Source organism: Collibacillus ludicampi, from assembly GCF_023705585.1.
Taxonomy (GTDB): domain Bacteria; phylum Bacillota; class Bacilli; order Tumebacillales; family BOQE01; genus Collibacillus; species Collibacillus ludicampi.
Genome location: NZ_BOQE01000001.1, coordinates 2,474,193 through 2,704,878 on the forward strand (window position 1 = coordinate 2,474,193; position 230,686 = coordinate 2,704,878).

243 protein-coding genes, 1 other RNA gene, 4 pseudogenes and 1 riboswitch (2 of these 249 only partly in view) are annotated in these 230,686 nt (G+C 45.6%); of the genes and pseudogenes, 208 read left to right on the forward strand and 40 right to left on the reverse strand.

The annotated features are described in order from the left end of the window. Window positions 1-78 carry the 5' portion of a hypothetical protein gene (locus DNHGIG_RS12505; protein ID WP_282199894.1) on the reverse strand. The gene continues 546 nt to the left of window position 1, outside the view, so the window shows 78 of its 624 coding nt (coding positions 1-78); the start codon lies at window positions 76-78; its stop codon lies beyond the left edge, outside the window. A 430-nt stretch (window positions 79-508) separates the two neighbouring features. Between DNHGIG_RS12505 and DNHGIG_RS21055 the strand changes: the two genes are divergently transcribed. The 5 genes from DNHGIG_RS21055 (at window position 509) to DNHGIG_RS12525 (ending at window position 4,702) form a co-directional block, all read left to right on the forward strand. Next, window positions 509-685 carry an iron-sulfur cluster biosynthesis family protein gene (locus tag DNHGIG_RS21055; protein ID WP_369414757.1) on the forward strand — a complete coding sequence of 59 codons (177 nt, stop codon included), beginning with the start codon at window positions 509-511 and terminating at the stop codon, window positions 683-685. A 305-nt stretch (window positions 686-990) separates the two neighbouring features. Continuing rightward, on the forward strand, window positions 991-1,800 hold the full coding sequence (locus DNHGIG_RS12510) for an ABC transporter permease (RefSeq protein WP_282199895.1): 810 nt from the start codon (window positions 991-993) through the stop codon (window positions 1,798-1,800). A gap of 24 nt (window positions 1,801-1,824) precedes the next feature. Beyond that, window positions 1,825-2,877 (forward strand): taurine ABC transporter substrate-binding protein, encoded by a 1,053-nt coding sequence (locus tag DNHGIG_RS12515; protein WP_282199896.1) that lies wholly within the window; start codon window positions 1,825-1,827, stop codon window positions 2,875-2,877. Window positions 2,878-2,902: 25 nt separating this feature from the next. Further along, on the forward strand, window positions 2,903-3,742 hold the full coding sequence (locus DNHGIG_RS12520; protein ID WP_282199897.1) for an ABC transporter ATP-binding protein: 840 nt from the start codon (window positions 2,903-2,905) through the stop codon (window positions 3,740-3,742). Window positions 3,743-3,772: 30 nt separating this feature from the next. Continuing rightward, window positions 3,773-4,702, forward strand: coding sequence for a TauD/TfdA dioxygenase family protein (locus DNHGIG_RS12525; protein ID WP_282199898.1), 930 nt, complete (start codon window positions 3,773-3,775; stop codon window positions 4,700-4,702). Window positions 4,703-4,868: 166 nt separating this feature from the next. Here DNHGIG_RS12525 and DNHGIG_RS12530 read toward each other — a convergent pair whose 3' ends face one another. Continuing rightward, a complete protein-coding gene (locus DNHGIG_RS12530) occupies window positions 4,869-5,150 on the reverse strand; it encodes a GIY-YIG nuclease family protein (RefSeq protein WP_282199899.1) in 282 nt (93 codons plus the stop codon). 327 nt (window positions 5,151-5,477) lie between these two features. Between DNHGIG_RS12530 and DNHGIG_RS12535 the strand changes: the two genes are divergently transcribed. Together DNHGIG_RS12535 and DNHGIG_RS12540 are read left to right on the forward strand one after the other, a co-directional pair. Then, window positions 5,478-6,320 (forward strand): DMT family transporter, encoded by an 843-nt coding sequence (locus DNHGIG_RS12535; protein WP_282199900.1) that lies wholly within the window; start codon window positions 5,478-5,480, stop codon window positions 6,318-6,320. A 129-nt stretch (window positions 6,321-6,449) separates the two neighbouring features. Beyond that, window positions 6,450-6,839: a DUF1284 domain-containing protein gene (locus DNHGIG_RS12540; RefSeq protein WP_439647773.1), complete on the forward strand. Its 390-nt coding sequence runs from the start codon at window positions 6,450-6,452 to the stop codon at window positions 6,837-6,839. 284 nt (window positions 6,840-7,123) lie between these two features. Here DNHGIG_RS12540 and DNHGIG_RS12545 read toward each other — a convergent pair whose 3' ends face one another. After that, window positions 7,124-8,290, reverse strand: coding sequence for an MFS transporter (locus tag DNHGIG_RS12545; RefSeq protein ID WP_282199902.1), 1,167 nt, complete (start codon window positions 8,288-8,290; stop codon window positions 7,124-7,126). A 276-nt stretch (window positions 8,291-8,566) separates the two neighbouring features. Between DNHGIG_RS12545 and DNHGIG_RS12550 the strand changes: the two genes are divergently transcribed. From DNHGIG_RS12550 to DNHGIG_RS12580, 7 genes are all read left to right on the forward strand, one after another. Further along, on the forward strand, window positions 8,567-9,394 hold the full coding sequence (locus DNHGIG_RS12550; RefSeq protein ID WP_282199903.1) for a LysR family transcriptional regulator: 828 nt from the start codon (window positions 8,567-8,569) through the stop codon (window positions 9,392-9,394). A gap of 201 nt (window positions 9,395-9,595) precedes the next feature. After that, complete coding sequence (locus DNHGIG_RS12555) at window positions 9,596-10,297, forward strand: ABC transporter ATP-binding protein (protein WP_282199904.1); 702 nt, start codon at window positions 9,596-9,598, stop codon at window positions 10,295-10,297. Continuing rightward, a complete protein-coding gene (locus DNHGIG_RS12560) occupies window positions 10,281-11,585 on the forward strand; it encodes an ABC transporter permease (protein WP_282199905.1) in 1,305 nt (434 codons plus the stop codon). The genes DNHGIG_RS12555 and DNHGIG_RS12560 overlap by 17 nt, the downstream gene beginning before the upstream one ends. Before the next feature lie 122 nt (window positions 11,586-11,707). Continuing rightward, window positions 11,708-12,085 carry a GntR family transcriptional regulator gene (locus tag DNHGIG_RS12565; protein ID WP_282199906.1) on the forward strand — a complete coding sequence of 126 codons (378 nt, stop codon included), beginning with the start codon at window positions 11,708-11,710 and terminating at the stop codon, window positions 12,083-12,085. Between the two features lie 53 nt (window positions 12,086-12,138). Next, complete coding sequence (locus DNHGIG_RS12570; protein WP_282199907.1) at window positions 12,139-12,828, forward strand: ABC transporter ATP-binding protein; 690 nt, start codon at window positions 12,139-12,141, stop codon at window positions 12,826-12,828. Beyond that, window positions 12,825-13,658: a hypothetical protein gene (locus DNHGIG_RS12575; RefSeq protein WP_282199908.1), complete on the forward strand. Its 834-nt coding sequence runs from the start codon at window positions 12,825-12,827 to the stop codon at window positions 13,656-13,658. The genes DNHGIG_RS12570 and DNHGIG_RS12575 overlap by 4 nt, the downstream gene beginning before the upstream one ends. A gap of 13 nt (window positions 13,659-13,671) precedes the next feature. Further along, window positions 13,672-14,886, forward strand: coding sequence for a hypothetical protein (locus tag DNHGIG_RS12580; protein WP_282199909.1), 1,215 nt, complete (start codon window positions 13,672-13,674; stop codon window positions 14,884-14,886). 181 nt (window positions 14,887-15,067) lie between these two features. Here DNHGIG_RS12580 and fabI read toward each other — a convergent pair whose 3' ends face one another. Continuing rightward, window positions 15,068-15,838 (reverse strand): enoyl-ACP reductase FabI, encoded by a 771-nt coding sequence (gene fabI / locus DNHGIG_RS12585; protein ID WP_282199910.1) that lies wholly within the window; start codon window positions 15,836-15,838, stop codon window positions 15,068-15,070. Between the two features lie 140 nt (window positions 15,839-15,978). Continuing rightward, entirely contained in the window at window positions 15,979-16,800 is an 822-nt protein-coding gene (locus tag DNHGIG_RS12590) for a metallophosphoesterase (protein ID WP_282199911.1), read from the reverse strand. Window positions 16,801-16,904: 104 nt separating this feature from the next. Here DNHGIG_RS12590 and DNHGIG_RS12595 point away from each other — a divergent pair, with 104 nt between their 5' ends. Together DNHGIG_RS12595 and fabL are read left to right on the forward strand one after the other, a co-directional pair. Then, window positions 16,905-17,420, forward strand: a complete 516-nt coding sequence (locus tag DNHGIG_RS12595) for a DUF402 domain-containing protein (protein WP_282199912.1) — start codon at window positions 16,905-16,907, stop codon at window positions 17,418-17,420. A 176-nt stretch (window positions 17,421-17,596) separates the two neighbouring features. Beyond that, entirely contained in the window at window positions 17,597-18,349 is a 753-nt protein-coding gene (gene fabL, locus DNHGIG_RS12600) for an enoyl-[acyl-carrier-protein] reductase FabL (RefSeq protein ID WP_282201417.1), read from the forward strand. Window positions 18,350-18,461: 112 nt separating this feature from the next. Here the strand turns inward: fabL and DNHGIG_RS12605 are convergent, their stop codons facing one another. Further along, on the reverse strand, window positions 18,462-19,079 hold the full coding sequence (locus tag DNHGIG_RS12605; RefSeq protein ID WP_282199913.1) for an RsfA family transcriptional regulator: 618 nt from the start codon (window positions 19,077-19,079) through the stop codon (window positions 18,462-18,464). Between the two features lie 216 nt (window positions 19,080-19,295). Between DNHGIG_RS12605 and DNHGIG_RS12610 the strand changes: the two genes are divergently transcribed. The 22 genes and pseudogenes from DNHGIG_RS12610 (at window position 19,296) to DNHGIG_RS12715 (ending at window position 39,337) form a co-directional block, all read left to right on the forward strand. Next, entirely contained in the window at window positions 19,296-19,514 is a 219-nt protein-coding gene (locus tag DNHGIG_RS12610; protein ID WP_282199914.1) for an alpha/beta-type small acid-soluble spore protein, read from the forward strand. Window positions 19,515-19,602: 88 nt separating this feature from the next. Beyond that, complete coding sequence (locus DNHGIG_RS12615) at window positions 19,603-20,400, forward strand: Cof-type HAD-IIB family hydrolase (RefSeq protein ID WP_282199915.1); 798 nt, start codon at window positions 19,603-19,605, stop codon at window positions 20,398-20,400. A gap of 75 nt (window positions 20,401-20,475) precedes the next feature. Next, complete coding sequence (locus DNHGIG_RS12620) at window positions 20,476-20,958, forward strand: ferritin-like domain-containing protein (protein ID WP_282199916.1); 483 nt, start codon at window positions 20,476-20,478, stop codon at window positions 20,956-20,958. Window positions 20,959-21,177: 219 nt separating this feature from the next. Next, window positions 21,178-22,560 (forward strand): sigma-54 interaction domain-containing protein, encoded by a 1,383-nt coding sequence (locus DNHGIG_RS12625; RefSeq protein WP_282199917.1) that lies wholly within the window; start codon window positions 21,178-21,180, stop codon window positions 22,558-22,560. Window positions 22,561-22,622: 62 nt separating this feature from the next. Continuing rightward, the gene (locus DNHGIG_RS12630; protein ID WP_282199918.1) at window positions 22,623-23,957 is read left to right on the forward strand and encodes an aspartate aminotransferase family protein; all 1,335 of its coding nucleotides are present in this window, start codon (window positions 22,623-22,625) and stop codon (window positions 23,955-23,957) included. Window positions 23,958-23,972: 15 nt separating this feature from the next. Next, window positions 23,973-24,950, forward strand: coding sequence for an agmatinase (gene speB, locus DNHGIG_RS12635; protein WP_282199919.1), 978 nt, complete (start codon window positions 23,973-23,975; stop codon window positions 24,948-24,950). A gap of 53 nt (window positions 24,951-25,003) precedes the next feature. Then, entirely contained in the window at window positions 25,004-26,407 is a 1,404-nt protein-coding gene (locus DNHGIG_RS12640; protein ID WP_282199920.1) for a sodium:solute symporter family protein, read from the forward strand. Window positions 26,408-26,518: 111 nt separating this feature from the next. After that, window positions 26,519-27,364 carry a 6-carboxyhexanoate--CoA ligase gene (locus DNHGIG_RS12645; RefSeq protein ID WP_282199921.1) on the forward strand — a complete coding sequence of 282 codons (846 nt, stop codon included), beginning with the start codon at window positions 26,519-26,521 and terminating at the stop codon, window positions 27,362-27,364. Window positions 27,365-27,387: 23 nt separating this feature from the next. After that, window positions 27,388-28,785, forward strand: a complete 1,398-nt coding sequence (gene bioA / locus DNHGIG_RS12650) for an adenosylmethionine--8-amino-7-oxononanoate transaminase (protein ID WP_282199922.1) — start codon at window positions 27,388-27,390, stop codon at window positions 28,783-28,785. Beyond that, entirely contained in the window at window positions 28,760-29,929 is a 1,170-nt protein-coding gene (gene bioF / locus DNHGIG_RS12655; protein ID WP_282199923.1) for an 8-amino-7-oxononanoate synthase, read from the forward strand. The genes bioA and bioF overlap by 26 nt, the downstream gene beginning before the upstream one ends. Further along, a complete protein-coding gene (gene bioD, locus DNHGIG_RS12660; RefSeq protein ID WP_282199924.1) occupies window positions 29,926-30,642 on the forward strand; it encodes a dethiobiotin synthase in 717 nt (238 codons plus the stop codon). The genes bioF and bioD overlap by 4 nt, the downstream gene beginning before the upstream one ends. After that, window positions 30,639-31,637, forward strand: coding sequence for a biotin synthase BioB (gene bioB / locus DNHGIG_RS12665; protein ID WP_282199925.1), 999 nt, complete (start codon window positions 30,639-30,641; stop codon window positions 31,635-31,637). Before bioD ends, bioB begins: the two co-directional genes overlap by 4 nt. Next, entirely contained in the window at window positions 31,618-32,049 is a 432-nt protein-coding gene (locus tag DNHGIG_RS12670; RefSeq protein ID WP_282199926.1) for an ApeP family dehydratase, read from the forward strand. Before bioB ends, DNHGIG_RS12670 begins: the two co-directional genes overlap by 20 nt. 2 nt (window positions 32,050-32,051) lie before the next feature. After that, the gene (locus DNHGIG_RS12675; protein ID WP_282201418.1) at window positions 32,052-32,681 is read left to right on the forward strand and encodes an SDR family NAD(P)-dependent oxidoreductase; all 630 of its coding nucleotides are present in this window, start codon (window positions 32,052-32,054) and stop codon (window positions 32,679-32,681) included. A 110-nt stretch (window positions 32,682-32,791) separates the two neighbouring features. Beyond that, window positions 32,792-33,450, forward strand: a pseudogene (locus tag DNHGIG_RS12680) (beta-ketoacyl synthase N-terminal-like domain-containing protein); the annotation flags it as partial. A 33-nt stretch (window positions 33,451-33,483) separates the two neighbouring features. Further along, complete coding sequence (locus DNHGIG_RS12685; RefSeq protein ID WP_369414758.1) at window positions 33,484-34,002, forward strand: beta-ketoacyl-[acyl-carrier-protein] synthase family protein; 519 nt, start codon at window positions 33,484-33,486, stop codon at window positions 34,000-34,002. A gap of 165 nt (window positions 34,003-34,167) precedes the next feature. Then, window positions 34,168-34,527, forward strand: a complete 360-nt coding sequence (locus DNHGIG_RS12690; RefSeq protein ID WP_282199929.1) for a vWA domain-containing protein — start codon at window positions 34,168-34,170, stop codon at window positions 34,525-34,527. A gap of 438 nt (window positions 34,528-34,965) precedes the next feature. Continuing rightward, entirely contained in the window at window positions 34,966-35,916 is a 951-nt protein-coding gene (locus DNHGIG_RS12695) for a D-2-hydroxyacid dehydrogenase (protein ID WP_282199930.1), read from the forward strand. Between the two features lie 5 nt (window positions 35,917-35,921). After that, window positions 35,922-37,127, forward strand: a complete 1,206-nt coding sequence (locus DNHGIG_RS12700) for a glycosyltransferase family protein (RefSeq protein WP_282199931.1) — start codon at window positions 35,922-35,924, stop codon at window positions 37,125-37,127. A 66-nt stretch (window positions 37,128-37,193) separates the two neighbouring features. Next, complete coding sequence (locus DNHGIG_RS12705) at window positions 37,194-37,829, forward strand: YktB family protein (RefSeq protein ID WP_282199932.1); 636 nt, start codon at window positions 37,194-37,196, stop codon at window positions 37,827-37,829. 90 nt (window positions 37,830-37,919) lie between these two features. After that, window positions 37,920-38,495, forward strand: a complete 576-nt coding sequence (locus DNHGIG_RS12710; protein WP_282199933.1) for an HD domain-containing protein — start codon at window positions 37,920-37,922, stop codon at window positions 38,493-38,495. A 275-nt stretch (window positions 38,496-38,770) separates the two neighbouring features. After that, entirely contained in the window at window positions 38,771-39,337 is a 567-nt protein-coding gene (locus DNHGIG_RS12715) for a shikimate kinase (protein WP_282199934.1), read from the forward strand. Window positions 39,338-39,482: 145 nt separating this feature from the next. Here DNHGIG_RS12715 and DNHGIG_RS12720 read toward each other — a convergent pair whose 3' ends face one another. Then, window positions 39,483-40,580 carry a hypothetical protein gene (locus tag DNHGIG_RS12720; RefSeq protein ID WP_282201419.1) on the reverse strand — a complete coding sequence of 366 codons (1,098 nt, stop codon included), beginning with the start codon at window positions 40,578-40,580 and terminating at the stop codon, window positions 39,483-39,485. A gap of 242 nt (window positions 40,581-40,822) precedes the next feature. On the opposite strand from DNHGIG_RS12720, the gene DNHGIG_RS12725 reads away from it, so the two are divergent. The 9 genes from DNHGIG_RS12725 (at window position 40,823) to DNHGIG_RS12760 (ending at window position 49,192) form a co-directional block, all read left to right on the forward strand. Next, on the forward strand, window positions 40,823-41,398 hold the full coding sequence (locus DNHGIG_RS12725) for a zinc-binding dehydrogenase (RefSeq protein WP_282199935.1): 576 nt from the start codon (window positions 40,823-40,825) through the stop codon (window positions 41,396-41,398). Further along, a complete protein-coding gene (locus DNHGIG_RS12730) occupies window positions 41,395-43,158 on the forward strand; it encodes a thiamine pyrophosphate-binding protein (protein ID WP_282199936.1) in 1,764 nt (587 codons plus the stop codon). Before DNHGIG_RS12725 ends, DNHGIG_RS12730 begins: the two co-directional genes overlap by 4 nt. A gap of 49 nt (window positions 43,159-43,207) precedes the next feature. Next, on the forward strand, window positions 43,208-43,621 hold the full coding sequence (locus DNHGIG_RS12735) for a cupin domain-containing protein (protein ID WP_282199937.1): 414 nt from the start codon (window positions 43,208-43,210) through the stop codon (window positions 43,619-43,621). Window positions 43,622-43,668: 47 nt separating this feature from the next. After that, on the forward strand, window positions 43,669-43,938 hold the full coding sequence (locus DNHGIG_RS12740; protein ID WP_282199938.1) for a hypothetical protein: 270 nt from the start codon (window positions 43,669-43,671) through the stop codon (window positions 43,936-43,938). Next, window positions 43,935-45,134, forward strand: coding sequence for a CaiB/BaiF CoA transferase family protein (locus DNHGIG_RS12745; RefSeq protein WP_282199939.1), 1,200 nt, complete (start codon window positions 43,935-43,937; stop codon window positions 45,132-45,134). The genes DNHGIG_RS12740 and DNHGIG_RS12745 overlap by 4 nt, the downstream gene beginning before the upstream one ends. A 380-nt stretch (window positions 45,135-45,514) precedes the next feature. Beyond that, window positions 45,515-46,045, forward strand: a complete 531-nt coding sequence (locus DNHGIG_RS12750; protein ID WP_282199940.1) for a Gfo/Idh/MocA family protein — start codon at window positions 45,515-45,517, stop codon at window positions 46,043-46,045. Window positions 46,046-46,199: 154 nt separating this feature from the next. After that, a complete protein-coding gene (locus DNHGIG_RS21060) occupies window positions 46,200-46,427 on the forward strand; it encodes a Gfo/Idh/MocA family oxidoreductase (protein WP_369414710.1) in 228 nt (75 codons plus the stop codon). A gap of 145 nt (window positions 46,428-46,572) precedes the next feature. Continuing rightward, window positions 46,573-47,244: an MFS transporter gene (locus DNHGIG_RS12755; protein WP_282199941.1), complete on the forward strand. Its 672-nt coding sequence runs from the start codon at window positions 46,573-46,575 to the stop codon at window positions 47,242-47,244. A gap of 193 nt (window positions 47,245-47,437) precedes the next feature. Further along, window positions 47,438-49,192, forward strand: coding sequence for a methyl-accepting chemotaxis protein (locus DNHGIG_RS12760; RefSeq protein WP_282199942.1), 1,755 nt, complete (start codon window positions 47,438-47,440; stop codon window positions 49,190-49,192). A gap of 22 nt (window positions 49,193-49,214) precedes the next feature. On the opposite strand, the gene DNHGIG_RS12765 is transcribed toward DNHGIG_RS12760, so the two are convergent. After that, window positions 49,215-49,382 carry a hypothetical protein gene (locus DNHGIG_RS12765; RefSeq protein ID WP_282199943.1) on the reverse strand — a complete coding sequence of 56 codons (168 nt, stop codon included), beginning with the start codon at window positions 49,380-49,382 and terminating at the stop codon, window positions 49,215-49,217. A 381-nt stretch (window positions 49,383-49,763) separates the two neighbouring features. Beyond that, a complete protein-coding gene (locus DNHGIG_RS12770) occupies window positions 49,764-50,399 on the reverse strand; it encodes a YitT family protein (RefSeq protein WP_282199944.1) in 636 nt (211 codons plus the stop codon). Window positions 50,400-50,959: 560 nt separating this feature from the next. Here DNHGIG_RS12770 and DNHGIG_RS12775 point away from each other — a divergent pair. From DNHGIG_RS12775 to DNHGIG_RS12785, 3 genes are read left to right on the forward strand one after another with little or no spacing between them, the layout of a single operon-like run. Next, window positions 50,960-52,168 (forward strand): ROK family transcriptional regulator, encoded by a 1,209-nt coding sequence (locus DNHGIG_RS12775; RefSeq protein ID WP_282199945.1) that lies wholly within the window; start codon window positions 50,960-50,962, stop codon window positions 52,166-52,168. Window positions 52,169-52,180: 12 nt separating this feature from the next. Continuing rightward, a complete protein-coding gene (locus DNHGIG_RS12780) occupies window positions 52,181-52,753 on the forward strand; it encodes a chromate transporter (RefSeq protein ID WP_282199946.1) in 573 nt (190 codons plus the stop codon). Between the two features lie 44 nt (window positions 52,754-52,797). After that, window positions 52,798-53,334, forward strand: a complete 537-nt coding sequence (locus DNHGIG_RS12785) for a chromate transporter (RefSeq protein WP_282199947.1) — start codon at window positions 52,798-52,800, stop codon at window positions 53,332-53,334. Window positions 53,335-53,519: 185 nt separating this feature from the next. On the opposite strand, the gene DNHGIG_RS12790 is transcribed toward DNHGIG_RS12785, so the two are convergent. Together DNHGIG_RS12790 and DNHGIG_RS12795 are read right to left on the reverse strand one after the other, a co-directional pair. Continuing rightward, complete coding sequence (locus DNHGIG_RS12790; protein ID WP_282199948.1) at window positions 53,520-54,032, reverse strand: putative toxin-antitoxin system toxin component, PIN family; 513 nt, start codon at window positions 54,030-54,032, stop codon at window positions 53,520-53,522. Further along, entirely contained in the window at window positions 54,032-54,247 is a 216-nt protein-coding gene (locus DNHGIG_RS12795; protein WP_282199949.1) for a hypothetical protein, read from the reverse strand. Before DNHGIG_RS12795 ends, DNHGIG_RS12790 begins: the two co-directional genes overlap by 1 nt. 298 nt (window positions 54,248-54,545) lie before the next feature. Here DNHGIG_RS12795 and DNHGIG_RS12800 point away from each other — a divergent pair, with 298 nt between their 5' ends. From DNHGIG_RS12800 to DNHGIG_RS12860, 13 genes and pseudogenes are all read left to right on the forward strand, one after another. Continuing rightward, window positions 54,546-55,238 carry a GntR family transcriptional regulator gene (locus DNHGIG_RS12800; RefSeq protein ID WP_282201420.1) on the forward strand — a complete coding sequence of 231 codons (693 nt, stop codon included), beginning with the start codon at window positions 54,546-54,548 and terminating at the stop codon, window positions 55,236-55,238. Window positions 55,239-55,357: 119 nt separating this feature from the next. Continuing rightward, window positions 55,358-56,281, forward strand: coding sequence for a 2,4-dihydroxyhept-2-ene-1,7-dioic acid aldolase (hpaI, locus tag DNHGIG_RS12805; protein WP_282199950.1), 924 nt, complete (start codon window positions 55,358-55,360; stop codon window positions 56,279-56,281). Between the two features lie 108 nt (window positions 56,282-56,389). Then, window positions 56,390-57,907 carry a 5-carboxymethyl-2-hydroxymuconate semialdehyde dehydrogenase gene (gene hpaE, locus DNHGIG_RS12810; RefSeq protein ID WP_282201421.1) on the forward strand — a complete coding sequence of 506 codons (1,518 nt, stop codon included), beginning with the start codon at window positions 56,390-56,392 and terminating at the stop codon, window positions 57,905-57,907. A gap of 57 nt (window positions 57,908-57,964) precedes the next feature. Beyond that, entirely contained in the window at window positions 57,965-59,434 is a 1,470-nt protein-coding gene (gene hpaB, locus DNHGIG_RS12815; protein WP_282199951.1) for a 4-hydroxyphenylacetate 3-monooxygenase, oxygenase component, read from the forward strand. 93 nt (window positions 59,435-59,527) lie between these two features. Continuing rightward, window positions 59,528-60,511 carry a 3,4-dihydroxyphenylacetate 2,3-dioxygenase gene (gene hpaD, locus DNHGIG_RS12820; RefSeq protein WP_282199952.1) on the forward strand — a complete coding sequence of 328 codons (984 nt, stop codon included), beginning with the start codon at window positions 59,528-59,530 and terminating at the stop codon, window positions 60,509-60,511. Between the two features lie 41 nt (window positions 60,512-60,552). Next, window positions 60,553-61,728: an ABC transporter substrate-binding protein gene (locus DNHGIG_RS12825; protein ID WP_282199953.1), complete on the forward strand. Its 1,176-nt coding sequence runs from the start codon at window positions 60,553-60,555 to the stop codon at window positions 61,726-61,728. Between the two features lie 174 nt (window positions 61,729-61,902). Beyond that, window positions 61,903-62,784, forward strand: coding sequence for a branched-chain amino acid ABC transporter permease (locus DNHGIG_RS12830; RefSeq protein WP_282199954.1), 882 nt, complete (start codon window positions 61,903-61,905; stop codon window positions 62,782-62,784). A 12-nt stretch (window positions 62,785-62,796) separates the two neighbouring features. Beyond that, window positions 62,797-63,885, forward strand: a complete 1,089-nt coding sequence (locus DNHGIG_RS12835; protein ID WP_282199955.1) for a branched-chain amino acid ABC transporter permease — start codon at window positions 62,797-62,799, stop codon at window positions 63,883-63,885. Next, on the forward strand, window positions 63,885-64,667 hold the full coding sequence (locus DNHGIG_RS12840; protein WP_282199956.1) for an ABC transporter ATP-binding protein: 783 nt from the start codon (window positions 63,885-63,887) through the stop codon (window positions 64,665-64,667). Before DNHGIG_RS12835 ends, DNHGIG_RS12840 begins: the two co-directional genes overlap by 1 nt. Next, window positions 64,667-65,422, forward strand: coding sequence for an ABC transporter ATP-binding protein (locus tag DNHGIG_RS12845; protein WP_282201422.1), 756 nt, complete (start codon window positions 64,667-64,669; stop codon window positions 65,420-65,422). The genes DNHGIG_RS12840 and DNHGIG_RS12845 overlap by 1 nt, the downstream gene beginning before the upstream one ends. A 628-nt stretch (window positions 65,423-66,050) precedes the next feature. Continuing rightward, complete coding sequence (locus DNHGIG_RS12850; RefSeq protein ID WP_282199957.1) at window positions 66,051-66,350, forward strand: RNA-binding protein; 300 nt, start codon at window positions 66,051-66,053, stop codon at window positions 66,348-66,350. Between the two features lie 86 nt (window positions 66,351-66,436). Beyond that, window positions 66,437-67,505: pseudogene (gene sfnG, locus DNHGIG_RS12855) on the forward strand (dimethylsulfone monooxygenase SfnG). A 41-nt stretch (window positions 67,506-67,546) separates the two neighbouring features. After that, window positions 67,547-68,548 (forward strand): annotated as a pseudogene (locus DNHGIG_RS12860) (acyl-CoA dehydrogenase family protein); the annotation flags it as partial. A 194-nt stretch (window positions 68,549-68,742) separates the two neighbouring features. Here DNHGIG_RS12860 and DNHGIG_RS12865 read toward each other — a convergent pair. Next, window positions 68,743-70,398 (reverse strand): methyl-accepting chemotaxis protein, encoded by a 1,656-nt coding sequence (locus DNHGIG_RS12865; RefSeq protein ID WP_282199958.1) that lies wholly within the window; start codon window positions 70,396-70,398, stop codon window positions 68,743-68,745. Window positions 70,399-70,720: 322 nt separating this feature from the next. Beyond that, window positions 70,721-71,671, reverse strand: a complete 951-nt coding sequence (locus DNHGIG_RS12870; protein ID WP_282199959.1) for a carbon-nitrogen hydrolase family protein — start codon at window positions 71,669-71,671, stop codon at window positions 70,721-70,723. Window positions 71,672-71,937: 266 nt separating this feature from the next. On the opposite strand from DNHGIG_RS12870, the gene DNHGIG_RS12875 reads away from it, so the two are divergent. The 5 genes from DNHGIG_RS12875 (at window position 71,938) to DNHGIG_RS12895 (ending at window position 76,519) form a co-directional block, all read left to right on the forward strand. Continuing rightward, window positions 71,938-72,597 carry a GntR family transcriptional regulator gene (locus DNHGIG_RS12875; RefSeq protein WP_282199960.1) on the forward strand — a complete coding sequence of 220 codons (660 nt, stop codon included), beginning with the start codon at window positions 71,938-71,940 and terminating at the stop codon, window positions 72,595-72,597. 107 nt (window positions 72,598-72,704) lie between these two features. Continuing rightward, window positions 72,705-73,508, forward strand: coding sequence for an enoyl-CoA hydratase/isomerase family protein (locus tag DNHGIG_RS12880; RefSeq protein WP_282199961.1), 804 nt, complete (start codon window positions 72,705-72,707; stop codon window positions 73,506-73,508). Between the two features lie 8 nt (window positions 73,509-73,516). Further along, window positions 73,517-74,749 (forward strand): CaiB/BaiF CoA transferase family protein, encoded by a 1,233-nt coding sequence (locus DNHGIG_RS12885; RefSeq protein ID WP_282199962.1) that lies wholly within the window; start codon window positions 73,517-73,519, stop codon window positions 74,747-74,749. A gap of 147 nt (window positions 74,750-74,896) precedes the next feature. Next, the gene (locus DNHGIG_RS12890) at window positions 74,897-75,049 is read left to right on the forward strand and encodes a hypothetical protein (protein ID WP_282199963.1); all 153 of its coding nucleotides are present in this window, start codon (window positions 74,897-74,899) and stop codon (window positions 75,047-75,049) included. A 51-nt stretch (window positions 75,050-75,100) separates the two neighbouring features. Further along, window positions 75,101-76,519: a bifunctional metallophosphatase/5'-nucleotidase gene (locus DNHGIG_RS12895; protein WP_282199964.1), complete on the forward strand. Its 1,419-nt coding sequence runs from the start codon at window positions 75,101-75,103 to the stop codon at window positions 76,517-76,519. Between the two features lie 80 nt (window positions 76,520-76,599). Here DNHGIG_RS12895 and nth read toward each other — a convergent pair whose 3' ends face one another. Next, window positions 76,600-77,238, reverse strand: a complete 639-nt coding sequence (gene nth, locus DNHGIG_RS12900) for an endonuclease III (RefSeq protein WP_282199965.1) — start codon at window positions 77,236-77,238, stop codon at window positions 76,600-76,602. A gap of 302 nt (window positions 77,239-77,540) precedes the next feature. Between nth and DNHGIG_RS12905 the strand changes: the two genes are divergently transcribed. After that, on the forward strand, window positions 77,541-77,828 hold the full coding sequence (locus DNHGIG_RS12905; protein ID WP_282199966.1) for a hypothetical protein: 288 nt from the start codon (window positions 77,541-77,543) through the stop codon (window positions 77,826-77,828). A gap of 152 nt (window positions 77,829-77,980) precedes the next feature. On the opposite strand, the gene DNHGIG_RS12910 is transcribed toward DNHGIG_RS12905, so the two are convergent. Next, on the reverse strand, window positions 77,981-78,277 hold the full coding sequence (locus DNHGIG_RS12910; RefSeq protein ID WP_282199967.1) for a DUF2614 family zinc ribbon-containing protein: 297 nt from the start codon (window positions 78,275-78,277) through the stop codon (window positions 77,981-77,983). Between the two features lie 344 nt (window positions 78,278-78,621). Here DNHGIG_RS12910 and DNHGIG_RS12915 point away from each other — a divergent pair, with 344 nt between their 5' ends. The 6 genes from DNHGIG_RS12915 (at window position 78,622) to DNHGIG_RS21065 (ending at window position 84,959) form a co-directional block, all read left to right on the forward strand. Further along, window positions 78,622-78,765 carry a hypothetical protein gene (locus DNHGIG_RS12915; RefSeq protein WP_282199968.1) on the forward strand — a complete coding sequence of 48 codons (144 nt, stop codon included), beginning with the start codon at window positions 78,622-78,624 and terminating at the stop codon, window positions 78,763-78,765. 105 nt (window positions 78,766-78,870) lie between these two features. After that, window positions 78,871-79,252, forward strand: an RNA gene (gene rnpB, locus DNHGIG_RS12920) — RNase P RNA component class B. A gap of 247 nt (window positions 79,253-79,499) precedes the next feature. Beyond that, a complete protein-coding gene (locus DNHGIG_RS12925; RefSeq protein WP_282199969.1) occupies window positions 79,500-81,386 on the forward strand; it encodes a spore germination protein in 1,887 nt (628 codons plus the stop codon). Beyond that, window positions 81,383-82,504 (forward strand): GerAB/ArcD/ProY family transporter, encoded by a 1,122-nt coding sequence (locus tag DNHGIG_RS12930; RefSeq protein ID WP_282199970.1) that lies wholly within the window; start codon window positions 81,383-81,385, stop codon window positions 82,502-82,504. Before DNHGIG_RS12925 ends, DNHGIG_RS12930 begins: the two co-directional genes overlap by 4 nt. After that, window positions 82,476-83,849, forward strand: coding sequence for a Ger(x)C family spore germination protein (locus DNHGIG_RS12935; protein WP_282199971.1), 1,374 nt, complete (start codon window positions 82,476-82,478; stop codon window positions 83,847-83,849). Before DNHGIG_RS12930 ends, DNHGIG_RS12935 begins: the two co-directional genes overlap by 29 nt. A gap of 657 nt (window positions 83,850-84,506) precedes the next feature. After that, complete coding sequence (locus DNHGIG_RS21065; RefSeq protein WP_439647737.1) at window positions 84,507-84,959, forward strand: YrvL family regulatory protein; 453 nt, start codon at window positions 84,507-84,509, stop codon at window positions 84,957-84,959. A gap of 348 nt (window positions 84,960-85,307) precedes the next feature. On the opposite strand, the gene DNHGIG_RS12940 is transcribed toward DNHGIG_RS21065, so the two are convergent. After that, window positions 85,308-86,492 (reverse strand): aminotransferase class I/II-fold pyridoxal phosphate-dependent enzyme, encoded by a 1,185-nt coding sequence (locus DNHGIG_RS12940; protein WP_282199972.1) that lies wholly within the window; start codon window positions 86,490-86,492, stop codon window positions 85,308-85,310. 100 nt (window positions 86,493-86,592) lie between these two features. Between DNHGIG_RS12940 and rnhA the strand changes: the two genes are divergently transcribed. From rnhA to DNHGIG_RS12955, 3 genes are all read left to right on the forward strand, one after another. Beyond that, on the forward strand, window positions 86,593-87,033 hold the full coding sequence (rnhA, locus tag DNHGIG_RS12945) for a ribonuclease HI (RefSeq protein WP_282199973.1): 441 nt from the start codon (window positions 86,593-86,595) through the stop codon (window positions 87,031-87,033). Between the two features lie 168 nt (window positions 87,034-87,201). Beyond that, the gene (queG, locus tag DNHGIG_RS12950; protein WP_282199974.1) at window positions 87,202-88,374 is read left to right on the forward strand and encodes a tRNA epoxyqueuosine(34) reductase QueG; all 1,173 of its coding nucleotides are present in this window, start codon (window positions 87,202-87,204) and stop codon (window positions 88,372-88,374) included. Window positions 88,375-88,535: 161 nt separating this feature from the next. Next, window positions 88,536-88,694 (forward strand): carbonic anhydrase, encoded by a 159-nt coding sequence (locus DNHGIG_RS12955; RefSeq protein ID WP_282199975.1) that lies wholly within the window; start codon window positions 88,536-88,538, stop codon window positions 88,692-88,694. Here DNHGIG_RS12955 and DNHGIG_RS12960 read toward each other — a convergent pair. Further along, window positions 88,691-90,127 (reverse strand): CotS family spore coat protein, encoded by a 1,437-nt coding sequence (locus DNHGIG_RS12960; protein ID WP_282199976.1) that lies wholly within the window; start codon window positions 90,125-90,127, stop codon window positions 88,691-88,693. The genes DNHGIG_RS12955 and DNHGIG_RS12960 overlap by 4 nt on opposite strands. Window positions 90,128-90,211: 84 nt before the next feature. Further along, a complete protein-coding gene (locus DNHGIG_RS12965; protein ID WP_282199977.1) occupies window positions 90,212-90,910 on the reverse strand; it encodes a biosynthetic peptidoglycan transglycosylase in 699 nt (232 codons plus the stop codon). A gap of 303 nt (window positions 90,911-91,213) precedes the next feature. Here DNHGIG_RS12965 and DNHGIG_RS12970 point away from each other — a divergent pair, with 303 nt between their 5' ends. From DNHGIG_RS12970 to DNHGIG_RS13095, 26 genes are all read left to right on the forward strand, one after another. Next, a complete protein-coding gene (locus tag DNHGIG_RS12970; RefSeq protein WP_282199978.1) occupies window positions 91,214-91,942 on the forward strand; it encodes a (Fe-S)-binding protein in 729 nt (242 codons plus the stop codon). Next, window positions 91,939-93,372, forward strand: a complete 1,434-nt coding sequence (locus DNHGIG_RS12975) for a LutB/LldF family L-lactate oxidation iron-sulfur protein (protein ID WP_282199979.1) — start codon at window positions 91,939-91,941, stop codon at window positions 93,370-93,372. The genes DNHGIG_RS12970 and DNHGIG_RS12975 overlap by 4 nt, the downstream gene beginning before the upstream one ends. Before the next feature lie 5 nt (window positions 93,373-93,377). After that, a complete protein-coding gene (locus DNHGIG_RS12980; RefSeq protein WP_282199980.1) occupies window positions 93,378-94,058 on the forward strand; it encodes a LutC/YkgG family protein in 681 nt (226 codons plus the stop codon). Between the two features lie 69 nt (window positions 94,059-94,127). Next, on the forward strand, window positions 94,128-95,792 hold the full coding sequence (locus DNHGIG_RS12985) for a PucR family transcriptional regulator (protein WP_282199981.1): 1,665 nt from the start codon (window positions 94,128-94,130) through the stop codon (window positions 95,790-95,792). 198 nt (window positions 95,793-95,990) lie between these two features. Next, on the forward strand, window positions 95,991-97,454 hold the full coding sequence (locus DNHGIG_RS12990; RefSeq protein WP_282199982.1) for a CoA-acylating methylmalonate-semialdehyde dehydrogenase: 1,464 nt from the start codon (window positions 95,991-95,993) through the stop codon (window positions 97,452-97,454). A 22-nt stretch (window positions 97,455-97,476) separates the two neighbouring features. Then, window positions 97,477-98,832 (forward strand): aspartate aminotransferase family protein, encoded by a 1,356-nt coding sequence (locus DNHGIG_RS12995; RefSeq protein ID WP_282199983.1) that lies wholly within the window; start codon window positions 97,477-97,479, stop codon window positions 98,830-98,832. A gap of 169 nt (window positions 98,833-99,001) precedes the next feature. Beyond that, a riboswitch (cobalamin riboswitch) is annotated at window positions 99,002-99,183 on the forward strand. Window positions 99,184-99,466: 283 nt separating this feature from the next. Then, on the forward strand, window positions 99,467-100,117 hold the full coding sequence (locus DNHGIG_RS13000; RefSeq protein WP_282199984.1) for a precorrin-8X methylmutase: 651 nt from the start codon (window positions 99,467-99,469) through the stop codon (window positions 100,115-100,117). 9 nt (window positions 100,118-100,126) lie between these two features. Then, a complete protein-coding gene (locus DNHGIG_RS13005) occupies window positions 100,127-101,218 on the forward strand; it encodes a cobalt-precorrin-5B (C(1))-methyltransferase (protein WP_282199985.1) in 1,092 nt (363 codons plus the stop codon). Continuing rightward, window positions 101,215-102,438, forward strand: coding sequence for a precorrin-6y C5,15-methyltransferase (decarboxylating) subunit CbiE (gene cbiE, locus DNHGIG_RS13010; RefSeq protein WP_282199986.1), 1,224 nt, complete (start codon window positions 101,215-101,217; stop codon window positions 102,436-102,438). The genes DNHGIG_RS13005 and cbiE overlap by 4 nt, the downstream gene beginning before the upstream one ends. Further along, entirely contained in the window at window positions 102,416-102,607 is a 192-nt protein-coding gene (locus tag DNHGIG_RS13015) for a ferredoxin (RefSeq protein WP_282199987.1), read from the forward strand. The genes cbiE and DNHGIG_RS13015 overlap by 23 nt, the downstream gene beginning before the upstream one ends. A gap of 17 nt (window positions 102,608-102,624) precedes the next feature. Further along, a complete protein-coding gene (locus DNHGIG_RS13020) occupies window positions 102,625-103,413 on the forward strand; it encodes a HoxN/HupN/NixA family nickel/cobalt transporter (protein ID WP_282199988.1) in 789 nt (262 codons plus the stop codon). Between the two features lie 112 nt (window positions 103,414-103,525). Next, window positions 103,526-104,443, forward strand: a complete 918-nt coding sequence (locus DNHGIG_RS13025; RefSeq protein ID WP_282199989.1) for a DMT family transporter — start codon at window positions 103,526-103,528, stop codon at window positions 104,441-104,443. 237 nt (window positions 104,444-104,680) lie between these two features. Continuing rightward, window positions 104,681-106,549, forward strand: a complete 1,869-nt coding sequence (locus DNHGIG_RS13030; protein ID WP_282199990.1) for a sigma-54-dependent Fis family transcriptional regulator — start codon at window positions 104,681-104,683, stop codon at window positions 106,547-106,549. Between the two features lie 295 nt (window positions 106,550-106,844). Beyond that, a complete protein-coding gene (locus DNHGIG_RS13035) occupies window positions 106,845-107,840 on the forward strand; it encodes a thiamine pyrophosphate-dependent dehydrogenase E1 component subunit alpha (protein WP_282199991.1) in 996 nt (331 codons plus the stop codon). Between the two features lie 17 nt (window positions 107,841-107,857). Next, window positions 107,858-108,895 carry an alpha-ketoacid dehydrogenase subunit beta gene (locus DNHGIG_RS13040; protein WP_282199992.1) on the forward strand — a complete coding sequence of 346 codons (1,038 nt, stop codon included), beginning with the start codon at window positions 107,858-107,860 and terminating at the stop codon, window positions 108,893-108,895. Window positions 108,896-109,588: 693 nt separating this feature from the next. Further along, a complete protein-coding gene (locus DNHGIG_RS13045) occupies window positions 109,589-110,869 on the forward strand; it encodes a dihydrolipoamide acetyltransferase family protein (RefSeq protein WP_282199993.1) in 1,281 nt (426 codons plus the stop codon). A 15-nt stretch (window positions 110,870-110,884) separates the two neighbouring features. Then, a complete protein-coding gene (gene lpdA / locus DNHGIG_RS13050) occupies window positions 110,885-112,264 on the forward strand; it encodes a dihydrolipoyl dehydrogenase (RefSeq protein WP_282199994.1) in 1,380 nt (459 codons plus the stop codon). A 450-nt stretch (window positions 112,265-112,714) separates the two neighbouring features. Beyond that, a complete protein-coding gene (locus tag DNHGIG_RS13055; RefSeq protein ID WP_282199995.1) occupies window positions 112,715-113,062 on the forward strand; it encodes a hypothetical protein in 348 nt (115 codons plus the stop codon). Window positions 113,063-113,066: 4 nt separating this feature from the next. Continuing rightward, window positions 113,067-113,396, forward strand: coding sequence for a type II toxin-antitoxin system PemK/MazF family toxin (locus tag DNHGIG_RS13060; protein ID WP_282199996.1), 330 nt, complete (start codon window positions 113,067-113,069; stop codon window positions 113,394-113,396). Between the two features lie 318 nt (window positions 113,397-113,714). Further along, window positions 113,715-114,185: a GNAT family N-acetyltransferase gene (locus DNHGIG_RS13065; RefSeq protein ID WP_282199997.1), complete on the forward strand. Its 471-nt coding sequence runs from the start codon at window positions 113,715-113,717 to the stop codon at window positions 114,183-114,185. 388 nt (window positions 114,186-114,573) lie between these two features. Then, the gene (gene pdhA / locus DNHGIG_RS13070; protein WP_282201423.1) at window positions 114,574-115,650 is read left to right on the forward strand and encodes a pyruvate dehydrogenase (acetyl-transferring) E1 component subunit alpha; all 1,077 of its coding nucleotides are present in this window, start codon (window positions 114,574-114,576) and stop codon (window positions 115,648-115,650) included. Window positions 115,651-115,663: 13 nt separating this feature from the next. Beyond that, window positions 115,664-116,641 carry an alpha-ketoacid dehydrogenase subunit beta gene (locus tag DNHGIG_RS13075; RefSeq protein ID WP_282199998.1) on the forward strand — a complete coding sequence of 326 codons (978 nt, stop codon included), beginning with the start codon at window positions 115,664-115,666 and terminating at the stop codon, window positions 116,639-116,641. Window positions 116,642-116,947: 306 nt separating this feature from the next. Beyond that, window positions 116,948-118,258 (forward strand): dihydrolipoamide acetyltransferase family protein, encoded by a 1,311-nt coding sequence (locus DNHGIG_RS13080; protein WP_282199999.1) that lies wholly within the window; start codon window positions 116,948-116,950, stop codon window positions 118,256-118,258. Window positions 118,259-118,261: 3 nt separating this feature from the next. Next, a complete protein-coding gene (gene lpdA / locus DNHGIG_RS13085; RefSeq protein WP_282200000.1) occupies window positions 118,262-119,674 on the forward strand; it encodes a dihydrolipoyl dehydrogenase in 1,413 nt (470 codons plus the stop codon). A gap of 24 nt (window positions 119,675-119,698) precedes the next feature. Next, the gene (locus tag DNHGIG_RS13090; RefSeq protein WP_282200001.1) at window positions 119,699-119,953 is read left to right on the forward strand and encodes a hypothetical protein; all 255 of its coding nucleotides are present in this window, start codon (window positions 119,699-119,701) and stop codon (window positions 119,951-119,953) included. Between the two features lie 175 nt (window positions 119,954-120,128). Next, the gene (locus DNHGIG_RS13095; RefSeq protein ID WP_282200002.1) at window positions 120,129-121,394 is read left to right on the forward strand and encodes a sensor histidine kinase; all 1,266 of its coding nucleotides are present in this window, start codon (window positions 120,129-120,131) and stop codon (window positions 121,392-121,394) included. Between the two features lie 50 nt (window positions 121,395-121,444). On the opposite strand, the gene DNHGIG_RS13100 is transcribed toward DNHGIG_RS13095, so the two are convergent. The 3 genes from DNHGIG_RS13100 to DNHGIG_RS13110 form a co-directional block, all read right to left on the reverse strand. Continuing rightward, complete coding sequence (locus DNHGIG_RS13100) at window positions 121,445-122,284, reverse strand: hypothetical protein (RefSeq protein ID WP_282200003.1); 840 nt, start codon at window positions 122,282-122,284, stop codon at window positions 121,445-121,447. Window positions 122,285-122,435: 151 nt separating this feature from the next. Continuing rightward, window positions 122,436-123,512, reverse strand: coding sequence for an isocitrate/isopropylmalate family dehydrogenase (locus DNHGIG_RS13105; protein WP_282200004.1), 1,077 nt, complete (start codon window positions 123,510-123,512; stop codon window positions 122,436-122,438). A 181-nt stretch (window positions 123,513-123,693) separates the two neighbouring features. Then, on the reverse strand, window positions 123,694-124,446 hold the full coding sequence (locus tag DNHGIG_RS13110) for an IclR family transcriptional regulator (protein WP_282200005.1): 753 nt from the start codon (window positions 124,444-124,446) through the stop codon (window positions 123,694-123,696). A 171-nt stretch (window positions 124,447-124,617) separates the two neighbouring features. On the opposite strand from DNHGIG_RS13110, the gene DNHGIG_RS13115 reads away from it, so the two are divergent. Then, window positions 124,618-125,559 (forward strand): amidase domain-containing protein, encoded by a 942-nt coding sequence (locus DNHGIG_RS13115; RefSeq protein ID WP_282200006.1) that lies wholly within the window; start codon window positions 124,618-124,620, stop codon window positions 125,557-125,559. A 55-nt stretch (window positions 125,560-125,614) separates the two neighbouring features. Here DNHGIG_RS13115 and DNHGIG_RS13120 read toward each other — a convergent pair whose 3' ends face one another. Beyond that, window positions 125,615-126,052 (reverse strand): Hsp20/alpha crystallin family protein, encoded by a 438-nt coding sequence (locus DNHGIG_RS13120; protein ID WP_282200007.1) that lies wholly within the window; start codon window positions 126,050-126,052, stop codon window positions 125,615-125,617. A 46-nt stretch (window positions 126,053-126,098) separates the two neighbouring features. Then, entirely contained in the window at window positions 126,099-126,722 is a 624-nt protein-coding gene (locus DNHGIG_RS13125) for a hypothetical protein (protein ID WP_282200008.1), read from the reverse strand. Window positions 126,723-126,939: 217 nt separating this feature from the next. On the opposite strand from DNHGIG_RS13125, the gene trmL reads away from it, so the two are divergent. Together trmL and DNHGIG_RS13135 are read left to right on the forward strand one after the other, a co-directional pair. Next, a complete protein-coding gene (gene trmL, locus DNHGIG_RS13130; RefSeq protein ID WP_282200009.1) occupies window positions 126,940-127,398 on the forward strand; it encodes a tRNA (uridine(34)/cytosine(34)/5-carboxymethylaminomethyluridine(34)-2'-O)-methyltransferase TrmL in 459 nt (152 codons plus the stop codon). A gap of 29 nt (window positions 127,399-127,427) precedes the next feature. Then, window positions 127,428-128,264 carry an MTAP family purine nucleoside phosphorylase gene (locus DNHGIG_RS13135; protein WP_282200010.1) on the forward strand — a complete coding sequence of 279 codons (837 nt, stop codon included), beginning with the start codon at window positions 127,428-127,430 and terminating at the stop codon, window positions 128,262-128,264. Window positions 128,265-128,319: 55 nt separating this feature from the next. Here DNHGIG_RS13135 and DNHGIG_RS13140 read toward each other — a convergent pair whose 3' ends face one another. Genes DNHGIG_RS13140 through DNHGIG_RS13150 form a run of 3 tightly spaced genes read right to left on the reverse strand, consistent with a single transcriptional unit; the run spans window position 128,320 to window position 129,050 of the window. After that, window positions 128,320-128,550, reverse strand: a complete 231-nt coding sequence (locus DNHGIG_RS13140) for a hypothetical protein (RefSeq protein WP_282200011.1) — start codon at window positions 128,548-128,550, stop codon at window positions 128,320-128,322. A 12-nt stretch (window positions 128,551-128,562) separates the two neighbouring features. Then, window positions 128,563-128,826, reverse strand: a complete 264-nt coding sequence (locus tag DNHGIG_RS13145; protein WP_282200012.1) for a hypothetical protein — start codon at window positions 128,824-128,826, stop codon at window positions 128,563-128,565. An 8-nt stretch (window positions 128,827-128,834) separates the two neighbouring features. After that, on the reverse strand, window positions 128,835-129,050 hold the full coding sequence (locus DNHGIG_RS13150) for a spore germination protein (RefSeq protein ID WP_282200013.1): 216 nt from the start codon (window positions 129,048-129,050) through the stop codon (window positions 128,835-128,837). 365 nt (window positions 129,051-129,415) lie between these two features. Between DNHGIG_RS13150 and DNHGIG_RS13155 the strand changes: the two genes are divergently transcribed. The 3 genes from DNHGIG_RS13155 to DNHGIG_RS13165 all read left to right on the forward strand — a co-directional run bounded on the left by DNHGIG_RS13155 (window position 129,416) and on the right by DNHGIG_RS13165 (window position 130,692). Continuing rightward, the gene (locus DNHGIG_RS13155; protein WP_282200014.1) at window positions 129,416-129,634 is read left to right on the forward strand and encodes a spore germination protein; all 219 of its coding nucleotides are present in this window, start codon (window positions 129,416-129,418) and stop codon (window positions 129,632-129,634) included. A gap of 16 nt (window positions 129,635-129,650) precedes the next feature. Continuing rightward, complete coding sequence (locus DNHGIG_RS13160; protein WP_282200015.1) at window positions 129,651-129,896, forward strand: spore germination protein GerPB; 246 nt, start codon at window positions 129,651-129,653, stop codon at window positions 129,894-129,896. Between the two features lie 127 nt (window positions 129,897-130,023). Further along, entirely contained in the window at window positions 130,024-130,692 is a 669-nt protein-coding gene (locus tag DNHGIG_RS13165; protein ID WP_282200016.1) for an N-acetylmuramoyl-L-alanine amidase family protein, read from the forward strand. On the opposite strand, the gene DNHGIG_RS13170 is transcribed toward DNHGIG_RS13165, so the two are convergent. Next, the gene (locus tag DNHGIG_RS13170; protein WP_282200017.1) at window positions 130,677-130,979 is read right to left on the reverse strand and encodes a hypothetical protein; all 303 of its coding nucleotides are present in this window, start codon (window positions 130,977-130,979) and stop codon (window positions 130,677-130,679) included. The two genes, DNHGIG_RS13165 and DNHGIG_RS13170, sit on opposite strands and share 16 nt — an antisense overlap. Before the next feature lie 95 nt (window positions 130,980-131,074). Between DNHGIG_RS13170 and DNHGIG_RS13175 the strand changes: the two genes are divergently transcribed. From DNHGIG_RS13175 to DNHGIG_RS13185, 3 genes are read left to right on the forward strand one after another with little or no spacing between them, the layout of a single operon-like run. Next, window positions 131,075-131,593 (forward strand): Hsp20/alpha crystallin family protein, encoded by a 519-nt coding sequence (locus DNHGIG_RS13175; RefSeq protein WP_282200018.1) that lies wholly within the window; start codon window positions 131,075-131,077, stop codon window positions 131,591-131,593. 13 nt (window positions 131,594-131,606) lie between these two features. Then, window positions 131,607-131,987 (forward strand): hypothetical protein, encoded by a 381-nt coding sequence (locus tag DNHGIG_RS13180; RefSeq protein ID WP_282200019.1) that lies wholly within the window; start codon window positions 131,607-131,609, stop codon window positions 131,985-131,987. Then, window positions 131,984-132,130 (forward strand): hypothetical protein, encoded by a 147-nt coding sequence (locus tag DNHGIG_RS13185; protein WP_282200020.1) that lies wholly within the window; start codon window positions 131,984-131,986, stop codon window positions 132,128-132,130. Before DNHGIG_RS13180 ends, DNHGIG_RS13185 begins: the two co-directional genes overlap by 4 nt. A gap of 29 nt (window positions 132,131-132,159) precedes the next feature. On the opposite strand, the gene DNHGIG_RS13190 is transcribed toward DNHGIG_RS13185, so the two are convergent. After that, a complete protein-coding gene (locus DNHGIG_RS13190; RefSeq protein ID WP_282201424.1) occupies window positions 132,160-132,729 on the reverse strand; it encodes a TetR/AcrR family transcriptional regulator in 570 nt (189 codons plus the stop codon). 229 nt (window positions 132,730-132,958) lie between these two features. Between DNHGIG_RS13190 and DNHGIG_RS13195 the strand changes: the two genes are divergently transcribed. From DNHGIG_RS13195 to DNHGIG_RS13205, 3 genes and pseudogenes are all read left to right on the forward strand, one after another. Then, window positions 132,959-134,857: a PrkA family serine protein kinase gene (locus DNHGIG_RS13195; RefSeq protein ID WP_282200021.1), complete on the forward strand. Its 1,899-nt coding sequence runs from the start codon at window positions 132,959-132,961 to the stop codon at window positions 134,855-134,857. Window positions 134,858-135,072: 215 nt separating this feature from the next. After that, window positions 135,073-136,233, forward strand: coding sequence for a sporulation protein YhbH (gene yhbH / locus DNHGIG_RS13200; protein ID WP_282201425.1), 1,161 nt, complete (start codon window positions 135,073-135,075; stop codon window positions 136,231-136,233). Window positions 136,234-136,245: 12 nt separating this feature from the next. Next, window positions 136,246-136,431: pseudogene (locus DNHGIG_RS13205) on the forward strand (SpoVR family protein); the annotation flags it as partial. 17 nt (window positions 136,432-136,448) lie between these two features. On the opposite strand, the gene DNHGIG_RS13210 reads toward DNHGIG_RS13205, so the two are convergent. Further along, window positions 136,449-137,876, reverse strand: coding sequence for a recombinase family protein (locus tag DNHGIG_RS13210; protein ID WP_282200023.1), 1,428 nt, complete (start codon window positions 137,874-137,876; stop codon window positions 136,449-136,451). A gap of 175 nt (window positions 137,877-138,051) precedes the next feature. Between DNHGIG_RS13210 and DNHGIG_RS13215 the strand changes: the two genes are divergently transcribed. After that, window positions 138,052-138,255, forward strand: coding sequence for a helix-turn-helix domain-containing protein (locus tag DNHGIG_RS13215; RefSeq protein WP_282200024.1), 204 nt, complete (start codon window positions 138,052-138,054; stop codon window positions 138,253-138,255). 309 nt (window positions 138,256-138,564) lie between these two features. Here DNHGIG_RS13215 and DNHGIG_RS13220 read toward each other — a convergent pair whose 3' ends face one another. Beyond that, window positions 138,565-138,936 (reverse strand): helix-turn-helix domain-containing protein, encoded by a 372-nt coding sequence (locus DNHGIG_RS13220; RefSeq protein WP_282200025.1) that lies wholly within the window; start codon window positions 138,934-138,936, stop codon window positions 138,565-138,567. A 138-nt stretch (window positions 138,937-139,074) separates the two neighbouring features. On the opposite strand from DNHGIG_RS13220, the gene DNHGIG_RS13225 reads away from it, so the two are divergent. The 24 genes from DNHGIG_RS13225 to DNHGIG_RS13340 all read left to right on the forward strand — a co-directional run bounded on the left by DNHGIG_RS13225 (window position 139,075) and on the right by DNHGIG_RS13340 (window position 156,696). Next, window positions 139,075-139,260, forward strand: a complete 186-nt coding sequence (locus DNHGIG_RS13225; RefSeq protein ID WP_369414712.1) for a helix-turn-helix transcriptional regulator — start codon at window positions 139,075-139,077, stop codon at window positions 139,258-139,260. A gap of 242 nt (window positions 139,261-139,502) precedes the next feature. Beyond that, window positions 139,503-139,685 carry a hypothetical protein gene (locus DNHGIG_RS13230; RefSeq protein WP_282200026.1) on the forward strand — a complete coding sequence of 61 codons (183 nt, stop codon included), beginning with the start codon at window positions 139,503-139,505 and terminating at the stop codon, window positions 139,683-139,685. Next, window positions 139,663-139,875 (forward strand): hypothetical protein, encoded by a 213-nt coding sequence (locus tag DNHGIG_RS13235; protein ID WP_282200027.1) that lies wholly within the window; start codon window positions 139,663-139,665, stop codon window positions 139,873-139,875. The genes DNHGIG_RS13230 and DNHGIG_RS13235 overlap by 23 nt, the downstream gene beginning before the upstream one ends. Window positions 139,876-139,878: 3 nt before the next feature. Further along, a complete protein-coding gene (locus DNHGIG_RS13240) occupies window positions 139,879-140,022 on the forward strand; it encodes a hypothetical protein (RefSeq protein ID WP_282200028.1) in 144 nt (47 codons plus the stop codon). A 329-nt stretch (window positions 140,023-140,351) separates the two neighbouring features. After that, window positions 140,352-140,570, forward strand: coding sequence for a hypothetical protein (locus DNHGIG_RS13245; protein ID WP_282200029.1), 219 nt, complete (start codon window positions 140,352-140,354; stop codon window positions 140,568-140,570). Between the two features lie 142 nt (window positions 140,571-140,712). Beyond that, the gene (locus DNHGIG_RS13250; RefSeq protein WP_282200030.1) at window positions 140,713-140,901 is read left to right on the forward strand and encodes a hypothetical protein; all 189 of its coding nucleotides are present in this window, start codon (window positions 140,713-140,715) and stop codon (window positions 140,899-140,901) included. Window positions 140,902-141,020: 119 nt separating this feature from the next. Beyond that, entirely contained in the window at window positions 141,021-141,431 is a 411-nt protein-coding gene (locus DNHGIG_RS13255) for a hypothetical protein (RefSeq protein ID WP_282200031.1), read from the forward strand. Continuing rightward, entirely contained in the window at window positions 141,428-142,624 is a 1,197-nt protein-coding gene (locus DNHGIG_RS13260) for a DUF2800 domain-containing protein (protein WP_282200032.1), read from the forward strand. Before DNHGIG_RS13255 ends, DNHGIG_RS13260 begins: the two co-directional genes overlap by 4 nt. A gap of 100 nt (window positions 142,625-142,724) precedes the next feature. Continuing rightward, entirely contained in the window at window positions 142,725-143,321 is a 597-nt protein-coding gene (locus DNHGIG_RS13265) for a DUF2815 family protein (protein WP_282200033.1), read from the forward strand. 65 nt (window positions 143,322-143,386) lie between these two features. Beyond that, entirely contained in the window at window positions 143,387-143,713 is a 327-nt protein-coding gene (locus tag DNHGIG_RS13270; RefSeq protein ID WP_282200034.1) for a nucleoside triphosphate pyrophosphohydrolase family protein, read from the forward strand. Beyond that, window positions 143,710-145,671 (forward strand): DNA polymerase, encoded by a 1,962-nt coding sequence (locus DNHGIG_RS13275; protein WP_282200035.1) that lies wholly within the window; start codon window positions 143,710-143,712, stop codon window positions 145,669-145,671. The genes DNHGIG_RS13270 and DNHGIG_RS13275 overlap by 4 nt, the downstream gene beginning before the upstream one ends. A 31-nt stretch (window positions 145,672-145,702) precedes the next feature. Further along, window positions 145,703-146,146: a hypothetical protein gene (locus DNHGIG_RS13280; RefSeq protein ID WP_282200036.1), complete on the forward strand. Its 444-nt coding sequence runs from the start codon at window positions 145,703-145,705 to the stop codon at window positions 146,144-146,146. A gap of 153 nt (window positions 146,147-146,299) precedes the next feature. Beyond that, window positions 146,300-146,812 carry a hypothetical protein gene (locus DNHGIG_RS13285; protein WP_282200037.1) on the forward strand — a complete coding sequence of 171 codons (513 nt, stop codon included), beginning with the start codon at window positions 146,300-146,302 and terminating at the stop codon, window positions 146,810-146,812. 305 nt (window positions 146,813-147,117) lie between these two features. Next, window positions 147,118-148,491 (forward strand): helicase-related protein, encoded by a 1,374-nt coding sequence (locus DNHGIG_RS13290; protein WP_282200038.1) that lies wholly within the window; start codon window positions 147,118-147,120, stop codon window positions 148,489-148,491. Next, entirely contained in the window at window positions 148,481-149,104 is a 624-nt protein-coding gene (locus DNHGIG_RS13295) for a hypothetical protein (protein WP_282200039.1), read from the forward strand. Before DNHGIG_RS13290 ends, DNHGIG_RS13295 begins: the two co-directional genes overlap by 11 nt. Beyond that, window positions 149,073-150,053 (forward strand): DNA-methyltransferase, encoded by a 981-nt coding sequence (locus DNHGIG_RS13300; protein WP_282200040.1) that lies wholly within the window; start codon window positions 149,073-149,075, stop codon window positions 150,051-150,053. The genes DNHGIG_RS13295 and DNHGIG_RS13300 overlap by 32 nt, the downstream gene beginning before the upstream one ends. An 11-nt stretch (window positions 150,054-150,064) precedes the next feature. Further along, window positions 150,065-150,292: a hypothetical protein gene (locus DNHGIG_RS13305; protein ID WP_282200041.1), complete on the forward strand. Its 228-nt coding sequence runs from the start codon at window positions 150,065-150,067 to the stop codon at window positions 150,290-150,292. A gap of 22 nt (window positions 150,293-150,314) precedes the next feature. Beyond that, window positions 150,315-150,584 carry a hypothetical protein gene (locus DNHGIG_RS13310; protein ID WP_282200042.1) on the forward strand — a complete coding sequence of 90 codons (270 nt, stop codon included), beginning with the start codon at window positions 150,315-150,317 and terminating at the stop codon, window positions 150,582-150,584. A gap of 13 nt (window positions 150,585-150,597) precedes the next feature. Beyond that, a complete protein-coding gene (locus tag DNHGIG_RS13315) occupies window positions 150,598-152,952 on the forward strand; it encodes a virulence-associated E family protein (RefSeq protein WP_282200043.1) in 2,355 nt (784 codons plus the stop codon). A 1-nt stretch (window position 152,953) separates the two neighbouring features. Further along, the gene (locus DNHGIG_RS13320) at window positions 152,954-153,103 is read left to right on the forward strand and encodes a hypothetical protein (protein WP_282200044.1); all 150 of its coding nucleotides are present in this window, start codon (window positions 152,954-152,956) and stop codon (window positions 153,101-153,103) included. 102 nt (window positions 153,104-153,205) lie between these two features. Next, the gene (locus tag DNHGIG_RS13325; protein WP_282201427.1) at window positions 153,206-153,547 is read left to right on the forward strand and encodes a VRR-NUC domain-containing protein; all 342 of its coding nucleotides are present in this window, start codon (window positions 153,206-153,208) and stop codon (window positions 153,545-153,547) included. Continuing rightward, on the forward strand, window positions 153,537-154,922 hold the full coding sequence (locus DNHGIG_RS13330; RefSeq protein WP_282200045.1) for an SNF2-related protein: 1,386 nt from the start codon (window positions 153,537-153,539) through the stop codon (window positions 154,920-154,922). The genes DNHGIG_RS13325 and DNHGIG_RS13330 overlap by 11 nt, the downstream gene beginning before the upstream one ends. Next, window positions 154,915-155,457, forward strand: a complete 543-nt coding sequence (locus tag DNHGIG_RS13335) for a hypothetical protein (RefSeq protein WP_439647738.1) — start codon at window positions 154,915-154,917, stop codon at window positions 155,455-155,457. Before DNHGIG_RS13330 ends, DNHGIG_RS13335 begins: the two co-directional genes overlap by 8 nt. A 387-nt stretch (window positions 155,458-155,844) precedes the next feature. Beyond that, window positions 155,845-156,696, forward strand: coding sequence for a tyrosine-type recombinase/integrase (locus DNHGIG_RS13340; RefSeq protein ID WP_282200047.1), 852 nt, complete (start codon window positions 155,845-155,847; stop codon window positions 156,694-156,696). A 12-nt stretch (window positions 156,697-156,708) separates the two neighbouring features. On the opposite strand, the gene DNHGIG_RS13345 is transcribed toward DNHGIG_RS13340, so the two are convergent. Then, window positions 156,709-156,894, reverse strand: a complete 186-nt coding sequence (locus tag DNHGIG_RS13345) for a helix-turn-helix domain-containing protein (RefSeq protein WP_282200048.1) — start codon at window positions 156,892-156,894, stop codon at window positions 156,709-156,711. Window positions 156,895-157,377: 483 nt separating this feature from the next. Between DNHGIG_RS13345 and DNHGIG_RS13350 the strand changes: the two genes are divergently transcribed. The 34 genes from DNHGIG_RS13350 (at window position 157,378) to DNHGIG_RS13515 (ending at window position 188,822) form a co-directional block, all read left to right on the forward strand. After that, a complete protein-coding gene (locus tag DNHGIG_RS13350) occupies window positions 157,378-158,034 on the forward strand; it encodes a hypothetical protein (protein ID WP_282200049.1) in 657 nt (218 codons plus the stop codon). Continuing rightward, window positions 158,031-159,554 (forward strand): phage terminase large subunit family protein, encoded by a 1,524-nt coding sequence (locus tag DNHGIG_RS13355; protein ID WP_282200050.1) that lies wholly within the window; start codon window positions 158,031-158,033, stop codon window positions 159,552-159,554. Before DNHGIG_RS13350 ends, DNHGIG_RS13355 begins: the two co-directional genes overlap by 4 nt. 15 nt (window positions 159,555-159,569) lie before the next feature. Continuing rightward, window positions 159,570-159,875 (forward strand): hypothetical protein, encoded by a 306-nt coding sequence (locus DNHGIG_RS13360; protein ID WP_282200051.1) that lies wholly within the window; start codon window positions 159,570-159,572, stop codon window positions 159,873-159,875. A 10-nt stretch (window positions 159,876-159,885) separates the two neighbouring features. Next, a complete protein-coding gene (locus DNHGIG_RS13365) occupies window positions 159,886-160,908 on the forward strand; it encodes a glycosyltransferase (RefSeq protein ID WP_282200052.1) in 1,023 nt (340 codons plus the stop codon). Beyond that, window positions 160,890-161,189 carry a hypothetical protein gene (locus DNHGIG_RS13370; RefSeq protein WP_282200053.1) on the forward strand — a complete coding sequence of 100 codons (300 nt, stop codon included), beginning with the start codon at window positions 160,890-160,892 and terminating at the stop codon, window positions 161,187-161,189. The genes DNHGIG_RS13365 and DNHGIG_RS13370 overlap by 19 nt, the downstream gene beginning before the upstream one ends. Then, on the forward strand, window positions 161,159-161,884 hold the full coding sequence (locus tag DNHGIG_RS13375; RefSeq protein ID WP_282200054.1) for a glycosyltransferase family 2 protein: 726 nt from the start codon (window positions 161,159-161,161) through the stop codon (window positions 161,882-161,884). The genes DNHGIG_RS13370 and DNHGIG_RS13375 overlap by 31 nt, the downstream gene beginning before the upstream one ends. 31 nt (window positions 161,885-161,915) lie before the next feature. Beyond that, window positions 161,916-164,207 carry a phage head morphogenesis protein gene (locus DNHGIG_RS13380; protein WP_282200055.1) on the forward strand — a complete coding sequence of 764 codons (2,292 nt, stop codon included), beginning with the start codon at window positions 161,916-161,918 and terminating at the stop codon, window positions 164,205-164,207. A gap of 40 nt (window positions 164,208-164,247) precedes the next feature. Continuing rightward, entirely contained in the window at window positions 164,248-167,271 is a 3,024-nt protein-coding gene (locus tag DNHGIG_RS13385) for a DUF6582 domain-containing protein (RefSeq protein ID WP_282200056.1), read from the forward strand. A gap of 59 nt (window positions 167,272-167,330) precedes the next feature. Beyond that, the gene (locus tag DNHGIG_RS13390; protein ID WP_282200057.1) at window positions 167,331-167,597 is read left to right on the forward strand and encodes a hypothetical protein; all 267 of its coding nucleotides are present in this window, start codon (window positions 167,331-167,333) and stop codon (window positions 167,595-167,597) included. Window positions 167,598-167,599: 2 nt separating this feature from the next. Further along, complete coding sequence (locus DNHGIG_RS13395) at window positions 167,600-168,283, forward strand: phage adaptor protein (protein WP_282200058.1); 684 nt, start codon at window positions 167,600-167,602, stop codon at window positions 168,281-168,283. Beyond that, complete coding sequence (locus tag DNHGIG_RS13400; RefSeq protein WP_282200059.1) at window positions 168,283-168,657, forward strand: hypothetical protein; 375 nt, start codon at window positions 168,283-168,285, stop codon at window positions 168,655-168,657. The genes DNHGIG_RS13395 and DNHGIG_RS13400 overlap by 1 nt, the downstream gene beginning before the upstream one ends. After that, a complete protein-coding gene (locus tag DNHGIG_RS13405) occupies window positions 168,658-169,146 on the forward strand; it encodes an HK97-gp10 family putative phage morphogenesis protein (protein WP_282200060.1) in 489 nt (162 codons plus the stop codon). Window positions 169,147-169,150: 4 nt separating this feature from the next. Continuing rightward, entirely contained in the window at window positions 169,151-169,678 is a 528-nt protein-coding gene (locus DNHGIG_RS13410) for a hypothetical protein (protein ID WP_282200061.1), read from the forward strand. Between the two features lie 17 nt (window positions 169,679-169,695). Further along, the gene (locus DNHGIG_RS13415; protein ID WP_282200062.1) at window positions 169,696-171,225 is read left to right on the forward strand and encodes a hypothetical protein; all 1,530 of its coding nucleotides are present in this window, start codon (window positions 169,696-169,698) and stop codon (window positions 171,223-171,225) included. 16 nt (window positions 171,226-171,241) lie between these two features. Beyond that, window positions 171,242-171,667 (forward strand): hypothetical protein, encoded by a 426-nt coding sequence (locus DNHGIG_RS13420; RefSeq protein ID WP_282200063.1) that lies wholly within the window; start codon window positions 171,242-171,244, stop codon window positions 171,665-171,667. Window positions 171,668-171,696: 29 nt separating this feature from the next. Continuing rightward, the gene (locus tag DNHGIG_RS13425; protein ID WP_282200064.1) at window positions 171,697-172,104 is read left to right on the forward strand and encodes a hypothetical protein; all 408 of its coding nucleotides are present in this window, start codon (window positions 171,697-171,699) and stop codon (window positions 172,102-172,104) included. Between the two features lie 256 nt (window positions 172,105-172,360). Further along, complete coding sequence (locus tag DNHGIG_RS13430) at window positions 172,361-175,156, forward strand: phage tail tape measure protein (RefSeq protein ID WP_282200065.1); 2,796 nt, start codon at window positions 172,361-172,363, stop codon at window positions 175,154-175,156. A gap of 15 nt (window positions 175,157-175,171) precedes the next feature. Continuing rightward, window positions 175,172-175,747: a LysM peptidoglycan-binding domain-containing protein gene (locus DNHGIG_RS13435; RefSeq protein ID WP_282200066.1), complete on the forward strand. Its 576-nt coding sequence runs from the start codon at window positions 175,172-175,174 to the stop codon at window positions 175,745-175,747. Beyond that, window positions 175,744-176,868 carry a phage late control D family protein gene (locus DNHGIG_RS13440; protein ID WP_282200067.1) on the forward strand — a complete coding sequence of 375 codons (1,125 nt, stop codon included), beginning with the start codon at window positions 175,744-175,746 and terminating at the stop codon, window positions 176,866-176,868. The genes DNHGIG_RS13435 and DNHGIG_RS13440 overlap by 4 nt, the downstream gene beginning before the upstream one ends. Window positions 176,869-176,872: 4 nt before the next feature. Further along, the gene (locus DNHGIG_RS13445) at window positions 176,873-177,355 is read left to right on the forward strand and encodes a phage baseplate assembly protein V (RefSeq protein ID WP_282200068.1); all 483 of its coding nucleotides are present in this window, start codon (window positions 176,873-176,875) and stop codon (window positions 177,353-177,355) included. Between the two features lie 6 nt (window positions 177,356-177,361). Further along, on the forward strand, window positions 177,362-177,760 hold the full coding sequence (locus tag DNHGIG_RS13450) for a contractile injection system sheath initiator (protein ID WP_282200069.1): 399 nt from the start codon (window positions 177,362-177,364) through the stop codon (window positions 177,758-177,760). Between the two features lie 12 nt (window positions 177,761-177,772). Continuing rightward, window positions 177,773-178,870 (forward strand): baseplate J/gp47 family protein, encoded by a 1,098-nt coding sequence (locus DNHGIG_RS13455; protein ID WP_282200070.1) that lies wholly within the window; start codon window positions 177,773-177,775, stop codon window positions 178,868-178,870. Window positions 178,871-178,881: 11 nt separating this feature from the next. Continuing rightward, a complete protein-coding gene (locus tag DNHGIG_RS13460) occupies window positions 178,882-179,421 on the forward strand; it encodes a UCP028438 family phage-derived protein (RefSeq protein ID WP_282200071.1) in 540 nt (179 codons plus the stop codon). Window positions 179,422-179,424: 3 nt separating this feature from the next. Then, a complete protein-coding gene (locus tag DNHGIG_RS13465; RefSeq protein WP_282200072.1) occupies window positions 179,425-182,688 on the forward strand; it encodes a gp53-like domain-containing protein in 3,264 nt (1,087 codons plus the stop codon). A gap of 13 nt (window positions 182,689-182,701) precedes the next feature. Next, window positions 182,702-183,343, forward strand: a complete 642-nt coding sequence (locus DNHGIG_RS13470; protein WP_282200073.1) for a DUF4376 domain-containing protein — start codon at window positions 182,702-182,704, stop codon at window positions 183,341-183,343. Between the two features lie 20 nt (window positions 183,344-183,363). After that, on the forward strand, window positions 183,364-183,846 hold the full coding sequence (locus tag DNHGIG_RS13475) for a C40 family peptidase (protein ID WP_282200074.1): 483 nt from the start codon (window positions 183,364-183,366) through the stop codon (window positions 183,844-183,846). An 80-nt stretch (window positions 183,847-183,926) separates the two neighbouring features. Beyond that, a complete protein-coding gene (locus DNHGIG_RS13480) occupies window positions 183,927-184,097 on the forward strand; it encodes a hypothetical protein (RefSeq protein ID WP_282200075.1) in 171 nt (56 codons plus the stop codon). An 85-nt stretch (window positions 184,098-184,182) separates the two neighbouring features. Then, window positions 184,183-184,467 carry a hemolysin XhlA family protein gene (locus tag DNHGIG_RS13485; RefSeq protein WP_282200076.1) on the forward strand — a complete coding sequence of 95 codons (285 nt, stop codon included), beginning with the start codon at window positions 184,183-184,185 and terminating at the stop codon, window positions 184,465-184,467. Window positions 184,468-184,491: 24 nt separating this feature from the next. Continuing rightward, window positions 184,492-184,935 (forward strand): hypothetical protein, encoded by a 444-nt coding sequence (locus DNHGIG_RS13490; protein ID WP_282200077.1) that lies wholly within the window; start codon window positions 184,492-184,494, stop codon window positions 184,933-184,935. A gap of 42 nt (window positions 184,936-184,977) precedes the next feature. Next, on the forward strand, window positions 184,978-185,940 hold the full coding sequence (locus DNHGIG_RS13495) for an S-layer homology domain-containing protein (RefSeq protein ID WP_282200078.1): 963 nt from the start codon (window positions 184,978-184,980) through the stop codon (window positions 185,938-185,940). A 12-nt stretch (window positions 185,941-185,952) separates the two neighbouring features. Further along, on the forward strand, window positions 185,953-186,369 hold the full coding sequence (locus DNHGIG_RS13500; RefSeq protein ID WP_282200079.1) for a hypothetical protein: 417 nt from the start codon (window positions 185,953-185,955) through the stop codon (window positions 186,367-186,369). Window positions 186,370-186,654: 285 nt separating this feature from the next. Continuing rightward, window positions 186,655-187,140 carry a hypothetical protein gene (locus DNHGIG_RS13505; RefSeq protein WP_282200080.1) on the forward strand — a complete coding sequence of 162 codons (486 nt, stop codon included), beginning with the start codon at window positions 186,655-186,657 and terminating at the stop codon, window positions 187,138-187,140. Next, window positions 187,137-187,817 (forward strand): hypothetical protein, encoded by a 681-nt coding sequence (locus tag DNHGIG_RS13510; protein ID WP_282200081.1) that lies wholly within the window; start codon window positions 187,137-187,139, stop codon window positions 187,815-187,817. The genes DNHGIG_RS13505 and DNHGIG_RS13510 overlap by 4 nt, the downstream gene beginning before the upstream one ends. Before the next feature lie 18 nt (window positions 187,818-187,835). Next, on the forward strand, window positions 187,836-188,822 hold the full coding sequence (locus tag DNHGIG_RS13515) for a hypothetical protein (RefSeq protein WP_282200082.1): 987 nt from the start codon (window positions 187,836-187,838) through the stop codon (window positions 188,820-188,822). Window positions 188,823-188,897: 75 nt separating this feature from the next. Here the strand turns inward: DNHGIG_RS13515 and DNHGIG_RS13520 are convergent, their stop codons facing one another. Both DNHGIG_RS13520 and DNHGIG_RS13525 read right to left on the reverse strand, forming a co-directional pair. Next, entirely contained in the window at window positions 188,898-189,221 is a 324-nt protein-coding gene (locus DNHGIG_RS13520) for an SOS response-associated peptidase (RefSeq protein WP_369414713.1), read from the reverse strand. A 254-nt stretch (window positions 189,222-189,475) separates the two neighbouring features. Further along, a complete protein-coding gene (locus DNHGIG_RS13525; protein WP_282200083.1) occupies window positions 189,476-189,700 on the reverse strand; it encodes a helix-turn-helix transcriptional regulator in 225 nt (74 codons plus the stop codon). Window positions 189,701-189,896: 196 nt separating this feature from the next. On the opposite strand from DNHGIG_RS13525, the gene DNHGIG_RS13530 reads away from it, so the two are divergent. From DNHGIG_RS13530 to DNHGIG_RS13575, 10 genes are all read left to right on the forward strand, one after another. Next, entirely contained in the window at window positions 189,897-190,127 is a 231-nt protein-coding gene (locus tag DNHGIG_RS13530; RefSeq protein WP_282200084.1) for a hypothetical protein, read from the forward strand. Between the two features lie 295 nt (window positions 190,128-190,422). Further along, window positions 190,423-190,770: a hypothetical protein gene (locus tag DNHGIG_RS13535; RefSeq protein WP_282200085.1), complete on the forward strand. Its 348-nt coding sequence runs from the start codon at window positions 190,423-190,425 to the stop codon at window positions 190,768-190,770. A gap of 13 nt (window positions 190,771-190,783) precedes the next feature. Then, window positions 190,784-191,146 (forward strand): hypothetical protein, encoded by a 363-nt coding sequence (locus DNHGIG_RS13540; protein ID WP_282200086.1) that lies wholly within the window; start codon window positions 190,784-190,786, stop codon window positions 191,144-191,146. After that, entirely contained in the window at window positions 191,143-193,641 is a 2,499-nt protein-coding gene (locus DNHGIG_RS13545; RefSeq protein WP_282200087.1) for a hypothetical protein, read from the forward strand. The genes DNHGIG_RS13540 and DNHGIG_RS13545 overlap by 4 nt, the downstream gene beginning before the upstream one ends. After that, on the forward strand, window positions 193,638-194,894 hold the full coding sequence (locus DNHGIG_RS13550) for a SpoVR family protein (protein ID WP_282200088.1): 1,257 nt from the start codon (window positions 193,638-193,640) through the stop codon (window positions 194,892-194,894). Before DNHGIG_RS13545 ends, DNHGIG_RS13550 begins: the two co-directional genes overlap by 4 nt. Window positions 194,895-195,104: 210 nt before the next feature. Further along, complete coding sequence (locus tag DNHGIG_RS13555) at window positions 195,105-196,391, forward strand: phytoene desaturase family protein (protein ID WP_282200089.1); 1,287 nt, start codon at window positions 195,105-195,107, stop codon at window positions 196,389-196,391. 137 nt (window positions 196,392-196,528) lie between these two features. Then, on the forward strand, window positions 196,529-197,155 hold the full coding sequence (locus DNHGIG_RS13560; protein WP_282200090.1) for a fumarylacetoacetate hydrolase family protein: 627 nt from the start codon (window positions 196,529-196,531) through the stop codon (window positions 197,153-197,155). A gap of 262 nt (window positions 197,156-197,417) precedes the next feature. Then, window positions 197,418-198,416 carry an ABC transporter substrate-binding protein gene (locus DNHGIG_RS13565; RefSeq protein WP_439647774.1) on the forward strand — a complete coding sequence of 333 codons (999 nt, stop codon included), beginning with the start codon at window positions 197,418-197,420 and terminating at the stop codon, window positions 198,414-198,416. Window positions 198,417-198,440: 24 nt separating this feature from the next. Further along, window positions 198,441-199,391 (forward strand): ABC transporter permease, encoded by a 951-nt coding sequence (locus tag DNHGIG_RS13570; protein WP_282200092.1) that lies wholly within the window; start codon window positions 198,441-198,443, stop codon window positions 199,389-199,391. Next, window positions 199,378-200,172: an ABC transporter ATP-binding protein gene (locus DNHGIG_RS13575; RefSeq protein ID WP_282200093.1), complete on the forward strand. Its 795-nt coding sequence runs from the start codon at window positions 199,378-199,380 to the stop codon at window positions 200,170-200,172. Before DNHGIG_RS13570 ends, DNHGIG_RS13575 begins: the two co-directional genes overlap by 14 nt. Window positions 200,173-200,255: 83 nt before the next feature. Here DNHGIG_RS13575 and DNHGIG_RS13580 read toward each other — a convergent pair whose 3' ends face one another. Then, on the reverse strand, window positions 200,256-201,590 hold the full coding sequence (locus DNHGIG_RS13580) for a sigma-54 interaction domain-containing protein (RefSeq protein ID WP_282200094.1): 1,335 nt from the start codon (window positions 201,588-201,590) through the stop codon (window positions 200,256-200,258). Window positions 201,591-201,819: 229 nt separating this feature from the next. On the opposite strand from DNHGIG_RS13580, the gene DNHGIG_RS13585 reads away from it, so the two are divergent. The 7 genes from DNHGIG_RS13585 (at window position 201,820) to DNHGIG_RS13615 (ending at window position 207,668) form a co-directional block, all read left to right on the forward strand. Further along, on the forward strand, window positions 201,820-202,974 hold the full coding sequence (locus tag DNHGIG_RS13585) for a branched-chain amino acid ABC transporter substrate-binding protein (protein WP_282200095.1): 1,155 nt from the start codon (window positions 201,820-201,822) through the stop codon (window positions 202,972-202,974). 80 nt (window positions 202,975-203,054) lie between these two features. Then, complete coding sequence (locus DNHGIG_RS13590) at window positions 203,055-203,948, forward strand: branched-chain amino acid ABC transporter permease (protein WP_282200096.1); 894 nt, start codon at window positions 203,055-203,057, stop codon at window positions 203,946-203,948. A 1-nt stretch (window position 203,949) separates the two neighbouring features. Continuing rightward, window positions 203,950-204,924, forward strand: a complete 975-nt coding sequence (locus DNHGIG_RS13595; protein ID WP_282200097.1) for a branched-chain amino acid ABC transporter permease — start codon at window positions 203,950-203,952, stop codon at window positions 204,922-204,924. A 10-nt stretch (window positions 204,925-204,934) separates the two neighbouring features. After that, the gene (locus DNHGIG_RS13600) at window positions 204,935-205,708 is read left to right on the forward strand and encodes an ABC transporter ATP-binding protein (RefSeq protein WP_282200098.1); all 774 of its coding nucleotides are present in this window, start codon (window positions 204,935-204,937) and stop codon (window positions 205,706-205,708) included. Continuing rightward, a complete protein-coding gene (locus DNHGIG_RS13605) occupies window positions 205,705-206,424 on the forward strand; it encodes an ABC transporter ATP-binding protein (protein WP_282200099.1) in 720 nt (239 codons plus the stop codon). The genes DNHGIG_RS13600 and DNHGIG_RS13605 overlap by 4 nt, the downstream gene beginning before the upstream one ends. 194 nt (window positions 206,425-206,618) lie before the next feature. Continuing rightward, on the forward strand, window positions 206,619-206,969 hold the full coding sequence (locus DNHGIG_RS13610; protein ID WP_282200100.1) for a YlbF/YmcA family competence regulator: 351 nt from the start codon (window positions 206,619-206,621) through the stop codon (window positions 206,967-206,969). 15 nt (window positions 206,970-206,984) lie between these two features. Beyond that, window positions 206,985-207,668 carry a metal-dependent hydrolase gene (locus DNHGIG_RS13615; protein ID WP_282200101.1) on the forward strand — a complete coding sequence of 228 codons (684 nt, stop codon included), beginning with the start codon at window positions 206,985-206,987 and terminating at the stop codon, window positions 207,666-207,668. Between the two features lie 31 nt (window positions 207,669-207,699). Here DNHGIG_RS13615 and DNHGIG_RS13620 read toward each other — a convergent pair whose 3' ends face one another. Further along, complete coding sequence (locus tag DNHGIG_RS13620; RefSeq protein ID WP_282200102.1) at window positions 207,700-207,954, reverse strand: DUF3243 domain-containing protein; 255 nt, start codon at window positions 207,952-207,954, stop codon at window positions 207,700-207,702. A 139-nt stretch (window positions 207,955-208,093) separates the two neighbouring features. Between DNHGIG_RS13620 and DNHGIG_RS13625 the strand changes: the two genes are divergently transcribed. Further along, entirely contained in the window at window positions 208,094-208,393 is a 300-nt protein-coding gene (locus tag DNHGIG_RS13625) for a hypothetical protein (RefSeq protein WP_282200103.1), read from the forward strand. Window positions 208,394-208,537: 144 nt separating this feature from the next. Here DNHGIG_RS13625 and DNHGIG_RS13630 read toward each other — a convergent pair whose 3' ends face one another. Beyond that, window positions 208,538-209,767, reverse strand: a complete 1,230-nt coding sequence (locus DNHGIG_RS13630; protein WP_282200104.1) for a coiled-coil domain-containing protein — start codon at window positions 209,765-209,767, stop codon at window positions 208,538-208,540. A 94-nt stretch (window positions 209,768-209,861) separates the two neighbouring features. Then, on the reverse strand, window positions 209,862-214,256 hold the full coding sequence (locus DNHGIG_RS13635) for a coiled-coil domain-containing protein (RefSeq protein WP_282200105.1): 4,395 nt from the start codon (window positions 214,254-214,256) through the stop codon (window positions 209,862-209,864). Window positions 214,257-214,467: 211 nt separating this feature from the next. On the opposite strand from DNHGIG_RS13635, the gene DNHGIG_RS13640 reads away from it, so the two are divergent. Continuing rightward, the gene (locus DNHGIG_RS13640; RefSeq protein ID WP_282200106.1) at window positions 214,468-214,743 is read left to right on the forward strand and encodes a hypothetical protein; all 276 of its coding nucleotides are present in this window, start codon (window positions 214,468-214,470) and stop codon (window positions 214,741-214,743) included. 101 nt (window positions 214,744-214,844) lie between these two features. Here the strand turns inward: DNHGIG_RS13640 and DNHGIG_RS13645 are convergent, their stop codons facing one another. Together DNHGIG_RS13645 and DNHGIG_RS13650 are read right to left on the reverse strand one after the other, a co-directional pair. Then, window positions 214,845-215,192, reverse strand: coding sequence for a DUF1360 domain-containing protein (locus DNHGIG_RS13645; RefSeq protein ID WP_282200107.1), 348 nt, complete (start codon window positions 215,190-215,192; stop codon window positions 214,845-214,847). A gap of 2 nt (window positions 215,193-215,194) precedes the next feature. Further along, complete coding sequence (locus DNHGIG_RS13650; RefSeq protein WP_282200108.1) at window positions 215,195-216,430, reverse strand: hypothetical protein; 1,236 nt, start codon at window positions 216,428-216,430, stop codon at window positions 215,195-215,197. Between the two features lie 196 nt (window positions 216,431-216,626). Here DNHGIG_RS13650 and DNHGIG_RS21215 point away from each other — a divergent pair, with 196 nt between their 5' ends. The 14 genes from DNHGIG_RS21215 (at window position 216,627) to DNHGIG_RS13720 (ending at window position 230,241) form a co-directional block, all read left to right on the forward strand. After that, window positions 216,627-217,388, forward strand: coding sequence for a hypothetical protein (locus DNHGIG_RS21215; RefSeq protein ID WP_500790172.1), 762 nt, complete (start codon window positions 216,627-216,629; stop codon window positions 217,386-217,388). Between the two features lie 151 nt (window positions 217,389-217,539). After that, window positions 217,540-218,454, forward strand: coding sequence for a coiled-coil domain-containing protein (locus DNHGIG_RS13660; protein WP_282200110.1), 915 nt, complete (start codon window positions 217,540-217,542; stop codon window positions 218,452-218,454). Window positions 218,455-218,726: 272 nt separating this feature from the next. Next, on the forward strand, window positions 218,727-219,143 hold the full coding sequence (locus tag DNHGIG_RS13665) for a M67 family metallopeptidase (protein WP_282200111.1): 417 nt from the start codon (window positions 218,727-218,729) through the stop codon (window positions 219,141-219,143). Between the two features lie 163 nt (window positions 219,144-219,306). Further along, on the forward strand, window positions 219,307-220,011 hold the full coding sequence (locus DNHGIG_RS13670) for a glycosyltransferase (RefSeq protein ID WP_282200112.1): 705 nt from the start codon (window positions 219,307-219,309) through the stop codon (window positions 220,009-220,011). 78 nt (window positions 220,012-220,089) lie between these two features. Beyond that, entirely contained in the window at window positions 220,090-220,938 is an 849-nt protein-coding gene (locus tag DNHGIG_RS13675; RefSeq protein ID WP_282200113.1) for a DUF7164 domain-containing protein, read from the forward strand. 35 nt (window positions 220,939-220,973) lie between these two features. Then, entirely contained in the window at window positions 220,974-221,858 is an 885-nt protein-coding gene (locus DNHGIG_RS13680; protein WP_282200114.1) for a glycosyltransferase family 2 protein, read from the forward strand. Between the two features lie 50 nt (window positions 221,859-221,908). Beyond that, window positions 221,909-222,877, forward strand: a complete 969-nt coding sequence (locus DNHGIG_RS13685; protein WP_282200115.1) for a glycosyltransferase family 2 protein — start codon at window positions 221,909-221,911, stop codon at window positions 222,875-222,877. Between the two features lie 56 nt (window positions 222,878-222,933). Then, window positions 222,934-223,878: a UDP-glucuronic acid decarboxylase family protein gene (locus DNHGIG_RS13690; protein WP_282200116.1), complete on the forward strand. Its 945-nt coding sequence runs from the start codon at window positions 222,934-222,936 to the stop codon at window positions 223,876-223,878. Continuing rightward, window positions 223,875-224,738, forward strand: a complete 864-nt coding sequence (locus tag DNHGIG_RS13695; protein WP_282200117.1) for an exostosin domain-containing protein — start codon at window positions 223,875-223,877, stop codon at window positions 224,736-224,738. The genes DNHGIG_RS13690 and DNHGIG_RS13695 overlap by 4 nt, the downstream gene beginning before the upstream one ends. Then, entirely contained in the window at window positions 224,735-225,544 is an 810-nt protein-coding gene (locus tag DNHGIG_RS13700) for an FkbM family methyltransferase (RefSeq protein ID WP_282200118.1), read from the forward strand. The genes DNHGIG_RS13695 and DNHGIG_RS13700 overlap by 4 nt, the downstream gene beginning before the upstream one ends. A 151-nt stretch (window positions 225,545-225,695) precedes the next feature. After that, window positions 225,696-226,571 carry a class I SAM-dependent methyltransferase gene (locus DNHGIG_RS13705; protein ID WP_282200119.1) on the forward strand — a complete coding sequence of 292 codons (876 nt, stop codon included), beginning with the start codon at window positions 225,696-225,698 and terminating at the stop codon, window positions 226,569-226,571. A gap of 14 nt (window positions 226,572-226,585) precedes the next feature. Beyond that, complete coding sequence (locus tag DNHGIG_RS13710; protein ID WP_282200120.1) at window positions 226,586-227,413, forward strand: alpha-1,2-fucosyltransferase; 828 nt, start codon at window positions 226,586-226,588, stop codon at window positions 227,411-227,413. A 214-nt stretch (window positions 227,414-227,627) separates the two neighbouring features. Then, window positions 227,628-228,734 (forward strand): GDP-mannose 4,6-dehydratase, encoded by a 1,107-nt coding sequence (gene gmd / locus DNHGIG_RS13715; RefSeq protein ID WP_282200121.1) that lies wholly within the window; start codon window positions 227,628-227,630, stop codon window positions 228,732-228,734. Window positions 228,735-228,783: 49 nt separating this feature from the next. Further along, on the forward strand, window positions 228,784-230,241 hold the full coding sequence (locus DNHGIG_RS13720) for a sugar phosphate nucleotidyltransferase (RefSeq protein ID WP_282200122.1): 1,458 nt from the start codon (window positions 228,784-228,786) through the stop codon (window positions 230,239-230,241). Between the two features lie 27 nt (window positions 230,242-230,268). Here DNHGIG_RS13720 and DNHGIG_RS13725 read toward each other — a convergent pair whose 3' ends face one another. After that, window positions 230,269-230,686: the 3' portion of a methyltransferase gene (locus DNHGIG_RS13725; protein WP_282200123.1), read on the reverse strand. It continues 374 nt past the right edge of the window; 418 of the gene's 792 nt are visible here — the last part of the coding sequence; its start codon lies beyond the right edge, outside the window; its stop codon occupies window positions 230,269-230,271.

Below are 230,686 nucleotides of genomic sequence, written 5' to 3' on the forward strand. Positions count from 1 at the left end.
TTCTCTAATATCCATATTGCTGACTAACAAATTAAATTCATCAATAATAATCCTACAATTTGAATCAAAATAATCCAAAATCAATATTATCACCCAATCTCTTTATTTTTTACTTGAATTAATATTACATACTTTTAACTGGTTAGGCAATCGATTCCTATTAGCGATTCACGTATCGCAACAAATGATTGTTTCAACTTTAACTAGTTTGCTCCACTCACGCAAAGAGTCGCTGATGATATGTGTAGGCACTGAATAAGGGCGTTCAAGACGAGCGCCCCGTTTTAATTTATTTCGATTTATACACGCATTGATATTGGAGTGTAACAAGTCGAGTGAATTTTAGAACAATTGGATTTCAATTTTTATAACGGTATAATAGTGGTTGAATGGAGAACGTTCGGAGTCATTGATAACTTTACTATGCGAGTAATGATTGAAAATCGCGAAAAGCCTTAAGTAGTGCGGAATATTCGTTCGCATACTGCCCATTTTTAACAAGTTATATCTGGATGAACCAAGACCGGATGATGATATTTTCGATTACGGTCCCATACATGTGGTCGTAGACCGCGCTTCGCGAATCTATATGGATGACACCGTCACCATCGACTACGATGAGGAAAAAGGCGGGTATGTATTGAAAAGTCCGGGACAGATTATCCCGGGGGTATTCTTTTTGTAATTTCCCGTCAGAACTTTATGCCTACTTGGAAACACTCATGTTTTCAGTTTAGGACAGCAAAGTAAAAAACCTTTTGACAATTGATTTAATCCACGTTATTATATATATCAGGGTTAACAAATCGGAATATATATATTAAACCGACCGGACAACTGGAGGTCTTTACTTACGCAATAGTGAAGCAAAAAATTCGACGGTATTAATGATCGTCGAAGTTTGCCAACTCATAGTTGCGAGTAAAGATCTCTTTTTTATTTTGTAAATTATGATTTTGAATGTAAATATTCAATACAAGTGAAGGGGGAATGAATACATTGTTTAGGAAAAAGGTGTTTCTGATTCTTGAACAAATTACTGCCAGAGGAGTTTCCGTTATTACTGTAGTTTTTCTTTTATTTCTATGGACATTGATTACCAATTTGAAATGGATTGACCCACTTTTCTTGCCTACTCCCCAATCAGTCTGGGCTGCATTTTTAGAACTTTTACATGAAGGATATAAAGGTTCTCCCTTAGGTACGCATATCATAACCAGTCTTTATCGGTTATTTCTGTCATTATTTTATGCTTGTGTCACTGCCATCCCGCTTGGAATTCTTTGTGGGTATTCAAAATATATACGTGCAATTTTTGATCCCATTATTGAATTTTATAGACCTCTTCCTCCATTGGCATATTACGCATTACTTGTTTTGTGGTTTGGGATCGATGATAAATCAAAAGTTGCCCTTTTATTTCTTAGTGCTTTTCCACCACTTTTTATTGCAACTGTATATAGTGTGCAGAGAACTCCGCTTGACCGAATCCATGCAGCCTTATCATTAGGAGCATCAAAGTGGAAGGTTTTGAGCCATGTCATATTTCCCGGATGTCTTCCGGATATAATCACGGGGCTTCGTACTGCGATTGGAGTAACCTATTCAACGTTGGTTGCTGCTGAAATGGTGGCTGCAACTTCAGGTATAGGGTGGATGGTGTTAGACGCTAGTAAATTTCTACGAAGCGATATTATTTTTGTGGGAATCATTTTAATGGGATTCATAGCAATGCTTATGGATGGCCTCATCAGATGGATCCAACGTTATAAGTTTCCATGGGTTGGGATCCAGGATTGACTTTAATCAATGGGGGTAAGTCAAATGCATACTTGGAGAAAGTTCAGATTATTTTTCATTACTTTACTTGCTTTTATTTTTACTTTTACTACAGCATGTTCGAATCAGAAAACGACATCTGACAGTAGCGCACGCTCTTCTTCAACGGATGCTATCCCGAAAGAAATTCGCATAGGTTATCAAGTATCACCAAGTGGGGAGCTTTTGGCTAAGGCACTAGGTCTCTTGGAAAAGAAATACCCGAATGTAAAAGTGAATTGGATTAAATTTGATTCAGGACGAGATGTAAATACCGCTATGGCGAGCGGCAGCATTGATTTTGGCAATGTCGGAACCCCTCCTGCCGCGATAGGAATCGCTAAAGGATTACCTTATCAGGTCTATTATGTACATGACATCATAGGTGAAAGCGAGGCATTAGTTGTTAAAAATAGTTCGGGAATTAAATCATTAGCAGATCTTAAGGGGAAGAAGATAGCAACAACGTTTAGCTCAACATCGCATTATAGTTTATTAGGCGCCCTAAAAACTGTAGGGATTGACCCCGACAAAGGGGATATAAAACTTCTTGATATGCAAGCACCAGATATCTTTGCTGCCTGGAAAAGAAATGATATCGACGGAGCATATATCTGGCAACCAACACAAGAGAAACTCGTAAATGATGGGGGACATGTCATAACCTCTTCTAAAGAATTGGCAGAAAAAGGGGTGGTTACAGCAGATTTAGGAATTGTTCATAAAGATTTTGTTAAAAAATATCCGGAATTCGTAAAGGAATATATTTCCGTTTTAAATGAAGCTGTTCATTATTATTACAATAACCCTGAACAGTCCGCTCAACTACTCTCCAAGGAGTTAGAGCTCTCTCCGGAGGATAGCTTAAAAACAATGAAACAAATCATATGGTTAGATGAATCGCAGCAGAAAAAATATTTATTACAGTCGGATAATAATGACGAATTGGGAAAAATTTTAAAGGATACAGGCGATTTTATGGTAAAACAAAAGGCAATACCATCAGCCCCGGATTTAGCTGTGTATCAAAATGCTTTACTGAGTAATGTCTATCATTGATCAGTAAAAATAGGTGGTGGTATTCATGTTGTCATCTGTAACTTCGCATACTGCGTCTGCAATCAGTTGCCCGGTTATTGAAGTGAGAAATCTAAATTTATATTACAAGAGTAAAAATAAACAAGTACATGCTTTAGATTCAATCAATCTCCAATTAAATCAGAATGATTTTTTATGCGTGTTGGGATCGTCAGGATGTGGCAAATCATCACTCTTACATGTACTGGCTGGGTTTCGCAAACCTACTACCGGTGAGGTGCTCATTGATGGAAAGAAGCATTTGAGACCGAATTCCGAAGTGGGAGTGGTATTTCAACATCACAACCTTTTTCCGTGGCTTTCAATCGAACAAAATGTTGCGTTCGGATTGAAAATGAAAGCCATTCCAAGAGTGGAACGAAAGAAGCTTGTTTCATACTATCTTAAATTGGTTGGTTTGGAATCATCATCAAAGATGTGGCCACATCAGCTTTCTGAAGGTATGAAACAAAGAGCATCCATTGCTCGAACACTTGCTACTGATCCCAAGGTAATTTTAATGGATGAGCCTTTTAGTGCTCTTGATGCATTAACACGAAGATCGATGCAGAACCATCTGCGTGAGATCTGGAAAAAAACAAGAAAATCTGTTTTTTTTATAACTCATGATGTCGAAGAAGCGTTGTTATTAGGAACACGAATTGTAGTCATGCATCCCAATCCCGGGAAAATAGTGCTCGATATATCAAATCCACTAACACAACAGGATAAATCTGTTCATGAAATGGAAAAGTCAAAGGAATTTAATCATTTACGGGATTATTTACTTTCCGTAATTAGTAAAGGAAGTAATGAAACAGTGGCCTTCACGAAATTTGACTCATAAAAGTATTCAAACTTGAAAGGAGAATGCCAGATGTCTAAATATACGATTGATCCAACTCGTCCTTTGAATATTCCTTATCGAAATCGTTATACGGGTACTCGTATCCTACGTCGTTTTCCAGAAGGTGTGGAGGAGAAACCTTACACATTGTTTCAAGTCAAGCCGTTGGGACCGCTCATTGGTGCTGAGATTGTCGGTGTCGATTTGCGAGATTCTATCACTTCCGAAGTAAAGGAAGAATTGAACCGAGCTCTGTTAGAGTGGAAGGTCATTTTTTTTCGCGACCAAAAAATTTCAAGTGAACAACTAGTAGCGTTTGCTCGGCTTTGGGGAGAGTTAGAGAAGCATCCTTTCCTTCCGGAGGGGAATTCTCCAGAAATTGTTCGTTTCGCCAAAGATAAAAATTCTAAGGGATTTGAGAACATTTGGCATAACGATGTAACATTTCGTTTAACACCTGCTCGTGCTGCTATCTTACGGGTTATTGAAGTTCCTGAACTCGGCGGAGATACGTTATGGGCTGATACCGCGGCAGCGTACGATAATTTGCCTGAGGAGATAAAAGAACGCATCGATGGTCTTACTGCCATTCATGACTTTACCCATGTATTTGGTCATTCATTGACACCAGATGAGTTGGCATTCTGGCAAGCTGAATTTCCAATTGCGGAGCATCCTGTTGTCATTAAACATCCTGTTACTGGAAGAAAAACTTTATTTGTAAACCCTGACTTCACGGCCCGAATTGTTGGTCTTGATTTGGAGGAAAGTGAGAATCTTCTCCAGTATCTTTTTCAACAAGTTCACATACCTGAGTATCAAGTTCGCTTTAAATGGGAAGCAAATTCCATTGCTTTCTGGGACAATTTCGCGACTCAACATTACGCGGTTGCTGATTACTACCCAAATCGCAGATTGGGTGAGCGCGTTGCGATTGTTGGTGAACGTCCCTCTAATTAGGAGATAGGAATTATTTTAGAAGATTTACTACATTGAACTTGATCATGTAAGGTTTTTATAAAATAACGATTCGATAATGGGAGCAGCAGTGCTGCTCTTTTTATATGTGTGTAAGCCGACATTATAATCCCCAATATAGCCAGAATAAAATTACCCATCTGTCATCCTATCCGAACTTGTTTATGTCCAACACTCGGTTTAAAAGACTGACCGATTGAATTAACGCTTGTTTCCCCCGGCGGCTCAAGCGTTTGATCGCGTACTCGCGCCTCATGGCAGTCGACTTGTCAGGACATGTCTCAATGTAACGAAGCCGAACTGGGCGTCGACCGCGGGTGTATTTCGCTCCTTCCCCTTTGTTATGCTCATCCAGTCGCTTTACAATGTCAACCGCATAGCCGGTATACAGCGTTCCATCCCGGCATTCAATTATATACACGTAAGGCATGATACTCTCCCGTATCGGTTTTTGATAGAAATATAACACGAATAGATCCTTAATGCCAAATGAAAGAAGAATAGATACATGAGAACGTTAACAACGAAATCCAGTCATAATGAATTCGTCCACAAACCTCCTGCAAATTGAATACTTGTTTACAGGTGATTTTTCCAAGAAAATTAAGCGGTTTAAGAGAAAAAGACTTTAAATTCAACTAATGGAATGATAACTTGTATATTGAAGATCATTGTATTTTCTTAAATCAATTAAATGGAATGAATGTTGATATGATAGATCGTGTGAAATGGTATTGGGAAAGGATTCGATCGTGTCATGTGGTTGTTGGCTGCACTGAGTACCACCTTTTGTTTCGGAGTTAATAATACGTTGTTTAAATGGGGCACTACACGAAAACTCTCCAAGGAATGGATTCAATTTTTCTTTTATCTTGTGGCCTTTCTACTTGTTTTGTTGTACGGCGTTTTCCGTCATGCCCTTCATCCGAACTACTTGGCCCTTCTGATGGGGGGATTGACCGGAATACTCAACGCCAACGGAAATCTGCAAATGACGAAGGCTTTCGAGAAGGGACCGGCAAGTATTACCTCAACATTGATCGCGATGAATTCTGTGGTCGTAGTCTTGGCGACAGCGCTGTTTTTCCCCGAATCCATACCTATGATTCATTGGTTGGGTATTGTCATTATGATTGTTTCGGCAATTGTCGTTCAGTATCAGCCGGGCAATAAAACCCGGTTCGAGTATAAACCCTGGTTGCTGCGTTGTACATTTTCTCTCGTATCCATTGGTTCCGTTGGTGTTTTGCTTAAAGTTGCCGCTTATAAGCAAATCAACTTTATCGACATGCTATTTTTTATGTATGGCGGGGGTTTAATGTTTTTAAGTGTTCTTGTCCGAGGAGAAATTATGCGACTCACCGCACATAAGACAGAGATTAAAGTCGCAACCATTGTGGGATTTTTGAGTACTATCGGCTTTGGCTGCTATCTTTTCGCTTTGAAAACCGGACCTGCCAGTATCGTTTTCCCGATCATCAGTTTGAATTGCCTAGTTGTTATGATATCCGGACTCTTTTTATTCAAGGAACGTTTAAGAACCTATCAATTAATCGGAATGGCAACTGCGCTGTTGGGACTCGTTTTAACAAAAATATAAAAGGGGGGCACTTTTTGAGTGCCTTTTTGTTTTGCTTCTCTTAAAATATTCATATAAAGAGAAGGGGGAAACACCTTGCAACGCATTCTAAGAGGCCATCATATACTATGTGTTCACGGTTTTCAAGGAATGGGATACAGTCCGGAATTTGTAAAAAACATGACGGAAATTGTAGAAGAGATCCGCAATAACCAAATGAACTTTCCAATCCAGGTAATCAGTGGTCTGGATGATGTATGTGACAAGTGCCCGAATAAAGGTGACGGCTTTTGTAAAGCCTTCGATGATCATGTAAAAGAACTGGATCAAAGAATTATGGAACATATTGGACTTACACACGGTGATCTCTTTGATAAAGCGAAGCTGTTACGATTAACAGCAGAAAAAGTAGAACCCGATGATCTTGACGTACTATGTGCGGGTTGCTCTTGGTTAAGCTATGGTGTTTGTAAAGAAGGAATTAAGAAATTAAAGAAAGAGTATAAAGAGAAGGCATCACAAGAAGAAGAACAATCTTAAAAAATATGGCAGTTCGAAAAGAAGAACTTCAGAACCTAATTGACCAAATGAACGAAGCTGACCGAAAAACCGTACGAGACTTTATGTTGTATTTGATTGACCGTTCTGAGAAGAAGCCCGACTGCTTTCTGATTTACTTTCATATCAAATCAAACATTCATTAACTGGGATTCATACTGGAGGAGCGAGCTTTTTGACTGCTCCTCATTACTTATATGTATTTATCATATGAGTCCCCATAGATAAACAGTAATGTACCCCTATTTTTTTCGAGATGGTCTCTTTCAATCATTATTCAATTTTTCTTTCTCTTGCTCTCCCTTGCATGAAACGATCACCAATTGTCCCAGTAAGGTTACTAATACAAGACAGCCGGCAGCATACGGAAGTTGGGAAGGCGCCAATCCAGCTAGCATAACAGTCCCCCCAAGAGCGGAACCTATCGCACTACCTAAATAATTAGCGGAACTGTTTAAAGCAACTGCAACTGCTCCATGATTCGGTTGTAAGCGAAGTAATTCATGTTGTTGTGGGGCTTGCGAGGCCCAACCCATCGCCCCCCATATAACGAAAGGCAGGAATGCTAGCATAGGAAATTTAAGTCCCAATGGTAGGCTGAACATGGCAAAAGCCATTATCGCTAGAATACCGGCCATGAGCAAGTCGGGTCGTCCCGTCCGATCAATCAGAGTGCCAATGGAAAAGCTCCCGACTACGCCACCAATACCCCATGCCCACAGATAGGGTGTGATGATATTGATGTCTTGCAGGTTATGCAAGATTGTTGCGATATACGTATAGAGACCCAAGCTTGCGATGCTGGTCATAAAAGTGATACCAACGGTTGCTGAAACCCTTCCATTGGTCATCATTGCAACCCGTTGACGCAGTGATGGTGGCGCCGAAGCTGGAAAGTTTGGAAACCAGAGAACGATCCCAATCATGGCGATTAAACCCAGTGCAGTGATCAACCAGAGAGTCCCGTGCCAACCTAGATGTTCAGCAATGATCAATCCAAGTGGAACCCCTATTACCGTACCCATGCTCATGCCGCCTAGCGTAATACCAAGGGCACGGCCGCGTTTCTGTTTGGAAACGAGGGATGCAGCAGCTGCAGCGGCCAACGGTGAATAAAGCCCAGCTCCGATGCCTGCAACTGCACGAGCCATAAGCAGCAAGGAGTAACTCGAGGCTAGTGCACTAGCCCCATTTCCTACTGAGAAAACAGCGAGTGCCAGTACTAAAATCCTGCGCACTGGTTTTCCAGCTAACAATGTTGCAAAAACTGGAGCTGCCAGTGCATAACAAAGGGTGAAGACGCTAACCGCTTGTCCCGTTTGGGAAGCGCTTATTTTGAACATTGCCCCGATATCAGGCAATAAACCGGCCACCACATAGGCATCGAACCCAAGAGCGAACATGCCTATAGTGAGGAGAAGAACTTTTCGCATGGTAACCCCCTTATTTTTGTATAATATGTGGTTTTGATGAATGCACAGCTAAGGTGTTCTCAACGATTTCGATGTTCGAGAATTCACGATTGATCCAACCCATCAATCGATTTGTTATAATTAAATGAGCTTCAACATTTGAAAGATTACCAGAATGTTAAGACAAACGGAACTATCGTTATGTTAGAAGGGTATAACAATTGATTATACCGATTGGAGTGAAACAGATGAATGTAGAGTGGTTGCAGTTTTGTTGAAGCCGCTCAGCAAAAAAGCTTGTCTAAAGCCGCTAAAGCACGCAATCTTTCCCAACCAGCATTAAGCAAACATATACGTAATCTGGAACATGATCTTGATATTGTATTGTTTTATAGAACGTCTACCGGTATTGAACTGACGGAGGCTGGCGAACGTTTTTACAATCGAATTGTGCCTATCCTCGCTGAACTTAGCGCGATTCGCCAAGAGTTAAGACAATTTCGCCGAACTACTCCAATAGCTATAGGGAGTCTGCCTAGTCTGGCAACTTATTATTTACCTCAGAGGATCAAAGGACTTCGGCTATTAGATCGCCCCATGACATTAATGATTCAAAACACTTCGGGGGAACTCATACAATCATTGCTGGAAGGAAGACTCGATGCAGTCTTTATTGATACATTGTATATCCGGGAGTCGTTGTGGAGTTGTGAATTGTTTACGGAGTCATATTATGCGGTGTTTCCTTTACACCATCGTTTTCGTTCGCGAAAATCTGTTGAGCTTGCCGAATTGTGCGAAGAACCACTGATCGTTCATCAAGCCCCTTGCGATACAAGGAAGCATATTATCGAACAGATGGAATCGCTGGGTCACAAGCCTAACATCATCAGTGAGGTAGCTTTTGGTGACTTTATCCTTGGAGCAGTAGCGGCTGGAATGGGGATAACGATTATCCCTGAATTGATGGCTAAGCATATCGGTCATCTCCCGTTGTTCGCTCTCCCAATTACTAATTTTGGTAGGAATAGATCGATTTCTATAGCTACCCGTAGTCGTAAACTTGGATCGCAATTATATGAATTTATATCAACATCGGTTGAATCTCCATCTACTCAGTCATGACGCAGAATTACTCGATCCTCAAGTTAAAGGAGATGATAGTCATGAATTGAACGTATCGAAAACCCGTTGACAAAATATGTGTATTAAGGATATAGTACACTTAAAGTGTATGAACTACTTAGTACATACACTTTAAATCTGGATTGTTTTGGTTTTCATCACAAACTGCATAAGGCATGGAAAGTAAGGAGGAAACAAAATTTGATCAAAGTCCGAGATTTATCATTTGAATTCCGTATCGGGAAAAGAGGAAAGGAAAAACAAATCCCTGTTCTCAAAGAAATCTCCCTGGATGTGAAAAAAGGGGAGATTGTGACTCTGGTCGGCCGCAGCGGTTCCGGGAAATCAACCCTGTTACATTTGCTGAGCGGTTATCTGCATCCTACAAAAGGTCGTATTGAAATTAACGGCACGCCGGTCGAGAAATTTTCGGAAAAACAGTGGGCCGATTTTCGCTTGCAAAACATCGGGTTTATCTTCCAGAACTTTCAGCTGATTCCCTCCATGACCGCATTTAAGAATGTGGAGCTCCCGCTGGTATTAAAAGGAGTGCCAGAAAAAGAGCGGCAGTCTCGTGTCCATCAAATGTTCACACAGGTTGGATTGGAAGATTTCTTGGATTATTACCCCAGTGAATTATCTGGAGGGCAGCAGCAGCGAATCAGTATTGCGAGAGCACTCGTGATGAATCCTCCCTTGCTTTTGGCTGATGAGCCGACAGGAAGTCTTGATAGCGAAACGGAAGCGGATTTGTTGAATCTTATTCAATCTCTTAACAGGGACAAGGGAATTACGTTTTTAATCATCACCCATGATCAAAATGTCGCAAAAATCGGTCATCGAACCTTGGTTCTTAAAGATGGAAAACTGGCACAGGAGGAGAATTATGCGTTTACGGGATAAATTTCGATTTGTGAGGCAAAACGCAAGAAAGAACGGACTCCGAATGTTCATGACCATCCTGGCAACCGCCATGGGGTGTGCATTCCTGATCCTTTTGGCTTCAGTCGGTTACGGAATCCAGAAAACCGCCAAAGATAAAGTGCTCGAAAGGGGAGCCGTAACAGAAATCAACATTTTCGGCAAGAAACAAACGGAGGGCCAAGGGGACCCGAGAATGCGTGATTCGGATCTTGCCAAGCTTGAAAAATTGGAACATGTAAAGGTCATTACAAAGCGAAATACCATACAGAACGGACTCCAGGTGCTGATAGACGGTGAAAAATACGGGACCCAGGGAATCGTCATCGACCCTGCAGCAGAGAAAAAAGCGGGAATGGAACTTGCGAAAGGACGGTTTCCCGAACGAGCAGGTGAAGTTCTGGTAGGGAGCGATTTTACAAAACAAATGGGCCCCGAATCAAAAGATACAGGGTACAAGGGAGAACTCGTCGGAAAGACCATCAAATTAAAAATCACACAGCAGTTTGCGGATGGTGTAAAAGAAGGAGAATTTTCGGCGACGATTGTCGGCGTTCTGAAGGCGCCTGCCCGCGAATGGATTTTGGACCCGAATCTTTACATGGGTACGGATTTGTTGACCCAAATTGAGGCATTCACCAAAACACCTTTTGGAATGATGAATGATCCCATGCGCAAGATTGACTCCGAAAACATGAAGGGCACCTACAGCGAAGTGAAAGTCTATGTCGATACAGCCGAAAACGCAAAAGAAGTATCCAGGCATATCAAAGATATGGGATATTATGCCCATTCTCCTCTCGATGAACTAGAGGAAATCGATAAGGTGTTTCTGTTTGTCAAAATCGGGTTGGTGCTTGTCGGAGCCTTTGCGGTCCTGATCGCCTCCATCGGAATTTTTAACACGATGACAATGGCGGTCACGGAAAGATCGCAGGAAATCGGCATCATGAAAGCCATAGGGGCCAACCCCAAAACGATTCGCTCCGTCTTTTTGCTGGAAAGCAGTTTCATTGGATTGTTTGGAGCCTTTATCGGGGTTACGGCCGCTTATGTCATCGGTTTTCTTGCCAATCAACTTGTGCCTGTGATTATGAGACATTTTATGGGCACAGGAGAAATGAAGGGCTTCGTCGTTTCTTATATACCGCTCTCACTCGTTCTGGTGTCAGTCAGTATCTCCGTTGGTGTCGCCATTCTGTCAGGAGTGCGGCCGGCGAAAAGAGCCACTGAGGTCGATGTATTGAAAGCGCTGCGGCGGGATATCTAACAAGAATCTTGACAGAATATGTGTATTAAGGATATAGTACACTTAAAGTGTATGAACTATTTAGTACATACACCGTGTTGCTGGATCAGACTTGGTAAGAAAGGGACTTAGGAGATGGGTAAATGAACGTTTCGTTTAACAACCGCGAGCCGGTATATCTGCAGGTTGTCCGGTATTTTAAAGAAGAGATCGCATCAGGCAAATTGGCAGCAGGCCAAGAGATTCCATCCCGCAGGGAATTGGCAGGCCTTCTCAAGATTAATCCCAATACGGTACAACGGGCTTACAAGGAAATGGAGGAGCAGAAGTTGATTACGACGGAAGGGAATTCCCCCAGTCGGATTACGGAAGATGAACGGATTCTGAAATCGGTACGGGAGGAACTTATTCGGGAAGCAGTTGACGCATTTGTAGAATCTGTCAAGAAAATTGAGGTGCCCTTAGATGAACTGCTTCACCTTGTGAAAGAAAAATATGAATTGGAACGTGCCAAAGAGTAGTTCATGCTTACGAAGAAGGTTTTGCAGGTGCAAAACTCTAAGGAGGTCGCTGTATGATCGAAGTGAATCGGGTCAGTAAGAGATACGGAAGAAAAAGAGTGCTGGACGAAGTCTCGTTCACTGCAGAGAAAGGCCAAATCACTTGCTTGGTCGGCATTAATGGGGTGGGCAAGTCCACTCTCATGAAAGCGATCATGGGACTCACTCCGGTGAATAGCGGTCAAATTCTGATCGACGGTCAGCCGGTCGATCAGCGGATGTACGAGAAAGTCGTCTTCATTCCGGATACCCTGACGATGCCTTCCCAAATGAGAATTGGGGAAGCGATGCAATTCATGCAGGATTTCTATTCGAATTGGAACGGGAAGCGTGCGCAGGAGTTATTATCCTTTTTCAAGCTAAGAGAAAGGGATCGGATCGGAGATTTATCCAAAGGGAATGCAGCAAAAGCCAATTTACTGCTCGGTTTGTCTATTAATGCGGATTATTTACTCATGGACGAACCTTTTTCTGGGATCGATGTTTTCAGCAGAGAGCAAATCGCCAATGTGTTTACTAGTCATTTGATTGAGGATCGTGGTGTCATCATTACCACGCACGAGATTCATGATATCGAACATTTGATCGATAAGGTCGTCATGCTCGACCACGGTCGGGTACTAAAGGAATTTAACATTGAGGACGTGCGTTTGAATGAAGGTAAGTCTGTCTTAGATGTTATGAGAGAGGTGTATCAGAATTGAACCGTTATTGGAAGCTTCTTAATTGGGAAATGAATCGGTTTGCAAAATTCTATGGCGTATTATGGCTTGTGACCCTGCTTTCACAGTTTACCGGTATTTTTCTATATGCCAATGCTTTCATGAACCGGGTTCATGCTACTATTCAAGATAGTTCTTTATCAGAAGCCGAATATGCAACTCATTTTGAAACAGCCAGCTTTGAAAGCTTCAGCAAATCCTTTTGGTTTGTCGCGCCTATCGCCCTGTGTATTGCAACGCTCTTGTTGTATGTTTTCCTGATTTGGTATCGAGAATGGTTCGGGAAGAGTACCTTCATCTATCGGCTCCTCATGCTTCCAACATCAAGGATGAATGTTTACTTGGCCAAGACCAGCGCTATTTTCCTGTTTGTTTTGGGACTGGTTGCTTTTCAACTGCTGATTCTTATACCGGAAATTCAGTTGTTCAATTATATAATTCCTAGTGAATTAAGAGATAGCGTATCCGTTGCACAACTGATAAGAGATCACCCGTTGATGAATATTCTCATCCCACAGTATTTTATTCAATTTATCCTTTATTACGGTGCAGGTTTGATGGGAGTGATTGTTGTTTTTACGGCGATTTTGCTGGAACGAAGCTTTAAACTCAAAGGAATGTTGGCAGGCGTCATTTATGGAGTTACAGTGGGCTTTGTATTGTTTCTTCCAATATTGATTTCAGTAGAATGGTATCCGGATTTCTTTTATCCCAGTGAAATTGTCATGATGGAGATAGCTGCCGGACTCTTGATTATCTGCAGTTCACTGTGGTTCAGTTTTTACTTGCTGCGAAAAAAGATAACCGTCTGAGGAGGAGTAACGAGTGAAACGTTATTGGAAACTGGCCGTGCTTATTCCCCTTATTGTTCTGTGCATAGGCACTTTTTACACAGATGCATCCGGCAGCAATCATCCAGAATTTTTTCTTAAAGCGAAGGAAGGAAATGAGCAAGAAGCTTCAAGAGTCTTACTTCAAGCTCGTTATAAGTCTGATACGGTCTCCATCAGTACGAAGGGGAGTGAATATCAAAGCGAACAGTCTTTTTGGAAGTCATTGGACTCTGATTACTATGACTCGAATGGGCTTAAGGATTTGGCAAAAGAATATCCTCAATTCATGAGGGGTAAACGTTACCCGAATGCTTTCTACATAGATGATCGCGTAATCGGGTACGCGAATATCGATTCACCACCCGACTTTTGGAAAGGGCAACCAGACTTCATCATCAAAGTCTCTCTCTACGACAAGAAGCAGAAAGACAGTTCATCCTTTGAGGTTCGTGTGCCGAAGAGGAATGTATACAGTTTTATTCACTTGTATAATGTACACATAAGCGGGCAGACTATGAAACTGTTTACGTTTAATTATGTTAAGAATGGGCATACGGAAGTTCATCTGTATACATTAGATCTGGACAAGAAGAATTTGATGACGGATCAGACAATTTTACCTTCTCGTTCTTCGGACGCAAACAGTTTGGATGATATACGTGAAGTCAGTGAAACGAATGATTTGAAACAACAAAGTGACTATACCGTTTTTCAAGTGAATCATCACAAAATAGGATCGACTACAGAATCGTCGGAATCCTCAAAAACTGAGGATACTAGGGAACTGCTTGTTTATGACATAAAGAGAGGCAAGCTGTCGAAAATCGAAAGTGACTCAATAGATGAGCTTTTAAAAGAAACATCTGCGCTTGAGATCAATCAGACTGGGGACGATCTGTTCTTGATATCCAAGGATAACCCGAAGGGACTGCGAGTAATCCGATATAATCTGGCTGATCAGAAGATCAGCAGCGATCTTACAATCGCGTTTAAGGATATTCAAGTGAATAAGGGAGCGGTTAGTTTTTCAAAAATCGAGAATAACCGATTGTACATGTTGGTTACCACAAATAAGGATCGTTTAGCTGTACCTACGGTGGTGATTGCTGAGCTGAACACCGGGAGGATTGTCTATCAGGGAGTCGTATCCCGGAAAGACGATAAAGATTTGGGGAATCTGCAGATATTAACCCTATCCCTCAAGTAAAGAGGAATAACTGAAAGAACCTTCATTCCGCTTTTCTAGTGGTTTTGAAGGTTCTTTTTGATTCAGGATTAAAATACAAGGGGGATGTGATTCCTATGCGTGCAATTTTAAACACATATAAACACCCCTTAAAGGAGTTTATTCACTCAAGACTTCTGCGACTCCTTTAAGAGGTATTTGATTACAATCCAAGAATGTTGTAACCGGCGTCTACATGAATGATCTCTCCTGTGATTCCAGAGGAAAGATCGGAAATGAGAAACAGTGCGGTGTTGCCCACTTCCTCAGGTGTCACACCCCGTCGCAACGGAGCTTTTTCTTCAACGATGTGCAACATATTGGTGAAATCGCGAATCCCCCGCGCTGCCAAGGTCATAATCGGTCCCGCAGAAATGGCGTTCACGCGAATGTTTTCGGGTCCCAGATCATTGGCAAGGTATTTTACGCATGCATCTAGAGAAGCCTTGGCGACTCCCATCATGTTATAACCGGGAACGACTCTCTCGCCCCCGAGATATGTCATCGTAAGAATGGACCCGCCTTCTTTCATCAACGGGCGAGCCTTGCGTGCAACCGCGACGAGGGAATATGCAGAGATGTCTTGTGCCAACGCATACCCGTCACGGGAAGTATCGACGAATTTTCCCGACAGATCTTCTTTATTGGCAAAAGCGAGGGAATGCACCAAACCGTGCAGCGTGCCAAATTCTTTTTCCAATGTCGAAAACGCTTGTTCGATTTCTTCATCTTTGGTTACATCGCAAGGTATGGTGATCGCGTTCGGGATATCTTTCACCAGTTCTTTGATACGCCGTTCGATTTTCTCACCTTGATATGTAAACGCGAGACGCGCTCCAGCACCGTGAAGGGCTTTGGCAATGCCCCAGGCGATGCTTCTCTCGTTCGCCACACCCATAATCAAGATATTTTTGCCGCTCAATACTTTTTGCATAGATGAGTTGTCCACTCCTTTCCTGAATCTACATCTATTGTCTCATAGAAACCACCAATGGTACAAGTGTGGGAATCCGTCTAAAGCGATCAAACAAAAGAAACCACCGATCCGCTTAATCGAACAGGTGGTTTCTCTGTCTACGCACTCACGCGCAGGCGATGTACAGTGATCTCGGGGCGGGAATTCAGCCGCACATTCAGTCCAGACTGCCCCAATCCCTCTGAGATATAGATCGTCCGTCCATTGACTCGATGGAGTCCTTTGATGATCTTGTATTTCGGAAGTTCTCCCATCGGGCACAGTTTAAAAGCGAATGGAATATTGAATTGGCCGCCGTGCAGGTGACCGGAAAGCATATAATCGACTTCATGATGCTCTTCAAGATCTAAGATTGTGTTCGGATCATGTGCGAGCACGAGATTGATGCCTTTTTTTGGTACATTTTCGAATGAACGGGGGATATCGCTCTTGCCGAGGCAGTAATCATCGATTCCGATAAGGTTCAACGGTGTACCGTCTATATCAATGGTTATCGATTCGTTTCTGAGTACTTTGCAAGCGGTCGATTCAATAGCTGCTTGCAAGTCATCAATCCGCTCTCCCAAATAGTGATCATGGTTGCCGAATACACAGTAAACGCCGAAGCGAGGTTTCACTTCTTGAATCTTTTGTAAATATTTTATAAGCTTTTTAATATTATGGTAACGATCGAGATAATCACCTGTTAATACAACGAGATCAGGGTGCGTAGGAAGGATCAATTCTTTGAGGCGGTCAGGTGTAATCGAAATCCGTTCCATGTGCAAATCTGAAAGTTGCAAAACACGGAGATCATCGATTTTCCCATCCTTACCACGGATATGAATATCCACTTCACGAAGAATCGGGCGAAACGTGTTTCTGTAACTATAGAGTAAAAGCAACGCGATCGCTCCCGACACGATCAAGAAATAAAACATCTCCTCACCACCGTACTCGAATGATGTCAACTGATCCTATCTTACTTTGATATCTATAAGGGTTTCATTATAAAATTATTGGGAATGAATTGGAGGAGACTTACGTGCATGATTTCGTAACAGTGGTATCTGTAAAGCATGACGGGTCTGCACATCGACTGTGGAAAAAAGGACCGGTGGTTTGCAAGAAGCCGCTGGTTGTTCGTGTAGACTCGGGTGAACATGTAGTGGAAGCGGACGGACGAGAATGGTCAAGTCCTTTTCCCGTCTTTCTTTGGTTTCATCCCGACGCATGGTTTAATGTGATTATTTTATGTAAAAAAGACGGAACGGGTTATTACTGCAATATCGCATCACCGCCAATCTTTTATGAGAAGGAAAACCGTTATGAATTTGTGGATTATGATCTCGATGTAATTGTAGAAATGGACGGTTCGTATCAAGTGGTGGATCGCGAAGAGTACAATGAACATGTGAAGAAATTCGCGTATCCACCGGACGTGCGAAGCAAAGTGAATGAGGGGTTAACGGAACTGCTTTCATTGTTGGAGCAGAATCGGGAGCCGTTCACTCGCGCATATCGAGAAACCCTTTTCACTCTGGGGAAATCTAGAATATAGCAAACGACTGGCTGCAGACATTTTTAAAACCAAGAAAGGAATTTGGCGGCAGCTTATGAGAAGAAGGGTGTATCGAGTTGAAGAGGAGTGGCGAGTTGAAGTACGTTGAATGTATACGCTACAATGATACGGCTGTCATCAATACGTTGTTGAATGGAGGACTCACGATGAAACCTTTGCAAGGAAAAGTCGCTCTCGTCACCGGCGGATCTCGGGGCATCGGCCGTGCGATTTCCCTCAAACTGGCCAGTATGGGAGCGGATCTCGCGATCAACTTTTTCCGCAATCGCAAACCTGCGGAAGAAACAAAAGAGATGGTAGAATCTATGGGTGTCCGCTGCCATTTGATCAAAGCCAATGTCGGCGACATCACAAAACATGAGGGAATGTTTTCGGAGATTCGCGAAGTGTTCGGCGGGTTGGATATCCTGATTTCCAACGCGGCGTCAGGCGTGCTGGCCCCAGCGATGGAATTGGAAGAAAAGCATTGGGACTGGACGATGGATATCAACGCCAAAGCGTTACTCTTTTTGGCCAAGCATGCGGTTCCTTTAATGGAAGCGAGAGGTGGGGGAAAAATCATTTCTCTTACCAGTCAAGGTTCCGTAAGGGTCATCAAGAATTACACGATGGTCGGGACATCAAAAGCGGCTCTCGAATCCTTGACGCGCTATTTGGCAGTTGAACTTTCACCCAAAAATATCATCGTCAATGCGGTATGTGGCGGTGCTGTCGATACGGATGCACTCACCCATTTTCCCAATCGCGAAGAACTTCTCGCCAATGCGTTGGCACATTCCCCGGCAGGCCGTTTGGTCACCCCGGAAGATCTGGCACACGCCGTGGGATTTTTATGCACGGAAGAAGCGAACATGATTCGCGGCCATACATTGGTTGTCGATGGGGGAGAATCATTGCCGCTCGCATAATGTTTATGGAAAAACGTCAGCGTTCGTTGAATAAAATTGCTTGAAGAGGCTATGCTATCGGCATAGAACCGAATAGATACAAGCCACCCCAAAGTTACGGGGTGGCTTGTATCTATTCATTCACTCGTTCCAAGTTTCCGTTTTTTTCGGAGCGATATCGACTTTTTTCATCGTCAAGTTCTTCAAGATTTAATAGATGGCGGGCCCTTTTCATGATCGCCAACAACGTTTTTGAATCTTCGTTGAGTTGTTCCGCTTCCGCAAGAAAGGAAGAATTGGATGATGAACGGTATTTTTCGATTTGTTCGTTGAGATGGTGGATCGTCTGTTCGAGTTCTTGCACTTTATTTTCAAGTTCGCGATTTTGCTCCACTAGATTGTGGTAAGTACGTTCATGTTGTTTCAAAGCGCGGATAATACCGTCCAACGAAGAATCTTCCAGCTCTTGCGGCCACACGCGTCGGCGCGGTACGTGGCTGTTCATTTGAATGCGTTGTTTCTTTTCTTGTTTCGCCTGTTTGATTTCATTTTCGTAATATCTTCGCACCACACCGTTCCACCGATACCCGCAGGCGGCAGGTGTTCGGCCCAACAGACTAGCCGCTTCCACGAAGGCATTGAGTTGTGTACTGCCCTCTCGAATATGTCGAAGCACAATTTCAGCCAGTTTGTTATCATCTTCGGCTGTCCATGCATCTGAGCGTGTTGTCCAACGTTCAATCGTTTCCATGTAAATTCCCTCCAAACTAAATTTCCATACTATCTGTATGTCCCTAAATTGGGAGATTGATACATTCACTGCGAAAATATGATCTATCTTATACCTATGATGATATGTAACTATTCTGTTACTATTTCCAAACATTTCATCGCATTATTATTTACGGCGCGGTGATACTAGTCATACAACTTCATATCAACCCACTATAAGAAAGGAGAATGCAAAATGGCACTTGGTCAAAAGCGTAACACTCCTGTAGTACGTGAGGCATCTCGCGCGTTAGATCAACTGAAGTATGAAGTCGCTCAAGAATTGGGGATTCAGCCACCGGAAGACGGTTATTGGGGTACCATGACAACCCGTGATACCGGGGCAATCGGGGGTAACATTACTCGTAAACTGGTAGCACTGGCTGAACAACAACTCTCTGGTCAAAGCCGTTAATAGAAATACGATATAAAGGTGAAAGGTCCTCTGGTTGCAGAGGACCTTTCATTGTATAATCATCGCAAAAAGACAGAAGGGATTCGATATGGCAAAAGGGCTCATCGCTATTGATCTCGACGGGACGGCTTTGGATTCGCAACAGAAGATTTCCGACCGTACCAAGCGGGCGCTGCGGGATGCGCGCGCTTCCGGGTATGAAGTCGTCATTGCGACGGGAAGGCCCCCGCGATCGAGTATTACATATCATCGGGAACTCGGCTTGGACGGACCGATCGTCACGTTTAACGGAGCGTTTGTTCATCATGAAAATAAGCCTGATTTTCACTATCATGTACCTCTTGACCGATTGAAGACACTCGAGCTTCTGGAAGAGTGCCGTCGATTTCGGGTACATAATATTATGATGGAAATCAAGGATAAATTTTATGTATGGAAGAGGGATGAAATCACTGATTTTCTTTCATATGGGGATACCCCTGCCGCAATAGGTTCCATTGAAGAGCAATTGTCGGATCATCCGACCGTTTTGTTGGTTCGAACGCCCCTTGAGTACGTTCACCCCTTTATGCAGCAGGTAGGACAGCGTTTTGGTAAGGATGTGGAATTGCGTTATTGGGGCGACTATTTTCAAGTGATCGAGGTGAAACGGTCCGGCATATCGAAAGTTACCGGTTTGTCACATATCGCCCAAATCATGGGAATTACGCGAGAGCAGGTGATCGCTTTCGGCGACTCGGCAAATGATCTGGAAATGATCGAATGGGCGGGACTTGGAGTCGCAATGGGGAATGCACCGGATGAATTGAAAAAAAGGGCGGATGATGTAACGGAGACGAATGAACAGGATGGTGTCGCAGCTTTTCTGGAAAAGTTGATCTTGTAAGATGAGGTCGGTGACCACGCTCTCTTTCCGTGAATAGCCTATGGAGAGACCTTTTTACGGGGGGAGTGTGACTCCATGTATCCCTATTTCGGTTATGCGTATCCATACAGAACTCCAGACGTCACGTCTTGGAAAAAATACATTAAAAATAATGAACGGTTTCTATCTTTATTGAACGAATCCATACGTGATGAGCGAATGGCTCAACAATTTTATGGTGAGTTGTTTCAGTTTGCCATCACGCCTTTCGAACGCTCGATGATTCAACACGCATTTGTCGATGAACGGAAACATGAACAAATGTTGTTACAAGTGTATCGCAATTTGGAAGGAAGAGATCCAGAATTGCCCCATGTTCGTGCACCTGAGGTGCGCGAGTTTACGGAAGGTGTGAAAAAGGCATTCCTTGATGAATTAGAAGCCCAAGAAACCTACAGAGAGATGATGCTCCTGGTTTCTGGGGAAGCATATGCATTGCGCGATTATTTGTTTGAGATTTGGAGTGACGAAGTGGAACATGCCCAGCGTTTTACCTATATACGTGCGGAACGGACATAAGACGATGATATGAACCGTTTATTCATATTCTACGAAGGGGCATCCTTGAAACCTGTGATGGGGAGGGATGGCCCATTTATTTTGGGCAGATATGCAATTCAAAAATGAATTTTTAATACAAAATTGTATTCTTGCGTGCTGCACAGATTTTATTAAGCATGTAGAATGATTAAAGAGGGTGACAATTCAGAAATAAATAAAAGGAGGGTTATGGAAAATATGACTGTACATCCAGAAAAGGAATGGAATGAAGCAGAAGCGATTCTCCATTCTTTACAAGATGACATAATGGTGACGAACGTGGACGGGGTTATATTAAGAACAAGTGAAACGACCGGGAAGATTTACGGGGTCGAAACGGACGAACTTATCGGAAAATCGGTCTATGAACTGGAAAAAGAAGGACTCTTCACTCCCATTGTTACGCCCATGGTATTAAAAGAAAAAAAGAAAGTGACATGTATCCAGACGACGAAAAGAGGAAAAAAGCTGATTGTTACCGGCATTCCGGTCTTCAATCCTCAGGGAGAATTGGTTCGGATTGTGAGCTATTCTCACGATATAACAGAACTGATGAATTTGAAGGAATATTTGCGCGCAATGGAGGAAGATATGGAACGAGTGAAGAGTGAGTTAATTATGCTTCGGGATAAACATGCATTTGCAGACGGAATCATCGCTAACAGTGCTTCGATGAAGAAAGTGCTTGATGTCTCGACTCGGGTTGCGGAAGTGGATGTCAATGTCCTCTTATTAGGAGAGTCGGGCGTTGGAAAATCACATCTGGCCAAGTTCATCCATAATAGAAGTCCTCGGTGTAAGGGACCCTTTATTGAGGTGAACTGTGGAGCCATTCCTGATTCCTTATTTGAGGCAGAATTTTTCGGATATGAAGCAGGCGCCTTTACTGGAGCCAGTCGGCACGGAAAAATCGGACTGGCTGAGCTGGCAGAGGGAGGGACTTTATTTTTGGACGAAATCGGTGAATTATCCATCTTAAACCAGGTAAAACTATTAAAATTTATTCAAGAGAAGCGGTTTTATCGTGTAGGGGGAACCAAAATACGCGAAGTGGATTTTCGGTTAATCGCTGCCACCAATCAGGATCTTACTACAGCCATCAAGGAGAAAAAATTCAGGGAGGATCTCTATTTTCGTTTGAATGTGGTACCCATCACCGTTCCTCCACTACGCGAACGGCCGGAAGATATCTTACCGCTGATCGAATACTTTTTAAAGTATTTCTCAGAGAAATACAACCGTACGAAAACTCTCGACGGTGCAGTGATACAAAAGCTCGTGTACTATACATGGACGGGGAACGTACGTGAATTGATGAACGTGATAGAACAACTCGTAGTGATGTCTTCATCATCTCTCATTACCGTCGAAAATCTCCCGAGTCATATAAGAGCTCCCTATGATTCACTTTCCTTTGGGGAAGAAGATCATCGAACGTTGCCTGAGATTTTGGCGAATGTGGAAAGACAGGTGCTAACAAGAGCGAGAAAACGTTATAAAACTACGTTTGAAATCGCCAAAGCCCTAGGGATTAGCCAGCCATCTGTGGTCAGAAAAATGAAAAAACATAAAATAAAATGAATTTGGCATGTGATTTGCAATAGTATTGGGGTGAACAAACGGGAAAGAAAGGTTGATGCTAGGTGGATAACTGGGAGCACTTAATGAAGCGCATGCCAGAGCTTCTGGCGCCGAGTATGGCGAAAGATCATCCGAACCTTCCGGTCGTGAAAGCGGAAGGTTGCTATTATTACGGGGTGGATGGACGGAAGTATCTGGATTTTACCTCCGGAATCGCTGTGACGAATACAGGTCATCGTCATCCAAAGGTAGTCGAAGCCATCAAACAAGCGACCGACCAGTTGCTGCACGGTCCATCCGGAGTCGTTATGTATGATTCCATTCTTCGATTGGCGGAGGAACTGGTCACTATCATGCCCAAGGGGTTAGACTGTTTCTTTTTCGCAAATAGCGGTACAGAAGCTGTGGAAGGGGCGATCAAATTAGCCAAGCATGTGACGAGAAGACCCTATGTCCTATCATTTACCGGTTGTTTTCACGGTCGGTCGATGGGAGCGCTGAGCGTGAGTACCTCCAAGAGCAAATACAGGAGATTTCTGCAGCCGGGAGGTTTAACGTATCAAATTCCCTATGCCAATCCAAGAGAATGTCCCCCGGGGCAGAGTCCTGAACAATATTGTGCACAGAAGTTAGAAAAAGATCTAACAGCTCTGTTCAATCATCAGGTGACTCCGGAAGAAGTGGCTTGCATGATCCTTGAACCTGTTCAGGGAGAAGGGGGATATATCGTTCCGCCAAGGGAATGGTTGAAGAAAGTGAGAGAGATTTGTGATCGGTATGATATTTTACTGATCTTTGATGAGGTACAAACGGGCTTCGGGAGAACTGGAGACTGGTTTGCCGCACAAACATTCGGCGTTACTCCGGATATTATGGCGATCGCCAAGGGAATCGCATCAGGACTGCCACTCAGTGCCACAGTCTCTTCAAAAGAATTGATGAAACGCTGGCCGCTTGGCAGCCACGGTACGACTTTTGGAGGAAATCCGCTGGCGTGTTCAGCCGCTTTGGCAACGATTCAGGTAATAAAAGAAGAGCGACTGATCGAAAATGCAAGAAACATGGGACGATATGCCCGCAATCAATTGGAGGATATCAAGAGAAAACATCCTACCATCGGTGATGTTCGCTCAATAGGACTGATGATTGGAATTGAAATTGTTGATCCTTACACCGGAGAACCGAACGGAAAAGGGTTGTTAAACATTTTAAATAAATGTTTGGAGAAGGGGGTTCTCTTCTATTTGTGTGGCAATCGTGGAGAAGTCATACGTATGATTCCACCATTAACCGTGAGCAAAGAACAAATCGACGAGGGGCTTCACATCCTCGACGAGGCTCTCAAAGAGTACGAAGCGGAAGTCGGTATTACAGGTACTACTCGTATTACCTGCTGAGGAGGAAGAGGAAACATGTATCAACCAAAAGATGCTTCAAAATCTCCACGTTTCTGCGGTGTACGAACATTTATGCGGTTAGAACACATTCAGACAACACAAGATGTAGACTTTGTCGTCATCGGTGTCCCTTTTGATACGGGTGCGACCAACCGTACGGGTCAACGCGGAGGTCCGCAACATATTCGCAATGCTTCCATCCTTCTGCGTCCGTATAACCCTGACCAAGATATTCAGATTTTTCAGTTTTGCTCAGGGATTGATTATGGAGATATCGATGTGGTTCCAGGAAACATTCATAAGACATACGAAAACATCGAGAGGGAACTCACCAAGATTCTAGAGGGAAATATTACTCCTGTCATTCTGGGAGGGGATCATTCGATTTCATTAGGCAATTTACGGGCTTTTGCCAAAAAATTTGGTCCTGTTTCCCTAATCCATTTTGATTCGCACAGTGATACGTGGGACCACTATTACGGTGAAAAGTATATGCATGGAACTCCGTTCCGCCGGGCGGTAGAAGAAGGATTGCTAGACGTGGATCATTCCATTCAAATCGGTATGCGCGGCCCTCTGTACGGCCCTGAGGATATAAGGGAAGCGAGAGATCTTGGATTCGAAGTAATTCCGATGTCAGAAGTAAGGAAGATCGGTTACGCGGAGGTCTTGCGGCGTATTCATCTGCGTGTTGCCGATCGTCCTGCCTTCGTTTCATTTGACATCGATTTTGTCGATCCGGCTTATGCTCCCGGTACAGGAACACCCGAAGTGTGCGGGCCGACAAGCTATGAAGCGATCGAACTGGTTCGGGGACTACATGGACTCAATCTCGTGGGATTTGATTTGGTTGAAGTACTGCCGAATTATGACCATGGAGAAATAACCGGCGGACTCGCGGCGGCAATCGCATATGAAATGATCACTTTAATCGCGATGAAGAAACGAGATGATCAGAATCAAGCGATATTGACGAACCATGTGAAAGCGTAAGAAAGAGGATGTGACGTTTTGGTAGACTAAAAAACTTAGAGGGGGTATCACTCATGAATCTACTTGATACCGGTATGATCATTCTGTATTTTTCCGTTATGATTGCGATCGGTGTAATAGGCTCTAAAAGAGCGAAAACATCGGAAGACTTTGCATTGGCGGGAAGAAATCTTGGGTTTTTTATGTATCTTGGCTGTCTTTGCGCAGTCATTCTTGGGGGAGCGTCCACCATCGGCACAGCCAGACTGGGTTATGAATTTGGCATTTCCGGAATGTGGTTTGTGACCATGATCGGCCTCGGAATCATGTGTCTCGGTCTCTTTTTCATTCATCGGATTTCCGGGTTTAAAGTGACGACAATCAGTGAATTGTTGGGAAAACGCTACAATGAAAATACGAGATTGATTAGCGCTTGTGTCGCAGCGATCTATGCATTGATGGTTTCAGTCACTCAAGTGATCGGGATGGGCTCGATTATCCACGCGGTGCTGGGGTGGGATAATACGTCATCAAAGTTGATCGGCGGTGGAATCGTCCTGTTTTATACCATTCTTGGCGGTATGTGGAGCGTTACGATGACTGACATTATTCAGTTTATGATCAAGACGGTCGGAATTTTTTTCATCATGCTCCCTCTAAGCTTGGTGCATGCGGGAGGATTGGGGGGGCTTGTTACTAAGCTGCCGGAGCATTATTTTGATCTTTCGAGTATGGGTATAGGCAAAATTTTTCAATATTTCTTGCTTTACACACTAGGGATGGTTGTCTCACAGGATATCTGGCAACGGATCTTCACGGCGAAAACCACGAAAATTTCACGAGTTGGTGCCGTTAGCGCGGGAATTTACGGCATAGCGTACGCATTAGCGTTGAGTTTGATCGGTATGTGTGCACTTGTCGTTCTTCCAACAGTAAAAGAAACACAAAATGTATTTGCCAATATGGCACTAACGATCCTTCCTTCAGGTTTGCTGGGAATTGTTCTTGCCAGTGTATGTTCCGCACTCATGTCTACAGCTTCCGGAACACTGTTGGCATCTTCTACGTTAATCACACATGATATTATGAAGCATTTCTGGTTTAAAAATTTAGAGGAGAAGCGTTTCATCTTGCTTTCCAGGGTGATCACCTGTCTGGTGGGCTTTCTTGCAATCACATTTGCGATCTGGATTCAAGATGTGCTAGTGGCGCTTGATGTCGCATATGCCATTTTAACGGGAGCGATTTTTGTTCCTGTTGTGATTGGATTCTATTGGAAAAAAGCGACTGCAAAAGCAGGATTTTATTCTATCATCATTGGGGCGATCGTTGTACTGGCAGGGCTGGCGATCGAAGGTATCAGCGCTACTACTCCTATCATTTACGGAATGGTCACCAGTTTTCTTGTCATAATCATGGCTTCCTATATGACCCAATCAAAAACGGATTCACCGTTTGAAGTAACGATGTCGGATTAAGGGAGGGGGTTCGCCTCCTTTTTTTTGCAATTAAGACTTTTCGCCATGCATAGATGCTGTTATAGTATAAGTAAGCATAAAGTAAACCTTAATGGAAATGGGGTTAACAATTTGGGTGCCGTATTTAGTGTGCGTATGCGTGCCTCACAAGAGTCTATGCACATCTCCGGCGGAGAGAGGTTGGCCGAAGAAGAACGAGTCAGGGAAATCGCCCATTCTCTCATTGAAAGGGCACTCACCCATGAGAGAGGGGGACCCGATAGCATTCATCTCACGATCGATAAAATGGATCGATCCGACATTCAATCCATTGCTGCTTTACCGATTTCGACGATCCCCGTGAGAGACGTTCATGAAGGATATGCAGCCGCACAGCGGAAGTTGGTGGAAGCGGGGATTCCTTCTGCGATCGCCGCACATGCAATCGATCTATTAAAAAAGGGCCCCGGCCCTCAAGGAACCGTCATGAGAGGTGCCGTACTCATGGACGTACAAACGGGAGAACGATTGGAACCTGACATTGCAAGAGGCGTTCGGGTCAGCCGCTTCGACTGGAAAGAAGAGACCTTGCGATCATGGATGGACGAAGTTTCATCTTTCGGCTTCAATCGTTCACGCATCTGGGAAGCGATCGCGCTTGCCAGCAAAGTGGCTGCCGCACCAGGGGTCCTTGCAGAAATATGCTGGTCGGATGATCCCAGCTATGTGACGGGATATGTAAGCTCTCCGTCGCTCGGTTATGTGCGCATTCCTCATTTGAAGGAGAAAGGGGATCCCGTAGGAGGACGTATTTTCTTCGTTGACCGGCAACAAACGGATATTTCCACACTCATTCACTATTTGGAAAAACAGGCGGTTTGGATCGACCAGCTTCCTGAGAATCTAATTATACCATCACCACAGGAAATAGCCGTTGGTGTCATTCATGGAACAGATGAAAGAACAGGAAAAGATTAATGGTTACAGAAGGAGGAAGAAACATGGCGCTTCTGTCCTATAAAGAATTGGCGGAAAAAAACAAGAAGTATCTCTGGCATCCGTTTACTCAGATGAAAGATTATTTGGCGGATGATCCCGTAATTATCGAGAGCGGACAAGGGCGAAAATTGCGTGATGTGCAAGGGAATGAGTATTGGGATGGTGTTTCGTCGATTTGGTTGAATGTGCACGGGCACCGGGTACCCGAATTGGATCAGGCGATACGTGACCAACTGGATAAGATCGCCCACTCCACACTACTCGGTCAAGCGAATGTGCCGGCGATCTTGTTGGCGGAACAACTTGTGGCGATTGCACCTGAAGGACTGACGAAAGTATTTTACTCCGATTCCGGAGCGGAAGCGGTAGAGATCGCCATTAAAATGGCGTATCAGTATTGGCAACATAAAGGACGGCCGGAGAAAAACAAATTTCTCACGATGAAAGAGGCTTATCATGGAGACACGATCGGGTCGGTCTCGGTCGGGGCGATCGAATTGTATCATCAAGCGTTCTCTCATCTTCTCTTCCCGACAGAAAAGGTTCCCTATCCGCATACATATCGAAGCCCGTTTGGTGACACCCCCGAAGCAGTTCTGAAAGGGTCTTTGCAGGAAGTGGAAAAGGTATTGCAGGAAAAAGCGGGTACCCTTGCAGCTGTGATCGTGGAACCGGTCGTTCAGGGAGCAAGCGGCATCATCGTTATGCCGGACGGTTATATGAAAGGGCTGCGCGAGTTGTGCACCCGCTATGATGTGCTCTTGATTGCTGATGAAGTGGCAACAGGATTCGGACGAACCGGAAAAATGTTCGCATGCGAACATGACGGCATTACACCGGATCTGATGACGGTTGCCAAAGGAATCACCGGCGGCTATCTACCCGTGGCGGCTACGTTAACAACAGAGAAGATTTATGAAGCGTTTTTAGGTGACTTCGCGGAGAAGAAGACATTTTTCCACGGTCATTCGTATACGGGTAACCAGTTGGGGTGTGCGGTCGCACTTGCCAATCTTGAACTCTTCCGCAAACGGGATTTGGTCAATGATGTCGCACGCAAAAGCTTGTATGTGCAAGAAAGACTCGAAACATTTAAAGAGTTTACGCACGTCGGTGACATCAGACAAAAAGGATTGATGATCGGTATCGAATTGGTCAGGGATAAAGTCACAAAGGAACCTTTCGCTTGGGAAGAGCGAATCGGTGTCAAGGTGTGCCGCCGTGCGCGCGAACTGGGTATGCTCATCCGCCCGTTGGGCAACGTGGTCGTATTCATGCCTCCGCTAGGTTCTACACGTGAGGAACTCGACCAAATGCTCGATATTTTGTATCAAGCGATTCACGATGTCACAGAAAAAGAGGTAGCAAAACGTCATGGAACGGTTGCGACACGAGCTTGAGAGCATCCGAAATAAGGGACTGTACCGCCGGTTGCGCAGGATGGAAAGCGCGGCGAGCACCAGGGTAATTGTCGATGGACGCGAGATGCTCATGTGTGCGTCCAACAATTATTTGGGGCTTGCAGATGATCACCGCCTGATTGAAGCAGCCATCGAGGCGATTCGCAAATATGGTACCGGTTCTTCCGGGTCGCGCTTAACGACGGGGAATACCGCTTTGCACGAACAGTTGGAAGAGAGAATTGCCCGTTTTAAAGGTACGGAAGCGGCAATTGTTTTCAACACAGGATACATGGCAAACGTGGCGGCGATGACAGCACTTGCCACTGCGGGAGACGTAATTTTCTCGGATGAATGGAACCATGCGAGTTTGATCGACGGTTGCCGCCTTTCGAAAGCGGATGTGGTGATCTACCGCCATGCGGATCTTAAAGACCTTGAAGAAAAACTGATGCGCTATCGCTCCGGCAAGCGGAACTTGATTGTAACAGACGGTGTTTTTTCGATGGATGGCGATATCGCAAATCTTCCGGGGATCGTGGAGTTGGCCGAACGATACGGGGCGTGGGTGATGGTGGATGATGCGCATGCGACGGGTGTCTTGGGACGTCGCGGCGCAGGGACGGTCGAACATTTCGATTTGCACGGACGGGTACACATCCAAATGGGAACTTTATCGAAAGCGGTCGGGGCGGAAGGCGGTTACATCGCTGGTACGCACGAATTAATCGAATATTTACGGAACTGTGCCCGACCGTTTATCTTTTCCACTGCACTTTCCCCCGGTGTGATCGGTACGGCTCTGACCGCTATTGATTTGATTGAAAACGAGCCGGAACGACGCGCTCGCTTGTCCTTGATCAGCAAGAGAGTAAGGGAAGAGCTGATAGAGATGGGCTTTCGGGTCATGTCGGGAGAGACACCGATTCTTCCGATTTTGATCGGAGAAGCGGAGAGAGCGGTTGAGTTTTCCCATCACTTGGAAGAACAAGGGGTTTTTGCCCCGGCCATACGTCCTCCCTCCGTACCGCAGGGGACATCACGTATTCGCCTGACGCTCATGGCCACACATACCGATGAAGACGTGAGAGACATTCTCGGCGCTTTTGCGAGAATCGGTCAGAAGATGGGAGTGATAAGATGAACGGATTCTTTGTAACCGCAACCGATACGGAAGTGGGCAAGACTCTGGTCACCGGGGGATTGGCTGGAGCGCTCAGGAAAAAGGGGCTCGATATCGGTGTGTATAAACCGGTACAGAGCGGTCATCTGACACACCAACCGGAAGGTGACGCGGCACGGTTAAAAAGGCTGTCGGGAGTCGATGATCCGCTTGAGGAGATTTGTCCTTATTCATTCAGCGAACCTGTGGCCCCGCGATTGGCGATTCAACGCTCACAAAAACAGGTACGGTCTCATGATGTGATTGCCGGTTACGAACGTCTGAAACGAAAGCACAGGTACCTTCTTGTAGAGGGGGCGGGAGGAATCGCAGTGCCTTATGTAGAGGACGCGTTGGTTGTCGATATTGCTAAAACGCTGGCTTTACCTTTGCTTGTGGTGGCAAGACCGGATCTCGGGACGGTAAACCATACGGTTTTGACGATTGAATATGCCCGTTCGCGGGGACTTCAAGTGGCCGGTGTAATCCTTTCCGGCTGTGGACGAAGGCAGCCCATCAGTCTGTCGGAATCACATAATCCCGGGATGATCGAAGAACTTGCAAATGTGCGGGTTCTTGGAAAAGTTCCTTGGTTGGGGGACCGACCGGACGAATCCAGGATTGTAGAGGCGATTGAGGAACATGTTGATTTGAAATCGATTCAAGAGGTATTGATAGGGGGAGAAAAAGAATGACACAAATGACGAAAACGATGGATTGGAAAGAACTTGCATCTCGCGTGATTGAAGGATATGAAGTGACCCGCGATGAGGCGTTGGCAATCTTGCAGGAAGAGGATGACCGGGTGCTTGAACTCTTACAAGCCGCTTTTCTCATCCGCAAGAAATATTACGGGAAAAAAGTGAAGTTAAACATGATCATCAACGCGAAATCAGGATTGTGTCCTGAAGATTGCGGATATTGTTCACAATCGATCGTATCAACCGCTCCGATTGAAAAATATGCACTTCTTTCAAAAGAATCAATCCTGGCGGGGGCACAGGAAGCGATCAAAAGAAAAGCGGGCACCTATTGCATCGTGGCTTCCGGCCGCAAGCCGACAGACAAGGAAATCGACCAGATCGTGGAAGCGGTCAAAGAAATCCGGGAAACGACACAATTGAAAATCTGTTGTTGCTTGGGACTGTTAAGTCCTGAACACGCGGAGAAGCTCGCGGCTGCGGGAGTGCATCGCTACAACCATAATTTGAATACCAGCCAGGAAAACTATGAAAATATTTGTTCGACCCACACCTATGATGATCGGGTCGAAACGGTGAAGACGGCAAAAGCGGCAGGTATATCCCCTTGCTCAGGCGCCATCTTTGGGATGGGCGAAACAGATGAAGGAGCGGTCGATATCGCCTTTTCACTGAAGGAACTGGATGCCGATTCGATTCCCTGCAACTTCCTCAATCCGATTGAGGGTACGCCTTTGGAAGGAACTCGGAAACTCACGCCTGTTAAATGTTTGAAATTGCTTGCCATGATGCGTTTTGTCAATCCTACAAAAGAAATCCGCATTTCTGGCGGGCGCGAAGTGAATTTACGTCATTTACAAGCGATGGGATTATATGCGGCCAATTCCATTTTCGTTGGAGACTATTTGACGACAGCCGGACAAGAACCGGTTGCAGATTGGCAAATGATCGAGGATCTGGGGTTTGAAATTGAAGAATGCGCGCTTTGAGATCGAAAGGGTGTTAGCCCACAGACCTCCTTTTCTCTTTGTGGATCAGATTGAGTCATGCGAGCCGGCAATCCGAGCAACTGGGATTTCCGGCCGTATTCGTGAAAAACTCGAGGTCCTCGGTTGGCGAGTTCCTTTTGTGCCGTCTTGGTATTTGCTTGAGTTGATGGCACAGGTAGGTGCTGTGGCCACATTATCAAATCGAAACGGCTGCGAGAAAACTCTCATGACAGGAATTGATCATTTTCATTATGTCAAACTCGTAGACATCGAACAGGTATTGAGGGCGGAAGTAGAGATCTTGTCTTTTCGGTACGGTATGGGAAAAAGGAGAGGGCGAGTGTTTTCCGGTGATGACTTGATAGCGGAAGCTACGATTCGATTTGCTGTGATAACGGGGGATGCATGTTGAAGGTGGCCATCGTTACAGGGGGATCGCGCGGCATCGGTCGTTCCTGTGTTTTCAGTCTGCTCAAACGCGGTTATGAAGTCGGATTTTTATATCAGAGCGATTCAGAGGCTGCCCGTTCTACGGTGAAAGAAGGTCGGGAACGATTTGGACGGGCGCCAATCGATTTCCGGGCGAATGTAGCCAAAGCGGAGGAAGTATCCGCTTGTGTTCAAGTGATGTATGCAAAGTTTGGCCGAATTGATCTTCTCATCAATAATGCTGCCATTCACTGCGATAAACTCCTTGTACACTTGTCTCCTGATGAGTTCGGCAGGGTGATCGATATCAATGTAAAAGGTATCTTTCAAATGACCCGCTTCGTTTTGCCGATCATGATGAAACAAAGACTGGGGACTATCGTCAACGTAGGTTCGATCGTTGGTCGCGAGGGAAGGATCGGGCAAAGTGCATACGCCGCAAGCAAAGCGGCTTTGCTCGGTTTTACGCAAGCGGTAGCGGCAGAAGCGGCCCCTTTCGGTATCAAGATCAATTCCTGGGCTAACCGATACAGGGATGACACGACAGATGACGGAGAAAGCGAAGCGTCAAACACTGGAATGCATTCTGATTGCAAGGATGCAACGATCGGATGAAGTGGCGGAAGCGATGATCGAATGGCTTGGAGATACAACGAATCCCGTAACGGGGCAAATCGTTTCCTGGGATTCGAGGATTTCTCGGTGGTAGGACAGGAGTGGACAGCATGACAGTCGACCGTGAAATATGGATAACCGGTTTAGGCGCGATCACTCCGATCGGATGTGGAGCCGATTTCTTTCCAGCTCTTTGCCAAGGAAAAAATGGAGTGGGCCCGCTGACACGTTTTGATACGACAGATTTTCCGACGCGTATCGGAGCGGTTGTGAACGAACCGTTTCTCATGAGTGATCTGGAAAAGCCTTTGGCCATTCGCTTTGCTTTGGCGGCAAGCGCGATCGCCTGGCAAGATGCGGGGCTTGGCAAAGATCGGGTCGATCCGTTGCGGGTTGGGGTGATTTTGGGAACGTCCCGCGGCCTGATTGCAACATTAGAACAGAGAATCGCCGAATTCATCCAGACGGGAACATGGATGGACAGACTTTTTTTTCCGCACTTCGGTTCCGCCTCCATTACGCAGGAGGTGGCGGCCCATTTTGGAGCGCGAGGTCCCGTCGAGACGATTTCAGCCGCCTGCGCTTCCTCCGCCATGGCCATCGGAGAGGCGGTTCAATGGATTCGGCGGGGACTTGCCGACATCGTCATAACCGGTGGAACCGAAGCACCGTTTTCTCCTGCGTGTTTGCAGGTGTTTGTTCGTCAAAGGCGATGTCGACGCGCAATCATGATCCGGAACGGACCAGTCGCCCTTTTGATCGGGAACGGGACGGATATGTGATGGGGGAAGGGGCCGGGATCATGATTCTTGAGTCGGCAGAGCATGCCCGGGCACGTGGAGCGCATGCGTATGGACGGGTGGCCGGTTTCGCGGCAACCAGTGACGCGTACCATATCACACAGCCGCACGGAGAAGGGATGGCGCGGGCCATACGGCTCTCCCTCAAAGAGGCCGATCTTTCCCCCGGTGATATCGGCTATATCAATGCACACGGAACATCCACACCACTGAACGATTATTGGGAAACGTGGGCAATCAAAGAGGCTTTCGGCGTTCACGCTTACCGGATTCCCGTATCTTCGACGAAATCAATGACCGGCCACTTATTAGGCGCTGCAGGAGCGGTCGAAGCGATCGCAACCATTTTGGCCATGAATGAAGGTATTTTGCCCCCAACCATGAACTTGGAACATCAGGATCCCATGTGCGATCTCGATTATATTCCTCTGCGATCACGGCGGGGAAGGGTTGAAGCGGCAATGTCTCTTTCACTCGGGTTTGGGGGACATAATGCAGCAGTTATATTTGCGAGTATATAGGAAATGATATTTCACTGAGCCATCTGTGTATAACGGATGCAAAGCAAATAATCACAGGAAAATGGGGATTGGCACTAGTCGCACGACTTGCAATTTTTCTCAAATTCATCTATGGTGAAGAGAGGAGTCAATTGAATGTAATCCATTCGAGAGGAGGATCTTTCATTGGAAGCGGCAAAAACAATCTTGGCGTTAGGTAATAATTTGATGTATACAGCTAGTATTCGTGATGTTGCAGCTCCGTTAGGCGGTATATTGATTACTGCCGAATCGATTGTAGAATTGAAAGATAAATTGGACACAGCACATCCGACTCTCCTCATCATCGATCTCTCGGCAGCCACTCCAGGATGGAAGGATCTTGTGGCTGAAGCGAAGAGGCGTGGGGTTTACGTAATCGCTTTCGGTCCTCATGTACAAGAGGAGCTTCGCAAAGAAGCGGAAGAAGCCGGTTGCGATAAAGTTTTTGTCAATTCGAAATTTAAATTGGAGCTGCCCAATTTACTGCCCACCTATCTGAAATAAGTGTTTGCAGAGAAAAATTGTCACAGATTTGCATACAAACACGACAAACTCCCTACGCTTCTATGGAAACAAGGGAGTTTGTCTGCAGTCTGATAGCCTTGAAAATCAAGGCTTTTTGTTTTTATAAATATCCTGATTTAATCCACACCTTCGACGCTTGAGCGAACCGGTTAAGAGATCATCTCAATCGCTGAGGAGTGTTTTGTTTTAGATGGTGTATTCTCGAAAGCGCACACGTTCATCATGATGTATTTCTCTATTTGTTTATCGATCTTTTTGATGTTATGATGGGGATGGTTGGGAACAATAGGGGATTACATGAATCGCCAACCACCAATTGAGAGGTAGTTACCCATTCTGCTAGAGTCGCTATCAGCAATATTCGACCACACAGAAATGTGTGGTTTTTCATACAGATCTTCGGGGGGAGGATGCGGGATGGTTATCATCACGAGCTGTCCTATCAGTGAGCGGCATGTGAAAGCGATTCGTGAGATATCGCCTGTGATCGATCTCAGGGTATATCCGTCGATCGAGCAGGCACAAGAATCTTTTGCGGATGCGGAAGTTTTGATTACTTACGGGGAAGACTTGACACCTGAGATCGTGAAAGAGATGAAACGGCTCAAATGGATACAGGTGTTTTCTGCAGGAATTGAGAAAATGCCCTTGCAACAACTGGAAGAGCAGCATGTTCTGGTGACGAACGCGCGCGGAATTCATCGCATCCCCTTGGCTGAACATGTGCTCGGGATGATGCTGGTATTTGCCCATCGCTTTCACGTGTTTTTCGATCTGCAGCGCACACATACATGGGATCGCTCTGTCCGCTTGGAAGAGCTTTATGGAAAAACGGTGGGGATCATCGGCGTGGGCGCCATCGGCTCGGCGATTGCGGAGAAAGCAAAAGCGTTTCAGATGCGGACAATGGGTGTCAATACGACAGGAAAATCTGTACCGTTTGTGGATGAAACATATCCGGTTCAAGAAATGGACAGGGTGTTGGCAGAAAGCGATTATGTGGTCGTGATCGTAGCTTTAACGCCGGAGACAAAAGGATTCATCGGTGAACGTGAATTCAAGCAGATGAAGGAATCGGCCATTTTCATCAACGTATCTCGCGGTGCCGTTGTCGATGAATCCGCCCTGATTCGTGCGCTGAAAGAAGGGTGGATCGGTGGGGCGGCGCTCGATGTGTTTGTCGAGGAACCGCTTCCCCCCGAACATCCGCTTTGGAGCTTGCCAAACTGTGTGATTACGCCGCATATGTCCGGACGTTCGCCGAAATACATGGAACGTGCGCAAGAAATTTTTCGGCATAACTTGAATGTCTATTTACACGGAACGGGTGAGATGATCAACGTGATCGATCCCAAGAAGGGGTATTAACTTCTATGAAACGTATTTTGATGGTCTCATATTTTGCACCACCTCTTTTGTCGGCCGAATCGATCCTGGTGGCCAAGACATTGCCTTATCTGGCAGAGTATTTCAAAATCGACTTGATCACAGTCGGGCCCGATCCCGAATATAAACGGGACGAACAATTGCTACACCATATGCAGCATGAAAATCTGCGCATTTTTCGTTACAGAAACCCGAAGTTTTCCAACAAAATCTTGCGTCGTCTCTATGAAAAAGGGATCCGTAAAATCGTCGATGTGAATATCGCCTGGATGCGCAATGTTCTCGCCCAACATCACGGGAATGTGAATCTCGCCGATTATAGTCTGATCTACTCGCGTTCACAACCGGGAACGAGCCATCTCGTGGCACTTGAGTTTAAACGGCAGTTGGGGATTCCCTGGGTGGCTCAGTTTAGTGACCCTTGGGCACATAACCCATACCACTCTTCCAACCGTGTGGATGAAAGGCACGAGGAACGAGTGATTCATGCGGCGGATCGTTATGTTTTCCCGACTGTCGAGATGTGCGACCTTGTAGCCGCTCATTACCGTTCATTGAACATCGGGGAACGTTCAAAAGTGATTCCTCATTGTTATGATGCCTCTCTCTACTACTCACGTACGTCCAAAGAAAACGGGATCACTCTTGCGTATATCGGCGATTTTTATGGAATCCGTTCTCCGGAACCGTTGCTTAAGGCCCTTTCGATTATTCAGGAAAAAGAGCCGATTCTTTTGCAGAATGTACGCGTACGTGTGATCGGCAATGTGGAGTCGAAGTTTCGCGCTTTGATCGATACATACAAAGATCGGGTATCCGTTCCGATCGATTTGGTCGGACAAGTTCCCTATCTCCAAAGTTTGGAGAAGATGGCCGAGAGCGATATTCTGCTCTTGATTGACGCCCCCAGTGATGTCAATCTGTTTCTGCCTTCTAAATTGATTGACTACTTTGGAGCAAGAAAGCCGATACTGGGAATTACGTCAACAAAAGGAACAGCGGGACAATTAGTCGGTGCATTCGGATTTCCGGTCATCGATCCTCTCGATGCGGAAGGCGTTGCAAACGGGCTCATGAAGATGATCAAGGAGCTTCCCTCCTATCAAGAAAAAGCGCGTAACAACGTATATGATCGGTTTTCTGCGCAAGAGGTAGCGAGAGAATTTCGTGATCTGTTTGCTTCACTGTTTTAGAGCCTCGTTGGGTTGAATCTGCACAAATCGATGGATGAAAAAATCGGGTAAACAGAGGTGAAAGATTTGCAATTCGTTGGTTTCCAGGAAGCGGATTTCGATGTATTTGCTGTGGAAGGATTGGAACCGCGCATGGAAAGACTCAAAGCGACACTACGGCCCAAACTGCAGCAATTAGGGGAAGATCTGGCGCCTACACTCTCCGAACTGACTGGAGAAGAAATGTTTGCCCATGTGGCGAAGCATGCGCGCCGCGTCACCAATCCTCCAAAGGACAGTTGGGTCGCGTGGTCAAAATCGCCACGCGGTTATAAAATGTTCCCTCATTTTCAAATCGGTGCATGGTATACACATGCGTTTATCCAGTGGGGAATCATCTATGAATCGCAAATGAAAGGGAATTTTGGCGAGAAACTGATGAATCATTTGACGGAGGTTCGTGCATCCTTGCCCGGTCACTATCATTGGTATCCTGATCATACCAACCCAAACGGACTTGTCCATGCGGAAATGACCGACGCCGATTTTGAACGGATAGCGACACGCTTGACAAAACAGAAAAACGGCGAAGTGATGGTAGGAATCGTCGTACCGCGCGAGGAAGCAGTACGGATGGATCCGGCAGACTTTGAACGGCTCGCCGTTGAGACGTTTCAGACGTTGACTCCTTTATATCGTTTGGCTTTCTCACAGGTAGAGTAGAATGGGGCCGAGCGACAAGCTATGTTCTGTCGGGGTGAAGACTTTATATTAACTTCTGTAACGATGGAAGAAAGGTTTGGTGTTTACAGTATGTTAAACCGGGAAGCAGCTTGGGCTCTTCTGAATGAATACACGACGAACCCGAGTCTCATTAAGCACGCATTGGCTGTTGAAGCTGCCATGCGTGCATATGCGCGTAAGTTTGGTGAAGATGAAGAACTATGGGGTATCACGGGTCTTTTACATGATTTTGATTACGAAAAATACCCTACGCCGGAAGAACATCCATTTGTGGGCAGCAAGATCCTTCGGGAAAAAGGTTATCCGGAAGAAATGATCCGAGCGATTCTTGGCCATGCGAATTATTCCGAAGTACCCCGTGATACTTTACTTGCAAAAGCCCTGTTCGCATGTGACGAATTGTCCGGATTTATCACAGCCGTCGCACTTGTCCGTCCTACCAAATCGATCTTTGATGTGGATGTCAAAGCGGTCAAAAAGAAATTGAAAGATAAAGCATTTGCGAAGGGAGTTAACCGGGAAGATGTAAAAAACGGACCGATCGAACTCGGTGTCGACATGGATGAGCATATCCAGTTCGTGATCGACGCGTTAAAAGAGCAGGCGGACGCACTAGGATTGCGCGGAGTTGCAGTGGAAGCATAAGAAGGAGGGCCAAAAGGCTCTCTTTTTTATGGGCTGGAACAATTTTGCGAACTGCTCTAGGTAGCTCTTCGGAAAAGAGATTTAAATCTTAGCCTCGCATTCCATCTGTACAAGCAACGAAATGGGTAACATGGGACATGTAGAAGGAATAATGGAAGCGAGCAAAATGGAATTCAACAGTTTTCCTGTTTTGTTAGAACGGGACAAGTGCATACAAAACTGATATGATAAAGTCAAATATTTTTGAGATCTTCCAGGGAGAGAGTGAGTTTCGCATGTCAGAAAATATAGAAATCCCTATTCGCGAGAAAAATATTGTGTTGATCGGATTTATGGGAGTGGGCAAAACGACGATTGGCAAACTGGTGGCGCAAAAACTTTACCGAGACTTTATTGATGTCGATGAAGAAATCGAAAAAATCTATAAAATACCGATCACGCAAATTTTTAAGGAATTGGGTGAAAAAGAATTTCGTAAATTCGAAAAGGAATTCATTGTAAACACTTGCAGCCAGACGAAACTGAAGGTAATTTCTTTGGGGGGAGGAGCTTTCTTACATGAGGAAGTAAGAAATGTGTGTCTATCCAGATGTATCGTGATCTATCTTGATCTATCATGGGAATCCTGGAAAGAGAGGTTGCCTTTAATCATAGACAGTCGCCCGGTACTGCAAAACAAGACTTTGGAAGAGATCGAAGAGATTTTTTTTAAAAGAAGAGAGGCATATGCCCTTCATAATTCAAAAATCTGCACGAATGATTTGCCACCTGAAACAGTGGCCGATTCAATCGTCGAATCCATAAAAATGGCTTGGGATCTTTACCAACCGCATCGTGAATAAATTTTGTGAAAAGCACCTCTCCGAGAGGCGACATGTGGCGGAATCCTTTCCATCAACAGCCCTTGATGGCTGTTTGAAAATGGCTCAGGAAACCGCCGCTTTCCGTTTCATGAGAAATTGTTGAAGTTCCTGAGTAATTCTTCGGTTATATGTTCAGGGAGAAGTGTAACCAATAGGCAAAGCTTATGCCGATTAACATATAAAACAGGGCAAATGCGATGTTCCATTGGGTTATTCGATACGGGTTGACTTTTATTTCACTGGATAAAAGTGAAACCGATACATTATATGGGCTATACATAACTGTCGCCAAGCTGCAAGAGATCAATACCAAAGCAAAAGAAAGCGAAGAGACCTGACTGAGAACGGGAGACAGGATTTTCACGAATAAAGTTAGGGAGACCAGCGGGTGGAAGCCGGCCAGGGCTGTGATGAAAAAATATACGCCGATTATAAGATAGAAAATGAACTTATGATTTATAAAATGGGCGAGAAAGGATTGCAGAATCGAGATCCACTCCATATGGGCGATCATGTCAACAAAAAATCCTGCAGTTAAAAACATAAAGAAATAGTTGGACAGATTATGGGTTTGTCGTTTCCAATGTGGAATCGTGAAGATCATATACCGCTTCCATTTTTTCATGATAAAAGCGATTGTAATTGAGAATGGAAGAATCACAAGGACAACGGAAAACAAAAAACCAAAGCCGGTCATTCGATTCATGAGAGAAACGATTACGATGAAGAGAATGAAAATACCTATTAACTGAAACATCTTTCTTTTGATCTTGTTTCTTTTGTTAAGATGAAGGTCTGAACATTGGATGGCTAAATGACTGGATGGATCCATAGAAAACAGCAATCTGTTTAGAATCATAAAAACGATAGAAAGAAGAAAGGTAAAAGGAAAAATTTTGTAATATGTTTCGTTTGTCGTGTCAATCGAGATACTGACGAGGACTTCAAAAGGACTCCAGGTTAAAGCGAGTGCGTAAGCTCTCAGAAGGCTTCTTGAATAAAAACGTCGAGTCATATCATCCGGAAAAGGATGTAATGAGAGAGACAGGGATTGAACCAAAAGGGGAATGGTTGCTATATTCAGGAAGATACCGAGTAGTTGGGTCACAAAGGCACTTCTTGTATAGAGTTGGGACAATTGTTTGGTTTTAAGCGTCAACAGTTGATTGAGTTGACGATCGAAATGTCCAATATGGATGATTGAACGAATAAACGGAAGCATAAAAAACAATGAAAGAAGTCCTAACATGGTTTCAAAGTGAAAAATAAAGGCATACCAAGGGGCATGAGAATAAAAAAAAAGGATCCAACCGGAAGACAGAAAAAAAAGCCCCGTTAAAAGATAAAGGCCAGAAGCTTTTCGAAAGGAAATCACAAGAGAAACGACAGCCAAAATTCCCATCGAATAGGAAAAGAGTTTCAGCGGAAAGAAATTTTTAACTATTTCCGGATGAGAAAGCCATCTTGATTGAACCATTTGCGGTTGTTGTCCATGCTTTTAAAAAGGTCGATATTAAACAAGATACCTCTGTAGCGATTATCGGTTGCGGAACGGAGGGTCTGTTATCTGCCGCATTTGCCAAATATTTGGGTGCCTGTGTAACGGCCATCGACATCAACGCTTCCAAGCTCGAATTGGTTGGGAGACTCGGTGATGTGAGAGCCGTTATGCCCCATGAAATACATGGAGAGACATTCGATGTCGTCATCGAAGCAGCCGGAACCAGGAAATCCTTTGAACAGGGATTACAACTCGTGAGTCCCGGCGGGGAAATGATTTTAATTGGAATGACGCAAGAAGCAACGATTCCCGTTTCTCAGTTTGTTAGAAACGAGCTCTCATTATATGGAAGTATTATCTATAATTATCCTACCGATTTTGTACAAAGCATCGAGTATCTCAGAGATCCCAAGTTAAATGCACACCAGATCATCTCACAGATCGTTCCTTTTTCCAGATTCAATGAGGCTTATGAGTTAGCCCTAACAGGCAATTATGGAAAGATCCTTTTAAATTTTAAGGAGGCCCGTAACGTATGAAAGAACTAATATCTCATCAACTCGTAATGTATCTTGAAATGCGTGGAGTCGAACACATTTTTGGTCTTTGCGGGCATACCAATATCGCGGTATTGAGCGCATTGGAGAAAAGCAAGATCAAATTTATCAATGTCCGACATGAACAAATCGCCGCGCATATGGCGGATGGGTATGCCCGGGCGAAAAAGCAGACTTCGGTCGTTTTGACTCATTTGGGGCCCGGATTGACGAATGCCGCAACGGGGGTTGCCAACGCTGCGTTAGATTCGATCCCGATGGTGGTGATTGCCGGGGATGTTCCAAGTCATTTCTATGGAAAACATCCGCATCAGGAAATCAATCTTCATTCGGATGCCTCGCAATATGAAATCTACCGCCCCTTTGTCAAACGTGCTTGGCGTGTGGATCGCCCGGAGCTGTTCCCGGAAATTATCGAAAAGGCATTCCAATTGGCCGAAAATGGCAGGCCAGGACCGGTTTTGGTATCCGTTCCTATGGACATTTTTTCGAAAGAAGTAGATGTCTCTTTATTTGAACGGTTAAAACACCATACCAAAACATTGCACAAGCCATCGATCGATAACGAAACTGCCAAACTGATGATCGAGAGACTGATCAGCGCCAAAAATCCTGTGATCTATGTGGGAGGGGGCATTCTGTTAGCGGATGCCTCCAAGGAATTAAGAGATTTGGTCGATCATCTGGGCATTCCGGTTGCGTACTCTTTGATGGGGAAAGGCGCCATTTCGGATGATCATCCACTCGCTTTGGGGATGACAGGTTTTTGGGGGACTCAATTTATAAATGATACGTGTCGTAACGCGGATCTCATTTTAGCTTTGGGGACTCGTTTTTCCGAGGCGGATTGCAGTTCCTGGGAACCGGAATACACGTTTAATTTTCCCACAACCAAACTGATTCACATCGATATCGATCCGAATGAGATTGGCCGCAATTATCCGGTGGAAATCGGGGCTGTCGCTGATCTGAAACAGGCTCTTGAGGTTCTCACCCGCGTTGCTAAAGAGATGGTTCCCGAAGGTAGAGAAAATTTAAAATTTAAACAAATAATAGTCGAATATAAGGAAGAATTTAGAAAGAAAAATCTTGTGCACGTCCAGGACAACTCCTATCCGATGAGACCTGAACGCATATTACAAGAGGTTCGCGAAGTCTTGCCGAGAGATGCTTATATCACAACTGACGTGGGGTGGAATAAAAATGGAGTGGGACAACAGTTTCCAATCTATGAAGCTGGTACCATTCTTACCCCTGGCGGTTATGCAACGATGGGATTTGGAGCTCCGGCTGCTCTAGGAGCTAAGATCGCTCAACCGGATAAAGTGGTGGTTTCATTAGTGGGAGATGGTGGTTTTGGACAAAACCCTTCTGTATTAGCCACCGCTGCGGAAGAAAACATACCAGTCATTTGGGTAATTATGAATAATTATGCATTTGGCACGATTGCAGGGCTGCAAAAAGCCCATTATGGAACAACCCATGGCACTGTGTTTCATAAAGAGGGTAAACCGTATTCGCCTGATTTTGCAGCCATAGCAAAAGCGTACGGGGTGGAAGGAATTAAGATTCAATCGGCAGATGAATTTAAGCCCGCCCTTAAACACGCCATAGAATCTAACAAGCCGTTTGTCATCGATGTAGCCATGTTAAATGAACCCGTTCCGACTGCTGGACATTGGAATATTATGGATATTTACTCTCCTAATAAGAAAGTTCATCACGTTGCATTAACAATTTAAATTTTATAAAGATCTTATAAAAAAACTAATCTTTTGGGAGGAAAATCAGATGAGCAAAAAAATGACAGTGAAAGAGGAAATGAGGATTAAAGTTTTGGATCAATTCAAAGATGCAAAAACATTGTGGCTTGGATTGGATCAGCCGGAGTTAAATCAGATCCGGAAAGTATTCCAACTCATAACTCCTGAAACCGTGGGGTCAAAACATATCATGGCAGGTATAACAATTTTTTCTCCCGGGGAAGCAAGTTCGCTTCATAACCATCCTAGTTCAGAGGAAATGGATGTAGTCATTAAAGGTTCGGGGGAAGTCGTCGATGCGCAAGGCAATCGACGTCCATTTAAAGAAGGTGACTTCATGTTTATTCCGGAAGGGGAATTTCACCAGCACGTCAATACCGGTAATGAACCACTTTGGTTACTATGGTGCTATAGTCCGCAAGGCTATTTACCAAAGGATTAATTGAAAAGGGGGGATATCCCCCCGATTGAAACCAAGGAGATGGATCTATGGAGTCAAAATTTAACGAACTATTTAGTTCCTTAGGATATGAAGCCTTAGAAGTAATTCTTGGTATTCATCCTCGTTCTATCCCAGAAACTGAGGTTATGAAACTTGTACACTTGATTTGTTTATCTGAAGAGAATGAATATTTGGAGTCGGAGATTCAAAGTATTATAGACGCATATCATGAAAATCCAGAATTGAAGTTAAAATTATTACTCAATCTTGTTTCTACCAAATTTAACATTCAACAAACGAAAGAGGAAGGTCAATGAGTAGATTAGCGTTAGAAGGTGTCAAGGTACTCGATGTATCTACCATGATTGCTGCACCGTTTGGTGCGGTATTGTTAGGGGACTTTGGTGCGGATGTCATCAAAATTGAAATGCCGGGTAAAGGAGATACTCTGCGGCATGTGGGACCTTTTTTAGATAAGGAGCCTTTACGCTGGCCTGGATTATCTAGAAATAAGAAATCTCTAACACTCGATTTGCATAAATCAGAGGGTGTTGAAATATTTAAAAAATTGGTTGAAAAGGTAGATATTTTAATTGAAAATTTCCGTCCTGGAACCTTGGAAAAATGGGGAATTGGATATGATGTTCTAAAGGAAATAAACCCTAATTTAGTTATGATTAGAGTGTCTGGATATGGGCAAACGGGCCCCTTTAAGGATAAGGCTGGATTTGGAACTCCTGCTACTGCCTTCAGCGGATTCACTTATCTTCAAGGTTATCCAGATAGGCCCCCTGTAAGCCCTTCTTTTTCTTTAACGGACTATATTACCGGTATTTATGTTGCTTTTGCGGCTGTCACTGCTATCTACTATAGGGACGTTAATCCGAAAGGTTCCGGCCAAATGGTAGATATTGCCCTTTATGAATCTGTTTTTCGAATGCTGGAATTCCTGATCGCCGAATATGACCAGTTGGGCAAGGTACGGGAAAGGTCGCCCGGATTAAGCGGTCATTCCAGTCCGGCAGGAACATTTATGACCAAGGATGGGCACTGGGTTGTATTGGTTACCAGTACAGACTCAACATTCGAAAGATTGGCAAAAGCCATGAATCGAGAGGATCTTATAACGAATGAGAAATTCTATACGAATGAAAGAAGGCTACAAAATCATGAAGAAACCAATGGAATTGTAGCTGATTGGATACGGAGCCTGCCTAGAGACGAATTGTTGCAACGATTGGATGAATATGGGGTTCCGGTCAGTCCAATTTTAAGTATAAAAGATATTTTTGAACATCATCATTATCAGGCGCGCGAAAATATTATTGAGGTCAAACATCCGCGTCTTGGCAAAATCAAAGTCCCGGGGTTTGTTCCCAAATTTGAAAAAACTCCGGGCTCTATTCGGAATATAGCGCCAGATCTTGGCCAACACAATGACGAGATTCTTGTCAATCTCCTAGGATTGTCGCCATCTACAGTAAAAGAGTTGAAAGAAAAGAAAATTATATAATTTCTCTATGATAATACTTTTGCGAAAAAAAGAAAAGTACCTCCTGTTAACATACGAGGTGTCAAGCTGCAGCGATGACCCAGAGGAGGTGCTTTTTTACAGCGATTCCTTGCTATTTACATGCGCCATGGTATGTAACGTGAATCACAAGTGTACTGGAGATCCAATGTGTGATCATACATTTTTTAACAAAAGGGGCCGTACTCCATGAAAACTACGTTTGAAACTTGAACACGAGAGAATTTAGGAGAAAACAAAAGAAATAATTATTTTATTGTGGGAGGCTATTAACAATGAAAAATGTTAGGTTAGCAGTGATGGGTATGAATCACGGGTATAAGTTTGCCAGTGACGCATAAAAAATACCAGGGGTAGAGCTTGTGGCTGTGGCAGGAGATAACGAGTTATCGGTGAGAAGAGCCAAGGAACTGAATGTGCCTTTATACACAGATTACAAGGATCTCGTGAATGAATGCAGTTTGGATGGTGTGATTATAGCCTTGCCCAACCGATTGCATAAAGAGGTAGCCGAGGTATGCGCTAACAAGGGATTGCATGTTCTTGTGGAGAAACCTATTGCTTCTTCTATTGAAGAAGGCGAAGCAATTATCCAAGCATGTGCGAGGAACAATGTCAAACTATTGGTGGGGCATCACCGCCGTTTTTCCAGTAAAATGACAAAGCTGAAAGAGATTATTTCATCGGGCAAGTTAGGAGAAATTGTAGGCGTAAACATGTTATGGGTACTTGCCAAAGATCGGTCATACTATTCAGAGAGCTGGAGAGTGGCTCAGGGTGGAGGCCCCTTGCTTATAAATGGCATTCACGATATTGACAACTTGAGATTTGCAACAGGTCTAAAAATAAAAAGCGTTTATGCTGTAGCGCGCAATAGCATTAGAGACAAGTGAAGGAGCAACCATCAATTATTTCGTATCTGACGGAATACCATCACCGTGGTCTTATGAATTTAATGTTAAAGAAAACCCTAAATATCACCGCTATAATGAAGATTGTTACTATTTCTTTGGTACAAAGGGAAGTCTATCTTTTCCAAGCTTTAACATGTATTCCTATGATGAAGAAAATTACGGATGGGAACACAAATTAATAATAGAAAAATATGAAGTCGAGGATAACGATCCGATGACTGCAGAGCTGTTGCATTTTGTCGATGTCTTGAGGGGAGAATCTGAACCCCTTGTGAGCGGGGAGGACGCACTTGAAACATTGAAAGTAATAAACGCAATCAGAGAGTCTGCCGATAAGGGGCAGAAGATTTATATTAACTAAACTATAAATAACTTTACGAAAAAGGGAGCCGAGATTTATCTGCTGTTCTCGAATATCGTTCACATGTAATCTTGGAGGTAGTAATCGACATAACTACGGTCAAACACATAGATGGCTTCCGAAGGTCAATTGAGGGAGGGTAAGCATGAATAGTAAAGTTGGAAATGCACGCTGGATTATCGCGATGTTACTTGGTATCGGTTGTGTTGTCAATGTATTCGACCGTACGAATATGTCGGTTGCAACAGCATCACTTATGCAGGAATACGGTTTATCAAAAGTACAAATGGGCATCATCTTATCGGCATTTTCATGGTCATACGCTCTGACTCAAATACCAATAGGCATTTTGTTAGATAGGATTGGGATCAAGTGGATCATGCGGATCGGAACATTGCTCTGGTCTGTTGCTACCTTAATGACAGCTATTGTGAGTGGAAAGGGACTCATCATACTTTCCCGCTTGATTCTTGGCGTTGCCGAAGCGCCAATGTTTCCAAGTGCCTCAAAAGCGACAGGGTATTGGTTTCCAGTTAAGGAGCGTGGTCTTGCTACTGCTGCTTTCGACGCTGCAGTAAGGTTTTCCAATGTCATCGGTGTTCCTATAGTAGCTTGGTCTGTATCACAATGGGGGTGGCGTGGCGGTTTTTGGCTTACTGGCATATTAAGTTTGTTCTATGCGATTGTGTACTGGATATTGTATCGTGATCCAACAGAGGCTCGGTTTTTATCTGATACTGAGCGTCAGTTTGGGAGCATTGAGAAAATCAAAACTTCATACGATGAGTATGTCTCTCCCGTTAATGTTGTTAAGTAAAAAATGATTGTTAACTAGATATGAAGTTTCCAAGCTGTAGAAGCTCAATTATATTATGGGGAACGCATTGGTTCAACCAAAATATAATAGAAAAGTATTAACATCCATTTAGTAGCATTCACAATTCAGTTACAGCTTGAAAAACAAAGATCAAAAAATCTGGTTCATCACCACGAGTAAAGTGAGGATTATTATGTCAAGTGGAATGTCGCTAAATCTGACGAAAAAACTACTTATTTTTTCGTTAGTTTTATTATTTATTCCAACTATTATATTAGGTTTAATTTGTTATTATAATGCGAAAAAGGAATTAGACATTTCTGGTGAGATTCGATTAAAAAACAATGTTGATGCTGCAATAGGAATGATTGGTGAATTGGACGAAAAAGTAAAAAACGGTAATCTTACACTGGATGAAGCCAAAAATATGGTAGTGACAACTTTCATAGGTAAGAAGGGGGGAGATGGAAAGAGAATTCCATTAAAAAAATTGGATCTTGGTAAAAATGGTTATATGTTTATAAATGATAAAAATGGTGTAACACTATATCATCCTTCATATGAAAAAGAAGGGAAGCCATCTTGGAATGACCAAGATAAAAATGGAAAGTTTACCACAAGACAAATAGTACAAAACGGGATACATGGAGGAGGCTTTACATATTATTACTGTACAAAATTAGACAACCCCAATGAAGTAGCTGAAAAAATAGTCTATTCAGAACTTGACCCGCATTGGGGTTGGATTGTTTCAGCGGGTTCGTATACGGATGATTTTAATCAAGGGGCCAATCATATACTTAATGTTTTATTTATTGTATTGGCAAGTGAATTATTCATTGGATCAATAATTGCAATTTTATTTGTCAAGCATATATCAAGACCTATTATTTTAGTCTCACAAGCGATTGAAAATGTAGCGAATGGTAATCTGGATATAGAAAGAATAGTGATAAAAAATAAAGATGAAACCGGAACGCTTGCAAAATCATTCAATCAAATGATAGAGAATCTTCGAGAGTTAATAAAGTTAGTGAGTACGAATGCTGAATTTGTTGCTGCCTCCACAGAAGAACCATACGCTAGTGTTGTAAAAACCACACAAGCTACAAATCAGATTACACAAACAATTCAAGATATGGCGAACGGATCAGAGATGCAGGCAAATTATGTAGAAGACAATAAAAAATCTTTGCTAGAAATGACAGCAGGAATTCAACGTATCGCCGAATCGTCTAGTTTTGTATTTGAAACATCGGTCTTGGCTGCCAAAGAATCAGAACAAGGGAATGAATTCATTCAAAAAGTTGTTCAACAAATGGCATCAATCAATTATTCGGTAGATCAATCGGGAAAAGTAGTAAAGCTGTTAGAGGATCGATCGAAACAAATAGAGAAGATTACAGGAATGATTGCCGATATATCCCATAAGACTAATCTTTTGGCATTAAATACAGCAATTGAAGCCGCCAGGGCTGGAGAACATGGACGAGGCTTTACGGTGGTAGCCCATCAAGTTAGAAAACTTGCAGAGGAATCAAAACAATCAGCTGATCAAATAGCGAATTTGATACGGGAGATCCAATATAATACGAGTCGAGCCGTTGAGGCTATGGATCAGAGTGCGAAAGAAGTAGAATCTGGAATGAATATTGTTCAAGAAGCAGGCAAAGCTTTTCAACGTATCTTGAAGGCAGTATATGATGTGTCAAGCCAAATTCAAGAAGTATCAGCAATCTCCGGACAAATAGCAACAAGTTCAAAGGAAGTTTCAATTTCAATTCAGGAAACTGCCCGAATTACGAAAGAATCGGCATCTAATTCTCAACTTGTGGCAACTGCAACCGAAGAACAATTAGCGCCTATGGAAGAATTATCTTTATTAACAGAATCTTTGTCCAAAGTTGCAGAGCAAATGCAATTGTTAACCAAAAAATTTAAAGTATAAGTAGTTTATGCTGGACCCTTTGTTACCCTATGCTATTTCTGGAGCCACAGCTTTTGTCATTGTGAATGTAGCTAACCATCTCAACATTCAGTTTTTGAGTAAATTCTTCCAAGCATACTGCAAAAGTCATGTTTGCGTTATTACCTAAAACATCAATTGTTCCCCAGGTATATTCTACTTCTTCAACCATGCGACTCACATCTCTCCAAACGAACATCGGACTGAATGGCTATGGCTTCTCCGCCATCGTTGATGAATTAACGAACTACTTCATTGGCAAGGAGTTTCAAAATTTAGAAATATAAGTCCAATATTACCTAAAGTCAGTAAGAAACTTTATAACCTGAGGCCGATCCTGTCAAGGGGAAGCTCCATGACAGAATCGGCACCAGCATATGGAGAGTAATTAAGAAAGCTAGCCGAACGAGCAAGCAAGGTCAAAAAAATGAAAATGGCCTTGCCTAGTCTCTTATTGTCTTTTTTTAAGAAACACAACTTTTCTGTAAAGAGGGCTTGCATTTTTTCATAATTGAGAGGATGGGGGTTAGTCATCCCCTTCCACTCGATCTATTCATTTTTCGAACATGATCATCGGTTCATGCAATGGCTGTGAATCATCTTTTTCGAACCGGATCGTCCAATTAATCACTTTCCCGGTAATGAAGACGGCCAAGATGGTATACAAGACTTTGTTCAGTGGAAGGAAAAACAAGGATAATCCCAAGACGATTAAGTCCAGGATAAGAAACACGTTTCCGATGGATATCCCTGTATATTTGCTGGCGAAAATGCAAAGCAGGTCTTCGCCTCCCGTGGCGCCACCTGATCGCAAAACGAGGCCTGCGCCCAAACCGGTAACCAGTCCAGACAGAATCGAAGCCACGATCATCGTATGGCTGAAGTCTAATACCAGCGGAGAAAACCATTCAAACAATTTGTAGAACAAAGAGAAGGCAATAGCGCCCAAACTCATTCTCAGGATAAATTGGGGACTTTCCCTGAAAAACGCAAGGACGAAAAACGGGAGATCCAAGAAAAGCACCGAGATCGCAGGGGAAAAATTAAAGACATACTTCATCAAAAGCGAGAGGCCGATAAAGCCGCCATCAGACAAATCGTTTTGGAAGTTGATGTGGTAATAGCCAAAGGCCAAAATAAACGTACCCAATAAAATCATGATCATTGAGCGAATACTTTGTTTGCTCATGTAGGTAACCTCTTTCCGTAGTGTCTGTCATCAAACCAACTACGGTAGAGGGAAGATCGGTTGTTGAGATCGTATCATCTCTCTTGCCCGTAGTCGGTTGTGTTTTAACGGTTACAACCACACTACGGCGCTAGGTATATGAGAGATCAAATCGTTTCCATATCTGCCTTGAGGGCAACATGGTTTCGAATCCTTTCTGTTATGGATTTAATTATAGTATAACACAACGCGTAAAGAGGCGCTTGGTTTTTCGCAAATCAAGGGTCAGAGCCACAAAGATCACCTTTCGTTTATGTTCTTGAAGATTGGCACCATATTTTTGCTCACATACACACACTTTCATCGTAGAGACATGACGGGATCATTCGTCATGTTTTTTTGTTGTGTCCGCGTTTCCCATTAAAAAAGTATACTTTTTGTAAAATTGAATAAAAGATATTGTAAAATTAGAGTGAATTTCATGTACATCCCCTTGAGGAGAGAAAACATTTGATCAAAATGGTTATAAGTTTTATCATTAAAAGAGTGAATAGCACGTGCATCGGGTTGGGGGATTTGACGTGATCCATCGATTCCTGAAAAACTCATCCCATAAAAATGAAAACTTGAAACGAATCTATCATCTCATACAAAAATATGGATCTGTTTCAAAGAGTACTTTAATTGAACGAACCGGTTTGAAACAGAGCACGTGTGCACGTCTGATCGAAGAACTCCTTGAGGCCGGATTGATTATTGAAAGCGGGTTCGGGGAATCGAGCGGAGGGCGCAAACCACTTATGTATCAGATTCAACCGGATCTTTATTATGTGATCGGGGTGGATATTTCGCGCACTCATACAAAAGTTCTACTCATGGATTTGAATCTCACAGTGAAAGAAGATGCAAAGCTTTCAATGGATCAGCAGAGCACACCGGGTGTGACGATGCGATTTATCGAAAATCAAATTGAAAACATGCTCGAACGGAAGCAGATTGACTTCTCGCGAATCTTGGGAATTGGCATTGGCGCGGTTGGCCCTCTTGATCGGGAGCACGGAATGATTATCAATCCGCTTCATTTTCCTGCTTTTGGGTGGGAAAACGTCCCTGTCTGCAGGATGCTGGCGGAAAAATTTCATACAACAGTGTTGTTGGATAACGGTGCGAATACGGCCGTCTTAGGGGAATACCGGAATGGGTTATGGAGAGAAGTAGACAGTCTTGTTTACAATCTCACGGGTATAGGATTTCGCTGTGGTGTATTAACCCGCGGACAGGTGGTGCGAGGGCCAGTAGATATGGAGGGGGCTTTCGGACATGTAGTGGTTGATGTTCACGGGCATAAGTGTACGTGCGGCGCTTACGGGTGTTTAGAAGCCTATGCGACAATTCTTGCAATCAGAGAAGAAGTTATTCGTCGTCTGAAGAGAGGAAAGCCTTCTCTCCTGTACGACAGAGTCTTGGATGCGGAACAGGTGGATTTCCAAGACATCTGTTGGGCGGTAAAGGAGAATGATCCGTTATGTTGCGATGTGATTGCAGATGCCGCTTTTCATTACGGAATTGGATTATCGAATATGATCTATTTGATTCACCCCGAAATGATAATCTTGGGGGGAGCATTGGTCACGGAAATGGATTTGTTTTACCGAGTGGCTACGGAAACCGCTATAAAGAGGGTGAAGCTGTACCCAGGGTATGATGTGAAATTCGGCCGAGGGAGTCTCGGTGAGAACGCGGTTGCTGTCGGTGCGGGTTGTATGGTACTTGACTATTATTTACAGTGAGGTATGGACGAAATGGTTCGGACATATAAGGCGACACTTTTATGGAAGATTTTCGTGATGTTCTTAAAAGTTAGTCCCATAACCTTTGGGGGAGGATATGCGATGATCCCGTTGTTGGAGAAAGCTGTTACCGAGCAGAAACATTGGCTAAACAGAGAGGAGATAATCGACGTGTTAGCCGTTTCGCAGATAGTCCCGGGATCAGTCGCTGTTAACGCTGCTACCTTTATCGGATACAAACTGGCTGGAACCTCCGGTGCTCTTAGTGCGACATTAGGGATCATAACACCCACCTTCCTGATTGTCGTTCTGTTGGCAGCCTTGTTTTTGGGATACCAACAGAATCCCATTATTCAAGCGGCTTTTTTGGGAATTCGACCGGCTGTTGTAGCCTTGATTTTATTTGCAGCGTTTAAGATGGGAAAATCGGCAATTTTAGATAAAACAACGACTGTTCTCGCAGTAGCATCCTTAATCATCTTCTGGCTTGTACCTGTTAACCCGCTTGTCATCCTCTTGCTAGGCGGGGCGACTGGCATACTGATAAAGAGAAACGCGAAAAAACAAGAATCGAAGTCTTTTTAAGAAAGAGCATGTAAAGAAATTACCGAGTACGGGGAGAGGGAACTATGTTATGGAGCTTGTTTGTATCATTCCTTAAAATAGGTTGTATCTCCTTTGGTGGTGGTTATGCCATGATACCTGTGATGGAAAACGAGATCCAAAAGCATGGATGGTTAACCGCTCAACAATTCACAGACGCAATCGCCATCGCCGGTATGTCCCCTGGCCCAATCGCACCGAATTGCGCCATTTTTGTCGGATACAAAATAGCAGGAATTCTTGGGGCGATCACTTCCCTATTCGCCATATCGCTTCCTTCACTTCTTCTCATCCTCTTGATCGCATTATTTTTCCGAAAAATACAGGATAAGCCTGTCGTGCAGTCAGCTTCTTACGGGTTGAGACCGGTGATCACCGGGTTCATCGGTTATGCCGCCATCCGTTTTGCCATTCAAAATCATCTGGTGGGTGGTGAACACTGGTTTGACGGACGTGGACTCCTCGTTATGTTTGCGGCTTTGGCCGTTCTTCTATTAACGAACATCCACCCCGTTTTGGTGATCTTGTTCTCTGGTGTTCTTGGAATCGTAGTTTATCACTAAAAGAGGGTGATGGAACAAAATGATTTGTATCTTTTCGTTACAAAAAAATTTGTAAATAAAATAAAGGGTTTCCGTACGTAATCTAGTCGATCCAGGAGCGTAACGATGATATTGGCTTAAGTGTCGGATTTCTTATTCATTTAATTGTAAAAAAATAAAAAACCCCAACTAAGTCAGAAGAGGTTTTAGGCAGGAAGTAAACCAGCATTGAATTTTTTCAAAAAAGTGAAAGGGTCGAAAAAATGGATATTCTCAAGGATTTGAAGTGCTTCATAGTTACCCATCTCCAGATTGTACTCCTTGATTTTCTTTAAAGAGTAGTCATTGGAGATAACATATGATACAGAAGCGCTCAAAGCACATTCAACAAACATTCGATCATCCCTGTCGGTTATCCATTGTATCGGCCACTCATATTTAAGTTTGACGTGCTCAGAGTTAAAAGCAAAACTTATGAGCAATTTCCTTATATCACGACGACTCAATTTTTTAGTTTTGTATTTTCTGTGTTGCTTTGTTAATTCGATGTCAATGACTTCGTCTATTTCCAGAAACATTTCCTCAGACATGACAAGTTTTAAATGACCTTCTACGACGAGATCTATAATTTGGGTACAAACTCGGGTCAATTGGTGATCGTGGTTGGAGCCTAACAAACCATCCACGAACGTATTTGTATCGATGACAACCCGCATCATTAACGATTATTTCTTTTTGCCCTTGCTTGTATGACGGATTCGGCTACTGATTCTGAAGTCCGTTCTCCATTAGCAGCAATTTCACGTCCAACTTCCCGAAATACTTCAAGGGCTTTCCTGAGTGACAAAGGTTGGGCACCCTGTTTTTTCAACTGATCCAATGTCATAGACATATCAAATTCCCCCATCTCGTCTCGATCATTTCCTTGTGTCACTGTCTGTCACCACCTAGTTTATATTGGACCGGGGTAAACCGTCAATGATACATTTGCAACTAAATAGTAGTATCCGGTCGTGTACTAATTTTTTATACACCGTAGCTTACGGATAGACCAATTTTCTATTTGACAAGTAGTGTATAACAGAAAATTCACAATATAATTCGGGATATATTTCATACATACTCATTACAAGCAAAAGAGTTTATAATCATATATGATGAATGATATTTATGGTATACGATTTTTGAAAAAATTATTGAAAATCATATATATTTTTGTGTATGATATAAGCATGGAAAATCAAAAAAAAAACATCAGCAAAACACAGTATGCGTATGAAGTCATTCGTTCCCGAATTGTAGATGGAATTTATGGGCCTGGTCATCGAGTCGTGATCGATCAAATCGCTAGAGAGTTGAAGTTAAGCGCTATTCCTGTACGAGAAGCCATACGACAACTGGAATCAGATGGATTTATTCAATATAAACCGTACAGCGGAGCGATTGTGAGTAAGATTAACGAAGCAGAATACTTGGAAACGTTGACTGTTTTGGCGGTGCTCGAAGGATATGCAACAGCTCTCAGTTCGAAAACGATTGCGCAAGAAGATTTGAAGCGTCTTGAAATGGTTAATGAAGAAATGAATGAAGCCCTTTTTAACTTTGAGTTTGAGCAATTCGGGGAACTGAACCGCAAGTTTCATTCAATTATTTACGAACGCTGTGGCAATTCTCGTTTATTAGAAGAGATTCAGCAGGCCTGGCAACGAATGTCTCAAGTGCGTCAATTCGGCTTTACCTTCGTGCCACAACGTGCTCGTGAATCGGTCAAAGAGCATGCTCGCATCATCCAAATGATGAAAGAGCGAGCTCCTTTTGCCGAGATCGAAGAATTTGCAAGACAACATAAACTGAATACTGCAAAAGCCTTTCAGGAGCGAAAAGTGGAACCGAAAATAGAACAAAGTGTCACCAGATTTTTATAAAAACACATAGAAAAAAGTCTAGAAAAACGATGTAGAAAGGAAGATCAATTATTTTTTTATTTAAAAATATCTAAAAATAAAATGTAGTAAAAATAATATTATTTTAAGGAGGTTTTTTTATGTACCAAGAAGCCAAACAACGCTTGCGTGGATCGATCGCTCCGATTGTGACTCCATTTGATGAAAACATGAATGTGGATACAGAAGCGCTTAAAAAACTGATTGAATGGCATATTGAAAGCGGTACACATGGAATTTCCGTGACGGGGACTACTGGAGAACCCAGTTCATTAACCATTGAAGAGCGTGAATTGGTCATGGAGACGGCGATTAAGACTGCAGCAGGGCGTGTACCTGTTGTACCGGGAACGGGATCCACCAATCATGCGGAAGCTTTACATTTAACCAAACGAGCGCAGGAAATGGGTGCTGATGCGGCTATGGTGATCGTTCCTTATTACAATCGCCCCAATCAGCAAGCATTGTATAACCACTTCAAAATTATTGCCGATTCGGTCGATATACCGATTATTATTTACAACATTCCTGGAAGAACCGCTACGAATTTGGAAGTCAAGACGCTTGCTCGCCTGGCGGAAGATTGCAAAAACATCATCGGTGTCAAAGAATCGAATAAAGATTTTGAACATGTCAATCGAGTGTTGCTCAACTGTGGACGTGATTTTCTGCTTTATTCCGGTATTGAACTTCTCTGCTATCCTATGCTGGCAATCGGTGGAGCCGGTCATGTGAGTGCGACCGCGAACATTGTTCCGAAGGAAGTTGCCGATCTCTACAATTACTGGGTGGCAGGTGAAGTGGAGAAGGCGATTGAACTTCATTACAAACTGATGCCGTTAAACGACGTTTTATTTAAGGATACCAACCCAGGTCCTTTGAAAACGGCGATGGGTATGATGGGCAAAATCAATCCGGCGCTTCGCTTGCCGATGGGTCCTCCTTCCGAACAGTTGCAGGAAGAAATTCGTCAAACGTTGATCGAATACGGCTTGTTAGATCAGCAAGTAGGGATGAAGAAATGAAACATGCTCGTTCGTGCATGAAGGACGAATGATTCACGTGAATGGTGCAGGGGGAAGTCGTTGTCGATGAAACAGGAAGAACAGAGCAACCGGAGCGGAGGAGAATCCATGAAACGATTCAAAGTCGATAAGGTTCTTCACTATATAAACGGTCATTTTGTGGAAGGTGTTGCGGGGCGTACGTTTCAAAATATCAACCCGTTCAACAATGAACCGATTAACGAAGTAGCGGAAGGTTTTAAGGAAGATATCGATTTGGCGGTAGCGGCCGCCCGCAAGGCTTTCGATGAAGGTCCCTGGCGTACGATGAGTGTGAACGAACGGATCAAGTATATTGTAAAGATTGCCGATTTGATTGAAGCAAACGCGGAGGAGATCTCATATTTGGAGTCTCTCGATACCGGTTTACCGGTCAGCCAAACCAAGAAGCAGGCGGCACGCGCGGCAGAAAACTTCCGCTTCTATGCGGAAATGGTCAAAAGCCGCATGGTAGGAGAAGCCTACCAGGTCGATCAATTTTTCATCAACTACACCATCCATAAGCCTGTAGGGGTTGCCGGTCTCATTACACCGTGGAATGCACCTTTTATGCTGGAAACATGGAAAGTTGCGCCGGCTCTGGCTACAGGGAATACAGTCGTGCTGAAACCGGCGGAATGGTCGCCTCTGACCGCCAATAAGCTCGCACAAATCATCCATGAAGCAGGTTTGCCGGAAGGTGTGTTTAACGTCGTACATGGGTTTGGGGAAACTGCCGGTGCATCCCTGGTCGCGCATCCAGATGTACAACTGATTTCCTTCACAGGCGAGACGAAAACCGGTTCGGAAATTATGAAAAACGGCGCTGATACCTTGAAAAGATGTTCGATGGAACTGGGAGGCAAATCCCCAGCGATTATCTTTGAGGATGCAGATATGGAAAGCGCACTCGATGCGGTGGTCTGGGGGATCTTCTCCTTTAACGGGGAACGATGTACAGCGAATTCTCGCTTGTTCTTGCAGGAATCGATCTATGATCAATTTGTTGATGCTCTCAAAGAAAGGGTCGCCAATATCGTTGTTGGGGATCCCATGGATGAAAATACGGAAGTGGGTCCGCTGATTCACAGGAAGCATTGGGAGAATGTGATGAACTATATTGAGATTGCCCGTGAAGAAGGCGCCGAAATCATAACGGGACATATTCCTGAGGCGTTTCGAAACGGGAACTTTGTAGCCCCCACACTTCTATTGAACTGCACCAATGACATGCGTGTGTCACAGGAGGAAATCTTTGGTCCGGTCATGGTGGTGATACCGTTTAAAACGGAGGACGAAGTCTTGCGGATGGCGAATGACGTGAAATACGGACTCGCTGCTTACATTTGGACGAGTGATATGAAGCGTGGGCACCGTTTGGCGCAGTCGGTAGAAAGCGGCATGGTATGGGTAAATTCACAAAACGTAAGGGATTTGCGGATACCGTTTGGCGGTTCCAAATACAGCGGTATCGGTCGCGAAGGTGGACATTACAGCTTTGAATTTTACACGGAAACACAGGTCATTCATGTGGCTATAGGGGATCACCACATACCTAAATTCGGAAAATCAAAGAAAACGGGGACAGTATCCGTCAGTCAGGCGTAATTCCAAGATGCCTGTGATTGGGTAAAGTCTTTTCTAAAGATCCAAAGGGGGATTGAAATGCCAGCGAAAACAGGAAAACAGTATATCGAACGAGTAGACAACGCCCATTCCGTTGTATGGATTCACGGGGAACAAGTGAAAGGGAAAATATCCGAACATCCGGCGTTTAAAGGTGTCATGCAAAGTCAGGCTGCGCTTTATGATATGCAACATGATAAAGATAAACAAGATTATATGACATACATTTCACCGACAACGGGTGAACGTGTGGGAACATCGTTTTTGCAACCGAAAACGAAAGAAGACCTGGAAAAACGGCGTATGATGATCCAGGAATGGGCCAGGTTTAACGGAGGGATGATGGGGCGTTCCCCGGATTATATTAACTCCGGTTTAATGGCATATGGTGCAGCGGCGGAAATGTTTGGCGTGCAGGATCCGATATTTGCAGAAAATATGCGCAATTATTACGAATACTGCCGTGAGAACGATCTTTCATTGACACATACGTTGATTCAACCTCAGGTTAACCGAGCCGTCAATTCTGCGCAACTTCCGGATCCATATATTGCGGCCCGTATTGTCAAGAAAACTTCGGAAGGAGTTGTGATCCGGGGGGCACGTTTACTCGCGACACAAGGAGGGATTACGGATGAGATCATGGTATTTCCCTCTACGTTACTAAAACAATCGGATGAAGAGAACCCCTATGCTTTTGCATTCTGCATTCCAAATAATACGCCGGGGTTGAAATTTATCTGCAGGGAATCATTTGACTATGGTCGGACTCCGTTTGATCATCCTCTCGGCTCACGTTTTGAAGAAATGGATACCATCGTCGTGTTCGATGATGTAACCGTTCCGTGGAATCGTGTATTTGCCCTCGGGAATGCAGACATATGTAATCGCGCCTATGTAGAAAGTAATGCGCAGGTTCATATGACCCATCAAGTTGTGTCAAAGAATGTAGCAAAGACTGAATTTATTCTAGGAATTTTACAATTAATGGTTGAAACGATTAACATCGGGCAATTCCAACATGTGCAAGAGAAAATGGCTGAAGTCATCATTGTGCTGGAAACGATGAAAGCGCTTTTACTCGCATCGGAAGTCAATGCCAAAGTGGATCAATGGGGGATCATGACGCCAGACTTCAAACCGCTGAATGTGGCACGCAATTATTATCCGCGTATTTACCCGCGTTTGATCGAAATTATGCAATTACTTGGGGCCAGTGGGTTAATGGCGATTCCAACAGAAGAGGATTTTAACTCCGAGATTCGTCCGGATTTGGACAAATACTTGCAGGCAGCAAATAGCGATGCATATAACCGTGTGAGATTATATCGCCTCGCATGGGATGTGTGTATGAGTGCATTCGGATCTCGGCAAACGTTGTATGAACGCTTTTTCTTTGGTGATCCCGTACGTATGGCTGGCGCTTTATATCATTGGTATGACAAGCGGGAGTATGTAGAATACGTCAAAGAATTTTTAAAACAATCAGAAAAAATGGTGACTGTGTGATTGTAAGCGTTTTATGTTTTATTTCCGGAGCTCATCGGGATTGAAGTGCGATTCTGGCCCAGCCAACGAATGATTCATAGAGGGGGAGGTATCATGGATTTCTCAATTATTCGTGTTGCCAGAGTGGTCATGAATGTTAAAGATCTGGACAGATCCAGAGATTTTTACGTGAACGCTTTAGGATTTGTCGAGACAGAGAGCGATCATGAGCACATGTACCTTCGTGGATTGGAAGAACATTGTCATCACAGCTTGGTATTAAAAAAAGCGGAAAAACCGGGGGTTCATGCAATCGGATATAAAGTACGTGAAGAGAGTCATTTAGATACACTTGAGAAGCTTTTCCAGTCAAGAGGAATGAAAACAAAATGGATGGAAAAGGGGGGACAGAAGGCTTTAGGACGAACATTGCGAGTTCATGATATATCCGGGATTCCTTTGGAGTTTTTCTGTGAAATGGAGACGGTCGAAAGAATGCTCCAAAGATATGAAATGTACAGAGGGGCTAAAATTCAACGCATCGATCATGTGAACTGCATGGTTCCCGACGTGGAAAAAGCATACAATTTTTATGTAAATGAATTAGGATTTGCTTGTTCCGAGTATACCGCAACTGAAGATGAAAGGATATGGGCAGCCTGGCTTCATCGGAAACAGACAGTACATGATCAAGCATTTATGAACGGTGATGGCCCCAGACTTCATCATATTGGCTTCTGGTTATCAGAACCCTTAAGCATTATTCACGCCTGTGATGTTTTAGCATCAGTCGGATATGCAAGTGCGATAGAAAGGGGACCTGGTCGTCATGGACTCTCCAACGCATTCTTCTTGTATGTGAGGGATCCAGATGGTAATCGTGTTGAACTTTATACGGGAGACTATTTAACTAGTGATCCCGATTTTAAGCCGATTCGCTGGGATCTCGATGATCCAAGACGACAAACTTTCTGGGGGCATAAGGCACCCGATAGTTGGTTTGATGAAGCCACACCGTTTTTAGATATAGATACGGGAGAAGAAGTATCCATTCAAAATCCAACCTTACAAAGAAGGAAACCTGAGTTTGTCATATGAATTTTTGTAATATTCATTTTTAATCAATATGGGGGTCTCCAATGAACAAGAAAATTCCTCTTCTTTTAATCAGTGTATTTATGGCTTCCTTTGTAACAGCGTGCGGAAATAACAGTTCACAATCAGTGTCTGCTCCATCGGGTGATAAGCCGATTAAAATCGGTGCTGTTTTCTCTGCATCAGGAGGTGCTTCTTCACTCGGCAAGCCGGAGATGGATACGTTAAAGATGATGGTTGATCAAACCAATGCAGAAGGTGGCATCAATGGACGTAAAATCGAACTGATCGCATATGACGACAAATCCGATCAAAACGAAGCCGTACTTGATATGAAAAAATTGATCGAGCAAGATCAAGTGGTTGCTGTCATCGGGGGCACCACATCGGGTAACTCACTGGCCATGATTCCTCTCGCGGAAAAATCCAAGATTCCGTTCATCTCGGTTGCAGCTAGCAAGAATATTAATAAACCTACCAAAAAATACGTTTTTAAAACCGCACAGGGTGATGATGTTGTCGTTCCTCGAGTCATTAAATACTTGAAAGACCATCAACTTACGAAAGTCGCCTGGTTAGGCGTCGACAATTCCTATGGTTCCAGCGGAAAAGAAGAATTTGACGCGTTAGCCAAACAAGCGGGTATTGAGACGGTAATTTCGGAATCATTTGAAGCTACAGTAAATGATGCGAAACCAATGCTAACCCGCGTGAAAAATGCGAATCCGCAAGCCATTGTGATTTGGGGGACGACACAGGAATCGTCCGTTGTCACAAAAAATGTCCGTGAATTAGGGATCACGGTGCCGATCATCGAATCACACGGGATCGCGAGCCCGAAATTCATAGAGTTGGCCGGAGACGCTGCGAATGGAGTGATTTTGCCCGCAGGTCGTCTTCTGGTTGCTGATCAGCTACCCGATGACAACAAACAAAAGAAAATTCTTGGGAATTATGCAAAGCAGTTTCAAGACAAGTATCATTATCCTCCAAGCACTTTTGGCGGTCATGCTTGGGACGCTTACGAAATCTTGATCACTGCCATCAAATCTGCGGGAGATAATCCTGCCAAGATACGTGATGCTCTCGAAACCAATACGAAAGACTTTACAGGGATCAGTGGGATTTTCAACATCTCACAGCAAGACCACAATGGATTGAACGCGGATGCGTTAGCGATTGTAGAAATCAAGAACGGAAAATGGACATTGAAAGAGTAGACATGCACAACGCTTGAAGCGGTGCAATCAGAGGGAAAAGTTCGGCGGGAATTCCGTTCTCCCGCCGGAAAACTTTTTTCGGTTTTGCCGATACGTTCATTCCCGAGACGATAATCCTTCCAACGGACAAGAATCTGCACTGTGAAAAAGGCGAAGTCAAGAGGGGTGTAAAAAATGGAACACCTGAGTCAATTCGTTCAACTCATATTCTCTGGGTTAACCATCGGAAGTATCTACGCGTTAATTGCCATTGGCTTTGTGATCACATATAACATTACGGGAGTTTTGAATTTTGCACAAGGCGAATTTGCCATGTTGGGTGCAATGATCTGTATTTCCATGGTTTCCCTGGGTCTTTCCAAAATCTTAGCGGTATGGATCAGTGTTCTCTTTGTATTTATTATCGGTGCGCTTTTCGAACGTGTCACCATTTATCCCGCCCGTCATTCTTCCGTACCTACACTGATTATTATCACAATCGGTGTTTCGATTGCCCTACGTGGAATCGCTTTGCTGATTTGGGGAACGGAACCTCGATCTTTATCGCCCTTCACGGAAGGAGGAGCATTGAACATCCTGGGGGCCGTCATTCAACCACAGAGTTTATGGGCGATCGGCGTTTCTTTTTTGAGCTTGTTACTCATGTATCTCTTCTTTGAGAAAACCTTCACGGGAAAAGCCGTCACTGCTTGCGTGATCAATGGCTTCGCGTCCCGATTGATGGGAATACAACCGGAAAAAATGTCATTGATTTCTATTAGTATAAGTGCTGCACTTGGGGCCGTCGGGGGGATCATCATTGCGCCGATATCCGGAGCTTCTTACAATATGGGATTAATGTTAGGAATGAAGGCTTTTATTGCCGCTGTTATTGGAGGTTTATCCAATGCACCTGCCGCTATTGCCGGGGCAATGATCATTGGCATTTTGGAATCTTTTACAGAAGGTCTATGGACGAGTGGATACAAAGATGCGATCAGCTTCGCAGTGCTCTTACTGGTTCTATTTTTTCTTCCCAATGGAATTTTTGCGAAAATATCAGGAAAACGGGTGTAGAGGGTGACTCCTATGAGAGGAGAAGTACAAAAAATTTACAATCGTAGCGTAAAAGGGATCATATTTTTCGCGATCATCGTTTTTCTGATACCGATATTGATTCCTTCTACGTATGTGACAAGTACATTGATCATGATTGGATTATATACCCTGATCTGTACTGGATTAACGATGCTCATGGGTTATGCGGGTCAAATTTCTCTTGGTCATGCGGCTTTTTATGGGATTGGCGCTTATGCTTCCTCTTTCATCACCGTGAAACTTGGTTATCCAGGAATCGTAGGAATTCTAGTCGGCACTCTGTTCGCTGTACTCATCGCTTACATTGTAGGAATACCCACTCTAAAATTAACAGGTCACTATTTGGCTCTAGCCACATTAGGATTCGGTGTCATTGTCTTTATCCTGTTCAAGCAATTGAAAAGTGTAACTGGTGGTCTGGAGGGAGTTTCCGGCATCCCTTCTCTAAATCTGTTCGGCTATGAATTTGACACGGATTTTAAGTACTATTACCTCATATGGATTCTTGCTTTGTTAGGTATATTGCTGGCACGAAATGTGATTCAATCACGAGTAGGTCGGGCGCTTCGTTCGATTCACGGGAGCGAAATTGCCTCAGATGCGATCGGAGTGGATATCAGGAAGTATAAACTGCAGGTTTTCATCATGAGCGCAATGTATGCATCGATAGCAGGAAGTATTTACGCTCACTATATATCATTTATTAACCCCATGTTGTTTGATCCGACAACATCGATCAATTTCCTGATTATGTCTGTCGTCGGCGGGAGCGGAACCATTTGGGGAGGATTGGTGGGAAGTTTACTCTTTGTGCTACTGGGGGAAGTGTTAAAAGAAGTGATGCCTCTTCTCTTCACTCAAGCAAGTGATCAAGTACAAATCGTTTTCTTTGGTATTCTGCTGGTTATCTTGCTGATTTATATGCCACAAGGGTTAGCCCCAGGATTCGAAAAGCTATGGAATGGGATGATTCGAAGGATGAGGGGAAGGGATAACGACTCTTACAAGAAAACGGTTACTGAGGGCGATCAGCGGGAGAAAAAGGAAATCCCCGCACAAGCTGCGGGAGGTGGGCAATGATGGGCAAGAAAAAACCAGTATTGACAGTCTCCCACCTTACGAAAAGCTTTGGTGGAATAGTCGCGGTTCATGATGTATCATTTGAAGTCTTTCCTGGACAAATCGTTGCTGTTATCGGGCCCAACGGAGCGGGGAAGACAACTCTTTTTAATATGATCACGGCTGTTTTACCTCCAACGTCAGGAACCGTACATTTTCAAGGGATTGAAATAACAGGAAAAAGACCGTGCGAAATTGCGGAAATTGGTATCACAAGAACTTTCCAGAACCTTCAAATTTTCAAGAATATGAGTGTCATTGAGAATGTGATGACGGGCGCACATGTGCGTATGAAAACCGGTTTTTTGAAGGCTGCTTTACGATTTCCTTCGGTTCGAAAAGAAGAAGAAGCTGTCATGCAAAAAGCGAGAGAGCTGTTAAAGGAAGTCGGTCTGTTAGAATTGGCTTACGAAAATGCGGCAACCTTGCCTTATGGAAGTCAACGATTGCTAGAAATCGCACGCGCTGCCGCCTCTGAGCCCAAACTCATATTATTGGATGAACCCATGGCAGGGTTAAATCCACAGGAATCGAGAGAACTGGTCGATATCATTCTTAACATGCGTAAACGGGGCATGACGTTCCTGTTTGTAGAACACGATATGGAAACAGTGATGTCGATTGCCGATAACATTATCGTTTTGGACTTTGGCAAAAAGATTGCGGAAGGTTCGCCGCAAGAAATTTATCAAAATCCACGGGTTATCGCTGCCTATTTGGGAGATGAGGAGGTGGTCATGTGATGCTCGAGGTCTCGAACTTGCACACATACCACGGTTTTTTACACGCACTCAAAGGTGTCACATTTTCTTTGAATAAAGGAGAGATTTTGGCCATCGTCGGATCCAATGGAGCGGGGAAAAGTACGCTGTTGGGAACGATTGCGGGTATCTATAAACCGAAAGAAGGTAAGATTTTGTTGGCAGGGGAGGACATTTCCGTTCTTCCAGTCGAAAAAGTGGTAGCGCGAGGGGTATGTCTTGTTCCGGAACGAAGACAAATTTTTGATTCACTTTCGGTAAGAGATAATCTATTATTAGGTTCCTATCATCGCTTTAGAAGAGAAAAGAAACAAGTGCAGAAGGATTACGAGAAAATCCTCGAACTGTTTCCTAAGCTTAAGACGATGCTTGACCGTCCCGGAGGCCTCTTAAGCGGAGGAGAGCAACAGATGTTGGCCATCGGCAGAGGATTGATGGCAAATCCCAAATTAATGATGCTCGATGAGCCATCACTTGGTCTGGCACCACTGATTGTCAAAGATATTATGGAAATCTTCAAGCATTTAAAAAGGGAATTTGGGACTACGATTATTCTTGTTGAACAAAATGTTAAGGCTGCACTTCGAATCGCCGATTATGCTTGTGTGTTTGAACGGGGAGAGATCGTGATATCTGGAACCGCCGAGGAAGTCATGCGTAACCCGGCTGTTCGTAATGCCTATCTCGGTAAAAGCAAGGAAGTCACCCATGCCGCAAGCGGCACCATTAGAGGATGAAAAGATTCTTGTGCGGGAAGAGAGATTTAAGCTACCTAATGCAACGGAGTATCTTTTGTGTGGGTTGTATCGCTTTGCAGCGCAGAGGTGAGTTGAAGGTCGTTCCGCTTCCTTTAAACCGTTAAAAGGGCATATGCTTTGCGCGTATAATAGCGACTTTGAAGGTCGTCTCGCAACAAAGATAACTATTCATGCGAGACGACCTTCACGGAGCATGAGCGCAAAGCATATGCCCGCTGGACCTTCATCGACCCCAAGCGTAAAGCGATACACCCACCCAAGCACTAGTTTTCAAGGAACAGCCCTCGATCTATTTACTTGGGTCTAGTTATGTGATATGATCAAATTAAATTAATACTATAGGAATTTCGGTATTTGTCCTCCGTAAAAACCGGAAGGCGAACAAGTGCAATTGTGCTTTTTCATTTTTGATATACCGATCAGTCAACTGAAGGTATCTAACTGCAGGTTGAAACGCAGTTAGGTACCTTTTTTTATAGCTTGTACAAAAAGGAGTGAATGACAATGGCTATAGTTTTGAAAACATAACTTGATATGTTGCGGCAAAAAGGATGATCCATAAAAAATAATTCTCATTCTTCCCTTTTTATGGAGGGAAGGAGAGTTTATGTCCGTAAAGGAAACCGTGACTTTTGTTAATCAAGATGTAGTACATCAGCCGGACTATCAATTCGCTTCTTGGTGTCTGCGTCAATACGGGGTAAACAAAGGCATTTACAATACGATTGATGAACGACTTTTCAATCTCGGGTTGAAAGATATTGTTACTCGTCGTATGACGATTATCTCTTTTTTGGCTCAAGTGCAACAATCAAATCCTCATGATGATAACGGTAAAAAATTAAATTTGGGAAAGGACTTCTCATGGCTACACTTACTCGGTTTCTATTTCAGGAAGCCGTCTTGAACCGGTCAGCCAAGGGCGCCTCTTAGTATTTGGACAGCGCGAGTGAAAACTCTACTTATAAATAAATTGAATGAGGTGAGTGAAACATGGCTTTAAAGTTTGCGTATTGGGTTCCGAATGTAAGCGGAGGATTGGTCATCTCCAAAATTCCTCAAAAAACGGACTGGTCTTTTGAAGCGAATGCGATGTATGCTCAGATCGCCGAACAGGTCGGCTTTGAATACGCCTTGTTACAGACCCGCTTTATTACCAGTTATGGTGCGGAAAATCAATTGGAGGCGATCACCCTGGCGGCTGCTTTGGCAAGCGTAACAAAAAAGCTGAATCTCATTGCCGCGATCTTGCCCGGTTTATGGCACCCGGGAGTTGTCGCAAAGATCATTTCAACGCTTGATCACATCAGCCAGGGAAGAGCGGCGGTAAATATCGTCAGCGGTTGGTTTAAAGGGGAGTTTCACGGATATGGGGAACCATGGTTGGATCACGATGAACGGTATCGCCGTTCAGAGGAATTTATTAGAGTACTTAGAGAAATGTGGACGAATGAAGAAACGAATTTTCGGGTGGGATTTCTATCGGATAAACGGAGCACCACTCAAGCCAAAACCCATTTCCCAGCCCCCTATCTTTCAAGGCGGTAATTCCAAGGCGGCGAGACAAATGGCGGCGAGGGTGTCCGATTGGTACTTCATGAACGGAAACACCATCGATGGGTTGAAAGCACAGATTGATGAAATAAAAGCATTATCCGCGAAAGAAGGACGAGAGTTAAAGTTTGGCGTCAATGCATTTGTCATTGTGAGGGCTACAGAAGAAGAAGCGAAACAAGTGCTTCGTGATATTATCGACCATGCCGATGCCGAAGCAGTTGAAGGTTTTCGATCACAAGTTCGTTTTGCAGGCAAAGCTTCTCCGGAACGGGAGGGAATGTGGGCCAATTCGAAATTCGAGGATTTGGTCCAATATAATGATGGGTTTAAAACAGGATTGATTGGTACGGCGGAGCAGGTGGCGGATCGAATCATTGAGCTGAAAAAAATTGGCGTTGATCTCATATTAACAGGATTTTTGCATTATGATGAAGATTTAAAATCATTCGGCGAAAAAGTGATTCCACTTGTACGTCAAAAAGAATCGCTTGTCGTGACGGTTTAAGGATGATCATAGGGGGAAAATTCAAATGAGTTTACATTTGTTTGGGTCATGTTGCATTTGCGATTGCCGCCGAAGAAATCGCGAAAGGATGCGCTTCAACCTCACTGGTTTACGTAATGCATGTGGGTGCCGTACAAACGATTGCTCTCTATGGCAATGAAGATCAGAAAGAACGTTGGCTCAAACCGGTCCGACAAGGTTTGATCGGCACATACTCTACAAGTGAGAAAGCTACCGGGGGTCACTGGAGGTATAACTTCAGCGAGGCAGCACGTCATGGCGAGGAGTATATTCTGAACGCTAAAAAGTCGTTCACCACAAGCGTAGGGCAGGCAGATTTATATGTTTTTCAAACTAAGTCGCCTGGAGCTCAAAAACCAACGGATATTAGCTTCTTCATCATTGACGGAAAACTTTCCGGGATAACGCCGGGAGTATGGGATGCACTCGGTGTAAGGGGAAATCATAGCGGTCCCATCCGTTATGAAAACGTTAGAGTGCATTCTCGGGATCAATTGGGTGAGGAAGGCCAAGGGAAGGAAATTTTGGAAAACGGTGTGTCGCCCATCTACTTAATTGGATTAGGATCCACCTGGCTCGGGGTAGCGGAGGCAGCCCTTGAAGCGGCAACACAGTATGCCAAAGGCACCATTCATCGAGATTTCAATAAACGGTTGGCGGATTATCAAGTCATTCGTCAACAATAAGCTGAAGTGAAGGTTTTAATCGAAAGTCTGAAGCCTTGGCAAATTCGTTTGGCGCAACAGCTAGATACTCTTCAAGAAGAGGGTCGACCTCAAGTGGAATTGTTGCTTCCGCTTGTAGAGTTTAAAATTCACGCTGCTGAGGTAGCGAATAAAGCAGCACGGGTAGCTCTGGACGTAAGCGGTGGATCTGGATATAAACGTGGGATATTTGAACGTCTATACAGAGATGCTCGAGCAGGTATCGCCATGGGACCTTCCAATAATATTGCACGTGAATGGATCGGAAAATCATTGGTTGGATTGCCTTTAGAGTTATGGTATGAAGGCGGAGAATAGGCACCCATTTATTGTCTTGATAAAAACATAATACAATCAGTACCTCCTCTGTAATCAAGGGGCCACATAAACAACGGACACCCGGTATGTTAACAGGGAGGTACTTTTCTTTATTCAAAATGAAGCTTATTTTGTTACAGAAATACTTCCTTTCGTAGGTCAATCTTTTACAAACAAATTTTCTATAAAGAAATTTACGAAAGACGGTTCGAATTGTCAGCAGGAGTTTCGACATGAAACCGGGCAACGAGCGTCTGCAGGTTTTCCGCCATGTGCGTGAGGGTCGAAAAAGCGGATGTAATTTCATCCAACGCGGAAACATGTTCTTCCGTATCCGCCGAAATCGATTGGGTTATGGATGCTGTGTTGGCAACGACTTCCGCGATAAGATTCATGCTCTGCGAGACCTGTTCCGTCCCAGTGGCCATTTGTTGAACAGCGATGGAAACATCGGCGAACTGATCTGCAACAGCTTGCACGGAGTTTTGTATCTTGGAAAAGGATTCCTCCGCGATATGAACCGTTTGCATGCCAGCCGATACCTCTTTGATGGTGATTCCGGTCGTAGAGATGGCCGATTCGGTGTCCCTTTGAATCGTAGAAATGATATCAATGATCTGTTTGGTAGAGTTCTCGGCCTGTTCTGCCAGTTTTCTCACTTCATCCGCTACGATGGCAAAGCCCTTCCCTTGCTCTCCAGCCCGGGCCGCTTCAATGGCAGCATTGAGGGCTAACAGGTTGGTTTGGGCGGCAATGTCGGTGATCACCTGAACGATTTGACCGATAGAATGAGAACGTTCACCCAATTGACGAACCATGTTCGCCAGATCGGAAACGCTTTCTTGGATGGTTCTCATCTGTTGAATCGTGAGTTGGATCGACTCGCGCCCCTTCACCGCTAAGTCGGAAGCCAGTAAGGCGGTGGATGAGGCATGTTTCGCGTTGCTGGCGATCTGTTGTACGGTGCAGTTCATCTCCTGGATCGATGTGGTGATCTCATCCGTACTGCTGGCCTGCTTCTCTGAACCGGCCGCCAATTCATCGATCACCGTAACAATATGCTGGTTCGCCTGCCGCGTCTGTTCCACACTGGCGTAGAGCGATTGCACCGCTGCGTTCACCTGTTCGACGCTTGCGTGTACCTGACGCAGAATCGAGGACAAGCCTAGGGCTAACTTGTTCAGCTCGCAGTGCATTTGGCCAAACTCGTCCCGAGAAAGTGGAGGAAGACGGTGTTCCAGTTCTCCTTTGCCAAGGGTATGCAGAAAATGGATCCATGATTGGTACGTGGAATGAAACTGTATGCGATCCCAGAGAAAGACCAGCAGAGCGAGGAGAAAGAATACTCCTGTAAGTATGTCGCGTTCCGCATTCTGTGGAAAGAAGCTGGCGATGCACCCTGCGATCTGAAACAGCAGGAAAGGAACACCAACCTTCACGTGACGGCTGATCCCAGGCAATAGCTGACCGGAGCGAAGGACAAATGCTTTTTTTCCATGAAGATATACAGGTGTGGAAACATCGATCAAATGTTCACCAGTATCTCGCAGATAGAAAAATGTAGTTGTTTGCGTAACAGCTGAACACTGCAATCCCAATGGGTCGTTAAAATATATACCTTCCCTCAGACGGTTGGTGTGAATTTCCCCATAACTGTCTTCCCGCACCAATACAAAATATTCTAATCGATCCAAGTTATCATTCATAATGTTGCGAATTTCCGCTTTCGCATGTTCCGTCAGTCCGCCATATCTTTTCAACTCTTCTTCGATCTGGTTGGCAACGCTTTCAACCACGGCTTTTTGTTTTGCGACTAAACGTTTGGGCAAACGGCGTTTTTCTTTCATCATCTATCACCAACCTTATGATGAATCATGAGAATGTTAATTCGATCAATATTCGATATTTTCCTTCTTTTTTCGAGCGAGGTAAAAGGAGAGAGTTGAGTCTTAAATACTGTGTAAAAATGGACTCATCTTCAAAAAAATGAGCCATTTCATCCTCTTCGGCAGAATGAGGTTGTTCAGACCCAATCTACAAGGAGGTATGAAAGTGGCTCAAAATCAGATTACCTCTAAATGATGAAATAGTGCCTTGGCTCGCTTTACATGCTAGCCGTTCCCTTCCTCTATGTCCGTAAAACAGAATTTCCCGTTTTTTGATTTTATCTCCTCAGTCAGTGAACCATACGTTTTTCTGTTTTTGTTGATTCACTTTTAATGTAAAAATATCAGGGCGAGAATAATGACCGTTCACATCGAAATCGAATCGGCTTTTTGGAATCATGCTCAGCTCGAGATCCGCAATCAAAATCTCCTCTCTTCCATAAACGGGTTCGACAATGTATTGTCCCAAAGGCCCGACAATTGCGCTGCCGCCATTGCTCATAATCTCTGGTTCCGATTCAAGTTCTTCATAACAAGCAAGGTCTTTAGGGTACATCTCCTTAGTGACAAATTGGTTACAGGACAAGACAAAACACCGGCCTTCCAAGGCGATGTGACGGATCGTGGATTGCCAAACTTCCCTTGAGTCCGCTGTAGGTGCCAAATAGATACGTACCCCTTGGCTGTACAAGGCCATTCTGGCAAGCGGCATATAATTTTCCCAGCAAATTAATGCACCAATTTTTCCGAAAGGTGTATCGATGACGGGTAATGTGCTTCCATCCCCTTCCCCCCAAATCACCCGTTCCAGAGCCGTTGGTTTTACTTTTCGGTGCTTACCAAGGAGGTTGCCATCAGGGCCAAAATACAAGACCGTGCAATACAGCGTATCCGACTCGAGATCTCTTTCGGTAACACCGATTACCAGATACACATTGTGCTCGCGGGCGGTTTTGCCTAGTATCTCTGTCGTTGGGCCCGGGATGGTTACGGAGTTGTTCCAATAGCGGTACCAATCCTCCCGTCCCCTTTCCGAACGGCTCCCGACTTTCACCCCAAATGTTAAGCCACGGGGATAGGCGGGGATAAAAGTTTCAGGAAATAAAACCAACTTAGCTCCCTGCTCCGCCGCCTGTGCGGTCAAGGAAACCGTTTTTTCAACGGTTGCTTCACGATCCATCAGCACGGGAGCAGCTTGAACGACCGCAACCCGAACAGAATTTTGTAAAAGAGTCATCGCGTTTCCCCCATTTTTTCCCTGCGCTTTTTTGAAAATTGATAGTAGAATTTATATTAATTTATCGCGGGTTCAGTTGCATCATATTTATGGGTCAAAATTCTATAAGAATATTTAATTATGAAAATAAAAAATAATTATTTATCATAAGTGATGCCTAAACACGGTATATTCACGACATGCCAGTTACATCCACCCAAGTACTAGTTTTTCTTGTTTAATAAAGGTTTCACCCAGTATAATAACGATACATGAGGAGTGATACCATGGAGCAATTCGGACAGTCATTACCGGAACAAATTGCAGAGCGAATCGCAACTCAAATTATTGAGGGGAATCTTGAGCCAGGATCCCGGCTGAAAGAAGAACTGCTGGCTGAAGAATTCGGCACGAGCCGTGCACCGATTCGAGAAGCATTGTATATCCTGACTTTACAGGGGTTAGTGGAACGTATTCCCCGAAAAGGTGCAGTGGTGAAAAGCTATACTAACAAAGAACTTACTCAATTATACCAGGTACGCAGCCATTTGGAAGAACTGGCGATCCAACAAATGCCGTTACCACTGTCAGAGCAGGGGAAACGTAAATATATGCGAATCATCGATGAAATGGAACAGGCGGTCACGAATAAAGATTTGAACAGATATGCTCAATTAAATCTGGAATATCATCGTACCTTTTTTGAGTTGGCTGATAATATGATTTTGGCCAATTTGTATGAACAATTAGAAATTCCTTTGCAGTTCGTCTTGAAAGTATCCGTAGGGAATGAAGAAACACTGCGTGTATCCCTGCAGGAGCATAAACAAATTGTCAGCTTGTTGCTACAAGGCGAGAAAGAAGAGGCACTCGTTGCATTAAAACAGCATGATCTTGATAGTCTTTCACGTGTAGCCAAAAATTTAAACCGTGCAAAAAAGATTTAGCCCGTTTTTTACTATTGTCGACAATCGACTAAATTCAGGCTATATTGATATTAGAAAATATTCAATAATCATCTTATTATTGTCGACAATCGACGGAGGTGAGAGGGATGCAAGTGGTCATTCATCGTATCCCCATGGATGGTTCTATACGCATGCAGTTAAGTCGCAGAATGGCTATTATTACTTTAAATCGAGCGAAAAAACACAATGCTCTGACACGTGAATTGTGGCAGCAATTATATGAAATGGTGGTTCACTTGAGCCGCTCCGGACAATCGGATGTACTGGTTATTCGCGGACAAGGCGACGCTTTTACAGCCGGATCCGATATTTATGAGTTCAGTCAGTTATCCTTACAGGAAGTTGATGAAGCTTTCGAAACGATGGAAAAGGCTGTATCTGCAGTAGAAAGCTTGCCCATTCCTACAATTGGTGTGATTAACGGATTTGCGATGGGGGCCGGCTTTGAACTGGCACTGGCGTGTGATCTTCGCATCGGTTGTGAGAAAACAAAAATGGGCATACCTGTCGGACGCCTTGGCATCACACTCAGCCAAAAATTTGTCAAGCGAATCGTCGATCTGCTTGGTCCCAGTCGCGCAAAAGATTTAGTGTTTACCGGCCGTATATATTCTGGTGAAGAGGCGTATAGACTTGGTCTTTTAAACTACTATGTGAACTCCGATGATTTGAACAGTGCAGTGGTTGAGCTGGCAGACAAAGTACAGTCACAATCGCAGGCATCTCTCAGAGCCGTCAAGGAGTCAGTTGCCAGATGCGTTCAAACAACGGTTCCTGCGTGGAATGAACGCGGTTTTCCCTATTTCGTTGACAGCCGGGATTTTCCTGAAGGGGTGAAAGCATTCTTGGAAAAGAGGTCTCCCCAATTTAAACGCTGGAAACGGAGGTAATGGAACATATGAAACCGCTACAGGGAATTAAAGTCGTCGATTTGACTCGCATATTAAGCGGACCTTTTTGCACGATGATCCTTGCCGACATGGGAGCCGATGTCATCAAAATCGAGCCGCCTCAAGGCGATGACACGCGTGGTTGGGGCCCTCCTTTTATAGAGACGGAGAGCAGTTATTTTCTGAGCGTGAATCGGAACAAGAGGAGTCTCGTGCTGAATTTGAAAACGTCTGAGGGAAGAGCGATCTTGCTCGATCTGGTGAAAACAGCCGATATCGTCGTGGAAAATTTCCGCCCCGGGACATTAGATAAACTGGGTATAGGTTATGATGTGTTAAAACAGCGAAATGAACGGATCATCCTTGCTTCTATTTCCGGATTTGGTCAGACGGGGCCTTACGCGAAACGTCCGGGATATGATGTGATTGCTCAGGGAATGGGTGGCTTAATGGCTGCTACTGGAGAGCCCGATCGTCCTCCCGTCAAAGTTGGTTTTTCTGTAGCGGATGTAGGCGCCGGCATGTGGGCAACCATCGGTATATTACTTGCCCTGCTGGCACGAAATCATACAGGTAAAGGACAATGGGTGGATGCATCGTTATTGGATACGATGATTTCATGGCAGACGTACCTAGCGGGGAATTACTTTGCTACCGGTATGAATCCGAAGCCACTTGGCGGGGCACATCCCAATATCTGCCCATATCAAGTTTTCCCGGCGCAAGATGGGTATTTTAATGTGGCCGTAGGCAATGATTCCTTGTGGAAGACGTTCTGTAAAGTCATGGAACTTGATCTCGTCGACGATCCTCGTTTCGACACAAATGCAAAACGGGTGGAAAATCGCGATCAGTTAGTTCCTTTGCTTGAAGAAATCTTTAAAACGAAACCGTGCAAACATTGGGTGGAACTGTTTGATCAGGCTGGTATTCCGGCAGGACCGGTATATGAACTCGCGGATCTGTATAAAGATCCACATGTCTTTGAACGGGACATGATCGTTACCATGCAGCATCCTTCTGTGGGTGATATTAAGCAGATAGGGGTTCCGGTTAAACTCTCAGAGACACCGGGAGAGTTAATCACGCCGCCTCCCTTATTAGGTCAGCATTCATATGAAATCTTGCGTGAAATGGGTTTTTCGCATTCGATGATTACAGAATTTTATGAAAAAGGAGTTGCTTACGGGACATTTCCCGGTCAAGAGAGAGTAACTCAGACAAATCAAGGCGTTTCTTGACATGACGCGTCGGATGGTTAACAACTGGCGGTGAGGATCGGTACCTCTTTTTTGATTATATCAGGGTGATCATGAAATCATAAATGTATGGGTTACGGAAGGAAAAGCCCATCCTATAAGTGAGCGAATGATCAGGAGGTACACATGATGGAAGAGCGTAAACAAAAGAGGGAACTAAAACCTAACATCGCGCCAGGTTCGGAAAATTTGGAGGAGGATGCAACACCGGAGGAGGTCGTACAAGGGAATTATACACCAGTCACACGTTTGGTTTTTGATGAAATAGAGCCAAGCCCGTAAATGGTGAAAGAGACTGACCGCGCGTTGCGCGGTTTTTGCTATAATAAGGGTATGAATATCCATTTGATCCATACGAACGACGTTCATAGTCATTACGAGGAATTTCTGAAATTAGCCAGTTCCATTCGGGATTTACGAGACGAGTTGCAGGCCAGAGGAGAGATCGTCTTTTTATTTGACATCGGTGATCACGCGGATCGTTCGCGGGCCGAAACGGATGGAACGTTCGGGTTGACTAATGCCGCTTTGTTGCGAGAGCTGGGGTATGACGGGTTTGTATTCGGCAACAATGAAGGCTTGACGTTACCGCAACAATCCTGGGAAGCATTTTGCCAGGAAGCTTCAATTCCCGTGCTCGTATCCAACCTGTTTAAACTGGAAGATGGAAGGCGGTATCCGTTTTTTCGCGAACACTCTCTGATTTACCGTGAAGGAGTTACACTGGGCGTGTTCGGCTTGACGGCCCCATTTGCCACTTATTACGAGAGAGGAGGCGTGCAAGTCGTGAATCCGGAAGAGTGCGCGGTTGAACAAGTGCGCATTCTTCGGGAAAAGGGAGCAGATATCATTGTGTTGCTTTCTCATTTGGGGTTAAAAGCAGACCGCCGAATCGCTGCAAATGTACCGGGAATCGACGTGATCCTAGGCGGCCATACGCATCATGTGTTGGAGCGACCGGAACGAGTGGGCGACACATGGATCGGTCAAGCGGGAAAGTATGCCGCGTATTACGGACATATGGTATTGGATTACGATCATATTTCCCGTAAGGTACGAGATGTTAGTGGCATCGTGATTCCAAATGAAGAAGAAAACGAGGTGGATGGAGAGCTCGCTCGAGTGTTCAGCGAGTGGCGCGAAGTTGCCCAACGTACTTTGTCCACCGTGGTGGCCGATCTGCCGTGCACGCTGTACAATCGCATTGATGGAGAGTCTCCGCTTGCGAATTTGTTAGCGGATGAATTGAGACTTTTAACGGGGACGGAGATCGCATTTTTCAATACGGGAACGCTTTTATCATCGTTGGGACCGGGAGCCGTAACTAAAATGATGCTGCTCAATTGTTGTCCATCACCAATCATGCCGGTTACGGGCAAGTATACGGGTGCAGAATTAAAGCGCATATTTGCCAAGTCGCTATTGCCTGCTTACTTTGAAAAAATTGGTTTCGGTTTCGGATTTCGCGGTCGTGAGATCGGAACGATGGCTGTTTCCGGAGTCACGTGGGAAGTCGGTCATGACGGTGCTCTTCTCTCCGTTCGCGTTGGTGATCAGCCGTTACTTGATGATCATCTATATAGCTGTGCCACGATCGATTATCTGACGTTTTCCGGCGTCTATGAAGAAGTAAAACTCGGTCGCCATTTGCGTCACGAACCGATCTTCTTGCGCGAATTGCTGGAGCGGGCGTTGAAAGATCCGGGAGCGTTAGAGAGGGCATATGTGCCGCGGAGGATCCGAAAAGAATGACAGAACGTAAAACAGCCGGTTTCCTTCGAGAGTGTAAGCAACAAGCTTCTCAAAAGACCGACTGTCACTGAATTCAAACTTCATTTCAAACGTTTTTTTCCTTCCCTGCAGATGTCAGACAATGGACACGACTCACAGGCAGGCCTTTGTGCTTTGCAGTGATATCTGCCAAAGAAAATGAGCCTGTGATGCGTCTGTGTCCATTCTTCTTTTGGTACCAGCTTCATCAATGTCTTTTCCACTTCCAAAACGCTGTCATCCCACTTACATAAGCCCAAGCGTTTACTAACCCTTTCCACGTGTGTGTCTACCGCGATTGCGGGAACACCGAATGCATTGGATACCACGACGTTGGCAGTCTTGCGACCGACACCGGCAAGCTTGGTCAATTCTTCAAGTGTTTGCGGGACTTCACCGTTATGTTCTTCAATCAGTGTTCTGCACAAAGCTTGAATATTTTTTGCTTTATTACGGTAGAGACCGATATGCTTGATATCATGTTCCAGTTCTTCAAGCGGTACATGTACATAGTCTTGTGGGGTCTTGTACTTTCGAAACAATGTTTCTGTCACTTCATTCACTTTTTTATCGGTTGATTGGGCAGAAAGAACGACGGCGATAAGCAGTTCAAACGGATTCGAATGGTTCAGTTCGCAGTGTGCGTCAGGGAACATATCTTTCAATGTGTCAAGGATTCTTCGTACATTCTTTTTGTTCATAGAATCACCACGTATCATTATAACGAAAAAAAGCACGCATGGAAGGGTTCCTAACTATTCCTTTCGCGATATTCACATTCAAGGAAGCTAGAAAGAAATTCTCTTTTACGAATTTGTAATAAATTTTAACAGTTCGTCAATAATTATCCATTGTTCGTGATTTATAATAGGCATGAAACAATCTCTCGTTCTCAAGTGTCTTTCACGAATTATTCACAGTTCACCTCGAATGTTTGCTCCTCAATTTCGTAAGATCTTACTGTTTGGTATCAGTAAACGAGAACAAGGAGTGGTAGAGGAAAATGGATCGCTTGATTTTTATCGACTTCGACGGTTTTGCCGCTAAGTTGCTAAACGAAGAGGATAGGAAGGCACTCGATGGATTAGAAATTGCTCTATTTATTGATACAGACAGTTATTCAATACATCGAGGGGTTTATTTAAACAAGGTTGTTTCAGACGAAAAAATATTAGAGCAAGAACAAATCATTCGCAAGTTTATGGAGTTGCTCTATGCAGATGTTGAAATTCAATCGTTAATGGGGAAAGCGGTACAAAAGAATTCGATGGAAAGTGTCGCATACGCTTGAACAGTCGCAGTAAAATAGCCCCTTAGATATAAACTCATCCATCAAATCGAGCATGAATCGAACAAGGTCGGAGAAACTCTCTCCGGCCTTTCTGCTTGGAGAATTACAGAACATGAAAAAACCTAGCGGTCATCCGCTAGATCAAACGTGTTTTAATACTGCATCCATTGTCCGTTTTCATCGAGACGAATCGGTGTCCGACAATACATACATCCGTCTTCCCGTCCGATGACTTTCGTTGTGCGATTACAGCCGGGACACGTGATTTGAGGGATCTTCATCGAGATGACCCCCATATGAAAATAAATGGAGACAGAAACTAGAAGACAAATCGTACCAAGAATAAAGAAAATGGGTAACAAGGATCTGACAAATACACCCATATACATAATAAAAAAAGAAAATAAAATCAATCCCAAAGCAATGTTGCGTAGACGGTGAAGCTTCATAATGTAGAGAACTCCTTTCCGATTCTTCTTCAGTGCCGATATAGTTCAAGGCACCATGTAACGTTTCGAAGGCTTTACATCACACGGAAGACGAGTATACTTATATTCGCCGGGATAATGAGAATTGTTAACAATTTTAACTCGTGATTGATCGCGGCATCATGATAAGAGAACACGATTGTTCGCATGGCACTGATTCCTTAACGATTGCGATTGCGACAGATGTACTAAAAATTATATTTTCTTCTGTCGCAGGTATAACTTTGATGACATGCGATCGTTATACGATGAAAAGCCGATCGATTATGTGCTTGCTTCGCATTTTGCGGGTTCGATTCAGGGGGGTGAATCTTCACCGTCGCGAACGATTGGTCTTCATACACGATTACAAGTATGCGCAGATCATGACGAGCAAGCTGCATGTAATTCTCGCGATTATTAAGGAAATGAGGCGCAAAATCACGCATATTCGTACGCGTGAAACATAAAAAATACTTTTGTATGAATTTGTTTGCAGACTCTCATTGAGTCGGAGATCATTCTGTGATAAGATTGAGTCTGTCGCCGCTCAAACGGCAAAGTGGTTATTGCAGAAAAGCGGGCAACCGCGCCGTTTCTGTAAACGGTGAGGAAAGTCCACGCTCGCCCAGGCTGAGATGCCCGGAGTTCGGATGCCTGACGAATTCATAAGTCAGGGCAGCTCGTGTAGAGCTGACGGCGGAGAAAGGAGCTACGTCCACAAGGATATGCTCCGATTATCCTGAAAGTGCCACAGTGACGTAGCATCTCTGGAAACGGAGATGGTGGAACGAGGTAAACCCCATCTGCGAGAAACCCAAATTATGGTAGGGGAACTGCCGGGAGGGAACAGGAACCAATCGGCGGATCGGTGAAAACCGATAGATAGATGGTTGCCACCGAGTAGTGCAAGGCTTGCAACCGCAGCACGAAAGGTACAAAACGTGGCTTACAGCTTTTCTGCAGTGCAGATAACCTGACGGATACGAAAGAGCTCAAGAAGGATGAACGGGGACTCGTAGTTCTTGGAGCGGCGTATGACAAATCGACTAAGTAAATGTATGAACAACCTCGATAAAAGGGATCGAGCGAACAGCTCGATCCCTTTTTGTATTCTGCGAAATATAAGCTTGATTGCATTCATGATTTTGGTTGAATCGGGCAATCTATGGCTACATACAGTTTTTCTGGAAGGAGGTTTCCTATGTCATTTTGGTCGAGAGTGTCCCGGATATTTACAGTTGATGATTCGATTCTCGACGAACGCTTCAGTCTGGGGGATCGCGATGAAGATGATGACAGAGAAGAGCGGGAAGAGCAAGCGGCTGACGATCAGGGACATCAATCTGTCGACGATAAAGAAAATGAGCAGGAAAAACGTTCAAACCCAAGAGATAAAAAAACTTTTGTGAAACCGATTCCCTTGCAAGAATTGAAACAACAAGAACTGGACAAAAAGGTGAAGAAACGGGAAAAAGAAAGACAGAGAACGAATGAGGACGAAGATTCGCACATACCGGAGGAACTGTACTGTAATCTTCAGGAAAATCGGAAAACCATTGAGGCCATTTTCCGTCTACCACGCAATAAAGATGTTGTTGTCCGAGAATTTACGATTGCTTCAGGATCGATTCGCTGTTTTGCCGTCTTTGTGGACGGATTATCCGATAAAAAGGTCATAAACTTCCATCTATTGGAACCTTTAATGGTATTGTCAAACATCGCAGAGGAATCAAGTGCGGAAGACAAATTCAAAAGGGTCAAAGAGGAACTCCTTCCCAGCAATCAGGTGTCAGAATCCTCGAAATGGGTGGACGTTAAAAATGGAATCCTTGCCGGATCAACTGCTGTGTTTATCGATGGGGTCAACAAAGCTATCGTAATGGAAACAAAAGGGTGGGAACACCGCAGTGTCAGCCAAGCGCGCACAGAATCAGTGGTGATAGGACCGCAGGATGCGTTTACTGAAAATTTTCGTGCAAATACGGGACTTGTCCGTGCGCGTCTTCGTTCAGAGCGATTGGTGACTGAGATGATGCAAGTGGGCAAGCTTGGCATTACCGATGTGGCGATCATGTATATTGACGGTTTGACAAATCCGAAGCTGGTTCGGGAAGTCAAACGGAGAATAAAGGCCATCGATGTGGACTTCATACAAGACAGTGGAATACTCGGACAATTCATCGAAGATTCGCCGATCAATATCGTCCCCAAAATCATGTTAACAGAGCGGCCCGATCGAGTGGCCTCTTTTCTTGTTGAAGGACATGTAGCGATTTTCGTTGGACAAAGCCCGTTCGTTCTCATCGTTCCTGTATTATTCTGGTCCATGTTACATACTTCTGAAGATGCTTTTATACGTTGGCCTTTAGGGACGTTTAGCCGCTTGATCCGCTTCGTATCACTTGTGTTTGCACTTCTTTTGCCAAGTTTCTATATCGCTCTAACCAACTACCATCCAGAGATGATTCCCACCGACTTGATGCTAGCGATTTCCGCATCTCGCGAACGTGTACCGTTTCCCGTTGTTTTTGAAGTTGTACTGATGGAGTTATCACTAGAATTCATCCGCGAAGCGGGTATCCGGATTCCTTCAGTGATTGGTCCAACGATCGGTATCGTCGGGGCTTTGATTTTAGGACAAGCGGCTGTTCAAGCGGGAATTATTTCACCGCTACTGGTGGTTGCCGTTGCGGTCACTGCATTGGCTTCCTTTACCATTCCTAATCAAATTTTTGCTTTTTCGGTTCGTGTATTACGTTTCTTGTACCTCATGTTAGCCGCCGTTTACGGATTTTACGGGGTTGCTCTCGGAGTCATGGTCTCGGTGATGTTTTTATCGACCATCTATTCATTTGGAGTTCCGTATCTATCGCCTATAACTCCATATCGACGCTCTTCAGCGGATGTAGTCATTCGTGGAAAGGTGATGGATCAGAAGACGAGAAATTGGGCCTTGCGACCGCTTGATACGAGACGTCAAGGGGAATACTCACGTCCTTGGGATCCGATGGAACATGATTCAAAAGAGGCACGGCGGGCCAGTGAGAAAAAAAATACGCCTAACCGGAACCAGGGGGATGAATCATGATTCGAACAGGACATGTGGGAAAAGTAGAAATGATTGCATTGGTTACGATATTTTCTGCTACTGATATTTTCTTAAGTTATCCGCAACAATTGGCGGCTAGAGGCGGGGAGGCCGGATGGATGATCCCTCTGCTTTCGATGATGTTCGCATTCATTTTCTTCAAGATATGTGGGAGGGTGATCAATCGATATGGGCTTGAAAGCCTTCTTATTCTCGGACAGAAAGAGTTAGGGTGGGGGATTGGGGGAATTGTCGGTTCTCTCTATGCGATTTTCTTAGTATTGACAACAGCGAGTGAGATGCGTCAGTTTACGGAAACGGTAGTTACGACTGTACTGCCAAAGTCTCCGGTAGGGTTTGTCGCATTGCCGTTTTTACTCGTGATTTTCTATTTTGCCTATATGGGAATTGAAGGTTTGACGCGTGTCGCATGGTTTGTTGGCCCTTGGATCCTCTTGGGGACTGTCCTATTACTGGTGTTTAACCTGAACTGGGCACAACCCGAATATTTGCTTCCTTTGTGGGGATATGGATTGGAACAAACGGTTTTCCAAAGTATCCAATTTGGCAGCGTATTTACAAACATATTCGCTTTGAGTGTTTTGGCGCCTCTCTTACGGAAAAAGGAAGACTTTGTAACAGTCGGATTTTGGAGTATCCTGCTGGTTTCACTGCTTTATACCGGAGTGATGCTCATGTTACTCATGGTTTTTCCAGCGGAAACAGCGGAGAAAATGCCATTTCCGATGTATCAGTTTGCTCGATTGATTTATCTGGGAAGATTTTTTCAGAGGCTGGAATCCGCGTTTGTTTTTATTTGGGTGGCGTGTGCCGTCATTAAAATGGCGACAGGTCTTTGGCTCATTTCATATATAACGGCTACCGTTTGGAAGATGCCCGTTTATCGCCCATTGGTTATTGCTTTTACGCTGATCATTTATTCCCTTTCATTTATGCCGAAAAGCTTTCCTGAAACCTTGCATTATGACGTCACTTATTTATTCAACTGGGGGTGGATCATTGTACTTGTTTTACCCGCTCTTGTTGCAGTGGTAGTGGACATTCGCAGAAGAAAGGGGGATGGCACTCGTGAGAACAAAACGAGGCCTGCTTCTTAATCTCTTGCTCATACTGATTCTGCTATGTCCTCTGCTAAGCGGATGTTATGACCGTGTAGAACTTGAGGAGATGGCATTCGTCGTTTCGATGGGGTTTGATAAAGGACCTGGCGATACAATCGATGTGACTGCTCGTGTGGCTGTTCCCCGTAAACTAACGGGTGGAGGTAGCGGCGGAGGGGGCGGTGGCGCCGGCGGTGGAGAAGAGGTCGGCGGGGCGAAAGCGATTACCATTCGTGCACATACTGTGGAAGAAGCGTTAAACCTTTTAAATACGAGCGTGGAGCGGCGCGTATCATTGATTCAATTGTCCATTGTAGTTTTCGGGGAAGATCTGGCCAGAAGAGGTATTCTACCGTATATAAGACCGCTTGTCCGCTCTCGTGAGTTTCGGAGAACGATTTTTGTATCAGTCGTTAAGGGAAAGGCGAAAGAGGCGTTCGATGCCAACAAACCCATACTTGAAAATACGGTCACAAGGTATAACGAGGATGTTAGGCAAGTAGGCAGACATACTGGACTAAGCACCACGATCATGCTGCACGATTTTGTAACTGCGGTCGAGTCGGTTCATGAAGATCCGTATACGGGTGTTTTTGCAGTAAACGAAGATGTTAAGGTACAAGCGGAAGAAGAAAAGAAAAAGAACAAGAGCAAGGGAGACGGAAAAGGTGGCGATGAGGGTACGGAGGGAGAAACGGGAGGGAAAGGAGCCAAACAAGAATCGGGAGAAAAAATCAAAATTAAAGGACAAGACATCTCTTTTGAACCTGGACAAGTTAAGCGACAGGGGGGCAATCCGCTTGAGTTTATAGGTATGGCCGTGTTTCAAAAAGACAAGCTGGTAACGATCCTGGATGGAATTGATACCCGTATGCTGTTGTCCCTTCGCGGTGAATTAAATCGAACGCAAGCGATCTTTGCGAACCCTTATTCGAAGAATGATTACATAACGGTTGAGATCAAACAGGCGCGCCCCCCTCAATTTGAGGTCATACCGTTGAAGGAACCGCTTCAGATACGTATTCATCTCAGTCTTGAAGGAGATCTGTTGGGTGAGATGGCCGGAACAGATTTTACAAAAGAAGGGAAGGCAGATCTGGTGGAAAAAATCGTAGCGGATAAGGTTCGGGCAAGAATTCTTTCTCTCCTCAACACACTCTATCACAAGTATCAAGCGGATCCAGTCGGCATCGTCAATCATATACGAGGACAGTTTTTAACGATGCAAGACCTTAAGGCGTACGATTGGAGAGAAAAATTAAAGACTGCCGATATTGATGTCGATGTGAATTTCAAGTTACGGCGCGTGGGTGTACAATTGGCACCGCCCATTTCTCAATAGGAAAGGAGAATCTCAGTGGGTGCTGTGTTTAATTTCATGATTTTAATGTTAGTTCCTACTGGTGTAACAATCTATGTTATAAATTTTGCTCGTTGGATGAGGAGAAGAGGTCATCATACGGGTGCGGTCGGGGCGTACTTGATCGCGGTTCTCACATTTTTTATCGCTGCGGTTATTGTTTTTAAAAGCATCAGTTGATTCCATACAAAGGGGCTGTCCCAAAAGTCTAATGACTGAGGGACATCCCCCTTGGTTTTCTGAAAAAATAATAGAAGAGATCGCGTTCGTAAGGCCGATGAAATGGTTGACCGTGTACGCAAGCAAGTGGATGTTTCCCTTCACGACGTACAGGCGGAATTTATAAGCAGCGAGCCTACAGATATGGGAATGCCAAACACTTCCACAATTGAATCATTTAAATATTTTGATTTAAAAAGAAGGTTTTTGAGATTTTATGTAGAAACCATATATATACTTATAAGTAAAAAAATGAGGATTTTATTGAAGAAATAAGATAGTATAAAACGAGATTTGATCCAACATTTTATTTTAATGGTAAAAATATACTTTCACCTACTTCTATTTCACAAGGTGGAAGGTAGTCTTTTCGAATGAAAGAGGGAGCCACGTTTTTATAATGAAAAAAAAAAAGAATCTTTGGGATCAATAATTATAATCATAACAAGTATAGTTGTTTTTTCATTGGTTTTATTATTCTCAGCATTCATTTTACTAATGAAAATCCTGCAGTATACGAATGTATTTGGAGTACGTATTGACTCATGGCTTTCTGCAGTAGAATTTATTGTTTCAGTACTTATATTCCTGGTGGCTATAGATTTTCCTATCATGTTGATCGAAGCAATAATAGAGACAAAGTACAGAAAATTTAATAAGCACAAGGGTTTTTTCTTATTTTTATTGCAATTCATTCTTCTTTTTCTGCTTATACATGTTGTGGATGAATATATAAGTGGGGTTACTTTTTCTACGTATGTATCAGAGATTGCAATTACGTGTGTGTTTTACATTGTTTTTGAAATAGTGCAAATATTCGATAGATATGTACAGAAAAAAGACACAGAGCAGAAAGATCAGCAGACTAAATGATTCTTAAGAGATGTTCTACCATAACATTTTCATTCTCTTATGATAACCGGCCAATAATCGTTATATAAGGCTCATTTGCCGAGAAATGTGGTTATTCGAATTCTGAATCATGCCACTGGGAAGGACCTTCCTCGCTCGAGCGGAGAGAGTATGAGGGAGTGTCTACCGCTTGATCCCTCTGAAATAGACCTCGCAAATTGAGCCATTTTCCATTCCTCCTAAGTAGATTGGTCGGCAAACTTATTCTACTAAAGAGGAAGCGAAATGGCTCAATTTTTGTTAGTTGCCTGAATCATTTTTATAAAGGATATCGGACTCAAATCATGTGGAACGCTCTACGTTTTTAAACTATGATGTTCGCCACTTTGTAATCGCTTCACAGAGCCTGTCAATCCCTTTGACCACGTTCTCGTACGCGGTGGTTAATGAAAGGCGCACAAATCCCTCACCCGTTTGGCCAAACGCGTTGCCCGGAGCGACGACCACCCTGTATTCATCTAACAGCTTGTTGGCAAAATCGAGTGAAGTCATCCCTTGCGGAACAGGGACCCAAAGGTAAACGGTCGCATCCGGCTTATGTACATCCCAACCGATCGAGCGGAACTTATCCATCGCGTAATCACGCCGGCGCTGGTATTCCTTGCGGTTCGTTTCGGGAAAATCGGTGTGCCAAACCTGTTCGAGTGCAGTCACACCAGCGAATTGGATGGGGGAGAACACACCTGAATTGATATGGCTTTGCACGACGAGTAGGGAATTGATGATTTCCTCGTTTCCGAAAGCGGCCCCCAATCGCCAACCGGCCATGTTAAACGTTTTTGAGAAAGTGATAAACTCAACGCCTACATCCTTTCCTCCTTCAAACTCCAGAAAACTTCTCGGTTTCTTTCCGTCATAATAAATTTCACAGTATGCATGGTCATAACAGACGATGATCCGGTTCTCTTGCGCGAAACGAATGACTTCTTGAATATACGTATCGGGCGCGAGTACACCGGTAGGGTTATTCGGGTAATTGAGAAACATCAATTGGGTTCGTTTTTTTATTTCTTCGGGGATGCTCTGAAGATCCGGCAGGTAATGATTTTCCCTGGTAAGTTTCATCCGATATGTCTCGCCCCCCGCAAAGAAAACTCCGTCATTGTAAGCGGGGAACGAGGGGTCGGGCACGAGTCCCACATCCCCTTGTTGCAAATAGGCGAGTGAGATGTGAAAAAGTCCCTCTTTTGAACCGATGAGTGCGATGACTTCTTTTTCCGGATCCACGTTTACACCGAAGCGTTCCTTGTACCATTTTGCAATATGTTCACGAAAGAAAAGGGAGCCGCGAAACGCCGGATAGTGATGATTTTCCGGATCGGCTGCTGTTTCCTGTAATCGTTTCACGACAGCATCCGGTGTCGGATGATCGGGATCCGCTTTGCCCAGATCGACGATATCTTTGACGCCTGATTCTCTTAACCGATACACTTTCTCATCCAGTTGAGCGAAAATATACGGGGGTAGTCCCGCTAATTTTTCCGCTTTACGCATATGTTTACCCTCCTTTACATCCCCGCTATTATTCCCTAAAAACAGGAGGGATTATCAATCCCATGATATAATCAAGCTACAAGTGGACGGAGGGATAGGAATGAAGGAAGTATTGATCTATACGGACGGTGCATGTTCAGGGAACCCGGGGCCGGGAGGATGGGCCGCCGTCCTACTTTATGGCGAGAATAAGAAAGAAATCTCCGGTGGGGAACGCGTTACGACCAATCAGAAAATGGAACTCCAAGCGGCGATCGAAGCGCTAAAATTGCTGAAAGAACCATGCAAAGTAAAATTGCACAGCGATTCCGCTTATCTCATCAACTGTTTCTCGCAAAAGTGGTACGTGGGCTGGAAAAAACGCGGATGGAAAAACGCTAAAGGGGAGCCCGTTGCCAACCGGGAGCGTTGGGAAGAACTGTTGCAACTCTGTGCGATTCATGACGTGGAATGGGTCAAGGTTAAGGGCCATGCAGGGGAGTTTTGGAACGAGCGTTGTGATGAATTGGCTCGGGAAGCCGCCGCACAGCAGGAAGCCTAGTCGGGATGGCCAACGGTACAGAGCATGCTGTCGTCACGCTTCCGAGTGAATCGTTAACGGTATAAACCCATGTTCTCCAGGGAGTATGAACGCATACAACTCCCGATCGAGAAAACTGCCGAAGTCACATTCGAATATAGGATGACTGTGGGGGAGGAGGTGACTCCAATGGAATACGAACTCAGCATCAGAGATATGGAAGAGATACGCCAACAACTCGATATTGACCTACTAGGGGTGACAACGTCCGAACCATTCTGCGGGTTAACGGAACGGCTTACGGAACATAGGGAGAAAGGGTATGAATCCGGATTTGAGCATCCGATCATTGAAGAGCGTGTCGATCCGTCCCGGCTTGTGCCCGATGCGAAATCGATCGTCGCCATCGGTATGGCTTATTATACCGATCACCATCATACACTCAGGAGACCGAAGGGAACGAGAGGCGTCTTATCGAAATACGCGTGGGGGAACGATTACCATCCGATCTTGCGGAAGAAACTGGAGGAACTCGCCCATGCGATCGAAAGAAAATTAGGTCGGGCGATCGCTTGGCATGCTTCCGTAGATACCGGACCACTGGTTGACCGCGCAGTGGCAGAAAGAGCAGGAATTGGTTGGTTCGGAAAAAACTGCAATATTATCACCGAACAGTTTGGTTCTTGGGTGTTCTTAGGGCAGCTTGTAACAGATGTAAAAATCGAACCGTATCGGCCTTTTGAGGGTTCTCGTTGTGGCGATTGTGACTTATGCATGCGCGCTTGTCCAACGGGAGCGATCATCTCTCCTTTTACCATCGATTCGTCAAAATGTCTTGCATACATCACGCAGATGAAAGGGATAATTCCCCGAGAGTTTCGCAGCAAAATGGGGACGAGAATTTGGGGATGTGACACTTGTCAAGTCGTTTGCCCCAGCAATAAAGGGATCACTTTCTCCGGGCATGCGGATTTCGTGCCGGAACCCGAATTGTCTTTCCCTGAATTGATCGAGCTGCTCCACATGAGCAATAAGCAATTCAAGCGCAGGTACGGGCACACGGCGGCTGCATGGAGAGGGCTTACCGTGATCAAACGAAATGCGATTATTGCGCTTGGAAATATACGAGAAAAAAGGGCTGTTCCTCAACTGCTCCCGTTTTTGAAAGATGAGCGCCCTGAATTGAGAGGGACAACCGTTTGGGCTCTTGGTAAAATAGGAACAGATGAAGCCGTGAAGGCGATCCGGGAAGCGCGAATGAACGAAAAGGATCCGCTTGTCCTGCAAGAAATGGAGGATGTTCTGGGCAAGAATGGGCATCCAGGAAATGAATCGATCAAAGCGGATGATGAAAAGGAATGAGAACAAGAATTTATATCAAGTGTGGGGCATCATGATTGCGGGATGCAAACCGTTAATCATGAGGTATTCGTACAAAATCTCATGGAAGAAGGTATCTCACAAAAGACCGTCCAGAATGATCGAATATGCGGGCATCGATCTCGCTGATTGGTTAAAACCGTTTGAAAACATCTTTCGACAGTGTCCGTCATACCGTGTCCATGATTAAAAACCATCCATTTATCTCGGAAGCGAATATTCCTGTTCACGGCTTGGTGGTTGACCCGCGAACAGGAAAACTGGATCTTGTAGTCGACGGATATGATCTTGTCAGACATTAATCGATATACCTTTGTACTTGTTGCTCGAAGGTCTGCAGAAAAGCGCGTTTTTTTTCTTCGAGCGCATGCAATTGTTGGAGATATCCGAGTGAATGACCGTTCGCTTGCAACGTGTAGTGAGCATAAGCGATATGCCAGAAACGGTGCGGGAATGTGAGCAACGCGTAGATCAGTAAATATTCGTCACGCGAGATTTTTTTGACACTGTTTACATTGACGAGACACACGAGCGAGACTTCACGTGCCCACCCTGTTTTCTGCATACTTCGGCGCATCAGATGGGCGATATCCAAGGCGCGCGGAGCAAATGTCATGAAATCCAAATCGATCAGATGGACGTGATGCTTCGTGTTATAAATGAGGTTGCGCGGTGTGACGTCGAGATGACAGAGGCCAGGATTCTTTGCATCGCGTGACAAGAAATTTTTTACGCTCGGATCTGATACGATCAAGATCGCTTTTTGCGCTTGTTTCTGATACTCGTCGATATGTTCCAAGAAAAATTTATCCATTGCGTCCAATTTGCTCTTGATACGGATTTTCTTTTTAAAGGCCGCCAAGTCTTTGCTGCGTTGTTGAAACATTTCCAATATATGAAAAGAAGTGGGGGGAATCATTGCACTCGGTTCAAACCCAATCGATGCGAGATGGAAATGGGCGAGGGTCTGCGCAGCTTCGGCGAGATGAACCATCGATGTAAAATCGCAGTCCTGTCCTGTTACCCAATCACTCATGTAATATACATTCCCGCCGGCGATCGCATATGGGGTTTTCTTCTTGGTTAGCGCGAACGGAGCGATGCGTGTGAACCCGCGCTTCATGACGTGACGAACCGCTTGATCCATAAACTCGATGCGCTCAGGGGGAAGGTGTGTGCGTTTGATCGCCTTCCACCCATCAGACGTTTGTAAGCGAATAATCGAGCCGAACGGTTCAGCTTTATAGACAGAAAAAGGGTATCGCTCGATCACTTGAGGGTGATACCCCTGGCGGATGAACACATCTTCGATCTCACGTCTCTCCTGCGGAACGTTGACCCAAAGGGATTCGCTTTGTGTGTATAAAGGATCATGGTGTGAAGCGATGTTTCTTTGCGTCGATTGAAGATTCGGATGAACCGAGTAAGAGGGTGTCTTGTTGGTGCGTTTAACTGATTTTCCTTTTTTTTTGCGTGTATTCGCTACCCTGGCTTTCGTTTTCGCTTTTTTCCTCTTTTCGATCACAGGGGAAATGGACCACGACGACCACCAGGACGGGCGGTCGTCGTCATCCTCTACATGTTCCTCTTTTTTCCGCTTCTCATGTGATGAATGGGTATCCGATTTTTCTTTGTTCGCATTTTTTTTATTGGGTTGAGGAACGAAGTGCGGTGGGGTGGTGAGTTCCTTCCAAAGCTGTTTAAGCCAATCAGGAATCTGGCCTTTATTCGCCATGCCGCTCACCTCCACAGATCCCAGGGTGCAGAATGGTCTCTTCTATCAGGATATGTGAGAAATCGTTGAAACGTTATTTGTTTTTTAGATGGATGGAGGCCCTGTACGCCTGGTCTGCTTCTGTTTGTGAGATATCGCCGGTTTCGACCATGTTATCGAGGATTTCCTTTTGTCTTGACTTCGCGAGTGTAAATGATTGATATGGATCATAATCTTGGGCGCGTTCGGTAAACCGGCCAGCAGTGACCATTCGGGCAAGGACAAAGAAGTTAGAGGTTTTCCAAAATAGACGTTTGCCGCCTGTGCGGCTCCATACGCGCCGTGACCGAAGTATACGTCATTGAGATACAGTTCAAGGATTTCTCTTTTTTCCATGTTTTGTTCCAATGCGACGGCAAAAACGATCTCTTTTGCTTTACGCGAAAGTGTCTTCGTTTGTGAAAGTAATGTGTCACGCACGAGTTGCTGAGTGATCGTACTTCCTCCTTCAATCGGTTTGCGGGCAGAAAGATCAACGAAAATGGAACGGGCGATTCCGAGCAAATCGATACCAAAATGTTGGTAAAATCGACGATCCTCCGTATCGATGACCGCTTTTTGAAAAAGAAGAGGAATCTGGTCGATCGTCGAATAGGTACTTTCATGTTCCGTGACAGATATGTGTACCGCCTGACGTACGTTTGCGGCAATCGGAAATACTTCTGTGAAATAGAAGGAACATGTTGCGAAGAAGCCGATTACAAGGATAACGAAAACGATGAGTCGTTTGAGCGTTTTCCACATACGATGTCTCCTTGATTATAAGAGATTTCTTTCCCCAGAGTATCTTTTGTGCTCGTGTTCTGCAACTCAGTCAGGAGTCCAACGATTTTTCAACCAAGTTTGTTTTTAGGGCTGAACTGGGAGAACGAACTTCCCATTCTTTTTAACGTATCCGGAACATGCAGTCGATTTTAACGGCAGCGATTGCACGGGCGGAAATCTGCGGAAAGCGTTTCATCTATGGTTCAGTGATAAGCGGGTCTTCAGAAGACCTGAAACGTTTGGTATGATGAAAGTACGAATAGTCAGGAAGGAGTTGCGGAATTGAAAGTATCGCTCTTTATTACTTGTCTTGCAGACAGTATGTTTCCCGAAGTTGGTGAAAGCGTTGTACGTATTTTACATCGGCTCGGGTGCAAGATCGACTTTCCCGAAGCGCAGACGTGTTGCGGTCAACCGGCATACAATTCCGGTTATCTTCGGGAAACGCGCGACGTTGCTCTCACTTTGCTCGATGCGTTTGAAGAAAGCGAATATGTGGTCACCCCTTCGGGGTCTTGTGCAGGTATGATTCGCCATGCATATCCCGATTTATTCGCGCATGATCCCGTACTATCGTCTCGTGTCGTACGGTTGGCCGAAAAGACATTTGAATTTTCCCAGTTTCTCGTTGACGTACTGGGTGTGACCGATCTGGGTGCCGAATTGCATGCGCGGGTGACCTATCATCCTTCTTGTCACGCGATGCGGCTGACGGGTGTGCAGGAACAGCCGGAGATTCTCTTGAAGCACGTGAAAGGACTGGTATATACCGAATTACCGAATAAAATGGAATGTTGCGGATTCGGGGGCACTTTCTCTGTGAAAATGGGTGACATATCCGCCGCGATGGTCACTGATAAAGTCAACCAAGTCGTTCAGACCCAAGCGGATATTCTGACGGGGACGGACATGGGATGTTTAATGAACATCCAAGGGCGATTGCGGCGTGAAGGACATGCGATTGAGGTCATGCATCTGGCACAATTGCTGGCAAAGGGGATGAAACTGTGAGCGCAGAACGGTCGACCATTAAGGAGAGAGCAAAAGAAGCGTTGAAGGACGATTATCTCAGAGGAGCGGTCAAGAGTACGACTGACCGTTTGCGTACAAACAAACTGGCTTCCCAGGAAGCGTTGGGCAATTGGGAATGGTGGAGAGAACGCGGACGGCAGATTCGAGCGCATGTCGTCGCCAACCTCGACTATTATCTTTCACAACTGGCAGAAAACGTACGCCAAAACGGTGGACATATCTATTTCTGTGAAACGGGCCATGAGGCTGTAAAACAGGTGATTGAAATCGCGAAACGTGTAAAGGCAAGATCGGTGGTCAAATCCAAATCGATGGTTTCCGAAGAACTGCATCTTAACCACGCTCTGGAACAGGAAGGAATCGAAGCGGTAGAAACCGATTTGGGGGAATATATCATCCAATTGGCTAAAGAGGGACCCTCGCATATCATCGCTCCATCCATTCATAAAAATCGTCATCAAGTGGCTGAACTTTTTGCAGAAACGGATGGGAAAGAATTTATCCCTTCCGATACACAGACATTAACCGCTTTTGCCAGAGCGAAATTAAGAGAAAAGTTTATGACAGGTGAGATCGGTGTGACGGGATGTAATTTTGCCATCGCCGAAACCGGATCGGTATGTCTGTTTACCAATGAGGGAAATGGTCGAATGGTCACGAGCTTGCCCAAGGTACATATCGCCATTATGGGGATGGAGCGAATCCTTCCGACCGTCGAAGATCTGGAAGTGATGATGAACCTGCTTCCACGTGCTGGAACGGGACAGAAGTTGACCAGTTATGTATCTATCATTACTGGACCTCGTAAATCGGGTGAAGTGGATGGACCGGAAGAATTTCATCTGCTTGTGGTGGACAATGGACGCAGCGAGATACTCGAAGATGAGGACTTTCGCCAAGTACTGCATTGTATCCGTTGCGGAGCTTGTCTGAACGTGTGTCCAGTGTATCGCCAGATCGGCGGTCATGCATACGGCTGGGTATATCCAGGACCGATCGGTGCGGTGATCACTCCGCTCTTGAACGAAAGGAATGATCAATATCAAGACCTTCCTTATGCTTCCAGTCTTTGTGCCGCTTGTTACGAAGCATGTCCGGTGAAAATTCCTTTGCATGATCTGCTGGTGAAACTGCGTGCACGCAATGTGGAAAAAGGGCGAACGTCCCGCTGGGAGAAGCTTTCATTTCGTATGTACCGCCATGCGTTTCGTTCGCCGAAGAGGTACAGGGTGGCGATCCGTCTCGCTTCACGCTTACAGAAACCGTTTCTTCGCCACGGATTCATTCAAGCTCAATTGCCTATATTGAATGGTTGGACGGGGGCGCGCGATTTGAGGGGATTCTCTGGAGAGAGTTTCCGCGATCGCTGGAAGACACTACAAAATGTATTGGAAAAGGATAAGGGGTGATAGACATGCAGAAATCGCAAGAAGCGGCTTTTATCGAACGAATTTCACGAAAATTAGGCCGCCCGTTCCCGAAAGAAAAGCCAGAACAGCCTGTTCGCGGTGTGCCGTCCGAATGGATGCCAGACACGTTTGATACGGAACAAGCTTGCGCCGCTTTTATCGCCAATTGGACGGCGCTTACCGGAAAAGCTGTGTTGTTGACTCCAGACGAGCTGTCACAACAATTGCAAGAAGTGATCGGTCATCATCAGGCGCAACAGGTGATTCGCTGGGATGATGACTTTCTTGAAGAGATGAACATCGACGAAACTGTGCGGCGGACGGGTGCGGAGATACGCTCGTGGAAGGAAGGAGATCGCCGTGAATTGCTTGCGTATGCGGAGCGTTGTCAAGTCGGGATTACCTCAGCCGATTTCGCCATTGGCGAGACAGGGACTTTGGCACTGTTTGCCGGAAGGGGCAAAGGACGTTCCGTAAGTCTTCTCCCGCCCGTCCATATTGCCGTATTTCCGATTGAGCGGTTGGTTCCGCGGATGACCTATGTGCTTACATATGCAGCAAAACATGGGATGTCATCTTCATTGAACTTTATCACAGGTCCCAGTCGTACCGGGGATATTGAGGGGGATCTTTCCATCGGTGTGCATGGTCCCGCATATGTATATGCCTTCATTGTAAAAAAATAATCGACGAGAGAATAAAATCACTCGATGTTCCGGTGGGTACACGGATAAGGAAATGGGGATGAGTTTGTTTTGTATTCGGAATTCATCATAACCATCCACGATGTATTAAAAAGACCACTCTTTCGGAAAGCACGAGTCATTGCGGGAGCCAATGGTTTACACCGTCGGGTTCGCTGGGTTCATATCTTGGAAATTTCATCTTTTGAAACCTTGATTCATGGAGAGGAAATGATTCTCTCAACCGGTATCGGTTTTCGATCAGACATGACCTCTCCTACCTCTTTTTTAAAAAAGTTGATCCAACAGAACGTTTCCTGTTTATGTCTCGAAATCGGGCCTTACTTCGATTCTGTTCCGGAGGAAATGATAGAAATTGCAAACCGTCATGATTTTCCCTTGATCATTTTTCCCGAAACGGTTCGTTTTATCGATATCACACAGGACATACATTCGTTGATCATCAATCGGCATCACAAAATGCTTCAAGATCTGGAGAGAATCTCAAGGGAATTCCGTCGGGCTACTCTCACAACGCAAGGGACTTCGACTATTTTAAAATTACTTCACAAAAATACAAATGCTCAAGTCATTTATGTACCCATTCAGGGTCAACCGAGTTTTATTCCCAGTATGAACGTTCATGAACAAAACGAATTTCTTGATACAATAAACCAATATCTAACTGAGTTACCGCTGGAAACCAACTCTTCCCCCTACCAACGGGAGTTTAAAGGGAACAAACTGCTTTTGCAACCGATAGGGGCGATGGGGCAAACATGGGCGTTTCTCGTTATGATGTACAAGCAGGAACCGCAGGAGTACGATACACTTGTTTTAGACTCGGCCTCCCTTTCCATCGCACAGGATTTACTTCGAAAACGTTATATCGAAGAACGGAAGATTTATACGGAGAATATTTGGGTGGACGACTTATTGCACAACCGAATGAAAGATGAAGAGCAGATGAAGTTGCTGCTCGGCTCTTCTTACAAAGAATTAAACGAAACCACATATCGGGTTTGCTTGATCGATATCGAGAACCGAAATGAGGCGGAATTATGCATCACGGAAGATGGGCAAGATTCCATACGTTTTCACTTCTCCTTGATGCTTCGCTCCACATTCGAACAATTTGCTTTTCGTCCGTTTATTACGATGAAAAATAACCGTTTCATGGTGATTGCACTTGATCTGCCTGCAAAAAGGTCAATGAGAGAAAGAATTCGTCAAGTGTTTGAAACATTACAGAAGTTATGTGCAGATGAAAGAATGGGCCATTTCGAATTGCGCGCGGGGATAGGACAAGCATACAGTCGTCTCAAGAATGCTCATCTCAGCTATCAGGAAGCGTTGCGAGCCCTGTCTCTGTATTCTTGTTATCAAAAACCGTTTCTCTTTTATGAGGAGCTCGGTGTATTCCAGTTATTGCTCAGTATGAATGACGGGAAGACATTACAATCTTTTATTCAAAATTATCTGGGTCCTTTAATCGAACATGATCGAACGAAAGGGAGTGAACTGCTGCGAACCCTTAAAGTGTATCTCGATCACGACGGTTCCAAACAGCTCGCCGCACAAAAACTTTTTATTGTCAGACAGTCCCTTTATTACAGGTTGGAAAAAATCAAAGAACTGCTGGGAGAAGATTTCATGTCTCCCGACAAACGACTCGCCCTTCAAGTGGCTTTGCGGGCATACCAATTGTTGTATCCGGAACAACTTCGTGAACGTTAGAATACTCGCGGAAATCGCCCTTGATTGTACATGGATGCTCCCTGAAAAGGGGGCTATTTTTCATATGCACCATACGGGAGCAAAAATTCCCGTGAATATTTTTATCATTCTGTCTAATGTATTTTAGTTTTCATGTTTGTATATTGAAAACATTGGAACATGTTCTGTGAAGAATCCGATATAAGAAGGAGTGTTATCATGGCAGGAACAGCTGTTGAGAAAAAAATATTAAAAAATTTCATCAACGGAAAATGGATAGAAGCGAATTCATCCCGATACGAAGAAGTCATGAATCCGGCAACAGGCGAAGTCATCGCAAAGGTTCCCCTATCGAATCGCGAAGATTTAGATCAGGCGGTTGACGCTGCACAACAGGCGTTTTGTACGTGGAAAAAAACCCCGGTTCCCAGGCGTGCACGGATTCTTTTCCGCTATCAACAACTGTTAGTGGATCATTGGGAGGAACTGGCTCGCCTCGTGACGATCGAAAACGGAAAGAGCTACGAAGAAGCGTACGGTGAAGTGCAACGTGGGATCGAATGTGTAGAATTCGCTGCGGGTGCACCCACATTGATGATGGGCCAACAACTTCCGGATATCGCGACGGGAATCGAGTCAGGGATGTACCGGTATCCTCTCGGTGTAGTAGGAGGAATCACACCGTTTAACTTTCCAATGATGGTTCCCTGCTGGATGTTTCCGCTGGCGATCGCTTGCGGAAATACATTTATCCTCAAACCATCTGAACGCACGCCGATTCTTGCGAACCGTCTGGCGGAATTGATCACGGAAGCGGGCCTCCCGGACGGGGTGTTGAATATCGTGCATGGTGCACATGACGTGGTCAATGGCCTTCTCGAACATGAAGGAGTGAAAGCGATTTCGTTTGTCGGATCACAACCGGTGGCCGAATATGTTTACAAAACGGCTGCTTCAAATGGCAAAAGAGTACAAGCGCTATCCGGCGCCAAAAATCATACCATCGTGATGCCGGATGCCGATTTGGATAGTGCAGTTGCCAATATCATCAGTGCGGCTTTCGGATCGGCGGGTGAACGTTGCATGGCTTGTTCGGTGGTGGTGGCTGTAGGGGATATCGCGGATGAATTGGTGGAACGGCTTGTCAAAGCGGCCGATGATATCAAGATTGGAAATGGTTTGGATGAAGGGGTGTTCCTGGGTCCAGTCATCCGTGAATCCAATAAAGAACGCACTTTGAAATATATAGAGATCGGTGAAAACGAAGGTGCACTTCTCTTACGAGACGGAAGAAAGGACGCGGCTACAAGTGCAGAAGGTTATTTCGTCGGTCCAACCATTTTTGATCAGGTGAAACCCGGAATGAAAATCTGGGCGGATGAAATTTTTGCACCGGTTTTATCGATTGTACGCGCTAAGGATTTAGAGGAAGCGATTGAGATTGCAAACCGTTCCGAGTTTGCGAACGGTGCATGCCTTTTCACCAATAGTGCGAAAGCGATCCGTCAATTCCGTGAAGAGATTGATGCGGGTATGCTCGGAATCAATCTAGGGGTTCCCGCGCCGATGGCGTTTTTCCCATTTTCGGGTTATAAGAAATCTTTTTACGGGGATTTGCACGCCAACGGTCGTGACGGAGTCGAGTTTTATACACGTAAGAAGATGGTAACCGCACGTTACTAATGCATGAGAAGGGGGTGAGAATATGGCTCTTTTAGAAAGTACGAGGAATGATGTGATTGAGAAAGATCGCAGGTATGTATGGCATCATATCTCCCCATACAATGATCAGGTGCCTCCCATGGTCGCTACGGAGGCCAAGGGATCTTGGGTCACAGATATTGACGGAAATCGATACCTTGATGCGATGTCAGGGTTATGGTGTGTAAATGTGGGATACGGCAGGGAAGAGCTTGCCGCGGCTGCCTACGAACAACTAAAAATTCTCCCCTACTTTCCGTTGACACAAAGCCATCTCCCCGCCATTCAATTAGCAGAGAAATTGAATGAGTGGCTCAAAGGCGAGTATGTGATCTTCTTCTCCAATAGCGGCTCTGACGCGAATGAGGTGGCTTTTAAAATCGCCAGACAGTATCACCAACAGAAAGGGCAGCACAGCCGTTACAAATTTATCTCCCGGTATCGCGCGTATCACGGGAATTCCATGGGAGCATTAGCGGCAACAGGGCAAGCTCAAAGAAAATACAAATATGAACCGTTGGGTACAGGATTTTTACATGTATGTCCACCCGACAGCTATCGTCGTCCTGATGGTGTGACAGTAGAGGAATTCAATCTCCAATGTGCACAGGCGATCGAGAATGCCATCATATGGGAAGGAAAGGAAACCATCGCAGGTGTTATTATGGAACCCGCGATCACAGGTGGTGGAGTGATCGTCCCGCATCCCGTCTATATGGAAAAAGTACAGGAAATCTGTCAGAAATACGGGGTTCTGCTGATCATCGATGAAGTGATCTGTGGGTTCGGCCGCACGGGGAAGGAATTCGGTCACATGCACTTCGGAGTGAAACCGGATATTGTGACGATGGCCAAGGGATTGACAAGTGCCTACCTTCCTCTTTCAGCGACAGCCGTTCGCAAAGAGATTTATGAAGCATTCAAAAACTCTGCCGAATACAGTCACTTCCGTCATGTGAATACGTTTGGCGGAAATCCTGCCGCATGCGCCCTGGCCATAAAGAATCTGGAGATCATGGAAAGAGAAGGTCTCATAGAACGCGCGAGGATTCTCGGAGAGCGTCTGAGAGAAGAAATGATGGAACTCTTGGAACATCCCCTTGTTGGCGATATTCGCAGTCTTGGTTTTCTCATGGGAATTGAGTTAGTGGAAAGCAAAAAAACGAAAGAGCCCGTTTCATTGGAGACCATAGGAAAGATCATTTCTGCCTGCAAGAAAAAAGGTTTGATTATTGGGAAAAATGGGGATACGGTTGCCGGATTTAATAACGTTTTAACATTATCACCGCCATTATCCTCCACCGATGAGGATTTGGATTTTATCGTGAATACATTGAAAACCGTCATGCGGCAGTTTTGAGTGAATAACAGCAAGCATTGAGATTATCAAAAATTTAAAAAAGGACTAGACAAAGCTTTAAAGAAACATGTATGCTGGACTCAGACAGATTCGTATCAACGGAACATGCTACATGTTTTGAAAATTTCATAGAGGAACGCAACGGGGTGCCCTTTAAAGAGGTTATGCGAGCTTTTTCGAACAACCTCTGATCATAAGGGGTAACAGGGAATCGGGTGAAAATCCCGAGCGGTCCCGCCACTGTAACCGGGGAATGTGCTTCCACTCATGTCACTCGATCACGAGATCGGGGAAGACGGAAGCACGTGATGATCCGGAAGCCAGGAGACCTACCTCGTTGTTCACACTGGTATTGCCTTCGCGGAAAGGGTATCGTGTAGATGGATTCTGAGGTAAAGGTATGCCTTCTTAGGTATTCCTTTGGTCTTGAGTGGTGCACAAAACCTCCTGCGTGGTGTAGGAGGTTTTCGTTTTATAGGCATCGCTGTATGCGTATCGTTCTTCTACTCCCTGTCCATGCGGGCAGGGAGTTTTTCGGTGATTCGCAGGCTTGGTGGTTCTCGCAAGCTTGACGAGTAAAAGTATGGCGAGCAATCCCATCCTGTCAGACAAGCAAAAGAGGAGGTTTGTACATATGGATTTCCATACCGCATTTCGGCCAGAAACCGTGCAACCGCAAGAGATCGAGTCCCGTTCGTTCGAGATCATCACCGAGGAATTGGGGGAACACTCCTTTACACCCGAACAGTTTGCGATCGTACAACGCGTGATCCATGCTTCAGCAGACTTTGAACTCGGAAGAAGCCTTCGGTTTCACAAAGATGCGATCGTCAGCGGCATCAAAGCCATCCGTGAAGGAAAGGGAGTCGTCGCGGATGTGCAGATGGTGCAAGTAGGGATTTCAAAACCGCGGATTCAAAAATATGGCGGGGATGTACACGTGTTTATCTCCGATCCGGATGTCATTGAAGAAGCCAAACGGTTGAATACCACCAGAGCAATCGTTTCGATGCGCAAAGCGGCTGCAGTCGCGGACGGAGCGATCTACGCGATCGGCAATGCTCCCACAGCATTGTTGGAGTTGATTCGTCTTGTCAAAGAAGGAATCGCTCGCCCGAGCCTCATCATCGGCGTTCCCGTCGGTTTTGTTTCGGCGGCAGAATCAAAGGAAGAATTATTGAAACTTGATGTGCCGTTCATTACGAACATCGGGCGCAAAGGAGGAAGCCCTGTCGCGGTTGCTGCTGTGAACGCTCTTTCGCTCCTCGCGGAAAAAATGGGGTGATCTTTGTCCATGGAGGAGAAGCCTTTACGTCATGGTTATACCACGGGTGCAACTGCCACGGCGGCCACGCGGGCAGCCTTGGTCGGATTGATCGAAGGGAAGATTCCGCACGAAGTAACGATCCAAATTCCTACTGGAGATCTAGTGCGTTTTGAAGTGGTGGACGGCTCAGTAGAGCCTCATTCTGCTTCGGCCGTTTGTATCAAGGATGGCGGAGATGATCCGGATGCCACCCACGGTGCGCGTATCGTATCGACCGTTTCCTTTCAGCGAGAAGGAATTACACTTGACGGCGGAATCGGAGTAGGACGTGTCACCAAACCGGGTCTTCCTGTGCCTATTGGTGAGGCTGCGATCAATCCTGTACCGAGAAAGATGATTCGCGAAGTCGCCCAGGAAACACTGCAGGAGTATGGCGTCTCTCGGGGAGTCCATATCATCATCTCCGTCCCCGATGGGGAAGAGATTGCCAAAAAAACGTTAAACCCGCGATTAGGCATTATTGGCGGGATTTCCATTCTGGGGACACGCGGAATCGTCGTTCCTTTTTCCACTGCGGCTTACAAGGCATCGATCGTGCAAGCGATGAATGTAGCGCGCCTCGCTGGGCATAAGCAGATTGTCTTGACCACCGGGGGACGCAGTGAGAAATACGCGATGCGTATGTTTCCGGAGTTCGCGGAAGAGGTTTTTGTCGAAATGGGGGATTTCGTCGGTTTTTCACTGAAAGAGGCAAAGCGTCAACAGTTTGAAAAGGTATTTCTCGTCGGCATGATGGGCAAGTTTTCGAAAGTGGCGCAAGGCGTGATGATGGTACATGCCAAGAGCGCACCGGTCGATTTTCACTTCCTCGCCGAAGTCGCTCGGGAAGCGGGGGCGGATGAAAGGCTGCTTGAGGAAATCCGCGGGGCAAACACCGCATCGCAAGTGGGCGATATGATGCGGGAACAGGGATTGATGGGATTTTTCGACCGTCTGGCTTACTATTGCTGTAAAAAAGGACTCGAGCATGTGAACGGCGGTCTTGCGATCGAAACACGTTTGACAACATTGCAGGGTGAGTTCCTGGGGATGGCTACGATAGAGAGGGGATCCTTATGATTCGAATCATTGGTGTGGGTGATGACGGACACGCTTCATTACCTGCTGCATATTGGGATTATATCCAATCCGCAGATATTCTTGTGGGCGGAGAACGTCAACTTGCAAGCGTTCCTGCATCGAATGCGGAAAGGATTGTTTTGAAAAGCGGGATCAAAGCGACGATCGAATCGTTGCTCCCGCGGCGGAACGAAAACATCGTCGTGCTCGCCTCGGGCGATCCGCTATTTTACGGGGTAGCCGGATTGGTAGCGAAAGTGGCAGGAAAAGATCATGTTCAGGTACTTCCCAATCTGTCAAGTATTCAACTCGCATTTGCACGCATCAAGGAATCGTGGCAGGATGCCAAATTATTGAGCTTACACGGAAGAAGCATAAAAGGATTCGCCCAACAGATCGATGGTGTGAAGAAGGCCGCGATCCTAACTGACGAGGAGAATTCTCCTGACCGTATCGCGCGCTACCTGCTTGACTTTGGCTTCACAGAATACGAAGCGACCGTTCTCGAACATCTTGGCGGGAAAAAAGAGCGCATTCTCTCAGGTTCTCTGACAGAAATCGCAGAGCAAAGGTTCGCATCGCTCAACGTGATGATTTTGATGCGAAAGGGCAGCAGTCCGTACTATCCTCTCGGCATTCCGGACGATTTGTTCGCACAAAGGAAGCCTGACCGGGGATTGATCACGAAAAGAGAAGTGAGGACTGTCTCTCTCTCCTCGCTCGCATTGCGGGAAGACAGCATCGTTTGGGACATTGGAGCTGGAACCGGTTCTGTCGGCATCGAGGCTGCACGTATTGCTCGCAAAGGTGCCGTGTACGCGATCGAAAAGAATGAGGGCGATGTGCAAAATATTCTTGAAAATATGAAGCGTTTTCGAACCGATATCACCGTCGTTCATGGAAAGGCACCTGACGGTCTTGATCAATGGCCGGATCCGGATGCAGTTTTTATCGGAGGATCGGGTGGTGAATTGAGGGAATTGATTTCCCTGTTGGCGAAACGGCTGAAGCCCGACGGGCGCATCGTCATCAATGCGGCTACGATCGAGAATTTGCATACCGCATATACCGGTTTAAAAGAAGAAGGATTCTCGGTCGATGTGACCCAGATCCAGATCAATCGTTCCAAACCGATACTCGACATGACTCGTTTCGAGGCACATAATCCCGTGTATATCTTGACAGCGTTTCGTACAAATGATGAGAGTCACGATTCATGATACATGCATCGCCTGCCGCCGTTGTTATGTGTACTATCCGGAGGTGTTTATCCGTGACCGGAATGGATACGCACACCCAAAGCGGGAAGAAGTGGCGGACGAATGGGCGGAAATGGCTTTGGATGCGGCTGAAACTTGTCCTGTAGGGGCGATCGACTGTGAAGAATAATGGTTGGAGGGCTACGGATGGAAATCAATTCGCTTATTCTTTTCGTGTTTATCTTGGGTCTTCGCCATGGTTTGGATGCAGACCATCTCGCCTGTATCGACGGACTTACCCGTTATAATTGGCGCATGAAAAGTCCGTTTGCCCGTTGGGTGGGCACGCTTTTCTCATTAGGACACGGACTCGTAGTCACTGGCGTGGCAGTTATTCTTGGAATGTTCAGTAAAAACTTTACATTTCCCGCGTATTTTGATACGCTTACAACATGGGTGTCTGTAATCTCCCTTTTCCTGATAGGAACCGTCAATATCTATAATCTATTACGTATGCGGCCGACAGAAGACTTTTCCATACGCGGTATCAAGGGGAGATTTCTTCCGCGCTTTGTGCAAGAAACGACCCGGCCGTTTATGATCGTCTTGATCGGTGCCATGTTTGCGATGGCTGCCGATACCGTCAGCCAAACAGCCGTTTGGACACTCGCTGCGGGAAATTCCGGCGGACATATGTCATTCTTTCTCGGCCTGACTTTTATGCTTGGCATGATGCTTGTGGATACAATCGATTCCTTTATCGCTTTTCGAATGCTCAACCAATCGAAGAAAATCAGCCAAACGGTTTCGAAAGCACTGGGCTGGGCTATTGTCGTTCTCGCATATGGCGTGTCTTTCTATGAAGCGCTTACATTCTTTTATCCGGAGGCGGAACTTGATTTCGAGATCGTCGGGATCATCATCTTCTCTTTGCTCGTTATGGCTTTCGTATGGATGAGTTACCTGGAGAGGAAGGGGGAAGGAACGTGTACTTGACCTTGTTTGAAAACGATCAACCCGTTGTTCATCCCTAACCTAAGACGGGGATGAACGATCCTGCTCCGTCTTAGGGGATTCATTGCATTTACCCTAGAACGGAGGAATTCATATGGTAAAAAAGCATATATTCGGTTCACTGTATCTGTCATTGGCTGCAAGTATCTGGGGAGGCATGTATGTTGTCAGCAAATATGTATTAACATTCGTGCCTCCATTCACGCTTCTCTGGTTGCGATATGTGATTGCCTTCTTGCTATTAGCCGCTATTCTGTTTTTCTCGCGAGAGTATAAAATCGGCCGGCGGGATTGGTTCACTGTTGCCGGGATTGGGTTTGTCGGCTATTTCTTGTCGGTCGGAGCGCAATTTGTCGGAACCAAGTGGTCTGATGCACACACGGGTGCATTGATCACGTCAGCATCTCCCGCGTTCATCCTGTTGTTCGCTCGCCTGATATTGAAAGAGTCACTCACTGTACGGAAACTCTGTGCGCTCATCCTTTCGACGATCGGTGTGATCATCGTCGTCGGTTGGGGGAGCGGCGAACAAAACAACTTATGGGGTGATCTATTCCTCGTCATCGCCGCTGTAACTTGGGCGTTACTGTCGGTTTTCGCGAAACAGGCATCGCAGAGGTTATCATCTCTAGCGGTTACGACATATGCCCTTTTGTTTGCGATTCTGTATACAACCCCCGTAATGTTCTGGGAACTGTCAAGAGTAGACGTGATCTTTCCTACCCGTCCGCTTCTTTGGTGGGGCATCCTTTATTTAGGGGTCGTTTCTACGGCCGGTGCCTTCTTCCTATGGAACAAGGGGATGGAACTCATGGATGCGGGTGTGGGTTCTCTCTTTTTCTTCTTTCAACCGCTCGTTGGTTCGTTTCTTGGATGGCTTCTGTTAGGTGAGCGGTTGGATTGGAGATTTTTTGCCGGAGGTATATTCATCATTGCCGGTGTCCTTTTGTCAAATTTACAAAAAGATAAGAGGTTATATGTGATAAAAGGGAATCCGGTAGATTGGGAGTAGCAGGAGGCGAATGAACGAATCATGAGGGCTAACGATCTTTTTTCCGATCGCAGCCCTTCTTTTTCACCAAATAATAATTGAATAATTCTTACTTGATTGACACATCCGAAAATATCCCATACGATGTTCTTAGTTGACACCTATTCAACTTCATTGCTCCAATCACCCCTCAAACTTTCCTTCCTCTGCTGTGATGTACCTCATCTCTTTATCAATCAAGAAAGGAGCGGGTACATATTGACGTTTGGAACAGTTTCACAACACATATGGAAACGGTTCGTGCATGAAGGAGTATTGGATGCTTCACGATTACAAAAACGTATCACGGAATCATGGTTTCGTTGTAAAAACGAGGGTGTCAATCCACACTCGGGCGTGGGAAAGAAAGTTCTGACCGGTGATACGTTTGATCGAAGAAAAAAACAAAACGCTTTACTTCTAGACATTGCGATTCCCTATGTAGAAAAATTGTTCGAGTATATCAAAGGTTCCCATTCCGTTGTATTATTGATTGACCCTCAAGGATATGTACTAACCATGAAGGGAGATCAAGAAGTTCTGCGTTTAGCACAAACGATCAACTTTGTCGAGGGGGTTCAATGGACAGAAGAGGAAGTGGGAACCAATGCGATCGGGACGGCGTTGATTATAAAAGAACCTATAACGGTAGTCGGTTCTGAACATTATTCCCTTGCTTCTCATCAATGGACATGTTCTGCCGCCCCCATTTGTGATGAGGAAGGGGTCGTCATGGGAGTGATCAACGTATCCAGTCCCGTTCAACACCACCACCCTCTTACACTCGCTGCAGTCGTATCGATTGCGTATGCAATCGAACGTGAATGGAAAATTCGTGAACAAAATGACCGTCTGGAACTGATTCAGCAGTCCTTCGATTTGCTGCAGACAAATATTCCTATGGTGATTTGTAACCGCAAGAAACAGATCGTCTCTGCCAGCCAGGACGTTCGAACCGAGGTTCCGCAGTGGGAGATGATGAAAGTTTCGGAACTGCAGGAATTTCGGTACATGGAACGAAGTTGTACCCCTTTGTACTCCCATCGTCACGGCAGACACATCGGCTATTGCATTCACCTGAAATATTCAAAGCATAAAGTTCTTACGCATACGAAGAAAATAAAAGAGTCTTCTGTTTCTTTCATTTTTCCGGGAGAAACGGGAACGAGTGAAGCGTTTCTACGAACATTGCGGGAAGTGGAACGAGTTGCTCATACGGATGCGAATGTTCATATTTATGGGGAGAGCGGAACGGGGAAAGAGTTGATTGCCCGCGCGATCCATCAAAACAGTGCATATAAAGACGGGCCCTTTGTTGCTGTCAACTGCGGGGCGATTCCCTGTGACCTGATGGAAAGTGAATTGTTCGGTTACGTAGAAGGTGCGTTTACTGGGGCGCGCCGTCAAGGTCACCAAGGGAAATTTGAACAGGCCAATAACGGAACGATTTTTCTTGACGAAATCGGTGAGATTTCCCCTTCCATGCAGGTTGCATTGTTACGCGTCTTGCAAGAGCGGGAGGTTACACCTATTGGCGGCAAAAAAGCGATCCCACTGAATATCCGCGTGATTACGGCTACTCATCGCGACCTACGTCAAATGGTGCAGGATGGAACGTTTCGTGAGGATCTTTTTTACCGTCTTTATGTTTTTCCGATTTACGTTCCTTCTTTGCGAGAACGGAAAGAGGACATTCCTTACCTAATCCGTTATTATTGCAAAAAGAATCACTGGCCTGTGGAAATACCGGATGTCATTATGGAGAAAATCATTGACTATGATTGGCCCGGAAATATTCGCGAGCTTTTTAATGTATTGGAACGGCTTCGCATCCTCTCGGGAGGAAATGCACCGGATCCTTCTCTTGTCCATCATTTGTTCGTTCATCGTGTGGGTAGGACATCGGTTGCATCATGGGATCTAAGTTTTGCCGAACATCATAAACCTCTTACCTATCGCGAAGAATTACAGAAGCGGGAAATCATTCAGGCCCTCGAGAAAACGGGCGGAAACGCTTCCTTGGCAGCCAAATTGCTAAACATTCCGCGCAGCACATTTTACCGCAGACTGCAAAAATACCAGTTATAAACCATGTCATCCCATGTGGCATGGTTTTTTTTATCGTTTAAACAAAGTGAGACAAAATGAGACACATGTCCCATCCTGTCTTAACGTGAAACCGATCATAACATACAATCCCGCAAAAAAACTGAAGAAGGTAGAGAATTCGAATTGGCACTAGATTTGCAATGATGGATACGTGCAAGGAGGTGAAGCCCCGGAAATGTAGTCAGTTCAACAACGATGGTTTCAGTGATCGAACGAAATCTATGAGTCACTTACCATGTCTGTCATTATCAACCAACGATAGGGGGAGACGATCATGAATATGACCGAGGCGCAAAAACAGGAATTATCGCGTGATCAAGCGATTTGGATGTATCGAAAAATGGTGGAAATCCGCAAGTTTGAAGACCGTGTTCATGAACTGTTTGCCCGCGGGATCTTGCCGGGTTTTGTTCATTTGTACGCGGGAGAAGAGGCGGTCGCTGTCGGCGTATGCGCTCATTTGAATGAAAAAGACAGTATTACAAGCACTCACCGCGGACATGGTCATTGTATTGCTAAAGAATGCGATCTGAACGGCATGATGGCGGAAATTTACGGGAAAGTCACGGGGCTGTGCAAAGGAAAAGGCGGCTCGATGCATATTGCCGACCTGGAAAAAGGAATGCTTGGTGCCAATGGAATCGTCGGCGGAGGTTTTCCCCTTGCATGCGGTTCTGCTTTGACTGCGAAGGTAAAAGGGACGAACGCGGTATCCGTTTGTTTCTTTGGAGATGGCGCCAACAATCAGGGAACTTTCCATGAAGGAATTAACTTGGCGGCCATCTGGAAATTACCGGTCATTTTTGTTGCAGAAAACAACGGATACGCGGAGGCCACCCCATTTACCTATGCGTCCAGTTGTACAGATATCGCCCAAAGGGCGACCGGTTATAACATTCCCAGCGTCATCGTGGATGGAAAAGATGTGATGGCAGTATACAAAGCGGCGCAAGAAGCGGTCATCAGAGCGCGAAACGGAGAAGGCCCCACATTGATCGAGTGTAAAACCTACCGCAATTACGGTCACTTCGAGGGAGACGCGCAAAAGTACAAGAAGGAAGAGGAGAAACAAATTCATTTGGATGAGAGAGATTCCATACAAATCTTCCGCAAATATCTATTATCTACCAAACTTTTTACAGAACAGGAACTCGAAAGTATAGATAACGATGTGGAGAAAGCGATTTCAGAAGCTGTGCAATTCGCGGAAGAAAGTCCGTTTCCATCTGCAGACGAACTCTTAACCGATGTCTATGTTTCTTACAAATGATGTTGGAGGTGTAGAACATGAGCAGAAAAATAAGTTTTTCCGATGCTATCAATGAAGCGATGAGACTGGCGATGCGAGCAGATGAAAACGTGATACTGCTGGGGGAGGACGTGGCCGGAGGCGCGCAAGTGGATCATCTGCAGGATGATGAAGCGTGGGGAGGTGTATTGGGCGTTACCAAAGGGCTGGTACAGGAATTCGGGCGTGAACGCGTTCTCGATACACCGATCAGTGAAGCCGGCTTTATTGGTGCGGCCGTGGGGGCGGCAGTTACCGGTTTACGTCCGATCGCCGAGCTGATGTTCAACGATTTCGTCGGTTCCTGTCTCGACCAGATCATGAATCAATGTGCCAAATTACGTTACATGTTCGGTGGCAAAGCGCAAGTTCCAGTAACGATCCGCACCATGCACGGGGCAGGATTTCGTGCAGCCGCGCAGCATTCGCAAAGTCTGTATGCGATGTTCACACACATCCCGGGAATTAAAGTGGTGGTTCCTTCCACACCTGCGGATGCGAAGGGACTGCTCCTTGCATCCATTGCTGATAACGATCCGGTCGTTTTCTTTGAGGATAAAACCCTTTACAACATGAAAGGTGAGGTACCTGAAGGGCATTATATCATACCGCTGGGAAAAGCAGATATCAAACGGGAAGGGTCGGATCTTACCATTGTTGCTATTGGCAAACAGGTGCACACGGCTCTTCAAGCTGCAGAAATGCTCGCGAAAAAGGGAATTGAAATCGAGGTGGTCGATCCTCGGAGCCTCTCTCCGCTGGATGAAGAGACTATTCTCGCTTCTGTGGAAAAAACGAATCGACTGATCGTCATCGATGAAGCCAACCCGCGTTGCAGCGTAGCTACAGATATTGCAGCCCTTGTTGCGGATAAAGGGTTCGATCTGCTGGATGGACCAATTAAAAGAATTACCGCGCCGCACACACCTGTACCGTTTTCTCCCGTTCTGGAAGACCTCTATTTGCCAACACCGGAGAAAGTCATACAAACGGTTTCCGAATTGATCGGTGATGAAACCATAGTCGCAATTTCTTGAGTCCCCCATACCGCAAGTGGCACCATCATTGGATGAAAAGTGTCTTGTGCGGGAAGAGAGATTTAAAGCTGTCAAAAGTAACAGAGTGGCTTTTGGGTGGATGGTATCGCTTTGCAGCGAAGAGGTGAGTGGAAGGTCGTTCCGCTTCCTTTTTAACCGTTAAGAGGTCAAATGCTTTGCGCGTAATAGCGACTTTGAAGGTCGTCTCGCTTCCTTTGGCACGTTAAATGGGTATATGCTTGGCGTGAAACAGCGACTTTGGAGGTCGTCTCGCAACATTGGATCATATTCCAAGCGAGACGACCTCCACGGAGCATGAACGCCAAGCATATGCCCACAATGACGACCTTCACGGAGCATGATCGCAAAGCATATGCCTCAAAGACGACCTTCATCGAATCCAAGCGCAAAGCGATACATCCACCCAAGCATTCATTTTCTAAGTAGCCGTCTATGCCGAAAGCGGCGCCATCAGTGGATGAAAAGTGTCTTTGGGTGGGCGTAATGCTTTGCGTGAGACAGCGACTTTGGAGATCGTCTCGCAACATTGATCATATTCCGTGCGAGACGATCTCCACGGAGCACGAACGCAAAGCATTACGCCCACCAAACTACACATTTTTCAAGATAGATGCAGAGGCGAAGAGGTGAGGCAGTGTATTCACCTCTTTATCAAAAAAGGAGGGACAGAAAATGGCCAATGAAGTGATCATGCCGAAACTCGGAATGGGAATGAAAGAAGGAACCGTTGTCAAATGGTTAAAAGATGTGGGGGACCCGGTACAAAAGGGAGATGCTGTGGTCGTCATCAGTTCAGAAAAAATCGAGATGGAAGTGGAAGCGCCAGATGACGGAATATTATTGGAAATCGTGGTTCCGGAAGGTGAAGTCGTTCCCGTTGGAACGGCGATCGGTTACATAGGCACGCCGGGAGAAAAAGTGGGAATGGAAGAGAAAAGTCAATCTTCTTTTGCTGCTAAAGAACAAGTGGCGGCAGTAGCCGAATCGACCCAATCGGTTGCGACCCTGACGCCACCGGTGAAGACAAGTAAAGTAAAAATCACACCCATCGCCCGTAAAATGGCAGAGGCAGCCGGTCTGGATATTGAAACATTGGTCGGTACAGGCCCGCAGGGGCGCATCACAAAGGAAGATGTAGAAAAAGCAATCGAAGACCGGACGCTCCTTTCCCAGACTCAGGCGTCGATTCAAGTACAACACTTGTCACTCGAGAATAAAAGTGCTTTGGCGGATCTTGCACAGGAAATGGAGGAGGATCAAACTCACGCAGAGCGCAATGTTGTCAGCGGTATGAGAAAAGTGATTGCCGCACGCATGCATGAAAGTTTGCAACAGAGTGCTCAACTTTCCATGACCATGACCGCAGATGTAAGTGATTTGCTCATGATACAAAGACGAGCGGCAGAAGAAGTGTACAACCGTTACGAACTGAAACTGACCATCACCGATTTTATTGCCCGTGCAGTTGTATTCGCCCTGCAGCAGCATAAACAAATGAACAGCGCTTGGATCGATGACAGCATCTATACGTATCCGTATGTGCATCTGGGAATCGCAGTCGCCCTTGAGAAAGGGTTGGTGGTTCCTGTGATCCGCCATGCCGAACGACTTACTCTCATCGAACTGGCGAAAGAGATCAAATCCCTTGGACGGCGTGCACGCAGTGGTCAATTGAATCCTGAGGAAATGAAAGGATCGACGTTTACCATCACCAATCTGGGCGCCTATGGAGTAGAAGTTTTCACTCCCGTGCTCAATCCGCCGGAAGCAGGAATTCTCGGTGTCGGCGCCATTCAAGATGCACCTGTGTATATCGGAGAATCTTTACAACGCCGCCATCTGTTGCCATTAAGTTTAACGTTTGATCATCGTGTCCTCGATGGGGCTCCTGCAGCCCAGTTTCTTGCAACTGTAAAACGTTATCTCGAACAACCATACAGTCTGTTGTTTTAGCAAGGAGGGTGAACGATGAGTACCGTAGCCATAATCGGCGGGGGGCCATCCGGTTATGTGGCCGCCATTACGGCTGCCCGATTGGGGAAACAAGTGATCCTTATTGAAGAGGCGGAACTGGGCGGAACGTGTTTAAACGAAGGTTGTATGCCGACAAAGTCGTTATTGGAAAGTGTAAACGTGTACGACAAGGTGAAACAAGCGGATCGTTTCGGTATTGATCTGCCCGCGGATCAAGTACAACTCAACTGGAAGCGGGTACAACAGTATAAAAACAAAGTAGTAAAAAAACTGGTCATGGGTATCGGGTATTTGATGAAGAAAAATCAAATTCGAGTCGTAAGAGGAAGAGCTTCTTTATTAAACGATCAGCTTCTGCAAGTGGATACAGAAAAAGGAAAAGAGGAAATTTCTGCAGAGCAAATCATTATAGCGACTGGCTCTGAACCGATCGCGTTGCCGTTCGCTCCGTTTGATGGCCAATGGATCATCCATAGCAAACATGCTCTCGAGCTATCAGAAATTCCTTCATCCCTTCTCATTATTGGCGGAGGTGTGATCGGTTGTGAATTTGCTAGTATATTCAGTCGTTTGGGCAGTAAGGTAACAATCATAGAAGCGGCGAGTCAAATACTTCCGCAGGAGGATGAGGATACGGCGGCCATTTTGCAGCAACAATTGCAAAAAGACGGTGTCGTCATACATACCTCGGCGACAGTAAAACAAGTGGATCGTCAAACGAAACGAGTAACCTTGCAGAAAGAAGAGCAGTTGGAGGAGATCACGGCCGATCTCGTTCTGGTGTCGATTGGGAGGAAGCCGCGTGTTACAGAGCTGGGACTTGAACAGATCGGTGTTCATTATACGTCTCGGGGAATCGAAGTCAACGAACACATGCAGACAAATGTTTCACACATATACGCTTGTGGCGATGTGATCGGCGGTATTCAACTGGCACATATTGCTTTTCATGAAGGTATGGTGGCAGCTTCGAACGCTTGCGGGAAGACGAAAACGATCAACTATCGCGCGGTTCCGCGCTGTATTTACACATGGCCGGAGATCGCTGCAGTCGGGTTGACAGAAAAAGAAGCGAGAGCAGCATACGGGGATATCCGTATCGGTGAGTTTCCTTTTTCGGCTAACGGAAAAGCATTGATTCATCATGAGCAAATCGGCAAAGTGAAAGTGATCGTTCATCCCGAATTTCAAGAGATTATCGGGCTTTCTATTATAGGGCCGCATGCCACTGAATTGATCGGAGAAGGAACGATGATGCTTCATGCGGAGATGACCGTCGATGCAATGGAAGATTTCATCGCCGCACATCCCACTCTCTCCGAAGCCGTTCACGAAGCTGTACTCAGTGCCGTCGGTCAGGCTGTTCATATGTAAAGCTGGCGTAGTTGAGATGATCGATAAGAGAATTGTACGTCCCCCTTGATAGCCTTGTTCTCTAAGAAGCCGTTAAAGGACTTCACAGCTGAAGATTCCTTGATTCATCATTTCATGTAAGAAAGGCTTAAACGGATCCAACTTCGAATGCCGTTTTGGACGAGGTCTTCAATGATATCACTGTCCCACTCCTCAACATAAGTCTCCCTCCGAAATGTTTGGCGACATTCCGAAGGGGACATATTCGATGGGAGTGGGTCTTTTCTTTTTCGGCTTTACTGGGTCAATTATAGGTCGGCGTTAATATTGTCATTGTACGGAAAATGAATTGACCTGGATGATGAGAAAAATCTTATCTCTTTTTTCGATATGTTCATCTTAACTATTTTTGTATACAAACGTATACGAATATATATAAAATGCTATAATGAATATTAGGAGGGGTGATCTATGGCTGAAACTTTTCGAAAAGGAAAAATTGAAGACTTTCTATATAAGCTTCGAGTCAGAAAAGCAATCTTGCGTAATCAGTTGAAGGCCAAAGAATTCTATACGACTGAGCAATTTATTCAAGGACAAATGTTTGCAGTGGATACGATCATCCAGGAATTAGCAGATGAATTCGATTTACATTTTCCGGAGCGTATCAAGAAAACTGATGTCATCGAATCGAACGAGATCCCAGAAACAGAATGGATGCATTCAGCGGCAAAAAACCCCGCATTTGACTTTCTCTCTGATCTGGAAGAAGACATTTATACTTTAGAGGATGGGAAAGCAATCCATGATAAGAAATAAAATAGTGCTTGTACCCTTTCCGTTCGACGATCTGTCTTCTGTAAAGGTCCGTCCAGCAGTCTGTTTGACTGAACCGATTGGCCCACACCAGCATGTAATTTTGGCTTTTATCACAAGCAGAATTCCCGATGATTTGCAGACCAGTGATATTGTTTTGGAACAAGGAACATCAGTTTTTGAACCAACCGGATTAAAAGTAACTTCGACGATAAGACTTCATCGATTGATGACAGTTACCACGTCGTATTTGAAAAGAGAATTAGGAGAATTAGCAAATTCTACAGTAAAGGAAATTTCAGATCGGTTACAACAGTTATTTGTGCTTGCGAACTAGTGGATGAAAGAAGAAGCTATACTAGTATGCGAAACACGCATCAACATTTTTGCTCAGTTAATCTTTCTACTAACAGGGGATTTGAGGATACCGTGATGGCGTTTCATCACTTGTTGTAAAGAAACGTTATCAGATCTACATTGATGAATCTGTAGAAGACTTAGATCCAGTGAGTATAAGTACTGGACGTCGAGGTCTCCAAATCTTTTTAAAAGGAGTTGATCTTGTGAAAGCATGTAAAGCGACCCTCAGTGCTATATCTCGCAGCTAATTTCCGGAATCTTTCAAGCATTTGCAAAAAAGTTGAGGGAGATAAATATGGTGAATCTGAATATTCTTTCTGCGGAGTCTAAAGAGCAACTTGAGCATATACGGAAGCTATTCTTAGAATATGCGTCTTCTTTGGTATTTGATCTTAGTTTCCAAGACTTTGAAAGGGAGCTCGCTGATCTTCCAGGACAATATTCCCCACCAAACGGTCGCCTTCTTCTAGCAGTTGTGAGTGAAAAGCTAGCGGGCTGTGTTGCTCTTAGAAAAATCACAGAACATGACTGTGAGATGAAAAGGTTGTACGTTCGCCCAGAATATCGAGGGCAGGATATCGGTAAACAATTGGTATTCGCCATTATTGAAGAAGCAAGAAAAATTGGTTATTCACGGATGCTATTGGATACAGTACCTTCAATGAAGAGTGCTATTAAACTTTATCGATCTTTGGGATTCAAAAGTATCGAGCCATATCGTTACAACCCAATAGAAGGTGCGATGTATTTAGCATTGGATCTATAAGTAATTTTAAGGGCTTCTACTAGATCAGAACAGAAGAGCCAGCCGCTAGGCTGGCTTTTCTGTTCCATCAATAAGTTCACGATCAGGGATCCCCGGCTCCAGCCGCTCCGCCATAATAGCCGGGAACGAGCAGGAAGAACAATACGAAGATGATCAGGAACACAACTGCCCAGCGAGTGTAAGCACCAAAGATACCGTACATGTGATTCCCTCCTTGTGGTGATCTCAATTTTATTTAATGAGAATGACCAAGGAAAGGAAACGTACATTCGTCTATGGTTATTTTGTTATCTTGGATTTTAGGCGAATGAATCATCCAGGGATTATACATGTTTTGCTTGTTTTTGGGGATCATTCTCTCATGAAGGTACATAATCGAGGTGAGTACATGACCACTCTTGCATGGAACCAACACATTCACTTGCAAAAATCGGAGCCGTTACAGATTCTCTCGCCTGACGGATCTCTGGCGAATGCAACACGCACGCCAAAAATCAGTGAAGAAAGCATGCGAGAATTAATGAAACGAATGGTCTTCACACGCGTTTGGGATCAAAGGGCCATCAGTTTAAACAGGCAAGGGAGACTCGGATTTTACGCACCCGTTGCCGGACAAGAAGCGACGATGGTCGGCAGCCAGTATGCATTGAATAAAGAAGATTTTATTGTTCCATCCTATCGCGACATCCCACAGATCGTCTGGCACGGTCTTCCCATGTATCAAGCGTTTCTATATTCGCGTGGCCATCAACACGGGGGAAAGATACCTGAAGATGTAAATGTTTTGATGCCACAGATTATCATCGGTGCCCAAATCGTGCAATGTACCGGTGTAGCACTCGCTTTTAAACTGAAGAGACAGAAGCGGGTCGCCATTACATATATCGGTGATGGCGGGACGTCACAGGGGGATTTTTACGAAGGGATCAATTTTGCCGGTGCTTATCAAGTACCCGCCATTTTTGTGATTCAAAATAACCGTTATGCCATTTCCGTACCTGTCGAAAAGCAAACGGCAGCCGAAACGCTCGCACAAAAAGCGCTCGCTGCCGGCATTCCGGGAATTCAGGTGGACGGTATGGACGTGTTTGCCGTCTACACCGCAGTGAAAGAAGCGGCGGAACGAGCGCGGGATGGTGAAGGGCCCTATGTGATCGAGGCGCTCACATATCGTTACGGCCCCCATACCATGTCGGGGGATGACCCCACGCGATACCGCACGACAGAAGAGGGGGGCGAATGGGAGAAAAAAGACCCCTTGATCCGCTTGCGCAAGTATTTGCAGGCACAAAACTTATGGTCAGACGATGATGAAAATCAGGTGATTGAGGAAGCGAAAAAAGCGATCTCTGATGCGATGAAACAAGCGGATGAAACTCCAAAAATGACGGTGGCAAGTTTGATAGAGAGCGTGTATGAGACGATGCCGCCCGATCTAGCGGAACAAATAGAGATATTTAAGTGAGAGGGATCAATCGATGGCTCAGATGACGATGATTCAGGCAATTACCGACGCGATGCGGTGCGAGATGGCGCGCGATCAGACTGTACTCGTGTTCGGTGAAGATGTCGGTAAAAACGGCGGTGTGTTTCGGGCAACGGACGGCTTGCAAAAAGAGTTTGGCGAAGATCGCGTTTTTGACACGCCTTTAGCCGAGTCGGGGATCGCTGGGCTAGCGGTGGGCTTGAGTATACAAGGGTTTCGCCCCGTAGCGGAAATCCAATTTTTCGGTTTTGTGTTCGAAGCGATGGACGAAATTTGTGTACAGGCTGCGCGTATGAGATTCCGTTCGGGAGGACGCTATCACTGCCCGATCGTTTTTCGTTCCCCCTTTGGCGGGGGGGTGAAGACACCGGAACTTCATGCGGATAGTCTGGAAGGACACTTGATACAAACGCCGGGGCTGAAAGTCATCGTCCCTTCCAATCCTTATGACGCTAAAGGGCTCTTGATTTCGGCGATTCGGGACAATGATCCCGTTTATTTTCTCGAACATATGAAGTTGTACCGTTCCTTTCGAGGGGAAGTCCCAGAAGGAGATTATACGGTTCCCATCGGCAAAGCGAATGTCGTAAAGGAAGGAAAAGACGTGACGATTGTCGCGTACGGCGCTATGGTGCATACCTCTCTCAAAGCTGCCGAAGAATTGGAGAAAAACGGGGTTACGGCGGAAGTGATCGATTTGCGTACCATCCACCCATTGGATATGGATACGATCATTCAATCTATAAAAAAGACCAACCGTGCACTTGTAGTTCAGGAAGCACCAAAATCATCCGGGGTGGCAGCGGAAGTGATCGCCCGGATCACAGAAAAAGCGATCCTCCATCTCGAAGCTCCCGTTTTGCGCGTAACGGCTCCGGATACGCCCTATCCTTTTGCCTCGATCGAAGACGAATGGCTTCCTAACCCCGCTCGGGTTATCACCGCCGTTAAACAACTTCTAGCTTTCTAATTGGGTCTACCAAGCAGAAAGCAGTGCAATAGGAAGAGTGTATAGTGTCTTTGGGTGGGCGTAATGCTTTGCGTGAGACAGCGACTTTGGAGATCGTCTCGCTACCTAATGGACGTTATGGGGGATATGCTTTGCGCGTAATAGCGACTTTGAAGGTCGTCTCGCAACATCTGATCTTATTCTGTGCGAGACGACCTTCACGGAGCATGAGCGCAAAGCATATACCCACTGAGACGATCTCCACGGAGCACGAACGCAAAGCATACGCCCACCAAACTACACATTATCGGGATAGGAGGTGTTGGAGTGGCCGCCTTTGAGTTTAAACTTCCGGATATCGGTGAAGGAATTCATGAAGGAGAAATTGTAAAATGGCTTGTCAAGCCAGGTGATGTAGTCGAAGAAGATCAACCGATCGTCGAGGTTCAAAATGATAAAGCGGTTGTCGATCTTCCCAGCCCAGTGAAAGGGAAAGTGCTGGAGATTAAAGTGGCCGAAGGGCAGGTAGCCACCGTAGGGCAGGTGCTGCTCACGTTCGAAGCGGAAGGGGTAGCACCGGAACAGGCGGAACCGGCAATCGAGAAGGGGGAACCACCAGCTGCTCCCAATCAAGAGACAGGGACTGTCGCTCAAGTGCAACCACCTGCCCCAACCAGCCAACCGGCGACTGAAGATATGACGGGAAAGGAAATTCTTGCGACACCGAGCGTGCGCAAATACGCTCGTGAAAAAGGAGTCGACCTCGCACGGATTGCGGGAACAGGTCCGAACGGGCGGATCACGCGTGAAGATGTAGACAAAGCGGCAGCTGACATACGGGAGGCTAGGAACGTTTCCGACTCGAAAGAAGCAGAATCAGCACAGGTCGCCACTGCGGAGGTGGAGAAACCCGCCGCAGATGCAACTTCTATGGAGACAGCGGAAGAACGTGTGCCGTTAAGAGGAATCCGCAGGTCGATCGCCCATGCGATGGTGAAGTCGAAATATACAGCACCTCACGTGACGATCATGGATGAAGTTGATGTGACAAAGTTGGTGGAGGTACGAAAAAGGGCCAAACCGCTTGCGGAGGAGAGAGGTATCAAATTGACGTATCTCCCTTTTATCGTCAAAGCGGTCATTGCAGGGTTGCGAGAGTTTCCTGTCCTCAATGCGTCTCTCGACGATGAGAAAGGAGAAATCATCTTTAAGAAAAATTACCATATTGGGATCGCTACCGATACGGAAAACGGGTTGATCGTCCCGGTCGTGAAAGATGCGGATCGCAAAAATATGTGGACGATCGCCAAGGAGATTCAAGATTTGGCTTCCCGGGGAAGAGAAGGGAGCTTGGCGGTTCATGAATTGAAAGGGAGTACGTTTACCATCACGAACATCGGTTCTGCCGGAGGATACCTGTTCACCCCGATCATCAATTACCCGGAGGTAGCGATACTAGGAACGGGTCGGATTTCCAAGAAACCGATCATTACAGATGATGAGATCTCAGTCGCGGACGTACTCGCTCTGTCCCTCAGTTTTGATCATCGCTTGATCGACGGAGCAACCGCTCAACAGTTCCTCAATATGATCAAACAATTGCTGTCCGACCCGGACATGCTCGTTCTGGGGGTGTAGGAATTGGTTGTGGGTGAATTTTCACAAGATGTGGATGTCATGGTGATCGGTGCGGGGCCGGGAGGTTATGTAGCGGCCATACACGCTGCCATGTTGGGAAAACAGGTGACACTTATAGAAAAAGGCGAGCTTGGCGGTGTTTGTCTGAATCGTGGGTGTATTCCTTCAAAGGCTCTTATCGCGGCGGCCCATCGCCATGAAATGATCAAACATAGTGAAGATATCGGCTTCTCTGTACAAGGGGTGCACATCAATTGGGACAAGATACAGACTTGGAAACAGAGTGTGGTCGATAAACTGACGAGCGGTGTGGGATCACTGCTTAAATCCCGTAAGGTACAGATCCTTGAGGGGGAGGCGCTGTTCGTCAGTCCAAATGAGATACGCGTTTTCAAAGGATATGAAGTACAGCGTTACCGATTTAATCACTGTATTATCGCTACAGGTTCAAGGCCAGTCGAGCTTAAAGCGTTTCCTTTTGGCGGACGTATCCTCTCATCGACGGAAGCGTTATCTCTGCAAGAGATCCCCAAGAGCCTTGTCATAATTGGAGGCGGTTACATCGGAGTCGAACTGGGACAGATGTTTGCCAAGTTTGGCGCAAAGGTGACCGTCTTGGAAGGAGCGGAAAGGATCCTGCTTGGATTTGACGCGGAGATGACTCGGTGGGTGGAACGCAGACTGAAAAAATCAGGTATTGATGTCTATACGAATGCGAAAGCGAAAGAAGCCATTCAACAGGATGATCAAGTAACGGTTACTTTCGAGACAGGCAATGAAACGAAGCAAGTCACGGCAGACTACTTGTTGGTAACCGCAGGGCGGGTTCCGAATACAGAGAACCTCGGACTTGATGTGGCCGGTGTGAAAGTAAATGATCGCGGGTTGATTGAAGTGGACAATCAGTGCAAAACCAACGTCCCGGGAATTTATGCGATCGGGGACATTGTTCCGGGACCCGCTCTGGCTCACAAAGCTTCTTATGAAGGAAAGATTGCCGCGGAAGTGATTGCTGGCCATCCCAGTATTGTAGATTACAAAGCGATTCCTGCCGTCGTCTTCTCTGATCCTGGGATGGCTTCCGTAGGCCTTGATGAGAATCTAGCCAAAGAAAAAGGGTATGAAGTGATTTCAGGCAAGTTTCCTTATGCGGCAAACGGAAGAGCATTATCTCTGCATGACAGCGAGGGATTTGTGAAAATTGTCGCAGAGAAAGAGCGCGGCATTGTGCTTGGGGCCCAAATTGTAGGCCCGGAAGCTTCCAATCTGATCGCGGAACTCGGTCTGGCCGTCGAGATGGGAGCGACCCTAGAAGATTTGGCACTTACGATTCACGCACATCCCACATTGGGAGAAATGGTCATGGAGGCAGCGGAAGCGGCGCTGGGGCGCGCGACTCATATCGTCAGTAAGTAATGATACGAAAGAGGAGGGAGTAAGATGCAGGAAGAGCGCTATGCCGGACAGGGGTATAATAATGAAGCGCTTTTACGCGCGGCACAAGTCGTCGGAGGCAAAGAATCAAAAGAAGTGAATCGCATGACGAAGGATCAGGAACATGATGAAGGGGCTCTCATGTATACGTACGTACAAGTGATGGATGCGTACCGAGAGGGGACGGTCGATAATCACATCGATGATTCCAAGAACGGAGTAGATTCGATACCCCAAACCGGTTATGAAGGAACGAGTTGAAGAACGGTTCACAATGCATCCCCTAGATTCAGGGGATGCAATTTTATTGAATACATACAAAGGATTTTGAAAATTTGGCACGAACATATTATCTAATGAACAACTATTGATAAGTTCAAATAAGGATGTGATGGCACACACAGCGAGGTTTGATGAGTTGGGAAGAGGTGATCACTTGGTCATTAAAGATTTCATTATTAATATTTTTATCATTATTATGACGATTATTCCGACATTCTCCTATCATTTTCATAATAGGAAAATGGAGCGGGTATCTATCGCGTTATCTTCAGCAATCTCAATTGTCTTATGCATGACATTTCCATCTACCGTGCTCCCGGGACATATATATGATATGCGTTTCATTCCTCTTCTGATAGGAATTTTGTACGGCGGCTACAAAACAGGGGTATTCCTGGCAGGGATTTTATTGGGATATAGGTATTATTTGGGGGATGACGGTTTTTACACGACTCTGTTTTCTTATCCTTGGGTCATCGTACTCACCATTTTCTTCAGTTATCGGTTTCATCAATTCAATCGTTTTTATAAGCAAACCATCGTGATCGGTCTTACCATGCTGCAAACATCCTTGGTCATCATGATCAGACTCATTCGTTTTGAGGATTATGATAGAAGAATTCTGTCATTTTTCCTCGTTTATATGTTTATGAACGTGTTAGCTGCATGGCTGGCACATTACTTAATCGAAGTGATTTTGGAAAACAAAGTAATGAAGGTTGAAGTGCAGCATGCGGAGAAGATGCATGTCATCGGTGAACTAGCCGCTTCGATCGCTCATGAGATTCGCAATCCGATGACAGTTGCCCGCGGATTCATGCAACTGTTGAGTCAACGGGAAAAAGATGAGCAAAATCGGAAATATATGAATATGGCCATTCAGGAACTCGATCGGGCTGAGTCGATTATTAACGATTATTTGTCGTTGGCAAAGCCTCAATTAGAGAAGACGGAAACGATCTATGTCGGTCAATTGCTTCATCAGGTTACGAGTGTTATCTCATCATTCGCGTTAATTAATGGAGTCGTCATCCGTACATACTCACAGGATCATTTATGTATTCGCGGGAATTCACATAAGCTCACGCAGGTATTGATCAATATCACTAAAAACGGAATTGAGGCAATGCCACAAGGCGGTACGTTGCAGATCATCGCTTCGAAACATGAGGAATTTATAAGGATCGATGTGATCGATACGGGAGTGGGCATGAGTAAAAAGGAGCTGGGTCGATTGGGCAGCCCCTTTTATTCGACCAAAGAAAAAGGAACAGGTTTAGGTTTGATGGTCTCTTACCAGATCATCGAATCCATGGGCGGGAAAATATATGTGGAGAGCGAGAAAGGGAAAGGAACCTGTTTTTCCGTGATGCTTCCCGCGGTAGTTCTCAAGAATGCGAATCACAAAAAAGTGGTTTGAGGGAAAGGAAAACCGCTCCAGTTGGAGCGGCGAAATCAGGTATATCATTCTTAATTATAGTTGGTATAGGAAGGTCCTTCTTCGGATTGTCGGTCTGCTTGCAATGTCTGTTGCAGAGCGCTTTGATTGACGAAAGACGAACCGGTAGCTCCTTGGTAACCGCGATAACCGGCTTGTACATTATAGTTGGTGACGGAAGGTCCCTCATTGGGAGCAAACTGACGGTCAGCGCGCAGAACTTGCTGTAAAGAGTTCTGATTGACAGAGGATTGCGCAGTTCCTTGATAATTTTGTTGATAAGCGCCTTGTGTGTTGTAATTGGTGACGGAAGGTCCTTCGTTGGGAGCAAATTGTTGGTCGGCACGTAACGTTTGTTGTAAAACGTTTTGATTAACCGAAGACTGTCCCATGGTTCCTTGATATTGGCTTTGGTAAGCACCGCCTTGCACATTATAGTTCGTATACGACGGTCCCTCATTCGCATTGGCTTGACGGTCTGCACGCAATACCTGTTGTAAAGCGTTTTGATTGACGGAGGTTTGACGAGTTCCTTGGTATTGTTGTTGATAAGCTCCTTGTACATTATAGTTGGTGACGGAAGGTCCTTCATTGGGAGCATACTGTCGATCCGCTTGCATGACTTGGGAAATTGCCCCTGCTGCATAATGAGGCTGTGCAAAACCAGATGGCCCAAACGAAGTTTGGCTCGTTGAGGCAACCGCTTGTTCGAGACGGTTACAAATTTGGATGATCTGCTGAAGTTGCGATGAAGCATTCGATTCTTGTGAACTCAATTGATTTAAAATTTGGGTGTTTCTCGCTTCATTTTGTGCGAGGCGTTGCGATAATTGTCGAATTTGGTTTAGATCTTGTTGAATCGAGCTCCACATAGTCGTACTCCTCCTCGGTATATATGGATTCGATTCATAGTTTGTACATTCACTTCAAGACTATGCGTTTTTTAAAAAATGAAACGGTCGTCCATGTCTACGATGCGAATGCAATCGTAGAATGTACGACCGTGTAACGAATCTTGACTGATTATGCGAGTGCGGACCAGACTTCCAGTTTGGTTTTCACCCGGCGGATGACTTCGTCGGTGAAGTCGGTGGTGCTCGTGGAACCACCTAAATCGGCTGTACGAATGCCTTCAACGATGGCCTCCAACGTACTTTCATAGATCGCACGGGACGCCCGTTCCGCTTCATCCGTATCAAAGTACGTGAGCAATGCGGCACCGGCTAAGATCATCGCCATCGGATTCGCCACGTTTTTGCCGTAAAGAGCAGGTGCGGTTCCGTGTGGTGCTTCCGCCATCACGACTTTAGGATTGTAATTTTCATCGAAAGAGATGAGAAGAGATTCAGAACCTGCAATGGATCCAAACATTTGAAGAACGAGGTCTGAGAGGCAATCCCCATCACGATTTAATGCGGGAATCACTAACGGTTCCCCGGATGTGTTCAAAAGAAGAGCATATGTTGCATCGATGAGTTGAGGATCATAGCGTACATCTTTGTTCTTTTCGGCGGCACGATCCATTTCTTCTTTCAGCATCCCTTCATAGACGGGAGAGACCGTGTATTTCGGACCACCAAACACTTTTGCTTTCATTTTGCGTGCTTGAATGAATGCAAATTCGGCTACGCCCCGGCAGGTGCGGCGAGTAATCTTTTCTGTGCGGTAAGCGATCTCATCGAGACCTTCGCCTTCTCGCCATTCTTTGGCACCGTATGCATCATCGACGGCCATGCGGACGACGGAAATCGGTGCGTGCACACCCGGCAACGGATTTACACCCGGAATCCTTCTGCCTGTACGGATAATGACCGTACCGTCGATTCCCTTACGCAGAATCGCATTGGGGGAGCCGACATCTCCCTTTGCTTCCGGGGTGATCGTCGCTGCTTTAATGCCATAACCATATTGGCACATAGCGGCTGCCGCGTCATGAACCACTTGATTATTGGTTGCACGGCGATTTTCCAAAGATAAATCAAAGTGTTTAAACTCGATATCAACACCCGTTACGGAAGGATCGAGCACCCGCAAAGCTTCTTCCAAAAGCTCTTGTCCGGTTTGGTCACCTTCCATAACAACTACCGTTTTCTTTTCCACTGCGTATCACCTCTTGCTTCACTTGATTACCTATATGATGAAAGGTCAATATTTCCCCGATAGTGTGTACATCTGTCGTACAATCCATTACCAAATGCTCTTGATTGCCGCTCCTAGCATTGCTCGGCCGGTTTTGTCCTTCTTAGTAAAACGTTTAGGTTTAGAAAACCGATGAAAGCCATTATCTCTTGAGCATCTTCATGATCATGTCTGCCGAACGTTTGGCCGCTTCGGCAAAACGCTTCACCGCCTCATTTGTGAAACGCCCTACAGGGCCAGAAACGGATAAAGAAGCAATGAGTGTACCATCGCGGTCAAAGATCGGTACGGCTACAGCGGCGGCACCTGGTTCCCTTTCTTCGATAGAGACGGCATACCCGTTTGCACGTGCTTTGTCAAGGGAAACCAGGAATTCTTCACGATCCAGGTCACGCGGCCATGATGGGTCGTCGAACAGTTGCAAGACAGATTCCCTGTCATCCCAAGCTAAGAGAATTTTCCCTGATGCACCTACATACAATGGCAGGCGTCTGCCAATATTGGCTACCCGACGAACCGGCTGATTGCTCTCGACCGCTTGTATGCGAATCCTCTCATTGCCTGCACGAATATATAAAGAAATTGTTTCACCGAGCAAATCACGCAAGCGTGTCATTTCTGGAACGACGATCGATGAAAGATCATCCGATTGATAGACATTGCTGACTAACTCAAGTACACTCCAACCGAGGCGATATTTGTCAGTGTGAGGGTGGCGTCGAATAAATCCTTTATTCTCCAGAGAAGAGAGCAGGCGATGAACGGTGCTTTTATGTAAATTGACTTTCTTGGCGATATCACTCAAACCGAGTTCCGTCTCGGTTCCCGCAAAACAAAGAAGGATATCCAATGCCCGTTCAACAGCCCGAACCGTTCCTTTTTCCTTATCCGTCACCGTAACCCCCTCCTTACATAGAACGAGGTTTCGTGCTACGAAACTACGTTCCACTATATAGTATATCATTTTCCGTAAAAGATAAAGACCTTTTCGATTTTTAGGTGATTGATTCTTCATTTGCACGTAAGAATAAAGTAGACATTCATCATCGAGAAGGGGGACACATGTTTGGAAGAAAGGTGGAGAACGCTCGTCAAAGCTTTTTTTGCCGCGAGAAATCGCGCGTGGATCACCGGAGACGTAGAAGAATTACTCTCATTTTCTCTCGACGGGCATGTCCGGCAAAGAATCATAAAAGATATACAACTATTGGGGCGTGCAGCGGAACAAAGAGGGTGTACGTATCGGGGAAGCAAAACCCGCCTGGAAATTCTGCGAGCACACTGTAAAGATCATGAATGTACACTCGATCTTCGCGAACATAAATTATGGTTCTATCAACAGGCAGGAGAAATCGAATCGACCGCACGGTCGCAGAACATCCGTCTGCACTTAATAAATGAGGACATTTGGAAAATCCATGACGTACAGATTGAGTTTGAAAACAAACAAACGACGGGTTCCTTGATTGCTACAGACGGGCCATCTCTGCTTTATGAAACGAATGAATACCGGGGGACGTATGACCGTCTTCGAGCATTCAAGTACGCGGAACTCTGGTGGAACGGTTTCAACCCGGGCTATCTCAAATTTCAAGTGGATTGTACAAACTATGTCTCACAAGTGATAGCGGCAGGCGGTTTCCCGATGGAGTTCCATGCGCGCAGGGATCGGGGATGGTGGTACAGACATAAGGGAGGAACTCATGATACATGGAGTTTCAGCTGGGCGGTTGCCAACGCTTTGCGCTTGTACTTGGAACATTCGCGCCGAACGCAGAGGGTCGAACACCCTTCCCAGCTCAAAATCGGGGATGTGATCTGTTACGATTGGGATGGTGACGGACGCTGGCAACATAATACGGTCGTCGTTGATTTTGATAACCAGGGGATGCCGCTCGTCAACGCGCATACGGTCGCCAGCCACCGCAGGTATTGGGACTACCAGGACAGTTACGCGTATACGGAGAGAACGCAATACCGTTTTTATCACATTCTCGATACGTTTTAAGATGGTTCATGAATGGGAAAGAGCCCCGGAAATCCAGGGCTCCTCTTCAAAGAGGTTATCGTTTCGGCAAGCGGATCGTCCATACCCTTTTTTGCACGCGCACTTCACGGTTTTGCCATCGAACGGGTTTTTCTATGGGGATGACCCTTTCAAAATGTTCATAATAACTCTGCCACATCGCACCTTGATCATTGTTGGTTTTGGCTTCTTTTTGTACGGTGCGTCGCAAGCGCAAGTGGCCATCAACAAATTGCGCATCGATATCGTTCGGTTGTTCTACATTCTTGAGGAACACGGAAATATGATATGCGTCGTCCGTCTCTTCAACTTTTACCTGGTTGTTAAACTCTTCAAACACTTTTTCCAAATGATTGGGATGAAACCACTTCTCTACTTCGTTGAACATCTCTCTTAAAACGCTTTGTGGTTTATTGATTTCAGAAAATTTACTCGGGTACGGTTCCCAATTGTCAGGCATTTGATCACGTTTCATGAAAATCCCTCTTTCCCGGCAAGAAAATCGATCGTTGGGTTTCTTTTTATGAATTCTGTGTACGACTTTCACGACCCATGTAACTTTCGCGGGCGAGACGGGAAGGGCTTTCTCGCCTGAAACTGTCGCTTTCTTGCAGTCGACTCATACTTTCACTTCTTGCCCGTGAATGACTTTCGCTCCGGAATTGTGATTGGCTCTCAAGTTCTCTTTTGTTAATTGCCTGTGTCGAACTTTCTTTTTGTACAGCAGAAACGTCTGTAACAAACTCTTTACAACCCAGGAATCCCCCGTGTCCTTGTGGCCAATCGATGATATCCGAATAGGTTATGGTTTCGTGAGAATTATCAATCGATCCCTGATTCCCTAATTTGAAAATTATTGCATCTAGTTTTTCAAGAATTTGATTGACCTCGTCGGAACGGACGCCCATAAATCTCGCTTTTTCCAGAAAGCTTCGTACATCTGCCTGAACCTGCTCCACATCGCGTGCATATTCTCTCAACAGTTCGTAGGATTTCGTCATAAACTCGTGTTGATTGAATTGGCTTTCTCTAACAAGCTCAACCAGGTGTTCGATTTCCACAGACAACCTTTGAAAAGCTTCCGTTTGATGAAACGATTCCGCTTGGCGATAACTTGCATGGGTTCTCCCTTGAACTGGATACACGCACGGTTCCTCCCTTAAAGTTTTCTTCATCTGCCATACACAACATATTTCCCTCACTAGGTAAATGTTCAAAAATTGGGCATCTGCCTTCCAGTTCTGCCGAAGTAACCAAACGAAGTCAGTGGGGCTTGCAAGATTTTATGTTTTCCTGTGACTTGCAAGAAGGGAGTTCAATTTGTACTCTAAATATAGATTTGGTGATGAACGGAGGTACATCATGCACATCGTTTTGGTAGAGCCGGAGATCCCGGCGAACACGGGAAATATCTCACGCACATGTGCGGCAACAGGTATCACTTTGCATCTGGTGAGACCGCTTGGTTTTTCTACAGATGATAAGCATTTGAAGCGGGCGGGCCTCGATTACTGGCACCTGCTCGATTTACACTATCATGACAGCTTCGATGACTTGAAGGCTAAATATCCGAACGGCCGTTTTTTTTATGCAACGACCAAGGCGAAACGTTGGTACAGTGAGTTTCAATATCGTGAAGACGATTTTTTTGTATTCGGCAAGGAGACAAAAGGCTTGCCGGATGAACTGATACAAGAGAATATGGATACATGTATCCGCATTCCGATCCGGGCCGATGCTCGTTCTCTGAACTTGTCCAACGCGGTTGCGATCGTTGTATTTGAAGCGTTGCGCCAACTGAATTTTCCCGGGTTGCGTTAATTTCCCAATGAGAGGAGTCGATTTTGTATATGAGCAATCAACAAATTCCAAGGACGCCGTACGCAATCATAGGCGGATCGAGCACTTTTTCCATACGGTTTCCGGAAGATCTTGAATTACCCGATTGTGAAATACTTGCTGACGGTCTTGTTTTTGACACGCCCTATGGGACAAGCCCGAAATTCAAGTTGTTTCGTTTAGGAGACAAGGAGGTTCTCACCGTCAAAATGCACGGTTGGCGGCCGAATGAAGTGACTCGTGCAGTCGCTTCCCAACAGTTGTTCTGGGTATTCGCCCAGGCAGGTGTTAAGAAGATCTACGCGGAAGGTGGGGTCGGCGCCATCAACCATCTCTTGCGTACGCGAGATATCGTTGTTCCGACCGACTACATCGATCGCTCGATGAGAGTGGATGTCGGTTTGGGCGGCCCATACCTTCTCATCATGAGGCAGCCGACTTGTCCGCACGGACGCAAGCGGTTGGTTCGGGCTGCAGAACAAAACCCGATCGGCCGTGTATTTGATCGCAGCATTTATGCCAATACGGACGGACGTCATTTCGAATCGGTAGCCGAGGTACAAGCATTGAAAATCCTCGGTGCCGATGTCGTCGGTCAGAGCATGTGCCCGGAAGTGTATCTTGCTCGGGAAATAGGGGCATGTTACGCGCGTCTCGACATGGTCGTGAATTATGCCGAAGGGATCGTGAAAGATTGGGAGCATGAGGTGCTGAAAGATATTTTTTACAACGAATCGAAGGCGATCGCTCGCATGCTCATCGACGCGATGAAGGATACACCTCTGAGCGAAGACTGCGGTTGTGCCGATCTGCGAAAAGATACATTGCTGCGCGATAACGAAGGGTAGAATACAGAAAGCCAGCGAAAAAGGATATCCTCTTTCAGCTGGCTTTTCGTATCGCTTAACGAATTACACCGACAGCACCGGTAGGACCGCCTGGACCTGATGGTGCGAATACGGTTTCCGGTGTTACCCCTCGGGTGAACGTGACGGCTCTCGGAGTAATTCTTTCAGCATCCCCGAGAATCACCGTGCCGGAGTTGGATACGGAGTTCACTTTCAAATAAGAAATCAGAAGATCCCCGTTTGTAATATCCATTTTGATTCTGGCGCGATGCCTGCGCCTGCTCATCGAATTCCCCTCCTATGGATTGGGTAGCTGTTCACCATATATGTTGAGATCATTGTTATCGGTATCACGCTGATTTGCATAATGCAGACGGGTCTTGGTAGGAGCGGCGCGTTCCATCGTCGTGAAACTGGGGGCTCCGCGAAACCCACCTACTGCACGTGCGATCGTAAAGGGAGAGACAGTACCTACGTCTCCCACCTGCACGACACCTCCGAAAATGATCCCTAAACAAGAAAAATGCTTGACGAAGACACGTTTGGTTCTACTTTTTTTCATACACCCATTTAAAAAGCTGTCCGTTGGTTTGCATCATTGACATCTTGGTCATTTGTATTTGTGGTATTGAGAATGGACATCGTTCGCGCGACATCTCCCGTATTGAACGCTCCGGAACCTACATATGTTTTGGATAATGTTTTGGGAACGATATAAGCGGAATCGCCTGTCTGCAGAACTCCCCCTACAGTAACCACTTTAAACGCTCCGACGATCGCAGGCATATCTTCACCACCTTTGTTGATTGTGATAATAGTGTACGATCTAAGAGGTTAAAAGGTACCAAAAACGCCTAAGTTGCGTACATTGAAGAGAGCTATCTTGAATACTCGTGCTTGGGTGGGTGTATCACTTTGCGCTTGGGTTCGATGAAGGACGTTCCGCTCGGATTCTTAACAGTAGTTGCGGAACGACCTTCAACTCACCTCTGCGCTGCAAAGCGATACAACCCACCCAAAAGCCACTCAGTTTCAAAAGGCAACCTTAAACTTCCGCATAAGAAACTTTTCATCCTCTGATGGCGCCGCCGCTTGCTGCAAGGGTGGCTACCTTTAGGTGAAAGCAGTGTCATAAAAAAGGTGGTGTGCAAGTGCCTGCCATCCTGGGAACGTTTAAAGTGGTCAACGTATCGTCGGGCGGGGTCGTTCATATTGGTGACGTGGGTGTTATTGCTCCAAAAGCCGCATCGAAAACATACGCCGGTTCGGGTTCGTTTAATACGGGAGATTTTCCAGCTACTTATAACGTCGTCAGTTCAACGAATACGAATGATCAAGATATTAATGATGAAAACATGGCCGGTTTATAAAAAGAGGTGCACCTTTATGAAAGTGAAACAACAAATTATGATCGGAAACCTGCGAGTGAACTCCATCTCGAATGCATCGATTCTCCAGATAGGTAGCAGCGGTATGATTTACACGAAAGTAAGGGATGTTAGAGAATACTATCCTGCCGCACCGGTTCCGGCGGGAGAAGGATCTGCAGAAAACGGGACTCCGTCATCCCCTGCTCCCGTATCACCGGAACTGCTTCCCACTCCGGAACCGCCTGAACAAGGGGATGGATGATGGAAAAAAGATACATCCTTTCGCGTTTTTCTTAAGCAAAAGGTGTATCTTTTTTTATTTCAGGGAAAGTATAACCTATGGTTTCCTTTCCACCGTAATGAGAATGTAGAGTGGGAGGTGTAACAAAGTGTTCGCCATTCTCGGATGTTTTCTCTCATTGTTCTTGATGGCACATCCTGTATATGCCTCAACCTTCAAAACACCGGTGATCGTAATCGACCCGGGACATGGCGGGATCGATGGCGGAACGCAGAATGCGGACGGTACTGTGTTGGAGAAAGACTTGAACCTAATCATTGCCAAAAAATTAGCCGACCAGTTAAAAAAACACGGGTTAACCGTGGAGTTAACCCGAGAGAAGGATGAAGATGTGACGAAATATGCTCCTCATGACCGCGGCTGGGGGAGACATAAACGCGATCTCTTCGGGCGAGTTGAGTTTGCCAGGCAGAAACAAGCGACAATCATGATCAGTCTCCATGGCAACCACGGTACGAACAAAAGTCGTGGGGCTGTGGTCTTTTACCAATTATCGTCACCCGAAAGCTATCTTTTGGCTTCCGAACTGCAGACACGTTTAAATCGATTGACTCAATCGTTTCATTCTCCCGAGAAAGGAAAAGAGTTCTACATCATCAGGAAACCCGAGATTCCAAGTGTTCTCGTGGAGTATGGATATCTATCGAACCCCAATGAATTCGCCAATCTTATGGACGAGAAATACCAGCAAAAGATGGTGGAAACATTAAAAGAGGGCATCCTGCATTTTATGATCTTCTATCACCTTCCAAGATGAGGTACGGGTTTGAATAATCCCAGTCCATACGTTCGATCCAAACAGTCGGCATAAGCACGAGCTGCTTCAATATAGCGAGTCTGGAGTTGATTGCAAGCTTCTGTTTTCGCTCCTTCCCCCTGGCAAATCGTAAGGTATTGAGCCAAATGGTTAGCGGTTAGCCACTCTTGAAAGCAAGGATCCATCTGTGCGAGAGGGGGAGGCGAGAGAGAAGCAAAAAAAGGATCATTGAAGAATATTCCCGTTACAATTCGTGTACGTCCGGGACGAGTGGGCAAGCGTGCCATTGAGAAACACCTCCTTCCCAGGATACCCTATGCGGGGAAATCAAGCACCGTGAATGGGCGACCTGCATACGGTAAAAGCAGGAGGTGACCCACGAATGAATGATAATCCTTTTGAACCGTTGAAGAATTTGGGACACATGACGGAACAGCTGAGACAAGTATTCGGCGATGATTTTGTGAGCAAACTCATCCAGATCCCTCAACCCAACTTTCCGATGATGAACCACATCCCGTTCGGTTCGGACATATTCAATGGACAAAAAACGAATCAATGGCCGAGGATCGATGTCTTTCATACCCGTTCGGAGGTGGTGGTCGTTTCGGAAATCCCAGGCTTGCAGAGCGAGTCGGATGTGAACTTATATGTAGAAGGGCGTCAACTGAAGATCAGCGGAAGTTTACCGTCTCGATATGGACATATTGGAAGGGATCGATTTATTTTATCCGAGATTCGCTATGGAGCGTTTGAGCGAGCAGTGAACCTTCCTTTTCCCATCCGTTCCGATCGAATGAAGGCAAGGTATCGGCAGGGAATATTGGAGGTACGTCTGTTAAAAGATCAAAACGATCAGAGTTGGAAAAAAGGACAGCATGTTCCGATCCTCTTTGAATGAGGAGGACTGCTTCATGGTAGATCCCTGGAATTTCGAATTGATCGCGATTAAAAAGCGTCTGTATGATATCGAAGAACAGGTTCACAAGAAATCGACACCCGTTCGAGTAGATAAAGTCGAATACCGCATCGAGAATCTTATCGTAGAGAAACTGGATAACGGTACACTGGACTTGGGGGTACATTTGGGGAATGAGGTAGGCAGGGGGATTGGGAAAGGAGATGACAGCAAAGGAAATGAATGGATGCTACCCGCACAACCTGCCGATCTTATAGAAGAACTGCAACACGTGAAGAAGCGAGTTGAACTTCTTGAGATAAAGATGAGGAACATCGAAATGAGGGTGGAACACCTTACACGCTCGGTTGAATATCTGGAGGGGTTACATTCGTGAAAATCAAATACCGAATTACCCATCTTATTGTCAATACGATGGATCATTCCAGTCAGATACGCATAGGAGCCCAGGAACATCAGGAGAAGAAAAAGGAAGAACATATAAAGGAAGGGAAGAAAAAGCGCCGCACTTCATTCTGATAGGTTCGGCGCGTATTTTTTCTAAAAGGTTAAGAAAAACGGGTTAATCCTTGAAAAATAAACGGATGCAATAGCTCTTCCATCTTTTCCACATCAATGGTCTGCCCGCCCAATATCACGTGCAACGCAGGGATTGAGAGGCTGCCGAATATCGCCCATGCAACCATTTCCGGGTCACCGACTTGAAATTCTTTCTCTTCCATCCCTTGACGGATGAAAGATTCAATATATTTTGTATAATCACGGAGCAATCGGCGAAAACGCTTTTGTCTCTCGTGTTCACCCCACGCTTCCCGCAAAAGGATAATACAGAAATCTTTATACACCGAAAAGAAAGCAAGTTGCTCATGGATCGTGACGGCGATCTTCTCTTTTCCGCTCATTTCAGGCGTGATCTTCTTTTGAACCGCTTCTTTCAAAAGTTCCATCCCTTCTTGAACGAGGAAGAGAAAGAGATCTTCCTTGCTTTTAAAATGGTAATAGATCGTGCCTTTCGCTACATTGGCTCTTGTAGCGATATCGTCCATCGTCGCTTTGTCAAACCCTTTTTCCGAAAAAACATCGACCGCCGCCTGAAAGATCCTGCTGGATTTACTCATTCGCACGCGCTTTTCACCTTCACTCTGAACTCATCAGCTCTACAATCTACAGTAAACAGCAAAAACGGAGGAGTCAACTGTCGAATGAGCCTGGCATAGATATAAAATACGGAACAGATCTTTTCTCAACATGAGGTACTAACTACCTGTTCTTTAGAATAATGTAGGAAAAAAAGGAGTACCCGGCACAGTTCAAGGGCACGGGCCCGAACGAAAAGGGGGAGAAATGATGGACATTGTAAGTCGTTTAAGCGCCTACCGGGCAAAAGAAGAATCATTGGCCTGGGAAGGTACATTTCTAGACTATCTGGAAATCGTCCGTAAAAATCCCAGAGTCGCTGACACGGCCCATTCCCGTATTTATGATATGATCGCATCTGCCGGGATCGAAACCACTAAAGATGGTAAAAAAAGATATAATTTCTTTTCTAAGGAAATTTATGGTTTGGACGAAGCGATTGAGCGCCTCGTGGAAGAATATTTCCATTCAGCGGCAAGACGACTTGACGTGCGCAAGCGGATACTCCTTTTGATGGGGCCTGTTAGTGGTGGGAAATCGACGATCGTCACGATGTTAAAAAGAGGATTGGAGCAATTCACACGAACGGAAGCGGGAGCTTTATACGGAATTAAAGGTTGCCCGATGCATGAAGAGCCGTTGCATCTGATTCCCGTAGAATTGCGTCCCGAATTCGAGAAAGAATTTGGTGTACGCATTGAAGGAAGTTTATGTCCATCCTGTCGTTTGAAATTGCAAATAGAATATAACAACCAGATTGAAAACGTTTTGGTTGAACGAGTGATCTTTTCGGAAGAAGACCGCGTCGGCATAGGAACATTTTCTCCGTCGGATCCCAAGTCGCAGGATATCGCCGATCTCACGGGATCCATCGACTTCTCGACGATTTCCGAATACGGATCCGAATCAGATCCGCGCGCTTACCGGTTCGATGGAGAATTGAATAAAGCGAATCGTGGACTGATGGAGTTTCAAGAGATGTTAAAGTGTGACGAAAAGTTTCTCTGGCATCTGCTTTCCCTCACGCAGGAAGGAAATTTCAAAGCCGGCCGATTCGCGTTGATATCCGCCGATGAGATGATCATTGCACACACCAACGAAAGTGAATATAAAGCGTTTATTTCCAATAAGAAAAATGAAGCGTTGCAGTCCCGCATGATTGTCATGCCTATACCCTATAATCTGCGCGTTGGCGATGAAGTAAAAATATACGAAAAATTGGTCAAACAGAGCGATCTGAAGGATGTGCATATCGCCCCGCACGCATTGCGTACGGCATCGATTTTCTCGGTCTTGACGAGATTGAAAGAATCGAAAAAACAGGGTATGGATCTTGTGAAAAAAATGTACCTGTATGATGGGGAATTGGTCGAGGGATATAAGGATAAAGACGTTCAGGAATTACGATCGGAAGCGCCGGATGAAGGAATGAGCGGTATTGATCCGCGCTATGTGATCAATCGTATTTCGAGTGCTCTGATTCGTCGCGATACCCCTTGCATCAATGCACTGGATGTCTTGCGGGCATTGAAAGAAGGGCTTGATCAACACGCTTCTATTACCAAGGAAGACCGTGAACGTTTGCTCAATTTTATCTCGATCGCACGAAAAGAATATGATGAAATCGCGAAGAAAGAAGTACAGAAAGCATTCGTCTATTCGTATGAAGAATCGGCCAAAACATTGCTCGAAAACTATCTCGACAACGTTGAAGCGTATTGCAATTGGCAGAAGCTGAGGGATCCGATCACGGGAGAAGAGATCGACCCAGATGAAAAATTGATGCGTTCGATTGAAGAACAGATCGGAATTTCAGAAAACGCGAAAAAAGCGTTCCGTGAAGAGATCTTAATCCGGATTTCCACATATGCGCGAAGAGGGAAAAAATTTGATTACAACTCCCATGAACGATTGCGTGAAGCGATTGAGAAGAAACTTTTTGCCGATCTTAAAGACGTCGTGAAGATCACCACATCAACGAAAACCCCTGATGCGACACAGCTCAAGAAAATCAATGAGGTGACTGCAAGACTGATCGATGAACATGGGTATTGCCCCGTTTGCGCGAATGAGCTATTGCGTTATACAGGCAGTCTTCTCAACCGTTAATTTGCCGGGCCCGGCTTTCGCATGTGCGAGCCGGCCTCTTTCTCCATATAGGCAGATTGAAATAGGGTTGAATCCTTCACTGATGGAGTCGCTTGAGGCATGTGATGCTACTTCCTGGAAATTATAAAAAAATTCCGATAAGTCCTGTTGTTCGTCTCAAATGAAGCCTTGTACGCATAAAATAGAGTAAACAAGGGAAGGAGGGAACGATCATGATGAACACTCCTGGATTTATTCTTTCCAAGGAGGATTGGTCGCTTCATCGTAAAGGCCACCAGGATCAGTTGCGACATCAAGAAAAAGTAAGAGAGGCGATAAAGAAAAATCTAGCAGATCTTGTAAGTGAGGAAAGCATCATCATGACTGACGGCAAGCAGATTATCAAAGTGCCTATCCGTTCCCTGGATGAATATCGTTTTCGCTATAATTTCAATAAACAACAACATGCTGGACAGGGCAACGGAAAATCATCGGTCGGTGATGTGATTGCCCGGGACGGCGGAGATGCACAGGCGGGACCGGGGAAAGGCCAGGGAGCCGGTGACCAACCGGGTGAAGATTATTATGAAGCGGAAATCTCCGTTGAAGAATTGGAAAATATCCTCTTTCAGGATCTAGAATTGCCTAACTTGCAACGCAAAAAGCAGGATCAGTTGCAAACAAATGATATACGTTTTAATGATGTGCGCAAAAAAGGCATCATGAGCAATGTAGATAAGAAAAGAACCATCATGGAAACATTGAAACGCAACGCCTTGAACGGCAAACCGGGTCTGCACGGAATCTCCCCTGATGATCTGCGATACAAGACATGGGAAGAAGTCAAAGTCCCTCGCAGTAATGCTGTCGTATTGGCGATGATGGATACGTCAGGTTCGATGGGGACATTTGAAAAGTATATCGCGCGCAGCTTCTTTTTCTGGATGGTTCGCTTCTTGCGGACGAAATACGAACATGTCGATATCCAGTTTATCGCCCATCATACGGAAGCGAAACTGGTATCGGAAGAAGATTTTTTTACAAAAGGGGAAAGCGGGGGAACTATCTGTTCCTCGGCGTACGCACTGGCTCTTGAACTGGTGGATAAACGTTATCATCCTGACCAATTCAATATCTATCCATTCCATTTCTCGGATGGCGATAACTTGACATCAGATAACGAAAAATGTGTGCGTATCGTTAAACAATTAATGGAAAAATGCAATATTTTTGGTTATGGCGAAGTGAATCAATACAACCGCAATTCTACGTTGATGAACGCATTCAAGCATATTCATGATCCTAAGTTCAGAAGCGTGCTGATCCGGGAAAAAAGTGAAGTGTATAAAGCGCTGACAACCTTCTTTACGAGCGATACCAAACAACAGGTATCGTAAGGGGGAACGGGTATGACGAAAGAGGAAATCAAGATATTGGAAAAGTCAATCGAGCAAATGATGGAAATCGCCCGTTCGTTCGGGCTTGATTTTTATGATATGCGTTTTGAAATTTGCCCGGCTGACATTATTTATACGTTCGGGGCATACGGTATGCCTACACGTTTCAGCCATTGGTCATTCGGAAAGACAAATAACCTTTCAAATGAAAAAAATCAAACGTTCCAGAAGATCTCCGGATCCCGGTCAGGATGAAGAATGATTCTATCGATGGCTGCGCGTAAGATTGCTTGTTGTTCGTCTAAAGTCATAAAATCCCAGGATTGACCAATCATTTGGAGATATTCGATTACTTCCCCTGTACGATCCCTGCTTGGTAAATCATCTTCGATTTCTTCGATACGCAATAAGAGCTTTTTCTTTTCTTCTTCAAGTCCCCTGATTCGACTTTTCAATTGAATAGGATCAAGCATTCCTTCTTCAAATGCGTCATACCAACGTTCCAATTTGCGTTCGACAACTTCAAGTTTTTCTTTTAGATCGTCCAATAAGCCTTCAGTACCATTTGAATCTTCTTTGTTGGCCAAAATCTCATCCTTAACATCTTCAGGTTTAAGAGCGAGCTCCTTTAAACGCTCAATCACCCATTTTTCAAGTACGTCTTTCTTTTTGAAATCCAAAGAACAAGGTGGTTCGTCGCTTGTCCTATTTTTTGGTCTCTCATTTTTAGATTTACAAACATAATACTCATAAGAATAGCGTTTTTGACCTTTCCTGCTGTTTTTGAAGATGTGTATGACTGGTCCTCCGCATACGCCGCAACGAAGTAATCCGGAGAGCAAATAAGTTCCCATTGGCGTTTTACCGTCCAACCTCCGTCTCATTTCCTCGTGTACCATTCTCCAAGTTTCCAAACTGATAATTGCCTCATGTTTTCCTTCAACCAAATCACCAAGCAAATTCATTCTACCTGTGTATATCGGGCGCATAAGAATCTCACGGACTCTAGTATGGTCAATACAAATATCATTTGTTCGAGCGGCAGCCCACTCAGCAATCGAATTGTATGAATGTCCTTGCAGGTACATTTTGAAGATGTTCCGAACGATGTCTGCTTGTTCAGGATTGATGATTAACCTTTGCGCTTCTTTGTCCCACTCATATCCAAATGGAACGCGACCACCATACCAAAGTCCTTTGCGGATCCGCTGGCGACGTCCTGATGTGGTCCGTTCAATGATAGTATCTCGTTCCAACTGAGCGAAGACAGCGAGGATCCCGAGCATGGCTTTACCTAGTGGGGTCGATGTATCGAAAGGTTCTGTAGCCGATTTGAAGGCAACGCCGTTTTTATCAAATACATCTTCCAAAAGATAAAGCACGTCCTTTTGTTTTCGGCCGAGACGGTCCAATTTGTACACAATAACCGTTTGTATCTTCCCTTGCTGAATATGTTTGATCATACGTTGAAGAGCGGGGCGGTCCATATTTGTTCCGGAATAACCATCGTCAATATAAAGACGATATTCGTTCCAACCCTGTGATTTGCAATATGCGATAAGTCGTTCTTTTTGATTCTCTATTGAAAATCCGTGCTCTGCTTGTTCGTCAGTACTTACACGAACGTAAATAGCAATTGTCATTCTCATCACCCTTTATGGGAAATCATACCGTTGCATTGTTGGTATTTATAAGTAAGATTAGAATTAACATGCTAATTATATGCTTATAACTGTTTTTATACTGTCGTTTTTATGTCGATTTGCGGAAGGTGGTGGTAATGTAGTACGTTCGTCCTGATGGGAGGGCGAACAAATTATGACAGATGAATTGCTAGATTTCAAACAAGCTGCAGAGTTTCTCAGAGTTAGCGACAAAGTTTTGATGAAACTTCTACAGGAAGAAAATGTACCAGCACGAAAGATCGGTAATCAATGGCGTTTTAGTAAGCAAGCTTTAATTAATTGGATAGCGGAAGGAAACTCAAGAGATTATACAAAGAAAATGCGCGATGATACATAACGAAAGCGTTTGAATACCTTCCAAATTACAATAAATCACATTGACAAATTCAAGCAAATATCCGATTATCAAATTAAAATACGAACGTACGTTCTCGTTGTTTTGGAAGGTGACCAAGATGAGTAAGGGTGTAGTTACAATCTCGAGCCAAGAGAGTAAAAAGGATTTAGTTCTTTTGCTTGAATTTTTCAAGAAAATAACAACAAAAGTCACAATTAAATAGAAGATCTTCTTATAAATATTCTTCTTACTTAAAATATCTACTAATGTATCATTTCAGGATATTAATGCAAGAATCTAAGCAGGTTATTACCTGCTTTCTTGTTGTCGTTTACTTTTTAGAAATTCTACATATTTAAGTATATCGTCTACATCCTCTTCTGTAGCATCCGGAAATTCGAAGAGCTGTTTTATTTTCTCGATAGGCATTTCCCCGATCGAATCATATAATTTTCTTTCACTTTCTGTTAGAACAACTTCAGGATGATCCACGCGTCCGAACAAATAATCTATTGAAACACCGAAGAAATCTGCGATTTTTTGAATTACATCATAATCTGGATGTCTTCGACCCAGTTCATATTGAGCATAAGTTGAACGAGGAATACCAAGCGCTTTTGCTATGCCTTCCTGGCTTATTTTCTTCTCCTTTCTTAATTTAACAAGTCTGTTGTAAAGCATCATACCAACCTCCTGGTTCAAATTGGTAACAACATTTTAGTTGCGAAAGAGAACAAAAAGTAGTTGACTGATGCGATAAGCAACATTATAATGAAAACAAAATCATGTTGCGTTTCGCATCAAAAAGGTGGTGAAATCTTGAAAAGAACTTGGCTTACCACTGCAAGGACTGAGCGCAACTTGACTCATCAAGAGTTGGCTGATATGGCTGGTATCAGCAGATCTTACTATACTCAGATCGAGTCAGGTTTGAGAAATCCTAGCGTGGAGGTAGCTAAGAAAATAGCAGATGTTCTGGGTTTTAAATGGACAATTTTTTTTTGAACAATAATGTCTCGAATCGCAACAAAAACTCCATAAAATGATTATTTCCAATTAAAAAAATAGTTATACACAAGAACCATTGATCTGTATGTAAGAATACCTTATTTTGTTGCGTATTGCAACACGAACAACATGCGAACATAATGTGAATTTTAACTAAATATGGGGTGATTATACATGAGTTTTATTACTACATGATCGTTTACACCCTCTCATACCTTTGTATAAAGGGAGGGAAGGCCATGAAATATGTGAATCTGAAGCCAGAAGCACATAGGTTAATCGCGAAGATTTGCGTACAAGCAATACTTCGCGCTCAAAGGCAAGGAATTCTCAAAAAGAGTGTAGTTGAAGAGGTTGCTGTGTCCTTCCAAAAAGATTTAGACGAAAGGAGGGAAACTCATGAACCGGATCTACAAGTCTGATGACCAACGCCTAGTGGAGATCACCTCAGAACACTCGAGGCTTTCTGCCGAATACGGCGCAAGAGGTACAACTTCTGAAAGAAAAGAGGAAATCCTCGTACGAATAAACGAACTGCGTGCCGAAAGATCGGCCATCTTGCAAAAGCAAGCCGCCTATAAGGCGGATGGACAAGCCTGGAAGGAGGTTTGAAACGTGGACGTTCTTACTATCATCCTCATACTCCTGATCGCTATGTTATCTGGAGTTGCTTATACATCTGGGAATTACCTTGTGGGTATTTGTTGCCTTTCATTTTCAGCGATCTTCGCAATCGCTATGCTGGCTAAACCAGAATAAAGAGGTGGACAAGCAGTGTACGAAACAGCAGAAGAGATTCAGCGTCATATCGTTCAGCTCGAGGAGTTTCTTCGAAAAACAACGTGTGTTCCTGAGCGCGTGAAGCGTGAGGTTCAAGAGGAGATCTCAGACTACAGGATGCAGTTATTCCACAAGAGGCACGAGTTGATGAACTTATGAACGATTTCAAGAGGTTATCAATAAAAAGAGGCCCGATGCGCCTACATCGAGCCACCCAGTTGAGGGTAAGGGAAAACACTTGTAATTAGATCGTAACAGAAAAACAGAGAAAAATCCACTTAGATAAGTCTTTGAAAGGGGGTGAGTCGATGTACTACGGATATTGCAGGATCCCACATTCTGCAGGAGGTGGTTGGACGTCAGCAGTTGAGTTAGAAACTCCGCAAGATGTTTGGTCGTATATCAATCTACAAAAGACTTTGTTTCCTGAAGTCCGAATAACGGACGTAGATGATTACATCGTTGCACATGCTCAAGCTGGCCGAATCGTTTTTCCACATAAATGGGCGGAAAAGGAAAAGGCCTAATCGTCTAGCACACGATTAAGCCCCTACTCCGTGGATGAGAGAATTAAGTTTACTAACTTATTCTACCACAGATATCAAAAATTTATACATCCGAAAGAAAGAACGAGCTGTCCAAATGTTGACCATGTGAGGTGAAGAAGGGATGAAATTAAAAATCCCATTTCACGTTTACGAATGTGCCGACTGTGTCGCCACATTTGCAGTCGAAGCACACGAAGATATTGATCATTCCGTGATAGTATGCCCGATGTGTAATCAAGAATCAACATTTAGCGGCGTTGCGGACAATGTTCTGGTTGAATTCGAGTCAACTAATCAAAACGAAGATTGAGGCGGTTCGAATGCAAAATCGATCAGAACCGAACTGCATCGTGTGTGCTAATGAACTTACTGACGAAGACCGTTTTGAGGGTCTTTGCAATACATGTGCCAAGAAAGAGGGGATTTTGTATGAACATCACATTGAATATTGAAGCAAGTAGTCCAGCGGAGTTACAGGAGGCTATTACCGGACTAGCGGGTATCGTTGGTGGAGCAGTTTCACCTCAACCGGACGCACCAACAGTTTCCACTCAGGAAGAGCCGGAGAAGCCAAAACGGACTAACAGAACAACGACTAAACCGGATAAGCAGCAAGATCCTGAACCAGCGAACGAGCCAGAAGATAAAAACGCTGAATCGCCTGAGCCTGAAAATGTTCCCACAGTCGTTGAGCTCCGCGCCAAAGCACAGGAGAAGGGTAAAACACCGGAAGGCAAAAAAGCGATCAAAGCGTTGCTGGAGAAATTCGAGAGCAAGTCTATTTCCGATATTCCGGAAGAGAAAAGAGCTGCCTTCCTGGCTGCACTGGAGGAACTATGAGCACACCAGCACATGCAGAACGCTCTCACGCCTTGCTGAGTGCGTCGAAGGCAGCGCAGTGGATAAATTGCCCGCCTAGCGCCCGGCTGCAGGAGGGCATCCCTGACAAGCGGAGTGAGTACGCCGATGAGGGCACTGTCGCCCATGAGTTGGCCGAAATCAAATTGAGACGCCGTATCCTTCCGTGTGATTCCAAAGAGCGGGATCGCCTGGATAAAGCGCTGGAGGAGATCAAAGCCAACAAGTTTTACGGCCCCGAGATGGAGAACGCCATCCAGGAGTATGTGGAGATCGTTTGTGAGCGCTTCATGGAAGCGAAGGCAAGATCCAGTGACGCGATAGTACTACTGGAGGAACGGTTGGACTTTTCCGAGTGGGTTCCTGACGGTTACGGTACCGGGGACGTAGTGTTGATCTCTGACGGCGTGCTGGAGGTCATTGACCTCAAATACGGAAAAGGAGTTCCGGTCAGCGCCCAAGGCAATCCGCAGATTCGTCTCTACGCACTTGGCGCATGGTGGTCGCACAACTGGCTCTACTCGATCCATGAGGTTCGCATGACTATCATTCAACCTCGTCTGGACAACATCAGCACTGCCATTATGCCTCTCGATGAGTTGATCGAGTGGGCGGAGACTGTCGTAAAGCCTTCTGCGGCGCTAGCCTTCGCAGGAGAGGGCGAATTCAAGGCAGGAGACCATTGCCGCTGGTGCAAGGTCAAGGGAAACTGTCGAGCCAGAGCGGAGGAGAACATGAAGGCACTCGCATACGAATTCAAAGATCCGGCGTTGATGACTAACGAGGAAATCGGCTCCATCTTATTCATCGCCGAACAGCTCCAGGCTTGGGCAAAAGATGTTCAGGACTACGCCTTTGAGCAGGCCAAGGCCGGTCAGCGAGTTCCGGGGTGGAAGTTGGTAGAGGGACGAAGTAACCGGCAGATCACCGACAAAGATGCCGCCCTAGCTGTCCTCAAGGCCGCCGGATTGGAACAAGAAAAATACCTAAAAGTGGATCTGCTCGGCATCAGTGAGCTGGAGAAGCGGATCGGAAAGAAAGAGCTGGCGGCTCTGATTGGCGACTGGATTGTCAAGCCGCCCGGCAAACCGGTACTCGTTCCGGAGACGGACAAGCGTCCAGAGCTGAACAGCATCGAGCAAGAATTCTCGAGCGAGGATTTCGAGTTGGAGTAAGTTTTCTTTTTCAATTGAGTACATTGGACAGACTCTCCCATTATAGCCTACGCCAATGTATTCCGTAATATACTTATCAAATCAAGGAGGCAAACAGATTATGGCAATCGACAACAACGCAACGAAAGTAATCACGGGAAAAGTACGACTCTCTTATGTGCATATTTTCGAACCGCAAATCACCGATGGCGGCGATGAGAAATACAGTACGGCAATCCTGATTCCGAAGTCCGACAAAGAGACGCTGCGCAAGATCAAAGCAGCGGTTGAGGCGGCGAAAGAAATCGGAAAAACCTCGAAGTGGGGCGGGAAGATCCCGGCCAACCTGAAGTTGCCACTTCGCGACGGTGACGAAGAGCGTCCAGACGACGAAGCATACGCTGGCCACTACTTCCTGAATGCTACGAGCAAACAAAAGCCAGGCATCGCAAAGCCGCTCGGTAAAGGTCCGGACGGTAAGATGAAGTTCCAAGAGATTACGGACAGCACAGAAGTATACAGCGGATGCTATGCGCGGGTCAGCTTGAACTTCTATCCGTTCGACGCGAAAGGTAACCGCGGTGTCGCGGCTGGTCTTAACAACGTTGTGAAGGTGCAAGATGGTGAGTTCCTAGGTGGCAGAGCAAGCATTCAGGATGAATTTGCGGATGTGGAGTTCGACGACGATCTCGACGACGACGAAGATTTCTTAAGCTAATCCAAAAATAGGGGATTCGGCAGCGGGTCCCCTTTCTCATCCAAATTATTCGGGGGAGGACGGCAATGAATATCAACGAACTGGTCAAAGAAGCACACCAGATGGCTATAGACAAAGGCTGGTACGAAGAGCCGCGAACGTTCGGCGAGATCATCGCCCTGGTGCACTCCGAACTGTCGGAGGCACTGGAAGACTTCCGGGCGGGGAGAAGGATCAACGAAATCTACTATGAGGGCGACAAACCGTGTGGCATCCCGATCGAACTCGCAGACGTGGTCATCCGCATCTTCGACACGTGCGGGTACTACGGCATCGATCTGGAAGAAGCGATCGAAGAGAAGATGGCTTATAACGCAAAGCGGCCAAAGAGACATGGCGGGAAGAAGCTATGACGGTACTGCAAATCGACCTGGAAACCTACTCTAGCATCGATCTGACCAAATGCGGAGTTTACCGCTACGTCGAGAGTCCTGACTTTGAAATCCTGCTATTCGCTTACGCATATGATGATGAACCGGTAACCGTGATAGATTTGACCGCTTTTGAAGATTTGCCAGAGCAAGTCCTGCACGATCTGACAAATCCAGCTGTCATCAAAACAGCTTTCAATGCGAACTTCGAACGGGTTTGTATTGGAAAACACTTTGGAATCTATTGTGATCCCCTCCAGTGGCGGTGTACGGCGGTACATGCGCTGGCACTGGGGCTCCCAGGACACCTGGAGGGAGTCGCCCAAGTGCTGAAGCTCGAAGCGCAGAAGGACGCCCGAGGTAAAAACCTGATTAAGTATTTCAGCGTTCCCTGCAAGCCGACCAAGGCAAACGGCGGCCGCACCCGGAACCTTCCACATCACGACCCGGAGAAGTGGCAGCAGTACATCGAGTACAACCGGCAGGACGTGGTGGTAGAACGGGAAATCCGGCGGAAGTTGAGCCGGTTCCCCTTGCCCGACCACGAATGGCGGCTGTGGGCGCTCGATCAGCGGATCAACGACCGAGGCGTCCGACTTGATCCGTTGCTGTTCCGGCAGGCGATTACTTGTGACGCACAATACGAGGAGCGGTTAGTAGCCGAGGCCAGGGAGATCACCGGTCTGGAGAATCCGAACAGCCTGCAACAACTTAAGGAATGGCTGGCTGATCGCGGTTTAGATGCGTCGGAAGGGCTTTCCAAGGATCACATGCCTGCACTGCTGGACGCGGCACCGGATGAAGAAACGCGCCGGGTACTGGAGTTGCGGCAAGAGATGAGCAAGACGAGCGTGGACAAATACAACGCCATGGAACGTTCCATGTGTGCAGATGAGAGGGCCCGGGGACTGCTCCAGTTTTACGGCGCTAATCGAACAGGCCGGTGGGCAGGGCGTATAGTGCAAGTTCAAAACCTTCCACAGAACAAGATCGAGGACTTGGCGCTGGCGCGGGAGACGTTGCGAAGCGGAGATTTTGAACTGCTAGAAATGCTGTACGGATCACCGCCGTTTGTGTTGAGCCAGCTCATTCGTACCGCATTCATCCCGTCACCTGGCTGCCGATTCATCGTGTCGGACTTCTCAGCGATTGAGGCCCGCGTGGTCGCTTGGCTGGCAGACGAACACTGGGTGTTGGACGTATTCCGTAGCCACGGAAAGATATACGAGGCCACAGCGGCGCAGATGTTCAAGGTGCCGTTCGAAACGATCGTCAAGGGACATCCCAACTATGAACTGCGGGCAAAGGGGAAGGTCGCTACGTTGGCCTGTGGTTATCAAGGCGGCCCGAACGCGCTGATCGCCATGGGGGCGCTCAAAAGCGGCATCCCAGAAGACGAACTACCCGGACTGGTCAAGCAGTGGAGACAGGCCAATCCGAACATCGTCAAACTCTGGTACGCCGCCGAAGATGCAGCCGTGACGGCAGTGAGGGAGAAAACGACAGTAAAACTGGCTCACGGTGTCCAGTACCGATACGAGGCAGGCGTATTATTCGCTGACCTGCCGAGTGGCCGAAGCCTCACCTACGTGAATCCGCGAATAAAGCCCGATCCTAATTTCGACAAAGACGGTCTGGTGTACGACGGAATGGATCAAGTCAAAAAGAAGTGGATGTCGCAACGAACATACGGCGGCAGACTGGTGGAGAACCTGGTGCAGGCCATCGCTCGGGATTGCTTGGCTGTGGCGTTGATGCGGTTGTCCGCAGAGGGATACGAGATCGTCATGCACGTACACGACGAAGTGGTTCTTGATGTACCGATAGGAGCCGGATCCGTGGAGCATGTGACGTCTGTCATGAGCGCGCCGATCGAATGGGCACCGGGGCTACCGTTGGCTGCAGCCGGATTTGAATGTGATTTCTATATGAAAGATTGATGGTTGAAAATCTGTGAGAGGAGAGGTACGGATGAGAGCGGTTGTAAGTAAACACAAGCTAGGGTACCCGCGCTTCGGTACGGCGGGTCAAACATACGAGAGCGAATGCACAGTCCGGCAGCTGACGGACGAGGAGCGAGAACGCTTGGACAAGCTCCTCGGACCACCAAAAAGGCCTCTTCCGAAGTCCAAGATCACCCAATTGAGTAAGTCGGTGGCTCCGCAGTTTGTAGACGAGAACACATTAAAGTTACCCAATACAGTTTACATCGCGCAGTTCGAGAACCGAAGAACACAAGTCTATCACATCTACCAAGACTGTGGAAGCGGAAAGGGTGCGGAACCGCGGGACCTAAGCGAGGCAAAGAATATCGGTCTAAGAGTCTGTGCGTTCTGCAAGATCAGATATGTGAAAGAGAAAAGAAAGAGTTCAGAAGGGCCGGACAAAAGTCCGATTTCCAGAGAGGATGAGTGATCACCATGCGGCGCGCGAACCGGAGGCGCAGAAGACTGGAGCGCGGCGTGGTAGTCATCTTGGATGTTCGGACGGAACGGAAGGCTGAGGAAATCCATAGGCCCGGGAAGCTCGTGGCTGTCGCGGAGTGGAGAAAGGAGATGGGGGTAAGAAATGAATCTCTATGATTTCTACATCACGCCTGATGAATATGAACAAGCGGCTAAGAATGGCATTCGTCCAGCACTTCTGGAAGTACGCATCCGATCACTTGGATGGCCAAAATCCAAAGCAATCAACACTCCACCACACAAGAAAAAGCGATTAAGTAGCAACTGGATCAAGCTAGCAGAGCAAAACGGCATCTGCTACAGCACTTTCAAACATCGCGTAAATCAACTTGGGTGGGATCCAGAACGAGCAGCCACGCAGCCTCTCCAAGATCGGAGAGCACAAGCGAAATACGCATACGAACGAAGCAGAAAATATCCTGCGCAATACTTGGAACTAGCTAGACAAAATGGAATCAATGAAAGGACGTTCCACCGACGGATAAAGTCAGGATGGGATATCGAGAAAGCAGCAACACGACCGCCGATGACCGGCAGAGAATGCGGACTACTAACAAAAGAAAAAAGAGAAAAAGAACTTCAGTTCATTTTCCAGAGTAAGAAATTCAAAAGGTGACTTTGATGAATGACATTTATGTCGTCATGGCCGCGAAACGTACATTCTCGCTGTCGGGGACGAGCGGATTTGGAAAGCGGATCGCGGGGAGGTGCGGAAATGTGGATGCTCAGAGTAGAGTTTGATCATTATCCGAAACCGAAGTTTGCACGTAGCAAGTATTCAAACCCCTTCTTCTCAGTACCAAAATTCATCCTGTATTGGAATCCTTATCCCTACTCTTGGATGTGGTCATATGGCAAGAAAGAAAAAACAATTAGCTGAAGTGTGGATACATGAATTTCTGACGAAAGGAGGGCGCTTTCTTGGGGACATACGAATCTTTCATTCAAAACAAACGAGCTGTCATGCCGCCATCCGGTTTCCATGTCGATCGGGACAAGCTTCACTCCAGTCTATTTGACTTCCAGCGTGATCTGGTCCGCTGGGCGCTACTGCGAGGGCGTGCGGCAATCTTCGCTGGTACAGGACTCGGAAAAACACGCATGCAGATAGAATGGGCGATGAACGTCCATCGGATCACTGGCGGTGACGTCCTTCTTCTTGCACCGCTGGCTGTCGCTTCTCAAACAATCCGCGAAGGCGCGGAGTTAGGATACGAGATCCACATGTGTCGGAGTCAAGACGACGTGAAGCCAGGGCTGAATATTACAAATTACGAGATGCTACATCATTTCGAACCGGTATTATTTGAGGGTGTTGTCCTGGATGAGTCGTCGATCCTCAAGTCGTTCACCGGTAAGATACGGACAGAGCTGATTGAATCCTTTGCTTTCACTCCGTACCGGCTTGCCTGCACAGCGACGCCGGCGCCAAACGACTTCATGGAGATTGGAAATCATGCGGAGTTCCTGGGCGTCATGAGCCGGACGGAAATGCTCTCCATGTTCTTTGTCCATGACGGCGGGGAGACGCAGAAATGGCGACTAAAGGGGCACGCAGAGGATGCATTCTGGCGGTGGGTGGCCTCCTGGGGCGTGGTATTGGAGAAACCATCTGATCTTGGATACCCGGATGACGGATACATCCTGCCACCGCTGAACATATACGACCATGTGATTGAAGTTGAGGGAGAGCCGGCGAAAACGCTATCACAGAGGCAGCGGGCCCGCAAGGAAACAGTAGCAGAGCGGGTGGCGGCCTGCGCGGAAATCGTCAATGCGACGGACAAGCCTTTCCTCGTCTGGTGCGATTTGAATGTCGAATCAGAGATGCTCGCGGCCGCCATCCCCGACGCGGTCGAGGTGAAGGGATCGGACAAGCCATCTCACAAGGAGAAGGCAATGCTTGACTTCGCAGCTGGCAAGATCCGTGTTCTGGTCACCAAACCCTCGATCGCCGGGTTCGGGATGAACTGGCAACACTGTGCTGACATGGCTTTTGTCGGATTGTCTGACAGCTTCGAACAGGTATTTCAGGCAATTCGGCGATGTTACCGATTCGGCCAAAGACAGCCCGTGAACGTGCATATGATCACGTCTAGCCGGGAGGGCGTCGTGGCCGAAAACATCAAGCGAAAAGAAGACGATTTTCGGAAGATGGTGTCTGAAATGATCAAATACACCAAGGACATCACATCCGAATCGATCCGATCGACAGAACGAGAAGTTGCTGAATACGTTCCCAAGCAACCGATCATTATCCCTTCGTGGTTAAGGAGTGAAAGGTTTGCAAGCTGATAAAAACAACAGCAGAAAAGGCGGATATATTGAGACGTTGACTGGAATTAAGTTCTATCCGCTCGATCCTCGGCCAGATGATTTTTCTCTGGAAGATATATGCCATGCAGTAAGTAGAGAGCAGCGCTTTGGTAATCATACCGAAGCACGTTATAGCGTAGGCCAGCACCTGCTCATGTGCGCAAAGTTCGCCAAGGATATGGGATTTAGCCCTTACGTTCAGTTTTTATGTGCTACTCATGATCTCCCCGAGGCATACGTGCGTGATTTACCCAGGCCGATTAAACAGTCATTCAGCAAGTACCAAAACATGGAAAAACGCATACTCCGTGTTCTGTGGCATGAGTATTTCGGAATTCGCAAACCTACGAAAGAGGAGATCAGTCAATTAAAGTTCTGCGACAATTCGGTGTTGATGTCTGAGGCATTCGAGCTGGGGATCAACAAAACAGATTGGGTAAATGTCTCTGAAATAGTAGGCGGATACGTCGATCACTCTGAACCGACAGACCAAGAGGTTAGAGATTCACTGAAAATATTAATTATGAAATTACTTGAGCAGTTAAAGGGCGGTGGATCGCATGCAAGTAAACACGATCGACCAAGTCATTGAACAGGATTTCGCGATATACAACGGTGACTGCGTGGAGATCACACGCGGTCTACCGGACAATAGCATTCATTACAGCATCTTTTCTCCACCGTTCGCTTCGCTTTATACCTACAGCAATAGCGACCGAGACATGGGGAACTGCCGGAATGACGAGGAGTTTTTCGAGCATTTTCGCTTCTTGGTTCGCGAACTGTACAGGGTGATGATCCCGGGGCGGTTGGTCAGCTTCCATTGCATGAATTTACCAACATCGAAAGCCCATCACGGTTACATCGGAATCCGGGACTTTAGAGGCGATTTAATCCGCGCGTTCGAGGCAGAGGGATTCATCTACCATAGCGAGGTTTGCATCTGGAAGGATCCGGTCGTCGCTCAGCAACGGACCAAAGCACTCGGTCTGCTCCATAAACAAGTTGTCAAGGACAGCGCGATGAGTCGACAGGGCATTCCGGATTATCTTGTCACCATGCGTAAACCTGGCATCAATCCGGAGCCGATTTCGGGGGAGTTCGAGGAGTTTATAGGCGAAGGACTAGACGTAAGCCGAGAGGCGTATGAAAGGCACGCGGCCGAGGTCCGGGCTGCCGGAAAGGAGCCATGGCCGTTTGAAATGTGGCGCTCCGTTTTCATCTGGCAGAAATATGCGTCGCCCGTTTGGATGGACATTAACTCAAACAACACGCTCCAGTACCGATCCGCGCGTGATGAGAAGGATGAAAAACATATCTGCCCGCTGCAGCTCGACGTGATCGCTCGCGGCGTGGAACTCTGGAGCAATCCAGGTGATGTCGTATTCTCGCCATTTGCCGGCATTGGTTCAGAAGGTTACCAGGCAATTAAAATGGGGCGCCGGTTTATAGGGATCGAGCTCAAGGAGAGCTATTACCGGATCGCTGTGAACAACCTTCGGATGGCGGTGGATGAAGCATTTGAAGAGCTACTGGGGTGAGGTGGACAGACGTGAAATTTAGAAAGTGTCGCAGTGGGTGGCATCCTCCTGTTTATAGAGGAAAAAAGCACGGTATTTTGATCACCGTCGATAGGTCAGAGCATGGCTGGTACTTTTATGGCGGCGGTCATAATTCACTACGTAGCGGAATTGGATCTTTTCCAACTAAGGAGCAAGCTTTCGAAGCAGCAGAAAAATGGTGCGATATGAAAGCTAAAAACCGACACAAAACTGATTGACATGGAACGGGGAGGCGAAACCATGGATTACGAGACACTCGGTCGAGAAATTGGCGCTCTGGTCAACGAGAAAAACGCTGCCTATGGCGATTCCTTCGCCAAGTGCGGAGAGTTTCTCAAGCTGTTATACCCGGACGGGATCCAGCCAGAGCAGTACACGGATGCGCTATGCTTAGTCCGCATTTTTGATAAGCAAATGCGGATCGCAACGAATAAGGGTGCTTTCAGTGAGTCTCCTTACCGGGATATCGTTGGATACGGACTGCTGGGAGTGGCAAAGGACGAGGCATGAAGGAAGTGGCGATATGCACTACATTGAGCTCGACATTAGTTTCGGCAAACACCGCGCCGACACCAACTGGAAACCAGAATACTTAACATGGGAGGAGTTTGTCGACAGACTCCGGAAAGTACGCCGCACGTCCGAGACTATGGCTGAATACGACCGCATGAGCAACAACGCCCGCGGCAAGATCAAAGACGGGCCCGCTTTCGTAGGCGGGCTTGTCCGGGGCGGCCGGCGCAAGAAAGAGAACATCGACACGCGCAGCCTGATCACGCTGGACGCCGACCATGCTGATGACGACTTTCTATTCGCTACAGAACTCGTCCTCGGTGGCTGCGCATACGTCGTGTACTCCACGCATAGCCATCGGCCACATAAGCCGAAGTACCGCCTTATTGCACCGGCAAGTCGGACGATGAGCCCGGATGAATACGCCGCTGTAAGTCGAAAAATAGCGGAACAGATCGGCATGCATTACTTCGACAAAACGACGTTTGACGTCCATCGGCTTATGTATCTACCCAGCTGCAGTAAAGATGCGGATCCGGTCCTGGAAGTTTACGAAGGTGATCCTGTGGACGTTGATGCGGTACTGGCGGAGTACGAGGATTGGCGGGATCCGCTGCAATGGCCACGGCATCCAAATGATAAGGTACAACGGCAGCCGGCAAAACGCATGGAAGACCCGCGGTCAAAGGAAGGATTGGTCGGCGTGTTTTGTCGTTGCTACACGATCAGTGAAGCGATAGCGACGTTTCTACCGGACGTCTATGAGTCGGTAGCCGACAGCCTGACGCGATATACCTATGTCGGCGCCACGGGACACGGTGGACTTGTAGTTTATGACGACGACACGTTCGCTTACTCGCACCATGAGAGCGATCCGATCAGCGGCAGAGAAGTCAACGCTTTTGACTTGGTTCGGATACACAAATTTGGGAAGCTGGATGACAGAGCCAGCGAGAAAACAAATATCACCAAGCTGCCAAGCTATACGGCCATGCTGGCATTTGCGGCACAGGACCCGAAGGTAAAGCGGCTGATCATGATCGAAAGACAAAAAGAATTCGAGGAAATGTACGGAGAGGGCGGCGATTTAGAGGACGATGAAGATGACGCGTGGATGGAGAAGTTGGAACGCCACCATAAAACTGGAGAGATCCTGTCAACACCAAGCAATATTGAAATCCTGCTCTCTCATGGGGAATGGAAAGGTGTTTTAGCATATGACGCATTTGGTAACACGGAGGTAATTAGAAAAGATTTGCCATGGAGAAAACGAGAACGTAGGGATGTGGATTATGAGCCATGGTTAGCCGAAGATGACCGCAGACTACGGCACTGGTTGGGAAAAAAATATAAAATCCGCGGGGCAAACGTGATCATTGATGCATTTACGGAGGTAACCCGCAAAAATCGTTTCCATCCGATCAAGGAATACCTTGAATCTCAATTTTGGGACGGTGTTCCGCGTTTGGAGCGGTTGTTTATCGATTATCTGGGGGCGGAAGACAATCACTATGTCCGACAAGTCACACGAAAAATGTTGGTCGCCGCCGTCAAACGACTTTACGAGCCAGGTTGCAAATTTGACCAAATGCTAGTTCTCATCGGACCACAAGGAGCAGGAAAAAGTAGTTTGCTTGCCAAGCTTGGCCGGAAGTGGTTTTCGGACTCTTTACGGACATTCGAAAACAAGGAAGCAGGTGAACACCTGCAGTCTGGCTGGATCTTCGAAATCGGGGAGCTTTCTGCTATGAAAAAGTCCGAGGTCGAAGAAGTGAAGGCGTTTTTGTCCAAAACGGAGGATCGGTATCGTGTGGCTTATGACAGGCAGGTTTCCGAATTCCCAAGGAAATGCGTCTTTTTCGGAACGACGAATACCCGAGATTTTCTCAGGGACTCCACAGGAAACAGACGGTTTTGGCCGGTTGACGTTCATCCGGAAAAAGCCAAGTACAACCATTGGACTCATCTGACTGATGAGCTTGTAGGGCAAATATGGGCTGAAGCGCTGCACTTATACAAGGCGGGCGAACCCTTAGAACTGGATGAGGAAGCAAATACGGAGGCGATACGACAGCAAGCCCTTCACATGGAGACAGATCCACGAGAAGGCATCATTCAGGAATGGCTCGAAACGCCCATAAAAGACGAATGGGGAGAAAACAATGGGGAAGAAGTTTACCGAACGCGTGTGTGTGCAGCGCAAATTTGGGTGGAGTGCTTAGGCAACAAAAAAGGATCTATGCGACCTTGGGAAGCAAAGGAGATTTGCGACATTTTGCGACGCATCCCGGGGTGGGAAGAGAGAAAAGGTAAAGCGAGAGTCGGGGAATACGGTGTTCAAAGAGTGTTTGAAAGAGTGCAATAAGATGTTGCCTGAAGATGTTTCCTTAGTTGATTTTGTACGGCAACATACGGAAACATCGGCAACACGAATAGTTGCCACAGTTGCCGAGGTGTTGCCGAAAAACATACCGGTACGGCAACACCAAGAACCTGCACCACAATTGCGTTTCTAGCTATATGTTGCCGTTGTTTCCTTAATCTTAATAGAAATAATAGATGTTTAAATAGCAATGCGAATCAAATAGTAAATCCTATGCTAAACGCATTTTGAGCGCATATACGCGCGCGTAGGAGAACGTAGGCAACAACCTAAAAGGAGGTCAAACATGCGAGAATCATCCCTTGAACGCCGTCTAGTTCGGGAAGTCGAACGGATCGGCGGGCGGGCCCCGAAATGGGTGTCCCCGGGAAATCGTGGCGTGCCCGACCGAATCGTCATCCTCCCGGGTGGCAGGACCGTATACGTCGAGATGAAAGCACCGGGAAAACCGCTGAGCTCATTGCAGGAGCGATGGTCAAAGATCCTGCGAGGCTTGGGGCACCGGGTCTACAAAATTGATTCACACGACGACATTGATAGATTCATAGCGGAGGTGAGCCAAGAGCGTGGAGTATAAACCGCACAAGTACCAGGAATATGCTACACAGCGAATCTTGGACACGCCATATATAGCCCTGCTGCTTGAGATGGGCTTGGGCAAAACGGTAAGCACACTAACTGCAATCGACTTGCTGCTGAATGACTACTTCGAGGCTAACCGAGTCTTGGTGATCGCGCCGCTTCGCGTGGCGGAAGACACCTGGCCGCGTGAAATCGAAAAATGGGACCATCTCCGACACCTTCGGATTTCGAAAGTGCTGGGGAGTGCGGCGCAACGACGTAAGGCGTTGAAAGCGGATGCCGACATTTACGTGATCAATCGGGAAAACGTCGAATGGCTCGTGAGCGAGTACGGCAGCAAATGGCCTTTTGACACCGTGGTAATTGACGAGCTATCCAGTTTCAAGAATCATCAATCCAAGCGGTTCCGGGCTCTCCGCCGCGTGCGGCCGATGATAAAACGGGTGATCGGACTGACTGGGACACCTGCACCGAACGGTCTTATAGATCTTTGGCCTCAAATCTACTTGTTGGATCAGGGGGAGCGCCTGGGAAAAACGGTCACTGGATACCGAGATCGGTATTTCGTCCCTGCTGAACGTGACGGCCATATCGTCTACAAGTGGAAGCAGAAAAAAGAGGCCGAGCAGCGGATCTACGAAGCTATTTCCGACATTGCGGTGAGTATGAAAGCCGAGGACTGGTTGGAGTTGCCACCAAGGGTGGATCGAACAGTCTCGGTTCGATTGTCCGATCAAGCGAGGGCGCTGTACAAGAAGCTGGAACGAGATTTGTTGTTACCGTTCGCCGATGCGGACGTGGTCGCAAATACTGCCGCAGCCCTATCGAACAAGCTACTGCAGATGGCGTCAGGAGCGGTGTATGACGAGGATCGCGGTGTCAAGTTGATTCACGACGCGAAGCTTGACGCGTTGGAGGACATCATTGAGGCGGCAAACGGTAAGCCTGTCATGGTATTTTACAACTTCAAGCATAGCTTTGATCGGATCATGCAGCGCTTCCCGCAAGCCCGAACGCTTCGGAAGGGAAAGGACGGAAATGAGGATATTCGAGCCTGGAACAACGATGAAATACCCATCCTGCTGCTGCATCCGAAATCCGCGGGGCATGGCCTAAACCTCCAAGAGTCTAGCTGTCAGACAGTTGTCTGGTTTGACCAGATCTGGAGCCTGGAAGAAGACCAGCAGGCAAATGCCAGGGTGCATCGTCAGGGTCAGACGCGACGAATCGTCGTGATGCGGCTAGTGGCTGAGGGTACGATCGACGAAGATGCTGTAGCTGCACTGGAACGAAAAGCTACCGGGCAAGAGGCACTGATGCAAGCTGTGAAGGCGAGAATAGCAAGATTGAATGAGAATGGCGGTGAGTAGATTGAATCAAAAACTTCTGGAACAAGTTGCAAAAATATCAGCTGAAACAGCCGTTCAAGCGGCCATGGAATACCTTGAAAAAGAGAAGCAGAAGCAGCAGAAAGTGAAACGCGATTGGCGGCTTCGTAATACAAAATTACTGCTTAAAAACTATCGGTCTTTTGTAGCGCATAGCGCTGAGGTGAAAGAGGAGTTAACAGCGCTACAAAGAGCAGAAGCGTTGGAAGAGATATACACAGAAGATCTTGCGGTTGAGGCGATCAAACGAAGCAAGAAACGAACACTGGCAATGGTGCAATTTATGCAGCGAATGATGGGTGTATATAAGGCAATGTGTGAATCGTCCGGTCAGCCAGAAGATCTTCGACGTTATCATGTTATCCATGCAATGTACATTTCTGATGAAAAATTAACGGCAGAACAATTAGCCGAATTTCACAAAATCGAAGTTAGAACGGTGTACAACGATATTAAAAATGCTTGCAAAACCTTGTCAGTACTGATTTTTGGTGTCGATGGTATTCGATTTGAGTAGTTCAATTTCGTTTCAAAAAACGTTCATTTTGCGTTCATTCTACACATGCTAAGATGATAGTATCGAAGAATTGTGAGAGCCCCACTGACAATGTTGGGCTCTTTTTTATTTCCGAATACGGAGGGAGAATCCCCTTTGGATAAGATAGAAAAACAACCTGCCAAGTGTCGAGGGTGCGTCTGGGGGCGTTGGGATGGAGTGAAGCAGTATTGTAGCATGCCCTCCTGCATCCGATATGGCGAAGCGTACGAGAATGGATAAATTATCCAATTAAAATCAAAATATAATATCTATTATCTTTTGAGTATGGTATACTGAACGTACAATATATAGGCATTTCACGTTCGGTTATAGCGCAAAAAACTCAAAAGATAATGGGGTGACAATATGCTTAAACGGTATCTGCAAGTGTTGGAGGCTACGGGCAAAAGTCCCCAGACCATAAGAACATACCGTCAGCAACTACATAAATTCTTTGAATGGCTTCAATCTAACGGTGGTGATCCGAATGAAATCACTCCTATTGATGTTGTGGAGTATCGGAGTCATTTGCAGGAGAAGGCTCTAAAGCCAGCATCAATCAATACGGCTCTATCTTCGATCGATGCTTACGGCAAGTGGATGGTCGAAGAAGGCATCTGGGAATATAACCCCGCAGCAAAAGTTAGGAGGGTTGAGCAGGTCCAGGAACCTCCGAAATGGCTGAAGAAGAGTGAAAAGTACCGTGTGATCCGGGCGGCCATGAAAGAGAAGGATAAACGGAACACGGCCATCATATTGACGTTTCTGATGGCGGGCCTACGTGCATCAGAATTGATCAATCTCAAGCCCGAAGACGTACTTATAGGGCAACGTAAAGGATCGATCATCGTAAGGGCTGGGAAAGGCAATAAAAGGCGCGTGGTTCCGATCCCAAATGATTTACGAGTTTGTCTTGGTGAATACCTGGTCGAACATCACGCCACGGGGGAATGGCTCTTTGATAGCCAACGCGGGGAGAAGCTCACATACATTGGGGTGTATCAATTGTGCGCTGCGATCGGGAAAAAAGCAGGCGTGGAAGGATTGACGCCTCACGTTCTCCGTCACACCTATTGCCATGACCTTGTATCCAAAGGTGTGGGGTTGGAGACGGTGGCTAAACTTGCAGGACACGCTAAACTGGAAACGACTTTGATCTACACACAACCTGGAGAAGACGAGCTTCAAAAAGCAGTTGAGAGGCTAAGTTTTACATGAAAAAACAAGCTGCTAATCTTTAGCAGCTTGTTTCAAGGGGTTGGGTTGGTTCTTATCAAGAATCCAGGTCTTGCCGATCTTGACGGCGCGTACCTTACCTTCGGCACAAAGATTTTTAACGTAGCCGGGTGTTGTGCCCCAAAGTTTCGCGGCTTCTTCAACACCCATGATTTGAGAAAGCGGGTCCAAACGAATCACCTTCCTTTAATCCGTTTTGCCGAGATAAGCAGTAACTGAGAGATACCCAACACTTGCAACCAAAATTACATGCTGCCAGAAGCTACCCGATGGAGAGTAAGTCAGCAACAAGGAAGCTGCGAGTACACCACGCAGAGATACGAGGTTTGATAACTTACCTTTTTTCATGGTACACTATGGAGTAGTTAGGGTGAGTACGGGAGGAGGGCATCCCCCGTACTCTTGATGCTACTTGCGACGTTTACCTTGCCGGGGACGTCGCTTTTGTTTTTCTCTCCGCTTGTGCCACCATCCAAGCAGGTCTTTTAAGACCGTGTAGATGAAGGCGATAAGCGGTAACCACTCCATAGTATTCACCTCCTTGTGAGTTTGGATGCGTTACCGCATCTCTTGATTTAAATATACCATGTGCGTTATCGCATGTAAATATATTTTCCTCTACTTACAAAAATTTTTTTGATTAGTATAGGGGGTGAGGAAACGATGGAAGAACAAAAAGACAAAGATCACCTTTTGGAATTTGACGACGAATTTATCACGGTCGTTAGTGACTATGATGAAGCTGTAAACAGGTCATTGGCTGATGCGTCGCAATCAAATACTGTGACAAATGCTAAAAGAACCAGAACCTACCTAAATTCCGAAATCCCTGTACGTCCCTGTACCGATGATTGTCCACACCGCGCACGATGTAAAGATTTCTTAAGAGGGCGGGTTAAAGACAAAGACCTCTGTAAGCCTGAGTTGCGACAAATCAAGAAGTGGCAAATCGCTTTTAGAAAAGGGGATCTTGATAGGCTTAAAGACGACGTTGGGACCGTGGCGGGATCTATGGCGGTCCAGGTTAGTCGTTTGCTGGAGGCGGTCATTGAAGATGGGGTGATCGTAGAGAACGAGAAATACGATCGCTTTGGTAATCTTGTAAGAGAAAAGGTAGCACATCCCGGATTACAACAAGCGGCCAATATCATGAAGACTCTAGGCATTGACCTAGGGTCTTTTTTGATGACACCAAAAGCTGTAAAAGATGCGCCGCCACAGGTTCAGGTGAATGTGGGGGTATCTGCGGAGGAAATCCACGCTAGATTCGCGGCCCGATACGGCAAGAAACTCCCAAAGCAGGAGCATGACAGTTCATGAAAGGTCCAACGATCATAACTGAAAAAGAGTTAACTTCGGATGTACTGGCTGAAGTACTGGCAACAGAAAGTGGGTACATTGAGCTTTTGTCAGATCCGGCTGTAGAGTTTGAGGATTACCAGCGCGAGTTCCTAGAGGCTACGGAACGTTTCCAGATCTACCTGAAAGGTCGACAGCTGGGTTTCTCTTTCGTGTCAGCTGCTCGAGCGCTTGCAAGATCGCAGAACCTGGACGATTACACTTGCATCATAGCCTCCTACAAGCTGGATGATTCGAAAGAGAAGATCCGTTACGCAAAGCAGTTGTATGACGCACTCCCGGATCAGTACAAGAAGCGTAAGATGGTAGACAATGCCACGTCATTGGAATTCGTCGATAAATCGGGACGCAAGTCAACCGGCACCCGGATCATAGCGCAAGGGAAAGGGCCGATCCGCGGTAAAGGATCGAATAACGTCTTGGATATCATCCTGGACGAATTCGCGTTCTTCGGCAGCTTTGACGCACCAGTGTATACATCGGCCGTTCCCGTTCTTACGCGGGTAAAGCACGGCTCGCTGACAATCATCAGCACACCGCTGGGTAAGGTCGGCAAGTTCTACGAGATCTGGGACGGAGTGAAGAAGTTCCGGAACTACAAACGACGAACGATCTATTGGTGGGACTTCTCGTTGCTTTGTAAAGACGTACCGCGCGCACGAAGAGAAGCGCCCGACATGCACACTCTCCAGCGGGTTGAGGAGTTCGGCACAGAGCAGCTACACGAGCTGTTCAACGCTATGGATCTCGAATCGTTCCAGCAAGAGTTCGAATGTGCTTTCATTGACGACTCGACGTCATACTTCCCGTTGGCCATGGTGTATGCCTGTGTGATGGATGACGAAAACGGAGAGCAGGACCAGTTGATGGCCAGAGATTTAAAGGAGCTGCGTGAAAAAACTATCGGCTCACTTGGGGGTGGGTACGATGTAGGTCGCCGTAAGGATGCTTCTGAATTGGTGAGCCTTGATGATACAGGAAACGGAAAGGTTCTTCGGTACTTGGCGTCCTATAAACAGTCAGATTTTGAGCTGCAAGAGCGGGAGTTAAGCCGCTTTTTGGAGATCGCAAAACCTCTGCGCCTTTGCATCGATGAGACGGGTATCGGGATGCAGATGGCCGAAGGATTGCGAAAGAAATACGGCAGCCAGGTAGAGCCGATTCCTTTCACGAATGCGAACAAAGAAGCTATGGCGATTGCGCTTCACAAAGAGTTCGAGAAAGGACGCGCCGGCATCCTGATCCCGAATGACCGGGATCTTATCAGCCAGATCGTTGCTATCAAACGGGAAGTGACCAGTACCGGTGCTTTCCGGTATTCGGTTGAACGTAACGAGAAGCATCACGGGGATAAGTTCTGGGCGCTGGCTTTGGCGAACTGGGCACTACAAGCAAAGGCAAAAGAGATCGTCCTGGAAGAACCGATTACGGTCACTTATGATGACATTCTTAATCAGGGTAGTTACTTTGATTATCTATGAGGAGGATGCATTCCAATGGCCAAAAACATCAATCAAATGATTCGTGAGTTGCAAGATGAACTAAATGTAAAGATGCAAGCCATCCAGCAGATGGAACAGGAAATCATGCAGAAGCAGCAGGCACTACAGGCAATGATTAACGATTACAACACCCAGAACATTCGCCTCAACACACTGAAGGAGGTTGCAAACCTCTCCGCTTCCGGGGAGTTGGACTTTCGCCCGGAAGAAACTCCTGCAGCTGATACACAAGGACAAGAACATCAAGAGGAACCAGCTCAAACAGAATCGGCTCAACCTACACCGGCATCTCAGTCGTAGGAGGTAGGGTATGAAGCCGATTTTTATTTATCCACCAACCGTTGACTGGGACCATTTGCACCAGCGGCCCCAGCAGCTATTAAAAGCCCTGACGAGGCAAGGTTGCATATCTGTTTTCTGCAACACGAATATAATGGGAAAACGGCCGGCGGGTATTCAATTCATCCATGAGAACCTGATTGTGGCCAGTAATATTGATTTTTACGAAGTGGTTCGTGATATGCGATCCAACTATCCAGGCCATCCCATTATCGTGTATTACTCGTATCCAGGGCAGGTTCATATGATTCACCAGGCTGGTGCTGACCTCATTATCTTTGATTCGCTGGACGAGCCTGTGAACGAGTTTGCGCATTGGCTGCCTGACTACGAGTACGCGGTGCGCAGTGCCGATCTCGTGATCGCTTCGGCAAAGTCCTTACAACAACGGGCGCAAGCGTACCGTTCCGATGAGGTAGTCTTAGTGCCGAATGGCTGTGACTATGAGCACTTTGCAAAGGCGCAGAATCTTTCATCTCCTACATTTAAAACCGAGGGTAAACAGGTTGTAGGGTTTGTTGGTGCAGTGGCCACTTGGCTTGACTGGGAGCTTATCAGGAAGATAGCAGAACTCCCACTTGTTGAGCTTGTATTTATCGGACCACTATACGGATTGACCTCACCACCTGTACAAGCGTCGAACGTAAAATACATCGGTCATGTGCCATATGAGGAACTACCGAAACACATGGCGGAATTCGACGTCTTTATAATCCCTTTTCTGTTAAATGACATGACGAAAGGGGTTAGTCCTATAAAGTTTTGGGAGTACCTCGCGACCGGCAAACCGATTGTAAGTACCGCTCTCCCAGAAGTGGTAAACAGCGCTCAAGCGACGATTATCGATCACGAGAATTATGCTTATGCTGTGATTCATGACAGTCTGGACGACAGGCTAAGGCGAATCGAATACGCGAAAGCAAACTCTTGGGATGAGAGGGCTAAAAGGATTGTATCTCAACTGGAGGGGATCATATGGCGAATAACGAGTTAAAAGTCACGGTGAAAATTGAAACAAACCTGGATGAGGTGGAAGCACAACTTGATCGAATTTTGGAGAAGTTAGAGAAAGTTAACCAGGTAACAACCAATAATGTAAATCGTGAAGAACTGATTGAAAATGCTTTGAATCGGTTACCGGCCCATGTTGATACATCCGAAGGGACAATGGTTCGAGTGTTAGTTGAATCCATCGTCAATGCAGTAGCTGATAGTTTTGAATCCATGAAAGTGGAGGAACACAGATGTCGCGGAAAGTCGCAATCGGCTGTGTAGTCCGGAATCGCGCCTGGATCTTGCCGCGATATCTTGAGGCGCTGGAGAACATCGATTACCCAAACAAGATGTATCTGTTCCTTGAGAACGATAGCGAGGACAGTACGTTGAAAATCCTTGAAGAGTTTAACGAGAAACATCTTTTAATGAACAATCGAAAAGGAGATTACTGCAACTTAGCCACGCTCAATACGAATGATCCAAATTGGGCTCGTGGTGAGTATGCGGCCAATCAATATGCGAATCTTGCCTTTCTCCGGAACAACTTCATAGAGATGTTTCTTGGAACCGATGCTGACTATCTCTTGTCGATTGACTCAGATATCATCGTACCGCCTGACATCATAAACCGACTCATGGAGTATGCGGATGAAAAAACCATCATAGGCGCAGCCATCTCAAACATACCCGGCAAACCGCTTGACGGAAAAACGCCGGGTAATTTTATGGTCCGACATCCGAACGGCTATATGGTCCACCCGCCACGATACGAATTGACCGGAGTCATGGATGTGGATGTGGATGTGATCGGGGCAGTGTACCTGATCCCGCGTAAGGCTCTTGAAGATGGTGTGAGGTACGGTCCACATCCGCAAGGAGAGGACATACCGTTCTGTGAGCAGGCGCAAGAGAAGGGTTACAAGCTGAAGGTACTTCTGGATCTTGTTTGTGATCACAGGATGATAAGGGATTAAACATTGAAACGAACAGGAAGGGGGTGAGAGATTGGGAAAAATCACGAACGGCTTACGCAAAGTCCTGACCACGTTCATTAACTGGCTCCCGGAAGGGGCCAACAAACAAAATCCGCATGACGTTGGACATGTCGCTAAGACGTCGCCGTGGCTGTTCGACTACGACGTTTTCCGGCTTAACTGGGAAAAGGTGACGATCTTACGCGAGATTGATGAAATGCTTCGATCGGATCCGCGGATTAAGAGGGCGAATCACGTGTTTGCCTCCACAGCCGTCCGTCGCGGTCTAACCGTGAAAGTCACATCCGAAGTGAGCGAAGACTTAGCACAAAAAGCGCAGGACCTTATCAATTTGCTGATGCGATCGGCACAGATCAACTCAAAACTCTTGCCTTGGGCCAGGTCATTGCTCAAAGACGGGGAATTATATCTGAATCCGATCATTGATATAAACAAAAGACTGATCAGCGATATAAAAAACCTTCCGGCAATCACGATGCAACGGAATGAGGATATTACAGGTCGCTTCCCCGATCTGAACGATGCGTTTCGTCAAATCGACCCTGTATCGCGTGAGATCGTTCATAAGTTCCCCCTTTGGGCTGTAAACCACATTCGGTACGACCACGAGCCCGGTCAACTATATGGGAACAGCCAGTATCTTGCGTGCAGAGCCATATGGAAGAAGCTCGTGATGACGGAGGAAGACCTTGTCGTCCGGCGGCGTACACGGGCGGTTCCCCGGCGTTTGCACATCGTAGGAAATAAGGATAATCCGGGAACGTGGGATGAGGTCAAGAAATACAAGGAATTTAACAAGCTGGACAATCCAAAGAGGTCTACGATCACAACCGACTATTTCGGGAACGGTCTAACGGATATCAAGGATCTGAACGCTGATGCTCAACTGGACCATATTAAGGACATCGAATACCTACAGGAACAGCTCATGATGGGTACAGGCGTCCCTCTTCACATACTGGGCTTCGGTAAAAACGTAAACCGGGACATAGTGGAAGATCAGAAGAAACAGTTTGAAGAGGACGTTCAGGAGCTGCGGGACCTTTTGGAGTATGGCGACGAGGCTCCCTATAGCGGTCTGCGCGCCATTTTTGACCTACAGCTCACTTTGCAGGGGATCGACCCAAGTCTGGTCAGCTACAACTTCATCTGGTCGGATACGAACAATGATACACTGAACGATAAAGTAGATCGTGTCATCAAACTCCGTTCTGCGCAGCCGGATCCATTGATCTCTCGGGAACTTGCATTGAACTACATTGCGCGTGACTTTGGTTTAGATAGCCAGGAGTCAGTAAAAGCGGAAATCGAAAAGATCAAACAAGAGATGGCTGAGGATCGCACAGAACAACAGACAGAAGCCGGTGCGCTAAATCCTATGAAACCCTCGACGTCACCGACAGACCGGTATACAACTCAAGCATCAGGTAAGCCGACAACGGACAGTAAGACTTACAACCCTCTTCACGGAGACAAGAAGGTTATCGAGCTGGAAAAGTGGCTCGCCGATGAAGTCCGTTCTTATTTTCGACGTGTCTTTCGGACCATGAAGAAGAACGGAATCGAGGCGAGGATTAAGAAGCTGCAGAAGCTGAGCCTGGCCATCAAAGACAGCACTGTCACCTGCAAACTGTCCGAACGGGATCTAGCTTGGCTCGATCCTCATGGGGGATGTGGTTGCTTCCAGTGCCAGATGATCAACGATGCCGAAGACGAGTTTGAACTGAGCGACGTGGTGGAGCAACAGGTGATCGAAGAATTTGACCAGGCTTGGCAAGAACATGAGGATTCCTTGAAGATCACATTGTTATCCGCCTATGCCGCTTCCGGGAAATTGGCGTTCAACAAGATTGCTGAGGAAGTAGAGGACGAAAATGTTGGGGTTTCTATCTCGTTTGACTTCGTTCACTCTGGGGTGAAAGAGGATCTGGAACGCTTCGCGGGATATCGGATCAACGGGATCGAGGAAACGACGCGCAATCTGCTTCGAAGGCAACTGGCCAAAGCATACGAAAACGGGGAGACTGTCAATCAGTGGATTGAGCGTATCCAGAGTGTGCTGGATATCCCGGATTGGCGCGCAGAAATGATTGCTCGAACAGAAATATCCTGGGCGTTCAACCGCGCGAAACTTGGAGGATATATCGAAGCAGGGGTGTCCAAAGTGAGGTATCTCGCGGTCATTGATAAACGTACTTGCCCCACGTGCAAAGAAGATCACGAGAAGGAATTCAATATTCATGATGCACCGTCGCTTCCGCGTCATCCGCGATGCCGTTGTACAACCGTGGCCGTTTTTTAGAGACGGCTTTTTATTTTGCTTACGAAAGGGGAGAAAGACTTTGCCAAGTCAGTTGTTCACGGACATGTTAGTGGCTCAACCCACTGTTTTAGATTCATCCAGTAAAGATAAACTGCGTGTCCGTTTTAAAGCAACGCAAGCGAATGTAATCAATTCAAACCGTCGCTTGTATCCGTATGCGGTTTTAAACGATGCGATTCAACGGTCCGACGATCGGATCAAGCAAAACCGAATGATTGGAGAGTCACCTCATCCAAAGCATTTTATTGGCAAGGATGGACAGATTGTATTCGATACACGCCTTGAAAATTCGGTGATCAAGATTTTTAACCAGGTCATTGATGATTCTGGAAATGTTTACGTTGATGCTGAAGTATTGGACACGGCAAAGGGTCGCGATCTGAAAGCATTGATTGATGCGGGGGTTCCGGTCGGTATCTCCATGCGCGCGCTCGGTGACAGTGTTCGCAAACAGATTAACGGTGTCATGGTGGATGTGGCCACGCGGCTGGACATTCACTCCTATGATGTCGTCATGAATCCGGCCACACCTGGTTGCGAGGTGGTGCAGGTCTTAACCGATAGCCAAGTGGCAGAGGTGCTGAACGATGGGGTTCAGATCACCGCACCGGCCTGTCCGGATTGCAACGGCGAAATGACCGCGCAGGATCCAGACGGAGACGGTGATTTGGACTTTTACTTCTGTCCCTCTTGCAAAGAGGTGTACATCCCGGAGGAATCCAAGTCGATCGTTCAGCAGGCCACGCAATCTTTACGTAAACTCCCGAACGATCCTGATTGGGACGGGTACTCCTTGGCCCGGCAGTTTAAGATGAACTTGCCTAAAGAGCCGGAAGAGGGGTTCACCGATTCGTTAAGTGCCGCACAGAGGAAAAAGCTTAAGGACAGCGACTTTGCCGTTCCCGGTAAACGTAAGCTACCAATTCATGACAAGGAACACGTAAAGCTCGCCTGGGACATGGTGGACCGTACAAAAGGTCTCACTGAGGAAGAACGCAAGGAAGCACGCAAGCGGATCCTTTCGGCCGCTAAGCAAATGGGCGTGGATACGTCCGACTGGAACAAGTCGATGACAGATCAAGTAGAAGGAGAGGATGAACATATGGATATTCAGGCTATCTTACAAGCTATGAAAGACAGCAAGGAGTTCAAAGAACTTGTACAAGCGGAAGCACAAGCAGTTGCGAAGCCAGCGTTGGATGCTTTCGAAGCACAACGTCAGGCAGAGGAAGAAGCAAAGGCCAAGGAACAGGCCAAAGCGGAAGCAAAGGCTTTCGTGGATGAAAAACTGGCATCTCTCAAAGGGAAAGTGGTCGATGAAGTGCTGGATGTGATCGCCGACTCCGTAAAAGATGCTGAGAACAAAGAGGCAGCGGGCGTGATCATTGACAGTGTATTGAACATTTATTCAAAAGCCGCATCGAAACTCAAACTGGATTCCATCGGCTTTGATGGAACAAAGACAGGGGAAGGTGGTCAGGTGCGCGTAGAGGTTACCCATGAGCCGAAGCCGTGGGAAGGTACAGTCAAAGCCTTGCTCGACAGCTTTGACCGTTTGGCCCAAGAGCAAGGGCATCACATTGATCTTAGCATCCGAAAAGTGAATCAGCCTTTGATTCAAAAAATGATCGATCATATGGAGAAGAAATTGGGGTATGAAGCGTTCAAGGATTCTGCGGCTTTCATGGACAGTGCTGTGGTGAACACTGACAGCGTCTCTGTGACCACCCAACAATTGCTGAACCAGCCGACGATTCAACAAGCGCTTCTGATCCAGGCATTCCAGGATGTGGAGTCCTTGCAATTCGTCGCAACGGAAACCTTTGAAGGTTCTGAAGTTCGTTGGCCGGTTGAAACGTTTAGCAGCGCGGCGACCATCGACCCGACGACTGGATCTCCTGATTTACTCGTGGGAGAAAGCCAGGGAATCCCTGAATCGGTAATTAACTTGTCCTGGCTCACGTTTACACCCCAATGGCGTCGAAATGCCATCAGCTTGACGACGGACGTTATTCGTACACTGCAATCGGGTCCGGCGAAATATGATGCGATCAGCCGCGCAATCTATCACATCGGTTTCGATAAGAGACGGAAGATCGATAATGCGATCTATCTTGAAATGATTATGGCAGCCGACGAATATCAGCCAAAGGTTGTAACCAACGAGCAATTATCGGCGCAAGCTGTAAGCAACGGAACCAACGTTGCCTATAAAGCGAGCGCAACGGTTGGCGGAACCGCAGTGGCAACCGCTGGATCGAATCCGATCGTCCGTCCGCGTACCAAGAAACAGGAATTGCCGAACGGACAAGTACAAACCACTGTCATTAACCCGTTAACGGTTACGGTTGGCGGTACAACTTTGCAACAAGGATATCTTGATGCCAACGGTAACGTACAAGGCGGACAATTCGCGGTCGATTACGAAAACGGTATTTTCTATTTCATCGGTGGGCTTGGTATCAATCCGAATGCAACGACACCCGTTCTGCCGATTGCATCTTACAGTGCCGTAACCAACTATGATCGTTGGTCCTCTTCGATTCCAAACAACTGGAATGGCCGACCGGAAGATTACTATAACAGCCTGCTGCAGCTGATCACAAAAGAAGTGGCACTCATGGCCAGCGCTCCCCGTTTCCAACGTCCGAATTTGGGGATTATGAGTTACAACGTGGCGGCATTCATCGAAAATGCTTCCATGTGGTACAAACTCAATAACCCGGATATCGGTAAACTGTCCGGGTTGGCTGAGTCCACATTCTTCGGTCAACGTTCCGGTGTCGATCTGGCACGAATCAATGCGCCATGGCCGGCTGGTGATGGACGAATCCTTCTGACACAAAAAGGTGCAACGCGTTACGCAATCGAAACTGGATATCAAATCGAAGGTCCATATCCGAAATATGATGCAAACGGCCAAATCATCGACGCGAAGCTGTACTATGGCCGTGAAAATAGCTGTATCGCGACACCGCAAGTCACGGATGCAAACGGAAATATCCTCAACCCCAAACTCCGTTCCATCAAAATCACTGCCTAATCACAGTGAAGGGCTCCCCACTACTGGGGAGCCTAACAACTTGAAAGGGGGTTGATTCCGTGATCGATCTTTGGAAACAGTCACAGATGCAGCCAATCACAAAGTCGGTTGAAACGGAACTACTCATGAATGGTCCTGAACCTTTCTTTCACCCGGTTACAGGTAAATGGGTGGGACCCTACGAGTGGTATGAAGGGTATGCACACGTAGAGAATGAGGGGACGGAAGAGGATTCAGACAGCCAGGAAGAAGATGCTACAAATGACGAAACCGCGAATGAAAAACGCTCCAGGCGCACACGAAAAACCGTGAAAGACGGTGAATAAGCATGGCGACGATTGCAGATTATCGTCTTTCGGTTCGGACCATGATCCGGGATACGGCCGGGCTGGGCGCAACGCCTAACCCGTCTCAGTTTATCTTTCAGGACTGGGAGATCGATGCTTTCACTCAATCCGCGGTTCTTGCGTACTCCAAGTATCGGGGGCGCAGGAAGCCGTACACGCTCACCCTGCAGCCGGGGCAGTCCCAGTATCCATTGCCAGCAGATTGGATGACGGTGGATCTTGCATCGTTTCATCAGGCGATAGGACTTGATTCGGACGTGGACTTGTCTCAATTCGCCAGTTTCGTTTTGCCGTCCTTGAATCCGTCGATCCCGCTAAAAGATCTGACGTTTGACTGGTACGATTCCGATCAATTTGTACTCGTAAGTCCAACTCCGCAAGCCACGGCAACGATCAATTTTGCGTACTTCGCGGCGCACACGGTGGATCAAAACGGTTCTTCCATCCCGTCGGCCGATTTCGATTATGTGGTGTTGGCCGCTGCCAGCCGAGTATTGGATACGCTGGCTGTGGATCGCGGGATGAAGATGCAAAAGTATAAGATCGGGCAAGGACTCATGATCGATGATTCGGAAGTGGCCAAACGCCTTCAGGAACAGGCAAAAGCCTACTGGGAACGTTTTGAACAGTTCGTACGATTCCGTCCGTTCGGGGTGATGGGCTGATGGATCCGCGCGCGCAAAGCATCGTCAATCAGGTCGCTTCTTTATCCGGGCAATTTGGCGTTACGGTAACGGTCAAGAGGATAGTGCAGGCAGCGACACCTATCCGTAACGTGTTCGGGACCCCAATGAATGCAACGACAGAGACGTTCACCGCTAACGTCATCATTGAATCCCAGAAGATCGACCTCATGGCAACGATTGCTGGGGGCAAGCCGAAAGAGGTACTGAAGCTCATCACTAATGCAGGAACCTTTCTCTTGGGGGATGAGATCGTGTTCAACGGTCACACGTACAAAGTGGAGTACCTGCAGCCTGTTCCTTTTGTGGGTGTGGATGTGGTGGATTTTGTCCATGCGACCCGGGAGGTGGATTAGTTGGCGGAGAAAATCAATTCGTTGGATGCGCTTATCCTGAAGCTTAACAAGGCTACCTCCGTCATGAAGGAGGAAGTCCGGGGAGCTCTTCAAAAGAGCGTTGAAAAGGTGCAGCAAACAGCTGTAAGTAAGTTTGGGCAGTATCAGCCTGCGGTCGGTCCTTTCCCGGCGTGGGCGGTTCTCTCGCAACAAACGATCAGGCAGAAATTGCGAGCGGGAGCACCGGGAGATGATCCGTTGATCGGACATTACGCGGGGAAACGAAAAAACAGCGTCTATCCTACGATTTTACGTAATTCGATACAGGCACAAGTGAAGGGACTCGTCGGATACGTAGGAACCAATAACCCCGTCGGGGAATGGCAGGAATTCGGTACACGACATATTCCGCCTCGTCCTTTTCTACGCCCGGCCTTGTACCAGGAGCAGGAGTTCATCAAGGAACAGTTCAAGGGGGCCTTGGCGAAAACCATGTTGAGGAGCTTGTAAGGTCATGAACGTTCAGATCGATCCGCTGCAATCCATTACAAAGGCGTTGCAAGATGTTTTCCTTCCGATGGGGCTTAAAAACGTCATTCTCGGCTGGCCAGATACAAAGTTTTTCACAGTAGACGGTAACTTACCGTCTCTTTTTATTGTTCAAGTGAATGATAGCGGCAAGCATCTGGCTAGTCGAGAGAGCATTCATGCTACGGTTCCTAATTCTGATGGCCAAACCGCTACGGTGTACAAAGAGAAATTGAGAATTTTCTATTTGCTTCAGTTGTCTCTCTTCGCGTACACGCAAGAAGATCGGTCAAACCTCGGTTGGATGATACAACAATACCTAGTCTCGAATCCGCAGCTACAGATAGGAATCCCCGGAGTCGAGACGGCGGTGTTTAAATACCGGGGGCAACATAATCCCCCTGGAGAAACGAGGTATTATCAGCGGGACATGAACTTTGAAGTGACTGCACGAGTACTGGATGCTTCGACGGCTTACATTGCGAAAACCGTCGTGATGAACAATCAGACCTGAAGAAAGGGGAGTGAAACATGCAGTTCGTCAATAACTTGAACAATTTGACGGTCGATGATCAGTATTTTATGGAAGTTCCTGTGCAACAAGGGCCTTCAAATGTTCCCACAGGCAATATTGGTCTGGTGGGAACCTTTTCACGCGGTCCGTTAAACACGCCAACGCTGGTGACATCATATCCGGATCTCGTGAAAAAGTTCGGGGAAGTAGACCAGAACTTTAGTCTTACTGGCCCGATCACGGCACGAGGAATCTTCAAACAAGGAAACACCAATGTCTACGTGGTACGTATTTCGTCATCAACCAATCCGGCGACCTATGCAAAGGTGTATTTGTACGATTCGAACAATAACCTGGTAATGATTCTTCAAGCGGCAACACCCGGCTCATGGGGGGACGCATTGACTGCTACGGTTTCGAACGGTACGAAACCCGGAACATTCAAGATCAGTTTGCAATATGGGTCTGAGTCAGAGACATGGGATAACCTCGTGATTGCTCAGCCTGCAACGCCGATCGCCGGGGCTGTGTTAGTATCAACAATATTTGGGCCGAACGGTCAATCCCAGCTGGCTACGGCTACTTTCCCGTCAACGCCGAATATCAATGCGCCAGCGAACGGCACGTACGCCTTTACAGGGGGGACCGATGGAGCGGACGCCTCACCGGCTGACTACATCGGGTCCAATATGAATGGAGTAAAAACGGGGCTGTATGCGCTGGATAACGCGCCGGTAAACCTGGTGCTCTGTGCGGAACAAAGTGATCCCTCGGTTAACCAGGCGCTCGCGCAAAATGCGCAGTCCATCACACAAAACGGGGGCTTGCCCAGGGATGCTGTCATTACCTTCCCGAAGGGAACGCCGGTCGCAAATTTGGCTTCACTCATGTCTCAGTTTGATACCGACCGCGTATTCCCGTGTTACTTGTGGCAGCAAATCTATGATCCGGTCACCAATTCGAATCAAGTGGTGAGCCCGCTCGGTTTCTTCGCGGGATTACTCGCACAACTGAGTCCGCATTTGAGTCCTGGTAATAAGCCGATCTTCGGTACCCTCGGGGTCGATCCGAATATGAACATCGGTCCCAGTGATCTTGCGACGATGGCACAGGCTCGTGTGAACGCTGTAGGCGTTCCTACACCTGCAGGACCTTTGGGGGTGAGAGGAGGATTCACAGCTTCGCAGACAGCGGGAGATCCGCAACAAATCTATGTCCGTCGTATGAAGGACTATATCGATCAACTGGTTTACACGATTGGTGGGCAATTTGTAGATCAGCCGATCACCCCTGACTTGATGCGTCAGGTGTATCAATCGGTAGACAACATCCTTTATCCAATGAAAAACCCGGCGTCTCCATCGGACCAGATGATCGCCGATTATAAGATTACCTGCGACAACACGAATAACCCGCCGTCCAGTACGGGACAAAATCGCCTGATCTGCGATTATGCCGTCAAGCTGTTGAACATGAACCGTTTCATGATCTTCCGTACACAAATCGGTGCAGGTGTCGTCATTACATCGACTCATCAGGGGCAGTAATAGGAGGTGGTGATATATGGCGAAGGATCGGATTCTTGGTTCTTCAGCGACGATTGAACTCTATACACCCAATGGAGTGCTGTCGATTGAAGTGGATAGTTTTTCGAAAAACCAAAAACACGAGATTAAGACCTGGCACCCACTCGGAGAAGTCGGTGAGCATCATCAGGTCATTTATAAAGGTTGGGAGATGGATTTCAAAACAGGGAAAATCGATGACCAGATCGCAAACTTCTTTGACACACTTGATCAGATGCTTCTGGCTGGACAGGCGGCTCCCCGTGTACGGGTAGTGGAAACCATCAAACACTTTGACGGAAATAACGAGGTATGGATCTATCCGGATACCGTGCTCTACGGCTACAAAGGGGATGCATCCAACGCGGAAGATGAGATCAAGGAAGAATTTAAAGGCGCTTGTACAAAACGAATTCGAGGATAAAACACGATTATTTTTTGGAGGGATGAATTATGGATCAAATCATGGGCATGTACCAAGCACAACCGCAGGGAGTTGTTGAAAACCAAGTCATGCATGAACCGGCACCCGCACAACCGGAACAACAACCGTTAGCAGAAAATCAAGTGAGGCTGAGTGATGGCCGGATTGTTGAAATGCGGGAAGCAGTCGGTAGTGATGAAATGATCGTGGCAGGCCAGTTGGGGGATGTATTTGAGGCGAATGGAGCTGGAGGGGTGATTTTCCAAACCTGCTTAATTGCACGGACGATTACAAAGATTGACGGACAACCGGTCCAAAACTTGCGTGGTTATGAGTCTGTCCGTGATTTTCTAGCAGGATTTAAAGCCAAGGATTGGAACAAAATAAGAGCTCTTTATAACAAACTAAACGGGGATGATGCTCAGGGAAACGACTAAGAGCACGAGTTAACGCCCTCAAGTCTTCACCGGCCTTTAAACAGTGCCTTTCTCTTGCCAGCTATGGGATCTCATTTGAAGAGTCCAAGAACTGGACGGAAGCCATGCGAATCGCCGCATTGGAACTGTTTAAAGAAGCGGAGGAAAGAGCGAAAAAGGAGGCAGGGCTCAAGTAAAACGATCCTGCTTAGAACGTGAACCACTCTCGAATGAGAGTGGTTTTGTTGTAGGCAGGAGCGGAAAGGGAGGGAAACAGGTGAGTTTTTTGGAAAAAGCCTTTGAACTATCGGTTGTAATCCAAGCCATTGATAATTTTTCTGGGCCTATGAAAAAAGCTCAAGAATCAATGGCCTATTCTCAGAAAAGCATAAACGAGCTGAATAAGGCTATGAAGCTTATGGGCAGCTCGAAAAAAGAAATAGAAACAGTTAATGAATCCCTTAAGCAATTAGGCCAGAGAAAAGAGATTGAAAAATTAGTGAAAGATCTTCGATCTGCGGGGCAGTCTGAGGAATTTATTAACAAAGTTGTCCAAGGATTTGACAAACTTGCAGAACAAGAAAAGAAGATCGGAAAGCTTACAGCCGCATACGAGAAGTTTAAAAAAGTTGCTCTTACCGGAGTCGCTATTACCGCTGTCGGTGTTGGTATCGATAAAGGGCTTTTGAATATGGCTAAGTCCGCTGGCGATCTTCAGATGAAACAGGTCGAACTTGGTGGAGTGTATGGACTCGACCAAACGAGCGAAAAACTTAAAGAGATTGACCAGTTAGCCCAAGACTTATCGCAAAAAACACTGTTCTCTAAGTCCGATATCTATGATATCAACCTAGAATTAGCTCACGCGGGAATTTCGCTCGAAAAACTAAAAAACATAGTACCTGAAGCAACCTATCTGGGAGAAATTGAGGTTGGAATGGGTAAATCGCCGTCTGCTTCAGCAACGGCTTATAACTTTGCACGGATGGTTGATGATGCTGGTATTAGTGACGATATAAAGCGGATGCAACAATTCGCCGATCAAATGTACAGAGTTATTAGTGTTACGCACGCTACTTCTGAATCAATAGGTGAAGCATTTAAGTATTCCATGCCTGTTGTAAAAAACCTTGGTTGGAACGAGCAGGATAATCTCTTAGCTACCGCAATGGAAGCCCGTGCGGGGGTTGAGGGAAGTATGGCTGGTACACATATTAAAGATTTTGCGGAACGTATCAATCCCTTCAAATATCTGGGTACTAAAGGTGGACAAAAACAGCTGGAGGCAATGGTGGATGCCGGATTAATCAGCGGAATTCACTACGCGACAAAGACAAGAACGAAAACAGTAGGAAAAGGAAAAAACAAACATCAAATAACAGAGGTCATACCAACGAACGAAATTGTTTCCTTCGATGAGGCAGCCTTGATCAAAGATAAAGACCATATTAAAAGTTACGCAGATATTGTGAAAATCCTTTCTGAAAAACATGACGCATTTATAAAGAAAGGTTCATCTGTGGATTATGCCTCACAACTCTCAAAAGATGAACTTGATGCCATTCAGGAACGCGCCAAGTTAATGACGGGTCATGAACTTTCGGGTGGAGAACTTCAATGGGCAGCTCTTTGGAATAAGATTGCTGGGGAGCAGGGACAGGATTTTGCCATTATCTCTTCACACAAAGAAAATTTTGATAGACTCCAAAAACAAATGGAAATTCAGAAGAGCTTACATCAGCAGATTGACATCATTCGAAGTACTTTTAAGGGGCAATCACATATCCTTGGAGGTAACCTTGAAACAATTGGCTTACAGCTTGGAAAACCTATCATGGAAGCGCTAGTTCCAGCACTCGTTAAGGCCAACGAACTTTTGGGTAAATTTATGATCTTCCTAAATGACCACCCTAAAGCAACGAAGTTTTTTGGTCTTTTAGCTGGCAGTGTTTTAACGTTTGGTGGTGCCTTGATATCGGTAGCCGGAATAGTTGGTATGTTAGGGAAATCACTTCAAATGCTTGGTGTAAAAAAAGGATTTTCTCTACTTACTAGATTTGGTGGGCGAGGGGCTAAGATTGCTCGTTCCCTTGGAACGGGTCTACGTAAAGGTACCGTTGCAGGCGTCCGAGCAGTGCCCAAGGTTGCACGGGCAACAGGGTTAGTTGTTAAAGGCATGGGAATGGGGCTTGCAGCTCCTTTTGCTGCAGCTGGTAAAGGTGTGATGGCCGCAGGTAAACTGATTAGCCGGGCGGCGTTACAAGGAATCTCTAAATTACCAGGGCTGCTATCCAGAGCTGGCTCCGCATTCTTAAAATTCGGTGCCCAAGCCATGCAAGCTGGGGGAAGAGTTTTGTTGTTTCTTGGTCGCTTAGGATTAGGGATGACTAAGATCTTAATTCAAGCAAGTGCTTGGGCGGTTCGTATGGCTGCTCAATGGTTGATTGCCATGGGACCGATCGGATGGATCATCATGGGAGTTATTGCGATTGTAGCTTTACTTGTTGCTGCCTGGAAGAGAGACTGGGGACATATTCGAGAACATACTCATAACGTCGTTGAATGGATCAAGCAAAAGTTTCAAGACATGGTTGAGTGGTTTAAATCTCTTCCAGGTAAGATGAAAGAAATTGGAACGAACATAGTCCATGGAATCTGGGAAGGAATTAAATCTTTAAGTGGTTGGTTGAAGTCAAACGTTTTGGGATGGATCAAGGAAGTTGTTCCAGCACCAATTGCTAAAGCATTGGGCATTCATTCTCCCTCAAGAGTCATGATGGAACATGGTCGATTCATTGCTCAAGGTCTTGCCGTTGGGATGATGGATCAAACACGTATGGTCAGGAATGCGTCGCTGACGCTAGCTGGCCAAGTGACATCGGGTTTCAATGGAAATCAATCTGTTTCATTGGCCGGAGGATTTACGCCAGCCAATGTGACGATTCACATCCACGCCCAACGTCACCATGACGAGGAAGCCATTGCAGATCTAGTCATCAAAAAACTGGGGAAAGTCTCTCGTGGCATGGTTATGAACACAGGTATGCGTGTAAATATCGGTTCCGTTTACTAAAGGCGAGGTGAGAAGATGGATACACTCCAGTTGGGTAACTTCATCTTTGAACCTGACGACCTTCCCGAAGAGATCCCGCTGGGCGGCGAGCAAATGCTGGCGGTGATCCAGTACCCGGGCGGCGCAAAAGAAGTGCAGGCGTTCGGTGCACAGGATCGAAACATTTCCTTTAGCGGCGTCTTCAACTATACCAATGCCCTCGATAAGGTGAGACAACTCGATAAGATGTACAGAAGTGGAGAGGTGTATCCGTTGCAAATCGGTACCCTCTCCACTCGTTATGTGGTCATCAAGAAGTTCGAATGGGTTTATCGATCGCTCTATGAGATTCCGTATTCCATCGAGTTGGAGTTAGCGCCGAAGACGTCCATCCTGTTCCCGGATTCGACGTCTACCAGTCCGACTACCAGCCCTTCATCGTCGGATGCTCCGGCCCCTCAGAGGACGCACACAGTGGTGTTCGGGGATACGCTCTGGAAGATTGCTCTACAGTATTACGGTGATGGATCGCAATACCGGAAGATTGCGGATGCCAATAAAATTGAAAACCCCGATGTGATTATCGTCGGGCAAAAGCTGGTGATTCCATGATTGAAGTTCCGTTTCATGGGAATTTGCGCGGGGTTTCTAAGCCCCGCTCCATTGTACGCATCGACGGTTATCGAACCTGGTTCAACTCCTGGGAAGTGAACCTCAACTCGACTCACGAGGCCGATGATTTTACGCTCGAACTTCCTTTCCGTATCACCCGAAACCAACAGCAAGGATACTTGGTCAACACACCGGAGTACACCACATACCTGTTTACGAAAAGTGATGTGCTGGTGGAGATCTTTGTCGGATACCCGCAAAACCCGCAGCAGTTTCAAGAGTCAGACCTGACGCGCATCATGTACGGGTATATGGATACTGCAGAGATTCGAGCGGATGCTTCGGGGGAGATTGTCACGCTGACAGGCCGCAATATGATAGCGCCGTTTCTGGATAACAAAACAACCGAAAAGTATCAGAACATGACGTCATCGGCGATTGCACAGATGTTAGCGGCGCGTCGGGGCTTACAGGCAAGTGTAACGCCGACCTATACTCTCACCGGTAAGTATTACAACGGCGATCATGTGGAGATGAACAAAGATGTCTCTGAATGGGATCTGCTCACGTTTCTCGCTGAGCAAGAAGGATATGCGTTGCGAGTCAAGGATAACACCCTTTTCTTTGGGCCTTTTGATCAGGTCATCGGGAACATCACCAATGCGCCCCCGCTTAACTACACATGGGGGCAAAACATAGAGAGCTTCACCCTCTCGCGGTCGCCGCACGCGGCGAAAAACATCGAGGTAGAAGTTCATTCATACGACCAGAAAACCGGTAAGCACATTTTAGCGAAAACCGCCAGAAACTACGCTATGGCCCAAAACACGTACCATGAGCGTTATTTTTATCCGGGGCTTACGCAAGATCAAGCGCAAAAGAAAGCACAGTCGATATTGGATCAACTGTCGAAGCTCGAAGTCACCGGAACAATGAATGTGGCCGGAAATGAGCAATTGACGGTGGATCGAAGGATTGCGCTGTACGGGGTGGGGTTGGGATTGTCGGAGACCTATTTCGTGAGAAAGGCCAGCCATAAGTTTGATTACAAAAACGGCTACCGGTGTGAAATTACATTCTCAAATCTGTTGTTGCCGGATGAGCAGACGGGAGGGATGTGATCGAATGTACAGTCCATCTACGAACTGGATCGAACAGGTCAAGTTCGTTGCACGAGAGATGATCAACAACAAGATGTTCGTACTGGAGGGAATCGTTACATCCGTGGATCCCAACCCTCCGTACAAGGTCAAGGTGATGCTTGAACCGTACGGGATTGAATCGGGGTGGCTCAAGGTGGCCACGCCTTATGTGGGTAACGGATTTGGATTCGTTTTTCCACCGCCAGCTGAAGGAACTCCGGTGAAGGTGATCTTCGATCTAGGGGACATCAAAAACGGAGTCGTGATTGGCTCGGTATTTAACGACAACGTGAAAATGCCAAGTGTACCATATGGAGCTGCAGGGCTGGTTCATCAGTCAGGCAGCTCTATTATTTTCAATCCGGACGGTTCCGTAGTTCTTTCTGGAGCCAACGGGGGTTCTCTTACGATTGACAAAACGGGAGCTGTAAGCATCTCCGGGAAAAACTCCTCGCAAAGTTGGTGATCGAACATGTCTTATCCTTTACCTGCAAATGACCCATTGGGGACCGATCTACGGTTGGATTCAAACGGGGATCTGGTGCTTACCATGTCCGGTTCACTGGATGCTGTGACTCATGAAGAAAATGTGGCGCAGACTGTCCGTGTAAACCTGACGACGCTCCCTTACACCTATCTCTGGGGAACGAATGTCGGTACGTTACTCGCGCAGTACGTGGATGCACCAATCACGGAATCGTTGAAAAAAGAGATCAAGAATATCGTTATGGAAAAAGTATCGGCCGATCAGCGCATCTTGGAAGTCTTGGATGTACTCATCGACGACTCATATAAGGATATGCTCGTTCTGACGGTTGTCGCTGTAGTGGACACGATCGGGGTAGTGCAGATTCCCGTGCAAATAGGGTAGGGAGGTGAATGAATGCCGACGTTTCAACAGATTCTGGCGTCGATGATCCAGTGGTTACAGAATGCGGGAAGCAAGCTGACCGATTTCACCCCGACGTCGATAGTAGGGCAAATTCTGTCGGCAATCGCTTCCGTCATTGACCAGATCTATTACGCGATCCAAAACGCACAGAATCAAGCAAACATTTCAACGGCCTCCGGGGCAGGTCTTGATGCCAAAGGAGCCGATGTCGGAGTACCACGGAAACAGGCAACGCCTGCGAGGTGGTACTTTACTTTTATTAAGAACCAGGCGTCGAGTCAGCAAATCACGATTCCGCAGGGAACAATCATCACCACGATTCCGGGTCCGAATCAGCCTCCGATCACGTTCGCGACTGACACGAATACGTATCTTCCGGTCGGTACCCTGAGCGTAACAGTATCGGCCACCTGTCAGACGCCTGGAAGCATCGGTAACATTGCTCCCAACACACCTTTGCTCGTCGGTTCTGCGGTGCCTGGGATTGACGGAGTCCAGTTGCAGTCTTTGGCCAACGGGACATACGGGACCGACACAGAGACTGATGACGCTTACCGTCAGCGGCTGTTGGCGGCGCTGGCCAGTAAGGCGCAGGGAACCTTGACGTGGTATCAACAAACGGCATTAAGTGTCGTTGGGGTGCAATCGGTCAAGGTCGTTCCCCAGGGGCGAGGCCCCGGAACAGTGGACATTTATATCGTGGGTATAGGGAACACGTTGCCTTCTCCAGCGCTCATCGGACAAGTGCAATCGACGATCGACGCCGGCCGGATCATTACGGACGACGCGAAAGTGTTCTCGCCAACCCCTTATACGATCAACCAGACGATTAACATCAAAGTAGCACAGGGGTACGACCTGACGCAGACCGCAAACCAAGTGCAGCAGGCAATCACCAATTACATCAACGGGCTGGGGATCGGAGGAGGTTCTCTCGGGGCTCTGTACCAGGCACAGGTGAACGCGGTTGCTCTTTCGGTACCTGGCGTGGTGAACATCTTGCAGCCAGCTACACCTCAACCGGACATCACATTCAACCCGTTTCAACTCCCGCAGGCGGGAACGGTGACAGTCAACGCTTCTTACTGAGGTGATTTACTGTGGGACAAGCGCTTAATTTACTGAACCGGTTATCGAACATCTTCACCAAAGACCCCAACTCCATTCTCGGGCAGCTATTCGGGGCTGTGGGGGCGCAACTGGACGCGGTGGACCCGGCGCAAACCAATCTGGCTTCTCAATTCGCCGTATCTACAGCCACTGGCGACGCTTTGGACAAACACGGGAAGGACTGGGGAGTACCCCGAAGATATGGAGAGTCAGATGATGCCTACCGGGCAAGGATTCTGGCCGTGTTACCGATATACACGAATGGTCCAACAGTACAAGCCATTTCGACGATTGTACAAAACTTCACGGGTGTACCCCCGATTATCATCGAATATGGGCCGGATGGATTTACGATGGGCGTTTCTCCTATGGGGCAATTCGTATTCAGTGACGAAGATCCATTTACTTTTCAAATACAAGTGCAAAATCCGAACAACGTTCCATACAAACGAGCAGATCTTGAAGCAGCGGTGAATCAGGCGAAACCCGCCCGATCAACCGCTATTTTTGTGCATCAAGGAGGTGTGTAACAGTTGACGCTTTCCATTACGTTTTACGACAACATCAAGTATCACCGCCAGGACTTCATGAACCGGGATCTGGACTTCTTCGGAAACGGTGTCGTTGCACTTACGGACTTTCCGTTAACTTTTCCTGCAACACCCAACATGACGGTGAACATCGGGCAAGGACGCGCATGGGTGGATGGATATCGGATCGCGAATGACAGCAATCCCGTAACCTTGACGGTACCAGCTGCCGATTCAACGTATCCACGTATCGATATCATTCAGATCGGCCATGACGACATCAATCAAACGTATTCGCTCGTGGTCAAGAAAGGGGTTGCGGCAGCTTCCCCAATCGAACCGGGGGCCGATCCAGGATATATCAAGCTGTACGCGATCAACGTTCCTGCCAATGCAACGCAGATCACAGCAGCGAACATCATCGATCGCCGCTCACTCGTTCCATTGAACGTGTCCGGTTCACAGATTCAGTATTCGGGCGTTGCGGGGGTCAACCAGGCGAACACATTCGCAGCAAATCAAACGCTCGCAGCTACGGGGCAAGCGACCTCGCAGCAGAACTACCCTTCGTATGAGATGGGCTTCACGCGCAGCTTCTGGAATGGATCGACTCATGTAGAGAAGACCAGTTTCCTGCAGGTCGATCAAAACGGGAAGCTGAACTTTATCAACGAGTCGGCGTCTTCCGTTCTCACTGTGGATCAGAGCGGGAGTATACAAATAAGCGGGCAGTTAATCCTAGGCGGTACAAACAGTATCAGCAACCCGAATGCACCGGTTTATCTTGCACCACCGAATCCATTAGGCATGGGGATGGACCAATACGGAAACTTGCTACCGATCAATCCGGGGGCAGTCACCGTAGGCACCACTTGGTCCGTTTTCGGAAAGAACGGTAACAAAGACTTCTCGGTGGCCGTCGATGGATCGCATAAGGTATCGACATTCAAAAATGTAATAGACGACGGCCAAGGGAATGCAACATTCGCTGGCGTGATATCCGATGCGCTAAACCCTATGCGCGGTTTCCGCAACCTGCTCGAAACAGGCAAACAAAGCTTCTCTCGCGCAACCAACGCGACGAGGAAGAATCTCGATCCGGTTGGAATCAACGTCCTTCGCACAGAGCAAGGAAGATTCGGGCAAGGGGCGTTCATCGAGGAACCTGGCTCGAACCTTGTCTATAACAGCGATTTTGAGACGTTCACGGGTACGCAGGTCGTGTTTAGTGATTCATTGACATCTTACTCAGGTTCAAGCGTTCCTGCTCCTTGGACGTTGCAATCGGGGAGCTTTACATTTAGTGCAAGCGGAGCGACGAGCGGGGCAAATGGTTCTTGGATGACAGCAGGAAATAGTGCATGGAAACCTCTTACGGGTAGTGGTGGACAGAATTTAGCCTTAACAGTACAGGCGACCTTTACAACACCATCATCTTTGAATGGATTTTTAAACTTGGAATTAGTTCAAAATACAGGCGCGGTGAGCCGATACTATGCGGAAATAGCGATGTCGTCTAAAAATTTCTATATCGCTAAGCAAGTAAATGGAGGAGCGCCTTCAGCCATCTCGTCTTTAGTAAATATAGCTTCGCTTGCCGCTTCAAGTACCTACACAATTACTTTCTCTATTGATATAAACGGGAATCTGACAGCAAAAATCTATAGCGGTGTAGGTACGGGAGGAACTTTACTTGGTACTGCAACTGTTACAGATACATCGCTGACTGGCGGCTTCATGATTGGCGTTTATGGCGATTCTGGCGTTGTCGTCAAAAACGCTCAGGTCATGGCCCCCTTCCCGGATGGATGGTATATAAACACGGCAGGGGATTCACGTGTAGCCTGGGCATTGACGCAGAATCCGATTAGCGGAAGTTATAGCCTCTCTGCCGTTGGTTTATCAGGAGTAGTGGGGAGCTGTTATAAAAACGTTTCTGGATTATCAGCAAGTACGGTCTATACCGCATCCGGTTTTATCAGTTCTTCCAATACCGGATCAAAGGGATCTTTAATCGAAATAGACTGGTTCAACGGATCTACCTACTTGTCGAATGCAGTTTCCTCCTACGTGAATGGGAATACAGTAACACCCGTAAGAGGCGTAGTAACAGCGACATCGCCATCAAACGCGAATAACGCGAATGTCTTATGTTCAGTACAGGATGCAGGAACTTACGTTTTCGACGCGATCCAATTCGAGCAAAAAGGCTATCCGACGACCTATATCAGAAACGACTCCACGTCCCAAACGGCTACGCGGAACGCGGATTCGTTGTGGTATACGTTGAGTCAGCCGTTGCCGAGTCGTTGGTTCGGGGCATTGGTGTGGAAGCCGGAGTACCCAAATACAAGTGGCGCTATGGCAGATGCTACCCTTATAAGCGCTACTGACAAAAACGTCACGGGAATTCGGTACCTCTTGCACTTTGTTAACTTTGCCGCGAGCGGAGATACCGCGAACGTTTTCAAATTCTCTAAAACGGATTCCCAAGGAAACAATATTAAAGTAGTTTCTGATCCGTTTACATTTAATGCAGGGGATACAATCTTTGCAGCGGTTTTAGATGATCCTGTTTCTGGTTATTTGTACTTGTGGGTGGGCATAAACGGAGGACCACTGAAACAATACAGCGTAGCTTCCACTATACAAATTACGGACGCTCAAAGGGTCTATGTTGGGTGCAGGTCTGATAGTCCAAATAGCCTAATGGCTAACGGCACCATCGACTTCCCCATCGTTTCCGACACCATCCCGACTCCTGCACAAGTGCAGGCGTTGTACCAGGCGTCGGATTGGGGTGGGATGCGGAATTGGCCGGGAACAGCGAATACGTTAGTTTCTTCTGCTCCTAACGGTATCTTTACTGACGCATACGGGAACATACGGGCGAAACCGAATAGCAAGGGAACGAGTTGGAGCGTTGTTGATGCGCTTGGAAACTCTCGGTTTATCGTTTATACGGGAATTGATGGAACAACAGTATCCCCGCAAATTGATGGTCACAATATCGCCCAAGTCCTGTCCGGTGGGTACAAGATTCAATCCGGTAGAGCAAGCATTCCTTCGGGTTCTAATAATACATCTGTGACTTTTCCTACGCCTTTTTCGTCGGGAACTATCCCCATCGTTGTGTTAATCAATGAAAGCGGATCTTGGTTATATCAAACGGTTTTGAACGGGCAACCAAGCAACACGGGGTTTGGGGTTTATACAAATACCACAGCAAATACCGTTGTGTTTGATTGGATCGCCATTGGCACGTAAGGAGGGATAACGTATGAATTATTGGTTCTTATACAATCTATCAGACGGCTCTATCTTCGGTGCGCCTTATCTTGGTATCGCCGAAGAATGGACAAACATACCGTCTGGTTGCGGAGTCTTGGGGCCTTTACCTAAAGACTCCGCGCCGGAGGAGGTTGTGGATGCGTTTAATAATCCGCAGTATTACATGGTGCAGAACGATGAACTTGTCCAAAAGCCAGATTACGCGGCTAGTTTACTTGAGGATGTAAAAGCGCGGAAGATAGCTGAACTGGATCAGATGTGCAATCAAACGATTCTCGCTGGCTTCACATCGTCAGCGTTGGGTGCGCCTCACCAATATGACTTCGATGAAGAGGCACAGCGAAACTTTGCAGGAACATTGGCGCTACTGAACGTCGACAGCACAATTACATCGATCACATGGAAAACCGTCGATGCAGGGCCACTCACACACACGCGGGATCAATTCATCCAATTGTGCAGGGACGCATTTAATTTCAAGGACAGCCAGATCCAGAAATATTGGTCCAAGAAGAATCAAGTCTTACAAAGTACAACCGTTGACCAGGTGAATGCAATCACATGGGATGATCCTACACCTGTAGCGTCTACTCCCGTTGCATCAACGCCTGTAGCATCAACACCGATTTAAAAAGCGAAAGGAGAGCACAAATGACGTCTTTTGTTATTCGCCCTGGTGACCTGATTTTTGTAGGGGGATCTGATCTGTTGGGGCGTATCATTGAAGAGGTAACAGACAGCCCATATTGTCATGTGGCAGGGTTAGTAAAAGAAAATGAGCTGATTGAGGCCCAGGGTTTTCGGAAAACCGGATACCAGGGCCTCGATTATTATGCAGGTCGGGCAGATGTTTACACGTGTGATTCGCTCACTAACGAGCAAATAAAGGAGATCGTCGAGTACGTGACGGATTTCGTAGGTACTCGGTATGATTACCTTCTCCTTGCATGGGAGTGGGCACGTTACAAACTTCATCGGGTGTGGCCGTACAAGGAAACCAAAACCCGCATCTGCTCGACTCTCTGGGCTGATGCGTATAGAGAAGCCGGGGTAGATCTTTGCCCCGGCATTATTTATCCAACACCAGGAGACTTAGCAAAATCGTCTTTACTTAGAAAGGTATGTAGCTTCTAATCTTTCAAAATAAGGAGTGCATTTAAAAAGGGGAATAACTCAGAATTAGCGAATAAAAATCGAGAAAGGAGGTGAAAAAAATGGATGTAACAGCAATTCAATCACAAGTACAAATTGTGCTACAGAAAAAAGTCATGGATGAAGCAGCTAGTAACATGCAAAATTTATTAGCTGTTCTTCCGCAGCCTCAGCAAATACAACCTTCGGTAAGTGAACCCGGTAAAGGATTAAACCTCGATATTCGCATTTAGATATTTGCATTTAAGTGTATTGAACCATAAGTCATCATCGATAGCGGTGATGACTTTTTTATTTGCTCGAAAGTAGGTGATCTTGATGAGTGAACAAGGCGTCACAATCACTTTACGAGAAATATACGACTCAGTACAGAAGGTGGCAGCGGATGTGCGTAGGCTTGATGAACGAATGATGAGACTTGAAGAGAAGGGCAAAGACGCTGATGAAGTCGATGAGCGGAGCCGAAAAGCGCTTCAGTTAGCTGAATCTGCCATTCAGAGAGTACAAGAATTAGAAGAGAGTAAAAACTGGATCGTTAAGAGTGCCATAGGGGCCTTAATAACAGGGGCTATCGGGGCGCTCTTTTATTTCGTCAAACATTAGTTGAAAAACAAAGGAGAGAGGAAATTGAAAAAAGCAGCTGAACATCACCCACACCACGGCCATACGATGGCAGACAAACATATGGAACACCATAACCATCCGATTTCCTTGCGAGGCCCAAAGGTTCACGTCAAAGCGGTAATCAAGAAGGTAGAAGATGACGTGAACCATCACGGGGTTGGTCATATGCACTTTCTCATTGGAGATCTTGAATTAATTAGCATCGAAGGCGCAGATCCAAGTATTGTTTGGAAAGACGAAGCATTCTGTGCAGTTAGATACGGAGACCAAATGGGACTCAGCGAGCGCATTGAAGGGCTCAAAGAAGGAGAACCGATTGAAATGCAAGGGGAATACATTGATAAGAACCATGCCTACCACACAATCGGTAATCCTGGCGATCCTGTTCTGCACTTCACCCACCATCCGGTGGGCTTTGTTATTTACGGGGGTAAACGGTACGAGTAAATGATAGCCGTTTGCTATGAAACAACAAAGGAGTGAATGAGTATGGCAAACATTTGGGACGGCACACATCTTTTTATCTGGCAACCTTGGGAGGTTTTTGGCGGCGACGCCAATGCCATCATTGCCAAGCTGAAAGAACTAGGCGTAACAGGCGTCATTCTGAAATACAGCGACGGGAACCTCGTTGGGGATCCCGTCAGTCAACGCTTCATGGCCGAATTCAAGCGCCTGGCCCCGCTCTTTAAGAAAGAAGGTTTAACCGTCGGTGGCTGGACGTACCAGTACCTAACCGATGTTGACGGTGAGGTCGATGCTCTCCGCCAAGCGGTGGAAGCCGGGGCCGACTGGATCGTCCTTGATGCCGAGAAGGATGTGACGGGCAAAAATGCACTGGTGACTCAGTACGGCCAAAAAGTTCGGGCGCTCTTCCCGAATCTGAAAATCGGGCTGTCGTCCTACGCGATCGCAGACTACCACAAAGAAGTACCGTTCAACGAGTATGCCGCATTCGTGGACGTGATGATGCCGCAGATTTACTGGTCCACAATGGGCTGGGACGTTGCCGTAGCTTTCAATGCATCCATTGCCAGCTATCGAAAGTTTGGCAAACCGATCGCGCCGACTGGCCAAGCATATGATGGGGCCACAAGTGCGGACATGGCGCGTTTCGTGCAGTTGTGCAAACAAGCAGGGTTTACGCATGTGAGCTGGTGGGACATGCAGCATTGTACGGATGAGCATTTCTGTGGTATCAAGTCAAACCTGATCCTGCCGACAGTGTCTGCGACTTCTATCGCTCCTGCGACATTATCGCCAAAGGCAGCCGCATTAAACGACTTGCCGGCCGATGTGCCTGCTGATGCCTGGTTCGCTAAAGCAGTCGAATATGTCATTCGGGAAGGAATCATGGGTGTAGATGCAAACGGAAACTTCAATCCTGATCAGCCTGTTACTCGCGCTATGCTGGCGCAGACTATCTATAACCTGTACCACCAAAAAGCATAAGGGGGAATCACCATGAACGAAATCCTCACCAATGCGGCCGGCTACCTTGCAACTGCCGGCCTTTCCATTGCCGTAACTGCACTGACAATGGGCTTGCGTGGTGGAGTAAAGAAGATCGAGGAGAAGATCGCGCCCTACATCCCACCGGATGCCGAACCATCGGTGAATGATATCTTGGATACAGTGGAGCGGATAGCGGAGATGGTTGTTGCCGATACGAACCAACGCATTGTGTCCGGGCTCAAAGCGCAAGGTCTATTCACTCCGGAAGTCGCGGCCAGTGTCAAACAAGCGGCGGTGCAGGAGGTATTGGCCAACCTTGGTCCGTTGAAGGAGAAGGCGGTTGGTCTGATCGGGCCGCTTGAGAGAATTGTGGAGCAGGCGATTGAGAAACATGTGGTGTTGGCGAAAACAAAAACCCCGGCGTAATGCCGGGTTTACCATCCTTATATCGCAATTTTTCAAAACGGATTATCAGAAAGTGCTGAGTTTTTTCTCAATATGGTTTGAAGTTATTTGTATCATTTTGTACATTTTTTGATGATTGCACAGTAAAAAATTGCTATTGTATTATTAAAGAACCAACTGTATATCTGTTCGCATTTTTAAAGGTGTAACAAAGGAATTTGTATTCTTGCGCGGAATATATCTTTAGTGGGCTATTGAACGTACTGATACATAATTTGTGTGACTGTCTAGAGGAGGGGGTCACATATGGAACGACAATTAAAATTGTTCTTACAGAATAAGTCATCCGATAAATCTAAGTTGGATGACTGTCTTGTTTTCAGCAAATTTGTAGGAGTTCCATATTCTGTAGACTCAAAGAGTCTATGGTCAGTAACTGAACGGATGACAAATCGAGGCTACACCCAGTTTTTCTTCACTCCAAGCGCCTTTAAAAATTTGTTGCTGCACTCTAGGGAAAACAGTGATATACGGATTCGGAAACTAGAGTTTTCGATCCAACCCGATGAGGATATTCAGTATTTACTTGATGAGTTTTATTCCGATCAGGCCGTTAGTAATCATTTACTGAAATTGCTATATGATAACGATGTGGTTAATTTATCTCTATACTATATGGGGAAGGAAATACCGGCTATTGCGAATATATATCAGTCGGGATTGATTCACATAAATGATATGTCTGATGATTTGAGTTGGTTGGATGAGGTTTTGGGTGGGGTTGTTCAATGACCATAATAAAGATTTTTTCTCAGCCCATAATTCTTACTATTGTTTGGCTAGTAGGGTTTAGGCCTGCGTCAGCTATTATATCAAAGTTTCCTACCTTATCTAAGAATATCCCTGATGCGACCAAAGGAACTATTGATGTAGCTGTAGTTAGTAGTCTTATAGCATTACTAGCGTTTTTGTGGAAACGTCCAATCGAGATTAGCACGAAACTTGTCAATGTACAAAATAGACGTAACCACTCGACTTTTCGTTCCAACAATCATGAAATTACCCACAAGGTTCGTCTTGACATTAATATGAAAATAAAAAACCTTATGTGGATCAAACTTCTTCGTTGGGTAGGTGGTTTTTTCTTAAGCCCAATAGGAAATAAACGAATGATTGGTCATCAGTTCGACGGGACAAGCCATGATGAAACAAGTTCAATGGTGGTTATTGATGATGGACAATCTAAAATTCATTTTTTCCAGCCTCAGTTTGATCCACTCGATCATGTTGATTTGGAATTTACGCTTCATCTTTTCCCAAATATGAGAAACGTAAGAACTGTTAATCTTGTACTTGGAACTGAGCCAGCTGCTAAATTTTGGCTTAAAAAATTGTTAGCTAAAATTGCAATCGCTTTATTTGTGGATATAAAGCTGGATACACATACCGTATTTATTGATTGTGATTGATTGGGAGGTTTGGTAATTATGCCTACATATACGATAATAAAGATAAAAGAAAATATGAATCTTGAAAAGGTCGTGGAACGGATAAAGGAACGAGGATGTTTCGAACATACTCCCGATGATCCAAAATGGCCGAAAAACGAGAAACTTTTTGCAAAATGGATTCCACTTGAAGAAGAGCCTATGATAACTAAATTTGAAACCGGTATCGGAACCAATGAAGAAGTTGTGCAAGCTTCAGTGGAGATTCAACGCCCGCGGCAAGTATGGACCGATTCACAGAAAAAACTTTTACCCTTGGAGAAAAGGATAAACATAACTCAAACTGATGTTATTTTCTTTGAAAACGGCGGTTCGTGTTATGTTGCCGTCCAAGGTTCCGCAAGAAGTCAACAGGTTAACAGGACCAAAAGGGACTTATTGGAGCCTTCAGAATTAATAGATTGGGAAGAAGGCAAAAGAACGGAATCTGTAGGACTGCCTTCAGAATATAGGATAGATCCAGATATGTTTTATTGGTTATATTATCTGTACCTTGAGAAGAAAGGCGAGATCCCAAGTAATCCACCTATGAGAATATTGGAATTGAGCGGGTATCGGGGAACCTCATTGGAAGATACACAGTACTACAAGAGCCGAGGTGATCGAGTGGCGAAACTACTCCCGACACTTGCTTTTCTTTACGGCAATGATGATTTGAAATCACTACGTTTTACACTAAATACAAATAGTGAACAAATCGAACTAGAACTACACCACGATGGAAGCTTTGAACTGGTTTCATACGCCGGTAAATATGCAAGTGTTGAGGCTAATTACAAAGAAGCAGCACAATTACTTTTAGTATACAAGGACATTATTCCGAGATTGAAGGATGCGTATGAAAATGACAAGGATAAAAGGAATTGGAACGAGAATGTACGTGATCAATTCAATGCTAACATAGGTCGGATAATAATAGAACGAATTAAAGAAACTTTACCCTCATTAGAAGAAACAGGTTCATAATCAATTTAGGGACTCAGGACGAGGATACTGACAGATAAGTGTAAACTAAAACCCTGGCTTAGCCAGGGTTTCATTCTACACTTCCCTGATACACTCTACCGAATCATTCTTCACATTCCCGACGAGCGGTGATACCGGATATGCCCTCATCTCATCAGCAGGATAGGGTACTAGCAACGATTGTAGCATCTCAACATCCTGCTTCTCCCGATCCAACCAGATCGCTTCATCTTCCGGCCGAAGAATCACCGGCATACGGTCATGAATCTCGCCAACAAGCTCGTTAGGTCTTGTGGTTATGATCGTACATGTATTAATCTTAGTTCCATTCGGTGCTGTCCATGTATCATAAAGACCTGCCATGCCAAACGGCTCTTTACTTTTCAGCGTGATCCTCATGGGTAGAGCCTTTGTTGTGTTGCGAAATTCAGTATTTAGAGCGGACTGAAAGTCACAATCTACGGATCACATCGTTTAAAAGGTTTCTCTCTCACAAGAACCCAGCAGATTGTAAATGGGTATCTTGAACAGAATATCTACATTTCAACCTCTCCCCTTAAGCTGCGCTTCTTTAAATCATGATAATGTTACCGCCTCGGCCTTACTGATCGGGGCGGTTTTTTCTCATATGTGTATCTTAGAATTCCTAATTATTACCAAAAATCCTCAGATGAAATCTGAGCATCCCATTTCCGCAATGATAGGATTATTTTTCTAGCGGTTTTAACATGCGGTTTGTAATCTTTATCTTTACATAAACGATAAATTGTCGAGCGACTGACACCACTTAGCTTTACGAGATCTTCCTGATGAATTCCATGTTTATCCAAAAATTTCCCCAATTTTGTTCTGTCCTTCCCTAATCCAAACCATCCCATATGAATCCTCCAAAACTAGTATTAAATGGTAATAGTTTGGACAGGTTTTGCGTATTTTTAAACGTCTTTGTTACGAAAATGAAGAATTTTGGACAATCGGTGTCGCGTAAGTTATATCATCAAGCAACCAACGAATGTTTAAAGAATCAAGCATCACATCAACAATGAATCGATAAATGATTAGGAGGATGATGAGATGACTTACGGAGAAGTGCGAAAAACGATCATTTTTAAGTTGGATGATCCTGAACAGCGTGCTATGTATGAACAGATTGTCACGAAAACCAATTTTTCAAAGTTGGTAAAACGAATGCTGTCAGCAGAACTGCAACGAATGCGTGCGGCACAACAGCAAACATTACAACAAACATCTAATCAACCAAATGCAATAACGTATCAAGCGACTAATCATCCAAACAAGCAATAAAAAAAGACCCTAAAAAGGGTCGCAGATGGTCTATATTCGCTTTCCGCTTCGCTTGCCAGCGCTTCGCTTTCGCTACAAGCGTATGCGCGTGACATTTAAAAAATGCAAGTCCTAGCTTTAGCGAACAAAAAAATCTACGATTTGTTGAAGGTTTGGAGTAATCCCACTGACTGTGTTAGCGATAAGACCAATTGTTCCACCAATGGCTGCGCTAATGATAAAAGGCATTGTTATCACCACCTCAGATTGAAGAATTACCAAGTCAAAGAGTTTTTATGCAAAGGGAGGATTGTTAATGGGGAAAGCGGTAGCGTTGGATTGGAACGCTTTTATAGATGGTCATGTTGTTCCAAAAAACAAAAAAAGTGTTTACCCACTATTACAGACAGCATTGGGAATCCATTTAGCATTTGCACCAACAAAAGTTCTTGCCGCCGGTGTAAAGGCGAGCGCGTGGGCAAATGTATTTTCTACTGTACTTGGGATAGCAGATTGGCTTTGTGTAGGTGTAGTAGTTTTTGCAGGTGCAACTTGGATGTTCAGTAATAGGACGAAGGCTTTGGAAATGCTGATTGGTGGGGCATCCGGATATCTCATCATTCGGCATGCGAAAGATATTCAAGAATGGCTAAGTCAGATCTAAGGGGGCCTCTGCTATGAGTATCAAGATTGCAATCAATGGGGGAATCTTAGATCAGGGAATACAGGGGCCGATTGCACCCTCCACACCTGATGCGAGCCATTGGTTAGTCGATAGGCTTGCGGATGGAACGAATACAGTGGGCAGCTGGTTAGTCGATTTGTTTGGTACGAAACTAGGAGGGTGGTTAGCACAGCTGCTGGATCACGGACTCACTATTCTTAATGCTAATTCGCCCGAAATCATCACTTTCGCTATTGTCGTTTGCGCCGGAGGAATGATGATCGCTCCTCTCTTCGGCTCTCATCCATCAAAATGGTTCGGTAGGGCGATGGGTACTTTCTGGATAGGTGTTATTTGGCGGGTGCTGGGCTCGTGAAATTTATTAAACGGCACGAAATAGAAAGAGCCGTCGTTCGAATCATACCGCACCAATCAGTTTTGAATTCTCAATCGCGTAAGCTGCAGGCAACACTTTTTGAGTTATTCTCGGTTCCCCAAGCAAAATATCCGTGGCAACACCGAGAAGGCTTCCATATTGCCATTAGACAAAGACCCGACTTTTGGTGGATCGTAAAGATGCGAGCAGAACCTGGCGATGAAGAAGATAAGAAACGAATAGAGTTTTACGTCTCTATGCCTGTAGACTTTCTGGATGCATTTAAGACGAAGTTTAGAGGTCACGAACAATGGAAGCGTTGCACGTTAGAGGAAGTGCCCGTGAATGAATTTTCCTTTCCACCAGATAAAGATACAGACCTTTATAGGTTGAAATATAAGCGTCATGATATGTTCTCGTTATCTTTTAATTATGCTGCTCAAACGTCACCACTTCGCGACCTCATGAACGTATCGAATGAACTGAAGGCCGGCGAATCCGTCGATTTATTTATACGATCGGAGTCAATGGATAGAGGGAAGTGGAAAAAAGTTGCCGATTTTGCTTGGGAGCAGTGGAATAAGGGGAGTGTACCGTTCCGAGCAGGTATTGATCCTGGTAGAATGCTGAGAAACCTATTTTTGCTAATGACGCAATTTGTTTTTGAGATAAAAAGTCTTTTTCAAGATGTGATGAAAGCTTTTGAGCATACATTTTTCCACAAGAGTGGTGAACCGGTTTCCAAGCGAGAAAGACCTAAAATCGTTAATCCGGAAAGGGAAGAACTATTGGTAAATGGCGATCTATCTGAACGTACCAAGAAAAAGCGGAACTTGCCTACTTTCAAAACAATAATTCGCTACTCGGTTCATTCATCAGACGAAATACGACGCGGAATGTTGGCCAGGTCGGTTGCTGTTGCTTTCGAAGATCTTTCGGGAGACAACCGGCTACAGTCGGTCAAGATAAATCTGCGAGCGAAACAAGAATTAGACGATTTAAGACAATGGAAGATAAAAGACCTGGACCCAAACATTATGAGTATTGATGAGATGGGTAAATTACAGCAATTGCCGACTCACGATCTGCAATTGGAGTTTAAAGAAGCGCTCGAATCCAATCAACGAGTAGAATCAGAAGTACCTAAAGCATTTCTTGACGAACGTGGTATTTTAGTAGGAACCGCAACAGACAGAGGTAACACATTCAACATTCGTATACCAACCGTGGATAAGGACTTTCTTTTTACACCACGGATCGTATGTGGAAGTCCGAGGATGGGCAAAGATCAACACGTAATCAATATGATCGTAGAAGCGAAAAGAAAACATAACATCGGTGCAATCATACCGGATGTTGTAAATGAGCGGAATGGTCATCGAGGGATGGGTGACGCGATCAGAGACCATTTACCGCCTGAGGATGTTTTGGATTTTGACCTCGGGAATACTGATCATCCTATTTACCTTGGCTTAGAAAGTATCGTGAGGAATATTCCAGATATGAGGATAGCTGCAGACAGAATAGCAGAAGAGATCGCGCAGTTTCTTCTCAGTGATGGTGACGAAGATAAATTTCAAACGGGGGATTATCTCAGAGAAGCATCAAAGGTCGTCAATGGTGATCCGTTGGGTATCAAACTAATGTTTATGTCAAAGACTTTTCGCCAACAAAAGATTGAGGAATTAGACGGAATCTTTGATATGGATATATGGAAGGACTTCGACAAAATGAGTGAAGGGAAGCAAGGTCAACTTTACGCACCAGTAATGCGGCGACTTGGTCAGATAATGAATAGCGAGTTTTTAAAACCAATCTTTTGTCAAAATCCAAATCCGCTCATGGATTTATATCGCTGGATCGATGAAGGCAAGGTTATAATTTTCCGCATACCAACAGGTCAAATATCTGAACGGGCGGTAGAGATCCTTCTCTATTGGATTGTACTTAATGTCTTTCTTATTAAAGTAGCGCAAGGTGGGCAGTCAAAGGCTGTAGGTACATTTTTGGTTCTTAACGAACCGCACCAATTTCTTTCGCCAGGGCTGGTTCACTTTATGGAAAGAATGTTATCTGAAGGACCTAAGTACCGATTAGCACCTATTGTCGTTTTTCATCACTTCTCACAATTCAAGAAGTATCCGGGATTCGTAGATATGATGTTGTCGGCAAGTGCGAATTGGCATATCTTTAAAAATACAAACCACAAAGTATATGAAACGCTCATGCCATATTTAAGTCGTACTTTTGATTCCCCACAGCAGGCATTCGAAGCAACAAAACGTTTTCAGTACATCGCTTGCTGGCTGAATTCACAAGGAGAATACGAATCCCCTTTTATTGCTGACGCATTACCGATGGTCGGTGAACGATACCCTTCTCAGGACAATACGCATTTAACAAAGCAACACACACAGAATTATGGTAGGCCAATTAATGAAATACTTGAAGAGATCCGAACGAAAAACAAACTCACCTTTCAAACAAGCGCATGAAAAAAGAGGCCGTCGTCGGCCTCTTAAATTCTTCATTTTATTGTGTGTTTGATAAAGCCTTCCACAGAATGAAAATGCAGTACGATTTTGGGCTCAGTCGGATTTATGAATTGGTGATCAACAGCGATCCTTGTTATGCATTTCTCCTGGATGGGAATACTCTGATTCAAAATAAAATGGTCTGTGCACATGTATTGGCACACTGTGATTTCTTCAAAAACAATGCACGTTTTGCTCATACGTCCCGTTTTATGGTAGAGAGCATGGCTGCATCCGCCGAACGTATACGTGCTTACGAAATCGAATACGGGATCAATGCTGTCGAAGAGCTGCTAGATGCGGCGCTTGCGATTCAGGAACATATCGACCCGTCGTTTGTTTTCCGCAATCGTCCTCCGCGCAGGGAAGAGCCGAAGGAAAAACACGTCGCGCGATCTGAATCGCCTTATGACGATTTATGGAGCCTTGACGAACGAAGCAAAGTAGAAGAAAAGAAAAACGGGGCTCCGATCTTGAATCAGAAATTCCCGGAAAGTCCCGAAAAAGATGTTGTCCTCTTTATCATGGAGCATAGCAAAGTGTTGGAAGATTGGCAAAGGGATATTCTCTCCATCACGCGTGATGAAATGCTTTACTTCTGGCCGCAGATCGAGACGAAAATCATGAATGAAGGATGGGCGACCTATTGGCATCTTCGCATCATGCGAGAAATGGATATGACAGAAGATGAAGCGATCGAATTTGCACGTATGCACGCAGGGGTAGTACTTCCTTCGCGCACGAGCATCAATCCTTACCATATCGGCCTCAAAATCTGGGAGGATCTCGAAAAGAGAGTTGGGCGTCAAGGCATGTTTGAAATCCGGGAATTCGACTCGGATATCTCTTTCCTGCGCAATTATTTGACGAAAGAACTCGTGGAAGACATGGATTTGTATATCTTCCAAAAATCAGGAAATGAATGGAAAATTTCCGGCAAAGATTGGGAAAAAGTGCGCGATCAACTTTGCGCGGCGAGAGTAAACGGTGGTTTTCCCGTAATCACTGTGCGGGACGGAGATTACCTGCGGAATGGAGAACTCTACCTGAAACACGAATATGAAGGGGTGGAATTGGACGTCAAATATTTAGAAAAAACCCTTCCATACGTGTACCGAGTCTGGGGCCGTGCCGTTCATTTGGAAACTGTCCTCGAAAACCGCCCTGTTCTGTTCACCTATGATGGAAAGAAAACGCATAGAAAGTTCTTATGATATACATTTATGAAAAAAATGAGGCTGGATATAATAAAAGTGCCAGCCTTTTTACATGGAGGAGTCCTGATGAATAGGACTCCTCCTGTATTTTTCAAATTGACATCCGCGTCCGCTTATGCTAAACCAACATAGGATGAAAAATTACGATTGATATAGGAGTGCCCACTCAAGCACTCGTTTTCAAGTAGTGTAAATGGAGGAACTGAGATGCCCGAACAAATCATTGTAATTGGCGGTGGACTTGCCGGATTAAGTACCGCTGCACGCCTTGCACATAAAGGATTTGACGTGAAGTTGATTGAAAAAGCTCCCAAACTGGGAGGAAGAGCAGTAACGATTCCGTTGAAAGGATTTAATTTTAATTTCGGTGCACATGCGATCTATGGCAGGGATCAATCGGTCTTGCGGAAATACGAAAAAGAACTCGGACTGAAAGTCGACTGGAAAGACTTTTCCCCTGAGAAAGCGTTTTACGATTTGGGCACATACACAACGCCTGTGCCCGCTACACTCGAAGGGCTATACAAAACGAAAATTATGGATGCGAAAAATAAAATCCGCTTTGTTTATGAAGTCGTCAGAACATTAGTTTCGCTTGAGCGGGGAAAAGACGGACAAACGATCGGGGAATACCTGCAAAAAGAGCCCAAACAGGTCAGGGACTTCTTGCTCACACTGGCGTCTTCCAACTTTTTTACAAATGAGCCGGAAAAAATACCTTCCCCCTTGTTCTTCCAATACTACAAACGTTTGTTTACGACTCATAAGCCGGTCGCTTATATCGGGGGAGGATGGCAATCGATTATCGACGGTTTGGAACAGATCTTGAAGCAAAACGGTGGCGAAGTCATCACGAAAGAAAAAATTCAGACAGCGGAGGTTGTCGACGGAAAAGTCGTTGCGGTTCATGGTAAGGAACAGTCTTTTCAAGCTGATTTGTTTGTGTTCTGTATTCCGCCGAGCGAACTGGTTTCCCTGTTTAAAGAAACAGGATATGAGTCTCTCTTTGAACAGTACACCCGATATCGCGCCAATCAGGTAGTGGTCTATGATATCGGTTTGAGTCGCCGTATCGATATTCCTTACACATATATTTATCACAAGGAAAAACGCGTGTTCCTCACAGACATTTCTTACTACGATCATACATGCGTTCCAGAGGGCGGGCAATTGATTCAAGCGATTTCTTATTTGAACGAGGAAGAGATCGAACAAAATATCGCCGATGAAAAAATCAAAAATATCGAAGAGGTATATGATAAGCATTTTCCCGGATGGCGGGACGTACTTGTAACCAAACGGATCTCGAAAAAAGCGACCGTTCAGGAAATCAAATGTGTGGAAGATCAACAATTGATGCCCGTGAAATTTTACAGCTTGCGAAACGCATATTTTGCCGGAGACTGGTGTCAGGGAGAAGGCCAACTCTCCGAACTGTCGTTCAGTTCATCTTACGATGTGACGAATCAAATTTTATCTCAATCGTTCCATTAATTCGTGAGAGCCCCCTAAGCGGGGCTTTCCGTATATCAATCGGTCGATGTTGGAAGATCATCGATGCGCTCATTCATGCAAGCCTTTTTCAAGGAAATGTGATATCATTCATATAAAAAATGGAAGAGGGGAGCGCAATGGAGTCAATTCGCAATATTTTCTGTGTAGGTAGAAATTACAGATTGCATGCAGAAGAATTAGGAAATGAGGTACCCAAGTCGCCGTTTCTTTTTAACAAACCCACACACGCGCTGGTTGAAGCGAATGGCCAAGAGATTCTCCTGCCTGGCGACCGGGGAGCGATCCACCATGAAGTGGAATTTGTCATACATATCGCCAGAACGTACAAAAAAGGCATGAATGTCGAAGATGTCGTTGACCGCATGGCCCTGGGTATCGATTTCACTCTGCGCGATGTTCAAAGTGAGCTTAAGAAAAAAGGGCACCCTTGGTTGTTAGCGAAAGGTTTTCTCAATTCCGCAGTCATTACCGCTTTTCGTCCATTTCCAGGAGTGGAAGCTTGCCGAAACATCGATTTTTCATTGCTGAAAAATGGCGAACTTGTACAAAAGGGTTATCTTCGCGATATGCTGTTCGACTTGCAGACGATCATCGAATTTACGAGCGAACATTTCGGCCTCGGTGAGGGAGATATCATCTATACCGGTACCCCTGCCGGTGTGGGCCCTGTAGCGAATGGAGACCGCCTCACACTGAATTGGGGTGAAGAGGCTCTCGGTGAATGTACCATCAAAATGTTGTAGAGAGAACGAAGACGAGGTTTTCCCCTCGTCTATTTTTTTCCTGTCTGACTTGTCAGCCACGTGCGTGCGGTTATTTACGATATCAGTGAAGATGAATGATAGAAAATTTATCAGAATAGTAAAGAGAATGATGTTTATAATTTATAAAGTAGGATGATTATAAAAAATATTATAAAAAGTATAGAGGTAAAAATGCTGGTGATGGCGAATAATATCATGAACCAGATCCATTCATAAAGGGGGAACAAAAGTGAAAAAATGCATGCTACTCATGATTTCCGGGTTATTATTACTGACCGCTTGCGGAACGCAGACGGCAAGCAAACCCGAATCAGCAAGTGAAGGAGGGAATAATCAACAGAAAACGGTGAAAGTGGGCATCACTCAGATTGTGGAACATCCTTCTCTGGATGCAGCGAGGAAAGGATTTCTTGCGGCTTTGAAAGACGGAGGATATGTGGATGGTCAGAATTTGAAAGTGGACCTGCAGATCGCACAGGGGGATTCAAGCAATAACATCACGATCGCGCAGAAGTTCGTCGCAGACAAGGACGACCTCATCCTTGCCATTTCTACGCCGAGCGCACAGGCGGCGGCGAAAGCGACAAAGGATATCCCCATTCTGTTTACGGCGGTCACCGATCCCTTGGGGGCAAAACTCGTGCAGAATTTGGAGAAACCGGGTGGAAACGTGACAGGTACATCCGATACACATCCGGACGCGATTAAAAATACGATGAAAACGATTAAAGATTTCTTCCCGAATGCGAAAAAGGTGGGAATCATTTATAACAGTGGTGAACAAAACTCGGTCGTAAATGTAGAGAACGCAAAGAAAGTGATGAAAGATTACGGTTTGGAGCCGGTAGAAGCGACGTTGTCTAACAGTTCGGAAGTGAAGCAGGCGGCCGAGTCTCTCGTCGGGCGCGCGGATGTGATTTATGTTCCGAAAGACAATACGGTCGTATCCGCTCTGGAATCGGTGATCAGTGTGGCGAATGCCAAACATATCCCTTTGTTTGTCGGCGAGTCTGATTCCGTGAAGCGCGGCGGTTTTGCCGGTTACGGGTTTGAATACTATGATCTCGGTTATCAGACAGGCAAGATGGCTCTCGAAATCTTGAAAGGCAAGAAACCGAGCGATATCCCCGTCGGGTTCCCAGACAAACTTCAATTGGTGATCAATAAGAAAGCGGCGGACGCACAAGGTATCAAGCTGACAGACGAAATGAAAAAGAATGCGGTGATTGTTGGTGAATAGGCTTGCTTGAGGAGGAGGTTGTCCGTGCTTACGGCTTTGGTAGGTTCGCTGGAATCGGGGATTATCTTTGCTCTGACGGCGCTCGGTGTATACCTGACCTTTAGGATACTGAATTTTCCCGATCTCACAGTTGACGGCAGTTTTACAACGGGAGGAGCTTTGGCGGCGACAATGATTACGGCAGGTTATCAGCCGGTCGTCGCAACGGTAGCGGCCATCGTTCTTGGGTGTATGGTCGGAAGTCTCACGGGAATCCTCCATACGAAAGGAAAAATCAACGATCTGCTGGCGGGCATATTGTCCATGATCGCTCTGTATTCGATTAATCTGCGCATCATGGGCCGATCCAATGTCCCCCTGTTAAGCCAAGATACGTTGTTTACACAGATCACCTCTGCTTTCAACAATATTTTCGGAAGTTTCTCCATTGTTATTACAATGGGAATTCTGGTTCTCCTCGTCAAATGGCTGACCGATTGGTTTCTCGATACGGAAATCGGTTTGTCGTTGCGGGCCACGGGAGATAATCAAAAGATGATTCGCAGTTTCGCAGCGAATACGGATGCGACAAAGATTCTGGGATTAAGCCTCTCGAACGGACTTGTGGCCATGTCGGGAGCGCTAATGGCTCAATACCAAGGGTTCGCCGATGTTTCCATGGGTATCGGTACGATCATTATCGGTTTGGCATCTGTCATCATCGGGGAAGCCGTTTTTGGCCGAACCACGGTTCGCCGGTCGACCCTCGCGGTCATCGGAGGCGCCGTCATCTATCGGTTGATCGTGGCGATCGCTCTTCGAATCGGTCTGGATCCATCCGATATGAAACTGATGACGTCGTTGATCGTAGTCATTGCCCTTGTTCTACCGAAGGCGGTGGATGGATGGAAAGAGAAACGTCCGCGAAAAGTCGCGGGTCAGGGTACGGGGATCCTCGAGCAAACGATGGCAGGTGAGCATCATGCTGAGTCTTAAACATATCCATAAGACATTTAACCCCGGAACTGTCGATGAAAAAGTGGCTCTGCAAGAGATCTGTTTGACATTAAAGCCGGGAGATTTCGTTACAATTATTGGCAGTAACGGAGCAGGTAAATCAACATTGATGAACATGATCGCAGGAGTCATTTTTCCTGATGGAGGTACCATTGAGATCGACGGGCTGCCAGTGAATCATCTCGCGGAACATCAACGAGCTCCTTTGATCGGCCGCGTGTTTCAGGATCCCATGGCCGGGACGGCTCCGAACATGACGATTGAGGAGAATTTGGCGATTGCGTACTCGAGAGATAAGAAACGTACATTGCGGAAAGGAGTCAATCGCAAGAGGAGGGAATTATTTCGCGAATATCTCTCATCTTTGCATCTCGGCCTGGAGAATCGCTTAACGGCAAAAGTTGGTCTTCTTTCCGGCGGAGAGAGGCAGGCATTAAGTCTGTTGATGGCGACGTTTACGAAACCGAAAGTGCTGCTTCTTGATGAACATACGGCTGCCCTTGATCCGGCACGTGCACAGTTGATCACGGAGCTGACAAAAGAAATTGTCGAACGTTCTCATTTAACTACTTTAATGGTCACCCACAACATGAAACAGGCCATCGAATTGGGAAATCGGCTGATCATGATGGATAAAGGAAGAATTATTCTCGATGTTCCGGAAGAAGAAAAGAAAAACCTTACGATCGATAGGTTATTATCGGAATTTGAACGAATCAGGGGAGAAAAACTGGCAAACGACCGTGTCATGCTCGCCTAGTCGTAATGACAGTTTCCTTGCGAAAAAGATCGGTAATGTCCAAGAAATGGGCATACCGATCTTTTTTGTTACGGTGATCTCCTCTAATGTATTTTGTATTGTTTGATTTTATAGTAAAGGGAACCCCGGGAAATGCCTAATAGACGCGCGGCGCTCGCTTTGTTTCCGCCTGTTCGTTTTAATGCATCTATAATTTTTGCTTTCTCCATTTCTTCCGAAAGAATGGTTAAGGACAATGATTCTTGCGCCAGATCAGCCAACGTAGTTAATCGCAACTCTGAGGGTAAATCGTTTAAGGTAATCTCGTTTCCGGAAGATTTGATCATCAGATGTTCCATCACGTTTCGAAGTTGCAGCAGATTCCCCGGCCAATGAAATGTCGTGAGAGCGGTAATCACTTCTGATGAAAGTCGGGGAACCGGTTTTCCCACCGCCTTGGCAGATTCTGCAAGATAATAATGGCATAGTTCAGGCAAATCTTCCTTGCGTTCCCGCAAAGGAGGAATCGTGTGCACATGAAAAATATAAGAGAGTTCGCGTAAGAGAAGTTTTTTTTCCACCAGTTCTTCGATAGCAACTGTAGATGAAGCGATCACTCTGCAAGTCAATTGGATGGGTTTATCTCCACCAACGCGAAAGAATTGTAGTTGGTTTATGGCATCCGCTAATTTTGCTTGGATCGGCAGAGGAAGAGCAGAGATATTCTTAAGATAGATCGTTCCCGTGTGCGCTAGATCCAGTTTTCCCGGACGTTCTTCCCGGTCACTTCCTAACATTCCTCCAGCATAACCGAACAACTCCATATCCAATAAACCGGCTGGAATCGTATCACAGCTGATAGATAAAAAGGGGCCAGGGTATTTGCCCATTTGATGAATCATCTTAGCGATCATTTCTTTGCCGACACCGTTCTCGCCAACAAGAAGAACTGGATAGGAGAGTCGTGAAGCCTTTGTCAGAAAATCAACCGTCTCCTGCATGGAACTGCATTCCATTTGCGAGAAAATCATTGACTCGTGGATGTGCTGACCCGATTGACTGTAACTGTAAAGTTCTTCACTTAATTTTACGGTATGTGTAATATCCTGTTCGATTGCAATCGCGCCTATCAATCGGTCTTCATCATCATAAACCGGTATGGCGTTGATAAAAACATGAATGTCGGGGCGAGGCTTATGATAGACCTGGTATACAGGCATACCGGTTTCCATGACCTGATATAACATAATAGATCCTTTTTGGAAGAAGTCTCCGATGCGTTTGCCTATGATCTGAGCTTTTGGGATTCCATACATGTTTTCTGCTGATTTGTTCCAATAGAGAACCGTTCCGTCAGTGTCTACTACAGTAACCGCATCATTCACTGAATCGAGCAATATATCAAAAAACGCTTTCAGTTTTGGGTTAAAGGCATTCACACTCTCACACCCCATCTATCATTACCATCATTATTGCGAAAACTATTGGAAAAACGCAAATTACTAGTTGTCTAAAAATACGTGTATCATGTAAAATTACAAACGAGATGTTCAATAATTAGACATAATCTAACGAATGCGTCTAATTTTAAACATCTATGTAAGCGCATACAAAATCTAACGACTGGACGTTGTTAGAAATCACAGGAAATCTAAAGGGGGTCAAAAAATGAGAAAATGGAAAAAGTTTGGTTTTGCAGTTTCTCTTGCGTCCATGTTGATGTTGACAGCGTGCGGTTCAGGAGGAAGTTCCGCAGGAAATTCAGGGGGCGCTTCCGGGAGCGAAATTTTGATTGGGGTACAAACGCCAACGACCGGTTCGGAAGCGAAAATGGGTCAGGATATGAATAATGCGATTCAACTCGCGGCAGATGAAATCAACGCGAAAGGTGGAATTCTCGGGAAGAAAATTAAACTGGTTTTCGCGGATGATGCCAGCGATCCGCAAACGGCAACGGCAGCCGCCAATAAGTTGGTTTCCCAAGGAGTTGCGGCTGTAGTCGGAGGATATAGTTCCGGTGCGGTACTTCCGGCTTCTGGCGTATACCATAACGCAGGTATCCCGATGGTTGTAACGGCAGCCAACTCCGCGAAAATCCCTGCCCAAGGGTATAAGGAAATCTTTTTGATTAACGGTACAACCGTGCATCAGGCGGAAGCGGCAGCCGATTATATGACGAAAAAGCTTGGGGCTAAACGGATTGCGCTTGTACACGATAACTCTGCGTACGCAAAAGATTTGGCTGAACTCACCAAAAAGTCTGTGGGACAAGCGGGCGGACAAGTGGTTGCTTTTGAAGCGGTGAACCCGGATGAAAAGGATTTTACCACCTTGCTTACCAAATTAAAAAACGCGAAACCGGATGCTACCTATTGGACCGCTTATTATGCGGCAGGAGGGCTTCTGATCAAACAATTTAAACAACTGGGGGTTCCGGGAGCCATAGGTGTAGGGGACGGTTCGAACGACAAGACGCTCATCGATATTGCGGGCAAAGATGCGGCAGAAGGAACATTCGTGACGACAAGCCCGACGGCAGAATTTATACCGGGAGCAAAAGCGTTTCTCGATGCCTATAAGACAAAGTATCATGCGGATCCGGGTCCCTATTCCGCACTTGCCTACGATGGCATGCGCTTGCTGGCCGATGCGATCACACGAGCAAATTCCACGGATAAAGCAGCCATCGTGAAAGCTCTCAAAGAAACGAAAGGATTTAAAGCATTAGAAGGCGATATCGCCTTTAAAGATGACAATACGCTTGAGAAATCAAACTTCATCGTACTTGTAGTGAAGAACGGCACTTTTGCACTTCCGCAGTAAGAAATCAAACATCGAGCGGAGAATTTCGTGATCACCATGGATTCTCCGCTTCACAAATTAAGAAAGATTGGAGCGGTGAGATGAGCATCATCATCCAACAACTCATGAATGCGATCGTCGTTGGATCTTTCTATAGTCTGATTGCTCTTGGTTATTCGATGGTTTACGGAATTATTAATCTATTAAACTTTGCTCACGGAGATCTCTACATGGCGGGAGCATTCATAGGTTTTACCGTTTTATCGTTATTTACGGGGCAAGCGGGTCTTCTGGGCGTTGCTGTTGCCTTTTTGGTTGCGATGATCGTCACAGGTCTTCTTGGTATGGGGATCGAGCGCATCGCCTATCGTCCGTTATTATCGTCGCCTCGTCTTACGATTCTGATTACGGCAGTTGGTGTATCGTTGGTATTGGAAAACGGATTCATGCTTTCCTACGGACCCAGTTTTAAAGTGTTCCCTGTCCAACTTCCTACGACCGGTTTCCAAATGGCAGGTGCTACGATCACTTATGCCCAGGTCGGCATCATCGTGTTATCTGTCCTTCTTATGTTTGCATTGCACACATTTGTCCAACGTACCCTATACGGGAAAGCCATGAGGGCTATCGCGATCGATCAAGCGGCTACTTCTTTGATGGGGATCCCCGTCCACCGTATCATAAGCCTTACATTTTTTATTGGTTCCATGTTGGCGGCTGCAGCGGGTATGATGGCAGGATTATATTACGGACAAATTAACTTCTTAATGGGCTTTATTGTAGGTTTAAAAGCATTTACGGCCGCTGTCATTGGGGGGATCGGCAGCATCCCTGGCGCTATGATCGGAGGAATGGTTCTTGGGATCTTTGAATCGATCGGAACGATTTATTTTGGCGGTGAATGGAAAGATGTGTTCACCTTCGGGATATTGATTCTCATTTTGGTGCTCAAACCGACAGGAATCCTCGGAGAAAAAGTAACGGAGAGGATGTAAGATGATGAGAAAAACGGTTACCACCTCCCCGCTCATCCACCAAAAACTGTTACCGATCCAACGATACGCGCTGATCGGATTCGCCATTCTATTGTTCTGCTTTCCGTTTGTAGCGAACAACTATTGGATTGATGTCGGGACAATGGCATTATTCTATGTTGTACTTTCGCTAGGACTCAATATCGTAGTGGGATTTGCCGGATTGCTGGATCTCGGCTACTCCGCTTTCTTTGCAGTCGGTGCTTATACTACGGGAATTCTTACCACACAATATCATGTCTCCTTTTGGGTGACGTTACTTTTGGCCGGTATATTTGCCGGATTAGCCGGTATTCTGATCGGCGCCCCGACACTTCGTTTGCGTAGTGACTATCTGGCGATTGTCACACTAGGATTTGGCGAAATCATTCGCATCTCTGCGAAGAATTTGCAATTCACCGGATCCGCGTCCGGTATTTATGGAATACCACGTCCGCAAATCGGAAGTTACATGTTTACAAATCTAACCGATTTCTACTACGCCATGTTGATTTTGGCGATCCTGACATTGATTGCGGTCAATCGGTTGGGTAACTCACGTCTTGGAAGGGCATGGAAGTATATTCGCGAAGATGAAGACGCTGCGGAAGCGATGGGAGTGAACCGTGTTCGCGTCAAGTTGACCGCCTATGCACTCGGTGCCATGTTTGGCGGTTTTGCCGGGGCTCTCTTTGCTGCCAAAATGACAGCAATCGCACCGGAAAGCTTTAATTTTATGCAATCGGTGATGATCCTTCTCGCGATTGTCATAGGCGGTCTCGGGCGTCTCCCCGGTGTGGTTCTCGGAGCGGTGATCGTTATCTTGCTTCCGGAAGCTATGCGTGATTTTTCCAACTGGCGTTTTCTGTTGTTCGGAGTGCTGCTGGTCATCATCATGATTTTCCGTCCGCAAGGCCTATGGCCTGCGCGTAAGGATGTACAGTTGGAGCAGGAATAGGAGGGATAGGATGTCACTGCTTCAAGTGAATCACGTGACGTTACGATTTGGTGGCCTTGTTGCGGTCAATGATCTCAGCTTTGAGATCCCTGAACATTCGATTATCAGTGTGATCGGTCCGAACGGTGCAGGCAAAACTTCAGTATTCAATATGATTACTGGATTTTATCGACCCACGAGCGGTGAGATTCTTTTTGATGGTGTGAACATCGTTGGCAAGAAGCCGAGTCAAATCACACAGATGGGGATGGCACGAACGTTTCAAAACTTGCGACTCTTCCCCACACTTACAGTTCTTGAGAACGTCATGAGCGGAATGCACAGCAAAACTTCACAAGGCGTGTTGGGAGCGCTCTTGCGTACACGGACGCAAAAACGGGAAGAAGAGATGATTTATACCGTGGCAGAATCTTGTATGGATTTCGTGGGCATAAAACGTTATGCCGGGCGGTTGGCAAAGAACTTGCCATACGGTATCCAGCGTTATGTGGAAATTGCCCGAGCACTTGCCACAAAGCCTAAACTGCTGCTTTTGGACGAACCGGCTGCGGGCTTAAACCACTCGGAAAAACAAGAGTTAATTCATTTGATTCAACGGATTCGTCAAGAATTCGATCTCACGATTCTCCTGATTGAACATGATATGGGACTGGTGAACCGAGTGTCCGATCAGATCATCGTTTTGAATTACGGGCAAAAAATTGCAGAAGGTTCGCCTCATGATGTGTTAAATCATCCGCTTGTGATCGAAGCCTATTTAGGAAAGGATGAAGATGTCGTATGAGCCATTTGCTTGAGCTTTCTCAGGTGAACTCGTATTATGGCAAGATCCAAGCGTTAAAAGGGATCAATCTCACGGTTAAAGAAGGCGAAATCGTCACCCTTTTAGGGAGCAACGGTGCAGGGAAAAGCACGACACTCAAGACGATTTCGGGCTTGGTGCGAGCTCGGAGCGGGAGCATCCGTTTTATGGGGGAAGATATCGGAAAACTGGCTCCGCATGAAATCGTGGATCGTGGCATCGTACATGTGCCGGAAGGACGCCGCATCTTCGGATCTCTAACCGTTACTGAGAATCTTGAATTGGGCAGCTTCACCAAGAGAAAGGATCCAGCCTTTGTTAAACGAACTCTCGAACATGTATTCACACTTTTTCCGAGGCTGAAAGAACGCGAAAAACAGAAGGCAGGGACACTCTCGGGCGGTGAACAACAGATGCTTGCGATCGGCCGTGCCATCATGAGCGGTCCGAAACTTCTCATGTTGGACGAACCTTCCATGGGACTCGCTCCGATCGTGGTTCAAGAAATCATGAAGATTATTAAGCAAATCAACTCGGAAGGAACTACAATTCTTCTCGTCGAACAAAATGCCAAAGCAGCTTTGAAGTTGGCGCATACCGGTTACGTCATCGAAACCGGTCAGATCACCTTGCATGATCACGCAGATAAGCTGCGCGAAGATGACCGTATTATAAAGGCATATTTAGCAAATGGATGAATAGATACTGTACAGCTTTTAAGGTTAAGAAAAAACGCGGACGATTGAAACCTGGAAACAGACTGCCCAAGAATCAAGGCAGTCTGTTTCTTATACATGTTCCAAAATTCAGTCCAGCATATTTTCTTGATGGTATGGAATTGGATATACTAGACATATAAATAGAAACGACTACATAGAGGGGGGAATTCGGATTGAATCCCTACGACAAAGCGCATGAACTTGCGAGAGCTCTTCGTGCCCATGATTCTTTTCAAAAGCTCATGAAAGCAAAAGAACGTATCGACCAGGATCCTCAGGCGAAAAAAATTGTGGAAGATTTTCGCAAACGACAATGGGAATATGAAGCAAAACGTTTAGCAGGTCAAGAGATCAGCGATGCGGAGAAACAACAGATGACACAATTGCAAGAAGCCCTTGCATTGGTTCCGGCAGCTAGAGACTATCTGCAGGCGGAATACCAGTTTAGTGTTCTTTTTGGTGATATACAGAAGATCATTGCGGATACTATACAAGATGTATTTGGAAATCTCGTTCAAAAGTAAATGGAGGTTTAAAAGATGAAGATTCAGTATGAAGGCCATTCATGTTTTACAGTTACCTATGAAAATCGTTCGGTTATCATCGACCCATTCCTGACAGGAAATCCGCAGGCAGTAAAAAAAGCGGAAGAAGTCAAGGTGGAAGCCGTACTTGTGACACACGGTCATGGAGATCATCTAGGGGACGCGATCGATATTGCCAAGCGCAATAATGCCCCCATCATCGCTCCTTATGAAGTTGCGATGTACGCTTCGAAAAAAGGGGCACAGGTCCATCCGATGCATCTGGGGGGATCTTATGCGTTTCCATGGGGAAAGGTGAAACTCACATTGGCCTTTCACGGTTCCGGCATCGAAGATGGAGACACGATGATTGACGGAGGCAATCCTTGCGGATTTTTACTGACGATGGGGGACAAAACGTTCTATCATGCAGGGGACACGGCGTTGTTCGGCGATATGAAGCTGATCGGTGAACTGCATCGCATCGATGTGGCGGCCTTACCGATTGGAGACAACTTCACCATGGGACCGGAGGATGCCGTATATGCGGCCGAATGGGTTCGTGCCCGTACAGTGATTCCGATGCATTACAACACATTTCCTGTCATTCAACAAGATCCGCAGAAGTACGTAGATGATCTGTCAAAAAGAGATATTAAAGGTGTTATCTTGCAACCGGGTGAAAGCATCGAGATTTAAGAAGAGCCCCTCATTGAGGGGCCTTTTTCACTTAATGCGTTTTTTGAGCTAGATTGATCATCATGCGGGCAAGCGCTTTTTGATCATTTTCATCGCTTGCTTCCCACAAGTCTTTCAGCAGTCTCTCTTGCGGGTTTTTGGGATCTACTTTATTGGCGAGGAAGTCACCCATACGGTATGCCACGTTCTGGATTTGATCCATGGACATGCCCGCGTCTTGCGCTTGGTCTACACGTTCGCCGAGAAACTCTTTCCAGCGGTCGAAATTTTCTAGTACGGACGACATTTGAATCCCTCCATATCAGGTAAAATATCCAGGATACATATCTAGCTTGTGTAGAAAAAATCCACTCTATACAGTAGTCATGGATCTAGGCCTTGTCTCATACACATAAGGAAGAATGAACGGAAAGGACGAACGTGTGATGAGACGAAGAGACGCTAGAAAAGCTTTTATTTATTTAGCGATTGGTCTTGTGATGCTGTTTTATGCAGTACCCAGGTTACCCGATGTAACGTTTTCGGAAGAAGGAGTATTCACGATTGTCTGGTTATTGTTCGCTTTACTTACAGTTGGGGCCAATTTATATGTGCTCATCGGCGTAGACAAGGAAAGAAGAAAACGGAGAAACAGCATTCGCTCTTGGGAACGGGAGATGATGCGTGCAGTCATGCGAATGCGGGATGATGATCATCATAAAAAAAATCGTATGATGATGCGTTAGACAAGCGTATATTAAATAAGGCAAAAGATGATAACAGATGGCACGGACTACATTCGAAGATACCAATAGCTCTTCATCTCGCCCGACGGACGAAAAGAAGAGCTATCTTCATTTGCGCATGATTTTGATCAACTAGATAGGCTGTTACCACATGAGTTGTTCGTTGATATCGTTAGACAGATTGACGTCTTTGTAACTTATTTCCTGAAGCGGCTCGTTGTTCTGATGTAACTCTTGAGTATATGTTTCCTGTATATGATATTCCTTTTCTTGAAAATTCTTGATCAATTCGTCCATCAGTTCGAGAAGCTTTTTGTATTCCCGTTCTTGTTTCTGTAGAGTCTGAACGATCTCATTCACTTGTTCGGGATCATTCGGAATTTCCTTTGTTTGATTTTGGATCTCTACGTCTTGTTGTTCGAAAAATGTAAGGGTCTCTAAGTCTCTCTCATGCATAAACTCGATGGTTTCATTTATATGATTCAAGGCGATCTGAAGAGCGGCTTCCGTTTCTTTGAATTGTGTGATCGTCTGGTCTTTTTGCGCGAGAACTTGCCGGAACTCTTCTGCCTGTGTTTGGAACTGAGAGATCAATTCGTCTTTTTGAGTAAGCGATCTGTGGAAATCTTCTACCTTCTCTTCAAACTGTGAAACCAATTCCTCTTTTTGAGCCAGTGTCTCCCGGAATTCAGCTTCCTTTTCTTTCAATCGCAAGATCAAATCGTCTTTTTGGGCAATCACAAGCTGAAATTCGGCTTCTTTTTCCTGATACTGGGCCATGGCATGTTCTTTTTGAGCGAGAGCTTCCCGAAGAGCCGCTTCCTGTTCATGAAGACTGGTGATCACTTCATCCTTTTGAGAAAGAGCCTGTTGGTACTCTTCAGCTTTTACTTGAAGCTGGGATACGAGATTATCTTTTTGTGCGAGAGCCTGCTGATACTCCTCCAACTTTTCTTGGACATGTGAGAATGCCTCATCTTTCTGAGAAAGGGCCAATTGGTATTCTTCAGCCTGCGTCTGGAACTGTGAAATCAATTCGTCTTTTTGAGCCAGTGTTTCTCGGAATTCAGCTTCCTTTTCTTCCAATCGCAAGATCAAATCGTCCTTATGAGCAATCACAAGCTGAAACTCGGCTTCTTTTTCCTGATACTGGGCCATGGCATGTTCTTTTTGAGCGAGAGCTTCCCGAAGAGCCGATTCCTGTTGTTGAAGACTGGTGATCACTTCGTCCTTTTGAGAAAGAGCCTGTTGGTACTCTTCAGCTTTTACTTGAAGCTGGGATACGAGATTATCTTTTTGTGCGAGAGCCTGCTGATACTCCTCCAACTTTTCTTGGACTTGTGAGAATGCCTCATCTTTCTGAGAAAGGGCCAATTGGTATTCTTCAGCCTGCGTCTGGAACTGATCAATTCGTCTTTTTGAGCCAGTGTTTCTCGGAATTCAGCTTCCTTTTCTTCCAATTGCAAGATCAAATCGTCTTTTGGGCAATCACAAGCTGAAACTCGGCTTCTTTTTCCTGATACTGGGCCATGGCATGTTCTTTTTGAGCGAGAGCTTCCCGAAGAGCATATTCCTGTTCTTTAAAACGTTCGATCACTTCATCCTTTTGAGCGAGAGCCTGTCGGAACTCTTCAGCTTTATCTTGAAGTTGGGATGCGAGTTCGTCTTTCTGTGTAAGATCTTCCCGAAGAGCCGATTCCTGTTGTTGAAGACTGGTGATCACTTCGTCTTTTTGCGCGAGAGTCTGCTGGTACTCCTCCAACTTTTCTTGGACTTGTGAGAATGCCTCATCATTCTGAGAGAGGGTCACTCGGTACTCTTCTGCCTGCGTTTGGAGCTGTGAAATCAATTCGTCTTTTTGAGCCAGTGTCTCCCGGAATTCAGCTTCCTTTTCTTCCAATCGCAAGATCAAATCGTCCTTATGAGCAATCACAAGCTGAAACTCGGCTTCTTTTTCCTGATACTGGTTCAAAGTATATTCTTTCTGAGCAAGATCTTCCCGAAGAGCCGATTCCTGTTGTTGAAGACTGGTGATCACTTCATCCTTTTGAGAAAGAGCCTGTTGGTACTCTTCAGCTTTTACTTGAAGCTGGGATACGAGATTATCTTTTTGTGCGAGAGCCTGCTGATACTCCTCCAACTTTTCTTGGACTTGCGAGAATGCCTCATCTTTCTGAGAAAGGGCCAATTGGTATTCTTCAGCCTGCGTCTGGAACTGTGAAATCAATTCGTCTTTTTGAGCCAGTGTTTCTCGGAATTCAGCTTCCTTTTCTTCCAATTGCAAGATCAAATCGTCTTTTTGGGCAATCACAAGCTGAAACTCGGCTTCTTTTTCCTGATACTGGGCCATGGCATGTTCTTTTTGAGCGAGAGCTTCCCGAAGAGCATATTCCTGTTCTTTAAAACGTTCGATCACTTCATCCTTTTGAGCGAGAGCCTGTCGGAACTCTTCAGCTTTATCTTGAAGTTGGGATGCGAGTTCGTCTTTCTGTGTAAGAGCTTCCCGAAGAGCCGATTCCTGTTGTTGAAGACTGGTGATCACTTCGTCTTTTTGCGCGAGAGCCTGCTGGTACTCCTCCAACTTTTCTTGGACTTGTGAGAATGCCTCATCTTTCTGAGAGAGGACCAATTGGTACTCTTCTTCTTGTATTTGGAAGCTTGAAATCAATTCGTCTTTTTGAGCCAGTGTCTCCCGGAATTCAGCTTCCTTTTCTTCCAATCGCAAGATCAAATCGTCCTTATGAGCAATCACAAGCTGAAACTCGGCTTCTTTTTCCTGATACTGGTTCAAAGTATATTCTTTCTGAGCAAGATCTTCCCGAAGAGCCGATTCCTGTTGTTGAAGACTGGTGATCACTTCGTCTTTTTGCGCGAGAGCCTGCTGGTACTCCTCCAACTTTTCTTGGATTTGTGAGAATGTCTCATCTTTCTGAGAGAGGACCAATTGGTACTCTTCTTCTTGTATTTGGAAGCTTGAAATCAATTCGTCTTTTTGAGCCAGTGTCTCCCGGAATTCAGCTTCCTTTTCTTCCAATCGCAAGATCAAATCGTCCTTATGAGCAATCACAAGCTGAAACTCGGCTTCTTTTTCCTGATACTGGGCCATGGCATGTTCTTTTTGAGCGAGAGCTTCCCGAAGAGCATATTCCTGTTCTTTAAAACGTTCGATCACTTCATCCTTTTGAGCGAGAGCCTGTCGGAACTCTTCAGCTTTATCTTGAAGTTGGGATGCGAGTTCGTCTTTCTGTGTAAGAGCTTCCCGAAGAGCCGATTCCTGTTGTTGAAGACTGGTGATCACTTCGTCTTTTTGCGCGAGAGCCTGCTGGTACTCCTCCAACTTTTCTTGGACTTGTGAGAATGTCTCATCTTTCTGAGAGAGGACCAATTGGTACTCTTCTTCTTGTATTTGGAAGCTTGAAATCAATTCGTCTTTTTGAGCCAGTGTCTCCCGGAATTCAGCTTCCTTTTCTTCCAATCGCAAGATCAAATCGTCCTTATGAGCAATCACAAGCTGAAACTCGGCTTCTTTTTCCTGATACTGGTTCAAAGTATATTCTTTCTGAGCAAGATCTTCCCGAAGAGCCGATTCCTGTTGTTGAAGACTGGTGATCACTTCATCCTTTTGAGAAAGAGCCTGTTGATACTCTTCAGCTTTTGCTTGAAGTTGGGATGCGAGTTCGTCTTTCTGCGCGAGAGTAAGCTGATACTCCTCCAACTTTTCTTGGACTTGCGAGAATGCCTCATCTTTCTGAGAAAGGGCCAGTCGGTACTTCTCCGCCTGCGATTGGAACTGAGAGATCAAATCGTCTTTTTGAGCGAGCGACAGTTGGAACTCAGTTTCTTTTTCCTGATATTGAATAATAGTTTGTTCTTTCTGCGCAAGATCTTCACGAAGAGCATATTCCTGTTCTTTAAAACGTTCGATTACTTCATCTTTTTGAGCGAGAGCCTGTTGATATTCTTCAGCTTTTGCTTGAAGTTGGGATGCGAGTTCGTCTTTCTGTGTAAGAGCTTCCCGAAGAGCCGATTCCTGTTGTTGAAGACTGGTGATCACTTCGTCTTTTTGCGCGAGAGCCTGCTGGTACTCCTCCAACTTTTCTTGGACTTGTGAGAATGTCTCATCTTTCTGAGAGAGGACCAATTGGTACTCTTCTTCTTGTATTTGGAAGCTTGAAATCAATTCGTCTTTTTGAGCCAGTGTCTCCCGGAATTCAGCTTCCTTTTCTTCCAATCGCAAGATCAAATCGTCCTTATGAGCAATCACAAGCTGAAACTCGGCTTCTTTTTCCTGATACTGGTTCAAAGTATATTCTTTCTGAGCAAGATCTTCCCGAAGAGCCGATTCCTGTTGTTGAAGACTGGTGATCACTTCATCCTTTTGAGAAAGAGCCTGTTGGTACTCTTCAGCTTTTACTTGAAGCTGGGATACGAGATTATCTTTTTGTGCGAGAGCCTGCTGATACTCCTCCAACTTTTCTTGGACTTGCGAGAATGCCTCATCTTTCTGAGAAAGGGCCAGTCGGTACTTCTCCGCCTGCGATTGGAACTGAGAGATCAAATCGTCTTTTTGAGCGAGCGACAGTTGGAACTCAGTTTCTTTTTCCTGATATTGAATAATAGTTTGTTCTTTCTGCGCAAGATCTTCACGAAGAGCATATTCCTGTTCTTTAAAACGTTCGATTACTTCATCTTTTTGAGCGAGAGCCTGTTGATATTCTTCAGCTTTTGCTTGAAGTTGGGATGCGAGTTCGTCTTTCTGCGCGAGAGTAAGCTGGTACTCCTCCAACTTTTCTTGGACTTGTGAGAATGCCTCATCTTTCTGAGAGAGGGCCAATTGGTACTCTTCTGCCTGCGTTTGGAACTGAGAGATCAAATCGTCTTTTTGGGCAATCACAAGCTGAAACTCGGCTTCTTTTTCCTGATACTGGGTCATAGCATGTTCTTGTTGCGCGAGAGCTTCCCGAAGAGTAGATTCCTGCTCTTGAAATTTGGCGATCAAATCGTCCTTTTGAGCGAGAACCTGTTGGTACTCTTCAGCTTTTACTTGAAGTTGGGATATGAGATCGTCTTTTTGTGCGAGAGTCTGCTGGTACTCATCCAACTTTTCTTGGACTAGCGAGAATGTCTCATCTTTCTGAGAGAGGGCTAATTGGTACTCCTCTAACTGCGCTTGAAACTGAGAAATCGTTTCCTCTTTTTGCTCCAGTACCCTGTGGAAATCCACTTGCTTTTCTTCAAACTGTAAAATCAACTCGTCTTTTTGAGCAAGCGCCAGCTGGAACTCAGTTTCTTGTTCTTGAAAACTTGTAATTGTCTCCTCTTTTTGTTCGAGAAGCTTCTTGTATTCCTGTTCCCTTTCTTGAAGATAACGAACCGTTTGTTTCAATTGTTCCAGAGCTTGCTTGTATTCCGATTGGTGCTGAAAAAATTTTTCTTTTTGCTTCTTATTCTCCCGGTCTTTCTCTTGAAGGTAACGTATGGTCTGCTTCATCTGTTCCATAGCAAACTGGTACTCAGATTCCTTTTTTTGATACTTGGTAATCAATTCTTCTTTCTGTGTAAGAATCTGATGATTTTCTTCTTCTCTTTTTTTAAGGAAACGAATAGTTTCATTTAATTGTTCCAATGCTCTCCGGTATTCGATTTCCTTCTCTCGAAACCTCATGTTCATGCTCTCTTTTTGTTCAAGGGATTGTTTGATCTCCCACTCCTTTTCTTTAGAAAAAAAAGCTTCATTTCCCCTTTCCGGCGGCGGAGAGAAATTCGTCTCTTTTTTCCTTTCGGGTTCGCTTGATCGATTCAATAAAGTAATACCCTCTTTTTGAGGCTTCCTCTTATTTGAGGAGATTTTTTTTCCAGCCATTCATATTTCCTCCTCAGAATATGCTCTTACCGTATATACATATAGGAAACGGAGTGTAAGTGTGCATTTATCAACTCTATAGCAAAGCGTTGTAAGAAAGGGGGCATCGAGAAATAAGGTCGGGCGAATGTATGAGGACATCCGTTTATATCCGTTTACACCAAGTACCATATACATATTACATAAGCTTAAGCAAAAAAGGGGTGGAACGATGTATCCGGAGATCGTGATAAAAAAAGGTACAAACCTTTATACCATAAACGAAATTCAGTCTGGAACCGAACAATTGAAAAAAGAAATCGAATGGCTAAAGATGGCTCTTAATTGTAACGTCGAACAAACAGATAAAGTTTTTCCGGAACCTCCAATGAGTTTAAAACAGATCTTAATTTGCTGGCTTGAGGAAAAAGAACGTTTGCTGAGTAAATGTGAATTGGCCGTTAAACACGCCGTGAATACGTTAAGAATCATAGAAATCGATTGTTAAAACAGCCTGAATAAGAGCATGGAAACCATCAATTCCTCTGCCCTTATTCGGGCTCGTTCCTTCTTGTAATCCCATAATGCTCCAAGGGCTTTCCCTTGTCATTAACCGAAATACAACTTGGATTCAATGACGGCTGCCGCCCCCGCTACAGCGAGGATGACTAATAAAGAAAAAGCGGATGGAAGAAATATATAGACGAATATCACAGCGAGTGAAGACCAAATCCCTACACACCAGTGACAACTGAGGAGCAAACCGATCCAGTGACGTAAACCGGAACCCTTGATTTCGATATGTCGAACCAACTGTCCGCTGGCATCAGGTTCATAAGTAACAGATAAAAAAGGATCTCGAATAAAAGAGGTAATTTCGTCAAACACAATCAAATGAGTCAGACGGAATGAAGCGAGAATCAAGATTGCCAAGTGAATCCATGAAATGTCATGCATAACTACATCTCCTTTGATACCTCATGATTTGGAACCGTATTATGTGACAAGTATGAGAAAATGATCCGATTATTTGAAGGAAAATGGATCTGTTTCTCCTGAAAAAAGACAAATCCTTCAACCATTACCTGATTGCCTTCAGCTGGCTTGGTGACAGACAGCTGAAAATTGAGGATTTCAACTTCTTGAGAGCCTATTCGAATGGGGTCTATCGGGCCGATCCAATACTCTCCCTGTTCATGTACTTTCTGAAACCAATCCTCCTCTAGATACTTCCAACCTCGTTTTCCCATTGCGCTTTGTATACTGAGACTTTCGGTCATTTGAGGGGGAAGAATTTGCCCCCGGAGTTTGATACTTTCGGGAGGTGTTACGCGGAGGTAAATGACGGGATTATATAAATCTTCAGTTCCCGTGTTTTTTATGGAAAGATTCCCTATTATCAAGTGCGGTTGTTTTTCACTGGCAGATACATGAATCGAATAGTCAAAGTATACTTCTGCTTGCAATCGATTCGTTGCGAGTCGATATTCATCCTGAACTTCTTGCTGTTCCCTTTCTGGATTCACGACGAGTTCCAAGAAATGGTAAATTATTTTTGGAGACAAGCACGAGAGAATGGAAATTTTCTCACGATCTTGGAAGTATCGGAGAATACTTGAAGCGAGACTAACTGCAAGCCTTGAGCGAAAAGTGGCCCATTCCGTTTGTTGATTTTCGTCCAGAATGCGACACTGGATGTCAAGAAATGAATTTGTGAGATCTGCTTCCACACGAGTCTTGGACATGCATGGGATACCTGAACACTCGAACTCTTTAAAAAGAAAACGAGCCAACTTTCGTGTTTTTACATTCCAATCGTCATAAATGACGATTAGTTGCGGAACATCTACATGAGGTTCATGCGATACGGTAAGCTGAATATATAGATCTGTCTGAGTGGATGTTCTTGCTTCATCTGACATTATACAATGGATCCCGGAAGAAGCGAGAAAGTTCTTTACATCTGTCAAGATCTCTTGTTCCTCTACTCTTTTTTTCTCGAAAGACAAGGAATCGCGTGACCCGCCTTGGGCCAGACAAACGGTTTTCCCCGTCAATCCCGGTAAAAGGTGAAGAGTACTTTCTGCCTCATTCCATTTGGTTTGAAATCCCAATTGTTCACAAAGGAGACGAAAAGCAGGAAACGAAGAGTAAGGTATGACACCAAACGCTTCGTCTGCAAAGTACACTTGCATTTGTCATCCCCCTTTATTGGATGCATTGACTTGGTTTGTGTTCATTTTATGAGAATCCCAAAAAAAAGTGAGGCGTGACATTCGCCAATATTGGTGGCACTATGCAAAAAATGGGCATTCGTGAATGAGCGCGAGGGAGGGGCCCCCCATAAGATATACTGTCTTAAAAACTACCTTGGAAGGGAAGATCATGTACATGAACGACATCAACCCGATAAAAGGGGCCCAACCAACGCCAACACCACCCGTACTGCAGCCCGAATGTATTGTAGCACGCAAAGTTTATGACTGGATCTTCGATCAAAACACCTATGAGAACAAAATTACCCTCCCCGAAGCGTGCCAAGCTTTAATTATTGCACGTCTCCAGTTAGGTCACAGGCTCAGCGTAAGATGTAATAGTACCCCGAATACTCCCCCATTCCCGCTACCGACGTTCCCGCCAATCCCTCCGGTATTTCCAACACCAACATCTGGCCCAGCGCCCACACTATTCCCATGTCCTGGAACATTCTGTGAATTCGATGCCACTCTTGCTACCAATGGATTCTGTAATGGGGTCCCTGTCAAAATCGTTCCGTTCCAATTCACAGCATGTATCACATTGGATATTCTCGACCTCACCCAAGGAGACGTTGTTTGTTCCGCAGTACCGGTTGTCGTTACATTCACAGAAGACGTTGCTCTCTGTCTCCCTGAACCGCTTGGCAATCAAAACATCCTGTGCGCGATCCTCGACGTTGTTTGTTCTGCCCAACTCGTTCCTTTCGATCAATCGGTTCTGTTGAGAGTCACGATATGTAAAGAGATTCAAGTGGAAGCAGATGTGAAATTGGAAATCATGGCCGCTTTCTGTACTCCTCGTGGTTTTTGTCCAACGTCGACACCGACACCTCCAACATGTCCTCCATTCCCATCATTCCCGCCGCAATGCAGAGGTCTCTTCCCGCCGGCGTAAAATCAGAATTTTGTCTGACAATGATCAATTCGTCTGCGTTTCATAGCTACTACAAGAATTGAGAGGAGTTTATACTTCTCTCTTTTTTTGCAACTATCCGCCCAATTTTTTATATGGATAATGTAATGACAGATTACGGGAGGAGAAACGTATGGATATAAGATCAGAAGGAATAAACGGAAAACTTCTTGAGGAGAAAATCGGGATGCTCAAGCAAAGGATTGCGAATTATCAGGAACAGGTTCACGAGAGAACACAAAAATACCAAGAAATATTAAAACGACAGGAAGATCTGATGGCTCGTTATCGAGAACAAATTCTGCAATATCAGGCGATGATCGCACAAAAAGATTCCGAAATTGCGGGTTATGAAGAACAAGTCGAGCAATATCAGGATACTCTCGATGATCAGAAATCCGCCCTGGCGCGTTACCGAGAACAGGAGCAATCGTACCAAAAATCTCTCGCACGGAAAGAAGAGCTCGTCAAACGTTATCAAAATGAAATTCAGCAATATCAAGGAGACCTTGAAGAAAAAGAGAATGTCATCGCGCGTTATCAGGAATTAGTGAAGCAATACCTTGATTCTCTCGAAGAGAAGGAATCCGTGATCGCCCGTTATCAGGAACAATTGCAGGAATACCGAGAAGCTTTGAAAGAAAAGGAAAAAGTGATCGACCGATATCAAGAACAGGAACATCAATACCAGGAGACCCTCAGGCGTAAGAAAGCAGCGATCACGCGTTATCTGGAACAAATCGAGCGATATGAAGAGACTCTCGAAGAGAGGGAAACCTTGATCGCCCGCTATGAAGAACAAATCCGGCAATACAAAGAAACCCTCGAAAAGAAGGAAACTTTAGCAGCTCTCCAACAAAATCATGACAGCCTCTCCACACAAAAGAATGAATTCGGACAGGATCAGGTGCAACGACATCCCTTCCTGCGTCAGCATCAAGTTCCATTTCATGCTGTAAGACATGAGCAGTTGAATTCAATAGATGTTAAGCCTCTGTTCGACAGCAATAACGCTAAATATAATGAAAAAACCGGAAACCCATTCTGATTTACGTCAGTGACCCTTCGAAAGGACAAAGAATAAATATGGTATAAACTGAGGAAGAAGGGAAGATCTGATCATGACATTTGATGAGATGCAGCAACTCTATAGGAAAGTAAAGACGGATATCGCGAATGAGCTCAAATCGAAAAAAACGGAAGTCACTCCACAAGAAAATAATAGTCAAGTTCACCAAGTGATTTCTCGTCCTATTCCACAGTCGTATCACGTTCAATCCCGAAGCTGTTGCGGGAGAGCAAGATAACAGTAATGTAGCAGTGTTCAGGTTCTCAATAACACGATCGGTTTGGAATGAAGTATGTAACCATTGTATGGAGCTATTGCCGTATGAAGCTTGCGGTCTATTATCAGGAACAAACGGGAAAGCGGAAACGGTTTGGGTAATCGAAAATGTAGCGCAAAGTCCGGTCGCATTCGAAATGAACATGGAACAAGTGAGAAGGGCTCTTCAGTTGATCGAGGAGAAAAAAGAAGAGCTGGTCGGTATGTACCACTCGCATCCGACTGCACCACCTGATCCGTCTGAACAGGATATTGTTCATGCGAACGATCTCGAACTCGCTTATTTAATTCTCTCCTTTGCAGGTAAAGTACCGGTCATGAAGGGGTTTCACATCCGGAAGAAAAAAGTCATCCCCCTTTCGCTGGATGTCATTGAAGACTCATACAAGTAGTTTGAACGGATTCCCGCTTAAGGGGATCCGCTTTTATTTAAAATTAGGAATTCATTGAAGACGAATTCTTTACAATCGTTTTCATAGGTAAAAAATTCCAATTAACAGTAACTGAAGCAATAAGGCTTTCATAGTATGTGAAGGGGGTGATGAGGAAGTGCAAATGGGAACGGTCAGCGTGATTATCCCTGTATACAACCATGAAGAATTTATAGGGGAAGCCATTGAGAGTGTGTTAGTCCAGTCCTATCCATATACACAAATCATTGTCGTGAATGACGGATCCACAGACGGAACGAAAGATGTTTTGGAAACATACAAAGGAAGAATCGAGGTCATTCATCAGTCCAACGCTGGGCCCTCCGCCGCAAGAAACAATGGGATCAGCAGAGCAACGGGGGAGTTTATTTGTTTCTTTGATTCCGATGACAAATTCTTGCCGGGAAAAATCGTGCGGCAATTATCGATTTTTCAAAGCCGGCCGGACGTAGGCCTTGTCCATACAGGGATCAATATCGTGCACAAAAATGGAGATTATTGGTACACGATGACAAAACCCGTCTATCATACGAGGGAAGAGCAGATCGTACGTCTGTTGGAAGCCAACTATATCGCTTGTCCCACTGTTATGATCAGGCGTGAATTGTTATCACAAGTAGGACTTTTTAATGAGAAATACCACAGAGCGGAAGATTACGATATGTGGCTGCGGCTCCTTACCTGTTGCAACTTTGCCGCGATTCCCGAACCATTGGTAGACTACCGATGGCATGGCAGAAATATAAGTGCATACCGGGATTTCGTTGCCGAGCAGGAAATAAAAGAAGCGGCGAGAAAAAGGTTTGCTGCCTTGGGATATAACCTTTGAGGATGAACGGAGAGACTTTTTAAGTCCGATTTCGTATGTCGGAATGATACAAGAAAATAAAGAAATAAGGGGTTTTTTATGCGCAGAGCGGTGGTCATTTTTGTGGAAAATCAACGAGATTTGATGCTGCAGTTTGGTTGTCTTTATACATCTCTACAATATATTCAATCGAAGGATACGGACCTCGTTGTATTTGGTCCTCAAGACACTTTACAAAAGCTGCCCGACGATTGTGTCAAGATTGAATGCCCTCCTCTGAGTGATCCTCCCGTATGGATGAACTATCGTTTTATTAATTCACTCAGTTGTCTAGTCAGCGATCATTCGGATGTATTGAATCAGTACGATTATTTATTGAGAACCGATGCGGATACCGTATTGACTCCCGCTTGGAATTCTTTTTACCCGGATCAATATACTACGGGCCAAGGATGGTATGTCAATAACCAGGATGTGAGCACAAACATAAAACGTGTTGCTCATTCGTTAGGTTTGAATCATCGAGGGATCCATAACATAGGCTCGACTCACTATGGTCCTCCAGAATTGGTGCGCGAAGTTTGCCGTTTAGCCGTATCTGTTACGCATCATATTCTCACTGAAGAATTTAAAGATCAGCACGGACAATGGCCTGGTTGGTACCGGGGCGTCGCATCGTTATACGGCGGTGAAATCGCCGTCAATCATCTGGTGGAACGTTTAAACCCCGATCGACAAAAATTAGATGCCTTCTGTACATCTCAAGAATCGATTCGAAATTATCCTCACATTCACTTCTGGCATACATTCGAAATGTTCTCCAAATTTCATTTTTCAGAAGGTTATTATGACCATTTCAGAATCGACCATATCGATATAGACCCCATTCGAAATTACTGCCTGTATATTGCACTAAAGTCGAGACGTGAAATGCCTTGGCTTGGGTGAAGGCAAACAAGTTCTTAGGCAAGGATGTGAGCAAAATGGAAAACCAAGAGAAGACATTGGTATCCTTGATTTTACCGGCAAAAAACGAAGGGAGTCATGTACGAACGACGATTCGATCCGCTTTTCAAGTGAAAACCGACTGTCCTTTTGAAATCATCGTGGTGGATGACGGTTCTGCGGACGGAAGTTGTGATTTCATTTCCACACATGAACGGGCCGAACAAATAACCCTTGTCAGGACGGAGGGAATCGGGGCGGCGGCGGCAAGAAATTTGGGGGCCGAACACGCGAAAGGAGAATACTTCATCTTCTGCGATGCCCACCTTTTTTTCGAAGATTTTTGGATTGAGCGCTTACTGGAGCCGATATTGACAGGTAAGGCTGATAGTACCACTCCCGGGATTGCGAATACCGGATTACCCAATTGGCCGGGCTATGGACAGACACTGGACGGGAATCTGAGTATCGTATGGCATACGGGAAAATTGAACTTGTTCCCGACCGCTGTCCTTCCCGGAGGCTGTTTCGCGATTCCTAAGCAAGTGTTCTTCGATATCGGAGGTTTTGACAAGGGCTTCCGGGTGTGGGGTTACGAAGATGTGGAGATTTCCATCAAAATGTGGCTGTTCGGCTATACATGTTATGTTGAGCCCGCCGTGAAAATTCTGCATGTTTTCCGTACCGCCCATCCGTATCAAGTGAGTTGGGATCATGTGTATTACAATATGCTGCGAATGGCATACAGCCATTTTAAGGAAGAACGAATTGAAAAGTGCAGAAAATTGGTTCAATATGCCAATCTGTCTGAAATCGAATCACAAGTGCTGGAAAATGGTGTGATGGAACAGAGAGAGATCTATATGAAACGGCGGAAATATGATGATGACTGGTATATGCAAACATTTAACATCCCCTTTTAGTTTTTCAGCGAAAAGGTTGGAACGAAAACCCTATAAGGTCGTGGAATAAAATGATGAAAAACAACATCAGTTTTTTTATCCCGGCATTCAATTGTGAGCCGACACTTCGGGAATCTGTGGAATCCATAATGGAAGGGAACTTTTCGGAAGGTGACGAGTTAATCATTGTGAATGATGGTTCCACAGACCGGACGGAAACTATTATGAATGAAGTAAGTGAAAAATATCCAAATAGCATTCGAATGATCAAACATCCGCGAAACAAAGGCGGGGGAGCGGCCAGAAATACAGCGGTCGAACATGCGAAACATGACCTTTTATTCTGTTTGGATGCAGACAATATCTTGGTTTCTGGAAGTATACTTCGATTGAGAGAATTTATGCTTCAAGAGGAAGCGGATGCTGCTTCCTTTCATGAAGTTCACTATTTTATAGGTTCAAAAAGTCACGTTGTTAATAAATGGACATATAAACTCGGAAGCTTCACGTTAGCCGATCTGTTATCCACCCATCTACATCCCGGATGCAGCGGGAACTATATGTTTACGAAAGAAAGCTGGCTACGCGCCGGTGGATATCCGGAGTATGCCGGAGCCCTTGATACCTGGGGATTTGCATTCAATCAATTGGCTACAGGGACGAAACTGGTCGTCATGCCGCATTCGTTTTATTATCATCGTACGGGGATTGAGTCTTACTGGATCCGGGAAAGCAGAAAGGGGAAAATAAGCCGAACTGCCATTCAATTGTTGATCCCTCATTTGGATCTGATTTCTGAAAGCGACGTAGACTATATTTTCAGTCCTGCAGGGCGTAATGGTTGGTTTCAAAATCTGGACAGTCGCCCCATTCGATTGAAAGGTGCAAATCCAGATACTCATCAACCTGTAAATCATCATATGAGCAATAAAACGGAACAGAATAAGAGTCCGGTTTTTACGAACAGGGGTTTTAGTGCGGCTTATTCGTATCCTCATGAAGGTTTTGGAAAAATCGTGTGGTCTCAAAAATTAATATGAATTGAATAAATGAAAACGATAGACGTACATTCTTATTTTTTGGAGGAAATGGCGTAATGAGAAAGAGTAAACGTATCTTAGTTACGGGAGGTGCCGGTTTCCTCGGATCCCACTTATGTAAAAAGCTGCTTGACCAGGGACATGAGGTGATCTGTTTAGACAATTTTTCAACTTCAACGAAAGACAATGTTTCAGATTTGCTCAATCATCCCGGCTTCGAACTTGTGAATCATGATGTTACAACCCCGTTCCGCTTTGAAGTGGATGAGATCTACAACCTCGCATGTCCGGCAAGCCCCGTGCATTATCAGTCCAACCCGATTCAAACGATAAAAACAAGTGTTTTAGGAGCCATAAACGTGCTGGAGCTCGCATATCAACTTCGGGCCAAAGTCTTGCATGCTTCGACTTCGGAAGTATATGGTGATCCTCTCATCCACCCGCAACCGGAGGATTACTGGGGAAATGTAAACCCTGTCGGCGTACGCAGCTGCTATGATGAAAGCAAGCGCTGTGCTGAAACGTTATGCTTTGAGTACTTTCGCAAATATGGTCTTGAAATCAAGATCATCCGCATCTTTAACACGTATGGCCCTAAGATGCAATGGAGTGACGGGCGTGTCGTCAGCAATCATATTGTTCAGGCGTTGAAAGGAGAAGAGATCACCATTTATGGAGACGGTAAGCAAACACGGTCCTTTTGTTACGTGGATGATCTCATTGACGGCATGCTAGCCATGATGGAAACGGAGAGCAACTTTTTGGGTCCCGTGAATCTGGGAAATCCAGCAGAGTTCACGATTCTTGAACTGGCTGAGAAAGTCTTGCGTCTGACAGGATCGAAATCGAAAGTGTCCTTTCTTCCATTCCCATCCGATGATCCAAAGCGGCGCAGACCGGATATCTCGCTGGCTAAGTCAAAACTCGGATGGCAACCTCGGGTCAGTTTGGAAGAAGGTTTGAAAGAAACGATCGCCTACTTTCGGAAGGTGTTCCAATGAAAATTTATATCTTACCTGTTCATCCACAATTCCAACCACCGAGTCAACCCTTTCGTTATCCGTCACATAGCGAAGACTATGGAGTGGAGCAAGATTTCCTTTTCTATTTGCAAGCCAATCAAGAATTACTCGCCCCTACTCCTGATTGTGCTGATTGGCACTACTTGCCGATTTTTTGGACGCGGTGGAATTTGAATCATGATTTTGGTCGAACAGGTTTGCATGAACTTAAACAAGAAGTTGACCGGGCGATCATCGATGACAGCAAAACATTCACCATATGCCAGAATGACGACGGTCCAATCGTTGATACAGGCAAAACCACACTCTTTTTAGCATCCCGCAAAACTCCAAACGGGGTCGATATCCCATTACTCTGTTCCCCTCATCAAGTACCTGCTATAAAGCCGGCAAAAAAATATCTCGCTTCGTTTATTGGAAATGTAAAAACACATCCGATCAGACATGAGATGGTGAATCAGCTCGTAGATCGACCCGATGTATATATCTATGATGGTCACTTGGGTACCCGCTTTTTTGTTGAAAAAGTTCTTGAATCCCTGATTGGGCTCTGTCCCAGGGGATACGGCGGCAGTTCCTTCAGATTCTTTGAGGTGATGCAGTTAGGTGTCGTTCCCTTCTTAATCGGTGATATCGATACGCGGCCGTTTAAAAAGTTCATACTTTGGGAAAATGTGAGCTTGTTTACGCAGTCGGTATCGGATGTAAACCGAATATTCAGTTCATTGAATCAACATGAGCTGTTAACGATGGGCAATTATGCGGCATATCTCTGGAGCCAATTGACCTATCAAAAGTGGTGTCCATTTGTCATACGTGAATTGGAGGAGCTGAGATGAGTTTAATTGACTTGTATCAGTTATTTAAAATTGAACTGATAGCGAATGTCGGAAAACTTGAATATCAAGCGTTTTTTGATGAGATGTATAAGTTATCTTTACAAGGGATGAATTTTGGGGGCGGTGCTGCTGTACAAGATAGCGGAGAATTGTATGCATTAAAATATATACGGGATAAACTCCAATACGTTGGAAACCATTTAACAGTATTTGATGTTGGTGCGAATGTTGGAGAGTTTACCTTATTTGTTTTACAGACATTGGGGAATATACGTCTATTATCTTTTGAACCGTCTTATGAAACATTTAAACAATTGGAGAATAATACCGTAGGTTACAAAAACATTGAGCTTTATAACATAGGATTTGGCGAAAAGAATACGACATTGACATTATATTCAAACCAGACGGGTTCAGGATTGGCGTCATTATATAAACGAAGACTTGATCATTTTGGTATCGATATGAATAACAAAGAAGAAGTGACAATTAAAACAATTGATGATTTTTGTAAGGAAAGGGGAATCGAAAAGATTCATTTTTTGAAGCTTGATGTTGAAGGACATGAACTACGTGTTCTTCAAGGAGCTAAAGAAATGATAAACGCTAATGCAATTGATTTTATTCAATTTGAATTCGGTGGTTGTAATATCGATTCCCGGACATACTTCCAGGACTTTTACTATTATTTAAATGATAACTATAGAATTTACCGTATTGTTAAGGATGGTTTGTATCCCATTGACAGATATGACGAGAGATATGAAATTTTCATAACAACGAACTATCTAGCGGAACGCAGATAAAAGTATGCGATGATATTTTTTTATAGTGGTGGACAGACAGGGCGGGAGTCCACCACTATTGAGTTTCACATATGTGGACATAACCATCCGTCTAGATCTTTTTACTGGATATATTCGTAAAAATAAATCATGTACTGGAGGATGAGTTTCAATGGAAATGGATCAGCAACGTTTGATTCACGAACTACGTTCAAAGATCAATCAATTGCCATTAGCGTTTGTAACAACTGATTCAGCTGCGGATGCAGAGTGGATCAAGTACAGAAATAAACTTCGTCAAAGTATTTTAAACGATGATCCGCGAGATTTTTGTAATTGGGAACCCATTCGCTCTACCATGTTTTATGAGCCGGATGTCGTTGAATTACAGTTCCTTCAAGGATTGGAAAACTGGGATCAATGGAAGACTGCTATTCGAGAATCAAAAGCTGGAAACCCGCGCCCATACTATGCTTTTAACGAAAGCAGCGGAAATCTCATTCATCATGCTTACCATCTGGCACAGCTCATTGATGCAACGAAGTGTTCTATTCAGAACATCCCGCAAGTTGTTGAATTTGGCGGCGGATATGGCAGTATGTGCAGGTTGTTTTATCAGTTAGGATTCAAAGGAAGATATATCATTTATGATTTGCCTGAATTCAGCGCATTGCAGGAATACTATCTAAAATCCATTGGAATTCAGTCAGCCATTAAAAAAGAGTCAACGAATGATAAGAATTGTATCGTTTTATTGTCCGATCTCAATGAGTTATCGAAACAATTGAAGGATCAAGTCGATCGATATATCTTTATTGCTACCTGGTCGATTAGTGAAACATCTTTGGATTTCAGAAATCGTATATTCAACTTGGTTTCGAATGCCTCTTATTATTTAATTGCTTATCTATATCAATTTGGAGAAGTCAATAACCATGATTATTTTATGAATTTTAAAAATACAAAAAACAATTATACATGGAAACATACGGAAATTGACCATATAAAAAACAATTGGTATCTGATCGGAAGCAACCTAGAAAAATGATAGGGAGAAGAGAAATGGTTTCTGGGATTCCGGTTATCACCATGTCTACACTCGGGAGTAATGGTCGATTCGGCAATCAACTCTTTCAATATGCATTTTTAAAAATCTATGGAAAGCGGCACCAACTACAGGTTGAGACACCCCCTTGGATCGGACAGTATTTATTCGGTCATCAAGATCCACCTATAACAAGGCAATTGCCGATGATTCAACAAAATTCGTACAGACTTGATCTGGATCATATCGCCAAATCACAGATCCCCTTTAAGAATGTGGACTTTTGGGGTTATTTTCAATACCATACCAGCTATTATGCTCCGGAAAAAGATTACTTTCGTTCGCTTTTTAAACCTGTACCGGCCATTGAATTTCGAATGCGAAAAGTGTTCAATCGTTTGCGTGCAAAAGGAAAAACGCTTGTCGGCCTTCATTTGCGAAGGGGAGATTATGGCACTTATGGTCCCCACTCGAATTTTTTCATTGCCCCAAGTGAATGGTATAAAGAATGGCTGAGGGGATTCTGGGGTACTCTCGATAAACCTGTACTGTTTATTGCCAGTGACGAACCGGACAAAGTGTTGGGCGACTTCTCCGAATTTCATCCGGTGACTTCAAATGACGTTTGCGGATGTTTTCCCGAAGCGAGTTTTTACCCCGATTTTTATGTTCTAAGCCACTGTGATCATGTAGCGATTTCGAACAGTTCATTTTCGTTTGCAGCTAGTATGTTAAATGAGCGGGGAAAATTATTTGTTCGCCCCTATCCTCTTGAAAGTAAGTTAATTCCTTTTGAACCATGGAACAGTGAAGTCCTGATTCGTACCCCGGAAACGATCCTTTAGATCCTTGAGGAACAAGCCATTTCGTTTTACTTTTTACGCATCCTGGCGTGTCTGACATGCGGATAGGGCAAGTGAGGAATGTGAAACTATTCACTTTGAGAATGTGTAGATTCCGGAACCTCCCCTCACATTTCCACATATATAAATGTATGGATTTGAGTATATTCATGCCTTGATATAGGTAACTTCTTGTGCCGGAGAATGGAGGTAAATGATGAGCAAAGTCGCGCTGATCACTGGAATCACGGGACAAGATGGAGCGTATCTCGCCGAATTTTTATTGAATAAAGGCTACATTGTGCATGGATTGAAGAGGAGAAGTTCTCTTTTTAATACAGAACGGATTGATCACCTCTATCAAGATCCTCATGAAAAGGATGTAAAATTTTTCTTGCATTATGGTGACTTAACAGATTCGACAAATGTAATCCGGTTGATTCAAGAGGTACAAGCGGATGAAATCTATAATCTGGCGGCCATGAGTCATGTACATGTGAGCTTCGATACACCGGAATATACAGCGAATGCGGATGGCCTTGGGACACTGCGGATCCTGGAGGCGGTCAGAATCCTCGGTCTGGACAAGAAAACGAAAATTTATCAGGCCTCGACGTCAGAACTCTACGGTCTTGTTCGCGAGGTTCCGCAAAACGAAAATACTCCTTTTTACCCTCGAAGCCCTTATGCGGTTGCCAAGCTCTATGCCTATTGGATTACGGTCAACTATCGGGAAGCATATGGAATGTTTGCTTGCAATGGAATTCTATTTAATCATGAAAGTCCCATTCGCGGCGAGACATTCGTCACCCGTAAAATCACGAGGGCGGTAGCGAGAATTGCCTTGGGACTGCAAGAACAATTGTATCTGGGCAATCTGAATGCCAAGAGGGATTGGGGACATGCAAAAGATTACGTGGAAGCGATGTGGTTGATTCTCCAACAAGAAAAACCCGAAGACTTTGTAATCGCAACGGGAATGACGACAGAAGTGAGGGAATTTGTGAGAATGGCATTCGCCCATCTCGGCATTGAGATTGAATTCAAAGGGCAGAAGGAAGAAGAGAGAGGATACGTAATTGCTTGCCATGATCCACAATTTCAGCTTCCTGTCGGAAAAGAGATCGTTGCGGTAGATTCGAGGTATTACAGACCAGCGGAAGTGGAGGTTTTATTAGGAGACGCAACAAAGGCGAGGAAAAAATTGGGTTGGACACCCAATTACGATCTGCAGTCACTGGTGAAAGAAATGGTGGAACATGACTTGAACGAGGCGAGAAAGGCACAGTATTTGCAAGCCGGAGGGTTTATACACATTAAATGAAAAGGGGCTGCCATTTATAACAGGCATCTTTTTATCAAAGGAGTAGGCGATGAAAGTCATACTATTGTCCGGTGGATCCGGAAAAAGATTATGGCCTCTGTCCAGTGATGCGAGATCCAAGCAGTTTTTAAAGGTTTTAAAAAATGAAAAGAATGAACGGGAGTCGATGGTGCAAAGAGTATGGAATCAATTAAAGCGAGTAAATCTGGCTGAATCAGCGTTCCTGGCTACCAGTCAGTCACAAGTGGAACTGATACAAACTCAATTGGGTAATAAAATTCCGCTGATCATTGAACCGGAACGGCGTGACACATTCCCTGCGATCGTACTCGCTTCTGTTTATTTATACTCACAAGTCAAGGTAGATGTACATGAGGTGATCTGCATACTCCCTGTAGACCCTTTTGTTGAGGACACTTTTTTTAGAAAAGTAATACAATTGGAAAACATGATTCACCAAGAAAAAGCCGATATTGCACTTATAGGTGTCAAGCCTACTTATCCATCCGAGAAATACGGATATATTGTACCTGATCCAAATGCAGGGACTGATTGCGCACACACGTATAAGACCGTAATCCAGTTTATCGAGAAGCCTAAGGAAGATCAGGCGAACCATTTGATCGAACAAGGAGCCTTATGGAATTGCGGGGTATTCGCTTTTACACTCGATTACATGATTTCTTTGCTCAAGAAAAAGGGATATTCAACGGAGTATTATGATTTGGTAAAACAATATTCACAATTGCCTGCAATCAGTTTCGATTACGAAGTCGTCGAAAAAGCAGCCCGCCGTCTTGTGCTTCCCTACGACGGAAAATGGAAAGATCTCGGAACCTGGAACACATTGACCGAGGAGATGGATACTTTTCTGTTGGGGAAAGGGATAATCAGTAATGATTCAAAGAATACCCATGTGATGAACGAATTGGATATTCCCGTAATCGTAACGGGAGTATCGAATCTTGTCGTGGCGGCATGTCCGGATGGCATATTGGTGACGGATAAAGCGGCAAGTTCCAAGGTGAAAGAGTTAATCAATGATATCAAACAAAGGCCCATGTACGAAGAGCGGCGTTGGGGATGGTACCGTGTATTGGATTACACCAAACTTGAAGACGGAAATGAAGTATTGACGAAAAAAGTCGTGATTAAAGCAGGGAAAAATTTAAGTTATCAAATGCACAAGAAAAGAAGTGAAGTTTGGACGGTCATCTCAGGAGAAGGTGTATTCGTACTGGAGGGAGCGTTCAGGCAGATTCAATCGGGCGATGTTCTACACATTCCAGTCGGTTCAAAACACGGAATCAAGGCGATCAGCGATCTGGAAATGATTGAAATACAAATGGGGAGTGAATTGATCGAAGAAGATATTATTCGTCTATGTATGACATGGGAAGAAGTAGAGAAACAACAACATGCTCCATTCACTCTTGATCATGAAACGTTGAAAGATCCACCGAGTATGGAATTCATCGAAACGAAAAACCAAAAGAGCTGCAGGTAAATAAATAAGCCTGAAATCTTAATGATCTCAGGCTTTTTCGTATTGACCAGGAGAAACTTCCTTCCATAAAGCTTTGGTTACAGGATCGACCCACCAACTTATATTCTCTTTTCTCTTCATGAATGCCCATTTCATCATTTCCGGGCGAAATTCACAGACTGCGAGGTCCTTATCCTTTGCATCAAGAATATTGAGTACGGAGTAGGAGAACGGATTTCTTTCCTTACCGTGAATCAATGAAATATCATGGGTCTTCATAAATCGTGAAAGAATACTGGGGGTAATGTCCCGGTTCACAAAATCATGGAGTTCAACAAGGATGTCACAGGAGCGAAGGCCTGGGATAAGATCAGGTTGGAGCAATTCCAGTTCGAATCCCTCTATATCACACATGATGAACGATCGTCCAGACTGGGACAACTGACCTAATCGTTCACGAGTACAT

Coding starts and splice junctions, on each gene's coding strand:
- DNHGIG_RS12510 (WP_282199895.1), top strand. CDS start 991: ATGAATACATTGTTTAGGAAAAAGGTGTTTCTGATTCTTGAACAAATT.
- DNHGIG_RS12515 (WP_282199896.1), top strand. CDS start 1,825: ATGCATACTTGGAGAAAGTTCAGATTATTTTTCATTACTTTACTTGCT.
- DNHGIG_RS12520 (WP_282199897.1), top strand. CDS start 2,903: ATGTTGTCATCTGTAACTTCGCATACTGCGTCTGCAATCAGTTGCCCG.
- DNHGIG_RS12525 (WP_282199898.1), top strand. CDS start 3,773: ATGTCTAAATATACGATTGATCCAACTCGTCCTTTGAATATTCCTTAT.
- DNHGIG_RS12530 (WP_282199899.1), bottom strand. CDS start 5,150: ATGCCTTACGTGTATATAATTGAATGCCGGGATGGAACGCTGTATACC.
- DNHGIG_RS12535 (WP_282199900.1), top strand. CDS start 5,478: ATGTGGTTGTTGGCTGCACTGAGTACCACCTTTTGTTTCGGAGTTAAT.
- DNHGIG_RS12540 (WP_439647773.1), top strand. CDS start 6,450: ATGGGATACAGTCCGGAATTTGTAAAAAACATGACGGAAATTGTAGAA.
- DNHGIG_RS12545 (WP_282199902.1), bottom strand. CDS start 8,290: ATGCGAAAAGTTCTTCTCCTCACTATAGGCATGTTCGCTCTTGGGTTC.
- DNHGIG_RS12560 (WP_282199905.1), top strand. CDS start 10,281: ATGCGTTTACGGGATAAATTTCGATTTGTGAGGCAAAACGCAAGAAAG.
- DNHGIG_RS12565 (WP_282199906.1), top strand. CDS start 11,708: ATGAACGTTTCGTTTAACAACCGCGAGCCGGTATATCTGCAGGTTGTC.
- DNHGIG_RS12570 (WP_282199907.1), top strand. CDS start 12,139: ATGATCGAAGTGAATCGGGTCAGTAAGAGATACGGAAGAAAAAGAGTG.
- fabI (WP_282199910.1), bottom strand. CDS start 15,838: ATGCAAAAAGTATTGAGCGGCAAAAATATCTTGATTATGGGTGTGGCG.
- DNHGIG_RS12590 (WP_282199911.1), bottom strand. CDS start 16,800: ATGTTTTATTTCTTGATCGTGTCGGGAGCGATCGCGTTGCTTTTACTC.
- DNHGIG_RS12605 (WP_282199913.1), bottom strand. CDS start 19,079: ATGGAAACGATTGAACGTTGGACAACACGCTCAGATGCATGGACAGCC.
- DNHGIG_RS12610 (WP_282199914.1), top strand. CDS start 19,296: ATGGCACTTGGTCAAAAGCGTAACACTCCTGTAGTACGTGAGGCATCT.
- DNHGIG_RS12615 (WP_282199915.1), top strand. CDS start 19,603: ATGGCAAAAGGGCTCATCGCTATTGATCTCGACGGGACGGCTTTGGAT.
- DNHGIG_RS12620 (WP_282199916.1), top strand. CDS start 20,476: ATGTATCCCTATTTCGGTTATGCGTATCCATACAGAACTCCAGACGTC.
- DNHGIG_RS12625 (WP_282199917.1), top strand. CDS start 21,178: ATGACTGTACATCCAGAAAAGGAATGGAATGAAGCAGAAGCGATTCTC.
- speB (WP_282199919.1), top strand. CDS start 23,973: ATGTATCAACCAAAAGATGCTTCAAAATCTCCACGTTTCTGCGGTGTA.
- DNHGIG_RS12640 (WP_282199920.1), top strand. CDS start 25,004: ATGAATCTACTTGATACCGGTATGATCATTCTGTATTTTTCCGTTATG.
- bioA (WP_282199922.1), top strand. CDS start 27,388: ATGGCGCTTCTGTCCTATAAAGAATTGGCGGAAAAAAACAAGAAGTAT.
- bioF (WP_282199923.1), top strand. CDS start 28,760: ATGGAACGGTTGCGACACGAGCTTGAGAGCATCCGAAATAAGGGACTG.
- bioD (WP_282199924.1), top strand. CDS start 29,926: ATGAACGGATTCTTTGTAACCGCAACCGATACGGAAGTGGGCAAGACT.
- bioB (WP_282199925.1), top strand. CDS start 30,639: ATGACACAAATGACGAAAACGATGGATTGGAAAGAACTTGCATCTCGC.
- DNHGIG_RS12685 (WP_369414758.1), top strand. CDS start 33,484: ATGATTCTTGAGTCGGCAGAGCATGCCCGGGCACGTGGAGCGCATGCG.
- DNHGIG_RS12695 (WP_282199930.1), top strand. CDS start 34,966: ATGGTTATCATCACGAGCTGTCCTATCAGTGAGCGGCATGTGAAAGCG.
- DNHGIG_RS12700 (WP_282199931.1), top strand. CDS start 35,922: ATGAAACGTATTTTGATGGTCTCATATTTTGCACCACCTCTTTTGTCG.
- DNHGIG_RS12710 (WP_282199933.1), top strand. CDS start 37,920: ATGTTAAACCGGGAAGCAGCTTGGGCTCTTCTGAATGAATACACGACG.
- DNHGIG_RS12715 (WP_282199934.1), top strand. CDS start 38,771: ATGTCAGAAAATATAGAAATCCCTATTCGCGAGAAAAATATTGTGTTG.
- DNHGIG_RS12720 (WP_282201419.1), bottom strand. CDS start 40,580: ATGCTTCCGTTTATTCGTTCAATCATCCATATTGGACATTTCGATCGT.
- DNHGIG_RS12730 (WP_282199936.1), top strand. CDS start 41,395: ATGAAAGAACTAATATCTCATCAACTCGTAATGTATCTTGAAATGCGT.
- DNHGIG_RS12735 (WP_282199937.1), top strand. CDS start 43,208: ATGAGCAAAAAAATGACAGTGAAAGAGGAAATGAGGATTAAAGTTTTG.
- DNHGIG_RS12740 (WP_282199938.1), top strand. CDS start 43,669: ATGGAGTCAAAATTTAACGAACTATTTAGTTCCTTAGGATATGAAGCC.
- DNHGIG_RS12745 (WP_282199939.1), top strand. CDS start 43,935: ATGAGTAGATTAGCGTTAGAAGGTGTCAAGGTACTCGATGTATCTACC.
- DNHGIG_RS21060 (WP_369414710.1), top strand. CDS start 46,200: ATGTATTCCTATGATGAAGAAAATTACGGATGGGAACACAAATTAATA.
- DNHGIG_RS12755 (WP_282199941.1), top strand. CDS start 46,573: ATGAATAGTAAAGTTGGAAATGCACGCTGGATTATCGCGATGTTACTT.
- DNHGIG_RS12760 (WP_282199942.1), top strand. CDS start 47,438: ATGTCAAGTGGAATGTCGCTAAATCTGACGAAAAAACTACTTATTTTT.
- DNHGIG_RS12765 (WP_282199943.1), bottom strand. CDS start 49,382: ATGGTTGAAGAAGTAGAATATACCTGGGGAACAATTGATGTTTTAGGT.
- DNHGIG_RS12770 (WP_282199944.1), bottom strand. CDS start 50,399: ATGAGCAAACAAAGTATTCGCTCAATGATCATGATTTTATTGGGTACG.
- DNHGIG_RS12780 (WP_282199946.1), top strand. CDS start 52,181: ATGGTTCGGACATATAAGGCGACACTTTTATGGAAGATTTTCGTGATG.
- DNHGIG_RS12785 (WP_282199947.1), top strand. CDS start 52,798: ATGTTATGGAGCTTGTTTGTATCATTCCTTAAAATAGGTTGTATCTCC.
- DNHGIG_RS12790 (WP_282199948.1), bottom strand. CDS start 54,032: ATGATGCGGGTTGTCATCGATACAAATACGTTCGTGGATGGTTTGTTA.
- DNHGIG_RS12800 (WP_282201420.1), top strand. CDS start 54,546: ATGGAAAATCAAAAAAAAAACATCAGCAAAACACAGTATGCGTATGAA.
- hpaI (WP_282199950.1), top strand. CDS start 55,358: ATGTACCAAGAAGCCAAACAACGCTTGCGTGGATCGATCGCTCCGATT.
- hpaE (WP_282201421.1), top strand. CDS start 56,390: ATGAAACGATTCAAAGTCGATAAGGTTCTTCACTATATAAACGGTCAT.
- hpaB (WP_282199951.1), top strand. CDS start 57,965: ATGCCAGCGAAAACAGGAAAACAGTATATCGAACGAGTAGACAACGCC.
- hpaD (WP_282199952.1), top strand. CDS start 59,528: ATGGATTTCTCAATTATTCGTGTTGCCAGAGTGGTCATGAATGTTAAA.
- DNHGIG_RS12825 (WP_282199953.1), top strand. CDS start 60,553: ATGAACAAGAAAATTCCTCTTCTTTTAATCAGTGTATTTATGGCTTCC.
- DNHGIG_RS12830 (WP_282199954.1), top strand. CDS start 61,903: ATGGAACACCTGAGTCAATTCGTTCAACTCATATTCTCTGGGTTAACC.
- DNHGIG_RS12835 (WP_282199955.1), top strand. CDS start 62,797: ATGAGAGGAGAAGTACAAAAAATTTACAATCGTAGCGTAAAAGGGATC.
- DNHGIG_RS12840 (WP_282199956.1), top strand. CDS start 63,885: ATGGGCAAGAAAAAACCAGTATTGACAGTCTCCCACCTTACGAAAAGC.
- DNHGIG_RS12845 (WP_282201422.1), top strand. CDS start 64,667: ATGCTCGAGGTCTCGAACTTGCACACATACCACGGTTTTTTACACGCA.
- DNHGIG_RS12850 (WP_282199957.1), top strand. CDS start 66,051: ATGTCCGTAAAGGAAACCGTGACTTTTGTTAATCAAGATGTAGTACAT.
- DNHGIG_RS12865 (WP_282199958.1), bottom strand. CDS start 70,398: ATGATGAAAGAAAAACGCCGTTTGCCCAAACGTTTAGTCGCAAAACAA.
- DNHGIG_RS12870 (WP_282199959.1), bottom strand. CDS start 71,671: ATGACTCTTTTACAAAATTCTGTTCGGGTTGCGGTCGTTCAAGCTGCT.
- DNHGIG_RS12875 (WP_282199960.1), top strand. CDS start 71,938: ATGGAGCAATTCGGACAGTCATTACCGGAACAAATTGCAGAGCGAATC.
- DNHGIG_RS12880 (WP_282199961.1), top strand. CDS start 72,705: ATGCAAGTGGTCATTCATCGTATCCCCATGGATGGTTCTATACGCATG.
- DNHGIG_RS12885 (WP_282199962.1), top strand. CDS start 73,517: ATGAAACCGCTACAGGGAATTAAAGTCGTCGATTTGACTCGCATATTA.
- DNHGIG_RS12890 (WP_282199963.1), top strand. CDS start 74,897: ATGGAAGAGCGTAAACAAAAGAGGGAACTAAAACCTAACATCGCGCCA.
- DNHGIG_RS12895 (WP_282199964.1), top strand. CDS start 75,101: ATGAATATCCATTTGATCCATACGAACGACGTTCATAGTCATTACGAG.
- nth (WP_282199965.1), bottom strand. CDS start 77,238: ATGAACAAAAAGAATGTACGAAGAATCCTTGACACATTGAAAGATATG.
- DNHGIG_RS12905 (WP_282199966.1), top strand. CDS start 77,541: ATGGATCGCTTGATTTTTATCGACTTCGACGGTTTTGCCGCTAAGTTG.
- DNHGIG_RS12910 (WP_282199967.1), bottom strand. CDS start 78,277: ATGAAGCTTCACCGTCTACGCAACATTGCTTTGGGATTGATTTTATTT.
- DNHGIG_RS12925 (WP_282199969.1), top strand. CDS start 79,500: ATGTCATTTTGGTCGAGAGTGTCCCGGATATTTACAGTTGATGATTCG.
- DNHGIG_RS12930 (WP_282199970.1), top strand. CDS start 81,383: ATGATTCGAACAGGACATGTGGGAAAAGTAGAAATGATTGCATTGGTT.
- DNHGIG_RS12940 (WP_282199972.1), bottom strand. CDS start 86,492: ATGCGTAAAGCGGAAAAATTAGCGGGACTACCCCCGTATATTTTCGCT.
- rnhA (WP_282199973.1), top strand. CDS start 86,593: ATGAAGGAAGTATTGATCTATACGGACGGTGCATGTTCAGGGAACCCG.
- queG (WP_282199974.1), top strand. CDS start 87,202: ATGGAATACGAACTCAGCATCAGAGATATGGAAGAGATACGCCAACAA.
- DNHGIG_RS12960 (WP_282199976.1), bottom strand. CDS start 90,127: ATGGCGAATAAAGGCCAGATTCCTGATTGGCTTAAACAGCTTTGGAAG.
- DNHGIG_RS12965 (WP_282199977.1), bottom strand. CDS start 90,910: ATGTGGAAAACGCTCAAACGACTCATCGTTTTCGTTATCCTTGTAATC.
- DNHGIG_RS12980 (WP_282199980.1), top strand. CDS start 93,378: ATGCAGAAATCGCAAGAAGCGGCTTTTATCGAACGAATTTCACGAAAA.
- DNHGIG_RS12990 (WP_282199982.1), top strand. CDS start 95,991: ATGGCAGGAACAGCTGTTGAGAAAAAAATATTAAAAAATTTCATCAAC.
- DNHGIG_RS12995 (WP_282199983.1), top strand. CDS start 97,477: ATGGCTCTTTTAGAAAGTACGAGGAATGATGTGATTGAGAAAGATCGC.
- DNHGIG_RS13000 (WP_282199984.1), top strand. CDS start 99,467: ATGGATTTCCATACCGCATTTCGGCCAGAAACCGTGCAACCGCAAGAG.
- DNHGIG_RS13005 (WP_282199985.1), top strand. CDS start 100,127: ATGGAGGAGAAGCCTTTACGTCATGGTTATACCACGGGTGCAACTGCC.
- cbiE (WP_282199986.1), top strand. CDS start 101,215: ATGATTCGAATCATTGGTGTGGGTGATGACGGACACGCTTCATTACCT.
- DNHGIG_RS13015 (WP_282199987.1), top strand. CDS start 102,416: ATGATGAGAGTCACGATTCATGATACATGCATCGCCTGCCGCCGTTGT.
- DNHGIG_RS13020 (WP_282199988.1), top strand. CDS start 102,625: ATGGAAATCAATTCGCTTATTCTTTTCGTGTTTATCTTGGGTCTTCGC.
- DNHGIG_RS13025 (WP_282199989.1), top strand. CDS start 103,526: ATGGTAAAAAAGCATATATTCGGTTCACTGTATCTGTCATTGGCTGCA.
- DNHGIG_RS13035 (WP_282199991.1), top strand. CDS start 106,845: ATGAATATGACCGAGGCGCAAAAACAGGAATTATCGCGTGATCAAGCG.
- DNHGIG_RS13040 (WP_282199992.1), top strand. CDS start 107,858: ATGAGCAGAAAAATAAGTTTTTCCGATGCTATCAATGAAGCGATGAGA.
- DNHGIG_RS13045 (WP_282199993.1), top strand. CDS start 109,589: ATGGCCAATGAAGTGATCATGCCGAAACTCGGAATGGGAATGAAAGAA.
- lpdA (WP_282199994.1), top strand. CDS start 110,885: ATGAGTACCGTAGCCATAATCGGCGGGGGGCCATCCGGTTATGTGGCC.
- DNHGIG_RS13055 (WP_282199995.1), top strand. CDS start 112,715: ATGGCTGAAACTTTTCGAAAAGGAAAAATTGAAGACTTTCTATATAAG.
- DNHGIG_RS13065 (WP_282199997.1), top strand. CDS start 113,715: ATGGTGAATCTGAATATTCTTTCTGCGGAGTCTAAAGAGCAACTTGAG.
- pdhA (WP_282201423.1), top strand. CDS start 114,574: ATGACCACTCTTGCATGGAACCAACACATTCACTTGCAAAAATCGGAG.
- DNHGIG_RS13075 (WP_282199998.1), top strand. CDS start 115,664: ATGGCTCAGATGACGATGATTCAGGCAATTACCGACGCGATGCGGTGC.
- DNHGIG_RS13090 (WP_282200001.1), top strand. CDS start 119,699: ATGCAGGAAGAGCGCTATGCCGGACAGGGGTATAATAATGAAGCGCTT.
- DNHGIG_RS13100 (WP_282200003.1), bottom strand. CDS start 122,284: ATGTGGAGCTCGATTCAACAAGATCTAAACCAAATTCGACAATTATCG.
- DNHGIG_RS13120 (WP_282200007.1), bottom strand. CDS start 126,052: ATGAAACGTGATCAAATGCCTGACAATTGGGAACCGTACCCGAGTAAA.
- trmL (WP_282200009.1), top strand. CDS start 126,940: ATGCACATCGTTTTGGTAGAGCCGGAGATCCCGGCGAACACGGGAAAT.
- DNHGIG_RS13135 (WP_282200010.1), top strand. CDS start 127,428: ATGAGCAATCAACAAATTCCAAGGACGCCGTACGCAATCATAGGCGGA.
- DNHGIG_RS13140 (WP_282200011.1), bottom strand. CDS start 128,550: ATGAGCAGGCGCAGGCATCGCGCCAGAATCAAAATGGATATTACAAAC.
- DNHGIG_RS13145 (WP_282200012.1), bottom strand. CDS start 128,826: ATGAAAAAAAGTAGAACCAAACGTGTCTTCGTCAAGCATTTTTCTTGT.
- DNHGIG_RS13150 (WP_282200013.1), bottom strand. CDS start 129,050: ATGCCTGCGATCGTCGGAGCGTTTAAAGTGGTTACTGTAGGGGGAGTT.
- DNHGIG_RS13160 (WP_282200015.1), top strand. CDS start 129,651: ATGAAAGTGAAACAACAAATTATGATCGGAAACCTGCGAGTGAACTCC.
- DNHGIG_RS13170 (WP_282200017.1), bottom strand. CDS start 130,979: ATGGCACGCTTGCCCACTCGTCCCGGACGTACACGAATTGTAACGGGA.
- DNHGIG_RS13175 (WP_282200018.1), top strand. CDS start 131,075: ATGAATGATAATCCTTTTGAACCGTTGAAGAATTTGGGACACATGACG.
- DNHGIG_RS13180 (WP_282200019.1), top strand. CDS start 131,607: ATGGTAGATCCCTGGAATTTCGAATTGATCGCGATTAAAAAGCGTCTG.
- DNHGIG_RS13190 (WP_282201424.1), bottom strand. CDS start 132,729: ATGAGTAAATCCAGCAGGATCTTTCAGGCGGCGGTCGATGTTTTTTCG.
- DNHGIG_RS13195 (WP_282200021.1), top strand. CDS start 132,959: ATGGACATTGTAAGTCGTTTAAGCGCCTACCGGGCAAAAGAAGAATCA.
- yhbH (WP_282201425.1), top strand. CDS start 135,073: ATGAACACTCCTGGATTTATTCTTTCCAAGGAGGATTGGTCGCTTCAT.
- DNHGIG_RS13210 (WP_282200023.1), bottom strand. CDS start 137,876: ATGACAATTGCTATTTACGTTCGTGTAAGTACTGACGAACAAGCAGAG.
- DNHGIG_RS13215 (WP_282200024.1), top strand. CDS start 138,052: ATGACAGATGAATTGCTAGATTTCAAACAAGCTGCAGAGTTTCTCAGA.
- DNHGIG_RS13220 (WP_282200025.1), bottom strand. CDS start 138,936: ATGCTTTACAACAGACTTGTTAAATTAAGAAAGGAGAAGAAAATAAGC.
- DNHGIG_RS13230 (WP_282200026.1), top strand. CDS start 139,503: ATGAAATATGTGAATCTGAAGCCAGAAGCACATAGGTTAATCGCGAAG.
- DNHGIG_RS13235 (WP_282200027.1), top strand. CDS start 139,663: ATGAACCGGATCTACAAGTCTGATGACCAACGCCTAGTGGAGATCACC.
- DNHGIG_RS13245 (WP_282200029.1), top strand. CDS start 140,352: ATGTACTACGGATATTGCAGGATCCCACATTCTGCAGGAGGTGGTTGG.
- DNHGIG_RS13250 (WP_282200030.1), top strand. CDS start 140,713: ATGAAATTAAAAATCCCATTTCACGTTTACGAATGTGCCGACTGTGTC.
- DNHGIG_RS13255 (WP_282200031.1), top strand. CDS start 141,021: ATGAACATCACATTGAATATTGAAGCAAGTAGTCCAGCGGAGTTACAG.
- DNHGIG_RS13260 (WP_282200032.1), top strand. CDS start 141,428: ATGAGCACACCAGCACATGCAGAACGCTCTCACGCCTTGCTGAGTGCG.
- DNHGIG_RS13265 (WP_282200033.1), top strand. CDS start 142,725: ATGGCAATCGACAACAACGCAACGAAAGTAATCACGGGAAAAGTACGA.
- DNHGIG_RS13270 (WP_282200034.1), top strand. CDS start 143,387: ATGAATATCAACGAACTGGTCAAAGAAGCACACCAGATGGCTATAGAC.
- DNHGIG_RS13275 (WP_282200035.1), top strand. CDS start 143,710: ATGACGGTACTGCAAATCGACCTGGAAACCTACTCTAGCATCGATCTG.
- DNHGIG_RS13280 (WP_282200036.1), top strand. CDS start 145,703: ATGAGAGCGGTTGTAAGTAAACACAAGCTAGGGTACCCGCGCTTCGGT.
- DNHGIG_RS13285 (WP_282200037.1), top strand. CDS start 146,300: ATGAATCTCTATGATTTCTACATCACGCCTGATGAATATGAACAAGCG.
- DNHGIG_RS13300 (WP_282200040.1), top strand. CDS start 149,073: ATGCAAGTAAACACGATCGACCAAGTCATTGAACAGGATTTCGCGATA.
- DNHGIG_RS13310 (WP_282200042.1), top strand. CDS start 150,315: ATGGATTACGAGACACTCGGTCGAGAAATTGGCGCTCTGGTCAACGAG.
- DNHGIG_RS13315 (WP_282200043.1), top strand. CDS start 150,598: ATGCACTACATTGAGCTCGACATTAGTTTCGGCAAACACCGCGCCGAC.
- DNHGIG_RS13320 (WP_282200044.1), top strand. CDS start 152,954: ATGTTGCCTGAAGATGTTTCCTTAGTTGATTTTGTACGGCAACATACG.
- DNHGIG_RS13340 (WP_282200047.1), top strand. CDS start 155,845: ATGCTTAAACGGTATCTGCAAGTGTTGGAGGCTACGGGCAAAAGTCCC.
- DNHGIG_RS13350 (WP_282200049.1), top strand. CDS start 157,378: ATGGAAGAACAAAAAGACAAAGATCACCTTTTGGAATTTGACGACGAA.
- DNHGIG_RS13355 (WP_282200050.1), top strand. CDS start 158,031: ATGAAAGGTCCAACGATCATAACTGAAAAAGAGTTAACTTCGGATGTA.
- DNHGIG_RS13360 (WP_282200051.1), top strand. CDS start 159,570: ATGGCCAAAAACATCAATCAAATGATTCGTGAGTTGCAAGATGAACTA.
- DNHGIG_RS13365 (WP_282200052.1), top strand. CDS start 159,886: ATGAAGCCGATTTTTATTTATCCACCAACCGTTGACTGGGACCATTTG.
- DNHGIG_RS13370 (WP_282200053.1), top strand. CDS start 160,890: ATGGCGAATAACGAGTTAAAAGTCACGGTGAAAATTGAAACAAACCTG.
- DNHGIG_RS13375 (WP_282200054.1), top strand. CDS start 161,159: ATGTCGCGGAAAGTCGCAATCGGCTGTGTAGTCCGGAATCGCGCCTGG.
- DNHGIG_RS13395 (WP_282200058.1), top strand. CDS start 167,600: ATGGCGACGATTGCAGATTATCGTCTTTCGGTTCGGACCATGATCCGG.
- DNHGIG_RS13400 (WP_282200059.1), top strand. CDS start 168,283: ATGGATCCGCGCGCGCAAAGCATCGTCAATCAGGTCGCTTCTTTATCC.
- DNHGIG_RS13410 (WP_282200061.1), top strand. CDS start 169,151: ATGAACGTTCAGATCGATCCGCTGCAATCCATTACAAAGGCGTTGCAA.
- DNHGIG_RS13415 (WP_282200062.1), top strand. CDS start 169,696: ATGCAGTTCGTCAATAACTTGAACAATTTGACGGTCGATGATCAGTAT.
- DNHGIG_RS13420 (WP_282200063.1), top strand. CDS start 171,242: ATGGCGAAGGATCGGATTCTTGGTTCTTCAGCGACGATTGAACTCTAT.
- DNHGIG_RS13425 (WP_282200064.1), top strand. CDS start 171,697: ATGGATCAAATCATGGGCATGTACCAAGCACAACCGCAGGGAGTTGTT.
- DNHGIG_RS13435 (WP_282200066.1), top strand. CDS start 175,172: ATGGATACACTCCAGTTGGGTAACTTCATCTTTGAACCTGACGACCTT.
- DNHGIG_RS13440 (WP_282200067.1), top strand. CDS start 175,744: ATGATTGAAGTTCCGTTTCATGGGAATTTGCGCGGGGTTTCTAAGCCC.
- DNHGIG_RS13445 (WP_282200068.1), top strand. CDS start 176,873: ATGTACAGTCCATCTACGAACTGGATCGAACAGGTCAAGTTCGTTGCA.
- DNHGIG_RS13450 (WP_282200069.1), top strand. CDS start 177,362: ATGTCTTATCCTTTACCTGCAAATGACCCATTGGGGACCGATCTACGG.
- DNHGIG_RS13455 (WP_282200070.1), top strand. CDS start 177,773: ATGCCGACGTTTCAACAGATTCTGGCGTCGATGATCCAGTGGTTACAG.
- DNHGIG_RS13470 (WP_282200073.1), top strand. CDS start 182,702: ATGAATTATTGGTTCTTATACAATCTATCAGACGGCTCTATCTTCGGT.
- DNHGIG_RS13475 (WP_282200074.1), top strand. CDS start 183,364: ATGACGTCTTTTGTTATTCGCCCTGGTGACCTGATTTTTGTAGGGGGA.
- DNHGIG_RS13480 (WP_282200075.1), top strand. CDS start 183,927: ATGGATGTAACAGCAATTCAATCACAAGTACAAATTGTGCTACAGAAA.
- DNHGIG_RS13485 (WP_282200076.1), top strand. CDS start 184,183: ATGAGTGAACAAGGCGTCACAATCACTTTACGAGAAATATACGACTCA.
- DNHGIG_RS13495 (WP_282200078.1), top strand. CDS start 184,978: ATGGCAAACATTTGGGACGGCACACATCTTTTTATCTGGCAACCTTGG.
- DNHGIG_RS13500 (WP_282200079.1), top strand. CDS start 185,953: ATGAACGAAATCCTCACCAATGCGGCCGGCTACCTTGCAACTGCCGGC.
- DNHGIG_RS13505 (WP_282200080.1), top strand. CDS start 186,655: ATGGAACGACAATTAAAATTGTTCTTACAGAATAAGTCATCCGATAAA.
- DNHGIG_RS13510 (WP_282200081.1), top strand. CDS start 187,137: ATGACCATAATAAAGATTTTTTCTCAGCCCATAATTCTTACTATTGTT.
- DNHGIG_RS13515 (WP_282200082.1), top strand. CDS start 187,836: ATGCCTACATATACGATAATAAAGATAAAAGAAAATATGAATCTTGAA.
- DNHGIG_RS13520 (WP_369414713.1), bottom strand. CDS start 189,221: ATGAGGATCACGCTGAAAAGTAAAGAGCCGTTTGGCATGGCAGGTCTT.
- DNHGIG_RS13525 (WP_282200083.1), bottom strand. CDS start 189,700: ATGGGATGGTTTGGATTAGGGAAGGACAGAACAAAATTGGGGAAATTT.
- DNHGIG_RS13530 (WP_282200084.1), top strand. CDS start 189,897: ATGACTTACGGAGAAGTGCGAAAAACGATCATTTTTAAGTTGGATGAT.
- DNHGIG_RS13535 (WP_282200085.1), top strand. CDS start 190,423: ATGGGGAAAGCGGTAGCGTTGGATTGGAACGCTTTTATAGATGGTCAT.
- DNHGIG_RS13540 (WP_282200086.1), top strand. CDS start 190,784: ATGAGTATCAAGATTGCAATCAATGGGGGAATCTTAGATCAGGGAATA.
- DNHGIG_RS13550 (WP_282200088.1), top strand. CDS start 193,638: ATGAAAAAAGAGGCCGTCGTCGGCCTCTTAAATTCTTCATTTTATTGT.
- DNHGIG_RS13555 (WP_282200089.1), top strand. CDS start 195,105: ATGCCCGAACAAATCATTGTAATTGGCGGTGGACTTGCCGGATTAAGT.
- DNHGIG_RS13560 (WP_282200090.1), top strand. CDS start 196,529: ATGGAGTCAATTCGCAATATTTTCTGTGTAGGTAGAAATTACAGATTG.
- DNHGIG_RS13565 (WP_439647774.1), top strand. CDS start 197,418: ATGCTACTCATGATTTCCGGGTTATTATTACTGACCGCTTGCGGAACG.
- DNHGIG_RS13575 (WP_282200093.1), top strand. CDS start 199,378: ATGCTGAGTCTTAAACATATCCATAAGACATTTAACCCCGGAACTGTC.
- DNHGIG_RS13585 (WP_282200095.1), top strand. CDS start 201,820: ATGAGAAAATGGAAAAAGTTTGGTTTTGCAGTTTCTCTTGCGTCCATG.
- DNHGIG_RS13590 (WP_282200096.1), top strand. CDS start 203,055: ATGAGCATCATCATCCAACAACTCATGAATGCGATCGTCGTTGGATCT.
- DNHGIG_RS13595 (WP_282200097.1), top strand. CDS start 203,950: ATGATGAGAAAAACGGTTACCACCTCCCCGCTCATCCACCAAAAACTG.
- DNHGIG_RS13600 (WP_282200098.1), top strand. CDS start 204,935: ATGTCACTGCTTCAAGTGAATCACGTGACGTTACGATTTGGTGGCCTT.
- DNHGIG_RS13605 (WP_282200099.1), top strand. CDS start 205,705: ATGAGCCATTTGCTTGAGCTTTCTCAGGTGAACTCGTATTATGGCAAG.
- DNHGIG_RS13615 (WP_282200101.1), top strand. CDS start 206,985: ATGAAGATTCAGTATGAAGGCCATTCATGTTTTACAGTTACCTATGAA.
- DNHGIG_RS13620 (WP_282200102.1), bottom strand. CDS start 207,954: ATGTCGTCCGTACTAGAAAATTTCGACCGCTGGAAAGAGTTTCTCGGC.
- DNHGIG_RS13625 (WP_282200103.1), top strand. CDS start 208,094: ATGAGACGAAGAGACGCTAGAAAAGCTTTTATTTATTTAGCGATTGGT.
- DNHGIG_RS13635 (WP_282200105.1), bottom strand. CDS start 214,256: ATGGCTGGAAAAAAAATCTCCTCAAATAAGAGGAAGCCTCAAAAAGAG.
- DNHGIG_RS13640 (WP_282200106.1), top strand. CDS start 214,468: ATGTATCCGGAGATCGTGATAAAAAAAGGTACAAACCTTTATACCATA.
- DNHGIG_RS13645 (WP_282200107.1), bottom strand. CDS start 215,192: ATGCATGACATTTCATGGATTCACTTGGCAATCTTGATTCTCGCTTCA.
- DNHGIG_RS13650 (WP_282200108.1), bottom strand. CDS start 216,430: ATGCAAGTGTACTTTGCAGACGAAGCGTTTGGTGTCATACCTTACTCT.
- DNHGIG_RS21215 (WP_500790172.1), top strand. CDS start 216,627: ATGAACGACATCAACCCGATAAAAGGGGCCCAACCAACGCCAACACCA.
- DNHGIG_RS13660 (WP_282200110.1), top strand. CDS start 217,540: ATGGATATAAGATCAGAAGGAATAAACGGAAAACTTCTTGAGGAGAAA.
- DNHGIG_RS13670 (WP_282200112.1), top strand. CDS start 219,307: ATGGGAACGGTCAGCGTGATTATCCCTGTATACAACCATGAAGAATTT.
- DNHGIG_RS13675 (WP_282200113.1), top strand. CDS start 220,090: ATGCGCAGAGCGGTGGTCATTTTTGTGGAAAATCAACGAGATTTGATG.
- DNHGIG_RS13680 (WP_282200114.1), top strand. CDS start 220,974: ATGGAAAACCAAGAGAAGACATTGGTATCCTTGATTTTACCGGCAAAA.
- DNHGIG_RS13685 (WP_282200115.1), top strand. CDS start 221,909: ATGATGAAAAACAACATCAGTTTTTTTATCCCGGCATTCAATTGTGAG.
- DNHGIG_RS13690 (WP_282200116.1), top strand. CDS start 222,934: ATGAGAAAGAGTAAACGTATCTTAGTTACGGGAGGTGCCGGTTTCCTC.
- DNHGIG_RS13695 (WP_282200117.1), top strand. CDS start 223,875: ATGAAAATTTATATCTTACCTGTTCATCCACAATTCCAACCACCGAGT.
- DNHGIG_RS13700 (WP_282200118.1), top strand. CDS start 224,735: ATGAGTTTAATTGACTTGTATCAGTTATTTAAAATTGAACTGATAGCG.
- DNHGIG_RS13705 (WP_282200119.1), top strand. CDS start 225,696: ATGGAAATGGATCAGCAACGTTTGATTCACGAACTACGTTCAAAGATC.
- DNHGIG_RS13710 (WP_282200120.1), top strand. CDS start 226,586: ATGGTTTCTGGGATTCCGGTTATCACCATGTCTACACTCGGGAGTAAT.
- gmd (WP_282200121.1), top strand. CDS start 227,628: ATGAGCAAAGTCGCGCTGATCACTGGAATCACGGGACAAGATGGAGCG.
- DNHGIG_RS13720 (WP_282200122.1), top strand. CDS start 228,784: ATGAAAGTCATACTATTGTCCGGTGGATCCGGAAAAAGATTATGGCCT.